Origin of the sequence: Dyadobacter koreensis (genome assembly GCF_900108855.1) — a bacterium.
Taxonomy (GTDB): Bacteria; Bacteroidota; Bacteroidia; order Cytophagales; family Spirosomataceae; genus Dyadobacter; species Dyadobacter koreensis.
Genome location: NZ_FNXY01000001.1, coordinates 230,687 through 461,372, shown reverse-complemented (window position 1 = coordinate 461,372; position 230,686 = coordinate 230,687). Strand labels below are relative to the sequence as shown.

The window sequence follows — 230,686 nt, the reverse complement described above, 5'->3', positions numbered from 1 at the left end:
CCTTTTCAATCTGCGCATAAATCTCCGCCTTCGGACTTCGGCCATACTCATATCCTTCATCAGGTGTTGCCACCGGTTTAAGAATCAAGGGTACATCTCCAAAAGTCTGAACCAGCGTGAAATACACCACAGCACGTAAGAATTTAGTTTCGGCGATATATCTGTTCTTAAGCGTTTCGTCAATGACCGCAGGCCCGATCTTGTCCAGAATCGTATTGTAACGGGCGATCACACTGTATGCATCGTTCCAGCGCCCGGAAATAAACGGGTTGGTGGTTTTGATATAAAAACGGTCAAATTCATCCTGATCAGTCACCGATCCGGATGCGACCGCTACGGTATTGTCTGAGGTGATCTCCCCGAAAACATAGCTATTGCCGGTCAACCCTCCGGACTGAAGGCCCGCATACGCACCGTTGACCGCATTTTTAAAGTCATCTGCTGTACGGTAAAAATTGTCGCTGGTAGCGGTTGATATCGGTTTAAGATCCAGAAAACTGTCGCTGCACGCAGTCAGCATCAGTGAAATGGCCAGGATAATATATGATTTTGCTATTTTCATTATCGTTACGGTTAATTGCCCGGATTAAAATAAAGAGAGAAGAATTAAAGGCCAATGTTAATACCAATAGTAAAGGTTCTGGCAAGCGGGTAAGCGCCATAATCAACTCCTGATGCCAAAGGACCTGGAAGTGGCGTGCCTGTAGTGGCCATGGCCGGCGCTTCATAATTGCTAACCTCCGGATTGAAATTCAGGTATTTTGTAAAAGTGAAAAGGTTTTGCGCCGAAGCGTACACTCTGATCTGCTGAAGTTTGATCTTGTTGACCAGTGCTGCAGGAAGCTGATATCCCAGACTGACATTCTGAATCCGAAGGTAAGAACCGTCTTCAATCCAGCGTGTAGAGACCGCATTGTTGTTTCCGGTCGTACGGGCATTGGCGCGTGGTGTTACGCCATCGCCCGGATCAGATGCCGAGCGCCACCGTGTAAGCACTGTCGAGAGCTGATTGGCATTTCCTTCCAGGTTTTCAAAAAACCGCCGGCTTAAATTAAGGATCTCACCACCCTGCGACCCCTGTATGGCAATGCTCAGATCAAAACCTTTGTAGCTGAAAGTATTGGTGATACCGTAAATAAAATCAGGCTGGTTGTTTCCGATAATTGTACGGTCGTTGGCATCTATTTTTCCATCCAGATTAACATCTTCGTATTTTACATCACCAGGCTTTGAGGTGGGATCATGGGGATAGCTGTCAAGATCAGCCTGATCTTTGAAAATGCCCAGCTGCTTGTATCCGTAAAAACTTCCGATCGGAGAGCCGATCTGTGTAATGTTGGTCTCACCTATACCGCTTGCACTTCGAATCGGATCGCCTGTTGGCCCAAGGGCAATGACTTTATTTCGGTTGAAAGAGATATTCAGACTTGTATTCCAGATCAGTGCTTTGGTAAGGTTACGGCTGTTAACGGCAAACTCCCAGCCTTTGTTCTGCATACGGCCAATGTTTTTGACTGCCGAACTGAATCCTGTTAGCGTAGGCACGTTCACCGAAAGCAAAAGATCCTTTGTAGTACGTTGGTAGTAGTCCACGATCAGAAGGATTCGGTTGTTAAAAAAGCCTAGATCTATCCCTGCATCGAGCTGCTGGCTGCGTTCCCAGCCTAGCAGCGGGTTGGCAAGCGAGGAAGGTGCTAGGCCATTTACCAGGTTGTTATTAAAACTGTAATTATCCGATCTTAATGTGGCCACGTAAGGATAGTTGCTGCTAAAAGCATTATTTCCTGCCAGACCGTAACTGACCCGGAGTTTGGCTTCTGAAACCGGCCTTAAGGCTTTCATGAACGCTTCTTCACTGATTCTCCAGCCCAAAGAAGCTGCCGGGAAGGTACCCCAGCGGTTGTCTGCCCCAAAAATCGACGAGCCGTCGCGGCGAACAGATACATTGACCAGATATTTCCCTTTGTAATTATAGTTTGCCCGGGCAAAGTAGGAGGCAGAAGCATTTTCTACCTTGGATGAAACAGCCGTGGTTGTTGTACCGCTGGCACTGCCGTTTAATGTTTCAACCACATCATTCGGATAGGAGCTTCCTGTGCCCTGGCTATCCTGGTATTGGAATTTGGTCGATTCCATCCCGATCAATACGTCAAAATTATGAATATCCCTGAAGGATTTACTGTAATTAAGCGTCTGGTTAAAGAGCCAGCTCAGACTCTGATCCGAATAGGCAAGACCTGTCGATACAGTAGGAGGAAGAATCTGGTTTAAAGGCATTTTGGAGGTACGGTAGCTGTTGCGGCGATTGCCTCCAAAATTGATGTTGCCACTGACGCGGTAAGTCAGATCCTTAAACAGTGTCAGCTGCGCGTAGGAATTGGCCAGAAGGTTGGTAGTCAGATACTGACTGTTGTATTCGGTGATATTAGCAACCGGATTGGTAATGCCCGGGTAATTGTAGGGAGCGGCAAAAGCGGCCTGTGAGGTATACGAACCGTCGGCTGCATAAATCGGTATCATAGGCATAACCGAAAGCGCCGAATTGACCACGGCATTATCAGCCCAGTGTCCCGCATCTTTTACTTCCTGTTGAATTTTGTAGGTCGGATTCAGGTTGATGCCAAACTTAAGGGTTGGAAGCACGTCCACTTCCACGTTAGCCCTAAGCGTGTAGCGGTCCAGCGACGAGCGGCGGATGATGCCATCCTGCTGCAGATAACCGCCACTGATGCTGTATCGCGCCTTGTCGCTGCCCCCTGAGGCCGAGAGCTGATAGCTGTTCATTTTGGCCGTCCTGAAAATTTCATCCTGGTAATCCGTGTAGGGCAAAGCCGCCACGCGCGCAGGATCATCAAAATTAAACCATTCGAATACTTCGCCGCGCGGATAACGGTAGCGAAGATAGTCGGTGGGACGGACACTGTTAGGGTCAGTGATATTTGCCCCTTTGATATTATCCAGATAAGCATTATTTGAGGCATCCTTACCAAATTCTGCAAACTGCTGCGAGTTAATTAAATCAAGTTTTTTACTGACCTGTTGAAAACCTGTAAATACATCCAGATTCACGCTGGGTTTGCCACTTTTGCCTTTTTTTGTCGTAATCAGAATTACGCCGTTGGAGCCCTTCGAACCGTAGATCGCAGTGGAGGAGGCGTCTTTTAACACATCCATACTTTCAATGTCGTTCGAGTTGAGATTACTGAAAATACTGGCGCCGACAATGTTTCCGTCTACGACGATCAGCGGAGCATTACCAGCGCTGATCGAGCCGAAACCGCGTACCTTTATGGCTGGTGTGCTCCCAGGCGTGCCGTTGTTCTGCTGAATGACCACGCCAGGAATTTTTCCCTGCAGCGCAGTGGCCACATTGGACACTGGCATATCCTTTATTTCGCTCATAGGTACAGAGGAGATCGCGGCTGTTACATTGGCACGTTTCTGAGTACCATAGCCGACGACAACAATTTCCTGTAAAGATTTTGTGTCAGTGGCAAGCACGATGTCAAGCACCGATTCGCCGGTAATGGTTTTTTCGGTGGAGATGTAACCAACGAAACTGAAAATCAAAACAGATGACCCGCCATCGGGCATGTTAAGCTGATAATTGCCCGAGGCGTCTGTGGAAGTTCCCTGCTGGGTACCCTTCAAAACAATGCTTACCCCTGGAAGCGGCTCTCCTTTATCATCGGTGACTTTCCCTGAAACTACCCGGTCTGCGGCGCTGGGCAAAACGCTCTGGCTTTGCAGCGCAGCAGGGTGAAGAAGAATTCTGGTGCCTTCAATTTCGTAGGAAACCGAAAGTGGGCTCAGCAGTCTGTCTAGCACCTGAGAAAGTGCTGCTTTGTTGACCGAGAAGGAGATCTTCTTTCTTGCTTGTATGGCGTTTGTACTGTAAACAAAACGCACGCCAGCCTGCTTTTCGATCTGTATTAAGATGGTCTTTACTTCCGAGGATTCGGTCGTCAGGGAAATTTCCTTATTGAGCAGTTCCTGAGCATGCGTCTTGCCTGCCAGCGTTACCGAGCAGAACAAAACGGACAGCATCAACTGCATTATGGTTAGTCGCATAGCTTTAATCAGAAACCATTTGATAGATACACTTTTTTGCATAGTTTTAAAATGTTTTTGTTGTTAGAACAGACATGAAAACAAACAATCTCCGCCTTGGAATTGCCGTTCCTGGCGGGCATTTTGGCCGGCGATGCGGGATGCATCGCCGGCTTTTCTTATTAAATTATAGTTAAGACATTCAGTTATTACATCCGTCGCCGTTGATAAAAAGTGTTGTTCCACGGAGCTCATAGGTGGCATTGACTGATTTACAAACCATCCTTAATTTGGAATGCAGCGAAAGCTCATTGAGATCACCTGTGAAGACACAAGGCTCCAGAGCGGCCGATTCCAAGACAATTTCAAAGCCGTAGACCTGCTGTATCCGGGCAATGACCTGAGCAAGCGGTGTTTCTTCGAAAATAAAAGACTCTTTTTTCTGCGGCTGATATACCATGACGGGCTCTTCGACAAGTTCGGGCACAAGCGTCTTTACCTGGCTGTCGAAGCGGATTTTTTGATTGGGGCTAAGAATAATTCCGTTTCGTTTTTCAGCCGTTTTCTTCGTGTTTTCGTACACGGAAACCCGACCTGTAACTACGGATACTTCCACAGACTTTGCCGAATTGAAAGACTTTACCGTAAAACTGGTGCCCAAAACCCGGGTGATCAGCTCGCCTGTATAGACAAAAAAGGGGCGTTTGGGATTTTTGCTGACATCGAAAAAGGCCTCTCCGCTTAAAAGAACGATCCTTGCCTTCTCACTGAAGTGTTTGGGGTAATGAATTGTGCTTTCCGGTTTTAAAATAACCGCACTGCCATCTTCTAAAATCACTTTGTAGGGGCCATCCGTGGTGTTTTTTACCTGGATAGTTCCCTGCGAGGACCCCGAATCCAGGGTAGCTATCTCACTTGTTTTTTTTAAAACAGGTGAGCCTAGATATACACCCCAGCCGTATACCAAAAGACCTAGGATACAGGCCGCCAGACCGGCCTTAAACCAGGGAGTCTGGTAAACCGCCGGCTTACGCGCACTTCGAAGCCGTTTCCAGATCCTTTTTCTGATCCGTTCTTTTTCAAAAGTGCTGACCGCGACACGGCTAGTTTGCAGCATATTTTCTGACCATTCCAGAATCTGCTGCTGCTCGCTGGGAGAACATTCACCGGCAAGATATTTTTGCAGCAGTAAGTCGAAATCGTACTGGTTCATTTTTGTCAGGTTAAGTCTGTTTAATTGTCAGTATGATAAAGCTTTAGATGTTCTTTAAGTACTTTGAGCGACTGTGTGATGTGGTATTCGACCCCTTTTTCCGAAAGGTTGAGCTGCTGGGCGATGTCTTTGACGGATTGATTACCAAAACGGCTCATTTTGAAGACTTCACTGGTTTTTTCTGGCAGCTTTTTCATGGCCTGCTCAATGGCAGCGGTCAGATCATCCAGCCGGACCGTTTCATCGGTGGCATTAGACTGGTGAATTTCCTGAAGAATAAGGTATTCCTGATACTTTCGCTGGGTGATCTGGGATTTGATGTAGTTAACAGTCAGGTTTTTCACGGAAACCACCAGATACGAGCTCAGGTGATGGATTTTAATTTGTTCTCTTTTGGTCCAAAGCGTTTCGAAAACATCGTGCACAAGTTCTTCGGCTTCCTCCTTTGTGCCGGTCTGATGGTAGGCGACACCGAATAATTTAAACCAATACCGGCTATAGATCTCTGCGAAGGCTTTCTCCTGGCCTTTATGAAGCATATCCACCAGCTGTTCGTCAGTAAATAAGTTATACATCGGATTCAATATTAATTTTAGTATAGTCAATTTAGTCAGGAAAATCCCTAAACGGTTTTAAATATTCTTTCAATAGTTATATTTTATAATTATTTATATAACAATTTCAAGGTTAAATTTTTCATTTGCCGCTTGTTGTAACGGTCTCTCTGATGACGGTCTGACCGGACGTTTACCTTGATCTCAGATTAAATCTCTCTTATTGCTGGCTTGTTGCCTTGGCTAAACGGAAGGATGATCCCTATTAGAATTTAGATAGGATAGGCATGAAAGCAGATCATTATTTAAATTTGAGATTTCGAAAGTGGACAGTATTGACAGAATAGCCAGTGACACGAAAGACCAAAGTACGCTACCACGTCGCGATGGACGATGGGGATTACCTTAAGCTTCAGGCGGAAATTAGCCGAAGTACGGCCCGGTCGCCGGCTGAGTTTATTCGTAACAAACTCCTGGACCGGCCGCTGATTTTCAAAGTTCGCAACGCATCAGCCGATGAGCTCGCAGAACAGATCTGTCAGCTCAAAGAATCACTAAAAAAGGCGATATATCTTTTTGAGCGGGCGGTAACCAATATTAAAATGCAGCAAGGCAAAATGCCTGTCGAGCAGCTTTTAATACATCTGGAACTTGAGAAACGGATGCTCACAAAACAAATCAGTGAAATTCATCAGTTTGTGATAGAGATTGTGGACAGATATGGTAGTGATGATAAGCAGCACAAGGAATTTAAAGAGGGCAGTGCTTTACAATGAAAAAAAGGTTGCGAAGGGGCAGGCAGTGCTGCTGGAAGCGGGCTATTTTTTAGAAGATAGCAGCCGGCTTTCGGTGGATGCCAGGATCCTACGACTGCAGCGGCGCATGGAGCTGAATTATAGAAGCAAGGCATCGGTTATGCTTTTTTCGTTAAATTTTGCACGCACTGATCAGCTATCAGCGCAGGATATGGTGCAGATCACATCGGAATTTTTAAAAAAAATTGGTTTTGAAAATCAGCCCTATCTTCTTTACGAGCATCTTGATACCGGTCACAGACATGCCCACGTAGTCAGCACACTGATCCGCGCAGATGGAAGCCGAATCAATGAGGGAAATATTTCCATTCACAATATCAAAGTGGCCTGCCGGCAACTCGAAGAGCAGTTTGAGCTGACTAAAAACAGTATGATAAGAACAAGGTCAAAAAGAATGCCCGAGCCTGAAAAGCTTTTGAATGGAAAACCCCAGACGATCACGGTGATTGAATCGGCCGTGAGCCAGGTACTCGAGAAGTTCTATTTTTCAAGTTTTACTGAATTCAACGCGCTGCTTAGCCAGTTTGGCGTGAAGGCAATGACGGGAAGAATTGGCTCGCGGCTTCGTGAACACCAGGGCGTTATTTACGGTTTAATCACAGCGGAAGGCGCTAAAAAAAGCGCACCGATCAAAGCCAGCAGGCTGCAGCCGCAACCTACACTTGCAAGGTTGCAACAGTTCTTTACCGTCGGCCGCCAGCACCAGCAAAAACATTTGACACATTTGAAAACAGCACTTGATCTTCGCTTGCTTAGTGAGGATTCCTTCTCGCTGCGCACGCTGGCAGGTGCCTTGGACCGGCTTGGCGTAAAAATGCACGCACGTGCGCAGCAGGGTACCATTGCCCTTACGTATCTTGATAACCGTAGCCGCTGTGCCTTTGATCAGAGTCTTCTTGGCGAGCGGTACAGTCTGAGGCAACTGGATGCGCGATGTGAAAATTCTGTTTTTAACGCGCCAGGCAGCAAAAAACTTGATGTGTCTTTGAACCAAAAGGAAATCTCAGAAAAAAACGTTTCAGTCCCTTCAACTGCAAAGGTTTTTCATTCAGACAAGTTTCGGGACGTACTGCTGCATGAGCTTTTCAGCGCCTTGCCGGACCAAAGCTCTGCACCCTGGGAGCTTCGGCGCAGCGCCAAAAAGAAAAAGAAACGGGCCATTCATCTTTAACTAAAGACTTATGCAAACCTCTCAGAACCAGCATGCACTGGCACGAATTCTGGATATGACCAGGCTTATCAGTATGGTTGTGCTTGGCATCCATTTTTATTTTCAATGTTATGCAGCTTTCCAGCAGTGGGGCCTTGTCTCTTCTTTTTCAGATAAGCTTCTTGAAAATATTGAGCGAACGGGACTTTTTCACACGTTTAATAAAGCGAAACTGATCTCTGCGGGTTTTCTGATCATTTCGTTGCTGGGGGCGAGTGGTAAAAAACACGAGAAACTAAAATTGAAAACGGGCCTAATCACCGCAGGATTTGGATTTATTCTTTTTTTTGCCAGTCAGTTCACACTTTTCATGACGCTTCAAGCAAAGTCATCTGCAGTCTTATATATGGGCGCTGCATGCGCAGGATTTCTGCTAATTTTAAGCGGTGGAACGCTGATCTCTAGGGTGATTTATCAGCGCCTTGGTCAGGATATTTTTAACATTGAAAACGAGACATTTCCCCAGCAGCAGCAGTTATGGCAGAATGAGTTTTCGATAAATCTTGCGGGCCGCTACCGGCTTAAAAACCGTTTTTTCAAAAGCTGGATCAACATCACCAATCCATTCAGAGGGCTTTTGGTGCTGGGTTCACCAGGTTCTGGTAAATCCTATTTTGTCATTCGGCATGTGATCACCCAGCATATCAAGAAAGGTTTCAGTATGTTCGTTTACGATTTTAAGTACGATGATCTTTCCAGGATTGCTTACAACGCATATCTGCAACAACAGCATGCCTATGCGGTGCCACCCCGTTTCTACCAAATTAACTTTGATGATCTGAGCCGGTCTCACCGTTGTAATCCGCTGGATCCCTCTGGTATGGTGGACCTGACCGATGCGGCAGAATCAGCCCGGACAATTCTGATGGGACTGAACCGGGAATGGATCCGAAGACAGGGCGATTTTTTTGTCGAATCACCCATCAATTTTATGACCGCTGTAATCTGGTTTCTGAGAAAATACAAAGATGGTGCTTTCTGTACACTGCCGCATGTCATGGAGCTCATGCAACTGGATTACGACAGCTTGTTTACGCTTCTAAGAACCGAAAGCGAAGTGGATGTTCTGATCAATCCCTTTATTACAGCATATCTGAACAATGCGAACGAACAACTCGAGGGGCAGATCGGCTCAGCCAAAATTGCGCTGGCAAGACTTTCCTCACCAGCGCTCTACTACGTGCTGTCAGGTAACGACTTTACGCTGGATATCAATAATCCAAAAGAGCCTAAGATTATTTGCATGGGAAATAATCCTCAGAAGATTCTAACCTACGGTGCTGTGCTTTCGCTGTATGTAAACCGGATGATCAAGACCGTCAACCAGAAAGGGAAGCTTAAAAGCAGTTTGATTTTCGATGAGTTTCCCACCATCTATCTCAGCGGTATTGATCATTTGATTGCCACTGCCCGCTCGAGTCAGGTGGCCACTACGCTTGCCATTCAGGACTTTAGCCAATTAAAAAAAGATTATGGAAAGGATCAGGCCGATGTCATTATGAATATCACCGGTAACATCATCAGCGGCCAGGTTAGCGGCGAGACAGCCCGCCAGCTCTCAGAACGCTTCGGTAAAATAAATCAGGACCGAAGCAGTCTTTCGATCAACCGATCGGATACCTCCGTGAGCCGCTCCAAGCAGCTAGAGCTGGCCGTCCCGGCCTCAAAGATTTCTTCGTTAAGCTCAGGAGAATTCGTCGGTATGGTCGCTGATGATCCACACCTTCCACTGGATCTGAAAACTTTTCACTGCCAGATTCAAAATAATCATGATTCGATAAGCCAGGAGCAGAAGTCTTACAGGCCGCTTCCGCTGATCAGAAAAATTGATCGCAGCATCGTGCAGCAAAGTTATGAGCAGATCAAAAAGGACGTGCAAAACATCGCGGATGATACGATCCAAAGACTTCTATCAGATCCTTCACTCTCGCATCTTCTGATCAATAAGCGAAGAAAAGAATGCTCTGGCTTATTGTAATGATGTGCAGCTGAAAGTTCCACGGAATCTTTTTTTTGCAGCTACCGGCTTTTTTTTAGAGCGCTGACGGGGCTATACCATCCATTCCGTATGCCTGAAACTGTTGATTACAATACCTGGCCAAGCAGTGAGGCTTTTAATCGAAAAGCAGCGAGGGATTCTGTGCCTGCTTAGCACTTTCACTGCTTTGCATCCGGCCAAAAAGTGTGTGCAGATGATTTTCATTGTGATACATTATGTTATCATATACGTCAACTTTTAAAAGCCTGCCCTGCGAGAGGCTGCTGACAATAAAATCATTTCGGTGCAGATATTTAAAGCCATAAAACTCGCGGAACTTAATTCGACCGGGGCTGTTGCCGGGCTGTCTAGGGTGGCTTGGGCAGACCGTGCGAAAAGCAAAATCGTCAAAGCCCAGCTGGCCGACATACGCTTCAAGCTCGCCCCATCCCTGGCTTCTTTCAAGCTCTGCAATCTGCCCTGCGAAAGCTTGTGCCGAAGGAAGATAGAGTTCCAGAACAGGGCCGCAGCGGTGAGGTCTGAGCCACTTTATCCCCTCATAAAGCGGCTGGTTTTTCCAGCAAAGCGAAAGGAGCTCTTTCCAAATAAATCGAAGCTCTTTGTCTAGACCTTCAGGGAAGAGCTCCCGCTCGCTGCTATAATCAAAACTGTACCAGGTCTGCGGTTTTGGCTGAACGCCGTTTCTATCAAAAGCCCACACGAGCTTGAATTTAAAGAGTGACCGGTTGGGGTCGGGCATTTGCGCCCGGCCTTTGAGTTGCTTTTTTTTCATACCTCAGTTTGTTTTAATAGGACTCTAGAAAAAAATAAACTTTCACTTGATTAATAGTTTCATTGAAATTTCAATTGAAACTTTTTTACATTTTTTAAGCAAAAAGATTCGTCTGCTCTCCTGTATGAAGGCAGAATGTTTGATGCCGAAAAAGGGCAGACTCTCTTGTCCCAAAGACCTGTCTGAGTCCGTAGCTTTTTATTGCGCGCGTCAGCTACTCGCTTAAAGGCAATAGATAAATTCTGCTGGGAACATTTTTTTTAAAGGACACCTCAAAGCGCAGATATCCATAATCACTAAGTTCATGAATCCTTTTATGGTAGGTTGCGCTGCTTGAAATTCGGCAGAGTGTCATCACCTGCCGGGCAAAGACATGAAGCGGATTTTTTCGCCCCTGCCTTTCCCATTGCGCCGCTAAAACTGCAAAAAGTCCGATATGCGAAATCGCTATCCGCGGATCACGGCATGCCCTCACAATAAATTCGTCCAGTAATTCTAACCCTGCCATAACTTTTTTTCTAGACATTTCATTTTAGATCACCGCGCGCAAACCGTGTTACCTCAGACCCCTGGAAGTGCGCTGAGACTGCGATTCACGCTCGCTGATCGTGTTCTGCTGCTCTTCTTTAAGCTTTGACGCTGGTGTAATCCGCTGATAATTTACATCGTATAGAATGACCGCTTTAAACTGTGGATTGGCCTCTAGGTAAACCTTCTGCTCACCTTTTTCGCCTAGCAGCGTCACGCTTTGCCGGTTGCCCTTCAGCAGTGATTCAATGACTTTGAGCCGCTCTTGCTGTGGCGACAGCTCTTTGATGGGTAAACTTTTCAGCGCGCCGATCAAATCATAGCCATAGTTGCTGTTGTACTGCTTGATCCGGTAATTTCCATTAGGCGTGTTTTGGTTAAAGTCCAGCTGTAGCCAGGCCTGGTAAAGCCTTCCATCACGGGTGGTCATATCCTTGAATACAGAGCGGCCGTCAAGCAGGTTATAGGCTTCTTTCTGGGTGATATTAGCACCCTCACGGCCGATATAAAAAGTTTGCGACGGGCCCGGCTGCTGCTGGTTTTTTTGAATAGCAGCTTTGTAGCTGTTAAAAAAATAAAGGTCACTTTGCATGGACCGATTAAATTGCAGCGTGGAGTGGAGCTGGTCCTTGCCATAGATTGCTGTATGTTGCAGTTTGAACTGCTGCTGGTCTTTTTCCATCTGCTCCCTGAGCTGAGAATCGAGCGTTTGGCCAAAACCGGTGTATTTTAGCTGGGAAGATAAATATTCGAAGTTTCGCTGGTTCATAATCAAAGGCGTTTGGTTTCATAAATCCTTTGGAGCAGGGAGCTTTCTGGCACGCAGTAGCCTGCGGGCGCTGATCTGTAGGCGCAGGTTACGGGCGCCGTTTTTTTCGGTAATTTCAATGGTCAAGTACTGCCTTTTTGAAAACGAGAATTTATCCGCAGCGATTACCAGGAACTGATCCGAAGAATGCGTAGTGGCATCGTCTAGGCCTGAGATCCACTTCGGACTAATTTCGTTCTGTTGTTGGGCTGTTCTTTTAGCTGGTTTTCTGTCCATTAAAAAAAGCCTGACCGCTTCGATTTCATAGGAGAGCGCAGCCCTGTTTCGAAGCGCAACAGCAAAATAAAGCTGATCATGCTCCGTAAAAAGCCCTGTTAGCCTCAGGACCGCCTTTCCTTTCGCATCGCGGATATTTCGAACGGTCTTTTTTCCTTGGACTGCTGACAAAATGGTACTGTCTAATGGATGGGGATGCTTGGAGCTGGAAAGTATCACGCCCGGAGCAGTTTTAGGCTGATCGGTTACCAGAAGGGTCAGCTGCATGGGCTGATCTGCATAATCCACCACAAAGCAGTAGAGTTTTCCCTGCGCAGTTATGACCGATAGGCTGCTTTGTATAAAACCTTTCTTTCTGGCTTTCAACTGAAGGATGTTGTCTGCACCGGGGGCTTTCTGAGCCAAAATATCAGCGCTTCCCCGCTCAACGCCAGAGAGTGCGTAGGGGAAAACGACGTTGACAGTTTTATGGGTCGAAATTTCCAGCGGAAGGCAGGGCTCGCAGAAAAGTTGTTGACTTTGGGCGCCGCTACTGATCAGCATCAGACCAGCTGCCCATAAAATTGGTTTGTTTTTCATCTTATTTACTTGATACGAGTTTGATTAAAGTGTTTTATTTTTCGTGTCGCGAAGCAGAAGCTGATAGCCGTCCGGTAGTGTCACCTGAATCAGCCTGGTTTTTTTTGAGAGTATCGTTTTCGCTGTCTGAATTCCCGCAGAAGCAGCCTGGGCACCTAGCGAGCGGTCCAGTGTGCCCAGATCGACTCCCTGAATATTTTGACTAATAGACTGCTTGGCAACACTCCTGGCCACAGAGCCCGGTAAATTCAAACCTGGTTGTCCGTCCATATCGTAGGCTGAAAGCGAGACGTCAATCAGCGCATTTTGACGGCGGATCGAACTGATCAAAAGATGCACACGCTCACCGCTGATAGAAGCTTTGCCAAAAAGCAGCTCGCCGCTGCGCAGATGAAGTCCGGCTACCGAACAGTCCGCTGTAAGTCGTAGCTTTACGATTGCCCCATCGGTAAAGGACTGCTCGCCCTGAACCTGGGCGGTGAAAGTGTGCTGAAGAACCGGTTGTACAGGCCCGTCCAAAGAAAGAAAACCACTGCCGATTTCACCCGCTTCAATGCTGTCAGAGGCTGTGGCTTCGGAAAGATGAAGGACCGGAAGCTTATTTTCAAAGGGCTCAACGGAGAAGGTCTCAGCAGGTGGCCTGACTGAATCCGACCCAGTGACGGGCATGCCCAGTTCAGGATGCTGAATTTGTAGGATTTTGTCAAGCGTCTGATTGATCTGTGCCATTTCAGGATCGATCATCACTGGTTTGTTCTCCGGTAAAGCCGTCAAAACGGGCTCTACGGCCTTTGGCGTTGAGGGTAGGGCTTCGTCTAACTGAGTCTGGTCAGGCAGCGGACTTTTAAAAGCCGGCGAGGCTGCATTTGCCAGCACAGCATCGAGTGCCTGCAGTTTTTCATATACCTTCTGCTCATGAAGGTCGCCCTTTGCTTTTAGATTGTTTTTTTGCAGGTTCACACTATCGGGGTACTGCCGGCCGAGGCCAAGCAAGGATCCGGCCGGATCCTGGGATTGTAAAAGGGGCTGATTGCGGTAGGGATCACTGCGCAGTAGCTCGCGGAGTCTGGCAGAATCCCTGTCTGCTTTTCTGTAAAAACTAAGCTTATCCTGATAGGAATCTCTGGGAGCCGAAGGTGACGGAAGTGAGGGATTCAGACCCTGCGAAACTATAGGGCTAGCCTTCTGGTTTTTGGTGTTTTTAACAATTAGTGCCCAGTACATAAGCGTCAAAAATGGCAGGATCAGAAGCGGCAGAACCAGATAAAATCGTTGCTGCTGAACTGAAGAGCTGTAAGTTTTCATAGGTTAGAATGAGGTTGATTTAAACTGTCTTTCTGGGTAGCCTTGTTTAGACTGTCCAGATAATTTTCCAGATGCTCAGGGCTCACAAGTGGCGCCTGAGATTTGAGCCGTTGGAAGTCTTTCCATGCAGGGGCTGGTCTTTGGTAGAGGTTGTAAAGACCCTTTCCAAGCAGATACAGACAGCACGCTCCGGCGGTCAGTAGCAAAAGGCCAAAGTAAAAGACCAGTTTTCCGGTCAGGGCATGTCTGAAAATAAAGCTTCTAAGCTGCCAGCGCACCGGGCGAAGTGAGGTTCCGCTTCTTTTTTCACGGGCAGCATTTCGTGTATTTTTTTTAGCAGGACTAAATCGGTAGAACATAATAGGGGGGTGTTTTACAGTGTCGTCAATAGTGGCCCGGCTTTCACCGGATCTGGACCTGGATATCCTGATTTTGCAAGGTCTTCCATTTCTCAATCAGAAAACCGTGAGGATTATTATCGCTGCGGGAGACATTTCGCAGTTGCCCCTCGGTCACAAGGCTCCTGGAAACGATGCTTGTTGGCCGGATAATTTTCTGCACCGCCCACAAATTAAAGCGGTAAGGATACTGTCCGGAACTGATGCGGATACTGTCAATCTGCAGTTGTTGACTGATATTGCCTGAGACGATTCCGGAATAATAGCCGGACTCTTTCAAATTATCATATTGCTTTTTGGCTGAGGCATCGGCCAGATAAAGTGCTTTCGAAAGATTCGCTTCGATGACCTTGTTGTCGGGATCCAGGCTGAAAAAAAAGGTATGGAAACTAGCCACGTGGTCTTTGGCTTCTACCTGGATATTTTCACTTCGCTGCGAGGCACCCGCTTCCATGACTTTCCCTGAGGCGAGAATGTAAATCCGGTCCTGGGCGCGTTCAATCAGCTGGTAGCTTTGATAGATCGTCACACAGCAAAGCGTTAAGCTAGCCAACAGCACGGTAATGCTGAGCCTGCGGCCGTAACGAAAAGCCGTATCCATATTTTTTGCTTTGGTAAACATATGCGTAGCGTGTTAAAAAAGATGATAAGATTACCGAGGGCGCTCCGGTGCGCGCGGCAAACGGCCGAATCCTCCCTGCGCAGGAAATGCAGTTCTTCCAATCGATGTGGCGATATTGGCAAAAAGCGTGGTTGTTTTCAGTAGCAGCGCGTTGGATCCGCCTGCATGGATAATGTAGCCAGCCACAGAAGGCACCGAAAAATATCCTACAATTCCAATAATCAGAAACAGTAGATATGCCATGTCATAGGTGGAGAAAAAGGTATCACCTGCTACTTGTATTTGGCTGATATCCAAATCGATCATCTTTTGCTGTACGGTTCCAAGAATAGCGCCGAAAATGTTGGCTACCGGAAGCCACAGGTAGATGTTTATATAGCGCGCGATCCATCCTGCGAGCGTATGCTGAAATCCGTCGAAAACAGAAATACCCAAAACGAGAGGTCCCAAGATGGCCAGTACCAGCAGCTGAAAGGTGCGCAGCGTGTTGATACAAAGTGCGGCGGCTTCAAAAATTACGCGCAGAATTTCGCTAAGTGCTGCCTTGATGGAGTTTCTAAAGTTGTAGGACTGCTTGGCCATGTAGAATTTGATTTCGTTGGACAAGCCGTCTGTAAAACCCTCTGAATATCCTTCTCCATACGTATAGCGTAGCCACTTTTCCCGGTCTCCTTTCTGATCGTCTCCGACATACATCTGCCAGAGATCTGAATTTTTGATAGCTAGTTCTTTCTGTTTTAAAAGCAGCGCAATGGCCTGATCCGAGTTTTTGACCATTCCCGAGGTGGCTCGTACGGTCGGTGACAGTATCCCGTTCATCAGCGCGATTACCGAGGGAAACACAAGAATTGCAAAACCCAGTGCAAACGGGCGGAGAAGCGGGTAAATATCGACCGGTTCTGCGCTGGCAAGATGTCGCCAGACGCGGGAGCTGATATAAAACAAGGCTGCAAAGCCGGCAATACCTCTTCCGACGCTAATCAGATCGCCGCAGAGTGGAAGCATCTGTTCGTAGAGCTGGTCGAGTACTCCGTTCAGGCCACGTATTTGATCCTCATAGCCCTGAGCCTTGGCCTTCGCCGTGCCAAACAGCAAGGCAGCAGCCGGCAATAGTGGATTTTTAAACATTTTCAACGGGAACAAAATTTAAGGGTCAATGCCAAGTAACTGTATTGAAGTTTGGACGTCCTGCTGCTCTTTTTTGCGCTGGGCTGAAAGCACAGCGGCCGCGCCGTTAAATTGTTTGAGAAAAGTGAGCTGCGAGAGCACATCCTGATGAATTTTATCAATCATCTTAAGCCGCTCATCATCTGACGCCCGCAGTTTTCCTTCGGTCAATACCAAAAGCAGGGCATCCAGATGCTGAAGACTTTGCGAGGTGAGCTTTACATACAACTGCTCTGCAAGCCGGTTTTCGACCTGGTCCAAACCGTTTTGTGAGGACAACCAGCTACGCGCTTGTCTGCATTCTTGCAGGATGGTAAGCTGGACACTGATGATCTGCTGGACTTTGGCGTAGTTTTTGACAGCGGGGTTCGTATTTAGCAGTCCGTCCAAAAAGGCCTGATGCAGTTTGAAATTTCCTTCCGAAAGATTCTTGATGGTATTGTATCCTTTTTCTAAGATCTCATAACCCTTTTTTAGCTCCTCTAATATTTTTCGCAGCTCATCGAGCTTTTCAATATTCAAAATCAGCTGGGTGACCTCAGGGGTCTGAGCTTTAGCCTGTGGTCTTGCCAGCAGTAGCACACATAAAAGCCATGTAATCTTTCTCATCTGTCTTAATTTATGCCGGTCAATGCGCGGCGGGTTTGGATCTGCATTTCTTCGTAACGCCGCTGTGAATCCAGTGTCAACAGCGCACCGCTAAGCCTGGCAGCCGCTATGTAAGCAGCCTGCATTTTCTGAAAACATTTCTCTAACTGAACTAAGCGCTGCTGATCATCCATCTGAAAATTGCCGTTGCCCAGTATACTAAGCATCATAATCAGCACTTTTTGTCCTTCTTGATAAAGTCCTGAAAATACCCGGTTGGAATAGTCCAGCTCTGCGCTGTTTAGATGCTTTTTTTCGGAAAGCTCAGAAGGAAGCCGCTGGCAGATTTGATTAAGCTTGCCGTGCATATCTGTAATTTGTCTCAGTCGGGGCGATCCGCGTATGGAAGCAGAAACGATCCAAAGCGAGTCAAACCGGTTCTTATGCAGGCTAAATTCCGATTCTTTTAAATTTGAAATCGTGGTTAAACCCTCTTTTGCAAGGCGGTATCCTTTCTCAGTGAGTTCCAGATAAATTTTCAGCTCTGCGATCTGGGTTTCCAGATACTGTTTCTGGGTCCGGTTCTGCTGCAGCCATTCGCGCAGCCGTTGTGCGCTGAGCAAAGGATTGATAGCTATTGTAAACAGTAGCATAAGAAAGCTAATTCTCATATGTGATCAATTTAGGGCAGACCGTAAAGCTGCCGGATCATTCCGTTATCATCCGTACTGTTTCCGCGCGATAGTGCTAACAGCATATTCTGTTCAGTGAACCGGGTCAGATCTTCATAGAGCTGCTGGGTGGATTCAGCAGCTTGGTTGATCAGTGCCAGACGCTGTGCATCACTCATTTGTGTTAGATCAGAGCCGATAGCCAGGGTGAGCATATCGGTAGTTTTGGCCGTCTGGTCCAAAAGTCCTGTATAGACCGACTGCATATACAAAAGCTCAGACGCTGTAAAATGGGTGCTGCTCGAAAGCATCCCCCAAGCTTTTTGATACTGTTCAAGGATACGCTCCTGCTGCTGGGCAATCTGCTTGACCTTGAAATAGTAAGCAATCACTTCTTTTACCTTCCGAAGCTCCTGATAATACGCTTGGTATAAATCCCGCTGCTTTCGCACCCAGTCTTCGATCTGATCCAGTTTTAATTTGGCCATGGCATTTTCCAGTGCTTTCTGCGCATTTTGCAACTTGATAACAGCATTTTGCCGACGCTGGATTAAGAGGTCCACAGCCCGTACGACTCTTCTGATCGCTGCCTTGATGATGGCAGCCCACGGATTGGCGGCCTTGGTCTGAGGGACAGGTGCAAGCATTGCAAAGGCCAAAACCATAAAGAATAAGAGCCTGAATTTCATTTTTTATCTTGGGTTATTTGTTTTGCCGCATCTGTGCTGCCAGCGCAGCGATGCCTTTCTGAACACTGCCGTGCTGCCGGGTGAACTGCTCTACTTTTAATTTTTCGGTCTGTTCGGTGGTATAACACAGGTATTCTTCCAAACTGACCTCTGTACGATATACTCTTGAGACCGCGCCAGCCAGGCTGATGAAGACTTCTTTATATTTTCGAAGCGGATCATTGGCCTTGTTCACAGAGAGTGTCTGGGCTTTTTCGTTTTCTGTCAGACCTAAAAGTTTTTGGATGTCCTCAAATTTGTTTTGGTACTTACTTTGATCCAGAAGTATCTTACAGTCGGAATTGTTGATGATGGCCTGTTTGACAACGGGAGAGGAGATGATGTCTTCGATTTCCTGCGTGACCACGATGGCCTCTCCAAAAAATTTGCGGACGGTTTTAAACACGTACTGCACATACTGGGCCATGCCCTCCTTGGCAATTGCCTTCCATGCTTCCTCGATCAAAATTAACTTACGGATACCGATCAGCCTGCGCATCTTACTGATAAAGACCTCCATGATTATCAAGGTTACTACTGGAAAAAGTACCGGGTGATTCTGAATAGCGTCCAGTTCAAAGACGATGATCCGTTCGTTTAGAAGATCCAGGTTCTGTGTAGCGTTTAAAAGGTAATCATAATCGCCGCCACGGAAATAGGGACGCAGCACGTACAAAAAATTGTGAAGATCGAAATCACTTTCTTTCACACCATCTGCATCGATTTGTGCGCCGAATTCATCTCTGAGAAAAACGTAAAACGAATCAAAGCAGGGAAAAACGTTAGGATCTCGATCCAGATGCTCGTAGTAGGCACTCAGCGCATTGGAAAGGGCTACGTATTCTGATCGTTTGTAGCGTTCATCGTCCCTTTTCCAGAGTGCTACCAGCAGTGTCTTGATGCTCTCCTTCTTTTCGGTATCCAAAGTTTGTCCGCTGCTTAAATGAAAGGGATTAAAACAGAGAGGCGTCTGTTCGCTATAAGTGAAATAGTAACCACCCAGCAGCTCGCATAGACCCTTATAGCTGTGCCCGACGTCTACTAGTACGATGTGTGCGCCGGTTTCATAGTAACTGCGTACCAAGTGGTTTGTAAAAAAGCTTTTTCCACTTCCTGAGGGGCCGATGATAAACTTATTCCTGTTCGTGCAGATACCCAGTTCGATGGGCTCGTCAGAAAGATCAACCTGAACCGGTTTGCCGGTGAGCCGGTCTCCAAGTCTGAGTCCTACCGGACTAGGAGAGCTTCTGTAGCTTGTTTCAAGATTGAGAAAACAGGCAGCCTGCTCAGCAAATGTATCGAAGGTCTCGTTCATTGGCAGGTCGGCCTGGTTACCTGGAATACCGGCCCAAAAGAGCTGAGGAGCGCCAACGGTCTCCACTTTCGCTACTGCATCCAGCTGAGCGAGCGCAGAGGATACTTTACTTTTAAGGTCTTTCAGATGATTTTTATTCTCTGTCCAGGCTAGCACATTGAAATGAGCTTTGACCGGAAGACGTTGTTGACTGATGGCTTCGTTCAGAAATTCGTTTGTGGCCTCTAAGGCCAGCGCATTCTCACGCGCATGCAGCGAAAGTGACTGGAGGCGAAGCCTTTTACTTTCTAGTTTTTTAAGCGTTGCTGCCGTATCTTCGATCAGTACATACTGATTAAATATGTGATTGCAATCCAGCAGGAGTCCTAAACAACTGGCAAAACCGGTTATAAAGTCGCTGCTTGTACTGCTGTATTTTTCGTAGCGGGCCCAAGGTCCGCACTGAGCAGGCATGTCTTGCAGATCGGCCAATGAATAGAGCTGGCAATGGCGGTCACCGACACGAAGCCCGTCCTTGAATTCAATATCGCGGACCAGTCGTGCCTTCTCGCCAGCCTGAAGGTAAGCATAGCGTTCGATAAGACCGCTTTGGCTGCGGCTGCTCCAAAGCTCCTGATCCGTTAACTGGCGCATCTGACAAAGCCCTGAGTCGACCAGAATCCTTTTGAACTGCAAAGCGCTGTCAGAAAAATCATGCAGGGCCTGTTCATCCAAAAGCTCCGCCGGAAACGGGCTGCCTGAGATCAGGTTTGAAGCCAGTGAACTGGCTGGTTTTCTGCTTGCTGCTTTTTTGGTAAGCATCACATAGCAGGTGTGATCCAGATAAGGTCTGCCGGAAAAAAAGCTGTCGGAGCTTTGCGAAAGAAAGCTTTGCTGGGGGCGTTTGGGCCCGGGGATAAAATTTTTTTCAAGAAACCAGTCCTGCTTATGGCAAATGCTTCCAGCCGGCAGAATCTTGATTGCTTTAACCCAGCGCTGGTGAAGAATCTCATACTGCTGTTGGGAAAGCGAAAAAATTTCCGGAAGCGTAAGCTCGAAAGCCAGAGTCATATCACCTTGCTTGGAAATGATGCAGTCATGTTCAATGTCAAATACTGGAAGAGCCTGATCTATTAATTTTTCCATGTGATTAAGACTTTAAAATCTAGGATTGATGTTTTGGGCGACGAAAGCAAACTGCTGACCGTGAGCGGACTGCGTGTGGAATCTTTCGTTTGGCCAAGGCTTTGGATAGCCCATGCTCTCCAAAGGTGGAATTCATATGATAAATCAGAAGTGTGCATACACCGCCAAGAAAAACGGTGACGGCCAGGCTTAGAAACGTGTTGACCTTTAACATATATAACACCGCGTATAAAAGAAGCAGCGAGAATGCGGCCGCTGCCAGATAGGCAATGTACTGCCCCTGTAAGCCTTTAAAAAGAATACTTTTATTAATACCCTTGTTGATTTCATAGCTTTTATGCATATCCATTTGGTTTTAAGATAGACCGGAGACAATACGCTCCGGCCTATACGCACCCGTTACACACCGAAAAATGACTGAAGAACGGTGGCTACGACCACCAGGAAAATGCAGCTTCCAAACCAGGCAGCGGCTACCTTACCAGTGTCGCTATCTCCGCCGTTCCATTTTTGAAAAACTTTCACAGCTCCAACAAGACCCAAAACTGCTCCAATCGCATACATCAGATTGGTCCCTGGCTCAAAATAGGAGCGTACTTTTGTATTGGCTTCTTCGATGCCGGCGGCGCCATCCTGCGCGGCTGCAAAAGCCGCTGACACAAGCAACAGGGCCGCAGTCAGCAGTTTTTGTCTGCTTTTAAACATCCATTCTCTCATTTTCTTCCTTATCATTTAAAAGTGAAACATTCATCCGCCGATGGGCTTTCCTGAGCCGCTCCCCTGGTTGCAAGGAAGCGCCCGGAAAACCTCAAACCTCACTGCAGTGTCCAGATCATCCTGATTTCATTATCACTCAACTGCAGAAGGCCTTGTTCTTCCCATTCCGCACCGAGCCAAGTATTGACTGAAAGCTGGAAGGGAGTATCGTATAAGGCGCCGTAGCCGCCTACAATTTTTTGGAGTACTGTCAGGATTTGTGCCCGCTCCTGATTTTGCCTTAATGCTTGGCTGAGAGCATCCTTGAGCTGAAAGACCAATTCTTCTACCTGCTGCATCATCAGGGGGTCTGGAAGTGGAGGATCTTCTGTGATTTCCATTTCAGGATACGGATTCTCCAAAGCGAATGTTTGGCTTGGTTCTGATCCTTCGTCTTGAAAGTGCTCAGGCTGTGGGCTAAGACCAGGTATTTCTTTTTCTGCCGAATTAAACCGCGCGATGATATTCTTGCGGTAAAATTTCATTCCGATAAGAAAATAATAGACAAGCAGAAGCACACCAGTGACGGCAATATAATCTGCCCAGGGATTGGAAAGAGTAAACATAGCATCTGTAAGTTGGTTAAACAAATCACGGGCTATCGAAATAAGAATCGCGCGCCCATAAGCATGTTACAAACTTAACCGGCAGTCTAACGGCAATAAAGTGCAATTTTATTGCACCCTTGCTGCACCCCAAATTTTTTGTGTATAGGAAAAGTCTTTTTGGGCAAGTCAATAACTTTTTTCCATTATCAAGCAGCTCCGAATTTTGTCAACGAGATTTTTGAAAAATAGTAACTGGGAGTGAAATCAATATTACAATTAAGTGTGCTGATTCCGTAGCTAACATGGAAATTTATCAATAATTAAAGTAGGACAACTTAATATGAATATTTAATAATTTATCTGACACAGCCTTAATATGAGTATATAGGGAATTTTGTTTTAAGTTTTTAAAGGAAGTTCGACAGATCATTTAGCAAGTAACTACGTTTAAATAATCGAAATGAATGCAATCATAGATAAGTCGCAACAAAATATCCGAAGTCGAAATAATTTATGAATAATTTATAAAAGGAATTTTAATTCAAAGACTTGAATATTAAAGTTTAATCGCCAGATTGGCTTTTTAGTACTAGTTGTCACTTTCGCGTTTTCTATTGTTTCTTCTTTTTTTTGATGCAACCATCATTTGAAATTTCTGAATTTCAGATTCTGGAATGTTTTCATATAGATTTCCAAACTCTACAAACGTCTTTTTTAGGGCTGTTAAAATTTGGATTACAGAAGTAATCGTAGGATTCGAATCTCCATTAAATATACTTGTAAGGGTGGCAGGTCTAAGTCCAGTCTCAACAGAAATTTGTAACTGGGAATGTATTAATGTTAAATCTTTATAATGATCCTTTTTATTCGTATCCGCCAAAATCTTATTCTCCTCCAGCAATCTTGTTAGTACCATTGCTACTCTCAATTGAGCATATTTCCTTTCTTTTTCCTCCATTTAAGCAAGGAACCCGGTTTTAAAGGAAAAAATATTACGGTTTACCGTAATTGTATATATATTTTTATTATATTTGTCTAAAATCTTAATAGGTAATTGTTAGGTTTGCCTGTTTTGGTTAATTTGCGATTCTTCGATAAAAAGAAATTGAAGCTGTTCGCTTAGAGTCTCGGTGCTGAAACCTCGGAAATTTCAAAAGACTAGTAGACAATAAGTGGATGTAGCTCACGACCTAGGCGTGGGTTATCTCTATCTTATTCGTAGTCGGGTCTCCGAGGACCTCAGCATCGATAAGTTGAGTCCCACGTCTTTATGGAAACAATTCCCGGGTGCTCAATTTATTTTAAGACTCATCTAGTAACAATTTTGTACGTGCAATGCTTTGTTTGAAGCTCTAACACTTGTTACAATGAGAAATCGTCTTATTTACCGCCTGATTATCCGCAAGCCGGAATAAGTCTTTCTGAATTTTTTCAGCTTTTAATGATGCAAGGTTTCTGTCATATCCGGAAAACGCAGGAAACCTGTTGTCTTGACTGCCGAATATCTGTAAAGATCTTTTCTCTATTTCACTCCTAAATTTAATTGCAATGAAATTGTTTTATTGCTCTCCGGGAAGAAGACTGCTTTATTTAGTCTGCACCGTATTCATTTATCTGATGCTTATTAACAGTTTAAAAGCTGGAGCACAGCCATCTTTTATCATTCAGGGCAAAGTCCTGACCGCTATGGACGAGATGCCACTTGTTGGCGCTAACATACAGCTTAAACATACCGCATTGGGTGCAACCACTGATAGCCAGGGAGCATTTGTAATAAAAGCTTCACAGTCAACGGTTGAACTTACGGTGTCATTTATAGGCTACCGTTCGTTGGATACCACGGTAACATTGCCCCTGCGAAGTCCGCTGATCTTTGTTTTGAGCCAGGATCTGTCTCTGCTGCAGGAGGTCAAAGTATCGACCGGATACTGGGAATCAACACGGCAGTTAAATACGGGTGCGATTAGTAAAATTGCTGCTGAAACCATTCAGAAACAGCCTGTGACCAATGTGCTGGAAGCCTTGTCTGGCCGCATGCCCGGTGTTTCTATCCAGCAGACAAGCGGTCTTGCCGGCGCACCAATAAATATTTCCATTCGAGGGCAGAACAGCCTGAGAGCAGATGGCAATAATCCTTTGTATGTGATTGACGGAATCCCTTTCAGTGCAAGTATCGCAGCCGGCTTAGCCGGAGAACTTTACAGCGGAAACATAAGTCCGCTTAACAGTTTGAATCCATCTGACATAGAAAGCATAGAAATTCTTAAGGATGCGGATGCTACTGCAATCTATGGATCCCGCGGGGCTAACGGGGTTGTGCTGATCACTACGAAAAAAGGACGTCAAGGAAAAACCAAATTAGAAGTCAACTTTTCACAGGGAGCAGGCCGAATTTCCAGAAAAATGAAGGTTTTAAATACACCACAGTATCTTCAGATGCGCCGTGAAGCATTCGCAAATGATGGAGTTGAACCGACGCTCAACAATGCGCCTGACCTTTTAAGCTGGGATCCGAACCGGTATACAGATTGGCAAAAGGAGCTTGTCGGTAATACATCCAGCTCGACCAATGCCCAGGCGCAGCTTAGCGCAGGAAATGAAAGGACCCACTTTATCCTCAGTGGCAGCCTGCACCGTGAAACAACGGTTTTTCCCGGCAACTTCGCCTACCTGCGTGGAGCAGGGCATTTGCAGTTGAGGCACGCTACAAAGGATCAGCGGCTGAAAGTCAATGTGTCTGTTAATTATGTGGCCGATAAAAATAATCTTATGCGTCAGAATCTGGCCAGCCAGGCCCTGACAATCGCGCCGAACGCCCCGCAGATTTATCTACCATCCGGAGAGCTAAACTGGGCGGCTTCAAGCTGGCAGAACCCGATGAGTTATCTTAGACAAACCTACAAGGCAGTCAATGACAATTTGCTGACTAGCATGACTGTAAGCTACCATCTGTTGTCCGGGCTGGATTTTAAAGTGAGCGGCGGCTTCACTACGTTAAATACCAGCCAGCAGACCAGCTCGCCGGTTAGCTACTTCAATCCGGCCTACGGGGTAAAAAATGGAGAAGCCTCCTTTGCCACAGCCCTTGTAAAAACCTGGATAGCCGAACCTCAGCTTCAATACGAAAAGGCCCTGGGGCCAGGAACGCTCAGTGTACTGGCAGGTATGACTTTTCAGCAGAACAAGCTTCGTAACCAGACCTTGTATGCAACCGGCTACAGCAGCGATGCCATGCTCGGCACCAGTAGCGCGGCGGCCTCGGTGCTGGTAACCGCTGACAACCAGAGTGAGTACCGTTACCGAGGTATTTACAGCAGGCTAAATTATAACCTCAAGGATAAATACCTGCTTAACCTGACTGCGCGCAGGGACGGATCCAGCCGCTTTGGTCCTAACAGGCAATACGCCAATTTCGCTGCCGCAGGGTTAGGCTGGCTTTTCTACCAGGAAAATTTTATGAAAGAAGCAGTACCTTTTCTAAGCTTTGGTAAGATCCGTGTCTCCTATGGAAGCAGCGGTAGTGACCAGATTCCAGACTACGGATTTTTAGATACATACTCCTCGACCGCATATAGCTACAACGGGCAGAAAGGATTATATCCTACCAGGCTTGTTAATGCGGATTTTTCCTGGGAAAAAAGCCGCAAGCTGGATATTGCTCTGGAAACCGGACTGTTCCAGGACCGTTTCCGCCTGACTGCCGACTGGTTTAATAATGTATCCACGGGGCAGCTGGTCGGCTATCCATTGCCTTCGGTCACCGGGCAGTCTCAGATACAATATAATTTGCCGGCAAGGGTAAGAAACAGCGGCTGGGAATTCGAACTTAACACGCAGTATCTGCGCAAAACGTCTGTGCAGTGGAGCGGCACGATAAATCTTACCATTCCGAAGAACAAGCTGATTGATTATCCAGGTCTTGCGGGGTCTTCTTATGCAAATACTTATGCGATCAAAGAGCCGCTCAGTATCCGCAAAACCTATGAGTATGTAGGCGTCGACCCGGCCAGCGGGACCTACCGTTTCAAGGACGCAGACAACAGCGGAACTTTCAATGCGATAGACCGGACCGCTATTGTCTTTACCGGGCAGCGCTTCTTTGGCGGACTCGGTAACACGGTCCGTTACCGGGGAGTGGAACTGGATTTTTTTCTTCAGTTTGTCAGGCAGACGGGGGCCAACTACCGCCGGGATGTGTTCGGAATGCCCGGCGCCTGGGGGCTGAATAATTCGAATCAGCCGGCAGAGGTGCTTGACCGCTGGCAAAAAACGGGTGATCTGACAAGCAACCAGAAGTTCTCACAGAATTACGCAATCAGCAACCCGGTCTATAAACAGTTCACTGAGGCCAGAAGTTACGGCGAAAACAGCTACAGCGATGCCTCGTTCATCCGGCTGAAAAACGTTTCGATCTCTTGGCGCGTGCCGCTGCGTGCGGGTGCAAAAGGGGGACTGGCCGGGCCGCGAATATTTATACAAGCGCAAAATGCATTAACCTTCACGCGCTACAAGGGATGGGATCCTGAGCAGGCCTCGGTTGGTTATCTGCCACCACTGCGTGTACTATCAGCCGGAATCAATCAGGTTTTTTAAAGGGAAGCAAACAAACTATGAAAACAATGAAACTACTAAGAAAGTGCATGTACGTGCCTGCGGCAATTGCGTTACTGCTGGGCGGATGCCGGGACTGGGTCGAAGTGCCTGTGCCGGTTTCGCAGCTTTCCAGCAGCAGTGTCTACCAGGACGATGCCACCGCATCGGCCGCGATGGCAGGGGTGTACATTCAGATGATGTCCAGTGCTTCGTATTTTGCCAGTGGCGGTGCAGGCAGCGTCACCGTTCTGAGCGGTCTTTCGGCAGACGAGCTTGAAAGCCAGGCTACAGCTACCAGCGGAGTTACTTTTTATAACAATGCACTTGACCGCTTTAATACTGATAACGCAAGGCTCTGGCAACAGGCTTACAAAACGATTTACTATGCTAATTCGGTATTGGAAGGTCTGCAGAAATCACAAAACGTTTCGCAGCCTGTACGCGGGCGGCTTGCCGGCGAAGCGCTTTTTCTAAGGGCGTTTTGCCATTTTTACCTGGTGAATCTCTATGGGGATGTTCCCCTGGTACGATCAACGGACTACAAGCAGAATCAATCGGTGGCCCGGGCACCTTCAGATTCTGTATATGCTCAGATTTTGTCTGATCTGACCGTTGCCAAGACTGCTCTGGCTTCGGATTATAGCATAGATCAGGGTCAGCGCATCCGGCCCAACGCCCGTGCTGCCGCTGCGCTTATGGCAAGAATTTATTTATACCGCAAGGACTGGCTGAAAGCCGCCGACCAGGCCAGTGAGCTGATCGGTGCGGTATCTGAATTTAGGCTAACGGCGGTGGACAGTGTTTTTTTGAAAAACAGTCGGGAAGCAATCTGGCAGTTGATGCCTGTGTCGCCGGTTTTAAATACCTACGAGGGAAATATCTTTGTTCTCAACGCGGCCCCCACCAGTGTAAGTCTGCATCGGGAGCTGGCAAAACAGTTTCTTTCCACGGATTTAAGAAACCGCTGGATCGGCCGGATTAATGCTCAAAACCAGCTTTTTTTCTTCCCCTATAAATACAAGATCCGCACGGGCGTTCCTGTTCAGGAATATTCGATGGTGCTAAGGCTGGCAGAACAATATCTAATTCGCGCGGAAGCGTATGTGCATCTTGGACAGAACCAGAGCGCAGTTCAGGATCTGAATCAGATACGGCTGCGGGCGGGGCTCGAGCCGCTAGGGCCTGAAGCCTTGCAGCTGAACAAGCAGGCACTTTTGGATTCAGTCTATCAGCAGCGGCGGCTGGAACTGTTCTGTGAGTGGGGACACCGATGGTTTGATTTGAAAAGGACCGGTAATGCAGGACCTAAGCTCACCGAAAGCAAGTCCGTACGCTGGCAGGAAAGCGCAGTTCTGTATCCGATCCCCGACAGCGAAATCCAGCTTAACAGTGCGCTGGTCCAAAACCCGGGCTACTGACAGCAATCAAAACATTTATTCTTAGATTAATTCCAGTACGATGAAAAAGCTTATTTTGATTTTGTTTCTTTCTTTATTGTACCGCCCGTTTCACGGACGCGCGCAGTCAACTCCCGCAAGGCCCATTAAGATCGGCGATTCGCTCAAAGATCATGTGCTCAGCGGTGTTATCAACCATCCAAAATCGCAGCTGCCGCTTGCTGATTTTCAGGGTAAACTGCTGATCATGGAGTTTTGGTCCACCACCTGCGGTGCCTGCATCAAAATGTGGCCGAAGCTTTTAGAGCTTCAAAAAAAATTCGATGGCCAGATACAGATCGTTTTGGTCAATACATATCAGGGGGCACCGCTGGTGCGCAAAGCGATCGACAAGCGAAAGAAGCTGGCCGGGGTGCAGATGACGCTTCCGATCGCGTGCGCAGATTCGGTCACCGGTAAACAGCTTTTTCCGCACAGTGGTGTACCCTTTGTCGTATGGGTGGACCCACAGGGAATTGTCAAATCCATCAGCCTTTCCCAGGATCTGACAGAAGCGAAAATTCAGGCCATGCTTAGCGGTCAGATGCCTGAAATGTCGGGATACATCGGCAACAATGAATTCATTCATCCCGACTTCTCAAAACCTTTGATCGCCGATAGTGCTGTGATGGCGCTGAGCCCGCTGACGCACTATTCAGGACTCAGCCTGGCAGACAGAAGAATCTGGCCTGGTTTCGGAATCAGTCAAAATCAAAAGACGATGCGGTCCTATGCCGTTGCTTCAAATTATTCACCCCAGGAACTGTACCGTCTGGCCTACAGCAGCGATTCGACCTATCACGGCGATATTGAACTGATTCAGCTCAATAGGGCAGAAATCAATCTGAGCGATTCGGCCAAATATCTCTATCAGCTCATTATACCGGCCGCATCTAAAAAGCAGGTTCAGAAACAGATGCAGGCCGATCTTCTTCGCCTTTTTCCTGCCAGAGTACGCTGGGAGAAACGCATGAAACCCTGTCTGGTGCTCAGCATGCAGGATAGCAGCGCTGTTCACTGTACAAACCCAAAGGATGTTCGATTTCTGTTGGACGACAATCAGTGGGTCATTAACGGAGTCAGTGTGAAATATTCGCTGCTATCGCTGCTGGCGATGACACCATATCACTACTCGCAATATCCAATCCTTGATGAGACAGGATACAAGGGGCTGCTAGGAAACATAAACATTGAGGCCGATATCTACGATCCTAAAAAACTGAATGCCGCGCTTGCAAAGTATAAAATGGCCTTAAAGATTGAGTCCAGAGAAGTGGAAGTACTGGTGGTGGACCAACTCGGTGAGACCCTTCGAACTCACGCATCTCGGGTTCACTAAGATGAAAAATGGTCTTTAATATGGCAGGCCCGCTCAGGTCTTAGGCAGCGAAAAAACAGCAAGTGTACGTTCATAGAGTATAATCAATTGATTTTCATGTACCAGTATCCCGCGTATGGAGGTCCCGCCTGGATCGGAAAGATAAAAACTATGCTGATATTTTCCACTGGTTGCGCTATAAACATCAATAGCCGTGTGGCTGTCTTTTCGCCTGGGGTCATCGTTGTCTGCATGGATCTTCGAGTAAATGAAAAGCCTCTCGGCGGACAGCGCAGCCAGACGGTTAATCATAACAGGGGCAGAGCTCAATTTGAGCGCTCTGCTGGATTTGATCCAACGGGCCTGAACCAAAGCGTGCCCATTGGTGTCGAGCGTTGGATACGACCTGGCGTGCCGAAGGATAGAATCGCTGATGGTAAACTGGTTTTGATAAAAGTACACATAAGCAAACCGGCCTGTCCTTTGATCGTAAAGCATCGTGCCGTCTGACGAGAATAACGGATCACCCCGCTTTCTCAAAAAAGAAGGGAAAATCAAAGGCTGTTTGCCTTGCTTGTGCAGCCCGATCACGAATTGTTGGTTTTGAACGGCGCGGAATAACACCGCGCTTGTAGAAACGGGCAGATACTCGTCCAGCGTCAGCGGTGAGCCTGGTTTAAAGGTGACTTTCCGGCATTTCCAGGTTTGAGTGCTGCCTGCCCAGACCGTATGCAACTGGGGATCGGTCATTAAAAACCGGGATCCCAAAAGAGTAAGTCTGGATTTGACAGCTTGAAAAGAAGTATCGGCACTGATGCGTATATGAACAGTGTCGGGTGTTTGAAGATTTATTTGGATCGCGTGTAAAGGCGCCAGGACATTACCCAGCAAAACGGAGTTAGAATCAGCGCCAGCCAGGTAATAGGAATTGTAACCCAGCGGGACTTGCAGGGTAGGTACCGGAAAGGCTTTATATCGTCTTTTAAATCCATAATGTCCCCTGGGCTGCTGTTGCGATAGCAGGTATAAAATGGCGATGCCAGCCGCTGAGATCAGGAGAGCCAGCATCACGAAACGTTCTTTGAAATATTGTAACATGTTTTGAAATGGTTAAGTGGAACCCGGAAAAAGGCCCTGATGAACCAGCTCATCAGGGCCCCAAAACGTCAGAAGCCGTTGTCTAAGGTTTTCTTAGCACAGCTTCCGGATTTGCGCAGTCGGCCTGACTGCTGTGCGCGGTAATGGTCTGGCCTCCCGCGTTAAACGAGCAGGCAGCGCCTGATATAAGACCACAATCATCTTCCACTTCGCCGGCCACACATTCGTTGGCCGCGTTGCGTCCCCAGGCCTGTTGGGCTGGTTTGTTCGGGGTTGATGCGGTTGCAAGAGCCGCCGAAAGTCCAATAACCGCTGCCAATACAGGCAGTGCCCGTTTTTTGCTTTGCATTTTCATTTGTGAAATTGTTTTGGATTGTACCTACTCTGTTTCAGGTTTTCGGTTTGCCCTGATTCCATGCGCATTAGAATATCTTATTGCGTCGGTTTGCTGTCTGGCAGGATAAAGCCAAAGCGCTACCAGGGCAAGCCCCGCAAACACAAGGTTGAAATACAGATGCTGCTGCCAGCTCATATTCTCTAAAATTCCGCCACAGCTGCAGGGAACATTTGGGCTGAAAGAAAGTAAAACATAGATGTAGCCTGAAAAAAGATTCAGTAAAACCGATGAGAAAAAAAGCCCAATCCTTTGGGTGGAAGCCATAGACAACAACACTACAATCACCAGCTCGGTCAGCGGTATGACATAGATGACAAGCTGGGCGTAAGAAGAAAGCAGTGCCGACTGACGGGTCTGAACATAGAATTTTTCCATATCCAGCAGTTTGCTTGCCGCTGCATAGACAAACAAAAGAACGAGCAGAAAACTGACCGTGTTAACAAGGGTCGTTCTGGTTTTTTTCGAAAGTTTTTCAGTCGAAAGAGCTCGTAAAATGTGCATGAGTAGATGGATTAGGTGGAAAAAATGTTGCCCTTCCTCGCTGCCCGGAAAGCCTTTTGAGGATGACGTCATAAAAGTAGTGGTACGGCGGCTGGCGCTCCGCGTCTGTTAAATGGGTAAATTTGATCCGGAATAGGGCTTTTATCGGATCATAAACTGTTGATTAGGTCCTTTTTTGTCCCCGGATTTCACTCAAACGTTTGGCGGCTACACCCAGAAAGCAGGCGATGTCTTTTACCGGAATTCGGTGCGCCGGAAAATGCTTTACGAATGTTTGATAAGCCTGTTCCAGCGGAAGCTGCCGCAGGTGGCTGATTAAATCACTGGTTGCGGCCTCTTTGCGCTGGAAATGGTTTAAAAGCGGATAGGTTTGCGGGAATCGTTCTAAAAGAAAACCCGCATGTTTATCGCTCAGGGTAAACAGGGTCGTGTGCTCCAGCGTGATCAGATATTCTGCGGGCAGCATCGGCTCATAGGGGCTGGGTTTGAAGATAATTATTTCTCCCTGCTGCCAAAACCGTGTGATGTACTCGCGGCCATTCCGGCTGAAATAGCACGCTTTCAAAAGGCCGGCTTGTACAAACATTACGTTTCCCGAAGGGGAGGGAAGCCGCAGCGGTTGACCCTTTTGTAAGTGATGTTCTTTCAGATGGATGCTGATCGCCTTTGTAAAGTCAGGACTCAGGCTGAACTCCGCGCTCAGTAAGTCCAAGATGGTTTGCATGCTCATGAGGGCAAATTTAAGTGTGGCTAGAATTGTTTCAGGGAAGCACATAGCTTTTCAAGTATTGCAAGGACCTGCTGTTTGTCTCGGTCCTCTGGGCTGGAGACCTTTCGCCGCAGACTGTCGGCTGAAATATGCTCGGCTTTTTCAGTCTTGATCCACCGGCTTATCTGTCGGCATAGTTCACTGGTGGAAACATTTCGGACCACCCCGCAGTCGAGCAGTACCCGGATGAGCACCGCAATCTGATCAACACTCATGTCTAGTTTTATTTTTGGATCGATAGAGGAATTGTCGTCAGCGGGAATGGTGGGGTGCCCCGCCGGAATGATCCAACGGGTCTTGTTTTTCAGGTAGCTGATCTCGTGACTAAACCAACGGCCAATCATTTTTTTTAAATCCGGCGATGTTGGCGTGAGCCTGATACCGGTTTTTTTAGGAAGCTGCTTAAAATTCTTATATTCAAAAAGAAGAAGTTCGAATCTAGCGGATTCTGAACCAGCTGCTTGCATATTGTTGGCAATAAGCGCGGTGTAGTAGGATGCGAAAGTCTTTTTATTAAAATTATAATAAACCAGCAGCGCAATCACCTGCTGATCCAAACGCGGCTGGCCGGGCTGCCGTATCAAGGTATCCAGGCTATTCACCAGGGCTTTGCGGTAGTGAAGATCCCGGAAGGTGTAGGGTAGGGGTCGGTTCAGTGTTAAATCATGAAAGCTGTCAAGGATCAGCGCTAACAGCCCAGAATCACTTACCGTCGCCATCAGTACCGGTTGTATACCGCTGATGCGCGCGCTGAGCAGCGCACGGCATTCTTCAAGATACTGGATCGGTATTATTTGGTCGATGTCAACCGGGGATTTTCCGTTCAAATCTAAGAAAATGATCAGTTCTCCGATTCCTTCTGTAATGGCCAGGAACAATGTTTTTGCCGGATCACTGACAATCGCAGGAGACTGGTAATGCTCATAGGCTGCCTTGTTAAGGGCCCGAAGGGTCTGGTCAATTCGGCTCTGTTTGACACGCTGACGCGCTGAGTGGGTGGGATGTCTCGCCAGGCTACGCAGATGGTTTTGCAGGATATGTTTTTTAAGTTCAAAAGTTTGTAGCATGGTCTTGATTTGGTGTTCAGATAATTGATTTACATTTGTTTTGGCTGGATTAATCCTGATTTCGATCAGATCCTCGAGCCATTTGAGCGCATTGGTTTCCTCCATCTTGCTGCATGGTTTTGTGGGTTACGTATGAATTATGAGGATGTGCTGGGCGCTTTTGAATGCGTATAAAACTCCAAAGCTTCTGGGTGTAAGTCAACTATTTTATACGATGTCCACCTGTTTTGTATACCGATAAACCCGCTGGTTATACGAATGAACCGGTTTCTTTTTTGGGGATAACCGGCATAGCTTATAAGTTGTTGCAATAAGAAGGGAAGGCAAAGGGGGGGGCTGTAAGAAGGTTGGGCGAAATTGCAGAATACGGCTTTCGAATGATTAACAATTGATTTTTAAAAGCGGCCAGAACTTTTGTTTTAGTGCAATGATATCCGGTTATATGTAATGGGTTGACTGAAATGCTACTTTTTTAGTTTGTCGTACAACCACATACGTTCGTATAAAAATCAGTAGTAGCCGGTATAAAAAAAGTGCAGCTTCGCAGTTTGTTTTGAAGATTGATCTTCAAAACAAAACTGGAAGATGTATGAAAAACATTGAACCGCAAGGATATTTCATGATCCGCAGGCCTCTAATGCCCATCGAGGCGATTTTAGATTTCAACCGGAACCTTCAATTGGCCCCGGGCGATTTTGAAAAGAATCTGCTCGGCGTATTTTCGGATCCTTTGCTTCGGCAAGCAGTCTACCTGGCCTCTGATAATCTTTTTCATGCGCTCACTGAGTCAGACCAGCCTAATGGGCATAAACCAACAGAAAAAATGCTGCTTGCTTTATATCGGTATTTGATACGCATGAGCACCAGAGCCACACCCTTCGGTTATTTTGCTGGCATTTTTTGTGGAGACGTTTCAAATAACACCTGTATTGTTTTTGATGCTAACAAGCCCTTGCAAGGTATAATGCATCTTTCCGCTGCCATAGAAGGCAAGATTCAAAAGTTTTTGCTCGCCCAAGATGCTGTTGTGGATCAGGTAAAGTTTTATAGAAATTCCAGTCTGTACCGTCAGGGGGACACCTACCGCTATATTGAGCGAACTACCGACGCTGGTCAGCAGCAGGCAGTACTTATGGCCATAGAGGCGGACGCAATTTTGGACTGCATCCTGACTTCATGCAACGGTGGTGCCCGACTGGATCAACTTGTTCAGGCAGCATCCGTCTACATGCCTGCGCGTGCTGCACGCCGCTATTTGCTGGATCTGATCGAATATCAGGTACTGGTAAGCGCCTTGGACTTGAATGTGACCGGCCCCGAATATCTGCAAAGAGTATATAGCGAACTGAGCCAAACAAAGGGCGCTGCTGCGGCCAGCATCCTGAATCTGGCAGAGCTGACAGTTCTTCTTCGCAGCACGCTGCCTGCTTGGGAGATTGGCGGCAGGCTCGGGCAGATGCTGCCGCGCCTTACTTTTCAAAGTCACAGTCATCAAGATTTTATTAACGTGGATTTAAAGTTCAATACCTGGCAAAATCGTCTTGGCTCGGCCGCAGTGAAGCAGATCGGACAGCAGTATGAAAGGGTGCAGTATCTACTGGGTAGCCAAGCCGTACTATCTGATCTTGACAGATTCAAAGCGGAGTTTTTCCGGCGATATGAGAACAGGGAAGTGCCACTGGTTCAGGCACTGGACTTTGAATCAGGGATTGGTTACGGAGATCTGCTGGCAGCCTCAGCCGGTGAGCTTCCGTTGTTAGAAGGCCTAAGACAGGGGGCTGAACAAAAGAAGCAAAAAATAGGGCAAGGGAGCCTGGCGGCTTTTAAAGAAAGCCTGCTTAGGGGGTATTCAAAGGATGCATTTGAACCACTTGTATTGAATGATGATCACTTGAATCAACTGGCAACCCGGCCGGCTGTACAGGATGATTTTTATTTAATGGGGAGTATTCTTTGTGAAGATCAGGACCATTTTGATCAGAACGCGTATCAGTTTCTACTTAAATATGCAGCAGGTAGTTCTGGCTTTGAGCTCATGGGCAGATTTACCCTTGCAGACCAGGCGTTAGCAAGCCGTATGCGTCAGGCAGCAGAGCAAAGGCAGCTTCGGCGTACAGATGTTATCTTTGCGGAAATCACACATATCCCTGATCTGCAAGCTGCAGATGTGTTAAAACGAGCACAGCTGTATGACTACGAAATTGTGTATTTGGTCAAAAGTACGCTGCCAGAAACCAATCAGATTTTACTGGAAGACCTGATGGTATCTGTTTTTAATGGCCGGCAGGTGGTGCTTCGCAGCCGCCGTTTAAATAAGCGCATTATTCCTTGCCAAAGCAATGCGCATAATTTCCAAAATGGTCTTCCGGTATATCGTTTTCTATGCGATGTTGCCTCAGCTGAAAATCCATTGCCTGGGAGGTGGGATTGGCAACTTTCTGAAATGCCTGCTTTTCTTCCGCGTGTTCAATACAAGCATTTGATACTGAGTCTGGCCGAGTGGAATATTTCGATTGCAGACTTTCAATTGGAAAACGGAAGGGTTCATGATTTTTCTAGCCAATGGCGCGCGTTTGCGGCCCACCGCTCGGTTCCTGCCCTGGTTTTAGTTTGCCAGGGCGATCAGGAACTGATGCTTGATCTGCAATGCGCGCCTGCGATGCAGATTTTGCAGCATATGCTTGAAACCGATAAGTCCGTTAAGCTTAAAGAGTTTTTGTTTGCAAGCCGGCAAGGACTTTTAAAGGACAGCTTGGGAACTTATACGAATGAAGTGGTGATTCCCTTTTTTTATCCGCACACACCGGCAGAAAGGGTGGGGGATACGCATTCCGTCGCGCAATATGATACTAAGAATTTCCCTATTGGCAGCAAATGGCTGTCTATGAAACTGTATAGTTCTGCGGTAGGATTAGAAACCATACTGGTTGATTTGCTATTTCCCTTGTGCACAGAGCTTCTAAAAGACGGAGTCATCCGGCAATGGTTCTATCTTAGGTATCAGGATCCAGATCAGCATATCCGCCTTCGGCTAAACGGTGTCAGCGATGATTCCTGGGCAGCTGCACTTCACAGGATTCAGTATCGTCTGCAAGATTTGCTCAACAGTGGTATCATTTTCAGAATGCAGATCGACGATTATCAAAGGGAAACGCAGCGCTATGCCAGCCTTGGCATTGAAACAGCAGAGTCTATTTTTTATCATGACAGTGTCGCCGTAGCTGCACTGCTTACCTTGTGGCGCTCCAATGACCATTCAGAAAGCGACCGTTGGCTGACAGCCCTTCTGGGAGCGGATCTACTGATGGATGACCTGGGTTTAACACTCTACCAAAAACTTGACCTGGCAGCTGCGCATTACCTGCAACTAATGGATTTATTTGGGGATGATAAGAACGTGCTCATTAGGCTCAATGATAAGTACCGTCAACAAAGCAGGCAGATACTTTCGTTTATGAACCTTAAAAATCATTCGGAAAACGAGCCGGTCATGTTGATTTTTAAAAACCGCTCCTTAGCCATGCGTTCACTGATAGCCGGTAGCGGCCTGAGCGCCTTGTCAGCAGACAGGACAAGCGCTATCACGAGTGTAATCCATATGTTTTTAAATCGGGTACTTCTGTGCCGGCCTTTGGAGCAGGAACCTGTTATTCTATATTATCTATATAAATTTTATAAATCCAGTGTGAAAAGATTGGAAAATATCAAAAATGCCAAATAAAAGTTTGCTTATTGTTTGTTGTGTCCGGTGTAACACTTATCTTAGAATGAATAGATTATGTGCCTTGATAGGTGCAAGCAAGTTTACTACCCACAATAGACGTATTGCAAGATGAACACGCGAGAAAAGGCTGCAAAATTTACCTGCCTGGTAATTGATGATGATTCCACTGCCCATGATGTTTTAGAGGCACTGATAAATCAAATAAATTGGATGGTTTATCTGGACCGGTGCTACAGCGGAATTGAGGCTTTGGAAAGAATTGCCAGGGAAAAACCGGACGTAATTTTTTTAGATATCAATATGGCTGGACTATCCGGACTGGAATTACTGAAATTGCTCCCATACCCCAGGCCGCATGTAATTATGATTTCCGGTGATTCTTCCTATGCCATCGACGGATATGAATACCAGGTGGTTGATTTCCTTTTGAAACCGTTCTCGCTTCCCCCCTTAATTCGTGCAGCCTCGAAAATAAAGGAGCTGAGCGTTCCCAGGATCCTGCAGCCCGAAACCGAAAAACTCGACCCGGCCATTAGAGAAGTAGCGGTTAATAGCCGGGTCAAATCCTTTTGTACTGCAAGGGACCTATGGGTTTGGTGTGAGAAGAAGCACATCAGAGTCGCCTTTGACAAAATCTACGCGGTTGAAGGAGCAAAGGACTATGCAAAAATTCATTACGGAGAGAGTTTCCTAATGACTTATGGCAGTCTTGGGATCTTTCAGGAGTTACTACCCAGCCAGTGGTTTGTTAAGATCAACCGATCATTTCTTATAAATAAAGCATTCGTTACCCAAATCGCCAACCGTACGGTCATCCTAAGCAATAAAAAACAGTACACCATCCCTCACGGTATGGATTTGAATCAAATACTGGACGAGCTCACAGATTCATAAAACATTTACCTTAAAACCTTTTTGAGTATGCTAGCACTCACCGAAGAACTTAGAACCTACGAAAAGGTTCTTTTCCCACAAACTTTCCAGCGAAGGCTCCTGATACATTTAGTTTTTTGGGCATCCTTTGTCGGATTTCACCTGATGCTTTTTCTAGCCGGATTTGACGATCGTCTCAGTGATCCTGTGCTTCGTCAGGCTTACGTCATCTATTATATTCGTTTTTCATTGCTTTATTATGTGACGGTAGGTCTTTTTCGCGGATTAAGAAAGCATGTAGAAGGCGTCTGGCGCCTGCTTCTTCTTGGGTTAGGGCTTTTGATGGTCGCCCACTTGATCAATGTGTTTTTATATCCACTGTATGACCATTTATTTGGAATAACACGTCTTACAATAGGTTTTCAGAAAGGAGCCTATTTTTTTTTGAATCCGCTAAACAATGAAAAAGGAAAGTTCTGGAGATCTTTGATTATCGATATTTCGGAGCTGCAGCTACTGGCTTTTCCACTGGGTATAAAAATGATGAAATATGGTATCCATTTGGTGATGAAGGAATCTGTTAGGGAAAATCAGAAACTAAAGCAAGAGCTCATTAAGCTTCGAACCCTACTGACACCGCATCTTATATTTAATTTACTCAATGGTGCGTCACGGGAGTTGAGTAATTATTGTTCGGAGGCTTCACGTTATCTTATGCAAATGGCCGACATGATACGGTTTGCCATCTATGATATCTCCGGTGATCTGGTAGATTTGTCAAAAGAATTGAATTTTGTCAGCCAGTATTTAGAGCTTTCATCTAGGCAAACGGGGCACAAAACCAAAATCGTTTTTATCAACGAGTGTCCCAACCGAGATCAGTACCAGATCCCAACACTCGTGCTTGTCACATTAATTGAAAATGCATTTAAACATGGAGTACATGCCACGCACGGCAAATCCTATGTGTTAATCGAATGCACCACTGCGAATGGATTTCTTGTCTGTACAGTCGTAAACTCCAAACCTGTCACAGACCCGGTTTTCAATCAAAAGCCTGACAAAGGGATAGGCTTGGAAAATATACGCCAGACTCTCCGGCTTCGCTTCAAGGATGAGTATATTTTAGAAATTACGGAGTCTGAAAAAGAATTCTCTGTCTATTTGAAAATTCCGTTAATTGACAAAACAACACATCCGGTCTAATAAAATACAGGCGTTCGTATAAAAAAGAAAACCATATCCGGTTTTTTGACTTGATTTGAGCGGCTTATTTATCAACAATTTAATGCATAATACGATGCAAGCGAATGACTCCACAAAAACCAGAAAAGCGAAAAGGTATACCATCGTCAGGCTACAGAGGCTACCGGACAAAAACACAATGAACCTGGCCAGTACCACAACCCTGACAACCAGTGGAATTACTTGCCTTGGTACAGACAGGTAGGGGCACTCAATGGACCAGATCAGTACCAGGCTACGAAATACTGATTGGTGATCCTGAGCTGTTCTTAGTAAAGATGATGATTCATGGAAGTGGCTTCGGGAGTGCTGGTTGCGATTCGATTTACAGCATGCAGTCCCTGAAAGTCATTTGCCGCCGAACTTTGCACTAGTTCTGCGCTTGATACAGTAAAAAAACCTTAACAGATGAAAAAACTCAAATATGACTCGCATAATTAAAACCCGAAATAAGCAGCGCACCCAAGCTCGTATTCTGGAGGCGACAGGCGAAATTATTGAACAGTTTGGTATCCATGCAGTAGGTATTAACGAGGTGGCAAGAGTATCTGGCCATAATAAGGTTTTGATATACAGATATTTTGGCGACCTAGATGGCTTATTAAGCCGGTATATACAAACGGTTTTAATCGAGCGTGTACGCCAGCAGGTTACTTGGTTAGGGGCTGCAAATGGCACAGAAGATAATTCTTCAAATATAGTCAAACTGCTCGGTGAGCTTGCGGCAAGCCAGCAGTTGGTCTGTGTTCTGCAGTGGGAAATAAGCCAGGTGTGCACCGAGCGTGCGGCAAATATTTTTGTAACTCAGCTATTTTACCGGGCATTAATAGGACCTGCTGCCAGAAAATCAAATAATTGTATAAGCTTAATTATGTGCAGTGCTTTCATATATTTAATCCTGCAAAGCGGTATGCAGGCTGGCCCGCTCGGCAGAGATTTTTCTAATGAATCCGAATTTGAAAGCCTTCGGAATGCTGTCGAAAAGATTTTAAAAAACTGTGGTCCATTCACCTGATTCATGCTTAGGCCGAGTCTGTGTCAACGAAAAGGCTTTGAATCAGCTGCGGGACTTTGGAGCATATCTTAGGAACTTTTAAATAATTGTCTTCTTATGAAAAAGTACTTGGAGCTAAGTTGATCGGAGCAGACTCCTTCCCATTTAGAAGTTTCAAAGTCAAGTAAACACAAGTGAATCATTGATTCTCATGTTTATATCTCTGGCGTATATCGCAAAATACGCAAAAATTCCCATTACTTCCAGCGTCATTAATGGAGTTAGACGAAAAATGTCGGATGATGTTAACTTATTGATTTGCAATATATTTATCATTTAGACACTTGTTCTAAGTAAAAAAGCCATGGCGGTGATTCTCCAGGGCTTTCTTACATGAATGCTAACGATGAATTCTTACGTCAGCTGAAGATATCCTTCTTTAACCAATTTTATAAAATCATCCGATGGCTTAAAATGTGGGATTATCTGCGCAGGAACAATGATCGTCGTATTTTTTGAAATATTTCTGGCCGTCTTTGCCGCTCTTTTCTTATTTATAAAACTTCCAAAGCCGCGGAAATAGATATTTTCACCATTTTCCATTGAATCTTTTATCGTTAAAAAAAACGATTCCAGGGTTTTTTCAACGTGTTCCTTCTGTATGCCGGTTTTTTCTACAATTTTCTGGACTGTATCTGCTTTTGTCATTAGTGCATTTATAAAATTAAAAGAACAAATGTATGACCAAAGCGTTAGATATCTAAATTTTCGGTTTTGGTTACCGTAAATGTATTATTAGCATTCAAACCTTGCTGCTCTTAAAAAAAACTAAGTCAAAAATGCTCAGTCATGAAGACATCTATCAATTGATCCCTATGAAAAAATGGCAAAAAATTTTGAAACCGATTTTTACCAGAAAGATATCTTATTTGACTCATTATTATTGCACGAAGCAAATATGTTTGAACAAGAATTTTTTAGGTATTTAAGCAGCAGTTCAATTGGAGATATTGCTGAATACAATCAGCAAACTAGCATCCGCGAACCTTAATTGGTCTTTTGTTTTTCATTCAGCATCAAGACGTGCAAAAATGTGTGCCGGTTTTTGGAGCCACATCAACCATCCTTAAAAGCTCAGAAAACAGTAGTTACGATCAAAAAAGACTGATGTTGCCGAATAATTCCTTTTAATTATTTAGGAGATGAATTTGGCAGCGAGCGTTTAAGGAAGTTTGGGTTTGGTAGTAAAAGTTAATCTTTTGCCAGATTTGGTGTTTTTTTTAGCTAGTTCTATCTGTCTTGCGCTAGGAATGTAAATCACTTCTATTACATTTTCAGAATCGAATATCTTTCACTCATGATGTCTTTGTAGTATATTTTGTATTCATTTGAGAGAAATGAATTATCCAGCCACTTGAAAGCAACGTCTTTTTTGTTTTTAAATCTATTAAAAGTGTTTTGTATTTGCCGCTCGTTTAGGCCCAATCCTAGTCCGAACTCGATAAAATGCTCTAGCTTCAATTTTCTTTTTTTGCCATTCAGCGTTAAAGCCAGCTCTTCATTATCATCAGGATTAGCGATACGCACATTTAACAGATCATAAGCAGGAGCTAAAGTCCAGTCACTACCATCATTGATCATTGAAAAGTTCTTCAGGTGCATATCGTTATTACCGGTCAGAAAGCTGAACATAGTCAATTCAAAATAATACAATAGATCAAGAAGTGTGTTAGCTGAGTAGGTATTTATTGCCTTGCCAACACGCTCCATCGAACTTTTGTACTTATCAAAAGCTTCCAGGATCTGAAACATATCAAGCATGTGGATTTTGTCTCCATCGTCAGTCCGATCGATACGTTTGGTAATATATGCCAGTTCTCCAGACTGCAGTCGGATCAGACTGGAAGGAAATGTACGCATGCCAAAGGCTTCTTCGGCGATACGCATGGTTGCATGCTCGTTCTGAGGCATTTCAGGATAATTTGAAGACGGTGGTTTCAAGATGAAATTTCCGCCAAGTGCTCCAACGATTGTCAATCGTTTTTTGCGCCCGTTTTCAAATGCCTCATTAACGATCGTTAAAGACAATTTTGGTTGCACACCCGGTACTGTAACACTGCGCTCGACTACATCTTTGGCCAGATCTTTCATCTGAGCAAGCGAATAATCAAAAATAGGCGGCGTCTTTGTCCTAAAAAACTTCATACTGCAAGCCTCGTGAAAATCGCCTGATGCTTGTTTATCCAACGGCTTATAGCAATATAAACAGTTACTCATCATCGTCTGCGATTGGTATTACACTCACAGCGCCAATACAATTTCGGCAACAAACCAACAAAAGTCCCATACGGTCATTTAGGTTTATTTTCCAGCTTTTTGACGCAATATCTAAAAGCCATCCTTCCGGAATAAGTCCGTCAAAAAAAGGAAAAAGGCGTTTGTCCGTATAAATGGTATAGACTACCGGCATAGAAAAACTGATAAATTGATTCGGATAGTTCTCTATGTATTCGTTCAGATAGCGAAACTGATAAAGACCGTCGTCTGTCTCAGTAAGATGTCCTGCTTCTATGTCCTTATAAAATATCTTTGCCTGTCTCATAACGGCTGCTCCTGGTTGCTTGAATTCAGATCTTTACTACTTACCGGAGCTAGCTCATGGCCGAACATTCGAAGTACCTGATTCACTTTTTCAAGATTGAGATTTCCTTTATTCTGCTCAATTTTTCTGATTACCGTAAGTGCAACCCCAGATCTAGACGCCAGGTCTTCCTGAGTCAATTGGGCATGTTTCCTTTTTTGCTTAACAAATTCTGGGAGTCTTTCCATGACTTATATGTTTATGCATATAACTATGTAAAGATACTCAAATTTATATGCAAATGCATACAAGTCTATATTATTCATGCATAATTATATTCATTTACATATAACATCTATATGTTATAATCTGTGTATTTGAGTTGACTATTTCTAACAGGCCACCTCATTCGTACACATGGACATATTATGTTTTTTGTTATGCAGAACTCGGAGTCACTGATCACACCAATTCGCAAATTGAGGGCAGCTCATTTCGGTTGAACTTGACCAAGCTAAGTAAATCACTGATAAATATTTAGCATATGGTGAATAATAGTCAGGTGATGGTTCATGCTGCTGCGGAATCATCTGTCCAACGCATCCGAATGCTCCAACTTCTCAACTGCTTTTCTGAAAAGATGATTGTTTTTTTATTGAACACTTCTTTGGGTTATGTATAATTTGCTGTTTTAAATCCGGATTTCGTTTCTAAAAAAAGTAAGATCCATGTGGCGGTAGTGACTTAGAGCCGACTTGATAAACTTGCAAGGACCTCAGACCTCAAAACAATATTTTAGTCTAAACTTCTATTGAATTAAAAATGGTAAGTCTACATTAAGACCTTAAGGGAAGTATCCCTCATGTTAGATAAATTAAGATTTATTTGGACTCAGTAGTTTTTCACTCGCAGCTTCGTACCTTCTTAATTCAAACACCCGTTAAGAGGGTGTTCTTTATAGATCCGGAATCTTCAGCATTGGCATTCCGGCAATACATTCCATCAAAATGGATTCAATATGTTTAAAAACCGGGTTTTAAAGCTGGAATTTAAATAGTCATCTACTGCGCTCTGATCATTATTATCCGCGGATAGTTTTTTGGATAGGGAAGAAAACTATTTCGCCGAACGGAACGGAATCAGAATATATACCAGCGAATCCGTGCCTTCGGCTACATCTCCTTTGACTAGAAGGGATCTGAATTATTATTCAATCACCTCTCACTTCGTACCGGAAGAAAGTCTACCATTATCACTCACAATCTGGGCTTCGAACGCTGGGAAGAGATCTTTGGAGATCCGGTGCTCACAGCAGCACTGGTAGACCACATGACGCATAAAGCCTACCTTGTCAATATGAATTGAGGATTATACCGCCTGAAAGAAACCAAACTAATGAACGCGAAATGAAGCACAAAACAAAAATCAGAGCCCCGAGCAAACCATCTTCTGTGGGTACCCCAGAAGATGGTTTGCTGTTGTAAACACAAGTAAAATGGTATACTTTTCAACTGAAATAAACAACCGCTTTAAATATCCCGACTTTTCCGATGAATGCACCGTGGAAGGCAGCAAGGTATGCTTGTTTTAGTAGCTGTCTGATCAGCTTTGTTGGTTATCAACTTTTACATGGGAGATATTCAATTGATAATGCTGTGTATTCGCTGAAAAGCTGATGCGGAATTCGCCAGTATGAGTAGAGATAACAGTCTTGTTATCCGGCTGATTTGATTTTGGCCGATGTAATAAGTAATTTATTAGATATTGCAGGAAAATGTTAACAGAACAGCCAAAGAACGATGACTGATAAACAGTTATTGATGAATTAAAAATTTTATGTAAAATTATTTGGAGCGGCACATCTCTTCCAGTATTCAATAATAACAGTAATCGTATCAAGTAGCTCAGCAAAACTGGTTTGCTTTACAAAGAATCCCTGCGCCGAAGAACTGTATGCATCGATGACAACCTTTTGATTGACGGCGGTTGAAAAAAATAGATACGGTATACACTTAAGATTTAGCGCTGCATCGGTTTGAAGTTTATTCCTGAGCTCAAGACCGTTCAAGCGCGGCATATTAATGTCGGAAAGAATGATGAAAGGTCCAGATGTATTACTGTGAAGATATTCCAGTGCTGCCAGACCATCAGGGAAATAGACTCTTTTATTTGGATATTGAAGCGCATTGAAAACTTCTTCTAATAGAAATCGATCATCTTCATCATCTTCTATAATGATAATTTCGCCGTCCTTATTCATGATCTGAGCATATGGTTTAAGTTTTAATTTTGATTTCCAAAATAACCGGGCCATTTCAACACTAGGTATTAATTTTTTTGCTCAAAGTATACAATTAAATATATTCTCACAGCTTTTAGCCCTGATTAATTACTGCTTCTTTGAATGAGTTTTTTTACCAACTGGCAAAGTGGTGCGGGATAAGTAAGATCTTTACTAGTACCACCGCTAAAAATTGTTAGGAGCAGCACACCTTTTCCAGTACTCCATAATTAACACTATAGTTTTTTCGAGCTCACCAAAAGTAGACTGCTTTACGAAAAATCCCTGAGCCGATAGACTGTATGCGTCGATCACATATTGCTGGCTGGCCGCGGTTGAAAAAAATAGATAGGGGATACATTTTTCTTGCAACCGCGCGTCCTCATAGATTTTCTTTCGGAGCTCAAACCCATTTAGCTTTGGCATGTTAATATCTGAAAGGATAAGAAAAGGTAAAACATCCTCTTCAATAAGAAAATCCAAAGCCTTCTGACCATCCGAAAAGTAAATAATCTCATTCGGGTAGGTATGTTTTTTAAATACTTCTTTCAGCAAAATCTTATCCTCACTGTCATCTTCGATAATGATAACTGGTCCATTTTTATTCATAAGTTTATTAATTTGATAGATACATTACCAAGTGCCTTATCCGGTTTGACCTAGTTGATAGCTTCCGGTTAAATAACTGTGATTCTCATGAATTGAAGGGCACTTCTTGTTTCTTATCAGCAATTCCTGTCCGTTCAACTTATTTCATTCCTTACACCATCTAATTGGTTTTAAGCTCGTTAAGTATTGCTCGAAGTGGTCACTGATTTTCTGAATCTGTTCAGCCAAATATTCTTGCCGCTTCGTTGGTAGGAGAATACGTCGATCAGCTTTGTTATAGGTCATACTTAAACTATCTGCCTTGATAAATTAGCTGTATTAATTACCAATTCGTGCTGGTATATATTGTAGAATCAATCTATCTCTCTGAAACAAAAAGTCTGCCTGCACAAACTGACTGTTTTGATATTGCATGGTCTGAACAGCGTTGGACATTTATAATATATCACCTATAGGTACATGTTGACAACTGATTGAAATATTAAGGAATCAGACCGTGCGGCATCAGGGGGGTGATGGAAATGTTTGTCGTAGGTATGAACAGGGGATACTTCCATTAAAAAGATAAATTTTCAAAAGTAAAATCTTGAAATAAATCAAGACCATTTATTGCTGGTCATTTCGCTTATGCAAGGCTAAAATACGGGACTTTCTGCCTGTTAAAGGGGAAGTGCTGCCGCACTTTTCATTTATAAAAAGATTTACAGGTTTGGTATGGCGTAAAGGATTTGAAAATGGAATGTTAGAAAGCCATTTTATGTGGCTGATCTACCATAAGCCAAATTCACGGGCTTTCTACCGATCATGATTGATTTGCCTGAGTTTGTGTCAATTAAATTTAGCGATACGATGAATCTGGCGTCGAGTGGTCCATAACCTACCAAACGTTCTGAACTTCATGGATGACAATAAGTGCTGAATTGACTTTTGAAGTATCAATAATCATACTGAATTTTTGATTTCGGATGCTGTTGCATCTTTTTATCCGGTCGTCTTACAAAAAATTTCATATTTTTAATTGAAATTGATTCAATAACCGTATTGCACCAACAATGAAATTTTCTTTTTTAATTATTCTTTTCTTATCACTTAATGTATGTGCACAGCACGTGGACATTGTTCTGATAGGCGTTTCACATAATTACAGCAACTACCCCCGGCAGGACTTTTCAACTATTTACGGTAAGATCAGGAAATTTGCTCCAACCGCTTTTTTTGGAGAGTTTTTGAGTAAGGAAGATGAACGACTTGTTATGGATTATTGGTGTAAACAGGACAACATCCGCCGACTTGAAATTCTAAAGAAAAATCGGGACATAGCGGTGGATCTGCTTCCTAACACCATTGATAGCTTAAAACAATTGTCAGAGCGAAGGCCAGATAATTATCAAATAAAGGCAGATCTGGCACATGCCTATTACCTAAACCAGGATGTTTCAAATGCGCACTACCAGGTCTGGCAGGTTTTCAGCAAACTTGGCCAAACATCTGATAAATCGCTGGAAAACTACGTCAACAAATTACTCAGTCCCGGGCTTGATACCACAGGGCGAAGTATAAAAAGGCTAAAAACCTCGGAATACGCACTCATTTCATTTCCCGTCATGCAGGAAATGAAAATCAAGGAATTACTTCCTATGGATTGCCAGGATTATGATTTAAACTGGCAAGCATCTTCGGCCGCCTTTCATCAAAAATTTCAAAAATTTAGAGAAGATACAATTGCAGGCTATGCCAAAGAATTAAAAGCACTGCTCATTAAGAGAGATAAAGGGTTCCTGAAAAACGCAGGTATCGAAAAAAGTTCAAAAAACGTAACGGAGTGGTTGAATACTGACGAAGCCTCTGCGATCTTTTCCTCAGGAGACTTTTACTTTCCAGAGATGTATGATATTGGAGGATTTCCAAAAGAGGAAATGCTTTCGCAAATCCATTGGTGGTTAATGAGAAACAAAGTAATGTGCGACAATGTTGTAAATCGGTCGCGGGCATTGGGCTTGAAAAGGGTGGTCGTTCTCGCAGGTGCCAATCATCGCTGGTATATGCAGAATATATTTAAAACAATGCCTGACGTGACGATTAAAAACATTAATGAAATTAAATAACTGTTTCTTGGAGAGACAAAGCCAAAAGCTAGGTGCAATTTAAAATTATGCAAAGTGTCAGATCTAATGCTCTCTTTTATACAACCGGTAGCTATTGAACACAATCATCACAGATAGAATAGTTGGTGTCAGGTAACTGAGAATCAGATTTGTCATGTGTTTGGGTGGAAAAAACTTAACCATGACGTCACTGATAAATGACACTATGAAATATCCGATATCGCCGGTCAGACCACCATACATGGCGGCATAGTCAGAAAAACGGATTAGGCAGTAGGTAAAATAATTGTTTTAAGTGAAAGCAGGCCTTAAAATCATTCTTTTACTTATCAAGCCGCCAAATGCCAGGCGAATCCAAGCACCAATGAGCAATATCTCGAAACTACGGACTTCATTTTAAAAGTATTTTCGATGATGCATATCATCACAATACGATATGTGAAGCTCAAGATCAAGATTTCTAACGTGAAGTTGCAAGTTTTGAGCATAGTAGGATATATGCCAACTAAACTCCGAAAATTGAATTTTACTGTTTTTTGAAGCGTTTCTGATCCCAAAATCCAATCTAAAAAAGCACATATCAGTACCAGCCCTCCCAGCAGAATAAAATTTGACTGCCATCCAAAAACGCTTCAAGATACACTCCAACAAAAGACGTGGCCATAGGCCCTATGAACCCTATGATAGTACATAGGCTCATAAGGTGTTCAGTTTATCTCCTGAAGAAAGATCTGGTGAATTCGGAGCCACTGACCAGCCTAATTTAGAAATTTCGGACAGGTCGTTACGGTTAGTATTGACCTGTTTAAGTAAATGATTCATAGTTATTTAACCCATGGTAAGTAATAATCTGTTGATGTCAATCTGCCACGGGATCATATGCTCAACGCCTCCGAATTCTCCAATTCGGAGGCGTCGACCATCCCAATTCGGAAATTTCGGACAGCTCGTTCCGGTTGGAATTGACCAGTATGCGTAAATGATTGATAATTGTTTAGCATATAGCCAGTAATTGTCTGTTAATGGTCAATCTGCCACGGAATCATCGTGTCAATGCGTCCGAATTCTCCACTTACGGCGCATATTGGTTTTTTCTTTAACATATGTTGACATACATATTTTGCGATGCTCATTTTCTTAAAAGGGGAAAAGAGTTACAGCAAAACAATACGCGTTTAATCATCGCAGCTATTCAGATACATCCTTAGAATTTTAGTTACCGAGTCCTTCAGCTGCGGCTTTGGGCAATCTATACTAAAACCAATCCCGGATTTTAAATCACCAAATATCCGGAGCGTCATCGGATCATCATGAAAATTATAGGTATCGGCCAGTGTTTGTAATTTTTCAATCCTTTCCTTGATCAGCTGCTGTTTTTCAAGTTCCTGAGCTGATGGTTGCGCTTTAAACTGAAACCAATTTACAACTTTAACATCTGTTCCCATAAATAATAATAGATTGAAATGGCTAATTTTTTTAGCGCTAAATTTCGAAAAAAAGTATACCAGATCGTCAAAGACAGCGGTTTTCGGGTGATAAGTGAAAGAGTATGTTACCATCAGGTAATCGAGCAGAGCTTTTACTCCCGATCTGACCTGTGCACTAGCTGGTTCTATAAGCCGCAATAGTTTGGATCCTTATCTAAAAAAGGATTTCTGATAAAGCCCTTCCAGAATGATACATTTGCATTGTTAGACAGAATATTCTACGACTAATGAGAACCATAGTGATTACCCGCGAAGCTCCGGCCTGGGTTTAGAAATGGATAGGCTTCTGGCGAAGGATCCCAAACACGGTGTTATTCTGGGCTGCCGCGATCAAAAAATGCAAACACCTTAGAATCAAGGTTTCGGCTGCAATGCAACAATACCAATATTAAAGCTATTGAACTGGATCTGGCCAGCTTCGCATCGGCACGCAGCTTTGACGGAAATTTATTAGAAATAACGCCATTCATTGACGTTCTAGCCTGTTTTCAGCTTCATATGATCCTATATAAATTATTCCTCTGTCTCAGCGGAACCATCGATTTAGCCATCGAGTGGCTTATTGTTTTAACGCGCCCATTTTTTCAATCTTTGCTATCGCCAAATACAGGAAATTTTTCGAAACTTTCTGATCAACTTCGCGGCTGATTTCATCGCTACAAACAGAAATGAATTGTCTTTGCCGGGGATCCATAAAAAAGCAGATTACACATTTCAATTGACCTGTGATTTTTCACCTTTTTCTCTGTAAACAAATTATACATTCACCAGAAACAGTTTATAAAATCGTCTTTTCCTTTTTGCGGTTTGTTCTAACAATACGATGTCTCTGAAATGATCTTCGGATAATCATCCGGAAAGGTGTATTCTCGGCAGAGCTCAATGTCATTGAATTTGTAGTGTTGTGATCGGAAGGCGGCAATCAAAGAATATACGATATCCTTGATGGTTCCCGGATTTCATTATTCCCAAACCCTTATCATTGTCTGTTTGCGAGTACTTGGGTGCCATTGAGATTCCACTTTATGACCGCGTTTCCTTATGTTTTCACAAGCGAAATTCTGATGATTGGATTCCTTCCCTCCGACATCCGGCGCGATGTTTAACAGTTCATTAACAAAGACCGTGACCGTTGCCGGACATATGCTAATTTACCGAGCTCATCCCGACCATTTGAAGTGGTCATATTAATAACAAATGACTTTGTTTCCCTTTTAATACGGACGATAATATCGCCCAATCCGTTGTTATTGAATACCTCAACGGGTTTAGATTTTCTAAAACAAGTAATTAAGACATTCATTACTCCTTGTTTGTTGCCTGCCGAAACATAATATTAGTCATTAGAGTCTCAAGCATTAATTTGCACAAAATCAAAAATAAATAGGAGTGTCTGCGATTGTTTTGCGAGCTTTTCCACTGTAAGTCATATTACCAAAAATTTTTGAATAATGAAAAACACAAAATTAATATTGATTGTCTTGGTGACACGCAGTTTAAAGTCCAGCAGCGGGAAGGTTCATTATGGTCTTGTGGTGATGAGATTTGTATTTTCCACATTTTTAAGCCAAAAGCATCAGGCATACCAGTAGTGGATCATATACAGGAGTTCATTGGGTACCTAGGACCTTTTTGCAACTGTCCAAAAAAGGTAGGTTAGTTATTCTCCTATCACCTTTCTTACCTCTGAAAATAGTCCATGTTCAAATCGCACCAAATTTATTCCCAACTGCAGACTGTCAATACTGATTTTGTTCATACCCTTTTGCAGATCACGTATCTGTGTGCCAACTCTTTTTCCGCCAGCATCAAATACGATTAACGTCCATCTTGCGCTTTCCACTGCGAAGACATCTATGAAAACCTGCCCGCTTGCAGGATTGGGATAGAAGCTGCCTACTACAGCGCGCTCCGCTAAATTTTTGATTGAAATAATCCTTGAGTATTTAAACGTACCATCCAGATCCAACATTTTGAGACGGTAATAATTGGAAGTAACAGGAAACTTATCGGTGAACGTATAAGTACGCAAACCCTGACCAACTGGGTTGCTAACCGTTTCATTTGCAATTGTTAGACCAGATAATGTGCCAATTGTTTCAAAGTTATTAGCATCCGCTGAACGTTGAATGTCAAAACGGTCAAAGTCCTTTTCATCGGCTGTGATCCATTGCAGTTTGTTTTGGTTGTCATTCATTTTTTTTCCGGAAAAAGAAACTAGGCTGACAGGAAGAGGCGCCAATTCGTAACTTAGAATAACAGCGGTCGGCGTGTAAATCACATTCCAGTTGTCTGGCAGACCGGAAACTTCTTCAAATGTACCTACAACTGTCGTTGCACTTAGTATTGTAATCTTATCTCCATGCGTCGGGATATAATTGACGGAAATTTTCAGTGCCATTCTGGTTAGTGTAGCCCTGCCTGTGGCAGTGATCTGATCATAATTGATACCTGGGGTGCCTGTTCCGTTTACATCCATGGTCATTGTACCATGGAAAAGACCGTTTTCCGGGGTGTCAACTGTCATCGATCCTAAGAAAATACCGGGAGAAAGCGTCCCCCCATTACATAAAAATCCTGTACTTATTGTGCCAGAACCTTTCAAGGTAGCTCCTAAGAAATGAAAAAAATGCGGTGACGACCTTGAATCCGCCTGCATATAAATCAGACGCGTAACCGGTGCCAGCGCCCCAATTGTAACATCAGCAAGATTTGTAAATGCTGCATTTTTTTCTGCATATACCCCGGTCGTTGCCCGGTCGATATACACCTGCCCCCCCTCCTGATTCAAGAAATCGGGGCCTCCTGTCAAATGGATACCATTTGTACCCACACCTTCCAAAGCACCGATTCTGACAATGCCGGTATTGATCATTTTCGAGCCTTCCCCGACTACCGCCATGCCTGCCATACTAGTTCGATCTATATGAATCTGACCACTGTTTGTGAGTGTCCCTATCAAACTGAAGCCCTGAGTCCCACCATTGGCGATACTTCCAATTGTAAGCGTGCCGTTATTGATAAACCTGGTCTGGCTGCTTACCCCAAAGGTGGTACATCGATCCACTTTGATGACACCGTCAGTATCGTTTGTAAAAACAGAGGCATTGTTAATGCCGTATAACCCTATACTGGCTATCCCCCCAACAGTTATATTCCCTTTATTGGCAAAGGTTGCGGTATTCTGAATGCCGGAATTAGTAGACCGGTCAATCTTAATCTGGCCGGCTGAAAGGTTGGTAAAGCTGCCATTGTTTGTGAGTCCGCGCTCGTTTGCGCCACTAGCGCTTCCAATGGTTATAGTGGCCTTATTGGAAAAAGTAGCATCAAAATAATTCCATAGGCCATTCAAAGCCGTCCCATTCATACTGATCTGCCCGCTATCGTTCTTAAAGTTTCCATAATTGCTCAAACAGGCGCTTCCTGTGATAGCAGGGCCGATCACAAGGGTTGAACGATTATTAAAAACACCTCCAGCCGCATTGGACAACCCGTTCGACCGGGCATTGTTGATACTGATCTGACCAGTTGAATGGTTGAAATTACCCATGTTCACGATCCCTTCTAACCCTATACTTGCCGTCATGCCAATGTTGATGATAGCATTATTAGTGAAGATACCCTGCTCATAATTCCTGATCCCTGTGTTACTTGAACGGTCGATGTTGATGACCCCACCCGTATTATTACTGAAAGTGCCCAAGTTTATCAGCCCATTTGTTCCCGGACTTACCGTCGCACCGAGCGTAATGACGGCCTCGTTGGTAAAGATGCCGCCAGGATCATTGTCTAGAGGACAGCGGTCCATTTGAATATCACTTCCTGCAAAATTATTAAATACCGCAATGTTAAAAATGCTATATCTTCCGGTATTAGGCAAGGTACCAACGATGATGGTTGCCCGGTTGTTGAAAACTGCATTGTTTCTACCTCCATCAGTATTGTTATCGATCCCGTGACTGGCAAACTGATCGATCCGGATCGTTCCGCTAATATGATTAAATATTGCTTGGTTCCGGATGCCACTTGAACCGCTGCCAGCCAATGCGCCGATGGTAATATCGCCCTGATTGGTAAAGGTTCCGCTACTATTATAAAGGCCGAACACTATTGACCTGTCGATATGAATCTGTCCGCCTGTATTGTCAAATTTACCGTCATTTCGAAGGCCGTAACTGGCGGCGCCCCCAATGCGTAAAATCCCGGAATTCGCAACGGTTCCCAAATTTTCTATGCCTTGCGTGCCGCTGCCGCCGATTGTCAGCATTCCTGTTGCTGATAGGGTCAGCATTCCGCCACTTCCAATTTTGATAGATTTAGCAGCCGCATCCGCTGAACTGATGGTGGGACTGTTGGTCGCACTGGGAATCGTCACGTCATCAAAAGCATCAGGAATGCCTGCCGACCAGTTTGAATGATTTGCCCATACCTTATCGACGGTGCCGGTCCAGGTGGTCTGCGCAAGCAATGGATTCCTAGTGCAGAAAAGTGCTGATAAAATCAAGGTGAGAAGGTATAGTTTACTATTCATATAGTTACAGTTTTAAAAAACGGCTGTAAAGATCCGTAAGCATTTAGCAAGGGTTATAAAATGATTTAGACGAGTTTATCAGCCCCTTATAGTCTGAATTCGCTCGGGAAATATTGGCGACATCGCTTTTTATAGGGTTTTTGTCGGTTTTCTGTTATTAAAGAAAGCTATCTTAAAAATAGATAGCTTTAAAAAATCACCATGTTTGAAACGCTGGGTTATAGAGCATCTTCATTTAAACTTTCACTAGCCAGAGATACCATTGTTGCGGCTTATGAAATCGGTCTAATGTGGCTGAACCAGATGCATATCGAAGCTTTCTGCTTTTTTCAGCACATCCTCAATGATGTTTTGTCCGACGGATTTTTCGAAAGCATTTTCAAGATCAGATGAAATGCCGAACTGCTGAAAAAAGGAAAGAAACCCCTTCGGGCTATGGATATTCAGCCATCGGCAGGGCGTGTCGCCCAGGTTTTGAAAGGTATGGGCCGTATGTGGTGCAAAATCAATAGAGCCTCCGGATTCGAGCACGACCGCTGAGCCGTTCACCAGAAATTCCATGCGGCCTTCCAGAACATAAAAGGTCTCACTGTAGGTCGCATGGTAATGTGCGGGGGGGCCGGGCACTCCGGGTAATGTAGTTCCTTCAATCATGTCATAGTTACCCGAAGGATTCAGCACAGTCATTTTGTGGCCAAGACAGATCAGTTCGTTTTTCATAAAGGATATGTGTTTTGTAAGGTTTGGATATAGCAGATTCTAAACCGTTTTTAACGGTAGGTAGAGAAGTTTAAAAAATTATGGGATTTAGCTGGAAACGGGAATAAGCCCGTATTGCAGCATTATGCTGTTAAGTTTAGCCTTGTCTGGCGGCCCGCCGACTTTCAGAACTCCTAAAAGATCCTTAAAGTAATTGGCTGTGAAAATGCCTGGATTGGCAAAAGCAAGAATTTCAACGATTTCGTCTGTCTGATTTATCAGGTTGTGAACGCTACCTCTGTTAATAAATTGATAGTCGCCCGGGCCAAGGGTGATAATTTGATCATCAACAATCAGTGTAAGCGACCCTTTCAGTCCGTAAATCGTCTCGTCAAAATTTTCATGGTAATGGGCAGCCGGCACTTTTGCGTTTGGATGGATTACCACTTTAAACATGGTGAACTGCGCATTGGTATCGGCAGCATCCAGACAAAAATGAATTTCTAGTCCGATGCCCAGATTTATTATTTCGGAGGTTTTCATCACATATGTTTTTTTAGACATACAAAACAAGGCACAAGCGAATGGAAATAAATTGATTCAAATCAAGAAATTTTACAAATGCAAATTTCTTTTCCGTATCCGTCGCAGCGTTTCAGATGTGCTGCTCATATTACAGGCAATAGGAGGTTAGATCTTACCAAATGCATGTCACAGTTGGATGCCTGATTGATAACCGCAGAGAAAATGGCTCGGTCAAATGATTTTTTGGACAGCATTCTGCTGACTTGCATTGGCACCAAATTTGGTAAAAAGGAAAAAGCCTTTGGGCCCGCGAATGTTCAACCATCTGCAGATTTCATCCCCATTCGTTTTAAGTATGTGTTCCGTATCTGGCGGAAGTTCAATATATCTCCTTTTTATGCGGCAAAGACTTGACTGTTTACTGAAAATTCCAAACCGTAGTCCAATGCATAAAAAGATTCTTAATGACCCGTGTTACAATGGGGCGGGGGACCCGGTACGTTGTGATAGGTGGTCTTTTCCACCATGCCGAAATCTCCCGACGGATTTAGTGGTTTAATGTTGTGACCCAGGCAGATCAATTCCTTTTTCATGTCAGGCAGATTTTATGAGATTGTTGTCTCACAAATATAAATCTATTGATTTGATATCTCCAAATTTTATGAGAAATTTGTCTCATGAAAAAAAAACAGATTGATTCTGGCCGTATCAAACAAAAGAGGGAAACCCGGAATGGAATCCTGAAAGCTGCCCAGGAGCTTTTAGAAACCAACCCCACTTTTTCGTTAGAAGATGTTGCCAGGCATATGGGCATTTCCCGGGCAACGATTTACCGCTACTATTCGAATATTGATCTTCTTTACACAGAAGCTACGCTTTCGTTTCGAGTGAAACAGCCAGCGGATTTTATTGAAGAAGTAAAAGAACTAAGCCTTTTAGAAACGCTCACTTTTGTACAGAGATATTATAACCACCTGGCTCAGCTCCATGAAAATTCTTACCGCAGGTATATGAGTATTGTTTTGTCTGAATCGCTTAAAGAACCCAAGTCTGGTCCACTTAGAGGTGCAAGAAGGCCTGCTACTTTGGAAGTGGTTTTAGAGCCTTATGAAAAAAAAATAGGGAAAGAAAATATTGCTAGATTAAAACACATCGTCACGGTGCTTTCAGGCATTGAGCCAATGATTGCCAATAAAGATGTTAATGGTTTGAGCAGCGAACAGTCAGACCGGCTGCTTGCTTGGGCACTGGAAATGATTGTCAAGGGAATGGGGCTGGATGATACAGTTGACTAATAGCTTTTGCCGAGCATGGCACTCTTGACAAAAATCTATAAAATAGCCATTAGTCTGAGAGATCACAAAACTGGAAAAACTCGACCTTATTTTGTCTCACCAAAAGAGATAGCTATTAAAAAAAAACGGTTGTAATCCACAATATTCACAAACGCATCATCCTGTTGCCGGGACCGCTCGATGTTTGGCTTATTTCCCAGGTTAATAGGGGAAGGGCTTTTTATTCTGGTCTACCGGCAACAATTTTACATTCTAAGATTAAAAAATTGTGGATTGAAAAAACAGAATATTCTTGAATCCATTTGCATCCATGGAGTTCAATGAAAGCAACTACGCCTCTGTTGGTCCTGTTATCACGCCCAACTGTTGTAATAATCCGACGGTATCCATAATAATTCTGCTTTCTGAAAACAAATTATTGCTGACTACATCGATTACTATACCCCAAACTTCAACTTGCTTGTTTGTTGGTGGGATGCCCATAAATTCTCCTTGATGCGTTCCTGTCCAGGTAAATCTGGTTACAACCTTTGAACCTTCTGCGATTTGTTCATTTATTATCCAATGCATATCAGGAAATCCGGTAAACATTGAATTTAGTGCAAACTTTAATCCGTCTCTACCAGGTCCTTGCCCTGGAAACGGAAGATGTTCGATGAAATCTTCCCAAACAAGATCATTGGCTGCATCAAGATTTTTTCTATTTATTACTTCTTCTATAAAGAAAGTCATAAATTCTTTATTCTCTTCCAAGGTCATGGAGTGCTACTTTAAGTTATGTATAAGGGTTAAATATTCGATAGCAAGATTACAAAATGTTTAGGCTGTAAAGAAACAAATAGTTACAGCAACATTACTTGATCCAAATCAATAAATATTTAACAGTTCATATTTCTTTTTCTGATTCGGCTGAGCGTTTCAGGGGTAATTCCCAGATAGGTTGCGATGTGAAAAAGTGGAATTCTTTGAAACAAAGCTGGGTATTCCTTTAGTAACCTTTTGTACCTTTCATCCGGCGTCTCTTTGCCGGTATTTGCGATTTCCTGTTTTAAATCAAAAATGAACCGGGCATGCAACTTTAACTGATGTAGGGCCAATGCTGGAATCGTCGTATAAGCAAATTCCCATCTTTTGCGGTTCAAAGAAAATATAATAGAATCTTCTAGGGCTTGAAAGTAAAATTCAGACGGAATTTGATGAAGAAAACTCATAACTTCCCCAGCGAAACTACCCTCTTGGACGAAGTATACCGTCCGCTCTTTATTTTCTGGTGTAACAAAATACTGGCGGAGTATTCCTTTTTGAACAAAAAAAGTATCTTTTACTACATCGCCTGCCTGAAATACAAACTCATTCTTTTTAACAATTCTTTCTTCAAAGTACGGCACTAGTTTATGAAGATCCGGTTCTGAAAAGTTTTGTATTTCTAGTAATTTGCTGATTAATAGCGAATTATCCATTAATATATTTATGATTTAAAGCCAAAGTCATGCATGATCAGGGCAAGATAATTTTACTGATACCGATATAATCCAAGCGATATGAGTCCTACTTTTTTAGTATTTACGGCCGAATGACAATTTTGACTCAGCAATTATGGTTTATTCAGCGGCCGAAAAGCTTATATAATAAATGCCGTTATGTTTAAATATTTGTGGTGCCCACAAGCCCTTGGTTCCAAAAGTGTGGCCGACTTTGGTACGGATCATACCGAAGGAGTTTTTTGAGTTGGCTGGAACTGAACATGTCTTCAGATACTGGGATTCTAGGAAGGCAAATCCCTGCGGTCTGTTGTCAACGCATTTATACCTACTAACTAAACTTTTGACCCTTCGACGTATATGGGTAAACTGTTAAGTAAATTTCTTGCTTAGCCTTTGCAAATGCATACCGGGCGCATAAAAAATAAATAGAATAAATTAAAACTTCTGTCATCTTTTCGAGTTAAAACAGGGAAATTTCTGATTGATTTATTTTTAAATGGGAACAATGGATACTTAGCTTGAAACAGATATTATTGTGTCTATGATTTTGAGTGAAGCGTAGTGTAGAATACGCCTGACTCCATCAAATCGTCCCGCACACTTTTTCGGTTATTATGTTTTCTCAGCTTGCCGCCCGGAGCAGATCTTCCTGGGCATTCAGCTTCTGATCAAAGGTTGAGACCCGGGCATAGCCAATTAGCATAATTATTAAATAAACTCGTTAAAATTTAAATATAATTTACTAAGATTTATTTGCCAAGTGAACTCACTATTTTGGCCTACTATTTCATTTTTCTCATGTAGACTACGGTGAGTAAAGAAACCCCATGTTTCTTTACTCCGTTGTTGAACTCACTGTCAGATAACTAAATTCAAAAAATTCCATTTCAATCCCTATAGCATCTTCAAAACCTTTCAAACTGTTCATTAATTTTTTCAAAATATCTAAATTTCTAATAGCACCACACTAGTGCTATCGGCTCTGTCACGTGTTAGTTTAGAAATTTGCTTCTGGCGCAACGTACCCTCGCAACTTTCGTTCGAGGGTAAACGGTAATACTTGTATGCTGTGTGAACGATACGGCCAACGACCGCTTCTGAGGTCGATAAAAAATAGACTATCCTTGTCAACCAACCTGACGGGTATGCGACTGACGGTTTCTCTTTAACCGCCAGAGGCCAAGGCCGCTAGTATTTGAAGCCATAAGTCCAGCAGCTACTAAGGAAAAGCTCATTTCATTTTGACTGTCTATTATCCAAATTTAGATCCGGTCAACTTACTTTTCGTCGCCATATTGAATAAAAAGAGAACGGAGCCTCTTTTTAAGGAAGGTATAAAAGTTCAAAAATTTCTTCTCGTACCGTTTTACAGTAATCGCCAATACCATTTAGTCTGTTCCATTCATATTCGGTCATTCCTGTCGATCTCATATCAGCACCAAACCGTTTGATTTGTTTCTTTAATCTCTTATCAAATTTTCGGATCCTTTTACCTGCCAGCATCATAGCGGCATTTTTCGTTTTACACGTGTTAAGGCTGTTTCTCACAAGGGGCCGCGTTAATACGTGCAAACCGATTCACCGTGTGGAGATTTTTTAAGGTCGGACTTTTTTAGTCCGCCCTTATTTGTTTCAGCCTAAGCGTATCCCATATTGACGATAGGAATGCTTTAAGATCTGGAAGGCAATTATTGCATCATGAATGTACAATTTAGTTAGGCAAAAAAACGGAGTTTTTTCAAATATCTAATACGATTGTGGCGCAGGCAAGTCCATCATTTCCAAAACGGTTTTCTGTATCCGGCCAAAGCAGTAATGAAAAGCTTTAGATTAGGCCGAGAAGAGCTTTAAATCTGAAAACACCAAACGATTGAAAACTAAAGTTCTTCGGTCAGATTCTATTTGATCTTCGTTCTGCTTTAATCAAAAATCAACAAGTTTTATCACTGCCTGTAACACGTTTTGTTCGTACGAGTCTACTTGTTAGCGAAGTGCACCGTTTCGAGGATTTTAAAATTGTTAACGCTCATTTCAGTAAAGGTTGCTGCGGTTTTTTTAGGTTAGCGCCTCCCATTAATCGCTTGGATAAATTTTGTATATACCATCTTAATACATTTGATCTTACAAGTTGGCAGTAAGCGAGCTCAACTTGAAATATACAATAAACTCAGATCCTTTGTCTTTCTCGCTTTTTACTTCGATATGACCTTGATTTTCTTTGACGAATTGTTTGATCAGTAGCAAGCCAAGTCCGGTTCCTGGTTCCATGTCTGTGCCGCGTTCGGTAATAGCTGCCCCGGAAGACTTAAAGAGCGCTCCTAATTTTTTCTCCGACATACCGGTTCCGTTATCTCTGATATGTATGGAAGCCAAATCATTTTCGCGTGTATAGAATACCGTGATCGTGCCATTCTGAGGCGTAAATTTGATGGCATTGCTGATAATGTTCTGGAGAATAATTCTAACATGATTATTGTCAGCTTTAATGCTGATGTTTTCCTGGTTATGATGTATTACTGTCAGCCTTTTTTGATTAAAAGCAGGCTTGTAGAGCGCGAGTATTTTCTCAGTCGTTTTTGTCAGACAAATCTTTTCAAGCGTTAATTTAGCACCGTTCTGCTGGCTGCTTGCCCAGCGCAACAGATTATCGATCAGCTCAGAGACCAAGACGATCTGCCGTTGGAAATCTTCAAATATTACTTTCTGAACCTCTTCACTCAGATCGCCACTTCTGATCAGTTCTATGGCTTGCCGGACCGACGCAAATGGACTACGCAGGTCATGGCCAATGACAGATAATATACGGTCTTTTGTTTTATTAAGCGATAATAGTTCTTCGCGCTGCATTTGAATTTCTTCTTTTTGTATTCGAATTTCATCATTTCGATTATTCAGCTCCTTGTTCAGTACATTTTTTCGAATTATATTTCGCCGAAGAAAGAACAGAACCGAAACAAGCAGCAAGGAGAATAGGACTGTAAGCGAGATTACAATGCGATTGTTCCTGATCACCTGTTTGCTTTTTTCATTTTCACGGATCAAATCTGCATTCTCGGCTTTTTTATCCTGTAAGTGCAGATAGTTGATTTCCTTTTCTTTTTTTTCGTTTAGAATACGATCGCCATAAGTGCGGGCAATAGTCTGGTATTCGTATGCTTTTTGATAATTCTTTAATGCTGCATAACATTTTGAAAGAATATTAGCCGCCCGTTCGGTATCCCAGTCGGCCTTTAGTTTTTTCATTAATACAAAGCTCTTGGTGGCATATTCAAGGCCCTGCTGATAGCTCTTCAATTCGTAGAGTGCCTGAGCAATACCGGAATATGCAAAGCCCTTTTCCCAATCATCCTGATAGTCTGCAAAGCCAAGTGCGGAATGATAGTAAGACAAAGCCTGCTTATAATTTCTGGCATGATAATAAATCTCTCCGGTGCGGTTCAGCGACATCTGCTGCAGGTGTCCGTCTCGGCATTGTTTTGCCAGAAGCAGTGCTTTATTCAGATTCAAAAAGGCACTGTCCAACTGGCGAAGTTCATCATAGGCCAATCCAATGTTGAAATAATTAGCGGCAATTTTAGCACTGTCTTTTAATTGCCGGTTGAGTAATAGGGCTTTTGTAAATTCGGGGATTGATTCATTCAGCCTGTCCTGGCCAAGATAGATCAATCCCCTTGTATTGATTGCAACGGCGAGGTCCGGCTTAAATTCATATTTCTTGCTTATAGTCTGTGCCGAGTCTGCGTAGGACAGTGATTCGAAATAGGATCCGGTGACGTAATTTGTTCTAGCAATATGGTTGTAAGCAATTACGCTTTCCCTGTTGAGGTGTAGTTTTTTTGCAGCCTGAAGGGCGATCTTGGCGAAAAAAAGGGAACTGTCCGGATTGTTGTACAAATATCTGACAGCTAGTTGGTTGCAGACCGAAATCTGAACAGAGTCCGTCGGCAACGCGTTGAAGCTTTCAAAACTATTGCGCAATCCGGTTAAGGTCTGGCCGTACACAGAAATTGAAAAAAACAGGAAGGAGAATAAAAGTTTAGTTGATAGAAACAGGTGTGTCTTTCTTTTTGATTTAGCCTGCATTTTTAATTTATAGGGAGGGTATATATCTGTCAGCTGCATACTTGACTTTAACGTTGTGTATTATTTTCTAAATATCGCATTATGCGGAAAATAATCTTAAGCAAAGCTCATAGTTTGTTTAATTTCCCCGAAAAATTTATTACATGTGAAGTGTACGTTCACTTAAAATGTTATGTTTTAATTTACACTAGTGTAATCACATACAAGAATTTCAACTTCGGTTCTACAAAAATTGATTAGTGCGGTTTTGTCATCACTTGAAAATAAAGGATTACTTCAAATCATTCGATAGTATTGTTAGAAATAGAATACTCGGGATATTGCTATTTCAAATAATAGAATCTTTTCATCCTAAGTCTCTGCTTTGTTACCGGAGAAAATATTTGCTCTATTACTGCTCTTATTCATAGAGATTTTAGCCGTTTTAATAGTCAAAGAACTGTTTTCATTTATCCAGATTCCTTAGTTATTGCAAATAGCGGTAAACTGCCGTTTAAAAAAGTCAAACTTAAAACTATCAGCTGTACTTGGATACTGAGATCATTGCAATGATCCAGATGCTTTCACCCGCTGCGGTAATCCGTGTTTATGGGCAGACTGCGCACGAGTGTACGTACAGGATGGCGGGCAGCTTGGTTTAATCAGGCTGGCTAAAAATACTTCGTTACTGCAAGTATAGGATAAAGAGTTTCCGGCTAAATACCTATTATCAGCCTGACTCTACCAGGGTGAGCTTCTGCATACCGAACTACCAGCTGGTTCATGTAATGATTGGCGTTGTAAAGCGGTAATGTTTCCAGTACTTCGGAAATATCTGTCAGATCAGAGCAGTCCTGAATATATCCCATGCGAGTCAGCCTTCCCTTTTTAACATAAATGCAGCTTTGTTCGCCAGGCACGCGGCCCTGATCCAGGATCACAAAACTGGCAAGATTAGAATTGTAATGATCCAGTGCCTCTATAACCAGGTCGTTGTAGTTCTGGTAACTGAGCGCTTGCCAGCTATTGCTGAGCAGAAGGACCTGGTCTGATCCTTCGGCAAACAGCGGGTAGCGGCCGTAGGAGCAGCGCTGGGCGCTCAGCTTGTAATCAATTACAAGTTTTCTAAGCATACGTATCCCGTCCGCTTCTTTGTCAAAAAACTGAATTGCCTGCTGGGTTTTGCTGTATTTTCCAAGAGCAAGGCGCGTAAAGCCTTCGCTGTCTTCATAAGCATATAACGCAAAACGAGGCTCAGGTCTTTTCATGGCACGGTTGTATTTCGGCCAAAGTTTTTTTATCTCAACTGCTTCCAAAAGAAAAGCCATCAGCTCCGTGCCGCATGGCTCAAAGTCGACCGAGTAAATATCGCGCAGAAAATGCTGTCGCTGCGGCCCCTGACTGTGGCCTGTAAAATGAGAAGCCACCCTTTTTTTTAGGTTCAGCGCTTTGCCGACATAAATCTCTTTTCCCAACTTGTCTTTGAAATAGTACACACCCGGGCAGGAAGGAAGTTTTAAGAAATCTTCACTGGCCAGGTTGGGGGGCAGGTGCTGATCTTTGGAGTTCCTTTTTAGCATGGCTGGAATATGACCTTCAAGGTCCCAGGATAAAAGCCTGGAGAAAAGAATTGCTGTAGCCTGGGCATCACCGCCGGCACGGTGACGGTTTTCTATCTTGATGCCCAGCGCATCACAAAGTTTACCCAGACTGTAAGATTTCAGACCTGGCTTGATCTGGCGGCTCATGCGTACAGTACACAGCCTTGGCGCATCAAAGCTAAAACCTGCCAGCGAAAGATGGTGCTTGACAAAGGAATAGTCGAAATTGACATTGTGTGCTATAAACACACAGCCTGATAGCAACTGATGGATCTTGGCTGCGACCTCGCTGAAAAGCGGAGCATCTTCCACCATCTGATCATTGATGCCCGTAAGCACTTGTATCGACAGCGGAATCGGCTTCTGCGGATTAATTAGCGTTTCATAATGCTCGATCACAGCGTTTCCATCATGGATCAGAATGGCAATCTCGGTGATGCCGCTGCCCGAAGCAAAGCCTCCTGTGGTCTCTATGTCAACTACCGCGTAGAACATCAGGTTACTGTTTTGTATTTCTTAAAATGTTACTTCGCCTCTAAATCCACCTGCACAATACCCTTCAACTCCCGTAAATGTTTCAGCAGCGAGTCGTGTACTATTTCTGATCCGCGGTAATCCCTGATTGCGCGGGCCTCAGAATCAATAAATCTTTGCACGTCGTTTACGACGGTAATATATTTGTTCAGTTTAAACGGTACCTGCGGAAGTTTTGCAGTCTTGAAAAAGGTTAACAGTTCTTGTAATTCGGTTTCGGTGGCGTTCATTGTATTTCCTTTTCTTGTTTTAAATATCTCCGTCGTTCAATCCCTTGAAAAATAGTTCTGCGGCTTCCCAGGAATAAACGGGATCGTAAAACAAACCGTAGTTCTGTTTCATGGAAGCTTCCATTTTTTCGAAAGCCCATATATTAGCTTCTACGAAATCGCGTGGCTGCATCCACTTTTCGTATTTCAATTTGTTTTTTGCCATGTGTACCATGCTGTGCAGGATATGCACCTGGGCTTTGTAAATTTTCTTGGGTTTTGGTTTTGACTGTATCATAACGTATGATTTTTACAGGCCGGGTTTCAAAGTTATTTTGTCTTCGAGTTTTCTGATTTCACGGATTACCTGCGTCAGCTCTGTGAGTTCGTCAGGCAGGTTTTTACTGTGAAAGCTGTAATATTCCCAAACCTCCAGTACGTCGGAAAACTCCACCAGATAGTCTTCGTATAGTTTGTTCAGTGAATGAAGCAGCAAACCTTCATCGGTAACGGTTACCTGCTTGAATACGAATTCCTGATCACCAATCAGGATTACAATACAAAGCGTAGCAGGTTTCAAGCTTAGCCAATCTTGCACGTACCGGGCAAGGATGTCGCTGCCTTCCGGGATCGGAAGCATGGAATCTCCGGACGTAGGGAACATCCGGTAGGTATGGCCAGATGGCAGGTTGGGAATATTGAACTTGGGCAACGCAGCCAGGTACTCAGGGTCGGCGTGGCCGGCACGGTAGCCCGCTTTGGCTCTGATCGGAACGTATTCGACATTTTCCTTACTGTCCTGGGTCTGCGTGATCGCCAGAACCCGCAGATTTCTGCCAGTCAGATATACATCAGATCCGGATTCCAGCTCGCGGAGTTTTAACTCCCCGAGTTTTGCAAGATTAACTGTCAGCAGTGTATCGGTCGCAAGTTTGAAATAACGGGCAATCAGAATCACATCAGGAATTGATGGGTTCAGAGTTGTTCCAGTCTCAATTGCTTTCAACTTAACGCGCGACATATCAAGGAGTTCTGCCAAAACTTCCTGTGTCAGCTTTTTACGCTGACGAAGAAATTTTAAATTTTCTTTTAGAAAAATTTCTTGCGCTTCCATTTCTATTTTGGTATCATTAGAACCATGACTTTGGTCTCAATAAGACCAAATGTAGGAAAATAAATTGATAACCAATCATTAACGCTCTAAAATTATGCTTCTCAATGTTAACTCTTATTTCAGTCTGCGGTATGGCACTATTAGTGTCGAAGACCTGACAAAGCTGCTTGTCAGCAAAGGACACCCCACTGCGGTTTTAACCGATATCAATAATTCATCGGCTGTCTTTCCATTCATTCAGAAATGCCGTGAATTTGGCTTGAACGGGCTGGTCGGTATGGAATACCGCAGCGGCGATAAGCTGCTTTACATTGGGATTGCCCGGAATGAAGTTGGTTTCGGAGAGCTGAACGTACACATGACCAACGGGAACCGGGAAAAGAAACCGCTTCCTGATGTTGCCCCGTTTTTTAATCAGGTTTTTGTCATTTATCCTTACAAAGCCAGGAGGGTAAAAGAGCTACGCGAAAACGAATACATCGGAATAAAGCCCTCTGACATTCCCAAAATCATCAGGGAGCCAAAAAGCAATTTTGAAAAGTATGTAATACTTTGGCCGGTCACGGTAAAAAATCCGAAGGATTATATTCTGCATCAGCAACTTAGGGCGGTGGATCACAATTTAATATTTTCAAAACTGACACCGCAAATGCTAGCAAGTCCTGACGAGACGGTACCGACGATTGACCAATTATTAGATACCTACCAGAATTTTCCAGAAATCATCCGGACGACCGAAAAGCTGCTTACCAGTTGCAGTTTTAATTTTGATTTTACGATTGTCAGAAATAAAAAATACTTCACAGGAAACAAATATGATGATAAACTTTTACTGGAAAAACTGGCCAAATCAGGCATGGTTCGCCGTTATGGCAAAAACAATAAGGAAGCGAAGGCGCGCGTGGAAAAGGAGCTGCGGATCATTGACGAGCTGAATTTTGGTGCATACTTCCTGATTACGCATGACATCATACGATACGCAGTATCGCGGGATTTCCACCATGTGGGGCGGGGGAGTGGTGCAAATTCAATTGTTGCATATTGCCTTGGCATTACGGACGTCTGCCCGATTGAGCTCGATTTGTACTTTGAGCGGTTTTTAAACCCGAAGAGAGCCACACCACCAGATTTTGATATCGATTTTTCATGGAAAGACCGGGACGAGATTTACGACTACATTTTTACCCGGTATCAAACCAAACATACTGCGCTCATGGGGGCCATGAGTACGTTTAAAGACCGAAGCATTATCCGTGAATTGGGGAAAGTTTACGGACTGCCGAAATCAGAAATTGATGAATTGATAAAGAATCCAAAATCGGTTTACAATTCTCAGGAAGCTGTTCAACTGATCCAAAGTTTGTATGGATTGGTCTCTGATTTTCCCAATCAGCGGACAATTCACGCCTGTGGTGTGTTGATATCGGAGGATCCAATTACTAACTATACTGCACTGGATTTTCCGCCAAAAGGACTTCCAACGGCACAGTTTGATATGTACGTTGCCGAAGATATCAAATTTGAAAAATTTGATATCCTGTCGCAGCGCGGACTTGGGCACATCAAAGATTGTGTGCAGTTAATCGAAGAGAATCAGGGACAAAAGGTGGATATCACCAATCCCAGGCGGTTTTTCGAAGATCCGAAAATCAGGGAGCAAATCAGATCAGCCAATACCATTGGCTGTTTTTACATCGAATCTCCCGCGATGCGCCAGCTCATTACAAAGTTGGAGTGTGACAATTATTTGACGCTGGTTGCTGCCAGTTCAGTGATCAGACCAGGCGTTGCAAGTTCGGGCATGATGAAGGCGTTTATCGAAAGGCACCGAAACCCGGAAACAACGGTTTACCTGCACCCTGTGATGGAAGAACAATTGAAGGAAACCTACGGTGTAATGGTATATCAGGAAGATGTGATCAAAGTAGGGCACTACTTTGGCGGTCTGGATCTGGCCGACGCGGACGTATTGCGCCGGATGATGTCAGGGAAAAGCAGAAGCGCAGCGCATTTAAAGGAAATAGAAGGACGATATTTTGAAAACTGTAAGAACTTCGGATATCCGGAAGGAACGGCAAAGGAAGTCTGGCGGCAAATGGAAAGCTTCGCAGGATATAGTTTCAGTAAAGCGCATTCGGCCAGTTTTGCCGTGGAAAGTTTTCAGAGTCTTTATCTGAAGACTTATTTTCCGATCGAGTTTATGGTTTCGGTTTTGAATAATTACGGCGGGTTTTATGACCGCAGAACATACATAAACGAAGCGAGAAAGGCGGGTGCAGTGATTCATTTGCCCTGCGTAAATAAAAGTTATTGGACCACGACTTTGTACGGAAAAGAATTGTATTTGGGTTTTGATTACATTCTTGACCTTGAACAAAATACCGTCACCAAGCTTATGCAGGAGCGCGCGCAGCGCGGCGAGTACAAAGATTTGAAAGATTTTATTTTGAGAACAGGTATATCCGAGACTCAAATGGCAATTTTGATTCGTGCGGGAGCTTTTCAGTTTACTGGTAAAGTGAAGACAACTATGCAATGGGAATCATTATACATCTGCAAGGAGCTTGAAAACGTCGCCCTGCCTTCGCAACTCTTCGAAACGCCAATCAGCATACCAGAACTTCCGGAGTTTGGATATGAACTGATAGAACATCTTTATGACGAAATCCGGCTTCTTGGTTTTCCCGTATCCGGAAGCTGGTTTGATCTGTTAAAAACAGATTTTCGCGGCCAGATTATGGCACGGGATATGCCAAACCATGTGGGCGAAATCGTGCGGATGGTCGGCGAGTTTGTAACCTACAAGCCAGTCAGGACAAAACAACGCGAATGGATGATGTTTGGAAACTACTTTGATATTAACGGAGATTTTTTTGATACCGTCCATTTTCCAAATGCCATGGTTGGTTATAAATTTCAGGGAGAAGGTGCCTACCTGATCGAAGGAAAGGTTGTACAGGAATACGGATGCCCAAGTTTAATTGTAAGCCGCTGCGCAAAAATCCCGGTCAAGCTCGATCCGAGAGTTCCGACTGAACACGTAAAATAGGCGTAGATTATCTACATATAATTCTAATGGTCATGCAGTTGTGCGCGGGAATAATTTTTTATATACTTATAAAAATATTCTCAAAACGACTACGCTATGTGCTACCATATCTCGAACGAAGACGAACAGGAATTAAGAAAATTCAATCTTCCGATTAAAAAGCTGGAACAGTTCAAAAAAAAATACGATATGGTAGGCTTTGAAAAGCCGTTTATTCCGGTGATATCTAAAGAAGATCCCAAATCAATAGATATGTACCGATGGCGGCTGGTCCCTACCTGGGTAAAAGAGGAGAAGGAATGGAAAGCGAACACGCTGAATGCAAGAAACGACGAATTGTTTACGAAATCGTCGTATAAAAACTATTGGCAAAATCGATGTCTCATACTATGTACAGGCTTTTTCGAGCCGCATTATCCCGAAGGCCAGAAAGATTATGAATCTTGGTATATCAAGCCGAAGGAAGGTGGTATGTTCATGCTTGGAGGGATCTATTCGCCTTGGAAAGGGACAAACACTGTTAGTATCATCACGACGGACGCAAGTCCGTTGATGGCCAAAGTGCATAATGACGGAGAGCGTCAGCCCCTAATTCTAGAGGGAGACGCTGCGCTTGCCTGGCTGATCCCGGATCTGACACAGATGGAAATGACGGATCTTATGAGATTTGAATATCCTGACGAAAAGCTGACGACGTATCGGACTATCGACGGAATTTACAATGCTAAATTAAATACGGACGTCCCTGCTGCGATCAAGCCGTATCAAAAGCCGAAGTCGGATGTTTTGTGGTTGTTTGATTTGGAGTGAGAGGCGCACTTGGCCTGTTTAATCATATATTTTTGTTTTAAACATGGCACTTGATTTTAAATGCTTTATTTATGAACTGCAAACCACAGCCGGGGTTGATAAGTAAAAATTGATCATAGCTGTACGCACTTTTAGCAGCGTTTTTTGGTATAAAGAGGCATTGTTCTCCTTTAAAGCGCATGGATCCCGTTTGTTTTGCGAGGTAAAAGCGGTTTGGAAGATCAAAAAAAGATTAAATGGATTTTCTATTCCATTGAATATTTTACCTTTTGAAATCTGTTTTTGTTGTTTCTTTCGCAGATATTGTACTTTCTATAAAACTTCCTTTCAGATACTCACCTTACAGTCTAGCCTCAAAGAATACTTCAATAAACTGTTTTTTGTTGTAGACCCAATCCTGTGTTCCATCGTTAAAGTAAAGGGTTATATGGGCAAATTAAGATCCTGCCGAACATATGTTCGGGTGGCTGCCGGTGATCATAGCGGCCATCGATATTTCGACCACAAAGGGCAAAATATCCAAGCATCGTTGCTTAATTGGCAGAATTTTCAAGTGATATTGTAAGGAAAAAGTAAAGGTAAGTCTTTGATTTGTAGTGGATTGTGTGGACTATGGGAGATAAAAAGAAATGGCTAAGTCCGGGTGCTTTCAATAACGCAAAAAAACGCAGAGACGCTCTACAAGCTGGGAAAGGACAAAGAAATCGCCAATATAATGGTTGTAGGCGCTCGACAGCTTAAATTTACCTGGAACAATTGAGACATCAAACTTATTGACGCTGCCTAATCAAGAACATCCAATAAATACCAATCAATGCATAAACCACGACAAAACGTTCACATATTTAAGCGTTGCGCGTAATTGGCTTGAACCACAATAAATTATCGAAATATGCAGACTGAAATAATTGTAGATTTGATTAGTAAAGGGCGCACAGACCTTATTTTCCAGTTGCTCAAACTACCAAACTGGGAAGATATACTAAATGAGGGACAAATAAAGATTTTGCAATGGCTTATTTACTACGATGACACCACAGCGTTGAAAGCGGTATTGGAAGCCGGTGGAAATCTTGATTCTATCAATGTTGACCGCGAATTAGGAAATGCAGCCTTTTTTGGACACTGGAAAGTCTGCGACTTTTTAATTAATCATGGGGCACAGGTGAATACTCATACTGATAAAACTAAGGAAACACCCTTGCACAATTCTTTAGCGAAAGCGGGGCGACCTTATTACTTCTATACAGTCAGGCTTCTTATGGACAAAGGCGCAAATGTAAATGCAAAAACAATCGCAGGATTAGAAACCGGAGCTTTTATGCGTGATGTGAGAACAAAAGGAGAGACGCCGTTGCACAGAGCCGCAGCCTATGCAGATGAAAGAACGATTGCTTATTTGATAGAACATGGTGCCGATAAAACAGCGAAAGATGCAAATGGAGACTCACCTTTAAGCTGGGCAAGCGAACATTTGCGACCTGGAAGCATATTATCTTTATTAGCTTATGGCAATTATCGAATTAGTGAAAAACATGTAACTGAAAACACAAGTGACCATGGACAACGCTGGGGTGACGGTATGGATTGGAAATTATTTGGAGAATACCTGCCAGAATAAATCAGCTACTCCCAACATGGGTTTTGCGATATTAATAGCGGATTAAATCTGCAGAGTGAAAGATTACAAAGATCAGATCTGGGCCGGTGCCGTGCATTTGCTAATGACATGGCCTAGTGAGATTAATGTGTTGAGCTGCTGAATAGAACTCAGAAGTGACCTCGCCTTTGCTAAACTGGGCATTTACCGTACAATAATTGCACATCAAATATGGCCACAGAATGCGAATGGACCATTAATTTTGATGCCCAATATAAAACGTGCAAATAGCATGCTTTTGAATTTATCAAGGGTGATTGAACGGCTCTTTGCCTTGGCCACACTTGACAAACCCGGTATCAAGCAAAAACGTATTTGAGATTGAAAAGAAAAATTAAATTTGGATTAACTTAGATCGCCAGACAGATTTCAGATTACACTCCCTGCTTATAAAAAGTTTTTTACTTGCAAAACTGAAAATTTCTTCGGCTTAAAACCAGTATGATTTTCGAATACTCTGGTAAAGTGGCTCAGATTGGTAAACCCCAATTGATATCCTACTTCTGAAACCGATAGTTTTCCTGCTTTCAGTAAACGGACGGCTTCATTCATTCGAAATGTTTGGTAGTAGCTAAAAATACTATTGCCGAATATTTGTCTGAATAATCTTTTCAGTTTGGTTGGGCTCATGGAAGCCTTGATAGCCAAATCATTAATCACCGGCGGTGATTCCAGCTTTTGCAGCATCAGTTCTTTTATATGGTAAATCATCTGTATATCGTGGCCGTTTAAGGCATATAGTTGCCTTTCACTTCGCTTTTCCAAGTTCATTAACAAGCGGCAAATCAGCTCTTCGGCCTTTATTCGCCTGAAGAATAGGGCGAAAGTTTCATCTACCGTTTCTGTTACCAGTTCGTCAACAACGGCTTGTAATGATGGAAATATCATCTCTTCAAAAAACAGAGGCTGTGCATTATCTAAAAGGCTCTGCACGACAGAGGATTTTTTAGACAAGTCCAGTAAGGTCTTCAAATACATAGCATCAACTTCAATATTAATCATTGAGCGGTTGCGTTGGATTGGAATATTTAGGTTTGCATTCACACGACTGGTTACAATTAAAACAGAAGGTATGGCTTTATCGGTTGAGAAAATGTTTTTTCGGGGGATGACATTCTGAAATTTAAATAAGATCATCCTCTGTGTGGTATGGACTTGCGGATTCTCAATAACAAGGTCTTCCCGAAGTTCATAGTTGAAAATCATCAGTCGGATAAACTCATTAAACACAAATCCGGCGCAATAACCATCTCCATATTTTTGGGGAATATCCAATCGCCAGTTTTTTACTTCCGTCCCTAATTGTTGAGACAGCTCGATGAGCACTTTCGGTACGCTTGATTGTTTCTCCACTATTCTAAAAGCCTTTTATGACTATTTTTAAGTCGAAGATAACTATTTTACCTTTATCAGACCTCTTAAATTTGTGTCACAATCAATTAATGGACAATCATGTTATTAGAAAAGAAACACGTAGTTGTCATTGGCGCTGGACCTGTCGGCCTAACGATGGCCGGTTTACTACAGCAGAAAGGCATTCGCGTAACAGTCGTTGAAAGAGATAAAGATGCGCAAGCTAGAATTTGGGGCGGAACGCTTGATTTGGATAAAGAGTCAGGACAGAAAGCCTTGATGAAGTTAGGTTTGCTAGAGCGCTATTTTGCCCTTGCAAAACCTATGGGCAGGATCTTAGCTGACCAGCATGGCAATGTGTTATTTTCTAAGCGCCTGAACGCTGAGAATCAACACGATCATCCCGAAATTAGCAGAAACGATTTACGGACAATACTGATGGAAAGTCTAACCAGTGAGACAGTACTTTGGGGCCGAAAATTTACCAGCCTTGACTTGTATGAAGGAAAATGGCTGCTGCATTTTGAAGGACAACCCGATCTGTTGGCTGATATGGTGATCGGTGCTAATGGCGGAATGTCTAAGCTGAGGTCTTATGTAGCAGATGCCCAGATGGAAGAGACGGGTACCTACATTATTCAAGGCGAAGTGGCTGATGCTGAACTGAGCTGCCCTGATTTTTATCAGTTGTGCGACGGTAATATCTTGATGAGTTCTTACAGAGGTAATTTACTAGTAGCAAACCCTAGTAACCGCGGGACATTAGCTTACGGCATCACATTTCAAACGCCACATGAATGGACAGATGGTCATGGGCTGGATTTCAGAAACCTAGACCAGATCTGCATGTATCTTTCTGCAAGATTCGTGGGGTGGGATCGACGTTATCATCAATTATTTAATGCCACATCATTCTTTGTAGGTTTGCCGACACGGAAATTGCTGTTAGACAAACCCTGGAATTCAAATCGACCTCTGCCGATTACCCTGATTGGTGACGCCGCCCATTTGATGCCGCCTTTTGCAGGTAAGGGAGTAAATACTGGGCTGATAGATGCGTGCGTGTTAGCGGAGAACTTGACAAGCAGAGATTATAAAACTCCACAAGCAGCTATTGAAAATTACGAGCAAAGGATGTTCGACTACGCATCCGAAGCACAACGAGCATCCAGTGAAAATGAGTTGGAAATTCGCCGCCCTGACTTTACCTACGAACGATTCATCAGGTAATGCTATCCAACTTATTTCTTAAAGCTTTAACCGGCGATTTTCTTCCTTGAGAGCTTTCAATTCAGACAGTTCCGAAGCTCCCCCGCCGGTCTACTTTTTTCGCCAATTATAATGTGTAGCCTTTAATATCCCATGTTTTCTGGCAATTTCCATCACAGGTTTGCCAGTATTCAAATCTTTCAAGATCTTGACAATCTGTGTTTTGGTAAATTTTGTCGCTTTCCTAACAGTTTAAATTTAGAAAGTTTGTCTAAAATTTCACTGCCCTATTTTTAGGGAAGTTTACACCTCTTAATTAATGGGATTAGATTTGGGAGTTTGCCAGCTAATCCGTTGCTAAGAAGTAAGATAATTTTTGTAAACACCTAAAATATCTTCAATCGGTTCTAATTGTTGCTGGGTTTCAGCGATAGTTTCCGTTAGCGATAAGCCAATAACATCGTAATCATTGATAGCCTGTTGGATAAATTTAGCAACTGTTTTTGGGTTAAATCCATTTGGACTTGGGCATTTCACGGCTGGGAATATGTCAGGGTCAAGAACGTCCAGATCCAGATGTATATACAGGTATTTTGTATTCCGCTCCAATAGTTTATCGAGCAGCTGCTGTTTCCAGTTAATTATATCCGTAAAAACGGGTATTGAATTTTCTGAAATGAATGTATTTTCCGGGGTGTCAAGATCGCGGAGTCCAGCCAAAAGAACCTGACTGCTTTCAATAGGGCTGGATACTTTCATGTTTGTTCCACCAAATTCGCCATCCAGCAAAAGGCGTAACGGCATGCCATGGAAATGGCCGCTTTCTGAACTTTCAGGTGTGTTCAGATCTCCATGCGCATCGAGCCAAACAATCGTAAGTTGTTCTCCGTAGAGCTTGTTGAGATAGTCAACCGGTGCGACTTCCGCGGCACAGTCACCTGCAATCAGAACCAGTTTTTCCGGCTGGTTTTGTTCAAGCAGGTTCTTTGCATTTTGGAGCTGGGTGAGCAGTGGCTGGTAGGCAATGATATTGTGAAGCCTTGTTAACGGCCCGAAAGAAAGTTGAACGGAGAGGGCAGTTGTTTCATGAAAGTAATCGCGAAGTGTCTGAACTCCGATCTGGACTTCGTTGGTTAGACCGCTTCCTTGCCATTGTGGGAAATGGAGTAGGGGCGGCTGGATGGGTCGATTGCTTGTCATTTAGGTTGCTGAACATTAGGGCTTTGCGTTAAGTTCGTCTTGCTGTTGAATTTTCCGGCTATGCCGACATTGACTTTAAGGCGTACATTATTTTGCCTCGTGTTCATTTCTCGAAAGATCAGCAAGATGCTCGGATGCACTTTAAGGTAATTTTGAAATCAATAATTTGAAATTGTCAATTACCAAGGCTGGTTCGTCAATCATGATATAGTGTCCCGAGTTTGTGGTGGCAATATGGGTAAAATCAGATACCCCGTTTTTCAATAATTCGTGAGCGTTATACCAGGTTTGCATCACTGATGATGAATGAGTCGCATCCGTTCGCATGCTAGTCAACACAATTACAGGGACATTTGGCAAAGAGGGCAATGCGCTGGTGTATTGTAAATCTTCTATAAATTCCCTGGCTTCCTGTGTCCCACCGAAATTTGCGCCATTCGCATTTTTGGAAGCATCGTATAGCATGTCTTCCTCAGCCTGCGTGGGATGATTATAAAACTCATGTGAGGGATCAACAAATAAGAGAGCTGCCGTTTTGAGCGGATTTTTAATTGCATAATCCCTTATGATCGTTCCGCCCAAAGAGTGCCCGATCAATATTACTTTTCTTCCGTTTGAAAATTTATCGATAACGCTTTCCAGTTCACTTCGTAACCGGTCGATATTTCTTGGCGTGGGACCATTTTCGGATTGACCGTAACCAGCCCTGTCGTACATGAGTACATCAACGTTACTGTTTACTTGTGAAGCAACTGCTTTGTTATTCCATACCGTATGATCGTCGCCTAATCCGGATTCAAAAACAACCAAATATTTTGTGCTCTTTGTTGCCGAGAATGTTGCCAGTTTATGGGTGGTTAAGCTAACCTTGGTTTCTGTAAATATTGGTGTTGCGTCGTTCTTATTTTTACAGGAGGTAATAAGTAAGAGGTTGGCCAGAGCCATTATTATAATTTTCATTTCAGCGTTTTATGTTCATTTTGCAAATCTACTCCGATTAAAATGATAACTGGAAGCACCTAGGTTAATTAAATGTAAGCATTCGGTGGAGCACTGTTCTGCCTTGAATTAACATTGCTTCCGAAGGAATACAATTCACATGAATAGTAATGGAACTTTGTGTCTCCATGATGCTCCGGATCTAAGTTGGAAACATCGTACCTCGTTAGCAACCTATACGATGCCATGGATTTCAGAGTGGTTGGTGTGTTATGAGCTTTGGATCCTTACTGGAAAGTGGGAGGGCGCAGAGATAGTTCATTAATGATATTGTCTAAATTGCACCTATGTAAGCCAGGAAGGGAGATTTCTGGCTTATGTCCGTTGTTAAAGAGATGTTGACGATCGATATGGGCGGATAGTATGGTCTCACTTAGCACCAGCATTGAGTTAAAAAGGGTGTCAATTTGCCAAGAAATTGGCTGCCTGGAAAGAATCTAGCTAGCTTTTATTAGCCTCCACGATTTTATTTAAAACCATTAACTTTGCTCCATGGGCAAAATCACCTCTATACACGACACTTTCATAAGAGCTATTATGGCTGACAGAAACATAGCGATTGAATATTTTCAAAGCTATTTGCCACCATTTGTGGCCGGACAGCTGGATTTTTCGACACTGACGCAGCTGCCAGACGTTTATGTATCTGCGGAATTGCAGAAGACGATGTCCGACATTGTGTATTCCTGCCAAAGGAATGATGGGAAGGGAGAAATAAAAATATCACTTTTGATCGAGCACAAGAGTTACATAGAAAAGTATACTCCAGTTCAGGTAGGTGGCTGCATTTTTTCAGGATTGCAAAAACAAATTGAGGCTAAGGAAAAGCACCTTTCATTAATTATCCCGGTACTATTGTAACATGGGAAGGAAAAATGGGAATATCATACACCTGGCGATCTGTTCAAAAATTTAGAACCTGAGTGGAAGCAGTTTCTTCCAAACTTCGACTTCGTTTACAATAATCTTGGAACCTTATCTGATGAGCATGTGGAGGCCTTAAATAATAAGTTTCTTGTTGCTTCACTATTGGCATTGAAACATACTTTTGACAAAGAATGGCTGGAAGCCAACATGTTGAGGTTGCTTTCTTTGGGGCAAGAGGTGCCGGAGAACTTGCTAAGTAGGTTCATTGTTTATATATTTGAACGTAGCGGATTTAAGGAAGAGCAAATTATAATGACAATTGAAACGTTGCCGATACATTTAAAGAAGACTGTTATGAGTACATTAGATATTTTTGTTGAAAAGGGAGAAAAAATTGGAGTAGGTAAAACCCTTGCTAAGACTACTCGTAATATGCTTTTGGAGGGTTTCTCGGTGGACACCATTTGTAAATTATTGGAAGTGACACCTGAATTTGTAACACGTATTAAAAAGGAGCTTAAAAAATAAGGTTTTGATAAATCTCTCCAGAGAAATATGTGCAATATGCTTCTTGACAGATTTTCCGTGGACACCATTTGTAAAATACTGGAAGTGATACCGGATTAAGCCGCCCGAGTCCAAAGGGATCTCAACAAGTGAGATTTCTGTACAGAATCTGAATTAAATAAATCATGTTGCTGCCGTAAATAGAAGTCCATCTCCCAGTGTTCCAAGATCCAGTATAGAATTTAGTTGAATGTCTGGGATAACACGTGCATGATTTGTATCATAAATAAAGAAGCTATCCCATTCAAAAGAATTCGCCAGGCTTATTGAAAGGCAGTTTAGAATCTCCATCTGATAAAACAATGGATTACCTGGAAAGAATGCAATTGGCTGCAAAGCGAATGTCCGTATTAATTGATGATTTTCTTTCTTTTTCCCGGCTAGCGGCCTTACCCGCAACCAATGAGCAAGTTTCACTACCAAAAATTATAGAACTGATTCAATCTGACCAGGAATTTGTAATCCGCTAAACTCATTCAGTGGTGATTTTTGATCGTTTGCCAGTCATTTCTGGTAACGCCACTCAAATTGAACAGCTCGTTCAAAACCTGATAAGCAACGCATTGATATTCAGAAAATTAGTGGTAGTATAAATGAGGTGAATACAGTTCATATCAGTTCGCAAATCGTCTAACATAAAGATCTGCCAGTCCACGTCAGACCGGTTCGAACAGCAAGGTCATACTACCGGATCAGTGTAGCTGATAGCGGGAGGGGATTTGCTGAAGTCCATTTGGACCGGATATTCCAGGTATTTCAGCGGCTTCATGGACGTAGCGAATATAAGGTACTGGCATAGGACTTGCCATTTGTGAAAAGGTGGTGTCTAATCACGGTGGTAATATTACAGCTAGCAGTAAACTTGGCAAGGAGCGATATTTCATATTTATTTACCGATTACGTAATAGTTTGTATTCCTGCTGTGCGAAATCTGAAAGACATCATTTCATTTCGAATTATCTTGAATTTCGCAGGGAGTCTACGGTATTGCTGAAAGTGAGATTGGGCAGATTTGGGAATACCTTTTAGTTAAGGAATTCAGAGTCTCTGATCACTCTAATTCGGCTTAAGGATAGGTTTTACGGTTAGAATTGATAGTTTAAATAACTGATTGATAGTTGTTTGGTTCTTATCCAGTGATAGTCTGTTGATGGTCAATCTGCGGCTGTTTGCCTAACTGTTGTAATTTCAAGATGAAAGAAAGGCAAACAATATTCAGCATAACAGCTGCAGTTGATATATGCAGAGCTACGTGCACCTCTCTTATACGTATTTTAAGCATTGGCGGAGTCTGATTCTTTAGAGAACCGACGCGGTATTGGTCTGAGTATAAAAGTGTCAGCTAATTATTGCAAATGCCATTTGCCTACCGGCGACCAATACAAGTATATTGGCGAAATTGCTTTAAAGAAAGTGATCCGTGTTGATGCTATACAAATAGATGACAGCGAGATATCCAAAATCATTGGCATAGGACACGCGCGTTTGCGCCTTAGAGGCTATGGGACGAAAAAGAATCTATAAATTTAAAAATGTCTTATATATATATCGATATATTTTGTTCTATTTTAGATCATTAACGATTAAGATGGCCAATATTTAGAACGGAATTTCAAATGACACAACTAACCAGGACTCTGGAGGAGCAAAAGGAGGAATTCAAAAGAGCGAAGCTACTGGCCACACCAATAGCCGGATTGATCGCTTGGTTTATAGTTGGCGTGGGAGGGATTTTTTTATCCAGCACAGGCAAAGTCTGGGTATTATTTCTTGCAACAGGAAGTATTGTTTACCTGGGAATGTTTGTATCTAAATTCACAGGAGAGAATTTCCTTGATAAAACAAGACCTAAAAACACCTTTGACATATTGTTCCTTTTTTCGGCGGGCCAGGCTATTTTGGTTTATGCGATTGCTATTCCCTTTTTTTTAGTTGATTATTCTTCCTTGCCCCTTACTGTAGGGATCTTAACAGGATTGATGTGGTTACCGCTCACGTGGATAATTGAGCATTGGGTCGGTGCTTTTCATGCAGTTGCTAGAACCATTGTTGTGCTTACCCTTTGGTATTTATTGCCACAACACCGATTTGTTGCGATACCGTTTGCGATTGTTGTAATTTATATAGTGACAATCCTAATTTTAATGAACAGAAAGGTTGAATACTAAAATGTCCTACGGCATTATTGTCGCCAATCTTCGGACTGGACTTTAAAGCAGTAGATTGCAAATTCCTATTAATATATTTTATGAAGAAATAATAAAGAAGACTGGATTAGATCTTCATGCCTTGACAAAAGTGAGCTTTGGTTTCGGTAAGGGCGTAATTTTCCAAGTCGAAAACGCTCTTTGCTAAAGAAAAAAGTCAAAAAATTGTCAGCATTGTCTCACAATCAAGGTTTTCATGGCCTCTTTTCCATTTAGTGGAAATTCCGGCATTCATAGGTACGCAGTATCCACTTGAAATATAATTAATCAATTCAAACTTTCATTATTGACTGATTTTGGTCAAATTCGAAAATCCCTCAGTTATCAATTGAACGCTATCTCAAATTTGCTGCTGTTATGGCCTTGGGCAAATCAGGATTTTTAATTTAAAGAGTAAAGTCAACTGTTATCAGCGGGATCTCAACTCGTTCGAACATGCGTCATTGCTTCTGATGAAAGCCAGGCTGCAAAAGGATTGGGAACATCAGATTGCAAAGTCACGTGGCCCGGTGTCCGAACGTATCAATTTGACGTTTCGGAAAACCATTGAGTGTCTTTGATGCGATGATGGAGCAGATCTGCATTTGCACAACGTGAAATCGACTGCCGATAGCAATCCTTATTGATAAACTTCTTGCAGACAACAATGCCGAATCTGGCAGAAACAGTTATTTATGTAATAGATTTCTATTGCAGCTATGACAGAAGTTAACTCAATCGTCTGAAAATCACGGTGGAGCTCAGTGGGTTGTCTGGAATACTACAAGGAAAGTAGTCTCAAAAAAGTATTACACTAATCAATCATAGCATTATGTCAACGAAAATCAATGATCAAAAATCTGTTTTATACTGATATAACTTGACAGTTTTGACTAAAAAACAGTAAAGATCAACAGTTAAGCCGAGCCACGTGCCGTGAACTGCTATCTATATGCTCCTGAGCGGCTGGTGCCGGAGAGTATCCTTTTCAGAAAAGTAGATTTTTAAACCTCTAATCTAGGTGAAATCTTTAAAGATAGCACTGAGATTAAATACAGCCGATTTAAACGATTTTTTTGTAAAATATCAAGTTATAATATAGGGATTTTTCTTTTCACTTGTCTGTAAGATGAAATATTGTCAAACATTTTCGATTTGACAACCGCGTTATGTCTTACTAAAACAACGTTTATGAAAACATCAATCCGAATGATGATCCTGTTGATTGCACTTACAGGAGCCCTGAATTTTGCTACCAACGCGCAAACCTATAACTGGAAGCCGGTACGCATGGGCGGCGGCGGTAATGTTACGAGCTTGAAGGCACATCCAAAAGTACCCAATCTTTATTTTATCACGACCGATGTAGGAACACCTTACCGTTGGAATCACAACGAGCAAAAGTGGGAAGATCTGATGTGGTATGGTAAAATACCAACAACATACTGGAACTGGGAAGTTGCAGCCCGATGCGGAGACCTTGCATTTGATCCGAATGACGTTACGGGAAACATTCTTTACGCTACGATACAGACGGGCAAGGGTTCGAATCCTGGCGGCGGAACCGGGGTGGGCACGATAATGAAGTCGATGGACCGGGGCGCAACCTGGACTGACTGTCAGCTTCCGATTACGGTACTCCCAAACAGCGACCAGACTTTCACAGACCGCCTGGTAGTTGATCCCAATAACAGCAACGTTGTTTATGTAACAACACGCGCGAACGGTACTTACAAAAGTACAGCAGCAGGAGCCGTGGGATCCTGGACGAAAGTGAATACATCCTTGGCTGACGAGGTCTCAGGCAGATTTATCTTCTTTGACAAAAGTGGAGGAACACTTAACGGCGTCACAAAAAATATCTTCTTTGGAAGTCTGAATGGCGTTTATCGCAGCACAGATGCCGGCAATACATTTACATTAATGCCGGGCAGCCCTGTAAGACCACGACGTGCAAGCATCAGTAACGATGGTACTTTTTATGTAACCCAGACACTTCGGGACTGGAATATTAAAGAAGAAGGTACGACAGTAAACAAATGGAATGGAAACAGTTGGATTGATATCACTCCCGCAGCCGGAAAACAATACAGCACCGTTGGAGTCAATCCTCTAAATAGCAATGAGATCATCATAGCAACTTCCGGAACTTGGAACCATGATATGGCTTACAGAAGTACAAACGGCGGAAGCAGCGGAAGCTGGACGCCAATGGTTCCAGCCACACGTGATGTAACAGAGGCACCTCATTCAGGTGGTAATGGAGCAAACGGAAATATCGGACACGATGTAAACGGATTTGTATGGGATCCTTTCAATGAAGGCCAGGTTTGGTTCACGGACATGCTTGACGTTGGGCAGACTACCAATGTATGGGCAAGTCGTGTAACATGGAAACTTCGTAACAACGGTCTGGAAGAAATAGTAGTGGCCGGACCGCTGGTCGCGCCTCCGTCAGGCCCAAATTTTCTGGTGTCAACAACTGGTGATGTAGGCGGTTTTGATCACAAGACACTGGATACACCCCCCGCAAAGGGAGTTTCAAACTTTTTTATCACCAATACCGGCTGTAATACGTCCGGCGGAGCAATTCAGTATTCCGACCCGAATTTCATAGCAAGAGTAGGCAGTGACGGTTGGAACGGATCGGGTATTGGTGGTTATTCTACCGATGGCGGCACATCCTATACCAAATTTGCATCATTGCCAGGAGCCCGCGGACGTATTGCGGTTTCGGCTACAAGCAGAAAAATGGTTTGGGTTACCCAGGGAGGCCTCACCTATCAATCGTCGAACTTGGGAACAACCTGGACGCCTGCGGGTGGAGTACCTAATGCTGTTCTCAAACCTGGCGACATATACCAAATCTGGGCTGGAATGAATCCACTTGCCGCCGACAAGGTAAACGGAAATCTCTTTTACATTTATGCAGCCGGCAAAATTTACGTCAGTACAGATGGTGGCGTAAGTTTCGCACCAACCACTGCCTCCAATCTCCCTAATGTGATAAACGTCGCGCAAATGAATATTGAGACGACACCCGGCATTGAAGGTGACTTGTGGATTTCATTTTCGGGCGATGGAATTTTTCACTCCACAGATGCTGGTAAGACTTTCACGAAAGTAAATCCTGCCGCAATTACAAAAGTGAAATGGATCGCAGTAGGAAAGGCGGATACAACGGCTTCTTCAAACCCAGTGGTTTATGTTAGTTCCGAAAGCACGCCGATAAACGGTGTGACCTATGGAGTTTTCCGTTCAGACGACAATGGATCAACCTGGACCACCATCGCAAACCCTGTTCCGGGTATTGTGAGTAACATGGCCGCCGATTTGCACGGCAGAGTGTATCTTGGGATCGCCGGAAACGGAATCTTCGTGGGTGAACCTTCCGGAGGACCGGTTGTATCTGTTGCATTAGCCCCTGATATGGATTCCGTGACTGTAGGTTTTAGCAAACAACTAAAAGCGACGCTTACTCCTGCCTATCCATCTAACAATGCGGCGAACTGGACTTCTTCGGACAACAACATTGCTACTGTAAACGCAACGGGATTAGTGACCGGTGTCAGTGCCGGTATAGCAATTATTATCGTAACCACACAAGATGGAGGTAAAACTGCCCAGAGCAGCATAAAAGTTACACCTGCTATTCATGTGACAAGCGTATTGCTGGACTCAGCCATCGCGATTGGTTTAAATACAAGCAGAAATCTGACGGCGACCGTTCTACCTGCCACTGCGCTTAACAAAAATGTGAGCTGGGCTTCGTCCGATACTACCGTTGCCAGGATCAATTCCAGCGGACTTGTGACAGGATTAAAACTAGGCACTACCACCATAACCGTTACCACGCAGGACGAAGCCAAAACGGCAACAGGTATATTGACGGTTGGAACTACGGTAGTTGCAAACAACTGCGGCGGACCAACCATCGGTAATTTTGTAGCCGACAATCCACAATCCGTGAATATGTGGACCTCAACTGTTACTAATTCAATAGATATCAGCGGCGTTTTAAGGCCGGCGCCGGCGGATGCGTACAAAACGCAGCGTAACAGCGGAGCACTGATGACCTACCGTTACGAGAATCTGATTCCCAACTCTAAGTATGTAGTACGCCTGCATTTTGCTGAGCTATCAACCGTCATCACGGCAGGAAAAAGGAAATTTAACGTAACAGTAAACACGGTTGCCGATACGCTGCTTAAAAACTTTGATATTTTAACACAGGCTGGCGGTAGATATAAAGGGATTGTGCGTGAGTTTGAAGTAAAATCCACAGCACAGGGACAGATTGCACTGGTTTTCAGACCCATTGCAAACCTGAATTATCCCGCAATCAATGCAATAGAAATTGGGCTGAATCCGCTCGTTTCTGTTGCTGTAAATCCTTCCACTACTTCTGTGGGTGTAGGAGACACAACAAGACTTGCCGCCACTGTTTTACCCGTAAACGCCACCAATCAAAGAGTAACGTGGACTTCATCAAATACATCCATAGTAAGTGTTGATGCAAGCGGACTATTACGCGGTGTATCACCAGGTACAGCCATAATTACAGCTACTACTGACGAAGGCCGTAAAACTGCTTCTTCCACAGTAACAGCTTCGAATAGCATAGTAACTGGCGTGACGATTCCTGCAACCGCTTCGGTTGGTGTGAATAATTCCATAACGCTTACTGCGGCCATTCAACCGGCAAATGCCAGCAATAAAACACTGATCTGGTCCACGTCTGATGCTGGAATTATAGCAGTGAATCAAAGTGGTGTATTAACAGGCGTTTCACCAGGCAATGCGACCGTTACAGTGACCACACAGGATGGCGCGAAAACCGCAAGTTGTGCAGTTACTGCTTCGAATGTGTTGCTAACATCGGTCGTACTAAACAAATCGGCCGCCACAGTAGGCGTGGGCGATACTACATCGATCAAAGCCACTGTTGCTCCCACAATTGCAAGCGACAAAACAGTACTGTGGAGTTCATCAGATCCATCTGTTGCTACGGTAACAAGTAGTGGAATTGTGACCGCGATGGCTGTCGGCACGGCCAATATCAATGCGATTGCACAAGATGCAAGTGGTATTTCGGCAAGTTCCTCCATCACGGTAGTTGCTGCTGGTTTGTGTGGTATACTTACCAACAACGGCTTTGAAAGCGGCTTTGTAAACTGGATAAGAAATCCGAATGCTTCGGCTGCGAAAATTGTTACTTCTGCACAGAGTGAACTTAAAAGTGCTGTGATTACTGCTGATCAGGGAGCCATTAATTATGGTAAAACAATCAACGTAACAGCGGGTTCGGAAATTAATTTTGAGGTTTGGGCCAAAGTTGAGGGAACACCAAATCCTTCCAATGCCTCGCAGTTAATATTGCCTTGGTGGGCTGGAATTGGATTGGATTTCTATGACGCTCAGGGAGTAAAAATAGAAAGTGCAAAATTAGAGTTACAAGTTCATCCTTCTATCCCAGCTGCTAATGCGACAGTATATTCCAAATATGCAGGAACCCGGACCGTACCGGCAAACGCTGTCAGGATTGGCATCTGGGCATCAAAAGCCGGTCCGTCCGGTCAGTTTGTACTGGATGATTTCTGTCTGAGAATTTCTGCTCCCGCACTGTCGGAACAAACGATTTCTTTGGACAGCATCATTTCAAAAACCTTTGGTGATGCTGATTTTGATCCGAATGGCCTGGCTACTTCGGGTTTGCCGGTGAGTTACGCGAGTTCGGATACCTCGGTGGCCAGTATCGTAAATGGAAAAGTACATATCCTCGCACCGGGAACAACTGAAATTACTGCTGCTCAAAATGGCAACGCAACTTACAGTCCTGCTCGCTCATTGAGTTGTAAATTGGTGGTTTCATCTGGTTTGAAGGTGCTTTATAAGGACGGGGACAATAATCAGACGGATAATAATAATATCAAACCCTACCTGAGCATTGCCAACGAAAGTACGGTTGCAATTCCTTACAGTGAACTTACAGCGCGCTACTGGATTACGGCTGAAAATTATGCAGGTATAAATAAATGGATCGATTATGCCGAGCTGGGAAATAGCAAAGTCTCACTAAAGTATGTCGAACTTGAAAAACCGCGCCAGGGTGCTTTGGGTTATTTGGAATACCAGTTCAATGCATTAGCGGGTAATTTGAATGCGGGAGCAAATTCAGGAGAAATCCAGTCGCGTTTTGCCAATAGCAACTGGGAAAATCTCTTAGAAACCGATGATTATTCATTTAAAAATAGTTCTTCCTACGCTGTAAATGACCGTATCACGCTCTACCGCAATGATAAACTCTGGTGGGGTACTGAGCCTGACACTGCTGTTGCGAAGTTGGATCTTGCCGTTTACTCGGAAAATAAGAATAGCAATACTGCGTCAACCTCGTTGAGCACCTGGCTAAAAATTGAAAACAAAGGAAACGTGCCGGTGGATTATGCCGACCTGTCAGTGCGTTACTGGTTCACCGTCGACGGCGCAGCAGAACTCAATTACTGGATAGACTTTGCCAAACTGGCTGCGGGCAACATTTCCGGGCAGTTTACAACAGGTCAGCAGAAAACGAATGCCGATACTTATTTTGAACTGAAAGTAGAGCCTTCTGTTGGAAAGCTCTACCCGCTGAGCAGCACAGGCAATATTCAGTACCGCATTGGAAAGACGGATTGGTCTGCGTTTGATGAAACCAATGACTTTTCATTTAAAACGGCCGGTTCATTTACTGAAAATAACAAGATCACGGTTTACTACAAAGGTCAGCTTGTTTATGGCCAGCCTCCTGCCGCGCAGACAAACGCCAGATTTGGTCTGCCAGACAGTGAAGCAGCTTATGATAAGCTGAATGTTGCGGTACTGGGAAATCCGGTTATTGGTGATAAGGCAAATATTAGGATCAGCGGAGCCAATAATTCTTCTGTCAATATTTTGGTAGCGGATCTGAACGGACGTGTCCTGTTTGAGAAACAGGTTGAAAAAACACAAAAAATCGAGCAGCATGCTTTGCCTCTTGGCAAAAGTGCAGGTATTTATTTGATTAAGGTTAGTACGCTCAAAGAATCAGTTTCGCTGAAAGTTGTTAAACCTTAAAGGTTTATATTTTCATTTTCGCAATTAACTAATGTCCGGTTCTACAAAAGTAGATCCGGACTTTTTTATTAACTGTGAAAGTGAGATCGGGCTGCTAGTTTTAAATAATTGAATTATTTGCTGAAAAAAAAATATTATTTATAGTATGGGGATGGTGTAGGTTGCCTTGTCTATTGGATTGAACTTGTAAATCCGTCTACGGTTAATTAAATGGTATGGCAATTAATTCTATAAAAAATTCTGGGCCTCAGTCAGCCGCAAGACAGACCACCGATCTGACTGTGCCGGAGAGCGAACCTGTAATGCTCCACGATGAATATCTGATCCGTGAAATGTTCAGCCAAAATCCTCAAAAGGGCTGTGAGCTTCTATTTCGAAGATATTATACCAATTTGTGCAATCATGCTATCCGTTTTGTTCATTCAGACGAAATAGCGGAAGATATTGTTTCCGAAGTCTTTGCTGCCTTCTGGCAGGGCCGCACTTTTGAAGTGATAACATCTTCCTATCGCGCCTATCTGTACAAAGCTGTTAGAAACCGGTCCTATAATTATTTGAAATGGGATATGAACCGGACCTCCCCACTTGATGCTGTCATTACCCCTTTTGCAGCCCAGGCTCCAAATCCATGTGATGCTTTGCTATACACCGAGCTGCACCAGCAGGTAGAGCGAATTGTGCAGGAAATGCCGCCGCAATGCCGAAGAGCCTATCTGCTGAAACGTGTGGAAGGCAAAACCCTGGAAGAAATCGCCAGTGAGCTTCAAATTACACCTAAATCCGTTGAGGCGCTGATCACACGTGCGATCGCAAGGCTTCGCAACGGACTAAAAGACAGCTGGTTTATATACCTGGCACTGCTGCTTTCAATAAAAGTATAAAACCGTTATGGGGTTGGCAGCACCATACTTGTCTGTTCTTTACAATGCCCTTGATAACATTCATTCCCTGCCTAAAAAAAGATTTTGCGGTTGCTCTGAAATTATCCAAATAGTCCTGACCGGACTGGAAAAGCTAAAATCCATAAGATGAAAGAATCACTCTCAAAAGATGTCCTGTTCGATTTTTTTGACGGAAGGACTACATTCATTCAGCGCAAGCTCGTCGAGGACTGGCTTGCTGACCCGCAGAATGAAGAACTGTATTATCATTATCTGGATGAATGGGAAACCCGTCATCCGCAATTTTCGCCAAAGACTGAAACCGCCCTGTCTTCCTACATTTCCTTAATTAATAATGAGCAGGTTGAAAAGGAAGCTTCCGTGCCACAGCCGGATAAAATGAATACCCGTTTTATCAAAACAGTATGGCTTTGGAGCACAGTAGCGGCTTGTTTACTATGCGTTTTTGGTTTTGTTTTCAGAAAAGAGATTTTATATAAATCACTCATTTCAGAAAATGGCCGTACGGCCTCTTATCAGCTTTCTGACGGAACAAGGGTGGTGCTTAATGCCAATTCGATTTTACGGGTACCCAGACTGGGCTTTGGCTCAGCCAACCGTGAAGTGATCCTGGAAGGTGAAGCCGAATTTAAGGTTGTCCATACAAAAAGTGACAGCCGTTTCATCGTGAGAATGGATAAAGATTATCTGATTGAAGTGCTGGGGACCGAATTTGTAGCTTTTTCGCGCGAGCGGGCAACCAAGGTTTTTTTAACAAAAGGGAAAGTAAAACTAAGTCTTCCGAAAGGAAAGCAGCTTTACCTGAAACCGGGCAATCTGTTTTCCTCGGAAAAAGACGGGAAATGCACACTAACCTCGCCCACGGTTCCAGCTCAGTTTGTGGCCTTCAAGCACAACATGTTCTATTTTGACAATACGCTGCTTTCGGAAGCTGTCGAGCAAATGAATGACCGCTTCAAGGTGAATGTACGTATCCTGGATCCCGTTCTTGGTAAGCGCCGAATCGGCGGCGTATACAAGGCGCGTCAGGCTGATGATCTGTTGGCCATCTTATCTGAGCTGCTTCATCTGGAAGTAATCAGGCATAATGAGTTTATAGAATTGAGAACATCCGTAACCAATTTAAATCATGAGTAGCAGATTTTTACAAAAAACCCGTATCGTGCTGACCATGTTATCTGTTCAGCAGCTTTGCACGGCGCAGAGTATTTCATTTGCAAGTCAGCAGATACCCACCCGGATACAACATACAGAAAGCTATCGCAGCGCCAAAAACCTGAAAGACTTATTGATAGATCTTGGCAGGCAACACCAGGTCAGTATATTGTTCGAAGAGGAAACGGTAAAAAATATTCTGATCACAGGTGCCGATTATCACCAGGATGGCAGTAAGCTTGAAAAACAGCTGACCGATCTGCTTAAACCTTTCAATCTACGCTTTAAGAAAGCGGGTAGAGAAGCTTACGTAATCGTGTCACGCTCGGAAAAAAAATCCGTTGAATCTGCAGTTTCTACGATTGAAAGTGCGAACCTTGCATTGGTTCCATCTTCTGAAACTTTTAACAAACCCGAATTATCAGCTTTAAAAAATACGAAATCAATTCTACAGGAGGTTACTCTCAGAGGTAAAGTAACGGATGAAAAAGGAGACGGATTACCCGGTGTAAGTGTGGTGATCAAGGGTTCGCAGCGCGGGGTAACGACGGATATATCCGGAAAATATGAAATAGCCACCACGAGTCCACAGGATGTTATTCTAATTTTTTCATTTGTCGGTTATCTGCCAAAGGAAGAAATTGTCGGCAATCGTTCGTCTATTGATGTTTCGTTAATAGTAGATACAAAAGCACTGGAAGAAGTAGTCGTCATTGGATACGGAACGGCTAAAAAGAAGGATTTGACTGGCGCAGTATCCGTAGTGGGACGTAAAGAATTTGGTGATGTATCTGCCACCTCTGCACAGCAGCTTTTACAGGGCAAAATTGCAGGTGTTCAAATCGTAAATACGGGCGGACTACCGGGCTCTAACGCAAAAATCATCATTCGCGGTGTGGGTTCACTGACAAACTCAGATCCATTATACGTAATCGACGGAATTCAGGGTGGTGATATAAATTCAGTCAGCCCATACGACATTCAGGACATTACTGTTTTGAAAGACGCTGCTTCAGTAGCCATTTACGGCGCATCAGCGGCCAATGGAGTAGTATTGATTACAACAAAAAAAGGCAAAGCAGGCACGCCGAAGGTGACTTACAATGGATATGTTGGCGTGGCGCAGGCCTGGAAAAAACTTGATATGCTCGATGCAGCGCAGTATGTTCAGCTTGTGAAAGACATTGACGCAACGCAAGGCAACAAGGTCCCTGATAAACTAAACACGCCCGATGTGCTGGTAACCAGAACAGACTGGCAAAAAGAAATTTTTCGCAACGGAAAGATTACTGAGCATCATTTAAATGTTACCGGTGGCAGCGATAAGGCAACTTACAATTTCTCAGCCGGATACACCAATCAGGAAGGAATTATGAAAGATTACGGCTACCAGCGGATCAATTTACGCACGCAGCTTGAAGAGCAGATCGGACGGAAAGTCAGGCTTGGACAGACCATCAATTTCAAATATAACCGGACGACAGGAAATGTGGCCAGTTTTGTGGAAGCGCTCCGTATGCCGCCTTATGCTCCAACCATGGACCCAACCAATCTGGGTGGATACAGCAGGGTAACAACCATTTTAGATCAAAATGATGCACTCAATCCTTTGCCAGGAATTTATTTGACAGAAAAACTTGCAAGAGGCGTGTCCAGCCTGTTTCAGCTTTGGGGAGAAGTAGATATTTTCCAGGGACTCAAATTCAGGTCTCAGGCCAACATAGGCATCTCCAACAGCAACAGCTATAATTACACTGGTGAGTATCTGAATGGAAACCTTAAGACTGACCGAAAAATTGACGAGAGTTATTCGTTTTCGGTTTCTCCGATCATCGAAAATATTCTGACCTACTCGCGAGCATTCGGCCGCCACGATTTCTCTGTTATGGCTGGTAATACCTTCAATGAAGGCAATAGAAGCCGAAGCGTTAATTTGACCGGATCAGGATTTACAAATGATCTTATCAAGCAAATCGGAGTATCCAAATCCAACAGCATCACAGGGTCCGGATCTGGAATTTATGCTTCTCGGTCTTATTTCGGACGTATCACCTACGCTTTTCATAACCGTTATTTAATCAATGCTTCGATTCGTCAGGATATCAATCCAGCCTTCGGAAAAGCAAACAGGAAGGGGAATTTTCCATCCATGGGTGTGGCCTGGAAGGTTGCGAATGAAACGTTCATGAAAAATATTTCTTTCATTTCGGACCTAAAAATCAGAGGTAGCTGGGGTATTACCGGAAATGCGAACATTGGACTTTTTCTGACCGACCCGACCGTTTACCGCGGTTATGGAAACAACAACATTGTGTATTCTTTTGGAGAAGCCAAAGCTTTTCAGCAGGGCGCTACCGTGACAAGGGTACCGAATCCTTTCCTGAAATGGGAGGAAACAACTCAGACAGATTTTGGACTTGATTTCGGACTGCTACAGAACCGTCTACAGGTGAGTGTGGACTTTTACAAACGTAATAGCAAAGATCTGCTACTGGATGTTAAGCTGCCGGTCTCCACAGGACTTGGAGATGTCTATAACGATGCCAGTATGGTACAAAATGCTGCCAACGCCGTCAATAAAGGTTTTGAGGTGGCACTTTCCTATGCGGGTCAAGTTGGAGATTTCAGCTACAGCATATCGGGCAATTCAGGTTACAACAAAAATAACGTGGTTTCGCTTGGAAATGGCGGTCCCATCGTCAGTGGTAGTACAAATGGCGGGATCAACATAACCAAAACAGATGTTGGCGCAGCGATTGGATCATTCTACGGATTTCAGGTTGAAAAAGTTGTACCCAGCGGTGCTGATGTTGCTAAATACAACGAGCAGGCAATCGCCAAAGGTTTTAAAACTTATCAGGATGGACTCAAAGCTGGTGATATTGTTTACAAAGATTTGAATGGCGACGGGCAAATAACCGATTTGGATCAGGCATTTTTAGGCTCTGCCATTCCGGTATGGACGTATGGCGGCTCTGTGAATTTAGCCTATAAATCGTTGGATCTGTCTATGGGACTGGCTGGCATTGGAGACGTTAAAGTATATAATGCGCTGCGTTACTGGACGGAAGGAACGACCCGCCCATTTAATTCTTCCACAGCAGTTTTAAACGCATGGAAAAAAGACGGCGACGTGACCGATATGCCAAGGTCAGGACAAAATACGCCATCCAATCTGCGCGCCTCGGACCGTTTTCTGGAAAATGGATCTTTCATGCGCCTACGTAACCTGACAGTTGGCTTCTCACTGCCTAAAACGGTTTGGAATTCCGCAGGTGGAAAAGTATTTTCAAGCTTCCGTATTTATGCAACGGCGATGAATCTTCTGACACTGACAAACTATAAAGGTTATGACCCAGAAGTAAGTGCCAGCGTGAACGATGCCAAATCCTTTATTTTTACCAAAGGAGTTGATACAGGGCAATATCCTCAGCCAAGGACTTTTCTTGTTGGTGTTCAGGTTGGGTTTTAAATTATTTCATTCCACTTCATTCTTCTGATAATGAAAAAGCAAATACTTACGCTGACAACACTGGCCTGCTTGGCTATCACTGGCTGCGACAATTCGCTGGACAATGTCAAAAACCAGACGAGCTACAACGATGATACATATTTCACCTCACCGGCAACTATTTCAGAAGCGCTGACAGCGGCCTATGGTTTGATGCTTTACAAGGGGCTTTATTCGAGGGATTTTTACTATCTGATGGATCTGACCGGCAATGAAGCCGAAGCCGATGCGCCGCTTTTAGGAGATGTTTTGCAACTGCATGATTATAGTTACGCGGCCAATCATGCGCAGATTAACGACCTTTGGTCTACGGCCTATAAACTGACGTTCCGGTCAAATCTTGTCATTGATAAAGCTGCCAAAGTGATTCCTGCGTCTGATACTGAGAAAGCTAAACTTACCCAGTATGTTTCCGAAGCCTATTTTCTGAAAGCGTATGCAGAGTTCCTTTTGGTAACACTTTGGGGCCGTGTGCCTATTCGCAAAGACTATGGCGAAAACAGTGAATTTTATCTGTCAAGATCCAGCGTGGAAGACAATTGGAAGCAGGTGGAATCTGACCTTATGAATGCGATCAGCGGCCTGCCAGTTACTTATGGAGCAGGCGATCTGGGCCGGGTGACCAAAGGGGCGGCCGTGGCGCTATTAGGTAAATCATATTTATTTCAGAAAAAATATGCGGAAGCAGCTGCGCAGTTCGAATTGCTGACAAAAGCGCCTTACACCTACGGGCTGGTAGCGAACCTCGACGAGCTTTTTACCAAATCACCAGCAAAAAATACAGAAACCGTCTTTGATATACCGCATAAAGCCTGGGGAGGTTGGGCGGAAGGAAGCCCGTACTATATGTTCGGTTCGCAGGAAGGTTCAGGCAGTGGAAAAAATACATTAACAGGCCGGGCCATGGAGTATGGCTGGAATGACTGGCGGAACGTATTTATCTCGGATGCAGCCGTCAAAGCATTTACTTATACAGATGAAACAGGTAAACAATATGTCGACCCCAGGGCAAAAAATACTTTTTACGGGGATAAATCAAGTGGTGGTGACATCACTTATTGCGACAACTGTCCGGGAGGGGCCAAAGAATATCCTTACTTCGAAAACGGCAATGGTTTCCGGTGGAGAAAATATGAGCCCTACGAATATAAGGAGAAGGGAGAACTTCCTCAATCCGATATCAATTCACAGGTAATCCGCTATGCCGATGTGCTTCTGATGCTGGCCGAAGCGCAGATTAATTCCGGTAAAACAGCGGAAGCGCTGCCACTGATCAACAAGGTGCGTGCACGCTCTGGAGCATTTGCTTATACATCGCTTGGAAGCAAAGATGAGGCGATAAAAAAGATTATGCTTGAACGTCAGCTCGAACTGTCCGGCGAGCAGGTCCGGTGGTTTGATTTAATTCGATGGGGGATTGCAAAACAGACGCTGAATGCGGAAAAGAAAGCGAAATTTCCGGCTTCAACTCAGTCCTTTTTTCAGGATAAACATGTTTTATTTCCCATTCCCCTAACCGAGAAAAACACGAATCCGCTCGTGGCAAATGATATTGTTGACGATTGGAATTAACAGGTTAATACGTTTACTATTCGAACCCGCTGGCGGAAGCTAGTGGGTTTTGTAATTTTAGTTCTATAATTTAAAATCAAATGGTGAAAGATCAATGGACATTCCTATTATGTCAGTCGTCAATATATTTTATCTTACGATCATGCTAATTGTTTACTGGCATTTGGGCAGAATCTTTTTAGAGAGTTCTCTGAATAATCCAAAGATCTGTTACATGCGTAAGTTTTTTAAATCCTGAAATTTGCACATTAGCAGGCTTGAATAATTAGGTTTAAAAAGTAGCGTCAGTATAAATATTAGCTTTTTTTTGTGAAACTAACTTTTAATTCAAGTCAATAAAGTTTGACAGAGCTATCTGCCGTCCTTAGGCATATAGGTGAAATCAGAAGTATTCAAAAACAGTCGTAGCTATGACAATAATTGTCGAAAGGCATCCACTTGAATGATATCTTCATATATGTTTTCCGAAAATGGAATTTTGGACAGGCACACGTATCAGAACCATATACTTTGCAAGGCACTTAAATTGAGCGCCATCGTCTCATGGCCCTTAATCAGGCAACTCTGTTTCCTTCTGATCTTTTCCAGGTCGGCGATTGGATCATTCTCCATTGCTACAATATTGGGTTTACAAAATCAGTTGCTCTTAGAAGACTTAGCGAAAAAAAAGCGGAACTTCTGTTGACTTATCACGAAAGTTCCGCTTTATACCGGGGATAGGAATTGAACCCGTACAAGCGTTTCGGCTCACAGAATTCTAAGTCTTCAAGTCCAGAGTATGCAATAATGAAAGTAAACCTATTATTATTAATACCCTGACAAACGTCAGATAAAAATAACTCATTTTATCTCCGGAAAAAGCTTCAATAATGGTGTTAGTTGTTCTATTTTGCTCTCATTAGTTGCACTATACTAGTTAAGTCGTTTTTTTGACGGTTTGGCTCTTTTTTTATTTCTAACTCACTTTTTATTGGTAGATAAGGAGTAACACAGCATTCACTCAGGGAGAGTTCGATGTCTCCGTCAAAAACGATATTTTCGGGAAATATCGAACTTATTATTCGTCGTTTTTCTTCCATTGTTCCTTTTTCAAAAACAAATCCAAGATCCTTTTAGGGCAGTTTGAAGTAGGTGGTCAACTTCTTCAAAATATCCACTCGGCAGCAGAATTCAATTATTCAGTATGAATAATGAACCTGTAAACATCCATTTTTTTTGTGTCCTAATATTGTTTGAGGGAAAGGCAAGTGCGTACGATGATTGTCTATTTCAGAGATATGGGGCAGGCATTTCGGAGCATATACCTTTACAAATTCGATTAAATATTGCTTACTGCTTTGAGTAGCTTGTATAATGAGACGGTCGTTCTAGGTTCTCACTAAAATTCCAGTATTATCTGTTTCTGCTCCTATATTTTTAGTGCCTGTTAATCCAGTTCGTACCTTTTGCTAAAAAGGGGTAATAATTTTTCGCTGATCTTCCCAAAATCGGTCGTCCTGCATAGTCGGTACAAAAAAACATTACATAACCAGAACCATACGGTAACCAGATTCGTTAAGACATCAATGAATGCGCATGTATTCAATAAAATTTAATAGGATATCATGGATAGTAAATCACTTGTTAAACTGGCCAAATCTCTCAGCGACCCTACAAGGCTAGCATTATTACAGGAAATAGCAAAGGGTACCAATAAAGGGTGTGCTGATTTATTTGAATTTGTACCGATTAGTCAACCTTCTATGTCCCAGCATTTGAAGGCATTATCGGAGGCCGGTCTGGTAGAATCCCGCAAGGAGGGGCGTAACATGAAAGTTGCTATTATTGAAGAGAAAGTGAAAGAACTGGAGGACTTTTTGCGTTCTTTACGTTAGCTCAAACCGTGTTTTCCTAAAAGCCACCAGAGAGACATTTTTTGCTTATTTGTATTAACGATTGCTTATGTGTTTAACTGTTTGTTTTAGGTCATATCAGTGATCAATAATTATCACTAACAGATTGCAATCATCACAAATTTTTTATCCAAATATATCAACTTATAATGATCTACTAATGTTTCATTTCTTTCCTGTCTTTATGCATTTCACCCGGCGTCGCCAAGGCCTTGGCCTTAAAAGCTACCGTGCTGGCCATATACTATTAAAATAGGATCCTTTTTGAGCTTTTGCCTGCTTCTTGGCATTGCTATCCGCTTTACAGACAGGATCCCTTAAAATACAATTACGGCACTACAAGCCGAAATTAAATTTATACTACTTTTAATTCAAATTCAAATGGAAAATAATCAATATCCGACGGTCCTTGTTTTGGGCGCTAGCGGAACGATCGGTAGTCAGGTTGTAAAAGATCTTGAAGGCAAAGCTGTTAACCTGCGGATCACCTCACGCAAACAGCAGGAAGTAGAGCAGCTTACCCGTGAAGGAAAAAACTGCAAATACCTGGATCTTGATGACCCGAAGACATTCGCGCTTGCCCTTGCCGGTGTTGACCGGGTCTTTCTGCTAACCGGATACACGGTTGCCATGCTCACACAGAGTAAAACATTGGTGGATGCTGCAAAGAAGGCAGGCGTTAGCCATATCGTGCATGTGGGTGTTTTCGCTGAGTGGGACACCACCGATGCGCATTTTGCCTGGCACCAGATGATCGAAAAGTATATTGAAGCCAGCGGTATTGCCTGGACACACCTTCATCCGAATATGTTTATGGAGGCCATTACAGGTGCTTACCTGCCAAAGAACTTAACCTACACTACTTACTGGGAAGATCGAAGGGTAGGTTATATTGCTTCAAGTGATATAGCTGCGGTTGCCGCAAAGGTTCTTGTGGACGGCCCCCAGCGGCACGCCGGTAAAGATTATTGGTTGAGTGTAGAGAGCCATAACGGAAAAGAAATCGCCCAGCTTATCAGTGAGGTAACCGGACTTGATATCAAATGCGAAGAAAAAGGCCTTGAAGAATTTAAGCAACTGATTGGAGCATGGATAGCTAATGGTGCGGACAGTTGGTATGCAAGTGCAAACATCGAATTTGTCAGCCAAATGCTGGATGGAAGAATGTCTTACATGTCGATGGTTCAAAATGATATTCCCTATATCCTCGGTAGACCCGCAAAAACAGTCCGGGAGTATTTAATGGAGCATAAAGATGTGCTAATAAGCTCGGCTAATCAAAAAGCATAAATATACATTAGTGCTCACAGGTCAGCCATTGCTGCCTGTGAGCACTAATGTCATCTGGTTTGGTGAATTGGCTACTTTTTTCCCATCTCATGTAAACGGTTACCAGCTAGAATTTCTTCGTATGAAGGCCAGGAATCCATTTTCCTCAGGTTGTCCATGATGAAGTCGCGGATTGCAGGGGCTTTTCCTTTTTCAGCGTCAGCAAGTGCCTGTTTTAATTCGGCTTCACCTAATTCAGTACAATATGCGGGCGTGCCGGGCTGCTGTCTCCATGATTCGGCCAGACTTCCGCCATCAACGGTATCAAAACCTGTAATATCAACTAGTTGAGTAACTATCTTTTTATGTTCCTGGTTATCACCCGCTATTGAAATTGCTACCCTTTCTTCCGCACCGGCCGGTTTGCCTTTGTATTTTAAGGTGCCTTCCAGCATATTATTGAACACCTTTACAAGCGGACGATTTAATATCCCGGAAATATATTCACTCTCAGATATTTGCTCTAATTCGTTAATTTCGCCATCCCTGAACGGGTAATAGTTTGAAGTATCCATTACCACCACATCCTGAGGCACTTCTTTTAATAAGTCTTTTGGCAGGTCTTTGTAAGCATTGAAGGGCATTGAGAAGATGATGGCATCCACGTCTTTGACCACATCCTGTATGGTGGCTGCTGCCACTCCCAGACCGGCAGCTATTTTTTCCAGTTCAGGCATTGCCCTGGTATTGGTTACTTTTACATGGTGGCCTGCCTGAGAAAATTTCTCTGCTAAAAGACTGCCTATGGCACCTGTTCCTACAATTCCTATTTTCATGTTTTCTTATTTTTGTTACTAATTATTATTTCAAACCCTTGGGTCAATTCCCTATTGCTGCGGTGCCCGAATCTAAATCGATGAGCATTTTTCTATTGCTGCCCTCTTTGATTTTATACTATATATTATTGATGAAAAGTCACACTGCTGGTAATGGGATCCCGTCCTAATTTGAACGAGTTACCTGGCGCATCCGGGTCGGCATAACCGAAGGATATTCCAAATAGCATTTTAAGCTCGCCTGGCACATTCAGTATTTCCCTGATGACTCCTGCGAAAAAGCCCAGCGATGTCTGCGGGATACCGGCAAGTCCGTGCGCTGTAAGAGATAAAAGAAATGTCTGACCATACATGCCTATATCGCCGCCCACACGCACATTGTCGCCAAATGAGGGCATAAAGGGAATAGCAAGATGTGGGGCATTGAAGAACTTGTAATTCAGATCTGAAACTTCTCTGCGGCCTTCTTTGTTATCCCGTTCAACGCCAAATCCTTCATACATGGCCTTACCCAGGTTGAAGTGACGCTGCTGGTAACGGCCGTGATAATCACCCAGATCAAAGCTGAAATCGGGCGAAAACCTTTCTGCATTGTTCTCTCTTAGGAACGCTTCTGAGAGTTCTTTGAGTTTGTTTCCCGAAACGATATGCGTTTCCCAGGGCTGGGTATTGCAGTTGGATGGTGCCAATTTTGCATCTTCTAATACGGAAGTAATCATCTGATCAGGCACTGGTGTTTCTAAAAAACCACGACAGGATCTTCTGAAACGAAGTACCTGTGAAAAAGTAAGGTGGGTACTATTTTCAAGATTCGGGATGTCAAATGCTGATTTTTCCATAAAATTATAAGTAATGTAGCAGCTCACTAATTGCCGGGAAGCCTTTGGCTCTTCTATTTTTTAGCAGTTTGCACGCTACCTGGTTGGTGTAAAGTGAATAGTTTAGTCTTTGCAGGCAGCCTTTTGGTTCTGCTTACCTGCTGATTCTGCATGGGAACCCTATATTTTTCTGAATGCCGGCCTGGGAAGTTCCAAATTGCCCCTAAGCGTATCAGACTCGTACTCGGTCCGGAATACTCCCCGCTGCTGCAGAATAGGTACAACCAGTTCAATAAAATCCTGCAATCCATGGGGATGGTCCTGACGCAGGATCAGCATGTCCATAGCGCCTGTTTCATACCACTCCTGCACCTGATCGGCAACTTTGTCAGCTGAACCAAAAAACAATGGGCGGGGCAGGCTGTTGTAGGGAATCAATTGCAAGAGTTCCCTGTATTTTTCCCGGGCTTCCTGTTCGGTACTGCCAACGATTGGGTTTTGCGAGATCGCTACAATAAAATCCTGCGGTCTTCTTCCTTTCTGGACTAATTGACGCCTTAGTTCACTGGCAATTGCCGCTGCTTCTTCAACAGTATTGCCATGGGTAAACACACCGTCCGTGTAGCTTGTGGCGTGATCAATGAACTTTTGCGACATCCCGGCTGTGTAGAGCACTGGCCGCCCCTGAACAGAACGGCTCAGGTTTAGTGGTCCTTCCACCGAAAAATATTTCCCCCGGTAATTCACCTTATGCATTTTGCGGGGATTTAAAAAAACGCCGCTTTCTTTATCGCGGATAAAAGCATCATCTTCATAGGTGTCCCAAAGTCCGAGCACGATTTCCATGAATTCTTTATTCATGGGATATTGGTCTGCCTTACCTAGATGCCCGCGGCTGAAATTGACCATGCCACCCGGGTTTGAAGTAATTGCATTCAAGGATGCACGGCCTTTGCTGATTTTATCCAGCGAAAGGATTTGCCGGGCAACATTGTAGGGATCTGCATAGGAAGTGGAAACGGTAGCCGAAAGCCCTATATTTTTGGTATGCATAGCAAGGGCAGACATAACAGAAACACCTTCGAACATACTCAGGTAATGCGGAATATTTCCGGGGCCTACATGGCTTACGTCTACCAGAAATAGTGTATCAAATTTTGCTGACTCTGCGAGCTTAGCCTGCTGGATATAAAAATCAATATTTTCGCTGGCATCGGCCGGTATATCGGGATGTTGCCAACCCACAAAATTCCAACCGGGACCATCAATATTCGCCGCAAGCTTTAACTGTTTTTTGATTTTCATTACTTACTTTCTGTATTTATTTCCTTCATGATTTCGGCGAATAACCGGGCAGATTTTATCCGGTCGTTTATCTCATACATGGTTGATACTGTTATTAACTCATCCACACCCGTTTCTTCTAGAAATGCCCTTATCTTATCCTTTACGGTTTGTTTGTTTCCCACGAAGGAATACTTAAGCATTTGATTCAGTGTAGGATGTTGGAACATTTCCATTAATTCCCTGCTCATTGCTGTCGGTGGGTGCAGTAAGTCTTTGGCTCCGGTCAATACGCCCCAGAACATTCTGATTAACGAAGTAAATAGTGCCTGGGCCTCTTGGTCCGTATCTGCAACAAAGACATTTATTCCGGCAATGGTATAGGGCTCATGCAAAAACTCAGAGGATTTAAATTCCTGCTTGTAGATCCTTAGCGCGTTTAGCAAATGGGTTGATGCAAAATGGCTGGCAAAAGCATAGGGGAGACCTTTTTCTGCTGCAAGATATGCACTGTCTGTACTCGATCCCAGGATATACAGCGGTACACCCGTGCCTTCTGCAATAGTTGCCCTTACGCTGGCATTCTTATTTTCCGGCAAAAAGTAATTCTGAATTTTGGTCACTTCTCCGGAAAACGAATGGGCGGCTTTCATAAAGTCCGACCGGATGGCTTGAGCAGTTGCCTGGTCCGTACCTGGCGCTCTTCCCAGACCTAAATCAATGCGGCCTGAATATAAATGAGCAAGGGTTCCAAACTGTTCCGCTATAAGAAGAGGCGAGTGATTGGGAAGCATGATGCCACCCGAACCTACCCGGATAGTATCCGTGTTTTCTGCCGCGTAACCTACTAATACGGATGTAGCGCTGCTGGCTACACTATCAGAGTTATGATGCTCGGCAAACCAGATGCGTTTGTAGCCGGTTGCTTCTGCCTCTTTGGCTAGTGCCAAAGAATTATTCAAGGTCTGTTTTATAGTATCCCCTTGCGAGACAATGGCAAGTTCTAAAATAGAATACGCTATGTTATTTTTATCCATAATCCGTTCACTTACCTGTCATGTATGTTTGTTTGTAGCTTTTCGATACGGTTTGTCATGTAACAATCAATTTGGTTGCAATGATTGGAAAGAATGCCACATTTACTTCCGCTTCTCACTGTGACGAGTTGATTGCTACTTTATTAATGTTTGAAAATTTTATGTATGCCTACATTCCTTCTTTCATGCGTAGAGGTCCTGATCGTATATAACCATATAAATATATAAGCAAACGATTATGCATATGGCCAAAATAAATCCCGCTTTCCGTTAATATCAGCGGGGTTGGAGTCTGTTAATTTGATTTCAAGGATTGTATAAAGCTTGTAGGCTCCTGCAACTTTTCGTCGTTTATAGCCAAGTGCATTTTACGTCCTTCTTTATAGGTTTCGATCAAGCCGGATTCCGTAAGAGATTTCAGGTGCTGCGACATCGATGGTTGGCTTATCGGAACAAATTCATACAGATCTGGGCAACCTCTGTTTGTTCCCTTTGCAATTTCTTTCAGCAGCAGCAGACGATGTGGGTCGCTGAGCGACTTTGCCATCCTAGTAAGTGATTTCGTATCCATAATCTACATCATTTGAATACATGCGCATTCATTAATGTATCTACAACTGGTTGTTCACTTTTATCGTTCCCTTAAGTATCAAAATTAAATGTGATTTGGTTGTCGTAAATACTGCATGCCAGATTGTCTTTGCAGTAATTTAGCTCTTAGCTAAGGGAGGTGCCAATTTTCCCAAGGTGCCTTGCAAGCTATCTCCTTGATCACTATTACAAAATGTATCTATGAAACTTTACATCCATTCAATCGGCCGACAAAAGCCCCACTGGTAACAAGATATTGGATTTAGGGAGGGCGAAGTGGTTCGTATTTGGGTTTAGTGGTAAAATCCTGTCCGAACGTTAAGCCGGGAACCGCTACCAACTGTTATAAACAACCTCACAATCTGACAGTAGTGATTTCTAATAGGAAAAAAAGGAAGGTGCAAGTGTAGATTGTTCCTTCCTTTTTTATTTATCCTTTCCATGATTCAATTATTTGAATTTTGTATCTTTGAAAAATGAATAATATAGAAACATTAGAAGATTTTTATACAGAACGTTTCAAGGCTATTCCAAAAATTTTGCAAAATGAAATCGGGCATTTTAATGTGTTTGGTTTTAATGATTTGTTAGGTTGCAGTATAAAACCTATTCCTTACAGTCGCAGAGGTTATTTTAAAATAAGCTTGATACAAGGGGTAAATAAGGTGCATTTTTCGGATAAAACTATTGAAATCAAAAAACAGGCATTGCTTTTTGCAAATCCCCAGGTTCCCTATAATTGGGAACAAATCGGAAATGAGCAAAATGGATTTTCGTGTGTGTTTACAGAGCGTTTTTTTCATCATTTCGGCAATCCGAAAGACTATTCTGTGTTTCAACCCGAGAGTTTACCAATTATTGAATTGACAGACATTCAGGCCAGGAGGGTAAAGAAATTATTTGCCGAAATGTTAACGGAGTGGACATCTGAGCACCCGCACAAATACGACAAAATGCGAATTATGGTTTTTGAGCTTCTGTACAATGCAGAAAAACTGCAACCTATTAAACCTATTTCTCAATTTTATAATAACGCTTCTCAAAAAATTACCACACAATTTTTAGAATTATTAGAGCGTCAGTTTCCTGTTGAAGATGTTGGTCCGTTTCCTTTACGTTCCGCATCAGATTTTGCAGAAAAATTATCCATTCACGTCAATCATTTAAACAAAGCATTACAGGAAGTCTTGCATAAATCAACGTCTGTCATTATCCAGGAACGAATTCTAGTTGAAGCAAAAATCCTTTTGAAACATACGAAAAAAGACGTTTCTGAAATTGCGTTTGCATTAGGATTTAAAGAAAATACACATTTCAATAATTTCTTTAAAAAATATACTGGTATAACACCAAGGCAGTTTCGTGTTGATTGATTTTTGTAATAATGTGATTGTTTTTTGTTAAAACCTACCGTTGTTCTCACCCTAAGTTTGCAACAACAAAATATATGGTACAATGGCAAAAACAATTTTTATTACAGGTGCTTCATCGGGCATAGGAAAATCAACAGCAATTTATTTTGCAAACAAAGGTTGGAAAGTAATTGCAACAATGCGAAACCCACAAACAGTAACAGATTTAGGGGAATACGAAAATATTACGTTGCTTCCGTTAGACGTTACTAATGTTGAACAAATAAAATCAACATATGAAAAGGCTGTTTCACTGGGAAATATTGACGTTGTGTTGAATAATGCAGGTTACGGAACTGTGGGTGCGTTGGAAGGGACGACAGACAAAGAAATTGAACAGGTTGTAAATACCAATCTTTTGGGCGCTATCCGAGTGACAAAGGAGTTTATTCCGCATTTCAGAGAAAACAAAGGAGGTGTATTTATAACAATTTCGTCTATTGGTGGTTTGGTCGCTTATCCTTTCTTTTCGTTGTATCACGCTACAAAATGGGCTGTTGAAGGTTGGACAGAAAGTATGGCGTTTGAATTAAACCGTTTGGGTATTCAAATAAAAACTGTTCAGCCTGGACCAACGAAAACCGATTTCGTAGGACGTTCATTGGTTATTCCTGAGCACCCGGCGTATGACGATTTCTTCGACGGCTTCAAAAAAGTATTTTTCAGCGACGAGGTCATCAATAGTCTTGCTGCTGCGGAAACTGTTTCAGAAGTGATATATGAAGCTGCCACAGACGGAAAAAACCAACTGCGTTACTTGGTTGGCACTGTTGCAAATGGTGATTACAACAAGCGTTTAGAATTGGGTGCAGAAGCATTTCATCAAGACTTGGATAAGACATTTTTCGGATGAAAATTATTTAGGACAAAAAACAAATGAAAAAAGGCTATAAAAAGCCTTTTTTCATTATGAGCATGCTTGTCCATTTATAGAACAAGCGGTAGTTGCGAAAGAACAGTCTTAAGAATATAGGTTGATAACCCTAATAGCATTAAAATTTGACGGATTTATGCTTCACTGCCATTAAATCGATAACTTGATATGTACTTCGCTTGTCCCGATAGTGACCGATTAAACGTCTTTTGTATTTTGTTTGATGAGTGCCAGCATAGTGGAATTAAAAGAAGTCAAATCTGCTCCTAATTCGTTGAAAAATTCCAAATCGGCGTTTTCGACGCAGATAATGGCTTTTTGAAGTACTACTTCTCCTTTCGTAGTCAGCTTAATCAGCTTTGCCCTGGTGTCTGTCGGGTGATCATGGCGGGTGATGAATTCTTTTTCTTCGAGTGTCCGTAAGACCTTTGACACCATCATCCTGTCCGCATTGCCCTGATTAGCTATATCGACCTGCGTAACTTTATCACTCTCCCTGGATAGCCAGGCCAGGGCACAGAGTAACGCAAACTGGGTAGAGGTTAGATCCAAAGGATCCAGCACACGCTTTTGTTTCCTTTGCCATAGCATGGTTAACTGCCCCAAAAGATAACCCGGGCTTTCTTCGGGTTTCTTAAAATGAAATTCAATCTTTTCGGACATGGCTCTTTTCTAGCATTTGTGAAGAAATCAGTTCAAAGTCGTGCTGATCGATTTCGAACAAACCAAAACGAAACGGATACCCCCAGTTTTTCTTGTCCTGAATAAAATTCAGTCCAGGGATTAGCGGCAAAATGGAAGTATCTTCGCCAGGAAAAAATTCAACCTTGCGTCTTGATGGGCAGAAATCCTCTGACGCTTGGAACTGGTAGATTTCATCATCGATAAGCCTGCCTATTCCTGTGAACTGCTGACACGCCTGTGGCTTTCCTAGTGTTTGTTTTCCCGAATAGAAGATAACGACATCGTCTTTGCGCAGACGTTTAAGAGGCGATGCACTGCCGTGGCAAGTCTGGGCAATCCCCTGCATCAATGCGCTTTTGACATGATCCTTTGACGCCGTTATGATCCAATATTTTGTATCCCGGTTCATATCTATTCAACTGTCTCAAGGAAGGTTAGCTTGTATCCGTCTGGGTCTTTGGCAACGATGATTTTTCCGAAAGGTGTTTCCTGAATTGGCCCTAGCAGGGTTACATCCTTCGCAAGCAGCTGAGCCTGGAGATCCTCGATTTTTTCATCGATTGCGAACCAGATTGCAACGCCGACACCCAGCTCCTTTCCATCGAGGTCACCAATTGGGGTACGAATGGCAAAACTTGACTCACCTTTGTTGTAACGAAATACACAGGCATGTGGGTTAGGCATTCCGGAATCTTCGAAACCTAATTTCTGCGTATAAAACGCTTTGGATGCCTCAATATCCCTCACTTGAAGGGATGCAAATTCCAATTTTCTCATAATGTTTCTGATTTTTGTTGTCGCAAATATAATATATACGACAACAAAACACAAATATTTTTATTTTTCCATGTCCACATATATACTACGGTTTGTATGTGTATCTACTTCATTTGGAAGTACAGTTTAAGGTGCCAGATTCAGAGTAAATTAAGCTTCAAAAGGCACTCATCAGCTACAAACCTACATTTGTGACAACAGTCCCAATTACATTTTAACGACGGTTAAATGAACCGAGAATGATCGAATTTAGCTGAATTCTAAGCTGGCAGTTCTCCGTAAAATATCACAGCACTTCATTAGCTTTCAAAACCACCCTATACTTTCTATGTAAATGTTTCGAGAGGTAATGCATCTAATGTCGTTGAATAGAACCGACAGCGAATTACGCAACGGGAAGTTAGATTGGATTGCCGGAACCTTATCTTTTTAGTATATTTGCTTTGTATTGTCCTGAAATCAGCAGACACCAGATTAATATCGAGAGGCAGGCAGCAAAAATGAAATATTCGGCTGGCAGTCGGTAGGATTTGTCTTAACATTACAAGAATATAATTGGAAAGATCAAAGGGTTACTGCCTGTGCTACGAATGTTCTTTTCTTCTTACAAAAACCAGTCCTCCTGGTCATTTCAATATCGCCTCGGTTTCAGTTAAAAAGTTGTTAACCGCATCCTTAATGTCAATTCCAGACCTTTTGGCCAAAACAATCAACCACCAGATATTCTCACCCAGCTTATGTTCCAGTTCTGTCTGAGAACCTGCTTTCGGCCAGCGTTGCTGCTGGGACATAATGTTACGTCCCACCAATCCGGCATCAGTCAGGTAGGCCAGCGCATCTTCTTCCACCGTCCACTCGCTTCCATGATGTAGGCGTTCAAGTTCATGGTATTTATTTCTTATTTCTAAAGACCGACGGATAATGCCGTCTAAATATTCTTTGCTCATATCTGTATGTTAGTGAATTAAGTTTGCGGTCACAAATACAATCCTGTTATCCCGGAATTTAAAATCAAAGGTGCCAGCAATTTTACCTTCCTGGTCATCCACGTCAAATACATGGTAGCCAACATTTAATTTGTTGGCCAAAGACAGTAGCTTGTCCTTATCACGTCCTGGGATATCAAAATCGAGGTTTAATTCTTTTGCCCTTTCAGCAATGATTTTCCCGGTATACCCGGTGGCTCCATACAGGAGCATCTTTTTCTCTGCTTTCATTTCGGTCGTTTTCTTACTTATAAAATGCATCAGGGATTGAGTGATATGCTCAATCCAAGTGCATTTATGATCATCTTATTATTACAATGATGGATTTGCTCCTCCGTCAATAATATAGTTTACTCCTGTTATATAGGATGCTCTTGGAGAAACTAGAAAACCAACCAGTTCAGCTATCTCATCAGGAAGGGCCATTCTTCCCATCGGAATTCCGCCCAGGGAATTCATCAAATTCCGGGTCACTTCTTCAATGCTTGAAGCTGTTGTGTCAGCTAATGATTGTAAATAAGCATCCATGGTATCGGTTTTGACCATACCTGGCGAAACGGCTGCAATACGTATACCTTTTGGTGTAAATTCTTTCGCAAGGCTTTTGCTGTAGTTATTCAGGGCTGCTTTGGCTACCGCGTATGCGCCCAGTGATTCATAGACGGGCAGAGCACCGGTGATGGACGAAACATGGATAATAACGCCGCTATTCTTTTCTACCATTTGGGGTAGAATGGCCCTGTCAATGCGAACTGCGGAATGCAAATTTAACTGCATATCATTCTCCCAATGTTTGTCAGTCAGAACGCCAAATCCTCCGGAAGGACTGCTGGATCCACCCATGTTATTGACCAAAATATCGATCGCTCCATACTTTTCATTAATTTCCCACACCATCTTATCGGTTTCACTTGAAATAGTTATATCTGCGGCAATGAAATGATGTTTCAGGTTTTCATCTCCGGGGTGGTTTCTGGCAGTTACAATCACAGTAGCGCCGGCCTGTGATAATCTATCGGCGATTGCCTTACCTATACCTTTTGTTCCTCCGGTCACTAATGCTACTTTCCCGGTTAGTTCTTTTTCCATTTTAAATTAATTGATTACTGAAACAATTGTTTCAGATTTTTCAAATTTTTTTCTTGATGATCGTCTTGTTAAACAGCCGGGTAGGTCCCGCCGTCGGCGAGCATGTTGGCTCCTGTAATGTAAGCAGCACCGTCCGATACCAGAAAAGCCACCAGGCTGGCAATTTCTTCTGGCTCGGCCAGCCGGTTTAATGGGACACCGCCAAGGCCATCCATGATCTGTTGAGCTGCTTCTGTTACGGTTTTACCGATAGACTTTGCATAACTTTGAAGAAAGGATTCCATGGCCGTTGTTCTGACCATTCCTGGGGAAACGGTATTTACCCGTATTCCATGTCCGGCCACTTCATTAGCCAGTGTTTTACTGTAGGCGTTTAAAGCTGATTTCATCACCCCATAGGAAAAATTGGATTGGTACAAGGGTATTTTGCCGTTCAGCGATGAAATATGGATAACCACACCGGACTTGTTGCCGATCATTTTGGGGACAATGGCTTTATCCAGCCTTATAGAGGCCATTAGATTGAGTTCAATATCCCTGCCCCAATCTTCGTCACTCAGCATCTGAAAACCTCCCGCAGGAGAGGAAGTGCCCCCAACATTATTAATCAGAATTGCTGGTATGCCGTATTGCTGAACCATGGTTTCTGCAAGGCTAGTTATATCGCTGCTATCTGTAAAATCCGCGGCTATAAAATGATGTTCAATTTTTCCTTCGGGTGGTTTTCGTGCCGTAACCACAACGGTTGCTCCTTCGAAGGCTAACTTCTCTGCGATGGCTTTTCCTATTCCTTTTGTTCCTCCGGTCACCAGGGCTATTTTACCTGATAGTTCTTTCGCTGATTTTTCCATGTTGGATTCTTTATTATTATTGAAACATTTGTTTCAGATTTGTGTAAAAAATTTATGCTTATCTTGTAACAGGATCACGCAGGATGGTCTGCAGATGCTGCTGGCTTTGTCCCGGTTCAAAATGAGTTAAGTGAATTTCGTGATGCATACCGGATTTTCTAAAACCGTTACTGGTCGCAAATTTTTGCAGAACGGGGAGCGTATCCAGCTCGCCAGCAAAAGGACCTACATGAAGAAGCTGCACACAAGTCCCAGCCGTATAAGTGAAAAGCTCAAAGTCCCCGGCAAAAGGAATATCCTGTTTTTGCCCGGCAACTTGTTTGATATGTTCAATGGTGATAAAATCCGGAATCCGGATTGCAATCCGGTATTGAAGAAAATCCAGATCTACTGTTGTGTAGAAATTTCCGATATCTACATAGCCGACTTTCTCCTGGTCAAACCAGTAGAATATTTCCACCACGCTGCTTGAAAATGCAAAATCCGTTTCAGCGTGATTTTTCTCCAGTGCGGTTACAAATTCTTTTATAGCTTTTTTCTTTTCGTAGAAAATTGCCGTTCCCGGGCTTCCTTTTCCAAGAATGGAAACATAGCTTGCTTGTTCTATTTCCACCACCTCAGGCTGTTCCCTTGCCGTGTAGTAGCTCTTGTATTGCTGGCGTAAATCCATAATTATAAAACGTTTGTTTCAGATTTAAATAAAAAATTACTGGCTTATCTGCTTGATTAAGAATGCAGCCATATGCTTGATCCGTGATTTGTCCTTGTGAATGATAAAGGATTCATGCCAGCCCGTAAAGTGGTTGATGATGTAGTCCGTCAGCATTGCTGCGTCCTGGCTTACTTTTATTTCTCCTTTTTCAATGGCTCTTTCCACTAAACTTATTAGCAGGTTATAAGTAAAATCATTGTCCGCTTTTATGATCTGCTGCACCTGCTTATCTGTTGAGGCAATTTCAAAAGTGGTTTTAATGGCCAGGCAACTATCAGCTTCATTTGTAATGACGTAAGCGGCAGATTGAATATATTTCTCGATCGCTTTTATCGGTGATTTGATAGGCTCCAGCTGCTTTAAAGCAGCTCTCATTCTTGACTCTGTATAGTGCTTTAAGCTCCTGACAAAAAGTTCGTGTTTGTCGCCGATCGTATTGTAGAGGCTACTGCTGTTAATACCCATCGCCTCTGTCAGGTCCCTCATTGTGGTACCGTTATAGCCTTTTTTCCAAAAGACATCCATTGCCTTGGAAACGGCTAACTGTTCGTCAAATTCTACGTTTCTTGCCATAATGAAAGCAAAGATATGAAAATATCTGAAACATCCATTTCAGAATTTAATAATTAAGTCTCTCTCTACTAATTCAGCAGACTTTTTTTGTAGTCCGATGGAGAAAACAAGGTTTTATTTTTAAAGAGTTTGTTGAATGACTGCGGATGCTCGAAGCCTAAATGATAGGCAATTTCGGCGATGGTCAATTCATCTTTTGCAAGATACTGCTTGGCCTTTTCGATCACTTTTTCGTGGATGAAATGCTGCGTATTCAACCCAACAAGATTTCGCAGCAGATCGCTCAGATAACGCGGCGTAACATTCAGTTTTTCTGCTATATCGTTTACTGTAGGAAGCCCTTTTAGCAATGACTTGTCCTCATTAAAATAGTCTTCCAACTGCTGTTCCAGTCTGGCAAGCAGGTCATTGTTTACGGCCTTTCTGGTCAAAAACTGCCGGTCGTAAAAGCGGTTGGCATAATTAAGGAGCACTTCTATTTGTGAAATGATCACATCCTGGCTGAATTTATCGATACGCTCGCAGAGCTCATCCTGAATGAGGCGGTATATGCTCAGAATTGTCGATTTTTCTTTTTCGGAAAGATATAATGCTTCTGCCGCAGAATAACTGAAATAGCCATATTGTCTGATGGCTGAGTTTAATGGATAAGGCCGAAGGAAATCAGGATGAATATGAAGCGTCATACCACTGTAATCGGCCTCTTCGTCCTGCATTTTTAATAACTGTCCCGGCGCAATGAACGACATTCCGCCCGCTTCAAAATCGTAGAATCCCTGGCCGTATTTGAGTTTTCCGGAAAAACCGGTTTTGAAAGATATTTTGTAAAAGTTCAGGATAATGCCCTGTTCGAAATCTTTGGGATCAAACTGCGCCTCTCCATAATTCATGATGCTGATAAGCGGATGAGACGGAGCGGGCTGCCCCATCGCTTTATGGAGCTGTGATAAAGAATCAAATACGACCGGATTTTTTTTCATGTTCACAAATTTAAGTAATTCAGATAAAGCATTTCCTATCTAAACCTGTAAAGGCCTGCACAGGAAAGACTTTACAGGTTTAAAAAATGAACTGTGCGCGGATTTTTTCGAATTGTCCTTCGGGGCTTAGTTCCAGGCGTTGCTCATACAGGGTAATCGCATCGTTGCCGGCGATATACCTAAGTTGGTTTTCCCCATCGTTGGCTGCATCATAAATAATACTGGCTACGTCCTCTGCTTTTGTGTACCGGGCAAGCTGCTGCTCGCTATAACCCTCACTTACTTTTGCCACCAGCTGACTATATGCTTCGTGCATTCCTCCCTGCATAGATCTTCCTGCAAAATCCGTCTGCATTCCTCCCGGGGCTACTATTTTTACTTTGATCCCGAATTGAGCAAGTTCATAAGCCAGACCTTCTGAGAAACCGTCAACAGCAAATTTGGTCGCATTATAAATGGAGCAGGTGGGGTATCCTAAAAGCCCAAAAGTTGAGGTGATGTTAATGAAGGTACCGCTTTTCTTTTTCCTGAAATAAGGAAGAAATGCTCTGGTAATGTTAATAACACCGCATAGATTGGTCTGGACTTGGGCCTGGATCTGCTCATCTGTTAAAGCTTCCAACGGACCAATCAGACCGTATCCAGCATTGTTCAGTACCACGTCCACGGAATAGGATTTCAGAATCTCAGAAATTGTTTTCTGTAATCTTTCAGTATCAGTAACATCCAATTCAACCAAGGTTATATTCGGAAGTTCACTTAGCTCTTTTTCCGCATCGGTTTTCCGCATCGTTGCGATTACATGCCAGCCACTTGCCTGGAAGAATTTAGCGGTTGCTTTACCAAGACCGGAAGAAGCTCCTGTGATGAAAATTGTCTTTTGCATAATCTTTGTTTTAATTGTACGATGCAAAATTCAGCATTACAGAACGGCTGGAATTAATCGAATAGGAAATATTGTAAGCCAAAATGACGATGTTAATAGCTGGAATTTGCTATTTGGCCTAAAACCAATGTATGAACTACTGCTTTGTGTGATGGCGTGCTGATGCATCAGCGATTAATTTATTAATAAGAAGCGGGTGAAATTTGGGGGAATCATTTTGTTCATTTTCCATTGTTCGCGATCAATAGCCCCGAGGACTATCACTTAACATAAAAAAAGCTTAAAAGGACAATACTGAATGCACCCTCAATTTGGCTACAATATTTCCTGTTTCGGCTACAAGCGCTGTGTCATCACCGCGGAACTTTGCTGTGTAAAAATTAAAATGATATGCAGACAGAAAAAAACAAGGTGGCTCTGGTAACAGGAGCAAATACAGGCGTGGGATACCAGATTGCTAAATCACTTGCTGATGAAGGCTATACCGTTTACGTCGGTTCCAGAAACAACGACAAGGGGCAGATTGCCGTTATCCAGATCGGCAAGCAGTCAAAAGCCATTCAATTAGATATAACGGATTCCCAATCCATCGATGCAGCAGTAAGACAAATTCAAAGCGAAGCCGGATACCTGACGCTGCTGGTCAATAACGCAGCCATCTCGAATGCGGGGGAGCCTGGACGCACTATGGAAGAGGTTCTTGGAGCTCAACGCGCCAGTATCGCACCGATCGACGAAATGAAAACGGTCTGGGAAACGAATGTGTTTGGTACACTTGCCGTGACACAAGCCTTTTTACCTCTATTGAGGAAGGCTGAAAAAGCACGGATCGTGACTGTGTCGAGCGCGCTCGGCTCGCTCACTATGAATGCCAATCCAGCTAATCCATATCGTGCAGCTTTCGATGTGGTTTATGGGGCATCCAAAACTGCGCTTAATGGCGTTTTCCTTTCTCTGGCCATCGATTTAGCGGATACCAATATCAAAGTACACCTGGTAAGTCCTGGTTTTACCGCAACGGCACTCAATAATTTCCAGGGGACCGATACGGTGGAAGAAGGGTCTATAGAACCAATAAGGGTGGCCTTGTCAGAAGACCTGCCGACAGGAAGTTTTACGGGACCCGCTCATTATGCCGGAGCAGACAATATTGTTCCGTGGTGATTGTAAGAGGTTAAAGCCCGTGGCTGGAAACAGTCACGGGCTTTTGGTATATTTACATGATGAAAACTAAGGAAGAGAAATTGATACGGTTCATAACGATATCGGAAACGCATGAGGCCTTTGGCTTGCCCAAACCCCAGCATCCTTTGATCAGCCTTGTTCATTTCAACGAGCGCAATCCCTTCAATACAAGCATGGCGCCAATCTACGACGTGCTTAGCTTTTATAAGATCACCTTCATCACCGATAACAACGGAAGGCTGAAATACGGCCGGGATTACTATGATTTCGACGAAGGAAGCATGCTGTTTCTGGCGCCTAACCAATTAGTGGGCAGCACAGATTATAATAGCAAGACCTATTGTTACATCCTGCTCATACATCCCGATTTTTTACTGGGCCATCCTTTGGCAAGTAAGATCAGGCAATATGGCTATTTCGCATATTCAGCGAATGAAGCACTGCATTTATCCGACACGGAAAAGGAAAATATCCTTTCGATTTACAGGCACATGGAGCAGGAACTCAACAGCCGTGTGGATGAATTCAGTCAGGAGCTCATGATCGCCCATATCGAATTGCTGTTGAGCTATGTTAACCGCTACTACAAGCGGCAGTTCATTACCCGCAAGATGGTCAACGATGATATCCTGTCGAAAACGGAAGCCATACTTGATACCTATTTGAACAGCCAGCAATCCCTGCATGACGGGGTTCCTACCGTTCAATTTCTCTCTGAAAAACTGAACCTTTCGCCGGGTTACCTAAGCGATATGCTCCGTTCGCTGATTGGGCAGAATGCCCAGCAGTATATCCACGAAAAATTAATCGAGAAAGCCAAAGAGCGGCTGACCACGACGCAGCTAAGCATGTCCGAAATTGCCTATGAGCTCGGTTTTGAACATTCGCAAAGTTTCAGCAAGCTATTTAAAAACAAAACCAATCAATCTCCGATGGAGTTTAGGGCTTCATTTACATAAAAACATTCGTTCAAAGGCAGTAATAGTGAGAATGGCAAAGGATTGATTTTATTAACTTTGGCTCATGTTAAATGAAGAAAAAACTGGAAAACCCGGACTGAATGAAGTGGACTTTCGACTTACAGGTTTTAAAGTTCATGCCCTTCCGGAATCAACAGAGGTCTCGGTCAAAGCTGGACGGCGCGACCTTTACAAAATGGGTTTGGTCAAAGGCGACATGACCATTAATTATGGTGGTCAGTTACTGGAGATCAAAGGGACCGCACTCTTTTTCGTCAACCCGCATGTACCGCATGCTCTTGTCCGCCGCGTTAATCGTACTAGTGGTTACGCTTGCATCTTTACCGAAACGAAACCTTCCCCATGGGCCGGGTACAGGATTCTGCGCTTTTCAGGGTCGGCGAAAATAGAAAGGTGCGGACGGGATATTACTAAACGACAGCGGTAACCTTTATTTGACGGGAAATGAAGTTACAGTCGTAAATCCTTCTGCAAAAAATCATTGGTCATATTAATACGCCTTCTAAAAGATACAATTGTCAGTTTTGGTGATAAAGTGAAGAATTCGGAGCCAATGATCACCAAAATTTGGAAATTGAGGGTAGGGCTTTTTGCTTGGAATTGGCCGGTGTAAGTAAATGATTTAACATTATTTAGCATATGGGGAGTAATATTCTTTTGATGGTCAATCTGTCACGGAATCATATGGTCTACGCGTCCGAATTCTCCATACAATCTTCTAATCGATATAGAAAAGCATTGTTTTAGTTGGTATATTTCCTTTCGAGAGCTATCATCATTTATTTCAATAAAATAAATGATGATGCTATTCCGATTTATTAGAGTTTTGCAATATCCACGATCGATCCATATTGCTAAAACAATTAATCGAATAGAGTTTTTGCCTGGTTTAAGCCAATAATGAATCGTCCGTTTTCTGGCATCTATAAACGCAGGTTTTTTAAAACTTATTTTTATCTATTACAACGTTCTGAGGCTTGAATGAGTCATCTATAGAAATTAATACCTACTATGATCAAATTCTTGTACTACCTCTCATTTTTAGTATTTGTTGGAGCATCCTGTCAACAAACTGAGCCAAGGAATATTGATAATAAGGATTGTAAAAGTGATAATGTATTAAAAAATTCAACTTGGCTCAAGGAAAAAATACGTGAGTTGGAAGCCTATAGTAGTAAAGGTTCATGTTCTACTAACTTTTCAGGATGCTTTTACATCGCTCGGGGGCAGGTTCATGGCGAGATAATATTTGAAATAGGCATCTGCTGTCCTGGCGTCGATTATGCACCTGCATATTACAACTGTGATGGTACCTTATTCTGTGAATTCAAAAATAATAACTGCCCTATTCAATCTGATATTGATGATCGAGAGATCATATGGAGCATTTCCTCCAAATAGTTTTATCGTCTTTCCCAATACAGTTACAGGTCTGTAACACAAATGGGAAAAGTGCGTTCTCCTTGTACTATACCAAGAACTTTTCAAAACTTCACTTCCCCCTTGTTCCCGTAATAATCACTTAAGATAACATTGATTATCAAGCATAGAGGATTTCACGAAAACCTGATTTCCCGGAACATTAACTCTTAATCTCAAATCTCTAAAAATCACCGTTTTTTATGACATGCATAAGTTCTTGGGCAGTAAATTGAGGGGCATTTTTTTGCAATTAGTGAGGAATTAAGTTTTACTAATAAGTTTAGATACTTATCCATTTCGAAAATGAAGAAACAAACCTAATTTATCGTAATCCTACTACTGCATTTACCATTAGAAACTAGTTATATCCCGCTAAAACTTTTCACACCTGTTCATTGGCGAACAAACCCTGTCCGAAAACGAACAAAGTTCAAATAGTCTAGCTTCCTAAAATGCCGTTTACAACTTCCTTTCGCAACTTAAAATATCAGGCATGGATTTAATATACCAAAATAGATGATATAGAGGAATCAAGTAAAAATACGGACGTATGAGAAGAAGCGATCTGGGAGAATTTGAGGAAATAGTACTGCTTGCCGTTGCTGCGATGTCGCCCAAAGCTTATGCTGTTGTAATTGCCGAAGAGCTGGAAAAGGAAACAAAATATTCAGTCAGTACCGGAGCAGTTCATGCTGCATTACAAAGGTTAGAAGATAAGGGTTATCTGAGTTCGTCCTTCGGCGAAGCAACTCCTGAACGCGGCGGGCGAAGGAAAAGGCTTTTCACGATAACAACATATGGTGTGCGGATTTTAAAGGAGACAAGGGCGGTTCGTAATAATTTATGGGATCGGATTTTACCAGAGGTTCTATCAAAAGTCGGACTTGATCTTTCCTGAAAACTTTAACTCTAGTCACTTATGTCATTCAAGAATTATTCAAGACAAGAAATTCCACAACCACCAAAATGGCTGGACCGTTTTGCCCGCTGGATCTGCGCGCCACATTTACGCGAGACACTTATCGGCGATCTTCATGAACGCTACGCATTACGTGTCTGCCGTTTTGGGGCTAAAAAAGCAAGTGCGCTGTATAGAAGAGAAGTGGTGGGTCTGATCCGCCCAAGCATCATAAAGAGACAAAAATTATCTCAATCCCCCCAACTTTTTTTCAACTTCATTATGTTAGGAAACTACTTTAAAATCGGCTCCCGGGTTTTGATTAAAAATAAAGGCTACTCATTCATACATCTGGTGGGCCTCACTATTGGCCTTTGGGCTTGTATGATGGTAGCAACTGTGGTGATCGACAGCCTTTCGTACGATAAACAATGGGCAAGAAGCAATGATCTATACCGTATAGTGACTATAGATAAAAGAGGAGAAGGTATGTATGAACGCGGTTCTTATTCCAATTCAAGTCTGGCGGCTGAACTAAAAAAGAATTATCCAGAAGTGGAAAACTACTCCAGCATATCGCAGGGAACTTCTTATTTGAATCTGACGAAAGGAGAAATGAACGGGGTTAAAACCAATGTGCTTCGGATGGATACCACCGCTTGGCAGATGCTGGATGTAAAGGTGTTGTCCGGCAATCCAAGTCTGTACCAGGCGGGCAACAAAAATATTGTCATTTCAGAAACCTTCCGCAATAAGTTTTTCATAAATCAGGACCCTGTTGGTAAAATCATTTATGACACGCCATCATATGGAGACAAAGCAAATCCATATCTGATTACGGGTGTAATGGAAGATCTTCCTTATAATTCGCATCTAAGGGCAGACGTGATACAGGTGCAGCAGAATAGAGTTTTAACATTTAGTACAGATGGTGCGTCTGAATTCTCCCAGAATTATCTATTGATGAAGCGCGGAACGGATATGAACAAGTTTCAGGCAAGAGTGAATTCATGGTATTCACGCGTGATGAAGGATGATCGGGACCAGACCTTCGAATTTCAACCGATGCAAGACATTTATTTGAATTCTGACTTTGCACAAAACCAGAAAATTAAAGGAAGTGCACGTACGATCCATATTTTTGCAGGCGTAGCATTGTTATTGTTATTTATTGCTTGCGTCAATTTTGTGAACCTGAGTACTGCCCGGGCATTTTCCAGATTAAAGGAAACGGGTATAAGACGAATATTAAGTGGCTCTCGTTATCAGTTGATGATGCAAATACTGGCAGAAACATTTTTACTTTTCGGCATCTCGTTTTCGGCAGCCATTCTTGTTTACTACTTTTCCTTAAAATCGGTTGAATCTTTCCTGGGTCACAAACTGGTGCAAACCTTCACTTCGAATCCTTCATTGGCAGCAAGTGCTATTGGTGTGATCTTCCTTACCTGTTTATTTACAGGATTTTATCCTGCCTGGATGATTTCAGGACTTAAACCCACAGATACCATCCGTGGTGTGATTTCTACATCCATATCGAGACAAAACTGGCTTCGGAAGGGGCTGGTCATCACACAGTTTACTATTTCTATTGTGGTTCTGTTTGCTACGATTGTGGTTCGGCAGCAACTCAGTTATATGGAAAACAAAAATTTAGGTTATAATAAAAATAACCTGTTAACAATCGGAGGTGTATCCTGGGAGGGTAAAAGTGAAGCTTTCAAAAATGAAGTCAACCAAATTCCTGGGGTAGTCAGTTCAAGCATCAGTCAATGGTTACCGACTGGGGGAGCCGGATTTATGAGCCAGGATGTGGAAGATCCGGCCAATCAAAAGAATAAGGTAAAGGTATGGTACATTGCCGGTGATATTGATTTGCCCCGAACGCTCGGATTGAGATTGGTCAGGGGAAGAACATTTGACCTAAAATATGGTGCTGATGTCCTTAATGCAGATTCCTTACGGGAAGTGAACTGGAAAAAATATGAGGAAGAGCAATCGCGACAAAGCTCGTTGCTCACAGAATCTGCGGCAAAAATCCTACATATAAAAGAACTTGGCATTCAGATTAAGAATGCAAGCACAGTCCCAATTGGTGTTATTGAGAATTTTAATAATGAGTCGCTTTACGAAACCATCAAACCGACGGTTATCATAGCGCAACGTTCAGCTCAATACGGTAGCATGCTTATCCGGACAAAACCAGGAATGGAAACCAATGTCAATGCTTCTTTGAAAAAACTTTGGAAGAAGTTCTTTGCGGCAAAACTTCTTGAAATAAATTCTGTGGAAGATTTATTAACTAAACAATATGAAGCCGAAAGCAAACTACAGCAATTGTTCGTATTTTTCAGTACTCTTACCATGTTTCTTTCTGCATTGGGTATTTTTGGATTAGTCGTTCAAGCAGCAGAACAGCGCGAAAAAGAAGTTGGAATTCGTAAGGTTTTAGGAGCATCTGTCGCTGAAATTGTGACTTTGTTGTCAAGTGATTTTGTAAAGCTTGTGAGTTTCTCTTTTTTTGTTGCGTCGCCCATCGCCTGGTATAGTCTCGGCAAGTGGCTTCAAAGCTATCCTTACCGAATTGGTATTGACTGGTGGATGTTCTTAATTGCAGGTTTTGGGGCTATTTTGACTACCCTAATCACAGTGAGTTTTCAAACAATCAAAGCTGCCATGATGGATCCTGTGAAGAATTTGCGGAATGAGTAGCTTAATACATGATCTTGTTGATTTATCTCCCATCTTTGTGACCTCACTAAGAGTCGCTTTCTCCTCGTTTAAGCCTACGTGCATATTCCCGCTTCCACTAGGTTCTAATGCGTCAATATTTACAGTAGATTTGTCTTTCAAGATTCGCATGGCGTGCATGCGGACGGAAAAAACGTTAGTTATTGGCATAGGTGAACCCAGCACATATGGGATCACGCGATCCCAAACGCCGGTCGTATTTTCAATGCTGCCCACCGTGCAGTATTTACCACCACATTCTCCAAACGCGTAGCAATACAGCAGTTTGTCGCCATATATTTCGGTAGAAATCACTTTGGGAAATTGGGCGGTTGCGTCGTTTACGCTAAAGCATCCAAGGTGGGCTCGTTCAACTCAGGTTTAGTCAAGTCGACGGGCCCACCACCAGTTGTTTCAATGAAGTAAGAGCCGTGTGTGATGGCAAAACCTATTTTATCTTGCTCCCCATAAGCTCTCTGTGCGAGATTTTCGTTATCGGAAAAAGAAGTAATGACCGTAAAAAAGCGTTCCTGATAGCGATCTCTCGGCGGGAAATATAATTATAGACGCGCGCCTATGCCGTTGAAACCGCCATACACAGCGATGGCGATAAGGCTTGTCCCGCCACTCATCAAGGTTTATATGCGGTATTGCAAACAATGTGTCCCGGGTGGTAAATTGTTGTGCACGCTTACTGCTCAGTGGTTGTAAACTAGTTTGTGCATGATTAATCATGGCATTGTTAAGGAACAGACATACCCAAAGGTTACAAAAAGTATTGGCAGGCGTCTTTTGTAGGTTTAGTGTTAACCGTTAATTATTACTTTTTCGGCCGACTCAGGTATTGTAAGGATTTAAATATGCTTTTCCAGGTTAGGCCTTCCGGCTTACATAGGCCCCGGATGTAATCGGCGGTTGTTTGCAGAAGCGAATTCGTGGCTGATAGGCCGAGCCGTATCAAACTTTCACTTGCCACTGATGCGCGGTGCAGAGCTCGAACCGTGATATGTAAATCCTTAGATACATTTTCTACTGCAGTTTATTTTTTCTTCTTTTAGCGGTGAAATCTATTTCAATAGGATTACACCAGACGAATGAACAGGAAGCTTCAATTGACTTTATTTTTTCCACCGGAGTAGTCGCTTTGTTAAGTGTTGTAAATTGTCTAGAGCTTTATGAAGTCGCGCAGATAGGAGTTTGAATAACGTATGATCCATTGTTCAGTGATACTTTTCTTAGCCTCTCTGGGTGGATTCACGAACAATTAGTTCTGCAGAAAGCGTAACATTTTGAGCAGCAAAGGCGGCTTTATTAATATGTTTTAAAAGCAAAGAACAACTTGTTTTCCCGATTTCATAAGCAGGTTCTGCAACTGTCGATAAGGTGGGCGAGATAATTTCGCAAATCGGGTCATTGGTAAATCCGATTACACCAATTTCTTTTCCAATTAAAATATTCTTTTGCTTTAAGGCTAAAATCGCTCCGATTCCCTTTCTGTCATTTACGGCAAAAATAGCATCGGGAGCCTGAGTATTCTGAGCAAATAGCAGTGAAATATCACTGATCCCGTCGGCCTGCGAAAAGCCCGAGTGAATAATCAGTGAAGGATCAATGGTCAGATTGTTTATCTTAAGGGCATGTTCATAGCCGCTAAGCCGCTTTTGTGTCAGAAGCAGGTCCTTTGGGCCGGTAATGTGCGCAATTCTTTTATATCCGCAATCGATCAGATGCTGCACCGCAGCGAAAGCCCCGTTATAGTCATCCTGCATTACTTTTGAAGCCGTAATGTTATCGGCCACCCGGTCAAAAAATACGACGGGAAGCCCGTCATCAATGATCTCAATGAAATGTGCGTAATTATTTTCATGGGCGGATACACAAGCCAGTATACCGTCCAGGCTGCTCACCGATAAATCTTCAACGATCTTAATTTCTACCTCCGGCGAGTCATTCGTTAGAAAAAGAATCAGGTTAAATCCATGATCTTTTGCCACCTCCTGGATACCAGTAATAACTGTGGAAAAATAATAATTTGTAATAGCCGGTATAATCACGCCGATGTTGTGCGTACTTCTTTTGACCAGGCCCGTGGCGTTAAAGTTAGGCTTGTAGTTCAGCTCATTGGCCATGGCCAAAACCTTCTGACGCGTCTGAGAATTTACGTCATAGGTATCCCTGAGCGCCCGTGACACTGTGGCAACCGAAATGTCAAGTGCTTTTGCAATATCCTTGATGGTTATGTATCTGCGGCGCATGATGCTTCTTAGTATTATTTATTTAAAGCCGAAAGTACAAATTATCTGCTTAGTGTTGGATGAATAGAAATATACTTTAATGTACAGGTTTGTAACAATATAAATTTTCCCTTTCTATTATAGTTTTCGTTAACGTTCTCGCTACTATTTATCTGTATTGATGCTTCGTTCAATATAAAATCGTTGTAATATTGAAAATGCTAATATAAAAAATGGCATTAACTGGATTCAACAAAAACGGTCAATATGTTATACGGAAGATTTCGGGGGCGTTTTGAAGGGTCATATCTATCACGAAAACGTCCTGATTTTCTGCTGATGAACAAGTCGATTTTAAGAGGTATCCTGTTTCTCTATGTTTGGATGAACTGTTTTGTGTTAGAGGCAAAGCAGGCTGAAAAAGTTATGACAAGTAAAACCGATAGTTTGCCGGCTGTCTTTGGTGGTGATAACATAGATCTGATTGAAAAAGATTTTCGGCAGAAGGCGGTTTTGCATTATAGAAAACATCAGCTGCCGCAAAACAAAGTCGGTTGGACTGATTATAAAAAAACGCTTACCGGGAAAATTCTTGAAAAATCCGGTGCCGTCATCAATCACGAACTTGCCTTAAACTACAAAGAAACCAGGACACACCAGCTTCAAGGTTATTCGGTCAAAAACATTATTTTTCAAACGCGACCGGGAATTTATGCTACGGCTAATCTGTATGTGCCAAAAGGTAAAGGAAGTTTCCCGGCCGTAATTGCTATGCACGGGCATTGGCCCAACGGTAAAAGCAATGAGGTGGTGCAGTCCCTGGGCCATACGCTGGCTTTGAATGGTTATGTTTGTCTGGTTATAGACGCTTGGGGATCGGGTGAGCGCACTACGGTTCACGGCGTGCATGAATATCACGGCTCAAATCTTGGCGCATCCATCATGAACTTAGGTGAAACGCTGATGGGCGTACAGATCTCGGACAACATCCGAGGGGTCGACCTTTTAAGCTCACTTCCCTATGTCGATAAGAACCAGATAGGAGCAACCGGAGCAAGCGGGGGAGGAAATCAAACCATGTGGCTTTCGGCACTGGATGAACGCGTAAAAGCATGTATGCCTGTGGTAAGTGTTGGCACTTTCGAAGCCTACATCATGCGCAGCAACTGCGTCTGTGAGCTTTTGCCGGAAGGTCTTACATTTACCGAAGAAGCAGGTGTGCTGGCCATGATTGCACCGCGTGCTTTGAAAATGGCCAGTGCTTTGCATGATACGAACCCGGCATTCATTCCGGCAGAAATGCTCAGAAGTTATGAAAATGCTTTGCAGGTATTTGATATGCTGGGCGCACTTGATAAAATCAGTTATCAGCTCTTTAATACCGGACACGGTTACTGGCCGGAGATGAGAGAAACAATGCTTGGATACTTTGATCTGCATTTGAAAAATAAAGGGACCGGCGCGGCGAAAAAGGAAATTCCATTCGAGCTTTTAGCGGAGAAGGATCTAATGGTTTACCAGGTCGGTAAAAGAGATACATCGGTTGAAAGCATAGCGGATTACAGCAGAAAAAGAGGAAGTGAACTGAGAAATCTGGCACTTAAGACCGTATCCGCAGATGCTGAAAAGAAAAGAAGTGAGCTGCGACAGCTAGTGAAAATTTCAGAAGATGCGGCCCTAATCAATACCCACACCTATGAAGTTTCTAACGACTGGCAAAGGATCGCTCTGGAAACCTCCACGCATCATTTGATCCCTGTTTTATTAAAAAAACCCGCTGCCGGAAAAAATAAATACGTCATTGTCTTAAATCCGCAGGGGAAAAAAATGATGAGTCCGGACGAACTGGAAAGGTTTGCCAGCGAGGGGAAAGGAATTTTAGTTATGGATCTTTGGGGAACCGGGGAAAGTCAGTCTGCTGCAACACTGGCTTACGAAAAAAGCCTTCCGCCTTTTCATACCCTTGCAAGAGCTTCATTATGGCTTGGCGAAACGGTGATGGGCAAATGGGTGCAAGAAATTAACATCGCGGTTGGGTTTGTGAAAACTCAGTCACCCGAAACTGATATAACGCTTCTTGCGGATAAGGAAGCCGGCATCGCCGCTTTATTGTATGCAGCGCTTTATAAAGGAAAAGAAGCGATCGTTGTCAGGGGAAGCCTGGTAAGTTATCAGTTTAACAAGCGTGAGTCCGTTGATTTTTTCAATATGGCGCTTCATGTGCCGGGAATTTTAAAGTGGGGTGATATTTCATTGGTTTCTGCTTTGGCTCAAACGTCGGTCGTTTTTGAAAAACCGGTTACGATGTCAGGAGAAACTATAGCTGCGCAGAAGCTTGAAGAGATAAAATCTGAATTTGAAAAAGTAAAAAAGAACTACGGGCAAACGGGTTCTGTCACTTTTAAATAAAGTAAAATGAATAAAAGAGATTTTTTAAAACGTGTCGGACTGGGAAGTATCGGAATTGCCGGCGCTGGAATGCCCCAAAGCTGTGCTTCGGCTAAAACGGATTCAAAGTTGCCTGCCATAAAGAAACAGGCAGGGGCTACACGCAAACAGCTTTTTAACATGAGCGGGTATGCCGCACCGAAACTAGATACCGTCAGAATGGCATACATTGGGCTGGGCAATAGAGGAGGCGGCGCAATAAAACGCATCGTTTTTCTTGAAAACGTTCAGGTGAAGGCGTTATGCGATATCAGAACAGAAAAGGCTCAGGAAGCTGCAAAAATCTTTGAAGGCAGCTCACATACCCCCCAAATCTATGCAGGAAGTGAGGATGCTTGGAAGAGGGTTTGTGAAAGAGATGATATCGACCTTGTCTACATCTGTACGCCCTGGAACCTTCACGCACCGATGGCCAAATATGCGATGGAACATGGCAAACATGTAGCCTGTGAAATTCCGGTCGCAACTACAGTGGAAGAATGCTGGGACCTGGTCGAAACCTCTGAAAGAACAAAAAAGCACTGCATGATGCTTGAAAACTGTTGTTATGATTTCTTTGAATTACTGACACTGAACATGGCCAGACAAGGATTTTTCGGTGAGATCCTTCATGCAGAAGGTGCTTACATCCATGATATTTATGATTCTTTGTTTGATAAAAATAAACGTTACGATCTGTGGCGGCTGAAACAGAATGAACGTAACGGAAATCTTTATCCTACACACGGGATCGGTCCGGTTTGTCAGGCTCTGGATATCAATCGCGGTGACCGGATGGATTATCTGGTTTCCATGGCCAGCAATGATTTTATGCTTGCGCCGCGTGCCAACAAACTTGCCGGACAGGATGCTGAGTTCAAACAGTTTGCCGGGCATTCGTTTCGGGGGAATATGAATACTACTACGATCCGCACCGCGAAAGGCAAAACCATTATGCTACAGCACGATATTACCTCGCCACGCCCTTATTCGAGGATACACCTGATCAGCGGTACCAAGGGAACTGCATTAAAATACCCTCTACCCGGCCGGATTGCGCAGGGACATGAATGGTTTTCGGAAGAGGAATACCTGGCGCTGGAGAAAAAATATCAGCCTGAAATCATCAAGAAGATCGGAGAACTTGCCAAGCAGGTAGGGGGCCATGGCGGAATGGATTTTCTGATGGACTGGCGTCTGATAGACTGTCTGCGAAACGGACTGGCGCTGGATCAGGATGTGTATGACGCGGCTTCATGGAGCGTCATCTCTCCGCTCACAGAGTGGTCGGTGGCAAACAGATCTGCTTCGATTGACATTCCTGACTTTACAAACGGCGCCTGGAAAACAAATAAACAGGTTGATATTTCGCTCAAAGAGGGTGGGAATACCAAAGTAAAAGTCTGACTCTAATTTTTTATATCATCTATAATTCAATAAAACAATTGTCGAAAATGAAAGTTGTCGTCTCTGATACGAATCTTGAAATGGGCCGGGCAGCTGGAAAAGCAGCCGCTGACCTGATCCGCGCGAGCATAACTGAAAAGGGAAGTGCGAATATTATTCTTGCAACCGGAACAAGTCAGTTTGAAACCATAAACCAACTTATCAAAGAAGATATCGATTGGTCGAAGGTAACCATGTTTCATCTTGATGAATACATTGGCATGCCGGTATCGCATCCTGCCAGCTTTAGAAAATATTTGAAAGAACGTTTTTTGGATAAAGTGTCACCACTGAAAGCAAATTATCTGATCAACGCAGAAGAAGATGCACAGGCCGAAGCCGAAGCGTTGGGCAAACTAATCAGCCAGCATCTGATTGATGTGGCACTGGTTGGGGTAGGAGAGAACGGTCACCTGGCATTTAATGATCCTCCGGCCGATTTCGATACCGAAAAACCCTATCTGGTTGTCAACCTTGATGAACCATGCAGACGTCAGCAAATGGGTGAGGGCTGGTTTAGTTCATTGGATGAAGTTCCAAAACAGGCGATCAGCATGTCGGTGCGTCAAATTATGAAATCAAAGTACATCATTTGTTCAGTGCCGGATGAACGCAAAGCGCAGGCTGTGAAAGACAGTCTGGAACGGGAGGTAAGCAATCTGTTTCCTGCCAGTATATTACAGCAGCATGCGCACTGCGAATTTTATCTTGACAAACTATCTGCCAGTCTGCTAATTAAGGCAGGGGCTTTCTGAAATCAGACTTAAATTCTTTACATGAAAAACCTGAAAGTTGTGTCGGTCAATAGCCTGACCCGCCGTGAAACCATTGTGTCTGTACTTTTGGTCGGACTGATGTTTTTCATTTTCGGCTTTGTGTCCTGGGTCAATTCTATTTTAATCCCATACTTTAAGATAGCTTGTGAACTGACCAGCTTTCAGGCCTATCTGGTCACATTTGCATTTTATATCGCCTACTTTTTCATGTCCGTACCATCGTCCTATCTGCTCAGGGCTGTTGGTTTTAAAAAAGGAATGATGTTTGGATTCTGGGCCATGGCGCTGGGTGCATTTATTTTTGTGCCAGCCGCAATGAGCAGAACCTATGAAATTTTCCTTGCCGGACTTTTTACCATCGGCATCGGGCTTGCCATTCTGCAGACTGCTGCTAACCCTTATATTACCATTCTCGGATCGAAAGAGCGGGCCGCGCAGCGAATCAGTATTATGGGGATTTGCAACAAGGCCGCCGGGATTTTATCTCCCATTGTTTTTGCTGCGGTAATACTAAGGCCAACGGATACTGCACTTTTTGCCGGACTAAGTACAATGACAGATATTGAGCGCAGCACAGCCCTGGATGAACTGATCCGAAGGGTAATCAATCCCTACATAGGACTGGGGATTTTTCTTTTTATTCTGGGAATTCTCGTTTACAAATCGCCGCTTCCTGAAATTGATACCGAGCACGAAGATCAAAATCTGACGGGTATCAATTCGGGTAAAACCAGCATATTTCAGTTTCCGCATCTGATAATGGGCGCGCTGGCTATTTTCCTTCATGTCGGAACGCAGGTGATCGCTATTGACACCATCATTGGATATGCAGGCTCAATGGGCCTTGATCTTCTGGAAGCAAAGGTTTTTCCGTCTTACACCCTATTCTGCACGATCTGCGGATATATGCTCGGCATCGTTTTCATTCCTAAACTGATTAACCAGGTCAATGCCCTGCGTGTGTGTACGGTATTAGGAACCATTTTTACCTTACTGATTATTTATGTAAAAGGAAATATCAGCCTGCTCGGCCATACTACCGATATTTCGATCTGGTTTGTGGTGCTTTTAGGGCTGGCCAACTCACTGGTGTGGGCAGGAATATGGCCGGTTGCACTGGATGGTTTGGGCAGGTTTACCAAGCTTGGAGCATCGGTCATGATTATGGGTTTGAGCGGAAATGCCATCATGCCATTATTTTATGGTCACTTTGCTGATGTGTATAATGTACGACAGGCCTACTGGGTGTTGGTACCGTGTTATCTGTACCTGGTTTTTTATGCCTTTTCAGGACACAAAATAAGGCGCTGGCTCTGAGTTTATTTTGTTTTAACGGCGAGTTTTAAAATTTTAGTATATAAAAATTATGATCATTAAAATTTTCAATGGCAACATTCTGACGCCTTACCGAATGATCAAAAACGGCACAGTCGTAATTGCCAGCGGAAAGATTTCCCAGGTGAGTGAACGGGATATTGAGACACCCGATGCTGTTGAAATTGATGCAAAAGGAAACTACATTTCACCCGGTTTTATTGATATGCACATCCATGGTGGCGGTGGCTACGATTTCATGGACGGCACTGAGGAAGCCTTTTTGAAAATCGCTGAAACACATGTGCGGTATGGCACCACATCCATGGTGCCGACCACGCTTACAAGTGAAAAGAAAGACCTTTTGAGAACACTTGATCTTTATGAGCGGGCAAACGAAAAAAACCGGAACGGATCACAGTTTTTAGGTATGCATTTGGAAGGGCCATACTTCTCGCCGGGTCAGTGTGGTGCGCAGGATCCGCGCTACATCCGGAATCCGGATCCCAAAGAATACGAACAGATACTGGCTTATTCGTCGTCAATCGCAAGGTGGAGCGCTGCACCAGAGCTTCCGGGTGCCATCGCATTCGGAAAGCGTCTTGGTCAGGCGGGTGTTTTGGCCGCAGTGGCCCATACAGATGCCATTTATGAAGAGGTCTTGGAAGCTTATGAGAATGGCTATTCACTGGCAACGCATTTGTACTCAGCCATGTCGGGGGTGACCAGAAAAAACGCGTTCCGTTATGCTGGAACAATAGAAAGTGCGTTTGTATTGGATATGGATGTGGAAATTATAGCAGATGGCATTCATCTGCCCGCACCGTTATTAAAACTGATCTATAAAATAAAAGGGGCGGATAAAATTGCCCTGATCACTGATGCCATGCGGGCTGCTGCTATGCCGGAGGGTGAAAGTATTCTGGGGCCAATATCAACAGGTTTAAAAGTCATTATAGAAGATGGCGTAGCTAAATTGCCTGACCGAACATCCTTTGCCGGAAGCGTTGCTACGGCGGATCGATTGGTGAAAACGATGATTGAAATGGCGGATATCACTTTATTGGAGGCCGTACGAATGATGAGCCTTACGCCGGCCAGAATTATGAAGGTGGAAAGACGTAAGGGCTCGCTTGTTGAAGGAAAAGATGCAGACATCATTATTTTTGATCGTAATATTCAGGTGCAGACAACGATCGTTCAAGGAAAAATTGTGTACCAAAAATAAAATATTCATTCTGAATTTGCCTGCTGAGAGCAAATATGGGGTTTAAACCGGAATCAAATCTTTTGTTACGTATATTAAGATAAGTTATTTTAATTGAGGTGCTGTTTGTATTCTTATATCTGTATTTTGTACGAACAAAGGATAGTGAATCCTGACTCATTAGCCCGGCATCTTTATAAACGTTATTGTCATTTTTCCAATGGCTGTACTGCAGACAACCTAATTCCGGTTGATAATAAGGGTGAATTACCCTTTAAATATTCGTCTGCAATTATTTCAGTGGCGCAGGCCAGCAAGATAATTTACCGTTTTAAATCATTTGTTGACCTTGGAAAACATATCTTTTTTACGATAACGTTCTCGCTGATTTTTATGTCATACAGCTTGTATGTACTGGCAATAACTTAGTCATTTGCCTTGTATGTAAAATTTAATTCTGAGTTAATTTTAATCTGCCATATAATATGAATCCAAATTTAATGAAGATGTATAAGTTATATCTGCTGTTGCTTATGTATGTACTGATCGTTCCGCAGACGTCAAAAGCTCAGGGCTCAGAAGTGATTACCGGTGTGGTCACTGATGGTTCAAACCAAACGAACATTCCTGGTGTAAACGTTCTGATAAAGGGCACAAACACCGGTACTTCCACCAGTCTGGATGGAGCTTACAGCATCAATGCCAAACGCGGAGATGTGATCATATTTTCATATATCGGCTATCTGACACAGGAAATTATGGTTGGAAATGAAAATAAGATCAATGTAAGCCTGGCGGTATCGGCAGCACAACTAAATGAAGTTGTTGTTACAGCCCTTGGCATTAAGCGGGAGAGCAAATCGCTCACCTATGCTGCCCAGCAATTATCGAATTCGGATCTAACGACTGTTAAAGAGCCGTCGGGCAACATCATGAACAGTCTGAACGGAAAGATTGCGGGCGCTGTTATTACCCCCGCTGCTAGCGGACCGGGTGGTGCAGTTAGGGTCGTGTTAAGAGGAAACCGTTCGATCAGTGGAAACAACAATGCACTGATCGTGGTGGATGGTGTGCCAATTGATAATACCATGTCAACCGAACAGGGCGGAGGCGGATCGGCTAATACGCCCGCTACGCAGCAGAAAAGTACCAGTAGCGGTTATTCGGGAAGTGACGGCGCAGCAAGTATAAATCCCGAAGATGTTGAATCGATTACCGTACTGAAAGGTCCTGCCGCTGCGGCTCTCTACGGAAGCCGGGCTGCCAACGGCGCACTGATGATCACCACCAAGCGGGGTAAAAGCGGTAAGGTTGCAGTGAATTACAACGGAGGGGTTTCGATTGACAATCCGCTCATGCTGATGAAATTTCAAAATACCTATGGTCGAGGTAACGGCGGTGTTTTTGGTCAGACTGCTGCGGGAAGCTGGGGAGCGCCTTCGGAAACGTATAAGAATAATGTACGGAATTTTTATAATACAGGAACAACGATCAACAACTCGCTGAACATCTCCGGCGGAACCGAGAATATGCAGGGGTATGCCTCTTATACCAACAATGCGATCAGCGGAATTATACCCAACAATAAGCTGGCGCGCAATACCCTTAATCTGAGATTAAACAATGAAATTGTAAAGGGTTTAACAACCGACGTGAAGATTACTTATATCAATCAGAACATAAAAAACAAACCGCGGCTGGGAGACAATGGTGTAACCAATGAGGCTTTGATCATGCCAAGAGATATGAGTTCTGAGGAACTCAAAAACTACGAGACTATCAATCCTGCCACGCAGCAGCCTCAGCCGACTTACTGGACAACCAGTTCTTTCTTTCAGAATCCATACTGGGATGTCAACCGGACCGCTCTGAACGAAGAACGGAACCGGGTAATGATCGTCGGATCGGCGAAATACCAGTTAACCGACTGGCTGTTTGTTCAAGGCAGATACAGTATGGATCGGTACGATGACAAGATAACCGGTTCGTATTATGCCGGCACGCTTCCCGTTCCTACACTGGCCGGTGGCCGTTATCAGGAAAATCATGTGAACCGCTGGGAACGGAACATTGATTTTTTACTGTCAGGGACAAATAAAATCGGAGAGAATCTCTTTGGCGTAACCTATAATTTGGGTGCTGCGATCCTGAACAATAGCGGTTACAATACGCAGTCTCTGGCAAATGGTCTTCGCATTCCAAACGTGTTTGATCTGAACTTTGCCACAACACCAGCATTTGCCAATATCGTTTCCAAAAAAGAAATTCAATCTGTATATGCAAGTGCTTCGGTTGATTTTAAAGAACTGCTTTTTTTAGATGTAAGTGCACGTAACGACTGGTCTTCAACGCTGCCATCACCGCACAGTTATTTTTATCCTTCGGTAGGACTTTCAGGATTGTTGGCCGGGATACTGAACCTGCCTGATTGGATCAGCTATTCCAAAGTTCGTGCCGCCTATACCCAGGTGGGAAACGATGCGGATCCGTATTTGCTGAATCAAACCTACACATTCAGCCAGGGAGCAGGATCCGGTTTCGTTTCGCGTGACCAGACCCGGTACATCAATGATCTTAAACCTGAGCGTACAGAAGCCATAGAACTGGGAACGGAATGGCGTTTCTTCAAGGGAAAACTGGGGCTTGATCTGACCCTTTACAAAACAAATACGGTCAATCAGTTGATTTTTATTGGTCTGCCGCAGCCCTCGGGTTACAATAATCAGTACGTTAATGTGGGTGATATTGAAAACAAGGGTATAGAATTGATGTTGACTGGCAGTCCGTTGAAAGGAGCTGAAATAACATGGACTACCTCCCTTAATTTTGCTACCAACAGAAATAAGGTTATCTCTCTTCTGCCAGGGATTGCCCAGGCTAGTCTGACAACGGCTACTAATTTTGCCAGCTCACTGATTAGACCCGGCGGATCTTACGGTGATATGTACGGTTTTATATGGGAGAAAAACCAAGAAGGCCGTCACAAGGTCAGCAATGCTGGATTACCGGTTGTGCAGCAATTACAGAAAATAGGAAATTTTAATCCGGATTACACCCTGGGATGGAATAACCAGTTTCAATACAAAAAATTCAGCCTTTCCTTTTTGATCGACGGGCGGGTTGGCGGAACCATCATTTCAGGTACGGACGCGTTGCTGGGTTATTTTGGTCTGGCAGAATATACCACACCTTTCAGAGATGGAGGTTTGGTACTGAACGGGGTAACACCTGACGGCAGTGAGAACACAGTAGCGATTAAGGCCGAGCAATTGTGGACGCAGCTATCACAGGGCGGCACCAATGCTTATGGAGAGTTTTTTGCTTACAGCGCTACCAATTTCCGGATAAGAGAAATTTCGTTAGGCTATGACTTTGCTTTGAAAGGGACGAAAATTAAAACAGCCAGAATCTCTGCTACGGGAAGAAATCTGTTTTTCTTATACCGAGGAAAATCCTTACTGGATATCCCCGGAATTGGCAAGCGTACCTTACCTATTGATCCTGAGGCGGCCATAGGTTCAAGTAATTATCAGGGAATTGAAAGTGGTATCGTACCCACCACTCGTAGTCTTGGTATCAATGTTAGTTTATCGTTTTAAATAAATTTACCGATGAAAAAATATATTCTGGTTTTCGCCCTGTTTGCTTTGGCCTTAGGCAGTATAAGCTGTACAAACGACTTTGTAGATATCAACAAAAATCCTTCTAAACTTACTGAGGTAGGTTCCAGGGAGCTGGGTTTTATGTTTTCAAGAGCGCAATCGGCAGCGCTCTATCACCGGCCTTATTATCAGACCATTTCCATTTTAATGCCTGATTTGTATGCGCAGTATTATGCGCTGACAACCGCCAGTTTCACCACAGACCGCTATGCCTTAAACGACACCTGGCTTTCCCGCCCTGGTATCATCACCTATGTATTTGCAATGCCGCAGTTACAGGCAATTTTCAACGCAACCGAAAGAACATCGCCGGAATACGCGCTGGCCAATATCATGAAAGCATATGTGTTTCATCGTTATACGGATCAGTATGGTCCAGTTCCCTATTTTGGAGCGGGCAGCACATCTACAAGTATAGCTTATGATTCTCAGGAAGTAATTTATGATGATCTTTTTAAACGGCTTGACTCAGCAAGTGTAAATCTGAAAGCAGCCAGTGTAACGAATGTATTCGGAGCGCAGGATCTGATCTACGGTGGTGATGTATCCAAATGGATCAGTTTTGCAAACACACTTCGTTTGCGTATGGCTTTACGTATTTCTAAAGTGGATCCTGCCAGAGCAAAAAAGGAAGCGGAAGCTGCAGTACTGGCCGGCGTGATGACGACCAATGCACAGACGGCAACGCTGGAACGCTCCTTAAACGGAGATGACGGAAATGGTCTGGCATTTAATGCAGCTGGAAATGAATTCAGTATGAGTTCCACCATGGCATCTTACCTGAAAGGTTATCAGGATCCCAGGCTGGCTATCTATTTTCAACCAGCGGTTGCAACCGGTCAGTTCAAAGGTTTGCGGAACGGGTCTTCGGCAACCGCAATAAACCTGCCCGGTAATCGCCCTGCCCAAACTTCAAACATGGGTACAAGATGGGTTCAGCGCAACGGAAATGCCTGGGCAGCCAGCCTGGCACTGAGACAGGAAGTAATGGCCGCGGCAGAAGCATACTTTCTTCGTGCGGAAGGTGCACTGAACGGCTGGAACATGGGGGGCGGAACCGCAAAGGAATATTATGAAAAAGGGATAGAGCTCAGTCTTCAGCAATGGGGCGTCACAGATAATTCGGCAATACAGACCTATATCAATTCTACTGCACTTCCTGCTGCGCCTGGCGATGAAGAAAATTCAGCGGCAGTAGCAGCCACACCGATCAGTTGGGGCGCTTCCGAAATGGTTCAAAGAGCACAGATTGGTACCCAGAAATGGATCGCATTATTTCCGGACGGTGTTGAAGCGTGGTCTGAGTTTCGTAGAAGCGGTTATCCTGTTATGTATCCGCTTCTTCAATCCGACAATGCATCAGTTCCTGTTGGAAAGTTTATAAAGCGTTTGCCATATTCGTCTGTGGAAGCAACGACCAATGCAGATGCCCTTCAGAAGGCGCGCGAAATGCTGGGGGGACCTGATGATGCAGCGACTCGTTTATGGTGGGATGTAAAATGATAATTCCATCAGTTTTTAAGCTTTTTTGGAGAATTCGGAGCCATTGATCAACCCAATTCAAAAATTGATGACATGGTTTGTTGGTTTGAGCCGCCAGTTTAAGTGGATGGTTGATAATTATTTAGCCTGGCTAGTGATACTTAGATGATGGTCATTCAGCCACGGAATCATATATCAACCCATCCGAATTCTCCACTAATGAACACCGATCAAAGTTCAATATGATTTATTTGATGAACGTTACCTGTACACAAATACAGATTTTTAAAAATGCACGCTGTTACAAAGCCACGTGTGAGGGTGCTTTTCCGAAATGTTTTTTGAAAACATAGCAAAAATGGGACAGGTCTTCAAAGCCAACTTCGAGGTAAACATCGCTTGGTAGCTGATGATACTGCGCGATTTGAAAATAGCCTTCATCCAAACGTTTCTTTTTGAGCCAGCTTACAGGTGTCATTCCGAATGTCTTTGGAAATCACATTTGCAAGATGACTCGCTTCTTCATGTAAGAAAGGCAAATCGCTCAATACTGATATTAAACCGAAACTTCCTGTTTATGAATCCCCCCAGGTCAATTTTATCCGGTGGACCGGGTAGCATTTATGCTTAGGAGCTAACGAGAAAAAATTTTACAGCTTTTTTTTGAACAGTGTTCAAAAAAAAAGCTGTAAAATTTTTTATATTGAACACTGTTTAATAGATTTGCATATCAAATGAGTTTAGTATGTCAATATCAAAGAGAAAAGAGCAGGAAAAAATAGAAATGCACAAACGCATACTGGACAGTGCGCGCAGGATTTTTCTTGAAAAAGGCTACGAGCAGACCAGTATCCGAAACATTGCGAGCGCGATTAGTTATAGTCCGGGATCAATCTATTTTTATTTTAAGGACAAGAGCGAGATTTTTCACGAGCTCCATAAGGAGGGTTTCCGTCTGTTTTTAAGTCAGATGAAAGCCCTGGATGTGATCGGGGATCCCTATGAACGCTACAAAGCGATGGGTTTGGTATTCATTCGTTTTGCACAGAATCATACTGATTATTATAATCTGATGTTCTTGGTAAGTGAAACGGGCAAAGCCGAGGGGGAAGGTTTTCAGATTGCGCAGGGAGCTATAGAGCATTTATCAGGTGTGATACAGCAGTGCCAGGATCAGGGCCGGTTCCAAGGGCTGGACAACAAGTATTTGACGCTGATGACGCTTTCTATGGTGCATGGCATTTGCTCGCTTTACTGCAAGGACCGCATGTCGGGCTTTTTTGAAAAATCAAGCGAGGAACTGATGCTTCACGGATATGAGACCTTTCTTGCAGTGATAGACCAGAAATAGGATCAACAGTATTTAAATTCTAGTTTGGAAGGGTAAGCATTATTATTGGGCCGGTTGTGACAGGAAGTTTTTCATCCTGAATGAATTGGCCTGTTCTTTTACAAATTAGTTAAACAGTGTTTAAAATTATTACAGTGAACAAGTCTCTAAAAAAGTTAGTTGCCTGGAAGGCGGCGCTCTCTATTCCCATGCTTGCCATGATGACCTATCCGTCTGTGGGACAGAGCAGGCTGCATGATTACATCACCGAAGGGCTCAGCTCCAACCAGAGCATCAAACAGCAGAATTTTCTTTTGGAAAGAAACGTGCTGGCCCTGGCCGAAGCCAAAACCATGTTTCTGCCCAGCGTGTCATTTTCTGCTAGCTACACCAAGGCAAGCGGCGGAAGAACGATCGATTTTCCGACGGGCGATCTTTTAAATGGCGTTTACTCCACGCTCAACCAGCTGACGGGCAGCAGTGCTTTTCCTAATTTGAAAAATGAGAGCATTCAGCTTTTTCCCGATAATTTTTATGATGCGAAATTTCGGACTACTTTGCCTTTGATCAATGCCGAACTGGTCTACAACAAGCGTATCAAAGGGCAGCAAGTTGATCTTCAAAAATCGGAGGTGGTTGTCTATAAGCGAGAACTGGTCAAAGAGATCAAAACCGCTTACTATCAATATGCAAAGGCTATTAATGCGGTTGAAATCTACGAATCCTCACTCGCGCTGGTCCAGGAAGGCAAGCGTATCAACCAGGTTCTTTTTGATAATGAGAAGGTTAACCGGGCCGGCGTGATCCGCAGTGCCAATGAAGTGACCAAAATTAATGCCGCTCTGACGGCAGCCAGACAAACAAAGGAATCTGCCCGCAACTATTTCAACTTTCTGCTCAACCGGCCTTTAACTGACAGCGTAAAGATCGATTCGATTACCACTCTGCCGGAATTCAGTGCGCTGTTGGCAGGCGATGTGGCAGGAAGGGAAGAGCTGGAAAAACTCAGAATATCACAGGGAATCAATAGCAATCTGGCTGGTCTTGCCAAGTCTTACATTATCCCAAGAGTGGGCACGTTTATAGACCTGGGTTCGCAGTCATTTGACTGGAATTTCAACAACAAAAGCCGCTATTACTTCTGGGGTGTGTCGCTGGATTGGGATCTTTTCGCCTTCGGAAAAAACAATTATAAGATCAAAAAAGCGGTAGCTGAACAAAAAAGCATTTCGGCCCAGACCGACTACATCGCAAAGCAGCTGGAAACAGAGCTCAGATTACGCCAGAACCAGTTGCAGAGCGCTCTGGCACAGTATCAATCTGCCCAATCGCAGCTTAAAACAGCACAGACCTACTACAACGATGAGCTGAAACTATACCGGGAAGGTGTAGCAATTTACATCGAGCTTCTTGACGCGCAAAACCAACTGATCAATGCCCGTCTGGATGCCAATATCGCGCTTTTCGACATCTGGATCACTCATGCCGCCATCGAGCGCGCCAATGCAAGTTTTACTTTTTAATTACTCAAAAAATAGAATATATGAAAACGATACCATTACTGATTTTAGGTGCTGCGGCCTTTGTGGGCTGCAAACAAACACCTAAACAGGAAGTCCATTTCGATGAAAGGGAAGTGATTCCTGTAAAGGTTTCCGTGGTCAGCGCACTTGACGTTTCAGGAAATATCAATGCCACAGGTCTTGTCAGCACCGAGCACGAAGCAAAGTATGGCTTTAAAATAGGCGGGGTAATCAGCCGCATTCTGGTCGAGGAAGGACAATCTTTCAAAAAGGGGCAATTGCTGGCTGTTTTGAACGCCACAGAAATTGCAGCGGGGCTTAGCCAGTCGAATCTGAATGTAGAGAAAGCGCAGCGCGACTATGACCGGGCGGTGAATCTGTACCGCGACAGTGTGTACACCAAAGAACAGTTACAGAATACCAAAACGCTGCTTGATATCGCCAAAAAAGGGGAGGAAACCGTTTCCTTCAACGAGCAGTATTCCAGAATTTACGCCGCTTCCGATGGTTTTGTAGCACACCGGCTGGCCTCCGAGGGAGAGGTGATCGGAGCGGGCAGCCCGGTACTTGTTATCAATGAGACCAAACAGGACAAAAGCTTTCTTCTCAGGATAGGGCTTACCGATATGGAGTGGGCAGCTGTTTCTGCGGGACAAAAAGCAACTGTCACCCTGGATGGTTATCCGGACAGACCGATTGATGCCTACGTACTTCGCAAATCTCAAACCTCGGATGCGGCCGCAGCTTCTTTTCAGGTGGAATTAAAGCTCAAACTATCAGGCATCAAACCTGCTGTGGGCATGTTTGGCAAAGCACAGATCGTTACCGGCAAAGCGCAGCATGTAATGAGCATTCCCTACGATGCTTTGGTGGAAGCAGACGGATACAGCGCCCATGCCTTCATTTTAAATGGCCCGGGAAAAGTAAAGAAGGTACCAATTGAAATTGCCAGTTTTGATAATAAAACCGTGTATCTGAAAGACGGGCTTAAACCGGCAGACCAGGTGGTTATTTCCAATAGTGCCTACCTGAACGAAGAATCAACCATCAAAGTAATACAGTAATCTCAAAACAATGAAAATTACCAGTTTCGCTGTTAAAAATTATCAGTTCACCCTGATCATTTTTCTTCTGGTTGCTGTTGTCGGCGTGCTGACGCTGCTGACCATGCCACGCTCAGAAGACCCCACTACGCACCCGCCTCAGTATTTGGTGACGGTAATCTATCCGGGCACGAGTCCCAAGGACATGGAAGAACAGGTGGTCAAACCCATCGAAAATAAAATTTACGGTCTTGAAAACATCGACAAGATTCTGACCACGGTGGAAGACGGAGTGGCGGCCATCCAGATCAAGTTCAAATATGGAGTCGATGTGGACAACAAGTATCAGGAAATTTCCACGGAAATAAACGCTTTGAAAAACAGCGAGCTTCCCAAGGAGATCTACCAGATCAAGACAGAAAAGATCGCCTCATCGGATGTGAAAATCATTCAGGTTGCGCTCATATCCAACACGGCTTCTGCGAAGACATTAAGAGACCAGGCCGATATCTTAAAGACCAAACTGGAAAAGATCACCAACCTGCGGGAGGTGAAATACACAGGGATGCCAGAGCAGGAAATACGTATTGATTTGCAGCTGGACAAGCTTGCGCAGCTGAAAATACCTATGAATCTGGTCGCAGGTAGTTTGCAGAGTGAAGCGGCAGACATTCCGGGCGGAAGTATCCACATGGACAGCAAGGTTTTTAATGTCAAAACCAGCGGTAAGTTTAAAGATGCGGAGGATGTCGCCAATACGGTCATCTACAATGCCAACGGGAAAATCGTGTACCTGAAAGATGTTGCCCAGGTGAGCTATAAGGACGGCACGGTAAGCCACATTACCCGCATCAATGGTCAGCGCTGTATTCTGGTGACCGCTGCCATGAAAAATGATGTCGACATCAGTCAGGTCAAAACACAGTACATGCCTGTACTGGAGGAATTCAGCGGAATACTGCCTGCACACATCAAAATGGTCAAAAACTTTGACCAGGCCGATATGGTTTCCAAGCGGCTGGGCCACCTTGGCTTTGATTTCGGACTGGCCATTGTGCTTGTGATCGTTACGCTGCTGCCACTGGGTTTCAGACCATCGCTGATCGTAATGATCTCGATTCCGCTCTCGCTGGCCCTGGGTCTGATCGCAATGAACCTTTTGGGCTACTCGCTCAACCAGCTCAGTATCGTAGGTCTTGTGGTCGCATTGGGACTCTTGGTTGACGACAGTATCGTCGTGGTTGAAAACATCGAAAGATGGCTCAGGGAGGGACATTCCAGAAAGGATGCCGTTCTGAAGGGCACCAGGCAGATCGGGGCGGCCGTTGTTGGTTGTACAGCCACACTCGTAATCGCATTTTTACCATTGGCTTTTCTGCCTGATATGGCAGGCGAGTTCATACGGAGTCTTCCGATGGCGATAATTACCAGTGTGCTGGCATCAATGATCGTGGCGCTCACCCTGGTGCCTTTCATAGGAAGCAAGATCCTGAAAACCCATGAGCACGGCGAGGGTAATTATTTTCTAAGGAAATTGCAGGGCTTTCTGACCTTTTCCTACCGGGGCATCATGCCGGTCGCTTTGAAGTGGCCAAAGATTACGATTGGTATTTCGCTTGCATTGAGCGTAGTGGCATTTTTACTGTTCCCGCTGGCAGGATTCAAACTTTTTCCTACCTCAGAAAAACCAATGTTTCTGATCAACATTAAAATGCCTTTGCAAGCCAACATTCCCGAGACTGACCGGGCAACCAAGCTGGTGGAAACAGAGCTTAAAAAGCATGAGCAAATCGTTTATTATACCTCCAATGTAGGAAAAGGCAATCCGCAGATCTATTACAATGTGCATCAACAGGACATCAAACCGGACTTTGGACAGATTTTTGTGCAGCTGCAGGAAGAAACAAGTCCGGATGCCAAGACAGAGCTGATCAAAAGATTGAGGGGCAAGTTCAGTGATTTTCCTTATGCAAAAATAGAGGTAAAGGATTTTGATCAGGGTACGCCAATCGAGGCCAACATCGTCGTCAGGGTTTTCGGGGATAATCAGGATACGCTACGTGCACTGACCTTCAAAGTGGAAGAGATACTGAGAAAACACCCCGGCACCTTTTTCATCAATAACGAGCTGAATACCTATAAGTCGGATGTGAAGATCAGTATCGATAAAGAAAAGGCCAGAACGCTTGGCGTGATGACCAGCGACATCGATAGGGTGATCAGGTTGGCTGTTGCCGGACTGAATGTTGGAGACTATATCGATGACAGGGGCGATGCCAGAAATGTCGTCATCACCATCCCACGCGAGAAGTTCTCCAATCTGGATGCACTGAAAAATCTTTACGTGAGCAGCATCCAGGGCTCACCTGTGCAGATAGATCAGATTGCAACCATCGGTTTTGAAACCTCACCAACGGCCATCAACCACTTCAACAAGTCGCGGTTTGCCAAAGTCACTTCGCTGACACGGGACAACATGCTGGCCAACAATATTTTAAAAGATGTGGTGCCAGAGCTCAACAATTTGAAAATGCCAAAGGGCTATTATTACAAATTATCCGGTGAGGCTGAATCAGAAGGTGATGCGCTGGGAGGAAATTTTCTGTCGGTGATTATCCTGAGCACCTTCCTGTTTATTGGCGTGCTGCTATTACAGTTCAAAACCTTCAAAGGGATCATTATCGTTTTGTCAATCATCCCGCTGGGTGTTTTGGGTGGTGTGCTGTTTCTTTTGATGACCGGCAATCCGATGTCGCTTGTTTCGATCATCGGTTTCATAGGCCTATCAGGTATACAGGTCAAAAACTCGCTGCTGCTCGTCGATTTCACCAACCAGCTCAGAGCAGAAGGTAAAAGCATCGATGAAGCGATAGCGATAGCCGGAGAAACCAGGTTTCTGCCCGTCGTGCTCACTTCGATCACCGCCATATGTGGTCTGATCCCGATTGCAATGAACCCCAATCCGCAGATCGCGCCACTTGCCATAGTACTGATCGGAGGACTGATCAGCTCGACAATACTATCGCGGATCGTTACCCCGGTGATGTACAAGCTCATCCCACCAAGTATTGATGATGAAATGGATGATGATTGATAAACGATGCAGGGTCAGGTAAGCAAGATGCTAAATCCTGCTAATCTGACCCGTGAAAATTGCACATCATCAAGCCAGTCAAAAAACTATTTAAAATCAAAAGGATGAAAATTAATAACGTCACCGTATTTGGATCGGGGGTACTTGGTGCCCAGATCGCCTTTCATACAGCCTATCACGGCTATGATGTCACATTATTTGATATCAAAGAAGAACTACTTGAAAATGCGAAGCTGAAATTTGAGCAGTTCAAAACACTTTACCAGAAGGATATCAATGCTGCATCTGCCGATCTGGAAGCTGCTTTATTAAGGGTCCGCTTTACAACCGATCTGGCCAAGTCGGTAAAAGATGCGGATCTGACCATTGAAGCGGTTCCTGAAGACATCCGGATCAAGAGGGATTTTTACAGTAAAATCAGCACGCTTGCCCCGACAAAAACCATTTTTTGTACCAACTCATCTACGCTGCTGCCAAGCCAGTTCGCGGATCAGACCGGCAGGCCACAGCGGTTTTTGGCGCTTCACTTTGCTAATTATCTGTGGAAGAACAATGTGGCTGAAATTATGGGACATGCTGGAACTGATCCTGAAATTTTTAACCAGGTTGTCGCGTTTGCCAAAACGATAGGCATGCTGACCATACCGATCTACAAAGAGCAGCCCGGATATGTGATGAACTCGCTTTTGGTCCCCTGGCTGATAGCGGGTCTGGATCTGTACCGCAACGGCGTTGCCGATGCCGCATCCATTGACAAGACCTGGATGAAAACACTGGGGGCGGATCTTGGGCCTATGGCCATGGCGGACCTGGTAGGGATGAGCACCGCCTATCATGTGACGCAGTCCTATGCGGAACTGACCGGCGAGCAGCAATGGAAAGACAGAAGGGATTTTCTTAAAGAAAATTTCATTGAGAAAAACAAGCTGGGTATTTCTACCGGGGAGGGCTTTTACACCTATCCCAACCCGGCCTATCAGCATGCTGATTTTCTCAAATAGTGCATCAATAATCTAAGTCTTACTGAAAATGAAAAATTACATACTGCTCACCGGGGCATCATCCGGTATTGGCTATGAGATGGCCAATCAATTGGCTGCCAAAAAATTCAACCTGATACTGGTAGCCCGTACCGAATCAAAATTGCGGCAGATGCAGGCTGAACTGACAAGTAATTACGGGATAGAAGTTGAGTACTATGCTGCAGATCTTTCTGATGTAAATGCTGCTACGAGCCTATACAAAGCGGTGAAGCAGGAAAAGTTTATTGTAACCCACTTGGTCAATAATGCAGGTGTAGGCAACTATGGACATTTTACGGAAACGCCCCTGGAGCAGGAGCTTAGTATGATTCAGTTAAATATTTCCAGCCTGGTGGTTCTAACCAAGCTCTTTGCGCAGGATATGGTCCGCCGCAATGCCGGACGGATCATGAATGTAGGCTCAGTGGTTTCATTTTTACCAATGCCCTATTTTTCTGTTTATTCTGCTACCAAAGCTTTTGTAAAAGCATTTAGCGAAACACTTGATGCAGAATTGGAGGGCACTGGTGTTACCGTTATCTCTTTATATCCAGGCACGGTAGACACAGGTTTTACAACCGCTGAGATGGCATCTACCAATCTTCACAAAACCAAACCGATGCATGCCAAGGAAGTGGCAAGCCAGGGTGTAGAGCATCTTTTAGAGGGGAATGGGAAAAAAGTAGTGGGTTTTCAGAACTGGCTTAACTCTAAACTTCCAAACTTTGTGCCGGATGGTATGATGATGAAGATTAAGAAGGGGCTGGCCAGTCAAAGGTAAAACCAGGATTCAGATGAAAACAACAAAATTGTTGCGTTTAATTGGCCTTGACACTGGTAAGTTCAGGTGGAATGTCCTCGCTGCTGTTGTCTTGCTAAGCACAAAAAAAGATTATCCGTTCAAGCCTACCATAATGGGAAAGGATCAAGTAGTCAAAGAGATGCAAATCTTATGAATAAGATTTTTTGTACATGATCCAATCGATATCGAAACTTCTTTTCAGCAGGTCTGGGGTATTTTAGATATGCAGCAAGATGGCCACAGTGGTATCGGCCCGCGGAAGGTATCCGTCTGCTGCACTCCGATGACGGTAGACTTGATGCCTCCTGTAATTTTTGTCTGAAAACCGGCAGGTAAATTCACTTTCAGGATGAAAGAATTTAAGCCTCCATACCATATCGCAAGGTTGGGCGAAACCGATCATAAAAAGGCGACCATTTACAGTGATTGCTTAATTGTCCCGACCAGAGATGGTTGCAAGGTTATTTCAGACGAAAACCGTTCGACCCAGAACGAAAGTCGAGAAGATTTTTGCTCCGATTATGGTCAGCGAAAATATCAGGCAATGGTTTGTTAGCTTGAAAAGTAGCGAGAAAAAATCAAAGAATTAGCATACAAGGATCTGTATGTTGTAACCAGATAAAGTGAGAATGAGAAAAATCGTGCTGGCAGTATTGCTTGTGACCGGGGGATGCGTCGCAACAGCTCAGGATAAGATCATGAGCCCGACATGGCCGGTTCCAAAAGAGCTGCCTGGGCTTTTGTTTTACATTCAAAGAGACCCCAACATAAACACGGTCTGCTACACGGTTAAGGTTAACGAAAAGGGAACTGTGGATCTTAAAGATCCTGTCGATATTTTCTGGATCAGGTATGCAGAGAACGGGGAAAGAAAAAAGCTTAATACATTTCAGCGTGAATTCGGCTATGGTCTTTTAGTCAAGGCTGTAGCCGCTGACAGTGTTCTATTACAGGCGGTGGCTTTCCCTAACCGGGCGATGCACCTGGTGAAAAACGAGCAGAAGTCGTACGTGGTCAAAATGAAAATTAGTGAACAGGCCTGTGAGCTTAAAAGGGTATACATACGCATTACCGGCGGAAGTGCACTAGCGCCACAGATTGCATACATCGAATTCTATGGTGTTAACTCAGAAACGCGCCAGATGGTCACCGAGCGCATCGATCTGCAGTAAGTTCCACTTGGTAAATAGCTCGTAAGAATGAGTAGTAATGGGATTCATTAAGCAGACCACTCCAAAGCACCTCCGGGCACGGAGGTGCCCGTGGTGATAAAATACATCAAACGGTTCTGAAACCAGAACTGGTTTTCTGGGCTTTTCGACAATCTGAATGGCCATTATAAAGACTATCCAATGCGCTATGAAGCTGTTCAGTTTTGATCTACTTGCGTCAGCTGGCACGGATGTTTCGCATACTACTGAAATAGTCGGGCAGATAACTTTGGCAGAACTAGTAATTTGTCATATCAGAATTAAGATGATTGCATTATCAGCGCAGGAACAGACCTGCGAAGGCACTGAGATTTTCAGCGATACAGAACCTTTGGGATGAGCACGGGCGATTGCCCAGCACTGGGAGATTATTTGATCGCGTGGGCAACAGGCATGGAGCATTCGGAGCCATTGAGCACCACAATTCGGAAATTGAGGACAGATCGTTTCGGTTAGAATTGATTAAGTAAATGATTGATAATCATTTAGCGTATAAGCAGTAATAGTTTGTTGATAATCAAGCTAACACGAAATCATATAGTCAACGCGTCTGAATTATCCAATCTAGGCGTCAGACTTTGCTTTTTGGGGTAAACCGAAATTCGGATACCTTTTCCCCGGATTTGGATAATTGGCGCCACGGGTTGCTTTTTATTTTTGCATCATAAAATTTATTTATGATAGCAGCAAAAGGATATGCGGCGCAAACGGCAGAAAGCTTATTAGCGCCCTGGCAATTTGAAAGACGCGATGTCGGCGCGTATGATGTGCAGATCGAAATTCTGTACTGCGGGGTTTGTCATACAGACATTCATTTGACCCGCAACGAATGGTTTTCTGGTCTCTTTCCGATGGTGCCTGGCCATGAAATTGTGGGGCGGATAAGTACCATTGGCTCCGATGTAAAAAGGTTTAGGATCGGGGATCTCGGTGGCGTCGGCGTGATGGTAGATTCATGTCGGCATTGTGAAGATTGCAAAAACGGTCAGGAGCAGTTTTGCACAGTTTCGCCGGTTCAAACCTACAATAACCTTGGCCATGACGGCCAGCCAGTTTATGGAGGCTATTCCGACACCATCGTAGTCAACGAGGACTTCGTCCATCGAATTTCCGAGAAACTTGACCTGGCAGGTGTGGCGCCGTTGCTGTGTGCAGGGATAACCACCTATTCGCCATTAAAAAGGTGGAACGTAGGCAAAGGGCATAAGCTGGCAGTTGTCGGTTTAGGTGGGTTGGGGCACATGGGCGTTAAATTTGGTAAAGCGTTAGGTGCTGAGGTAGCAGTGATAAGTACCTCTCCGGGCAAACAGGAAGCTGCCAGGAAGCTTGGTGCGGACCATTTTATTATCTCAGGGGACGAAGCCCAGATGAAAGCGGCATTTAAAGCTTTCGACTTTGTGCTCGATACCGTTTCTGGCAACAGTGATGTCAATCCTTATCTAGCTATTTTAAAAAGCAACGGCGTTTATGTCAATGTGGGCATGCCGGTCAAGCCTTGGGAAGTCAGCTCCTTCTCGCTGGCAACTGGTAATAAGGTCATCGCAGGATCCGGTGCCGGCGGACTGCCCGAAACACAGCAGATGCTGGACTTTTGCGCGGAGCACGGTATCGTCGCCGACGTCGAGCTGATCGACATCAAAGATATTCATAACGCCTTTGACCGGATGCTCAAAGGCGATGTCCGGTACCGTTTTGTAATTGATATGAAAACCCTTAATTTTAATCAGTGAACAAACCATACCTTATCAACTCCATTTCCGAGCAGCACCGGCTGCTCGGACTGGCCAAGCCCAAACATCCGCTGATCAGCGTATTCCGACATGAATATGCTGACTACAGAAGCTTAGTCGAACTTGAGCATTTTACGCTGAACTTCTATTGCATTTCCATTAAGACAGATTATGATGGTAAGCTAAAGTACGGCCACCGGCACTACGACTTTGATGAAGGCATGATGGCCTTTATTTCGCCGAATCAACTGTTGATGAAACTTGACCCCGGAACAAAGCCGCCAAGCGGTGTGACATTGATGTTCCATCCTGATTTCATTGCAAACACTGCACTGGCAACCAAGATCCGGAACCTTGGTTTTTTCTCTTATGAGCTTAGTGAAGCCCTTCATTTATCTGAACAGGAAGAGGCCAAGATTAAGGACCTATTCTCTGGTATAGAAGCCGAATATCAGGGCAGTATCGATCAATTCAGTCGGGAAGTGATGATTGCTCAAATTGAGCTGTTGTTACAGTTCAGCAGCAGGTTCTACGCCCGTCAGTTTATTACGCGTAAAGTGACCAACGACGAAATCCTGGTCCGTCTTGAAAGTCTGCTTGACAAATTTTTGGATTCACAAAAAGGGCTGCCGACAGTGCAACAAGTCGCGAAGGAGTTGAGCTTGTCGCCGGACTATCTTAGCGATATGCTACGCACTGTTTCAGGACAAACCGCACAACAGCACATACAAGCCAGAGTGATTGACAAGGCAAAGCAGCTGCTGGCAACCACCACCCTACAGGTCAGCGAAATAGCTTATCAAATGGGCTTTGAATATCCCCAGTCATTTCACAAATTATTTAAGAGCAAAACAAACATGTCGCCGATTGAATACCGCGAAAGTTTAAGTTAACAAAACTGATCAAACATCAGCATTAACAAGCGATTTATTGTCCATTTTTTATTTTTAAATACATGCGCATTGGTTAATGTATTGATAACTGACTTGTTTTAAGATCGTTCATCAATGCTTGAAATGTTATAAAATATCTTTTTGATGGCCGAATAAGAGAAGCTGCACGCAACGTTTTTTAGCAATTTGTGCTGCTCTTGGCCGATGAAGGTTTGTTAAATAAAGGTTACATCGAAATACAATAAACCTATTTGTCTGCAACATCGTCGTTTCGATCGAAAGCAACCCAGAGCTATCTACCTGTATCAAGGAAGATTATTTTTTAAGGCAATTTTTTTTCCTAAGTTTTCCAGCGTGATTATTGGATTAAATTTTTATAAATTAAGAATAATACATTTTTTATTTTGAAAATTAATCTATTTGCCATTTTTTTTATAAGTTCAGTGTAGGGGAAAATGTGTGAAACTTGTCTGATAGGGGTAATCCCTTTAACGCGTAATGGACACCGACAGGATGACTGGCAAAACACAGAGTGATTTTAAGGAATTCAGATCTGAAACAGAGCGGGGCGTCCCGCTTTTTGCGGATAAAAAAATCATTACCACAGACGATGAAAGGCTGCTTCGTGAAACATTTGCCATTAATCCAAAACAGGGTTGCTCGCTATTATTTTGCCGTTATTACGAAAGTCTGTGCAGTCACGCAATAAGGTTTGTACATTCGAAGGAAATTGCGGAAGATATTGTCTCAGAGCTTTTTGCTTCATTCTGGCAAGAAAGAAGTTTTGATCAGATCACAAGCTCGTACCGTGCTTATCTTTACAAATCGGTCCGGCACCGCGCATATAATTATTTGCGGTGGAAAGTTCATTTGACCGAACCATTGGATTCTGTCAGCCTCACCACTGCCTCAAAGATCGTCAACCCGGATGACGCGCTTCTATACTCTGAGCTTCATATCAAAGTCGAATGGATCATCCAGCAGCTGCCCGCGCAATGCCGTAGGGCATATCTGATGAAAAGGGTGGAAGGAATGAAGTACGAGGAAATAGCCTTGGAAATGCATATAAGCATCAAAGCTGTCGAAGCATTGGTCAGCCGAGCTCTGCACAGGCTTCGTACCGATCTTAAAGACAATTGGTTTCTTGGTTTTTTACTGATTGCTATGTTCTAAAATGCAGTTCCAATTTTTTGTCGATCACGATATATACATCAGCTTTTCATGAAAGGATTGATAACCAAAGAGTTCCTGTTTGATTTTTTCGATGGTAAAACAACATCTATCCAAAGGAAATTAATTGAAGATTGGCTTAAAAATACATCGAATGAAGAAATGTTTTACAGTTGTGTGGACGAATGGGAAAGATTGCACCCGCAATTTTCCCCAGACCGTCCGGCAGCTCTTAAAGAATATGAGTTGCTTTTAGAAGGAAATGGAGAATACGCTGCAAAATATAGTCCGTTTTCTGACGATACAACGAATCGCAATTTTTTTTCTAAGCCCCGTGTGTGGTGTGCAGCTGTCGTCTCGCTTTTGCTGCTGACTACTTTCATATTTAGGGATAATGTTTTTTTTAAAATATATACATCACCGGTAGGACAAACTTCTGGTTTTTTCCTGACCGACAGTACGCATGTTACGCTGAATTCAAAATCAACCCTGAAAGTGCCCCGTTTTGGTTTTGGCAGTGACGTGCGCCAGGTGCAGCTTCATGGAGAAGCAGAATTCAGAGTGACGCACTTGCAAAATAATCTCAGATTCAGGGTATTAATGGGTGAAGGCTATCAAATAGAGGTATTGGGTACTGAATTTACCGCTTTTGCCAGAGCTAGCGGAAAGAGGGTCTTTCTTTCAAAAGGGAAGGTCAAGCTTGAACTACCCGAAGGCAAACGTCTCTATATGAAGCCTGGCAGCTATTTCTCTGCAAACGCAGGGGGGGATTTCAAGGTAACAGTTCCCAAAGAAACCCTCGCTATTACGGCCTGGAAAGAACAAACCTTTTACTTTGACAATACCCAGCTTTCAGAAGTAGCACGGCAAATACAGGAAAGATTTGACGTTAGGGTAAAAATACCAGACAAAAACCTGGCTAAAACCTGTATTGGAGGCATTTATAAGGCCAGGGATGCCGATGAGCTATTTGAAATATTGTCAGCATTACTTGAAATAGAGATTACCCAAAAATCAGATTGTATAGAACTGCGTACTACCAAATCCTATGAATTATGAAGACTACATTTCTACGAACGTGGCTTGTATGTACCGGCATTGTTATTTCCAGCATTAGCACTGCCCAAGATATCGCGTTTGTCCGATCGGCAGGAACTGCTGCGATTGTGCAGCAAAATACCCGGGTAAATCTCAAACTTAAGGACGTTCTGCTCGACCTGGGTAAAAGATATCAGGTGAGTATCGTTTTTGAGGAGTCTACCCTGAATGGTGTTTCTGTTACAGTAAATGACAGGGCCAACGATCACAGACTGGAACAACAGCTGGAAACCTTGCTGACTCCCAACGGACTGGAATTCAGGAAAGCTGGTAAAAGGGCCTATGTTGTCAGGAAAAAAGATCTGAAAGAGAAAGCGGAGCCAGCCTGGGGTAAGTCTGCTCATGTGTCTGAAGATGTGAGTTTAATAAGTCTGGTCAGCCAGACGAATCCGCAGTCCAGGGTTGATGATGTTGTAGTAAAAGGTAAAATCACAGATGAAAAAGGTGAAACGCTTCCCGGTGTCAGTATTTTAATAAAAGGAAGCAGCAAAGGAACTGTATCTGACCAGGACGGAAACTATTCAATCGAGATCGGGCAGCCGAACTCGCTGCTGGTCTTTTCTTTTATTGGCTATGAAACCAAAGAGATTGCAGTAAACAACCAGACCACACTGAATGTCCGGCTTACTGCGTCGGTAAGCAGTTTGAGCGAGGTCCTGGTTGTAGGATATGGTACGCAGCGTAAAGGGGATATCACCGGTTCGATCGGGTCGTTGTCGGCTAAAAATATCAAGGAAATTCAGGTGACCAGTTTCGAGAATGCCATTCAGGGACAGATAGCCGGTGTGCAGGTACAGGAGCCTAGTGGAGAGCCCGGCGCAGAAACGACAATCCGCGTGCGTGGTCTGGGATCGGTATCAGCTGGAAATGAGCCGCTTTATGTGATAGACGGATTTCCGGTAACTAAAAATATGGATCCGGGAATTCAGGGAGATATTACCCGGCGCACCACCGCATTTGCGCTTCCGGCTTCAAATCCGCTCGGCACTATTAATCCGAATGATATTGAGTCCATTGAAGTTTTAAAGGATGCCTCAGCGGCAGCTATATACGGATCGCGAGGATCTAACGGCGTTATTCTGGTTACAACTAAAAAAGGGAAAAGAAACTCCAAGCCGGTCATTGGTTTCGATGCCTATTTCGGGGTACAGTCCGTTGCCAATAAGGTTAAACTGATGAATTCGGCAGAGTTGACCTCTTATGTACTGGACTCAAAAAATAACGCCTATCTCCAGGACATCACCAGCGCAAATATCAACGACAGCAACGCCACGCGTTATACCAAAACAACAAACGGGAGTTATTTTATACCTGATGATTATGCAAATCCCGATGGCACCGACACTGACTGGCAGAAATTGATTTTTCATTCAGCTCCTGTGCAAAGCTATAATGCATCCGTATCAGGAGGAAGCGAGAATGTGAACTATTATTTTTCAGGAGGTTATTACAATCAGGAAGGTATTATCGACAGAAGCGGCTTTAAGCGGTATAGTTTCAGGGCCAATCTGGAAGCCAGTCCTGTTAAAAAATTGAAGGTTGGTTTTGGGTTAAGTCCATCGTTTACTAACACCCAGCGTTCTCCTGCCGGAGCGCCTTATTTTGCTGATCCACCGGGTATTGTTTATTCGGCGCTGGTAACTTCTCCAACGGTCAAACCGTATTTGGCCGATGGCACCATCAACCAGATCGATAACCAGTCGCACCTTTTGACCTCCGATGGGCGCGGCGCGAATATGACGGCGGCCAGCAATCCGCTGGCTATCATCAGATACGTGAGCGATGAGCTTCGTCAGTTCAGGGTTTTTGGTAATGTTTTTGCAGAATATGAAATACTGAGCGGGTTAAAATACAAGCTTTACACCGGTGTTGATGTAAACAGCTACAACCGTTCTTTCTATATGGCACGGGCATTTTTGAACCGAAACGCAACGGTTGGTGACCCTTATGCACAATCAAATGCCTCATTAAACTACAACTGGCTCGTCGAAAATACGCTTTCATACGATAAAAGATTTGGTAAAGACCATAGTGTTTCGGCTGTGGTGGGATATAGCGCGCAAAAAGACAGGTTGGATGCCAACCAGGTCTATGCCCAAAATCATCCGGACGATCTCTCGCCAACTATCAGCGGCGGTCAGGTAACCAGTGGCGGGGATAACCGTCAGGAATGGTCGCTGGTATCCGCCCTTGCCAGGGTAAACTATTCGTTCAAAGACAAATACCTGCTTACTGCAACGATCCGTTCTGACAGATCTTCGCGGTTTGGAGCCGGAAACAAAACGGGAACATTTCCCTCATTCTCGGCAGGATGGAGATTGTCCGAGGAGTCATTTATGAAAACTATCACCTTTGTCAGTGATTTGAAATTACGCGGAAGCTGGGGTAAAACAGGAAACTTTCTGATTCCTAACTATGCGGCGATCGGGCTGTTAAGTCCTTATAACTATGTGTTTAACAATGTGCTTGTCAACGGTATTGCTCCGGTCACTATCAATAACGAAAAGTTGACGTGGGAAAAGACGACACAAGTTGATTTGGGTTTTGATCTGGGATTATTTCGCGACAGGTTGTTCGTTTCTGCGGATTGGTACAAAAAAACGACATCTGACCTTCTGTTGAATGTTCAGGTTCCTGCTTCGGTAGGTTTTACAACCGCTCTTCAAAACATTGGCGAAGTTGAAAACAAGGGTGTGGAGCTGACCATTTCAAGTCGCAATATTGTGGGCGGCTTTACGTGGACGACAGATCTTAACATTTCTGCCAATAAAAATAAGGTATTGAAACTGGGGCCAACCGGTGATCCGATCCTGAGTACCGGTGGTGCAGGTATCCGGCACGTCACCCAGATTGGTGCACCAATCGGTAGCTACTATGGGTATGTGGTGGAAGGTATTTATCAGACTCAGGACGAAATTAATGCTGCGCCAAAAGATGCACTGGCACCAGCAGCACGTCCCGGCGATTTTAAATTTAAAGATGTAAACGGTGATGGTAAAGTAGACGCAAGCGATCGTACCGTCATCGGAAATTATATGCCTGATTATACGTGGGGTATTACCAACCGGTTTAGTTTTAAAGGTGTCGATCTGAGCGTGTTCTTTCAGGGGGTTCAGGGTTCTAAAATTCTTAACCTGACCAGACGTCACCTTGGAAACGGAGAGGCTGCTACCAATTCATATGCAGACTGGACAGAAAGATGGATTTCGGCCGAAAATCCTGGGAATGGCGTCATCCCCCGTGCAGACAGACTATCGGATTTACATGGAGGAAATAACCGCCCTTCCTCATTTCAGGTTGAAGATGGATCTTACATCAGGCTACGGAGCATAACTCTGGGCTATACGTTCCCTAAAAACCTGTTGGGTAGTAAAATCCAGTCTCTGCGCGCTTACACATCTGCAACAAACTTGTTTACCAATACCAAATATATCGGTTACAATCCCGAAGTCAACAACCAGGCAGGGCTTACAGGTGTGCAGGGCGAAGACTACGGAGCATACCCGTTATCCCGCAATTTTACTTTCGGACTTAACGTAACATTTTGATTTTGGGAATGCCAAAGCTTACTTTTTATAGTCAACTGATATGAAATTCAAACACATCTATCTGATACCGTTCATAACCGGAGTTCTTGCGTCTTGCAGTGAAGATTTTACCAATCTTAATCCCGTTTCCCAGCGCAACGTTAACGGGTTCTATCTGACCGCCGATGATATGAATACAGCCATTAATGCTGCTTACAAGGTGCTGCAAAATACGGGCGCCTACAACCAGAGCTATTGGATCATGCAGGAAATGCGTTCTGATAATACGGACCAGGGACCCGATGGTACAGGCCTTGGTGCGGACCTGACAGTAATTGATAATTTCTCAGAAATTGCAACGAGCGAAATTGTCACCGCAGCCTACACAGATTCCTACCTCGGTATTGCCCGGAGTAATATTGTGCTGGACCGAATTGAACCTATTACAATGGATGCCACCTTGAAAGACCGGATCAAATCGGAGGCGCTTTTTCTAAGATCCTTATTTTACTATAACCTGGCCGTTTCATTTGGTAACATTCCTATGCCTCTGAATGAGCCTGCGTCTGTATCCCAGGGAGGTGCCCTTGCTCAGCTGCCAGCCTCGGAAATTTACAAACAGATCGCCGCAGACCTTATCAAAGCAGAGGCCGGACTTCCTGTAAAATATACCACTTCGGCAGATATCGGAAGGGCCACCAAGGGAGCAGCGGCAGCCTTACTTGCAAAAATCTACCTGACTATGGGTGATAGGCCCGCAGCCATCCCGGTCCTAAGGCGAATCATTTCTTCGTATGGCTATTCACTGCTTCCGAATTATGCAAATCTGTGGGGCATTACTAACAAAAATAATGCTGAGTCCATTTTCGAAGTCCAGTACAAGGGAGGTGGAACAGGTACCGGCAATACCTTTACCAATGCTTTTTCTCCGCTTTTAAGACAAACAACAGGCGCCTATAAAAATCGTCCGACCGTTAATATGATGAAGGCCTACGAGCCTGGCGACGACCGTTTTCTTAAATCAATGGACAGCAGCTATGTCAATGCCCAGGGTGTTTTAATTTCCAGTTCAAAAAATGATATGCGGTTTATCATCAAATATGGCAAAGAAAATGCGTTCAATGAAAATGACGCTTCTAACAATTTCGTGGTGCTGCGTTATGCAGATGTACTGCTAATGCTTGCCGAAGCGCTTGGCGAATCTGAGGAAGCTTATGGGTACATAAACCAGGTGAGGGCACGTGCCAAACTTTCGCCGATTAATGCCGCTACGGCTGGTACTTTTGCGGACAAACTGCTTCAAGAGCGAAGGGTGGAGCTGGCGTTTGAAAATCACCGCTGGGCAGATCTACTGCGGTTTGGAAAAGCTGCTGAAATCCTAAAGGCTCAGGGAAAGACTGCCAGGCTCTTATATCTGATTCCGCAGCGCGAACTGGACATCAACTCGTCCTTTAAGCAAAATTAGAATATCGATATTCCTGAACCCGTAATTTATCTTTTCATCTTATTGTTTATCCATGCATCTTAACTTCAAAAGAGCAGTGTTATGCCTGTGGCTTGGCTATGGTACTGCACAGCCGGTCTGTCTGGCTCAAATGCCTGCTAAACCCTCTTCATCGAAAATATTACAGGACATAAAAAAGCTTAATGTTCTTGGAAATGTACTTTATATGGCTGCCCACCCAGACGATGAAAATACCAATTTTATTGCTTACATGGCAAATGAAAAATTATATAACACCAGCTATCTGGCACTGACTCGGGGTGATGGAGGGCAGAACCTGATCGGTCCGGAAATAAGAGAACAGCTGGGAATGATCCGTACACAGGAGCTGCTTCAGGCCCGCAGGATTGATGGTGGAAAGCAGTTTTTTTCACGGGCCAATGACTTTGGCTTTTCTAAAAACCCGCAGGAGGCATTTACGATCTGGGAAAAGGAGAACCTGCTTGCCGATGCAGTATGGATAATACGCAATGTAAAACCGGATGTGATCATAACGCGCTTTCCACCCGATTCCAGAGCAGGTCACGGACACCACAGCGCATCGTCCATTTTGGCTGAGGAAGCATTCGACGCTGCCGCAGATCCCCAACGTTTTCCTGAGCAGCTCAAATACGTACAGCCGTGGCAGACCAAACGGCTGCTTTGGAATATTGGGATGTGGGGTATGCTTAACAGAGCTGAATTTGTAAAAAACGCAAAAGAATATCTCAAAATCGATGTGGGTTCTTACAACGCGCTTCTTGGAAAATCTTATGGTGAAATTTCGGCAGAAAGTCGCAGTATGCACAAAAGCCAGGGATTTGGATCCATCGGGACCCGTGGGATTTCGGTTGAGTATCTTCAGCATACGAAGGGAGAGAAGACTTTGACTGATTTGTTTGACGGTGTTAACACTTCCTGGGGTAGGGTAAAGGGTGGTGAAAACATAGAAACGATGGTACAGACAGCTATTAAAGAATATGATCCGGCCATCCCGGATGCCAGTGTAAGCATATTGCTTAAAATTAGAACGGCAATAGAAAAGCTGCCTGACGGATTCTGGAAAACCGCCAAGCTCAGGGAAGTAAACGATATCCTGAAAAATGCTCTCGGCTTGTTCCTCGAAGTAACCGCCTCCGACTATGCCTACACACCTACAGACCAAATGACAATGTCAGTAGAGGCAATAAACCGGTCGGCTGCGAGCGTTACCCTGCAAAAAATCGTATTTCCTTTTAAATCCAAAGATTCTGTCCTGGCCGCTCCGCTGAAAAATAATGAAGGTTTGTCTTTTGAAATTAAAGCTAAAATTCCGGCTCAAACGGCTATTTCTCAACCGTATTGGCTTCGCAAGGAAGTTGGCTATAAAGGTCTTTTTTTCGTAGACAATCAGCTCGAAATAGGGCAGGCCGAAAATCCTGCGGTTGCTACGGTATTATTTCAATTTACGGTGCAAGGGCAGCCGTTGCAGTTTGATGTGCCGGTTGTTTACAAGAAAAAAGATCCGGTGATCGGAGAGGTGTACCAGCCTTTGGTGGTGACGCCCCCGGTTTATGCCAACATCGCGCAGGAGGTTTATATGTTTGCCGATGAAAAACCCAGGAAAGTGACAATCGGGATTAAGGCGGGAAAAGACAATTGTCAAGGTCAGGTGATGCTCGGGATTGCCCCGGGATGGCGGACCGTTCCACAAAGTATTCCTTTCAACCTGGCTCAAAAAGGAGCTGAGCAATCGGTTGAATTCCTGCTTTATCCTCCGGCAGCTTCACAGGAAACACAGATTAAAGCACTGGTAAAAGTGGAAGGCAAAACCTATGACAAAAGCTTTGCGATCATCAGCTATGGTCACATTCCTGCCCAGGTATTTTTTCCGGCAGCTTCTGCAAAGGCAGTAAAGCTGGATCTTGTTAAAAAAGGAAATAATATCGCTTATTTAATGGGAGCCGGTGATCTGATCCCGCTAAGTCTTCGTCAGATCGGCTATGAGGTTACCATGCTTGAAGATAAGGATATGACCTTGGATAAACTTACGCAATTCGATGCTGTTGTAGTTGGGGTGCGTGCTTATAATACCAACGAGCGGATGAAACACTATCAGGCTACGCTGATGAACTATGTTAAAAACGGCGGGAATCTGGTCATTCAGTACAACACCAATATGGACCTGGTCATGAAGGATCTGGGTCCGTATCCCTTCGAGCTTACCCGCGACCGAATCACTGTCGAGGGATCCGAAGTGCGTTTTCTAGTGCCTTCAAGCCCGGTTTTGAATTCGCCCAACAAGATTACTCCGAAAGATTTTGATAACTGGGTTCAGGAGCGGGGCTTATATTTTCCTCAGAAATGGTCTGCGCAGTACCAAGCTGTGATCTCCTCCAATGACCCAGATGGCCCACCACTGGATGGCGGAATTCTGGTTGCGAAGTATGGTAAGGGAAGTTATGTGTATACAAGTTTGTCGTGGTTTCGAGAGCTACCTGCCGGCGTTCCGGGTGCATATCGTGTTTTTGTAAATTTATTATCCCTTGGCAAGTAATCATCATTAAAATTAGCACCCTCAATAATTTTAAAAGTCATTACCCAAAGTTTGATACCATCGGATAGGTTGCGGGAATTCCGTATGTTCGGGGTCACATGCAGCAAAAAACTTGTCCATGTGTTGGCCGTTATAGGTTGAAGCGCGGTGTGCCCGATAATTCGGAGCAGCAGATTACCGTAATTTGCGGAACAAGAATCTATGATTTAGATTGAGATTTCCAGTCTAAATAATTGACTTTTTTTGATTTAAATCTTGTTGATTAATGTCTGCCACTGGTCATTATGCTACGGAATCATATCGTGGAGCCAAACAAATTCTTTACGTTAATACAGTATTCCAATATCTTGAAGAGGTGATGTGAAATACTGATTTGTGATCGATATGGCATCTTTGTTAAGCTAGATTTTGTAACTCAAAACGGGAGGTATTTATAACCTTCCTTTTTGAGTTATGCCATTACTAAATTTGAGCGTCAAAGATGTAAGCGGAAAATTAAATGGGTATCATGTCTACTGGCCGGGGTATCCAACCAGATGAATCGGGCTTATCTTTCAATCCTACTATGAGGACCAAATCGCGGTTTCTGACTTAAATAATGCCAATGCTGCCGGTTTTACTATACTGCCTCAAAAATTTCAGGACATATTCAGAATAGACAGTCTCGGTGGAATGACAGGGAGGGAAATTGCAGGCAGGCACAATATTCCTGAACGCACCATAGACCCTCTCCCTTTATTTAAAACCACCTGTTAATCATTGCATGCCATCTCTAAAGGAATTGGAATATAGGCGCTCGGCAAATACCTGTCTGAAGGGGCAATGGCTAGGGACTGTGACTACCAATGAGGATGCCTTTAAGAATAATGTGCTGAAAGAAAATTTAAGCATCATTTGAAATACTTGGGTCTATTCACCAAGGTAGGTAGTTACTGTTTTTTAGAACAGCGACTCGGTTACTTTTTTGTCTTTTAATTTCATCTTTGCTGCGATTAAAAGGGACAGAAGGCCTGAGAAAAGCCAGAACACATCAGTGCCAGCGACATAATAATTTCCCTTTGCGCATGATATCCAGATCCAGTCATCGGTCACAATTCCATTTGTAATCGGTACAGCAACCGAACATAGTCCTCCCAGAAATAAATACAGCCGTGTGGAAGCTGCTTCTGTGCTGGCAAACAAACCTACAATTGTCAGAATCAGCCAGAAAACGAAAAAGATTGTTTGTACCCAAAATACATGGTTTTCCATATTATGTACCAGAAGTTCTGCATTGAAAAGAATAGCAACTGCAGGAAAAAGGCTAAAACTGATCGCAAGGTAGCACATGGTAGTGCTGTGGTGAAACCGTTTTTGCTTGTCATTATAGATTTTTTTGTTGCGGGCCTCTTTCCATAAGAGCACCCCGCTGATAATTACAAAACACGTAAAAAACGCTAGAAAAAAGTAAATAATTTTCAGCGTCAGCCCGCCAAACGTGGCAAAATGCAGCCTGGCAATACCGGGCAGTACTGATTGCGCATAACCCTTTTTGCCGGGTAGGTTATCAGACAAAATTCTTCCGTCCCGTAGCGCGATCGCTACTGAACCGCTTCCAGCGAATGTCTTTGTGTTATCCAGAGCTGCCAGAAGCGTACCATCTTCCCTATCGTAATGTTTGATTTGCAGGTATTGCAATTTCAGATTGTTATGTTCGTTTTTTATAGGATCCAAAAGACTGGATATTTTTAGATTTTTTGTCGTCACAAGCGCATCTTTGGTGGTTGCCAGTACACGATCTGGCAGGATCACCTGCAGGGCTTTCTGCTGGTTTCCGCCAAAAAAAACAAATACAACCGGCAGCAGCACCAGAAATGAAAGCATATAATAAGCCCCAGTAATGGCATACATCAGTTGAAATGGTAGGCCAAGCAGTCCAAAAACCGTATGTGCGTTGGTCCAGATGTTCTTCAATGATCCTTTTAGCGAGAAGCCATTGAATTTGGTAAATATATTTTGCCAGTGGATCATCACGCCGGTGATAACAGCAAATGCAAAAAACAAGGCGACAAATCCGGACAAGAATCTGCCAATCAATGGAATGTGATCAAAAAAGTGGAGCCGGTAAAGTGTTTCTCCGACGGTGGTTTTTTCGTCTTTGCTGAATGTGCCGGTTTGTGGATAGTAAGTCGTATTATAGTGCTGCTCAGGACGGCCTTTCGACACGATCAGATGTCCGTAAATTTGAACCAGCGGTGCTTGAGTAGTTTCAGTGCGGATCGTAATGTCCTCGGAAAGGTCAAAGGAAGGGTTAAGTTGTTTTATTTTGTATAGAATTTCATCGTAGTCAATGGCTTTGCCCAGCGATTGTCTTGAAGCCGGATTTTCCCACTGATAAAATTCGTCTTTAAATAGTGTAAACGCACCTGCAAAAAAAATCACATACAATGCGAAGCTGATCACAATTCCGGAAACCGTGTGGATATGGAAAGTGATGTTGTACAGTCTGACGGATAAACCTTTAAGTTTCATAATTATTTAAAAAAAAAGACAATGATACTACAAACCAGGAAGCAGAAAAGATAAATTCCCCAGATCATCCAGCCGCTGCGAGCCAGAAAAGCGGTGATCATTAAGACCACCCAAAGCATAAATATGGAAAATGCACCAGTCAATATGACTTCGATGCGGTAGGGGATCAGCACGCTAATCATCATTTGAAAAGCGACGGCCAGGAAATATCCGCCGATCAGTCCTGCCGTGATTTTCAAGGCACGTTGACGCTTTGTGGACAGGTATTCGTTTTTAGCAGGCATAATAAATCAGTTCGATTAGTGCCAAAAATTGAACCATAGCGATCAGCCCATAAAAATATCTTTTACCCATGACTGCAAAAAACTGGATCATCGCCATCGCAAGCGACGCACCCGCCATTGTCATTAAAAAGCCTCCTGCCCAGCCATCCGAATAAATAAAAATGGCCGAGCCAATTACAAAAAAAATAGACCCAAACCACTTTGACGCGGTAAAAGAAGGTCTGAATAGCTCGGCCGGAAAGTATTTAGACTTGGCGTAATAAAGATATGTTCCCAGTAATATGAAATAAAATGACAGCATGAAAACCTAATAGTTGAGCGTTAGCTTATGAATTGAATGTTTGTTTCTTTTTTTATAGCGAATGCTGGTTTGGTCTGGGGTGAACCGTACGGAGAATTTTTAGTTTTTCTGTTTGCAAAATTATCTTTCCCTTTTTTACCTCGTCCCCACCAGGTGAGAACACCTTTTACCGGATGACGGGCAGGGATAAGTCTGGCGAAAAAAGAGACGATCTTTTCCGTAAGCCACAGAATGCTGCCTGCGTGAATATCGCACTTTATATTTCTGTGCTTTTCGCCCTGCCTTTTTTCTTAAATCTGCGGCTGCGCAAAAATTCCCTCTATACTGGTCATATTGGTTAGTTGGCCTATTGGCACTGCGGAAAATTTGAATCAACGTACTCGATGATTTTATAAATACAAATACGGTAGCTCGCCGCCGAATCATTCCAGATTTCGAAAATGGTCAGCGGATATCCTGCGCTAATTTGCGTATATAAACCAGCTATAAGTCTACTTACAGGAATTCTGGCCATATTTTCCGGTGTGACAAACAGGCTACCAGGGGACACAATATTTTGGATCTGATCCTTAAACCTATAAATGCAGCCGGTAATACTCAGTATGATTACCATCAGCCCGGACAGAAGTCCAAGGCAGAGATGCAGGAAGCTATTTATCTTTTTTGCACTCATACCGTATCAGAATTTAAATGTGACATTCGCCAGAATCTGCCGGGGTGATTGCGGATCAAAGTTCATTCCCCAGTATTTCTGATTGGTAAGGTTGTTCATTTTAAGGCCCAGTCGGTAGCGTGGCTGATCGTAGAAAAGTGTCATATCCCAGCGTGTGTATGAAGGAATTGTAAGCGCACCCAGTTCATTGTTTTCATAAATTGCGGTCAGGTAATTACCACCGGTACCAATCCCCAGGCCTTTCAGCGGAGAGGATAAAAGACGGTAACTTGCCCACCAGTTGGCCGCATGTCTCGGGAAGCCGTATTTCAGTCCCTCGTTGGCGGCAGTTGATTTTTTGTATTCCAGTTGATTGTAACCGTAGCCGAATACAATATTTAATCCATTGATCGGGCTGATGGTCATATCAGCCTCTATACCCTTACTCACGCTGGAACCGTCCTGGACAGAAAAAGCGGTATTGGTTGGATTGGGGCGGATTACATTGGTGATATCAATGTTGTAATAACTCACCGAACCGACGATCCTGTTATTCCATGAATTCAGTTTTGTACCGAATTCCCACTGATTTCCCGACTGTGGTTTTGGTGTAAAAATGGATTGGTCCGGCTGGGTGATAGGCGCAATGTTTTGAAAACCATTCATGTAGTTTGCGAAAATGGCAACCTTGTCTTTTACCGGCTGGTATACTAACCCGAATTTTGGCGAGATGGCTGTCTGATCGTAACCTCCCAGACGTTCTCCGCTATTGGTAGCCGTTCCCTTGTTACTGAATCGGTCCACCCGTACACTGATCATCGCCATGAGTTTGTCGGTAATGTTGAGTACTTCCGAGAAATAGGCACTGAGGGTCTGTTGTTTAGATTCAGTAATATTAACCGAACCGATCCCTGCCACTAGTTCATCGATCCGGTCTAGCGATATGGGTTTAATAGATTTCCTAACATTGATCGTATCGTAGGTTATGGTTCCGTATGCCTGGTTTTTATTGATAAGACCGTACACATCTACACCGGCAACAATACGGTTTCTAAGACTCCCAATCACAAAATCACCTGTGAAATACTGCTGAAATTGTGTGGAAGTGCTGAAACTGTTACGGCCGGAAGAAAGGTTGCGCACCACCGTAGAATCGCTAGTCCAGATAGCTGGATAAAAGTAATTGACATTGTCATAGCGGACATCGCCGACCGCATACTGCGTAGTGGAAGTCCAGTTTTTGGAAAGTTTGTACTGAGCCTGAACGTATGCATTGCTTGTTCCCATTTGCAGTAAAGGATCGTTGCTGTTGATCGACTGACGGTAGCCCAGTGGCATGTCTTTGATGTTTTTAAATGTTACGTTTGTAAACGAGTTTGCAGGCATTGTACTGCGCTGAGTGCGGTAAAATTCGGTTTCAAATAGCAGGGTGAGCTTCTCGCTAGCTTGGTAGCTCAGGCTGGGCGCTATGGTCACTGCCCGCGCCATACCGAACGCCTGGAAAGAATTTTCACGGTGTCCGGCCGCATTGACACGGAGAAGCAATGTTTTATCTTCTTTGACCGGGCTATTCACATCTAAGGTGATCCTGTTCATACCCCAGCTTCCGGTTGAATACCCGATCTCACCCGATGTTTTTTCGAAGGGCTTTTTGGTAACCAGGTTTGTAAAACCGCCGAAAGAGATCAGGCTGGATCCAAACAAGGTGCCCGATGGACCTTTGATCGCTTCCACACGCTCTACATTGACCGGATCAATTCCCGCCCCGAGCTGCGCTGCCATACCGTTTCTGATCTGGCTGGTAACCCATGATCCGCGCATCACCATATACGTAATCCCGTTATTCACACCTCCGAAAGAAACCGTCGCTCCGGGCACGTTCCGCAGCAGGTTTTTGTAATCGACGGCGATCTGTTCCACGGCCAGCTCTTTGGATACCACGTTATACACCTGAGGATTTTCAAGGTTTTTCAAAGGAAGCCTGGCTACATATCCGGTTTCCTTTTGGCCAAACTTATTGGCGTTACCGGTGATAGTAACTTGCTGCAGTGTTTTTGCATCCTCTTTCAGCCGGATCGTTTCAGCAGTCATGGTTCGGTCGTCATTGGTTTCAATATTGATTTCTGCGGATTCAAAACCGATAATGCTCACAACCACAACGTGTTTTCCGGCAGGTACATTCCGAAGCTGGTAATCACCGTTTTCGTCTGTAATCGTTCCAAACTTTGTGTTTTTGATCTGTACTGTTACAAATGCACCGGGCTGGCCATCACTGGTAATTACGTGACCTTTGATATGCGATTTTGCTGTTTGCTGAGCTTTCAACCCATCTATCAATAGCAAAGAAATCAGAATAGAAAAAAAGTATTTCATGTGTGGAAATGTTAAAACTTAATGGTTACACTTGCTGAAAAGCGTCTCGGTGTCTGAGGCTGTAGAGACGTATTCCAATATCTTTCATTGTTGAGATTGTCCAGTTTAAGGCCGATACGATAGCCGGGCTGCTCGAAAAACACAGTCGCGTCCATTACCGTGTAGGCCGGAATCGTGAACTCGCGTGCGGAATTGTTAATCACAAACTGTTCTCCGCTGTAATTGAAACCTGCACCTAAGCCCAGGCCTTTCGCCGCACCGGAAGTGAGGCGGTAACTTGCCCAAAGATTCGCCGTGTTTTCTGCTCCCGAGTTGGTCGGGCGGCGACCATTTACGTTCTCGTTGGCTTTTTCGAGTTTGCTGGCATTGTAGGCATAACCGGCCAGGATATTCAGCCCGTAGACAGGATTGATGATCAGTTCAAAATCAATGCCTCTGCTGGTCTGATTACCGTCCTGGATCTGGAAACGGTTTCCGTTCACGGGATCTCTTTCCATATCGGTACGCAACTGATTGACTACTTTAATATCGTAATAGCTGATTGTGGCGCTGATTTTGTTATCCAGCACGTCGAATTTTACACCGGCTTCTGTCTGATTGGCAAACTGAGGTTTGAAATTGGAAACGGAGCCGTCTGGCTGGTTTACTGGTGCTACAAACTGGTAGCCGTTCATGTAGTTAGCGAAAATGGCAACCTTCTCTTTCACAGGCTGATATACCACCCCAAATTTTGGGGATAATGCCGTCTGCTTGTATAGTCCGGTGGTTGTATTTGCAGTATAGCTATAAGAACCTTTGTTATCAAAACGGTCCACACGTAGGCTCAGCATGACCATCAGGTTCTCAGCCAGGTTGAAAACGTCAGAAAAATAGGCGCCCATGTAATTATATTTTGCCGAGCTTCCGCTGTTTACGGTGACGGCTGCCACTTTATTTTTGATTTCATTAATGCTGATCGCAGCGTAACGTTTACCGGGATTAATAAAATTGACCGTATCGTAAACTGCGCCGCGCGTATTTGGGAAATCGAAATTAACGGAACTGTAATCCAGTCCGGCCACGATGCGGTTGCGGAAGCCAGCAATTTTGAAATCACCGATAAAATTCTGCTGGACCTGCGTGGCTACCTGGCGGGTATATTGGTCCCAGATGTTGCGGGTAACGGTAGAATCTGTGATTGTGTTAAGTGTCATCGCAGGGAATTCAAATTCAACAAGACTATTACCAATGTTAGTCTGTGAAGTCCATTGGCTGCTTATTTTGTAATTGATCTGCGAGTAAAGGTTTTGGGTCCGTGTAGTGGCAATGATCGAATTGTTGGTAAATGACTGTCTGTACCCGATTTTCAGATGATCAATGCTGGATACCTGCACATTGGTGGACGCAATGGTGTTTCCATATATATTGGTACCTTTTCTGCCATAAAGTTCAGCATCAAACAGTACCGACAGGCGGTCATTCACCTTAATGGATAAGGTTGGGGCCACCAGGTAGGTTTTAGAAAAACCGGCATCCTGAAAACTTTTTTCACCGTGCAGCGCCGTGTTGATTCGGAATAAAACTGTCTTTTCATCGTTCAGAGGCGTGTTGATGTCCGCAGTCAACCGGTTAAGGTTCCACGTTCCGGTTGTCAATGAGACCTGTCCTTTGAAAACATCGAAAGGTTTCTTGGTCACCCGGTTAAAAAGTCCTCCAAAAGTGGATAGGCTTGCTCCGTAAAGTGTTCCCGATGGGCCTTTTATCGCCTCAATTCTTTCAAGATTGGCCGGATCAATTTCCGCAACGGAAGATGTCCCAACGCCATTTCTGGCCGCATTGCCCAGGTTAAAACCCCTCGTTACGTTCATATAACGTCCGTTGCTGGAATGCGATACACCGGAATTGGCACCCGGAATATTTTTGAAGGCGCTTTTATAATCGGTCACAATCTGTTCTTGCATAATCTCTTTGGAAACCACGTTATAAACCTGCGGGTTTTCCATGTTTTTCAGTGGAAGCCGGGCGATATATTCCGATTCTTTCTGGGCGAAACGGTTGGTGTTTCCTTTAACGAGCAGTTCCTGTAATACCTGGGCATTTTCTTTTAGAGAAATAGCGGGAACCGTAGTTTCACCCTTTACTTCGATATATTGTTCGATCGCGCTGTATCCTATCAGTTGCACATACAAGATATAATTACCAGCAGGCACTTTTTTAATGCGGAAATGACCTTTGGCGTCGGTAATTGTCCCGATTTGGAGGTCTTTAATGCCAACATTTACAAATTCGGCGGGCTGCCCGTCAGAGGTTAGGATCTGCCCATTGAGACTCCCTGTCTGTGCGCAGGTATCTGAGACGGACATAATAAGAATTAAGAAAATAAGAGATAATATTCTCATAATGGAAAGATGAGTGGGTGAAATGATTGATACTAAAGCATATTTGGCAACTTTCACCAAAATCGTATCGCACCTGCCGATCGACTTACCAGATTTGCCCAAATGTTCCCCTTCGGCGTTTTCACTTGTAGAGGTTTTGAATTTGTAGGTACCAGACCAGATAGTGTAAACGATGCCATACGGTTTTTATCGGAATTAATAAGCATATTCCCAGCATTTGAAGAAGCGAGATCTACATGTGGTTTTTCGCTTGGGTTGTCTTCGAATAGCCTGGTCAGGTACCAAGGCTGGTTTGTTTCGGCTAATTTTTGAAGCATCAGTGAAAACCTTGATTTGAATACCATTGAAAGTTGGTCATTTCCCGCAGGCAATTTATCTGCTTTGACTATGGCACTTGCGCGGAATTCATAAATCGTCGAATTGCCCGTTTCTTTCGAAGCCTTACTGATCGATGACATATATACGCCGTCTTCATGGTGAGTGAAGTCCGAATTAAAATGATCATCACCCGCCACAGCTGCCCGTTTAAATTTCCGTCTATCCGGTATGGTTAAATAAAGCTCCAATTCCTTGGCATACAAATACCCGTCAGCCAGCTTTTTAGATTGATCGTCCCGGCTCAAGTAGGCAATTTTAATGGGGTGTTTGCGGAATGTTTTTTCAGAGGTATCGTTTTCCATCCAAAGGCCGTGGCCCAAAAGATTGTTTAATAATCTTGCTTTCTGAGGCATTAGAGATAAAGAAGTTATCATTTAATTAAAATCGCGGTTTAATTGTATTTAGACCAATTATAATTAATCAAAAGTATATGCCGTAACGCAGCTTTGCAACATTTAGTCCGAACTTTTTAAATAATTTAGGTTGAAGCTTATGGAATACCGCAATGTTTTGTATTTATGCATCAAACAATTTAGGGACGCCTGAACCGAGCATTCGATGGGGGTCTATTGGTAATAGTTGTATGTGAGTACTTAAAGTTTGACAGTTTTGAAAGGGTTTTACCTGTCGTTATTTTTTGGAATAATTTTTCCTGTGACTTGAGTCCACCCGGCAAGATTTTTCGCAATTCTTTTAAACACGCCGATAAAAGTGCGTCAGCGAATTGTACGCTATTTCCTTTAACGTGTAGTAGGAAAGGGATCATTACACCGCAATGCACAAATGGTTTTCTGTCGGTGTGGGAAAGGCGAGAGCTCATCTGGCTGAAAGGGGAGCTTGAAAATTATCTGGTACGGGCTGTAAAATGGTCATCGCTGAAAATACTGAGAATTGCCATGATCTTTTAAAGCGCCTCGTTGCTTTCGCAACAGCAGAGCATCAACAGACCAACAGGGTACGGGAACAGCTTGCCTTTCATGGCCTCTGTGAGCGTTTAAATTTTCTTTCATACAATTTGACTCAACAGTAAAACAGGTTTTCAATGTTAGCCATGCAAACCGGCTTTTGAGCAAAAGTGTAGCGCTTTCTATAAATATTCTAGAAGAAATCGCTAAGGCGCTAAGATTAGTGATTAGTGCATTAAGAAAATGAACCTATATTTTTCTTTGAAAGATCGTTAGTCTGAATTTTCTTTACGTGATTAAATAATCTATTACCCACCATAAATAGCCCATGAAAATGAAAAGTAAAAGAATTTTAATTCCCGTAATTTTGATCAGTTCTTTTTTTGCCTGCAATAAATCCGGTAAAGCAGATACGCTGAAAGAAAAGTCAGAGCTGGTGAAAGACACCGTAGTTACCGCAGATGAGACCAGTAGAGAAATTCCTGCGGATTCTATTGACCTCAGCAAAGTTTCCTTCAGTGAAAAAGAATTGGATGCGTTTCCCGTTTTTAATCCTCCGGCTGACTTAGTGCCACTCAATAAGCCACTTATCCGCGACTTCGACAGACTGTTTTTTCCGACTCAAAAAGGTATGGTTCCTATCGAAGGAAAGGTTTATAAAGCGTTTATAACAAGTATTACAGGTAAGGAGTGGTCTTTGCCGTATTTTGAAAAAAGTTATAAAGATCTAATCACAGCGTCCGGAGGTGTGCTGATTTTTCAGGGGAAAGTATCGCAAAAAGAACTCGATCGTATCAAAGACGAGGCTACGTACTTCGGCGAAGAGGGCTCAATTGATTATACCAACAATGTGGTGAAAGTTTACGCGATCCGTAGAAAAGAGGGTGATCATGTATTTATACAGCTCTCAGGTTACAGCGCGGGGGGATCGATCCAGATTCTACAGCTACCCAAAGCAGCCAAGTAATCGAATCATTGCATCATAAAAACACATTTTGCTGAGTGATTGACTGTTATTTGTAATTACAGGTTTTAAATGATTTTAGAAAAATTCTTTTGCCATTGATGAAAAAATTCATTTTGCTTTTTAGTTTTTTATGCGCTAACTATTCGATAAATGCTCAAAAGGTTTCAGAGCCTTCATCAGAAAGACATCCTGAATGGACTAAGTCTTACCCCTCATTCCGCATTGCGGGGAATCTGTATTACATTGGTACTTCTGATCTGGCATGTTATCTTATTGTAACGCCTAAGGGAAATATACTGATTAATACCGGACTTGCATCTTCTGCGACCGGAATTAAAAGGAATATTGAAAAACTGGGTTTCAAACTTTCTGATACAAAAATACTTCTGAATACACAGGCCCACTATGACCATATGGGTGCGATGTCTGTTATAAAAAAAATGACTGGTGCCAAACTGATGATCAACGAAGGTGATGCCTCAGCAGCAGAGGACGGCGGACTTTCAGATTATAGCTCAAAAGGAAAGGTGCGGGATTTTGAGCCTGTACAAGTAGATCGGGTATTACATGATCGTGATACAATCAGGTTGGGCGGCATGCAGCTGGTGATGCTCAATCATCCCGGGCACACCAAAGGTTCATGCAGTTATTTGTTTGATGTGAAAGATGAGAAAAGAAAATACAGAGTGCTGATTGCGAATATGCCAACGATTGTAACGGATGAAAATTTCTCAGACATAGCTGCCTACCCTAATATTGCCAAGGACTATACCTATACTCTAAATGCAATGAGGCACTTAAGATTTGATATCTGGCTGGCATCACACGCCAGCCAGTTCGGTCTGTCTGATAAACATAAACCCGGTAATGCATATAACCCCGAGGCCTTTTTTGATAAAAATGGTTATAACCAGCAAATCAGTGATCTGCAGAAGGATTTTGATGAGAAAATGAAGGGGGATAAATAACTGCTTCGCAATATCGTGGAAGTATTGGAAAGAATACAGGGAAGGTTTGAGAAGACGATTACCCTGTTCATGTGCAGCATAATAGGAGGTTGCAAAGCTTAGTCTTTGTATTGAAACCTGATGGATAGGAAACCAGATTTCCAAGGTAAGTATCATCTGCTGTATTGGCAATGCGTAGAAAATCGGAGCCTATTGACAACGGTAATTCAGAAAGTAGTTTCTCGACAGTGCGGTCAGTACTGACTAAGTTAAAAAGATTAAAAAAAGAGTAGTAAGGAAAAGTTAAAACCAAGTTGATGGTCATTTTTCTACAGATTCAGTAATGCAAAAGATCCGAATTCTCCAAAAACGGACACCAAGACTTTTTTTACTAGCTGTGTTTTCTTCAAGACAACCTACGTAAGAAGCCTGTGAAATCCACGTTTTAAACAGGCGGTATCACCATTGTACTGTACGCCTCGATATTTTTGTCAGCAGCGGCAAATGTGACACTTATACATTTCTACCTGTGCATATGCTTTAAGCGAAATTTAACGATATGAAAATGGGAACGTTGTAACCGTATAGGCTGGAAGGTGGTAATGACATTGGGTAATTTTCGAGAAAACTACATATTAATAGTTTCACACTAAATGGTATCGAAGGTGATCGTGCACATTATCTACCGAAAGCAAGATGAGCAATTTTTAAAAGAAACCGTATTTGCGTCATGCTGCCGAAGAGGGGTATGGTTGATGTGATAGGAAGGTGTTTGCTTGCCGCTTTTAACCAATAAATAATAACGTAACACTGTTTGGTTAACTTTCTGATAGACTTGTTGTTCAGTAGCTGATTTAGCCATAAGCAATTGACACTAAAAGTTATGTCAAACAGCAGTATTTCGCGGATTGAAAGTGTTTGTATAAAATGGATGGTATTATCGATGCTGTATATCTATGTATGGGGAAATTATTAAATTTCAACCTAATCATGGCGAATATACCTTTTCATTGATTTATTCTGCGCTGAAAATGTTAATTACGACGCAGCTTTATTATCGTTTATCATAAACGCCACTGATACGGGTTTTCTTGGGAGTCGTTGACAAGACCGTATTTATTGAAGCAGTCAGAACGAAGCGTAAATAGTCATTTTTTGCTGTTGATTAAATCGGTTCACGCCTCTATATGAAAATGATTATTTTAACAACCGAATTTCTTGCGATATAGCTATTTTTGCTATTGGAATGCTTCTGGTAGCAGTTTGCGAAGTGATTCAAGTTTTGGGTTTTTGCTGATTCATACCGAAATTTTTTGCGGGTACAGAAATGGTTGCATAAGACGGTGCAGCTGCTGAATCGGGATCTGTTGGACTGGATAAGTATGAGTTGTGGTTTTCGGCGCTACAATGTTTGCAACGAAGGTCTTTTATCCAAGATCTGCAAAGAGAATTAGCGGATTTTATGTTGTCAATTTTACGTTTGACATTTAGGGAGGTGGTTCCATGAAGAATTTCCTGGCTGGCAATGATATCTTTGTTGGGCATTTTTTTGTCTCTTAATAGGTTAGTTTTGCATAAACGTATCAGTTAATGAAACAGTCAATCCACAAGCATGAGGATCTCTTACAGGTATTTGGCCATGGCGGTCAGGCTGTTACAGGAGGGTTCTCGGTGGAGCTTAACAGTGTTGTCCGTAAGAAAGATTTTGCCAGCGAACATTTCAGGTCTGATTATATCATCATTTGCATGATCACATCAGGAAATATGACGATGGGAATTAATTTTAAGAAGTACAATGTACCTGTGAACGGATTTATACTCGCACCGCCCAATGCTTTGAAGCAGTTTATCCAGGCTAGCGAGGACGCGACCGTTTCAGTTATTAGCTTCACGGGTGATTTTTTAAACGGAATTGGAATCTCCAATCTGAAAACGGAGTTGTTTGAATATTTTTCAACAAGGTTCCTGCCTTTTTGGCAACTGGACCAGCAGGCTGCGGATATGGTTTTAAAGTTGATGGGGGAGTTAAAAACGCGATATCTGGGCGCAGATGACCACCCTTATGGCAAAGAATTGTTAAACATTGCTTTTCAAACATTCCTCTACGAGATAGCGGCTCTAAGCAGAATATATTCAGAGCCAGTCAGTAATTATGTTTCCAGAAAAGAAAATCTTGTCATGGAATTTATACAGCTTGTTCAAAAACATTTCAGAACGCAAAGGATGGTAAATGCTTATGCTGGTCACTTGAGCGTCACAGCGAAATACCTTACTGAAACCGTTAAGGAGATCACAGGCAAAAACGCCGGGGAAATGATTGATGATGTTGTAATGCTCGAAGCAAAGTACCTTCTTAATGATCCAGCACTTAATATTAGCCAGATAGCCGATATGTTAAATTTTAATGATCAGTCATTATTTGGAAAGTTCTTTAAACGCCATACGGGGCTTTCACCAAGGGATTACCGTAACCTGCTTTGAAAAGAACAAGTTTTACTATGGGCTGACATTCAATAAGAAAGACATTTTTACCAGAAAATTTGTTCCCTTTTGATACAATATGACGCTTTTGGCTTTTGAAATTATGATGTTTGCTTCAAAATTTTAAAAGCTTTAGGTTAACGATAGGCTGTTAATCTTACTTTGAAGCATTATTTAAGCGTTTGTGCTTTTTCTCTCCTCATATAACAGATCGCTAAATTTTATTTTGTCGAAATTATTTAGCAAAACCGACTTTTTGACCAATTGAACCGATTTGTAAACCTTTTAAGTCTTTGCCGCAACAGCCAACTTTGCAAACAAACTTTTAAGGTTTCTACGATCACGCAAAAAATGAAAAAATCTTATTTTATCAGACCAGCTTTTCTGCCGGTCTTTTTACTTACCTCCATTGGCACCTTACTGGTTGGCTGCTCAGCAAAAGAAGAAAAAAAGGCGAGCGAGCGTGCTGTAAAAGTTACAATCCAGCAGATTCAAAATCGGGGGCAGGCAGAAGAGCTTAGCTTTTCCGGTACGATTGAGGCTGACAATTCTGTTCAGATCGGTTTTTCGGTTCCCGGAACCGTCAGCTCAGTTAAAGTCGATGAGGGGCAGCATGTTGGCACAGGCCAGCTTTTGGCTGCAATTGATGCAACTGAATACGATAATGCGCTGCTGATTGCCGGTGCCGGTCTTGAACAGGCCGAAGATATGTATGCCCGTTTGAACGGCCTGTACCAGAAGGGTAGTTTACCGGCAAAGGATTTTATCGAGATTAAAACGAAACTGGCTCAGGCAAAAGCAAACAAGAATCTTTCTATGAAACGTGTTGCCGATACAAAACTTTATGCACCGATGTCAGGGATTATTACGGTAAAATCGATCGAACGTGGTGCTATGGCCGCTCCGGGCGCGGCAGCCTTCACCATTATTAAAACCGATCAGGTATATGCCAGGCTCACAGTACCAGAAAGTGAGATAGGGAAGCTTACAAAGGGTCAGAGTGCCAGCGTTTTTATATCTACATTAGATCAGACATTTACAGGTAGAATCGCGATCATAAATCCTCAGGCTGATGCTGTCAGTAAATCCTACACAGTCAAAGTTCAGCTTCAGAATCCGGGCGGAAGACTGCTGCCGGGTATGATAGCGCAGACGAAAATAGCAACGGGTAAATCATTGGATGCCATTACGGTTCCTGCAAGCGCAGTGATACGGGATGCCGATGATATTACGTATGTTTTTGTAGCGGGTGATGATCAAAAAGTTACAAGGAAAAGAATAACCGCCAGTGGTGTTCAGGGAGATGATGTGATCATTTCCGATGGATTAAAACAGGGAGACAAAGTTGTAGTAGCAGGCCAGACACGGTTGAAAGACGGAGCTTCGGTCATTTTATAGCGGTTTAATCATCGGGTTTAAATTTGGGAAAGTAATCATCAGTGGCGGATCAATTTCTGTTCTGCTCAAAACCTTGTTGTCTTAAATCTTTCATAATCAATGGAAAAACATAAAATGAACTTTATCGAAGCGGCAATGAAGTACAAGCAGGTCACGATCGTGGTCACGCTGCTTCTGACTTTGCTTGGCATCAACGCGCTGCTAAATATGCCCCGAAGTGAGGATCCCAAGATCGATATGCCTGTGGCGTTGGTCATGGCTTTTTATCCCGGTGCAGATGAGCTACAAATGGAAAAACAGGTGACCAATAAAATTGAGCAGTATCTTTTTTCTTTTGAAGAAATCAGAAAAGATAAAACCAAGTCATCAACCAAAGACGGGCAGGTTTTTATTACCGTCGAGCTGCATACCAGTGTAAAGGACAGAAAGAAATTCTGGTCTACGCTGCAGCATGGATTGAATATGAATATGCCCTCTGTACTTCCGAAAGGTGTTTTGGGTCCAATGGTAAATAGCAATTTCGGCGATGTGGTTGCACAAATGATCACGGTTTCTTCCTCTCAGCGCTCGTACGCTGAAATTGAAAAATATCTGGACGATCTGGAGGACGGGCTCAAAACGATTCCGACGGTCTCAAAAATCAACAGGACAGGCGGGCAGAAGCAGCAGATCTACATTAAGGTCGACAACGACAAGTTGCGGCAGTATGGGTTTGATGTCAGTACCCTGACAAGAGCACTGCAAATGCAGAATGTAACCGGATATTCGGGAGAGCTCACCATTGTTGGGAACAACATCCCGATCTTTGCCAACAGCCAGTACAGGACTGAATCCGATATTGCCAATCAAATTGTTTACAGCAAACCGGATGGAACGGTAGTCCGTTTAAAGGACGTTGCGCAAATCGAAAGACGTTACGAAGAAGTGTCTTCGTATATACGAATGGGTGAGGATAAGGTGATGATGCTTAGCATCGAAATGCAGCCTGGTAACAACATCGTTCAGTTTGGTGATATCGTTCAGGATAAGATCAAAGAGGTTCAGGCTACACTTCCGCCGGATGTCAAAGTGACCACCATTGTTGATCAGCCCAAAGTGGTTGGTGACAGTATTTCGCACTTCATGGTCGAATTCGGCATTGCTATCCTGGCGGTAATTCTGGTGGTGATGTTTCTGCTGCCATTCCGGGTAGCGTCCATTGCCTCGGTGGCTGCGCCGATCTCGATTGCTATTACCTTTGGCATAATCAATATTATGGGTATCGAACTTCATCAGGTAACGCTGGCGGCGCTTATTATCGTACTTGGGATGGTGGTTGACAATGCGATCGTGGTGGTTGATAATTATATTGAAAAACTAGATGAAGGTGTTACGCCATGGACGGCTGCCTGGCAGTCTGCGACCCAGCTTTCGCTGCCGATTTTCACGGCAACACTGGCTATTATCTTCGCCTTTGCACCCCTGGCATTTTTTCTGAACGGTATCACCAAAGATTTTATTGCTGCTTTGCCGCTCACGATCGCTGTCGCACTGATCGCTTCCATGCTCGTTGCGCTGCTTCTGACTCCATATATGTGTTATGTATTTATCAAAAAAGGTCTGAAACATCAGGTCAGCGACCGACCTCCTAAGAAAAGCCTTTTGGATTATCTGCAAAATGCGTTTAATACAGGCGTCGAGTTTTGTTTTCGCTGGCCGAAGGCCACGATGACTGCCGCCGTAATTTCGGTTTGTCTTGCCTTTTTTACAGCCGCCAATGTACAGCAGGAATTTTTCCCGAACTCGGAACGAAATCAGTTTAATGTCGAGGTCTGGCTGCCAAGCGGAACCTCTCTGCCTATGACCGAAAGTGTGGTTAAAAAGGTTGAAAATATATTAAAAGCAGATAAACGGGTTGCGGGTTTATCGAGTTTCGTTGGAACAAGTTCCCCGCGTTTTCAGATGACTTATGCGCCGGAAACGCCACGGAGAAATTTTGCGCAGATTTTTATCACCACCACAAGCCCGGAAGCGACCAATGAAATGGTCAAAGAATATCTGGACAAATTCGATGGACTAGTGCCAGATGGTTATGTCAGGATCAAGCAGCTGAGCATGCAGGCTGGTTCACCCATCGAAGTAAGGGTTATCGGAAATGATCTGAACGATCAGAAAAAAGTAGCTGCTCAGATTACGAGTATTCTCGAAAAACAGGAAGGAACTAACTGGGTTCGCAGTGATTACGAGCAGGACTATATGGGTGTTTCTGTTAAAATCAAAGAGGACGTTGCCAATCGCTTGGGGGTGTCAAACCAGGCTATTACCCAAACGCTTGGAGCAGGCCTGAAAGGTTATTCTGTTTCTACGCTTTGGGAAGGCGACAAACCTGTTGATATTTTCATGCGTCTTGGCGAAGCCAGCAGAAAGGATTTTAACGACGTGGACAATCTTTACATCAGCACGCTTTATGGAGGGAAAGTACCTTTGAAAGAAGTGGCTCAGTTGGTGCCAGCCTGGCATACGGGTACACTGGCACACCGCAACGGTCTACGTACACTTACTGTTCAGGCAGAAGCGCAGCTTGGAATCAAGGCCTCCACGATCATGGCCAACGTGATTCCCCAGATCCAGAAGCTTGAATTGCCACAGGGTATCCGGATTGCCTATGGTGGAGAGCTCGAATCCAGTGGCGAAAGCGCGCCGGGTATGGGCGTTTCATTAGGGGTGAGCTTAATTCTTATCTTTATGACGCTGCTGTTCCAGTTCAAGAACTTTGGAAAAACGCTGATCATTCTGGCTACATTTCCTTTGAGCCTGCTGGGCGCTTTTTTAGGGCTGTATGTAACAGGCAACCCAATGGGATTCACTGCTTTTATGGGCATTATCTCGCTGATTGGCATTGTGGTTCGTAACGGAATCATTCTGGTCGATTATGCCGACGAGCTTGTCATCGAACATGGTTACAGCATCAAGGCAGCGGCACTCGCTGCTGCAAAAAGAAGAATGCGTCCGATTTTCCTTACTTCTGCGGCAGCGGCTGTTGGCGTCGTACCGATGATCGTAAGCAAATCCCCGATGTGGGGACCTTTGGGTAGCGTGCTGGCCTTTGGTCTGATTGTATCGATGATCCTGACGCTTTTTGTTGTTCCGATTTTATATTATCGCTTTATCACGCCTGTGGCAGAGCCTGAAACGCCTGAGCCGGCAAGCGGGCACATTCAGTATAAACCATCTCATGCTTAAAAGTTGATTCAATTTGGAATATGTAGTGCTTATCGATGTGATGGCAACCAAGTTCGTCACATCGATTTTATAATCTTCGCTTTAAAACCATTTGTAAACGCGCGTTTTAAATATTTAGAAGTGTAGTGAAAAATCATTCTAAGCAGCGATTAGTTGAACACTTACAATTTTATACCCTGCAAAACCAAAAAACCGAAAATCATTAAAATAAATCGAAACTTAGAAGATGGGAAAATATCCTCATATGTTAAAGCGCGTAAGCTCATGTTTGCTTTGCCTATTTTTACTTTCGCGGCATGCGGATGCGCAGAAAAATATCACCCTGGCAGAAGCACAGCAGATGGCTTTAACACAAAATAAGAAATTGAAATCGGCACGGTACAATATCGAAGCTGCCAAAGCTGCGCGTGAGGGAATCAACGGTGCGGACAAACCAATGGTGGACGGTTCGGTGCTTGGATTTTATGTTGGAAAACCGCTGAATACGTTGCTGCCTGAATACGGCGTAAGCCCATCAGTGCTGCTAAAACAGTCGATTTATGCAGGTGGGAAGATAAAGCTGGGAAAACAGGCGGCTGATAAGGGAATTGAAATTTACCAAGAGCAGAAATCACTAGCAGAATCCGAGGTATTGTTTAATGTGCAGAAGGCCTACTGGCAGGTGGCCAGTGTCAGCGAAAAGATAACCCTGGCCACCACCTTCAAAGCACTTTTGGAATCACTGTTGACCCAGCTGACAAATTCTTTTGATGCAGGTATGATCTACAAAAACGATATACTCAGGGTTCAGGTGCAACTTAACGAAGCAGAACTTAATTTAAGCAAAGCAAAAGATGGCTTGATCATGGCCAAACTAAATTTGTCTCAAACGATCGGTATGCCCGGCAATACTGATATTGTACTTGCAGATTCGGTGGTAGGGACTTTCAATCCTCTGGTTGATGATCATTATCTTACTGCTGCTGAAAACCGCCCTGAGATTCGCTTGCTAAAAAAAGCAATGGAAGCTCAGCAGCTGCAGGAAAAACTTTTAAAGGCGGATTTTAAACCAACTGTAGGACTTCTTGCCAGCGGATTTGCAAGTTTTGGTCCCAAAATGAATTTTGAGAATGGCAATAATGTGCTTTCTTCTTATCTGGGACTTGTAAGCGTCAGTATCCCGATCTTGGATTGGGGACAGAAAGCCGGCAAGGTAAAAGAGCAGTCTTTTAAAATAAGCGCCCAGCAGATGCAAATACAGGAAACGCGCGAGCTGATTTCGCTGGAAGCTCAAAATGCTTACTTACAGCTGAACCAGGCCGCGAGAAGAATCGATCTTTCCCAGGTTTCTGTGCAGCAGGCCAATGAGAATCTCCGTTTGAACAACGACCGTTTTAGCGCAGGGACTGTTACCGGCCAGGATGTTTTGGAAGCGCAGACCCTTTGGCAGCAGGCCAATAGCAATGTGATCGATGCTAAAGTAGAGTATAAAATAAGCGAAGCGGCCTATAAAAAAGCCGTAGGCGATCCCCAATAATCCAAGTATGGCAAGTAGTCCGACGATCCTGTATATTGATAATGAAATTAATAATTTGATTTCATTCGGTGCTTTGTTTCGTAGAGAATATAAAATAATCCCGGCCAGTTCGGTAACAGAAGCCTTGACAGTTCTTAAAAACGGACTGGTCGAAATCATTATTTGCAGTAAAAACCTGAACGGGATGAGTGGTATTGAATTCTTGCGATTAACCATTTCCATGTATCCAAACAGCACACGTTTGCTGGTTTCAGACTACATCAATCTGGATACAGAAAACAAAGCACAGATTTTTAATTATCTGATCAAACCCTGGGATGAAGTTAAAATCAGGCAAATTCTCAAAGAGGCTCATGCATTGTTTGAGATAAAAGAAATTATAAGCAAAAACAGCTGGTAATGAACGGCAATTGTCAATTATATATGGTAGTACCATGATAAAAACTGATTTGTGTATTATAGGGTCAGGCCCTGTTGCGTTGTTTGCAGTTTTCGAAGCAGGGCAGCTTAATATGCGTTGCCATTTGATCGACGCAAGACAGGAGGCGTACAAGGCTTATGAAGATTTACAGGATAAACACTTATGCAACATTCTGATGGAAAAAATCTCTATTTATAAGCCGAGTTTTTCAAACGGAGAATGGGTGAAAGAGTTGATTCACGAAGACGACGATCAATACATTTTGATAACCAATAATGACACAAAAATTTATTGCAAGTCCCTGGTGTTTTCTGCTGGTTATGAAGAAGAACTCTCTCTGGGTAGAATCCACACCTCTGATGAGTTCAATGTAAAGTTTCGGCTCTGAGAAGGTTTCTAGACTTAGATGAATGATGACAGATCCATGCCTATTACAATACCTTAAATTTTGTGATTACTACCTATCGTGGGACAGAAAAGTTGGCTGGCCTACTATGAAAGACGGATCGAAACTTTCTAAAACCAAAAACGATTGGGTAGCGGACCGATTGACAATTCCTTAAATCCGGGAGCGTCAACCTTCACGCGAGAACTTATTGCAGCAACTTAGGTCCTGTATAATACGAATTGCTCATTAGGATAGGGATAATATATTTATGGAAAATGTCCCATATGTTACGGATACTTTGAACAGATCATATTTTCACCCGTTGGTAATGCATTGGTTTGAAGTGATTTATTATCCCGCTGAGCAAATGCAAACTCAAAATATGTTTTACTTCTTCGATTTTCCGCATCTCCCGATTATCCATGGTCATTTTTTGAGTAATATTATGTGGTTGGTACCTATTAGGAAATCAAAAAAAACCGCTTAACTATCAGCAAATGCATCGCTATCACGATTTTCTATCGCATACCCCCCACTGACATTTTGAAAAGAGGCTCTTTTGTCTTCGACTGAAAATCATCTTTCTGACTGCAAGCCCTTTTTAGCTAGAAAAAATGGAATGGTTAAAAATCCATCCACGCCTTTATAAGTCCTGCCTTATCACGGCTGACGATGATATCGAGGGCCGGATTTTTTTTTAATTCAATTTTTAGCTTGCCGTTGAAATAATTGTGGATATGCCTGATAGAATCGATATGTAAGATTATTTGACGGTTAACGCGGAAGAAAAGTTTCGGGTCGAGCTGTTGCTCAAGCTCTTCGAGTGTTTGAGCCAGCACTACTTCACTGCCATTCTGTAATCTTGCCTTTGTAACCTTGAGTTCAGAATAGATGTACTCTATGTCGCTGGTCAGTAGACTCTTATAGCCATCGCGAAAGGGCAAAAGAAAGCGGCTTCGGTAGACGTTCTTTTGAAGATGGTTTAAAAGGCTATCAATGGATATGGTCTGATCTTTTTGCTGCCGGTTTTCTGCGGACCGGAATGAATGCTCCAATTCATCCTTCTCAACGGGTTTTAATAGATAGTCGACACTATTAAATTTGAACGCCCGTACCGCATATTCGTCATAGGCCGTGGTGAAAATGATCGGGCATTGGGGTGTAACCTTTTCAAATATTTCAAAACTAATTCCGTCTGGCAGGCGAACGTCCATCATGATCAGGTCTGGACACTCGTGGGCTTGGAGCCATTCTATACTTTCCGATACACTTTCAAGCACGCTGACGATATTGACGGCTGGTCTTACCGCAGCGATGAGTCTTTTTAAACGGTCCGCATTTGGTTTCTCGTCTTCAATGATCAATATGTCCTTTATCATGATTTTATCAATGGAATCGATACTGAAAAAAAATAATCATTCGCTGTGATCACAGGCTCTCTGTCTGACAGAAGCAAATACCGCTGGGCAATATTCTGAAGACCCAGGGAAGATGAGGGTTCTTTTTTTTGTAAAGGGATGATAGAGTTTGAAACAATTAGTTCTGAGTTTTGGCCACTTTTAACGGATATTTTCAGTGGATTGGACTTGAGAAATTTGTTGTGTTTCATCGCATTCTCAATCAGCAGTTGTAAAGTCATTGGCGGCAGGTGAAGATTCAGGTGGTCTGCATTAATGTTGATTTCAAAATGAATCCCGCTGCCGGCACGGTGTTCGAGCAGAAAAATGTAGGCTTTTAAAAATTTCATCTCATCTTCCAGCGTAATGAGGTCTTTTCGTGAGTTCAGAAGCAGATAGCGGTAAACTTTGGAGAAGTTCTCAGCATAATCATAGCCGAGCTGCTGGTCTTCAAGGATAAGTTCCGACAAGACACTCAGATTGTTAAAAACAAAATGGGGATCCAGCTGCAGTTTCAAGGCCTGCAATTCTGCCTCGGTGGCGGCTTGCTGGTGCTGTGCGGATTTCAGCTTGTGCTCTGTGGCTTCCAGGGCAGCATTTTTCCAGTTCAGAATCAGATAATCTCCGGTATGTATTGCGCTAATGGTGAGGGCAATAAAAATACTGACTGTGAGCCATTGCCAGTACCAGCGGTTTTCGTTATTGTCGCCAAAAAGCTCCGAACTGACATCTTCGAGTAGATACATAACAATGAGCTGGCTGAAAATCAGCAAAACCACGCTGGCCACATTGAGCAAAGTTTCTACCGCCAACCGGCGTAGTGGCGTTTCTATCCAGGGTAATTTTTGATTTAGCCATTCATGAATTGAAATACTGGATACGGCTATCAGCGAACAGGACATCAGCGACAAAGCCCATTCTATCAAAATGTCCATCGCATTTCTTGCAAAATACTGCTTCCACCAGATGTCGTAGGGATTGAGCATGTATGTGAACACGTAGAACATCACAAACGAGAAACAGGCCAGCAGGATCAGCTTGCTTTTTCTGGTTATCAATTGACTACGTGCTTTTTCCATATCTGACTTTTCAGTAATTGAACGGCTGCGAAGTTATACAATATTTCTGCTGCAAATTAGGATGGTTCCGGAACAGGTATTCAGGAAAATGAACCGAATCGTAAAAATTAGCTACCGAGTCGGAGAAAATTATTAACCAGACCGTCATTATGTAAATTACTCATGACCGAAAACCCATAACAGGGGCGTAATAAGATGTGCGAATGACTGATCATTCGGTTCTAAACATCCCGCGATTCAGTTGCCAAAAACTACGGTTCAGTCAAAAAAGTGCTTTAAGAGCTTCATGTGAGAGATTTATTTGCCAGCAAAATTAATCTATGAATCATGTTTAAGTTCACTTTTAAATCAAAACATATCACTGCCGGACTATGGCTATTATCAGTAGCAGCCCTTTCTGGTTCTTGCGGCACAAAGGCAGATCAAGGTGGTTATGGCCAAATGCCACCGCTGGAAACGGATTTCATCACACTCAGCAACGGTAACACGCCAGTGGAAACGAGCTATCCAGGTGCGATCGAAGGAAAGGTGAATGTCGATGTGAAAGCGCAGGTAAGCGGATACCTGGAAAAGATATATGTGACAGAAGGTGACTACGTGCAAAAAGGTCAGTCGCTTTTTAAGATCAAAAGTGAGGTTTTCAAAGAGCAGGTCAACAGCAGCGACGCGGGTTTGAAATCCGCATTGGCAGCACAGGCCAACGCTAGTCTGGAAGTCGAAAAAATAAAGCCTTTGGTAGAAGGAAAAGTGGTATCCGATATGCAATTACGTTCGGCGCAGGCAAGCTTAGATGCTGCCACAGCCCAGGTGGCCCAAGCCAAAGCGGCCCTGGGGTCATCGAAGATCAGCGCAGGCTTTGCCTTGATCCAAGCGCCCGTCAGTGGTTATATAGGACGGATTCCCAATCGCATTGGTAACCTGGTAACACCTTCGGATGCGGTGCCATTGACCACTCTGTCAGATATCAATTCAGTGTTTGTCTACTTCTCGATGAGCGAAGCCGATTTCATTGCATTCAAAAAGGCAGGCAATCACAAAGCAGCAAGGGTGGAGTTGATCATGGCCGATGGCTCTGCCTATATAATGCCAGGTAAGCTGGAAAGTGCCAGTGGCAATATCGACCGCGCAACGGGAAGTATGAGTATGAAAGCTGTATTCCCAAATCCTGATAAGCTCTTACGCTCGGGAGGTTCTGGGAAAATTGTGATCCACAGGATGTTGGATAATGTATTGAAGCTGCCGATGGCTGCCGTAAAGGATATCCAGGATAAATATTTCGTCTTCAAACTGGCAGACAGCAACAAAGTAGCCATGACTTCCATAGAGATCAGCGGCGCGTCAGGCAACAGTTACCTTGTAAAATCCGGTTTAAAAAAAGGCGATCAAATAGCTGTGAACCGTATTGATGCACTCATTGAAGGAATGGTTGTCGCGCCCAAGACAGTTTTAGCAGACTCACTTTCCAAGTAATTCCAAAGTAAAATCAGATCATGTTAAAAAATATAATAGACAAGCCCGTAACCGCCACGGTGATCTCTGTCGTGTTACTTATTTTGGGTATTCTCGGCCTGATTCGGTTGCCCGTAACCCGCTTTCCCGATATTTCGCCGCCGACCGTGATGGTCTCCGGTGTTTACCCCGGAGGAAATAGTGAGGCTGTTATCCGTTCTGTTGTAACACCCCTTGAAGAGCAGATCAATGGTGTAGAGAATATGCAGTATATTAAATCAACGGCCAGCAATGACGGTTCTTTCTCGATTTCTGTGATTTTCAAGCAGGGCGTAAATCCTGATCAGGCCGCTGTGAATGTGCAAAACCGCGTACAGCAGGCAACTCCGATATTGCCGCAGGAAGTAATTCAGATGGGACTTACGACTTCCAAGCAGCAGAACAGTATGATTATGATCTTCAATGTATTTACGACAGATAACAGTAAATACGACGAGCTTTTTTTACAAAATTATGTCAATATCAACCTGATTCCTCAAATAAAGCGCGTGCCTGGGGTAGGACAGGCACAATCGTTCGGAGCCAAGGATTATTCGATGCGTGTGTGGCTTAATCCGCAAAAAATGGCAAGCTACGGCCTGGTTCCATCCGATGTGAACCGGGCAATTGCCGACCAAAGCCTGGAAGCCGCCCCCGGTAAATTAGGGCAGGAATCGCACGCTGCACTGGAATATGTCATGCGTTATAAAGGGAAAAAGAATCAGCCCGCTGAGTACGAGAACATTGTAGTCAAAAGAAACGGCACAGAACTGACCCGTTTGAAAGACGTAGCCAGGATTGAATTTGGTTCTCTGAATTACGGCGGAAATACAACATCCAACGGGAAAAACGCTATTACCATTGCAATTCTGCAAACGACAGGTTCGAATGCGAATGCAATTGAAATCGGCGTACAGGATGTGCTGGCAAAAGCTTCCAAGTCTTTTCCTCCCGGCATTGAATATACCAGTTTGATGAGTACAAAAGAGCGTTTGGACGAAGCAACGAGTCAGGTTAAGTCAACATTGATCGAAGCCTTTATTCTTGTGTTTGTCGTGGTATTTATCTTTTTGCAGGATTTTCGCTCCACCATTATTCCGGCCATTGCGGTTCCGGTTGCTATCGTGGGCACGTTCTTTTTTCTGCTCGTGTTTGGCTTTACGATCAATGTGCTGACACTTTTTGCCCTGGTGCTTGCGATCGGTATTGTGGTCGATGACGCCATTGTCGTCGTAGAGGCTGTGCATAGCAAAATGGAAGGGTCTACGATGACAGGAAAACAGGCGACGCATAGCGCGATGAGCGAAATTACGGGCGCAGTGATTTCCATTACACTCGTGATGTCGGCGGTATTTATTCCGATCGGATTTATGACGGGTTCGGCCGGAATTTTCTACAAGCAATTTGCCTATACGATGGCTATTGCCATCATAATCTCGGCCGTTAATGCTTTGACGTTGACACCGGCACTCTGCGCATTGCTATTAAAAAATACGCATGCAGAAGAACATAGGCAAAACGCTGTTCACCAGGGTTTTAAGAACCGATTTTTTGCGGCTTTCAATGCAGGTTTTGATAATCTGACAGGAAAATACATCACCGGGCTAAAATTTCTGATCAAAAGAAGATGGCTGGGCGCGGGCCTGATTGTGATGATTACTGCGATTGCCGGTTGGCTGATGCTGAGCACACCGAAAAGTTTTGTTCCTATGGAGGACGATGGTTTCATTATTTTCAGTTTAAGTATGCCTCCCGGAACTGCGCTGGACCGTACCACAGCCACGGCCGATAAGATCGAAAAGATTCTTTCTGGCAACCAAGCGGTACAGACCAGCTCCATCATCACAGGGTTTAACATTCTGTCTAATAGTGCCAGCCCTGCCTATGGAATGGGTTTTATCAAACTCCGGGATAAAAAGGATAGGGGAGCCCAGAAAGATATTGATTCGATTCTGGCTAATATGACCGCACAATTTTCAACTGTTAAGGAAGGGGCAATTATGGCGTTTAGAAGCCCGCCGGTGGAAGGGTACGGAATCACCAGCGGTGCCGAAGTCGTTTTGCAGGATAAAACTGGAAAGGATGCCACCAGTTTGAAAGCGATGTCAGATAAAGTGATTGGACAGATTATGAAGCAGCCAGGCGTACAATTTGCCTACACTACATTTCGCACTGATTTTCCGCAATTAGAAATGGAAGTGGACAACGAAAAAGCCCAGCAAATGGGGGTGAGCGTGAGCGGAATGATGGGTACGATCCAAAGCTATTTTTCTGGCGACCAAAGTTTAAACTTTACAAAATTTGGTAAATTTTACCGGGTAAGTATCAAAGCGGACGGTGTCTTTAGGATGGATCAGCAGGCGTTCAATGAGATCTTTGTGCGCAACGATCTGAATCAGATGGTGCCTGTAAAATCGCTGATCAAGTTGCATAAAGTGTATGGGCCCGAATCGGTGGATCGCTACAACTTGTTCAATGCCCTGAACATTACCGTAGTTGCATCGCCAGGCGTCAGTAATGGCGATATGATGGAAAATCTGGAAAAGAATGTGTTTGAGAAATTGCCTTCAGATTATGGTTATGAATGGACTGGTCTTAGCCTTGAAGAAAAGTCAGCAGGAAACCAGACAATATTTATTTTGGCACTGTGTTTGCTGTTCGTGTATTTTCTTCTGGCAGCACAGTTTGAAAGCTACCTGATACCATTCGCTGTTCTGCTTTCGATCCCAACAGGTATGATCGGCTCGTTTGTGGCCACCAGAGCCATTGGTTTTGATAATAACATTTACGTGCAGGTCGGGCTTATTATGTTGGTAGGACTCTTGGCTAAAAACGCCATCCTGATCGTTGAATTTGCCGTTCAGAGGCGTTATTCGGGGCTATCGATTATCGAGTCTGCCATTGAAGGCGCAAAGTCGAGGCTTCGCCCGATCATTATGACATCGTTTGCTTTTATTGTGGGCATGATTCCGCTCATGGTAGCCAAGGGAGGTTCTGCCGCAGGTAACCGGTCTATCAGCACGGGTGCCGCAATGGGCATGCTGAGTGGTGTTATCCTGGGAGTATTTGTTATACCGCTGCTTTACATGCTTTTCCAATATTTACAGGAAAAAATATCAGGCACAAAGCAAATCATAGTCCAACCTATTAATGAGCCATTATGATATCGTTTAATAAAAATATAGTAACCGCACTTATTTTGGCCGCAAGCCTGTCATCCTGTGTGGTGGGAAAGAAATACCAGCGTACAGATCTGAATACACCCGGACACTTCCGCACTACTCTCGCTGTTACAGCCGACTCTGTGCAATTGCCTTGGAGGACTTTCTTTCGGGAACCGCAGCTGATCTCTCTGATCGAAAAAGCATTAAATAAAAATAATGAAGTGGCCGTGGCCGTCAAAAACATCGAGCAGCTAGATCTGGCCGTAAAACAGGCCAGAATGGGTTTGTTACCCACCGTAAATTTGAATGCAGGCGCAAGCCGTGCGTGGTTATCTAAGAATTCGCTGAACGGATCTTTGAGCGAGCAATTTATTGGAACTTCTTACATGGACGATTATTCGGCAACCCTGCAGGTTTCCTGGGAAGCGGATATTTGGGGCAAGACCAAAATGCAGAAAGAAGCTGCCATAGCTAATTATTTCGGCCAGCAGGAAAATCTGTACGCCTTAAAAACACGTATTATCAGCCAGGTCGCTCAGGCCTATTACAACCTGATCAGCCTGGATGAACAGCTGAAAATTGCCAGGCAGAATATTGCCCTCAGCGACAGCACACTGCATATGCTACAACTGCAATACAACGCAGGGCAAATTAATTCTCTGGCTGTGGATCAGGCAGAGGCCCAAAAGAAAACGGCAGAACTGCTCGTGCCGTTGGCCATGCAAAACATTGCCGTTCAGGAGAATGCATTAAGTATCCTTTGTGGCAGTTATCCTGATCGTATTGTGCGCGAAGGAAGTTTTGCAAAAGCGAAGCCCAACGCAGCTTTTGCATCTGCAATTCCTGCACAGCTACTTAGCCGCAGGCCTGATGTCAAGTCTGCGGAGTATGCAGTCGTAGGCGCCAATGCGAGAACTGGCCTTGCCAAGGCAGCCATGTATCCGGCATTCAGTCTTACCCCGCAAATCGGAGCAAATTCATTTAGGTTCAACAGATGGTTCGACCTGCCCGGGTCGATGACAAGGACTCTGGCTATCAATTTGACGCAGCCAGTATTTCAGAAACGGGCTTTGCGGACCGGATATGAAAACGCTGCCTTGGATCAAAAAATTGCGGTCATTCAATTCAAACAAACAATGCTGACCGCAGTAGGCGAAGTATCTGATGCCATGGCCCGGTCGGCTGGTGCATCTGAAAGAATCATATTGGCCCAAGAAAGAACGGCTTTGTTAAATAAAGCTACGAACGATGCCTTGAAATTGTATAAAAGCGGCATGGCAACTTATCTGGAAGTAATTACAGCTCAGAATAACCGGTTACAAAACGATCTGGAAGCTATAACAATCCAGTTAGAGCAGCTCAATGCGGTCACTGACCTTTATAGGGCTTTGGGTGGAGGGGTTGAGTAATAATGAAGAGTGGCCTGCCCGCAGTGTTAATTTCGGGCAGGTTACAACTGAATGCGGTCCATGCCGATGTCCTTGGTGATGAAGCAATTTTATAGATTACGGGGTTAGAAGAAAACATAAATCAGCTACCTGTGCTTTCTTTTCCGACATAGATGTAAACCTGGTTAAGTTATTTCTTATGCCGGCGATTTTGATGAGTATGGATGGGAGTTAGAAAAGGATATCTGTTTGAAAATATGTGCAGAACATCAGCGTGGCAAGCATTGTTTTGAGTGGCCGGCTTTCCAGGTTTTGATGCTCGATCATGTCTGCTGAGCTGCAATATGTCGCCATTTTGAGTCTGGGTACATTCTGCGCTGGTGATTTTCGACAGATGAGATTGTGCCTTTTGCAGAAACGATACGGAAGGCTGGCATGGCCTTCTTCATTTTTAAGAAACATTCCCTGAAACGCTCAGGAAATGTTCGGAACTACTTACACAAACTGACCCGGCAAAATATTCAGTCATAGAATGCCAGTTCTGATTTTACTTTTTCGTAGAGGGAGGTAATGCGGAATACCATGTTTAGACAATCTTTCTGGGACATCTGGTCTATCGTATTGATAAATGCATTTGCCCTGACTTGACCATCGTTGTCGATAACTTTTCCTGCTTGTTTCAATTCTAAAACGATATTTTCCCACTCTGGATTTAGTTCAGCAGAAAAATAATTGCTGCCGATCACATTAAAATAACCGGCTTGTTGCTTTAAGATTTCTTTTGAGACCGTCGCATGTATGTTAAGATTTGAAACGAGTTTTGATAGTTCGACGTAGACAAAAATATTGGTTTTTGACATGGTGAATATTTGCGTAAAGGAGGGCTAGTAAAAAGATATAAATAATGGTTTCAGCGTAAAATCAAGTAAACATTGAAATCTGTATTGTCATGCAATTATTAATTTAAATTGATCCTGGTATTGTTAAAAGATATCAGCGTATTGATTTACTATGGTGATGATTTAACCTCGAAGACAACGACCTTGTTATTGCGTTCCTTTTGGTTATCGAAAGGACAAAAGTGGGGAAGTTAAAACAAACAAACCTGCCATTTTACTGAACAAACCTGCCAGATTTGGTCTCGAGCGTTATAATAGGTATTAAATTTTTCCTTTGAAGCTGCGGACATGTCGTTTCATAAGTTAACTTTGATTATTTAGCCCTTCAAAACTCACATATGGATCTTAACCTGCCCGATACAACGTTCGACCTTGAATACTTTTATGAATTGTCGCCGGATTTACTTTGCGTGGCTGGTTATGATGGTTATTTTAAAAAAATTAACCCGGCTGTCTCAAAAACTTTGGGTTATAGCCTTGAAGAGTTAATGTCCAGGCCAATAAATTCCTTTGTGCACCCGGACGATCGGAATGTTACGAATGATAAAAGGGAGAGCATCAAAACAAATAAGCCACTTCTAAATTTTGAAAACAGGTATTTGACAAAATATGAAGAAGTGGTCTGGCTTTCCTGGACCTCTATGCCGATTGAAAGGGATCAGGTAGTATTTGCAATCGCTAAAAATATTACCTATCGTAAAAAACTGCAAGAATTGCGAAGAATCTCTGATAGCCTGGGTTTGTCGGCGGAAATAAAAGAAATTTTCAGTGATAACAAGACGACCGTTCAAAAAGAAGGAAATATACATGGTAAATTCTCCGGCATACTTCTAGACGAAGAACCTTCTGCGGCCGACCTTGCCTGGTTGCAGCAGTTCGAAGAGCTTATCAGGAAATACATAGGGAAAGTAGATCTGAGCCATAGTTTGATTTGTAATGAATTGGGTATCAGTGAAAGAGCACTATTTAGGCGTGTTAACAGAATAGCAGGAATCACCCCAAGCCGTCTGGTAAGAATCATTCGTTTACAGATTGCTTTGGAACTTATCAGAACAGGCAAATATCGCACTATTTCGCAGGTGTCGGCCATGGCTGGCTTTCATACTCCTTCCTATTTTAGTAAGGTATTTGAAAAAATTTATGGAATTGAGATATTGAAACTGCTAAAATGAAAGAACAATTGCGAAGACTTATTGCCAGATTATCTGAGTTGTATTGCTGATACAGCCTGCGTTTGCAATGCTGTATATTAGCCAAAATGGCTCAAAGAAATTTTCAATATTAGGTTGGCCTAGCGGGCATGCTCGACAATAAGATATAGGAACACCGAAATCCGGCGTTCCTATATTATATTTCTCAATATTCATACATAGTGCGTTAGGATTGACAGTAACCTTGTGTCAGGCTGTTTTTTGTCAGTCATGATCTTTGATGATATCTTCTTAAATTCCGCAGGGTGATACTTTCCCATACGGCTTAAAAGCAAGTCAGAGTAACTTCTAAAGCCGAGATAAATAAAATCTACGATTAAAATAGGTTATGCGGTAACTGGCACTGTTCTAATCATTAACCTTATCTTATATGCATTGCGTTTGCCTTTTAGCGAATTGAAACGCCCGCGCTGGCATAACCCGCTATCGAGTTGATCAGACTTATGCCAGAAGCTGTCGCAGAATAAACGAGCAGGAACCGATCCTGCGCGTTTACCGGAATATTTAAGCCTGTGGTGATCCCCCTAGCAATTGAGCCGATCGTTAAAACACCGGTGTAGGCAGGCAGTGTTACCACCGCACCAGGAACCGGGATAAAAGAGTTATCTGAGGTAGATTTATACAATTGAGCAGTGACGTTAAGCGATGTACCGATCAATGCAAGTGCCAATGTTGTACTGAAATAAGCTGAAATTGACTCGATCGTTCCCGAACGCGGTGCCGAGAATGCAAAATTAAGCAGTGTTCCCGCCGTACCTGTTAGATCAATGGTAGATCCCAGCACGCTAACCCCAGCAGCAGAGGAGCCGAAACCAAGCAAGGAACTTGTTCCCGCAAGACCGCCAGCAACGGTCGTTAAAACCACAGGCGTACCAGAAGCGAAAGGTATTATAGCGCCGCCGCCAGTGCTGGAAACGAACGGAACCCAGGCTGTGCCGTTATAATAGTAGAAACCGGGCGTCTCATTGTTTTGAAAAATCAATAGTCCGGTTGCTGGCGAGGCGATCAGATCTCTTTCAGCCCGGCTCATACGTGGAATCAGTATTCCTTTGTTGGTTGAAGTCACATCAAGCTGAGCACTTGCATCGGGCGTAATAGTTCCCACACCCACTTGCGCCATTGCACCTACCGAGCACAGAAGCAATAAGCATAGAGAGTATACCATTCTTGCTGTCGACAGCCTCTGAAACTGTGGCTTGCCGATTGATTTATATAAATTTTTCATGATTAAATAGCGTTTGGTTTTTTATTGTTTGATTACTTTGATCACGTTTATTGCGCCGTCACTTTTTGTCATCTGAACCAGATAAAGACCCGCCGGAAAATTTTTCATATCAATTTCAGCAGATGGCGTTATACCTTCGGATTCAAAAAAACAGATGCCCTGACTGTTCAATAGTTTGACACTGACAATGTTTTTCCAGTCATCCGCCTTGATGCTGAGCTTTTCGACGACCGGATTTGGAAATAAAGAGGCCTGGAAATTAGTGCTAAATTGCAGCTCGCAAATCTTACTGTAAGCATAAGACTGATCTTTATCAATCATTTTCAGCCGGTAGAAATTTGAACCCGAAAAGGGTGTGGCATGCGAATAGCTGTAAGATTTCAGACTCTGACTTTTTGTTGCTGCCTGGATACTTGAAAGCACTGTCCATCGTTTAGCATCTATGCTGTGCTCTACATCAAAGTAATCGCTGTTTCGTTCAAAGGATGTCAACCAGCTCAACTGCGCTATATTTCCTTCTTTTATTGCCGTAAAATCAACCAATGTCACAGGTAATGCTCCTGGTTGCGCAGCCGTAGCGGCACTTAAGGTGATAGGGCCGGCCAGGTCGTTGTAGATATAATGCGAAGTTGTATTGACTACACTACCGGTTGTAATGACCACAGCAGCATCCTTGTGAACAACCTGAAGCAACGTTTCGGTATTGCCATTAATTTCAGAAACCTGGTAAAACAGACCCAGTCTGCCGACAAAATTGAAAGGCGCATCAAAGGTGTAAACCCTTGCAATGCTAGGAGGTGAGCCGGCAAGTGCAATAGGTGAAATCGTCAGGGTTCTGTTGATAATTGAAAAAGCCGTAGTGGGCCGGAATGTAAGACCCTCTATATAGACGTCAGTACCAACACTTGTGAAAAATCCGCTGCTACCTGCTGTAAACTGCGCGGCGGCTTGTAAAGAATACAATAAAGCAAGCTGGCAAAAAAGTAAATAACGTTTCATGCGCTTTAAGATTAAAGTGATAAAATCCAGAAATAGAATAGAAATAATTCTATATTGTTCTACAAGTAAATGTATTGTAAATAAAATTATTTAGATAATTTAAGTGATAAAATTAATAAATTGTAGTATAAAACTTAGTTAACGGTCATGATATTACTAGTGCTCTTCGCTTATGGCCATAGGAGAGACTCAATCAATCCATAGCGTTAGATTATCTTTACGAATCATTTCTACATACAGCATTGTTATGGCATACCTCTAAGATGCCGGCTAACAATACTTGATGTGGTGCTTAAACTGCCACGTTTTGCCACGGCTTTCAGCTTCATCATCTTTTAATTGTAGCAGGGGAGCATCATTTGTATTTCCTTACTGCAAGGAGTGGGACGATACTAGAAGGTCATACTGGACACCGAACGAACTACCTTAGTAGCTATGTCTGAATAATATGGAATTTACAACTTGTGTAGGAGTGAGACACCTATTTTTCCATTGAAAGGTAATTGTAGAACGAAACATTCGCCAATCAAATAACAGGACAGTAGCCAGCTAAAGCCCCTGCCGAAGTAAGAGGGGCCGAAAAGAAACTTTGCAGCGATGCTTCGAATGCATGCTGAGTACAATTGTAAGATGGAGATTTGTAATATTACCTTTTGAACATAAGAACCCTTCGCAGTAATCAGGCCGTAAGAATTATTTTTTTTAAAACGCATTTTACGCTCTTGTGGCGCTGTAAAGCTTTAAAGGAGTTTATCCAAGCGGAAAATTTTGTTTCAAAAGGTAGTAGGCCAGGTTAGGAAAGAGATGCTGTTTACGCAAAATGGCTTACCATTTTCGGTCTAATCAGATCAACAAAAATTGTCTGAACGGTTTTTATAAGGTTAAGGGCGAATCACTCGAAAGTAGGTGCCGATAGTTTTTCCCAACAGGTACCTGGCTGCCATTGTTAAGAAATATGGTATTGCCTTCGATATAATGGATGAATTCCTTGTTCAGAATGTAGGATTTGTGAATCCTTATAAAAGAGCCGGGAGGCAGCTGCTGCTCAAAGCTGATCAGCGTTCGAGGGGTTAGTATAAATCTTTTCTGACCCCATACCTTGACATAATTGCCTAAGCTTTCCAAATAAAAAACATCATCGAGCGGCACTTTCACAAGCCTTTTGTCAGACTTTACATAAATAAAATTCGGGCCGCTAACCGGGTTTATATCCTGCTCAGGGCCGGTGCCAGCACTTGGCTTCCGCAGATTCAACTGCGTCTGCGCCCGGTTGACAGCTTTCAGAAATCGTTCAAATCGAAATGGTTTCAGAAGGTAATCACAAACCTCCAGATCGAAACTTTCCAGTGCATGCTCCTGATGGGCTGAGGTGACAATAATTAACGGTCGCTGCTGCAAAGTTCTGATAAAATCCAGTCCGCTTAGTTTCGGCATATGAATATCCAGAAATATCAGGTCGACTGTCTGCATACTTAAAAATGTAAGGGCTTCTGTGGCCAGATAACATTGCCCAACGTTTTGCAGAAACGGAATATCTGCCATGTAAGCCAGGATCACTTCATGCGCAAGGGGTTCATCGTCAATGATCAGGCATCTCACACTCATAATTTTCCAGTTCCAGGTGTACGTTAAATGTAATATTTTTCTTTTCAATTAGAAGTTTGTGCCGGCCGGGATATAACAAATCAAGCCGCTTTTGTAAATTGTTCAATCCAATTCCGGACTGATTTTCAATACCTGGCTGAAAGGAATTCCGGCAGGTAAAGTAAAGTTTATTCTGTCTTGTTTTCAACGTAATATGTAAAAATGCTTCAGCGCCGCAAGGCTCAATACCATGTTTAAAAGCATTTTCTATTATCACGATCAGCAGTAGCGGCGCGATATTTAATTTTGTATTTTCGGTGTCGTAATCAAAGCGAAGGTCGAATTTGTCCTTAATCCGAATCGATTCCAGCTGGATATAATCTTCCAGATACCGCACCTCATCTGCGATTGGTACTGAATGGTCCTGCGCTTTATAGATGACATAACGCATCAAATCGGCCAATTGAAGAATGACCTGCGGGGTTTCTTTGGATTTTTGTAGGCTAAGGGCATACAAATTGTTAAGGGTATTAAAGAAAAAATGCGGGTTCAGCTGTTGTTTTAAAAGATTGAGCTGCGCCTGGTTTTTTTCCTTTTCCAAGGAAACAATCCGTGAGTTTTGTTTAGACCACTGCGTGGCAAGAAGTACAGGGAGACTGATCAGCAAAATGATAATGGCACCAAACGCATTTTCCCAAACAAAAGGATTTTTGGAAAAAACTCCTCCCAATTGTTTACTGAAAGGTAAGTCAGAAAGCAGTTTCCCCATCGACGGATAGAAAATACCTACTGTGGCCAAAGAGCTTAGAATATACAGCACCATCCCTTTTTCTTTCAATACTTTTGCAACCAGAATCCTGCTGTTGATCAGAAAGAAAACATAACCGCACAAATACATCAAAAGCAGTTGAGCTGCATACGATAAAAATGTATCAAACAGGGAAAAAATCTTGACCAGACTGAACTCAAATCCAATTAAAAATTGACCTTTTGAGTCATACAGTGGATTGCCCAGGCTTGAAACTGCCATGGCTGATAAGGTCAACGCAATGAGTGTGAGCGAAATAAAAACTGCCTTTTCCAGGCTCATGTGCTTTACCCACTTGGCGGTTAACAAGCGGCGATCAAAATAAGCATTGGCTGTAAGGATCATTTCCAGACAGAAAGTGCAAACAGCGCCTAACAGAATAATTTCCCATACCCGTTTATTCTGATGAAGCATAAGGCTGCTTAATAGCGCCAGCAGTGGAAGGTAAATTCCAAAACAGAAAATGCGGTAACGCAGGTAGCTACGCGGGGTAAGCGATTTTTGCAAGCGTTCCTGATTCCAGACGAAGCCCAGCACTGGGCTTTGGGACACCGCAAGGGTTATTATACAAAAGAAATAGGTTTGCCAGCTGCCATCATGGCTTTGCGCCTCAATAATGGCAATCCACATAAAAAGCCCTGAATATAGCCAAAGCTCTAGCCGACGGGGAAACAGCCTGATTTTTTGAATCCATTTTAACATAAGCCTTAAAGAAACCGCAGAAATTTGGGTCCGCCAAATAAGAATGATGAAAGCGTCATTTTTGGTGATATGGGTCTAAAATAAACTCTTAACCTATTTAAAGGGAAGTTTGTCCTGAAAAGTGATGCGCCTGTCATCCATTTTGGGCAGGAACTTGGGCATTGAGCAATTTTGGGTAAATATCAAATATCTTTAATCGCAAGGCAATGCAACGACTGAAAATCGAACATCTGACAAAAACCTACCCCAATGGCGTAAGGGCGCTGCAAGACGTGTCGCTGGAAATTGGAAACGGCATGTTCGGGCTATTGGGTCCCAATGGCGCAGGAAAGTCCTCCCTGATGAAAATTTTGGCCACATTACTGCAGCCTGATAGCGGAGCCGTTTTTTTGGATGGAACCGACATTGGGAAAAACCCATATTTTCTTCGGAGCAAACTTGGGTATCTGCCGCAGGATTTCGGCGTTTATCCCAAAATTTCAGCAGTGCAATTGTTGGATCATCTCGCTGTTTTGAAAGGCATCGCCAATAAGGAGGACCGAAAGCAGCAGGTTCAGGCACTGCTTCAGCAGACTAATCTATTCGAAAACCGAAGACAGGCTGTCAGTACTTTTTCAGGCGGCATGCGGCAGCGCTTTGGCATTGCCCAGGCGCTATTGGGTAATCCGCAGCTGATCATTGCGGATGAACCAACCGCGGGGCTGGACCCAAAAGAACGTAACCGTTTTCACGATCTTTTAAGCGAGATAGGCGAGAAGGTGATCGTGCTGCTCTCCACCCATATTGTCGAAGACGTACATGATCTTTGCCCTGAAATGGCTGTACTTACCGGTGGTAAATTAATTTTAAAAGGCAAACCCTCAGCGTTAACCGAAAAACTAGCGGGCAGAGTCTGGCAAAAAATGGTCAGCAAAGAGGCATTGAGCATTCTGCAGGCTCATAGCCATGTAATCTCAACGCGCTTTATCCATGGCAGTACGCAGGTTCATGTATTATCTGAAACTAAACCCGATAGCGGGTTTCAGCCTGTGGAACCCAGTTTGGAAGACGTTTATTTTTCCACGTTAACAGGCTCCCGGCAGCCGGGAAGGGGGCAGTTTTTATGATGCTGAACCTGCTTGGTTTTGAAATGAGATATCATTTCAGACAAACTGTTTTTCAGGCCTTGTGTGCATTATTTTTTTGCCTGGGCATTTTAATGCCCCATGGTAGCTTCGGCGGACCACAAATTGATAAGAACGGACCCTACGTGATTAATTTCATTGTTTGCCTCTTATCTATTTTTCTGCTGTTTGTCAGTGCATTATGTTGTGCCAATGTAGTGCTTAGGGATAAGTCCCACCAGACAGATGCGTTAATTTATTCGACCGGTGTTAGTAAAAGCCTCTATTTGGGTATCAGATTTTCTGGATTGCTTCTGTCTGTATCGCTGGTAATCTGTACCGCCGTGGCAGGGATTTTGATAGGTTCATTTGGTATTCCAGCCCTTCCGAAAACGGATTTCCAACTGCAATATTACTTGCATCCACTTGTGATGTTTGGGCTTCCCAATGCGTTTTTTTGCAGTAGTCTGATCTGTGCAGTTGCCCTCCTGACGCAAAATGTCAGCGCTGTGTATGTATCAGCAGTCCTTCTTTTTATCCTTTATTTTACGGTTTCAATTTTAGGCAATTCTCCGCTTATGGCTACTTCTGCGTTAAAATCAGGCGGACCGGGGCTATGGTCTGTGCTGGCAGATCCATTCGGATTGACTACCTTTTTCAGTGAAGTGAAAAGCTGGCCCGCCACGCGCCGAAATCAGGATCTTTTTCCAATCACAGGCGCATTACTTGCAAACCGCTTGGGGTGGAGCTGCATTGCCCTGCTTGCCATTCGATTCAGTTTCAGTCGCTTTACGTTTAGTCCGGTTTCTGTGAAGCTGCCGCAAACCACTCAAATTGTGTCAGTCTCTTCAAAAGAAGAAATTTACAGTCCAGTAGGGGTCAAAAGCTTCGGCATTCGTTATTACATTTCTGCCATGCGCTCGCAGTTACGTATAGAAATCGAAACGCTTTTCAAGCAGAAACTTTTTTTGGTACTTGTGGCACTTTGGGTGTTTTTGTATGCAGTGGAAGTGCATGAGAACCTGCTTCACGGCCCATATGACATTCGTTTCTTTGCGACTACCGCACTGGTGATAGAGCAGTTGCTGCCAGTGCGGATGGCTTTGATACTACTGGTTTTTTACGCATCCGAGCTCATTCATAGGGAGCATGCAAGTGGCATGCATGCCATTGTCTTTTCTGCACCGGTACCCAATGCCGTTTTGTTTTTAACAAAAATCTTAGCGCTCTCAGCGGTCATCACGGTATTGATCAGTTGTAATATCATAACGGGAATTGCATATCAGCTCAGTTCAAATGATAGCCAAATTTCGCTTTTGGCTTATGCTTCATTGTTTTTTTACAGTGGTTTTCAGCTGTTTCTCTTTGTGTTTTTTATCTTTTTTATTCAAACCATTGTTCCGAATAAATATCTGAGCATGATGCTGAGCCTGGTAGTAACCGGATTGTGTATTTTCGGAAAAATGCTTGGGATAGAAAATCCTTTGCTCCGTTTCGGATCTGCGCCTGAACCTTTTTACACGGTCATCAATGGTTTTGGGCACTACGCTTATTCGTTTCACGGCTATATGCTTTATTGGACATTTTTAGCTTCACTACTAGGATTGCTCACGGCCCGGTTATGGCCCGACGGAAGGCACGATACCTTTTGCAGGCGGATCAGGGCCGGGCTCCGCCTTTGGAATGCTGGGACAAAAATTACGGCACTTTTGTGCCTACTTCTATTGATTTGCACAGGATTCTATATAACTCAAAAAAGTAGTGGCACCGCTCTTGGAAGAGATAATAAAAACGACGTTCAATGGCAAAAAAGGTATGAACAGAAGTATAAAGCCCATGCAGCAGCCATGCAGCCGGTGATCACGGCGGTTAAAATCAGTACTGACATTTATCCCGATGAACAAACTTATTCGGTATCAGGCAAATACACTGTGAAGAATAAATCAGCATCTGTTATCTGCATGCTTTGGGTCGGCGTAGATCCATCCGTAAATCTGATCAACCTCCAAATAGCGGGAGCTGTGCTAACTAGGTCTGACAAGGCTTTCAAGCAGTACTTTTATCAACTGGAAAAACCGCTGTTGCCGGGAGCCGAAACGACACTGAATTTTTCATTGCGAGCAGACCGCTCGGGCTTTAAGCGGTTTGATAGCGAAAATGCTGTGGTAAGTAACGGCAGCTATGTCGAACTGGAAAAATTTTTGCCTTTTTTTGGGTACAATGAAAGGTTTGAGCTGGATGATCCCCAGATCAGAGAAAAATGTGGATTAACCAGTTGGACTTTCCCATCGGTGATTGGGGACCAATATAACCAGGTCGATTTTGAAAATACCATCTCGACGGCTGCCGGGCAGCAGGTAGTCTCAGTCGGCCACCTGAAAAAATCCTGGAAAATAGCCAAGCGAAGTTATTTTTATTATAAAACAACGCGGCCAATATCGTTTATGTTTGCGGTAAGCAGTATGCGTTATGCGCTCAGAAAGGAAATTCAAAATGGCGTTACTTATCAAATCTATTATCAGCCCGGGCAATCACAAAACCTGCCAGCGATGATGCAGGCCATGAAGGACGCTGTACGTTATGGAAATGCACAGTTTAGTCCATACCCTTTCAAACAGATTACCCTAGCCGAGATTCCCGCTTACCGAGGTGCAGCGACCGCGTATCCGGGCGTGATTTTCGCCAGCGAAAAGTATAATTTTTTGGTTGATGCCAAAGACGCTTCCCGGCTGAATTTTGTATACTTAACAGCCGTTCATGAGACCGCGCATCAATGGTGGGCTAATAAAATCAGTCCGCAAGATGGCCCCGGCAGCGCGCTTTTAACCGAATCACTTGCGAAATACACCGAGGCAATTGTAGCCGAAAAACGGGTGGGTAAAATCAAGCTCAGCAGGTATCTGCGAAGCGATAATGAACTTTATTTTAGTTTGCGCAACAGCTCCGGTCATAAGGAACTCCCTTTGTATAAAACCTGGGGACAGCCCTATGTTCATTACCAGAAAGGCGGATTAGCTCTGTATGCGATTAAAGAATGCCTGGGCGAAGAACGCATCAACAGGGCGCTTGCAGCCTTGATTGATAGACATGCTTTCCCAAATCAGAAACCATCCGCGGAAGACCTGATCAATGAATTGACCCGAAATGCTACGCCGTTTGAAAAAACTCTGATTGAAAATCATCTGAAAAAGGTAGTGGTGTATGACAACAGAATTCAGGTGCTTTCAAGAAAGTCGATCGGCAATGGGCAGATCCGTTTAAAACTACTTGTTTCGGTCTATAAAACAGATGAAACACAGGAGAAACCAAAAAAAATGAACACCGATGATCTAGTCGATGTTGCCATCTTTGGAGTCGGTTCGTCACAGGGCACATCGGGCAAACCCATTTATTTTCGGAAGTATCATTTTAACAGACCGCAGACAGTTATTGAAGTTGTGGTTGGCAAAGAACCAAAAGTTGTGGAAATAGATCCTTACAGTTACATGCTGGACAGCGATCATGATAACAACTTTGCTACTTTCTAAACACTTGATGCCGTAGATATGTGAGCAATATATAGGGCAAGGTTTTGCTAGTTTTTTAAAATTCGGCATTTGACTGCTTACTGCCTTTGGTTTTAGGAACAGTATCTGGTTTTCCATATGATTTATACTTTTTCAGTTTCGGTCATCAGCCAAAGCCGGGCGGATTCATAAGTCTTGCTTTTAAGTCAGCAGTAATATTTATCATATATCTTAAATTTAACTGTTCCAAAAGGGCTATTTGGCTGCCGCAGTAGTCCTTCTAGATATATGCCAAAATTTCTTTGTGAATCTTTTTAACTCGTTTATAGTAAATGCTTTGCATTATATTTTTATCGCCCAGGATAAGAGACTCATGATCTGCTTCTTTAACCTTCAACGACGAGACAAAGCCATATCATACTACTGATCCTATTAGGTAAAATCAAGAAATTCCTATCCGTCTATGCACTTTATCATCTAAGAGTTACTGATTATTGCTGTTACGGCTTTCGAAAGAGAGAAACAGTCATCTTCATCATCAAAGATTCAATTTTTTAAATCGGTAACAGAAGGCATTCAGCTGCTGGCCTTCTGAACTGGCATGAATGTTTTTTGATTGCAGGCAACATTAGCCAAAACATAATTACACACATGGGAAACAAAAAATTACTTGTTATGATCGATGATGATTCCGATGATCATGAGATCTTTGACATTGCTATAAACGAAATTGACGAGCCCTTTGAAATTTACCATTTTGACGATTGTGAACAGGCAATAAAGCATTTCGGTACACCAGGGGCCGAACAGCCGGGGTATGTGTTCGTCGATATTAATCTGCCCCGAATTGGCGGACCTGAATGCATTAACCAGTTGCAGGACTTAAGAAGGTTTGATGACCCCAGGATCATAATTTATTCATCTTCAATTCCTGAGACATGGAAGGAAAAATTTACCCGGAACGGGATTGATGAGTTTTTAGAAAAAACAGGTTCGCTCTCTGACTTAAAAGAAAAGCTGATAGCACTATTTCTCAAAATATAAAAAATGGTGGCAGCTCTATTCTATGGGTCTGCCGCCATCAAGTCAAACATTAACATTTAATCCTGCTCGCTATACCCTTTGTGCTTGACGCGTCGATTGTATATTTCCAAACGAAGGTACAGCGGCGGTATTGACCATCAACAATCCGTTCTTTTATCGATTGATTTTTAACGCTGTTGCTGGTCTGATGGCAGGGTATGGTCAAGTTGTGGAGCATACGGTTTCTAGAGCGTTTAACAGATATTTGTAAGTCCATTTTATCAAGGACCCATGATTTTAAAAAGTCGGTAGTTTATATAAGACCGACAAATGCTGATTTTATGGGATATTTGTCAATGGAAAGGAACATGTGGAAACAGCCATATGATGGACCTAGGCCTGGCAACAATTTTTTTGAAAACAATGGATGTACCAATTAAGAATAAGCTACAGGAAAAGGAGCTTTTCAGAATAAAAAGAATGAAGGAGGTGATTAAAAATACCCATCCTCATGGTCATAAAGAATACCTGGAAATTATTTTTTTAGAGCAGGGTGCTGGCTTTCATCAAATCGATTTCAATCGTTACAATGTAAAACCAAACAGTTTGTACCTTGTCATGCCCGGGCAGATCCACAGCTGGCAGCTAACCGAGGTTCCAAAAGGATTTGTTATCATGATCCAAAAAGATTTTTTGCTGGACCATCCCTTGTACCATATCCTTTTTCAAAGCTTTCCGCCTGCTTTTCCGTCCGGGTTTGAACTGGAAGAAGCAAATGAAACCTTCCAAGGTATTTTCGACAGTATTGAAAAGGAATATTCCAAATGCCAAACCAATTACCAGGCAGTTATTCAGGCATATTTGCTGCTGCTATTTAATTTGCTCAAGCGCGAGATGAAGTCACAGGCTGCATCGCCATTTCCACCATTACTCAACAATTTTTTAACATTACTTGATGCTGCTTATAAGGAAAACCATGACACAAATTTTTATGCAAAAAGCTTGCATACGACTTCAAAAACGCTCAATGCAGCCTGCAAGAAGTTTTTGGGAACAACGGTCGGTGCGTTGATCAATGAAAAACTTACCGCAGAATCTAAGAAACTCCTGTTGTACTCGAACAAAAACTTGACTGAGCTAGCATATGAACTTGGTTTTGTGGACGCTTCCCACTTCAATAAGTTCTTCAAACGTCAGACGGGTGTAATCCCGGGAATTTATCGTAAAGGGATTTCCTGAATATACCAGAAATTGGCAATAATGTACAAAGTCTATTAAAGTTGTAGAGTTAATTTTGTGAATCTGCATAAGCTGCAGAAAATGCATTTTAACTCACCATGAAAAATTTTACGCTGAAAATATTTATTTTGCTAATTTCTGTCGGCTGTGTGCAGGGTCAAGTCATTACCGGCAGTGTGGTAGACAGGCAAACCAGCAAGCCATTAGCCTACTGCTCGGTGGCACTTTTCAAGAGCCAGGATTCTACTTTAATCTCCGGTGCACTCACTTCTGAACATGGAATTTTCAGATTCGATAATGTACCACTAGGGTCATACTACCTGCAAGCGCAATTCATTGGGTATGGAAAATCTATCGTGGTGATCCCTGATTTCGCGCCGGGTGAAAATATGATCGAAGTTCCGCTCATGATGATGGATGCCGATCCGAGGACATTACAGGAAGTGAGCGTTACTGGACAACGCCATATTTTGGAAAATAAAGTCGACCGTCAGGTTTACCGGGCCAACAGATTTTTTAATAGTCAGGGCGGAACAGCGATTGACGTGCTTAGGAACACGCCATCGGTGACAGTCAACAGTGAAGGGAATATCACCTTACGAGGTTCGACAGGATTTTTGGTTTTGATTAACGGAAAACCGGTGCAAACCGATGCTGCAACGATTTTAAACCAGATTCCGGCCAACACCCTTGAGAACGTGGAAGTGATCACTTCGCCATCCGCAAGGTTTGATCCGGACGGAAAATCGGGAATTATCAACATCACTACCAAAGCCGCGCAGGCAGGGGGCAGGTCATTTTCAGTAAATATTCAAGGTGGTCTGCCAGCCATTTATCGCTATAACAATTTGCACAATCCTGTCCGTTTTGGAGCAGACGCTACCTTTAGTGTACGCACTGAAAAATGGGATCTTAGCCTGAGCGGTAACTATTTGCGTAATGACATCGCAGGTCGGCGTACCGGAGATGTCAATACATCGATTGATAATGTGTTCACCACGTTTCCATCAGATGGAGAAAGAAGTTTTATCCGATACAATTACACGGCGCGAGGCTCGGTTTCATATACTCCGGACGCGCATAATACATTCTCAGCAGGGTTTTATACAGGCTACCGCTCTCAATCCCGCAGAGCCGATATTTTGTACAATAATACAAAAACCGACCTGGGGACCGGAGATATCGTCGGGCGTTTAGTTTATTTTAATTCGAATGTTGCCCGCAAGTCTGGCCGGGTTACGCTGGGAAACCTGGATTACACACACGCTTTCAAAAACAAAGCATCAATAGCCGTTTCCGGGCTGATTGAGAACGCAGGTATGATCGGACTTACAACGAATGTAAATCTGCAAGAACCAGGCAGGCGTGCGATCCTGCAAAGCAGCCGGAATCCAAGTGAGAACCCACTGAATGCATTTAGGCTTAAAGGCGATTTTTTTATTAACATAGGTCCTGGCAAGTTAGAAAGCGGTTATCAGTATAGATATCAGGTTCAGAAAGGTGATTTTCAATATCTGGACCTTGATCTGAAAACCGGAGCATTCAATCAAGTTCCACAGTTTAGCAGCTTTACCAGCGTGACCAACGAAATCCATTCCCTATACGGACAGTTTTCAGCAAAGCAAGGTAAGCTGGAATACACAGGCGGACTTCGTTACGAGTATGCTAACCGGATATTCCTTGCGGGAACTCAGGACCGCACAAGCCTTAACTTATCTAATCTTTTTCCCTCGGTGAACCTGCAATATCAGGTTTCAAAATCCTTGCGTGCCCGCGCCGGATATAATAAGCGGGTGCAGCGCTCGACAAATAGCGAACTTAATCCGTTCCCGGAGCGCGAGCATTCAGAAACGCTTGAATCCGGAGATCCGAACATATTGCCAGAATTTATTGATCTTACAGAACTTGGTATTGTAAATGATTTCGGAAAAGGAAGTGTTTTTGCAACCGCTTATAATCAGCGGATCAAGAATGTGATCAACCGGGTCAATAGCGTTTATAACGACACGATTTTAAACCGGATCTACACCAACGCAGGACTTGCAAGGTCCTGGGGATTGGAAACGGGCAGCTCGGTAAATGTCACGAAATCCTGGCAGATTTATGCCGGCGGAAATTTATACCACTATAAAATTAAAGGCTCACTCTTCAAAGATGCTGTTGCTGTCAGTACGTCGAGCTGGGTTTATTCTATCAATGCCAATACGACTTGGAAGATATCAGCAACTTTCCAACTGCAGGGATCGATGAATTACCTCTCCAGGCGTATCACTGCGCAGGGAGAAGATTCGCGCTTTATCACTCCTAATCTTTCTGCCCGCAAAACGTTTTTAAAAGGAAAACTTGCAGCCACAGTTCAATGGCAAAATGTTGATTTAGGCGTGCTGGGATCTAATCGTCAGCGGATCACAACGTTTGGACAGAACTTCTTTACTACCACTAATTATATTCAGGAAACAGATATTTTCATGTTCAATCTAAGCTACAACCTTAATCAGACTTCAAAAAAGGTGAAACTGCCGTCTAGTGAATTTACAGACAAGGAGTTCTAGTGCAGAGCATTTTTATTGAGTAAACAAAGATTACGGATACAAAACCTTAATAGTTCGTTGTCAGCCTGATAGGTAATCCTGACTGCCGGCTGAAAAAACATACGGTGCATGCAAGTAAACTGTCGGAATGCAGATTCCAGGGAGACTATCTTAACACCAGTAAGCCTGAACAGTTCGTACAGAGAAGAATGAGCGTGACCGATAAACTTCTCAATTCTGTCAACAGAAGACTTTCTGCCAAGTGCAAATAAGCTGGATAAATCTCCTTGATAAGGTTTTCTGATTGGCAAATATTAAATCAGAATCGGTATTGATAGTACAATAAGACGAAGAGAATTTCAGAAATAGACTTGGGTCTGTTGCCACCCTAGGGAAAAAGGATCTTTTACTGATCAAGCGGGTTAAGAAGGTAACAAACTTTCCGGAGCAATTTTGATATGAATTCATCAGCAATGCCGGTCTTTAACTAATCGAAGACCAGCGCGGCTGCTGGATATACTGGATTTGAAGGCATCTTAAAAAACATTGTACGTTCTTCAATCTTTAATCGTACAAAGGTACTAACCAGGCTGATCGCTGACGTCAAAACAAAAACGCAAAATAATATGGCAACTGGTTGAGGAATCCTGATTCGATAGCCATTTTTGGGTAAAATGTCCAAGCTACAGGCTGCCAATTTTTATCAGAAATTTATCATGCTGGCTGAATTTTCAGTAAAAAAATTCTTGCTTTGTTGAGTTAAATATATAAAACAGTCGGGATTGTTGTTAATGTGGGTAATTGAGGAATACGCTGATTGGGTTTATCTTATCAAGAACGATAAAAACCGTATAGGATCAAGCAAACCAATATGAATTCGGTAAACCAGATGGTTCGCGTTTTGGAATTTGAGATCCGTCTAATCAGCCAGTGTCCTCCCAGGCATACAGTTATAATAAGCAGACCAAGAACAATTTCGAGCGGATAGTCCCGCTTTTGGTCAGGCGTACCATAGAGTACGTAAAATAGTCCATGCAAAATTTCGTAAAAGCCCAGCAATGCCCCGATCATAAAAGGTGTTATCCAGGTTGTTAACTTTTTCTGTGATAGCCTCATACAAACTGGTTCTGAGATTTATTTATATTTCGGGTTAGCATATACGCAACAAACATATTCGGCAACCAGCACAGCCATGCAACAAGAACATAGGCTTTAATAAAATCTCCGTAAATAATAATAAGAAGGGGTAGCCAAATACGTAATGTTACGGCCGCGAAACATGATGCGTAGCTAAAAACCATGAACCTTTTGTGCTGAATCACGCGCCCCTTCCTAATGCTGGTGTATCCCATGAATGTGGTGGTAAACCAGACAATGGCAAGGCATAGAAATCCCGTAGCTGAGATTACTCCTCCTTCTGCATGCAGTGCCAGGTATGCAGAAGAAACCGAACTGCAAAGAGCAAATAATAAATACAGTTTTCCAAGTCTGCGGTGTATAGCCGCAGCAGATAATCTGATCCTTTGATTAAACTGAACCCAGCCGATCAGCAGGGAAAGCCCTCCTGTCGTAACGTGTATGTAGAAAGCCGAGCTCCATAGCATATTTGCTAACAACATACTGTCTTTGTTGCCTAATAAACCAAAGCTACTTTGGAAAAAATATAACAAGGGATACAGTCCGATGATAGAAGCTAGCGCGGCCAGCGTAATCCTTAGAATTTTATTACTTCGCAAAGAAGTGGGGTTTTGTGACATCGCTTCAGTTTTCTTACAAGATGCTTTTAAGGGGAATTTGGTTGCACCACTCATGCTAGCAGCGCAAAAGTTTTATTGCGGCATGAACCGCCGCATAAAAAGTTATTAGAAAACGCGTTTTAGATGTAAAGCTTGTCTGATATGGCGCATAGTTATGATCCCTTGAAAATATAAATGCATGCCTGAAAATTTTTGCATATCATAACGAATTCTATTTATTCCACCCATATTCCAAAATTACACTGTGCTAAAATCAGAACCCGGTAGACAGATCGGGGCACTGCGTCTAAATATACGATAATATACAATCTCTGGCATGAGATTTTAAAAGGCTAATATCAAATCACTTAAATAAGAAAATCATGCAAAATCAACAGGATAACAGTCGGGAAGCGAAGAATACAGATAAAGCGGATAGAAAAGATCAGAATAACACTTACGGCAAAGCCGGCAGCGAAGAAACAGGAGCGCTTCCGAACGATCCGGCGGAGAATGCTAAAAAGACTTCACCTGAAGAGGATGCGGGTAAAAAAGAAGATACCAGATTGTCAGCTGATAGCTAATTAAAAATATGCCGCAGGATTGGGTTCTAAGACAGGCAACAGTGGATTTCATTTTCGTATCCTCTTTGCACTTTTGGGCCAAGGCCAACAATCTATATATTAACAAGACAATGGTTGTAAATGTTATAGATCTTTCTCAATCCGTTTACATATAAGCAAGTAAAATTGTAACATCTCTACTTAAATCCGTATCGATGTCTGGCAGATATTTAATGTATCCTATTAGAATAAACCCAGCCTTCAATGGCTACAATCTGGTAAAGCAAAGTAAAGAATTTTCTTTACCAGGTTTAACTCTAATTTAAATGCTTGTTGTCCTCACCGGGAGTACTCCTTGCTGAGCTGTAACGTCGCTGATTGCTTTTCATCTGTCTGCAAGGAATGTTTTTAGAAAGTAAATACTAACGGGAAAGCGGTGGCTGCGTGTGATCTCTTGCATCCGATAAGCTCACTGCTCGCTGATTAACTTTATCTCTTACAATATCAACGAATCATTTCCGAGCTATTTAAGCTTTTGCACTGTCATTTAGTTTTATTCAATAATTCAGTTGGGGCATAACCATATTGTTTTTTGAAGCTATGAGAGAAATGTGACAGATTTTCAAAACCGGTTTCATAGCAGACGTCAATGGGCTTCTTTTTCTTTTCCACGAATTGATAATGTGCCAGTTCAAGCCTCTTTTGGGTAAGCCAGCGCTGCGGCGTGTTGTTGAAAGCTTTTCTAAAATCACGCTTGAATGTGCTCAGGCTCCTGCCAGTCAGATATCCAAACTTTTCCAAAGGCAAATTGAACATAAAGTTCTTTTCCATGTAGCTCACCAAATCGATCTTTCCGGGTTCTTCAAAGTTCGCCAGTACGTCATCTATTTTTTTATCAATCGTGCGAAGAATTGTGATAGCCTCCGTAATTTTCAGTGCTGCGATATTTTCCGGAAGCTCTTTCATGTTGAAGTAGGGGATCAGCGAAGCGAGGCAACTTTCCAGCAGAGGATGGTTGTTGAAGAAATATATTTGTTGTGATTTCAACGCTCTGGGTTTGACATCTACGTCAGCATAAAAGTGCCTTAATCTGCTTGTAGATAGGTGCATCACCACTGTTTTGTGCGGCTGTCCGCCTTTGGGATAATTTAGAATGGTTGCCAACCGGTTTCGTGGAATCAAAAATATATCCCCTTGCTTGAAATAGTATGCCCCTTCCGCTTGTATAATTTTGGTCTCACCAGATATAAACCAGATAAGCATATGATGCTCGAAGATAATATCAGACCTGAAAAACTTGTCTTCGTAAGAAGAAAGTTTGATCTCCTCACTGATATAATTTGCCTGATATTCCATGCTCATTTTGAAAATTTGAAGAAATTTCGATGTGTAACAATCTGCCTTAATAAGCAGAAAAAAATAAGAACTTTTACAGATATCTGCTTAGAGCCGCATTACTAAGATATAAAAGTTCTTCTCAACAAACCAGCTTCAATGGCTGGTCTCCGAGCGAGCTGTTTTCGTTTAATTAATAATGTTGACATGACCGGCGAAGGGTAAACATGCCCTTTTGAGCTTATAATGGACGACTTATTAGTCGTGCTTATTTTGCTGCAAACACAATTTGATCAGTCGGGGTTAAATGACAGCGCAGTCATCTGCTCGCTTACTGTCCACAACTTATCGGCGTTGTCCTTCTGTAGGCAGTAATTTTTTACTCCTTTTGAAGTTTGTGAATCTGATGCTTCCAGCTCAGCAATTTCACAATCTTCACAGTATACGCCGCCTAGTTTGGAAAGTAAAGGGCTAGTAGCGCACCAAACTGTTGTGGCACTTCCCTGAGGTATCGTTTTAAGCGAAGCTGCAACGTGAGGAAACAGTTTACCTTCCGCATCACAAAAACCCATCTTTTTAAACAATTCCATAGGTGCTTCCCTTGCAAGTTCTGTTCCGCCAATCGATCCGGGATGTAGGCTGAAGGCGCGCACATTGAATGGGCTTGCCCGCTTGTCAAATTCCAGGGTAAATAAATTGCAGGCAGTCTTCGATTGGCCGTAGGCTTGGAGGGTTTCGTAGGGACGATTCAAAAAATTGGGATCATCAAAATCGAAATTGGCAAATTGATGTCCTTGGGAGGAAACATTGATGACCCTGGCTGCATTGGATTTTTTTAGTGAGGGCCAAAGTCTGGCTGTCAATTGGAACTGCGCCAGATAATTGGTTGCTAATTGCGATTCGATGCCTCGGGCGTCACGTCTAAGTGGCACCCACATAATACCTGCGTTATTTACAAGCAGATCCAAGGCTCTTCCTGATGCGAGAAATTTTCTGGCAAAGGCATCGATTGAACCAGGGTTCATCAAATCAATATTCTCCAGCTCTACATTGGGAATGGATTTTAGATTTTCTTTAGCTTTTGAAATATCTCGTGCAGGTACGATGACCGTTGCCCCTGCCGCTGCAAATACTTTGGTTGTCTCCAATCCAATTCCAGTACTTCCACCGGTTACAATAGCTGTTCGTCCATGAAGATCGATGCCTCTGATAACATCCGTCGCAGTAGATGTTGCATTAAATCCTGAGCCTACCGGATGCTGCAAGGCTCCCCCATAATTATTTTGTTCCATGATTTTGAATGTTGTTTAATTCTGATAGGACAAAATTAGGCGGTTTCATTTTCAGCGGTTTTGCTTAAAAGTCCAAGATGCTTTGTTTAAAAGGTCATAGGAAGAGCATCGCATCTTCGATAGCCCAGGATTAATTTATGATCGTTAAAATTTTTCGTCACCCTGTCTGCTCGTAAAACTGTTCAGCTGTGCAGGTCTTTCTGTAATCCTTAATATGTGAACAAAGAGCAAGCCTTACATTCTGAAAAGTTGAAATGAGCCTCCCGGATTAGATTTCGGCTATCAATAGATACAATGGCCCATTTAAAGATTTAATCTGAGATCCTCATGCTGAATTATTATCTTGATTTCTTTCTGACAACCTTTTCCGCGGTTTTAAAAATTAATTCGTCACACAAGACTCTTTCCGAACGGCTGCATAGTCAGAATAGTCCTTTTAAATTCAGGGGCTATTGTTGGATCGGTTTGCATGTAAAGCTGGAAGTGTCTCAGTTTGGCCGTGGAGCGCATAAGTCCATACATTATTTGCGGCATGGTTGGCTACATCTTCTGTAATGCTGCCCAATATTAGATGGTTAAGGCCCGTGAGTGCCCGGGTACCCATCGCGATCATCGAATCATCAAGCCCGGAACTAAAGCTCAGAATTGCGTTTGTCTCGCCAACTGCCGACCGGATATGGATTGTGAAATTTTCTATTTCGTAAATATCCACGAAAGCCAGGAGCCGCTTTCTGATCTGCTTCTCACTTTCCGGCTCCGCAGGTGTTTTTACATAAAGTATATGTAGTTTAGCATTAAAAATAAGCTGCAGCTCTTTTAATTTTTCCAGCAGGTTTTTATTAATCAACTCAAGATTCGTTGGAAACACGATGTGTTTTATTTTGCTTAGGGCTGTGTATTCATGAACCACCAATACGGGTACCGGCGCAGTCCTGACGATTTTCTCAGTGTTGGAACCCAGCAGAAGTTCTTTTAATCCATTAGCACCGCGTGTGCCCATTACCACAAGATCTGCATTCTGCACGATCACTTCCATAGGCAGGGCTTTGTCCAGCTTGCCAAATTTTGTAAGAAAACTTACCGGGACATTTTTCTTTTCGATATGCTTACTGAAATTCTCAAATCTGTTTTGTGGGGCCAGCGAAGCTTGCATCCTGGCTGATATATCGTTTGCAAAATCCAGATATCGATTCAGTATTTTTAAATAAAGCGAAATGGGCTTTTTGATATGCAGAACGGATACTTCTGCACCAACCGCTGATGCTATTTCGAGTGAAAATTTGTAGGCTCTTTTTGAAGCTGGTGAAAAATCAAAAGGAACTAGAATCTTTTGCATCGGCTGAATTTTTAATCGAGAAACCCGACATAGACGAATTTACTAGCTAGGTTTGTTACGCAAACCTCGCAAAAGCTGAAGACGTTTGCGATGAGCAGGATCATAAAGAATTATGACCCCACTCATATTGCGAGCTCTTTGCTATCGGGTCGCCCCTGTTAGATTCTGCCAGGCATTGTGACGCCTATTTTATTTGGTGAATTATGCTCTGGGCCGTCAAAGGGAAGTCAATATTGAATGCGGAGTCTATGATTTGCTCATTTCAGAAATTCAGGTTAAGCCGTTTGGGTTTGAAACGACGAGTCTAAATACCAGGCAAATAATTATATAAGAATACCGGACAAATATCTGTTAATGCTCAATTTGCCACGGTATCGGATGATCAATGCTTTCGAAATTTCCGCCTGAGAAACTAAGCAGCAGACAATACTTGAAAATTACAGATGGCTTGAAAATTATCTTCTGGAATCCAGCCGCTAGGAGGCTTTGGTTTGATAAAAAATCGCTTTGTTTGCTTTTAAAAATTGGTCGGTATATTTTCTGACAATTTATAGCCGTCTCGCGCAAATCGGTCGGCATGTGAACCGTTTGCGTAGAATAGGATCATGAGCCCACACGGTTGATTGAGAACTAGCGAGAGAAATGAAGAAGATGATTTCAAAGTTTTCAGTGATCTATCATCGGAACAGAGGTTTTATTTTGGCAAATGTGCAGTTAACTCTACTTCCAGTTTTGATTCACTCATGTAAAGTCTTGATATTTGAACCCAAGTCGCCGCTGGGAAATCTCCATTATAAAACACCTTCCTAACTGAGTTGTATTTTTTCATTGTTTCAATGTCCGTCGTATATAAATTTTCCTTTACAACATTTTGAAAAGTCGCTCCAAAGCTTTTTAGCGATTTTTCCAAGGCTTGATAAACTTGTCGTATTCCTTCTGGTGTCACTTCTTTGCTCACCGCACCGGAAATGTACAAAATGTTGTCTACTTTAATAACCTGGACATATCCAGCGCTTGTATCTTGTTTCGAAGCATTGTTCCAATGCCATTTTTCCTTTTTAATAAAATTATTTTGTGCATGACATGTAAAAGTTATACAAGCAAAAAGTAGGGATAGAATAATTTTCATTTTTAACTTTTTTGTTTTGATGTACAGAGTGTAAAGCGTTGCTGATTTTATGATCGACAGGAAGGGACTTTTTTCAGGGAGCTATTTTCATTGCTCACCCTCCCAATACTGCTTCCTAAGAAAAATTAGAATTTACAGGTTAATAACTAAAAATCAATGTACGCGAAAACTGTGGTTGATTAGAGAATTACTATTTCAGAAAATCAGGTTTCTCTGACAAATAATCACCTATGAGATACTTTTGACTGCGGATTAACTGGATGGTCCACCAAGTTTTATTCGTTAACCAAATGTACATAGAATTTTAAAATGCTTCATCTCTACTGACATACTGTTGTCAATACCGGAGGCTATTTTTGGGAGATTACAAACAATATGAATTATATGAACTTCGCCTCCATTCGGATTATCACATCAGACATTAGTACTCTAATTCAGTTTTATGAAAAAATTACAGGTTTGCCGATTACGCAGTATACCGAGGATTTTGCAGAATTACGCACCCCATCGATTGTATTAGCGCTCGGAAGTACCCGGACTTTACAACTTTTTGGAGGAGCTCATTTGGCTGCTCCAAAAACGAATCGCTCGATAATACTTGAGTTTCGGGTAGAAGATGTTGATGCAGAATTTGGTAAGCTAAGAGAGCACCTGGGAAATGATCTCATTCAAACTCCAACTACAATGCCTTGGGGAAATCGCTCAATGTTGTTCCGTGACCCGGATGGAAATCTTGTGAATTTTTTTACGCCAGTAACTGTGGAAGCTAAAAATAGAGCTAGTTAATACAAAAAGAATTATTGAACCAACAGGTGAACTGAAATGAGTTTATCTGTTGGTTATCAAGCAAGACAGCTGCAGGTAACAGATACGTGTTAATAGACTGAGTTAAAAGTGCTCCACAATCGGTGGTTTTTCTGAGATTTACTACAGAAGTTGGTCATTTTAAGAATGTCTGACGAACGAGTTTTTTTGAATATTCTTTGAATACTTTAGGCCATGATTGATAACTTGATTTCAGCCTGAGCCGCTTAGGATGGCATTGGTGAAGATATGCAAAAAGAGCTGGCACTGGCTAGCTAGACTTAAAGTATACCGCTACCATTTTGGCTACAATAATCTCCATATTCGCTACAAGAGCCGGCCGCGCGCAGCATAAATTTGTCTCCAGAAAATAATAAGTAAGACAAATGACAAAGACGATTTTTATTACCGGTGCTTCAACAGGTATCGGAAGGGCTACGGCCAAATTGTTTGCGGCCAAAGGCTGGAAGGTGATCGCGACCATGCGCAAGCCTGAAAATGAAACAGAACTTAATGCGCTGGATAATGTAACCGTGCTGCCCCTGGACGTGACCAACCTTTCGCAGATCCGCGACACCACACAGCAGGCGCTGGCTTTGGGTGATATTGATGTGGTATTTAACAATGCCGGTTATGGACTGTTCGGTGCATTGGAAGCGATGACCGACGAGCAGCTGGTACAGCAAATGGAAACAAATTTTTTCGGTGTCGTGCGGGTGACGCAGGCCTTCATTCCGTATTTCCGTAAGCGAAAAGCCGGGCTTTTTATCACCACCGGCTCGTCGGCAGGGCTAATGGCTTTCCCGGTAAGCTCGATGTACGATGCCAGTAAATTTGCACTCGAAGGCTGGGCAGAAAGCTTGTCTTATGAGCTGAATGAGTTTGGAATTGGTATTAAGACCATTGAACCCGGATTGGTGGCCACGGAAATTGGTGCGAAGTCGGTGTTTGCCACGCATCCGGCTTATGAAGCATTGACCAGCAAATTCACGGCGATGCTGGCACCTGACAAAGCCGCGACGACTTCCCAGCAAATTGCCGAAGTGGTTTACGGCGCTGCTACCGATGGTACCAACACATTAAGATACGTCTGTGGTGACGATGCCAAAGAATGGTATGCGCTGCGCCTGGCTAAGGGCGACGAAGCTTTTCGCGACGGGATCAAACAATTATTAGCCGCTGTTTAAAAATCAAACGGTCTGCCGGCGCAGGCTGGAACGATTTGCGCCGGCAGACCATTATGTGATTATGAAAAGGGAACATCTTAAACCGCGCGTGTACCACTCTATTACCGAAATGCAGCATGCATTTGGCCTGCCGCAACCATTGCACCCTTTGATCAGCTTGCTTGATCTCGATAAGGTGCAGATCACTGCTGAAATGCTGGCCGATACTTTTGCCATGGATTTTTATAACATCACCTACAACGAATCGGCGGGCTGCAGGATGAAGTATGGGCAAACAACCTACGATTTTCAGGTAGGGGGATTGTTTTTTTCCTCGCCGGGCCAGCCGCTAACGGGTGTTCAGGTGGCTGAGTCGACTCGGGGATTTACCTTGCTGGTCCACCCTGATTTTCTGCGAAACTATCCATTGGATGCCAAAATCAAACAGTATGGCTTTTTCTCTTACTCGGTAACCGAGTCGCTGCATTTGTCGGACAAAGAAAAGTTGATCATCGAGGGCATTGCCAGAAACATTGGCGACGAGCTCGAAACAGCGATCGACGAGCTGAGCCAGGACGTGCTGATTTCGCAATTGGAGCTGATGCTGAATTACAGTCAGCGGTTTTACAAACGCCAGTTTATCACCCGCAACCCGATCAATAATGCACTGCTGGAAAAGCTGGACCAATTGCTGAACAATTATTTCGACGACGAAACCGCCCTGCAGAACGGGCTTCCGAGCGTCCAGTACCTTTCGGGCGAACTACACGTTTCGCCCCGCTACCTGGGCGACATGCTCCGCGCACTGACCGGCCAGAATACGCAGCAGCACATTCACAATAAGCTTATCGAAAAGGCAAAGGAAGTGTTGACATTCAGCGATCTAACGATCGGGGAAATCGCCTACCAGCTCGGTTTTGAGCATCCGCAGTCTTTTAGTAAGCTATTCAAATCAAAAACAAATTATTCCCCCCTGGAATTCAGAACAAGCTTTAATTAAGAAAAGCAGGCTATAAATTTGTTAGTGACAACTGTAACAACTCATCGCGATAGGTGAGGTAAAACTTATGCAGTACCTCCGTTGCTGCTTTTGGGATCGTCCAGTTTTTGAGTTGCGGCTCTCAGCTTGATTGTTAGTTTGTTAAAAACAATTGACACGTTCGGAATACCCTTGGCTTGATGTATTGGTCTACTCTTTCGCACCTATTCTATATAGAGGTTGCTGCCGGAGCGGAAAGCGTCATTTTGTATAACGTGCAATAAAGTTTGTCATTTACTGCATCAATTTCCCAACTTCCAATTTTGGCCAGTCTTGAAGCCTGTTGGAAAAACACATTAATGAAATCATATTTGTGTTCCTCCATATTGCACCTGTTTTCGCCATGCTCTTCATATTCGAACATGACGGTTTCAGGCTTAATCCTTGCGTAGTTTAAGGGCGAAAAAACTTCTCTATTACATTGGCCCGATCAGTTCCACAAAAGTTCCATCCGGATCCTGGACCAGTACGAAGTGTGAATCTTTTGTCAGAGGCGTTGGTGTGTTGCCCAGGAAAGTCACGTTTTGCTCCTTTAGCCTGTCGATGACGGGCTGTAAGGATTTGACCTGAATGGTGATATACTGCATGCCAGTATCGTCCTGAATAAATTTTGGCTTTGAATGACCTGCCTTTTTGCCAAAACTCATCAGTTTCCAATCGGTGCTTTCGGGGCTGTTCTCGAGTTTAAGAATGTTTACATCGACAGCTTCACCACCTGTTAAACCGCCTCGCTTACCAAATTCTGCATTTATTGTGAAATTACCGGTTTTGACCATGCCGATCCCTTTTATATAGAAATCCAACGAGCGTTGCATGTCTGCTACCACGACGCCGACTCCGATGGATTTACTTGTGAAATTGGATTGTGCGTGAACGAAACCGCCAAAGAGGAATGTAGCAAGGATTAACAGATTCTTGAGAGTGGACATGCTTATAAATTATTTATTTTAAAAATAGGATCACTGCCGCATCTAGATCTTCTATGAAGAGCCTAAACACAATTATTATGAAGGGTAGTACTCAATGTTTTACTTGACTGCCAGTAATTCGACCATTTCAAGGACCGGATCAGCTGCAAGCAGGTCCGGCGCATTTGCCATCAATGCTTTGGCAATCTCGCCTCCTAAATGTGCCGCTCTGCCTTCCTGAGTTTCGAACGTATCGAAAATTCCGAATGTGGAAGGGCCTATTTGCAGGGCAAACCAGTTGATGGTACCTGCTTCCTCCATCGCCAAAGGTAAGGCACCTTTGAGAAAGTCCGCGACGTCTTGCTCTTTACCTGGCTTAGCTTCGAGCCTTGCCAGAATTGCCAATTTTACCATAACTGTTTGATTAATTTAAATGAAATGAATTTATTACATCCTTGTGATGGAATGGTATTTAAGTTAAGCGTTAATTTTCGGGATTATACTGCTTGTATTGGTTCATAAGCAAAAATATCCGGTACGGTAGTTCTGCCTTAGTCTCAGATGGGGTTTTATGTGACCGGGTTTTGTAACATCTTAAAACCCTGAACTTGATAGATTCCTGGCCTGCTGTCAGCAGAATTGTGCATCTATTTTATTTTGAAACCGCCTGGCTATGATTTTATTTTCAAAGCCTAAATCGGGAAGATATATATACCGGCGGACAAATCCTCCTTTGAGATTCGTTGAGATGGATCGGTTTTGATGTCGCCGTCCAAAATGACCCAATCCGAAACATGAATCAGGTAGAAACTGCATTTAATTTCACAAGAGTTTCTTAAAGATATCGACATAGTCCTTTAAATTATTCTATTTCCGATGTCCCATCCTTGCTTTTTAGCACCTTCGTATGATTGAGTGAATCGCCAACCTTAATTACTTCGAGATCCGATTGCACTGGCATCAAATAAATTAGCGAGATATACTTGACACGAACTCCGGAAAAACTTTGACCAAAGCTCCGGGATTAATTTTTTCAAGTGCATTTTATCCCGCATCCAATGTCAAAAGAATTAATATCGCACCTGTTCCCAATTTTGTCAAAGTACAGGGAGCCAAAGAGAATAATCTAAAAAATATTGATTTTAAAATCCAAGATGTACACTGGTAGTATTTACCGGTGTGTAGGGTTCTGGTCAATCATCACTTGCTTTCGCGACACTGTATGCCGAAGCATAGTGTCGTTACCTGAAGTCGGTCTCTTCTACATATGCAAGATGGCTTTTTAATCAAATGTTCACTCCTCAGGTCGACAGTATAATTGGTTGACGCAGATCGTTTTTCTTTCAATGTCACAAATGGACGCTGTCTGAACTGTGAAGGCGAAGGCTTTGCAATGGTTGAGCTTTTGTTTCTTCCAATTGTTTATACGCCATGCCCAATCTGTCAAAAGGGTCTTTGAAAAAGATGCTGAAAATTAACTATAACAACAAAAATATTGGCCAGGTAGATGCTCTGACCATTGATGAGAACTTCGATTTTTTGACTCTGAACCTCAAATCAACCGTGCCCTGGATGTTGCTCGTCAAGTTGGTCTGAGATCCCGGCGCCTTGGGCCACCGGCTATGGAGCTTTCAGGAGGAGAGGCGCTTGGAGTAATACTTTGGAGTTGTTTTAAATGAGCTCTAGGAGACATTATATTGAGCCACACAACAAATATTACTACATTTAATCGTCATAGCTTTGCATTTGAACGAAACGCAAACTAATTATGATAATCGTAATGACCGGAGCAACGGCAGGAATTGGTGCAGAAGCATTGAATCATTTTACAAAATTGAAGGACACAAAAGTGTATGTGGGTGCACGTGGAAGCGGGCGTGTTTTGCCTGAGGGAGCAGAAGCTTTTTCGCTTGACCTTTCTTCACTGAAAAGTGTACGTTCTTTTGCTGACACTGTTAAGCATCGTTTGGGCAATACCAAGATAGATGTTCTTGCGCTAAATGCAGGCATTCAAGCGGCTAATAATCAAGCAAGAAGTGAAGAAGGGTTTGAATTGACATTTGCGACAAACCACCTTGCTCATTATTTATTAGCTAGATTGTTTGAGCCAAATCTTGCAGAAGGAGGTCGGATTATTATTACGACAAGTGACGCACACGATCCGGATGTAATTTCTTTTGGACCGAAAACGTTGAATATTGACGAGTTAAGGCACCCAACCGCGCACAGTCCCAAAGGAATGGCACTATATGCAGCTACAAAACTTTGCAACATGCTTACCGCCCTTTCCCTCGAAAAGGAGTTTGGCGCACTTAAAAATTTAGATGTAATTGCATTCAATCCAGGACTAACCGGGGATACATCATTGATGGGCAAACAGTCTGCAATATTAAAGTTATTAATTCCTGCTATCCGCCCATTGTTTTACTTAATCAGCCTTTTCAAACCAGCATTTTTTATGGGAACGGCGAAACGTTCGGGAGAAGTATTGGCGGAGCTTGCCATAGGTAAGGTCGTTCCACCCGCCGACAAAATTTACGCATCGCTGGTACGTGGTAAGCTTACTTTTCCTGACCCTTCGAAGTTGGCACAAAGCGATTTTAACAGGGATTTGTTATGGAACGAGAGTGCAAATATGGTAGGGTTGCCCGCATAGAATAAACAGTAAAAATGAAAAAGCCAACAGATAACTTATTTTCGGACTCAATCGTCTATTCTCTTGATACCGCAAAGCAAACCGAGTACGATAACCTGCTTGCAGAAAGCGTATTATTGCTTCAACTTTCAGGTGAAATGACCTTTGAGACCTCCAGCGACCGCATTACCGCCACAATCGGGGAGGTATATCTTGTAAAAAAGCACCAGTTTGTCAAGACTACAAAAACTCCAAAAAACAATGAATATTATAAGGCTTTGATGTTCATACTAAAACAAGATACTTTGCGAGAATATGCTTTGGAAAAACAGTTGGATACAACGGTAAGGTACCACGGCCCGTCAAACATTCTTATGCCTGAAAGCGCTTACTTAAGGGGTTTTTTCAATTCATTGATCCCCTATACACAAAATGCAAAGAATCTTGACCATCCGTTGAGTATATTGAAGGTAAAAGAAGCCATCGAACTGCTTCTGCTGCTAAAACCCGATCTTCGCTACTTTCTGTTTGACTTCTCTGAACCTCACAAGGTTGATCTGGAAAAGTTTATGCAGACAAACTTTAAATTCAACGTCCCGATCGATAATTTTGCTAAGCTGACAGGAAGAAGTCTGGCAGGTTTCAAGCGTGACTTTACTAAAATATTCGGTATGCCACCCAGGCATTGGTTACAAAACAAACGGCTTACAGAGGCGCATTATCAGATTGCCAAGGAAAACAAAAAGCCTTCTTCGATTTATTTAGAGCTAGGTTTTGAGAGTTTTTCCCACTTCTCCTATGCTTTTAAAAAGCAATTCGGCTACTCACCAAAAGACGTTCGTAGTTAGAATATCGGTTAAACTATTCCTCTTGTATCCACAGCAATGTATATAAATTTTGCATCACGAACAGCTAGTGAGGGTAAGTGAGTCTTTCTCCCATTTTTCGTTTGTCTGCGTACGAGAAAGCGGTGATTTATTGAGATTTGAGATTAAGAATTAATATTCCAAGAAATCAGGTGTTCATAAAATCCTCTATGCTTGATAACTCATTTTATTTTAAACAACAAAACACAGAACAAGAGGGTTTTTGGCGTTTTGAGAAATTTCTTGGTTTTGTACAAGGTTTGGTCACCTTTTACATAACGTTCTAGATTGGCAGATGCACTTATATAAGATAATTAATTTTTATTCCCGGCTTCAAAAGGATTGCAACCAACCAAGTGAATTATGTGTCTAATAGCAAATAACTTACATGAATATTATGAAGCTATCAGCACCCCCGAGTATCTTGTTATTTTGGTGCCTAATACTAACAGCTTGCTTTTTAGCAGGTTGTAATAATGTGGATTGCCAGGCTCCCCCCTCGGAGATCAGTATTCAAATCATGGATGGAACACTTACTTACCCTGCTGATTTGGATACTGCTGCACGGATAAAAGTGTCCTATCAAGAAAACAACAAAAAGAAATATGTAAATGATTTACAGAGAATGGGGGATGTATTTTTCTCGAACATACTAATTGAAGAATCTCATGGGGCCAAAGATCCGGAATTTTCCTTTGAATTAAACGACAGAGTCTTAGCTAAGATGAAGATGGAAACTTATATCAATGATGCAAAATGTAACGGTTGGGCAACTATTTCAAACATTTATCAAAATGGAAAAGTCGTTTCAAGGTCAGAAAATGGATCTTATCTAATTAAATAGCTTTGATATGAGAAATGTCCGTTTATAGATGCCAGAAAACGGTTGTTTTTGGAAGACTTGCCATTGAGAATGGTGTATCAGGAAATCAGGGTTATGAAGTAACGATATTTTTTCCGACCAATACCATCATCGCATTCACTACTGTTTGAAATTATTCAAGTAGCTCAACAATTTTCATAAAAAATGCGTATTCTATCTTGAAATCTACACATTGCGACTAACAACGTCAATTAGACACATTGATATGAAACGACTTCTTTATTTTATTGTATTTAATTTCCTCGTTGCTTCATGCAATCAGGTAGAAAAACCAAAAGAGCAGATAGAAAAACCGATTAAATATGGATCAAATCATGGAAAGTATGCAACAATACACAACACGAAAATCTATTATGAGGAGTATGGACAAGGGGTCCCTTTGCTACTCTTGCATCAGGGGCTTGGGTCAATAGAAAACCTGGCTGGCATCATACCCGAACTTTCAAAACATTTCAGGGTTATAGCGCCTGACGCTCCAGGGCATGGACGATCAGAACATGCTGACAGTTTAAGTGGCGAATTGCTAGCCGAATACAATTCGCAGCTTATCGATCAACTTAACCTGGACAGTGCTTATGTGATGGGCTGGAGCACTGGTGGGAATACTTCATTGCTACTTGCAGCAAAAAGGCCTGACAAAATTAAGAAAGTGGTTAGCGGTGCGTCGAATTCTAAAGCCAGTGGACTCACTGAGGAAGCTCGCGACATGTTAAAGCAATATACCGTTGAAGCTGTAAAAGAAGATAAAGATTGGTTAGAAAATTATCAGCGGATGAATCCCGAACCTGAAAAATGGATGAAGTTTTGGGAAGACAATCAAAGGACATGGGAAAGGGAGATAAAAATCCCAAATGATAAAATTACCAGCATTAAAGTACCTGTCTTGTTGATACGTGGTGACAGGGACATGATCAAACTGGATCACACTCTATCGATTTTTGAAGCGCTCCAATATGGACAACTATGTATTTACCCTAACATAGGGCACGAAATGCCAGACGAAAAAGGGGAAATGCTATGCCGGATAGCAATCGACTTTCTGAATGAAAAGAATCCTCCCAAATAACGTTGGTATAAACGGTGGTTTGTTGAGATAGCCCATGCAAGATTACTTATTTAGAAAATTGGGCCTTTCTCAAATTTTAAATTGTCTGCGTTTTGTGGACACTTACACAAAGAAGGGTGAAAGTCTATTTACAATTATATTTCCAGGTCAGATTTATCTTTGAATAGCTATCAGCATAGGTCCCGGATTCTGGATAGCCATCGCTATTATATACATAAGATCTTTTATAGTTGTTCCATGAAAAATCTGTGAACTTGCTAGTTTTTTCTAAGGCATTTCCTAACTCAGGAAAAAGATCACTCTTAAGAGAGAGCTCGCCTGAATACATAGCTATAGGACGCCACTCTGCTGATCTATAAGGATTGTTTTTTCCGTCATAGTTAGTTACTGTCCACACCTCTTCAACTCGATTAATTAGTGAGCGATTTAACATACTACGGATTTCAGTGACTGTTAGATTTCTCTCATCAACTAAATATTTGGTACAAATTGTTAACTCCATTTGCGCCATAAATTTCTCCCGTTCCCAAGAATTAGTCAATGAGCTATATTTTGAAACAACTGCTGCTACAAAAATTTCAAAATCGGGATTGTACAGTGCAGACAACTCGTCAGATCCCCAGGGAAACCATGTTTTTTGACTTAAATGCCCCTTTGAATCGTATTCGTAGAAAGCATAGGTATAACCGAAACCTGATGGTACTGTATTGGGAACAACCATTTTTTTTATGCGCCCCTGAATATCATAAAAGAATTCGGGTGTATTACTTTGCCAGTCTATGCTTTTTATTTGCCCTTCATTGTTACTTTCAATAATACCACCGTTACTACTTCTAATCTCTTTTAAATTAGATTGTTCATTATATACATATGTTTCTGCATAAGTATTCATTCCAGACAACTGAAATTCAGTTACCTGGCAATTCTGTGAAGAGTTTTGCGGTTTTGGGGTTTCACTATGTTTACAGGAAAAAACAACAATAATAAATGCTAAATATTGGAACTTTAAGAGCATACAGCTGATAGATTGAGGCAATAAAAAGGAAAGGGAATATTAAATCTGTTATAATCTAAATTATTTTAAAATTAGGAAAAACAACCGCTAAGTGCAAAGCTTAATATCATGACAAAACCTAGAAGTGGAATCTCGAGTTTGTATAATTACAATTCCAGGGTAATTAATAAAATGCAGAACGAAGCCTTATTTATCAATTTGTAAAAGTTCTTCAGATAATTCGAGTTGCAAACGTTTCTAGTCTGAAAAATGACTTTCATACAAAGAACTGAATGCTCAACGATCAAAACTCCGGAGATTAGTTTATCAAAAGAACAGTGATTTTTAGAGATTTGAGATTAAGAATTAATGTTCAAAAAAATCAGGTTTTCGTAAAATCCTCTATGCTTGATAACCGTTTTTTATGTTAACTGATTATTCACAGAATAAGGGGGGGGGGAGAGGCGCTTGGGTAAAGTTCTTTGAATAGTACAAACAGAACGCACTTTTCCCAGTTTTCTAGAAGAAATTAAGACTGTGTTGTCACAATAATCTGGTTGAAAACGAGCCTGTTCATTTGTAGGAATGATTAGCTCTTTATTTACCGTAGGAAAAGTTTTACGCAACGTTTGAAGGTCCTTTCCTGCAATTATAAAAACGACCAATGTAGCCCCTTATTGGCTGAAATTGCGATGATAGGAGATTTTGTAATCAACTTACCAGTAGGAATTTTCATAGTAGCAAGTTGTACTAGAACACATTGCAGTTCGGTACCGAGCTGCACTATATTAGTAGGCTCATCAAAAGTTACGGAGAGAAAACTGCTTTTCATCTCCTGCAAATCTTTTGCATTTTTGTTGCATTTGTATAATTACGTTTTGCTTGCCCCCACACAAAGTAACAAAGCAGGGATGCATTTCATTATATTTTAATGTAGAGATACAATTGCAGGCAATATTCGATAAGCCCACACACCGGAAATTTTTATGCGAAAATATAAGAGCAACTTAAACCTTACTATAAAAAACGAATTCCTGGTTACGATTGTGATAATTTATGGATTGAAGATTTCCGCCAGCTACAGATACCTTAAAGGCGCGTATTGGGGATATGAGAACTTGAAGGATTTTTCGGATGAAGTCAAATGTGTTGTTTTTCAGTATGATACATCCATTAAAATGCAAAGAAAAAGATAAACGGATGCTTTATGATTAGGGTGATCACCTGCACATTTTTGATTCGTGAAATATTTAAGGTATCAAAATGTATGTAAGAAAATTTTAAGAAGGAATTAGTTTAGGTCACCAAATACATGCTTAAATAGGCATTGAAATTGCTGTTCTAATATAAATACAATTCATCTTAAATATGATTAATAAATGCAATGATTTATTACGATTAATATCTTTCTAAGAGACCGGTATTCAAAAAATCCGCTCTAATTATCGTCGCTATCAGGAAAGCGAAACAGAGAAAATCATTTAGTGTTTTATTGCCCAAATACTAAAAAATGGAAACAAACCCAAAAGCTTGGAACTGACCTTTATACAAGCACATAAGTTGAAAACGATAACTGATATGTTATTTACTTTTCCAGGTTGAAAAATTTAAATGCATCGCGGGTAATAATCTTGCAGTTTTCAGACAATTCGTCCAGATTGCAGCCAAGTATTCCGATGATAGTACCTGAAAGTCCGGTTGTTTCAAGCAGGCTTAATCGTAGAACCTGGGATTCTGCAAGCGCAGTTTTACCTTTCAAACTGTTAAATGTTTCTGATGCGAATTCCCTGTTTGTACTGATCAGAAATCGCCCTATTTCAACGGTGCCATTTAAAGCTTTCATCTGGACCACAATGTGATAACTGGTTTCCATATTGCCGTCAAAGATTTAACAATTGATTAACATATAAATGGATATCATGAAACATACCGAAGACCTGCCAAATGACAGGCCTTCGGTACTAAAATTAGCCAATTTCGATTAATCTGGGTGCTTTTTGTTTGGCCTCTTCTTTTTTCGGAATCACAAGTTGAAGTAAGCCATTTTCGTACCGCGCAACGATACCTTCGTCATTAACGACATCTTTCGGCAATACAAAGCTTCTTTGGAAGGACTGGTAGCTGAACTCTCTGCGGCTGTAACCTTCATGATGATTCTCTTCGCGAATTTCTTTTTGTGAAGAAATCGTCAGCAGATTATTTTCTAACTGGATTTTGAAATCCTTCTTTTCCAGTCCCGGAGCAGCCACCTCCACGCCAAAGCTGTCTTCTGTCTCCCTAATATTTACCGCAGGTACGGTAGTTTGAGTAGAAGAGAAATTACTGTTGTCCCAGTTAAAAAGTTCACGGCCAAGGAAATCGTCGACCAGCGCTGGGATTGCAGAAAATGAATTCCGGTTCCTTTTGATAATTGACATGACTATTATTTTTTAAAAGTTAAACAATGATTTTAATTCCCGATGCATCGCACATCTGAAGGCATTTTATCAAACTTTGTTCCAAAAATGCCCGGCGTGCCAGTAACCGCAGGTACTTCCAATAATTCTGACAATTTTACTTTTTCAGTTATTCATTTTGACAGATTTGAATGCGATGGTGTTAAAAATAAACTGACAAAATTTCATATTATAACCTCAAATATTCTATGCTCCTGAATGCAAGCCTACCATATTACCTTCTGTATCGATAAAAAACGCCATATTTCCTGTTTCAGGATCAATGTTCGTTTTTGGCATGGTAATCTGCCCTCCGGCATTTCCTATTCTGTCCAAAACAAGTTGCAGATCGGGATTTGCATTCAGGTAGATGACGGCTCCTTCAGTACTTGGCTTGTGATTTGGACTCTTCACAAGCGCGCCGCCTGATTTTGGGCTTTCGGTCGGAAACATGGCCATTTGCATGCCCATCATTTCCACAAGCTGCATGTTTATTTCAAAAATTGTTTCATAGAATTTCTGAGCCCTGTCTATATCATTAACCGGAATCTCAAACCAGTTCAGAGCATTGGTATTTGCGCCTAATTTTTCCATTTTGTTTGTTGTTTAAAAGTAAATATATAATAGTAACCGCTATCTGATAATTCGCTTGTCCCGTGCAACATACCGGGCAAATCCAATTAAAGCACCGGTAACCATAATGTTGCGAAACAGGTTAACCATTTCAAGTTCCTTCTCCCGTGCCAGATCGGCGGTCATGTTTTCGGCCCCCAATTCGTGACCCATAGCCCTGGGAAGGTGAACCAGCACAGCCATCAAGATTACATAGAGCGCCATGAGCGTATAGGCTAGCTTGTCGTATTTGCCAATGACCGCGCTGCCAATAAATGCGATGATGCAAAATGCAGTGAGATAATTCCAGAAATAAGGCATTGGAAGATAGTCGGGAACGAAAGCTGCGCCTACGTCAGGTTTGCCAAAATGCTGCCCGACATACATCAGAAAGGAAAGCGGAAACAGCCATCGCCCGAGATTTAAAATTTTGTCCATGGCCGATAAATTTTAACTGATGGGAAATGGAATAACGGGCCGTATTTCGACACTGCCATGCTGGTATTTTAAAATCGGGCAGGTTTTGCTCCACGCCTGAACTTCCTCAGGGCTATCTGCCTTACAGATCAGAAATCCGGCTACGAGGACATTGTTTTCGCCTTTGTCGGGTCCTTCATGAATGCCGTTGTTGTTAATAATTATTCCCTGATATTCAATAGGTTGTGTGGCCACCAGTTTGCCCTGCATGGCAATGTTTCCGATCCAGCCCTGCCAGGACGGCATATCTTCGGCCATGTCCTGCGGCGTCAGTATGTAACTATTATCTCCGCTAATATTGCGGAATAAAAGCAAGTACTCTTTCATTGTTCGCGATTTTAAATTGTGATTGATGAATCAAAATTCTGCAACTAAAAACCGTTTCGTGTTGACAAATGTCAACGTTTCAGAGCTTGCCTTTCAACCGGCTGAAAGTTTCCTGTGATATGCCCAGATAAGACGCAATGAGTTTGCTGGAAAGCCTGCTCATAAGCTTGGGGCGATATTCCATGAGCCATTTTATCCGTTCCAGCGCAGTTAGTGAAACAAAGGTATTGATCCTGTAAACCGAATTGGCATAGGAGGCTTCCAGGATCTGTTTGTATACTTTGTCAAACTGCGGAACCGTTTCCATCAACCGCTGGAAACCCTGGCGGTCAATGGCTAAAAGATCTGAAGGTTCAACCGTCCTGATATTTTCAGTAGCTGGTTGCTGGCTGCCAAAACTGATCAGTTCAGAGCACCAGTTGTTTTCTGTAATAATGTCACGGGTCGTTTCATTCATCTCTTTATCATAAACAAAAACCTGAAGACAGCCAGACGCTACAAAGTATACGTATTTACAGATGTCACCTTGTGTCAAAATGACTTCGTTACGCTTTAATTTGAGCATCTGAAAAGTTGAGAGAACCTCATCAATATTGTCCGGCGCGCTTCCGAGACGATCGATTATGTGTTGTCGAAGCTTGTTGACCATCTTAGAATCAGTGTATGTTGTGTATCAGAAAACCTGGCATAAAAGAAAGCAATATTCTGACAAAAAACGAGAAGCATAAGATTGCATCTTTTACTACAATCAGAAATCAGCAGTAGCTGGGTAATAATTTCTTCGAATCCTATCCGTCGAGCCAGGCTTTGAAAGCAGACGCCTTTTCTCTGCTTACCAACACCTCCTGAGCAGTTTCTGGACGCAGGTCTATTTTCAGTTTTCCGTTGAAATAACTGTGTATCCTTTGAATAGCTGTCACCCTGGCAATGAACTGGCGGTTCAGCCGAAAGAAACAGAGCGGATCAATCATCGATTCCAGTTCTTCCAAAGTATGATCGATCAGAAATTGCCGTCCATCACATCCAACCAGACAAGCCATTTCGTTGGCAGTGTAAAAATACGCAATCTGTTCCTGATGTATTGGAATGAGTTGTTCCCCATTTTTAACTAAAAATCTCATTTTATGCGTTCTGTTGCGTATTTCCAGGCTTTCTAATAATGAATCAATTTTTTGCGCATAAGCCTGAGGCGAGAAATCTCCTTTGAAGTTTTTATACTTATCAATGGCCCGTTGAAGCTCATGCAACTTTATTGGCTTTAATAAATAATCGATGCTTTTTACCCTGAATGCCTTGATCGCATATTCGTCGTAGGAGGTTGTAAATATGATCGGGCTATGTGCCGGAAAGGCTTCGAAAATCTGAAAACTCAGTCCATCAGAAAGCTGTATATCTGAAAATATCAGATCAACTGCCGCTTCGGATGCAAACCAGCGTTTCGCGGCTTCCACACTATCAATAACACCGGCAATGTCTATGTGCGGATCAAGTTTTTTAATCAGTTTTTCGAGTCTTTCCGCGGCCGGGTATTCGTCTTCAATGATCAGGGCATTCATAGTAGCAGTAGATTTATTTCAGATTCAGATATTAGATACATTTAAATCAGTTGACTGATCAGAGGTATTTTTACCGTAAACATCGCTCCATCCTCGATGACCTGCACACGTCGTTCGGTCAGTAGGCCGTATCTGTTAATAATATTCTGCAACCCGACGCGCGTTGACTTTTCCATGATCGCCTTTTCCTGAATATTATTTTCTACCACCAGATACTGATCACCTTCCTGCTGGATCAATATTCTCAGTGGATTCTCTTTGGACACCACATTGTGTTTGATCGCATTTTCAATCAGCATCTGGAGGCTCAGCGGTGTTACGTGCTTCCTGTAAGTTTCCGGTGATATATTTTTTTCTACGAGCAAATTATCGCGAAACCTGATTTTGTTCAAATAAACATACGCGTCAAGAAAAGCAATTTCTTCCTCGACCAGTACTGTGTTTTTGTTCCTGCTCACCAAAACATAGCGGTATACGTCCGAAAGGCGTTCGAGATATTGCTGGGCATCGGTATTGGTATCATCGATCAATGCCGCCAGCGTGTTCATGCTGTTAAAAAGAAAGTGTGGGTCAAGCTGGTTTTTAAGTACTTCCAGTTGAGACTGGACACCTTCCCGCATCAAAGATTCCGTTTTACGGACGTTGGTTTTCCAGGCTTCGAAAAAGTAGGTTGCCTCATACACCAGGTATACAAGAACGGTCGGAACCAGACTGATGCGGAAGCCCAATAAGTTACCGTCTTTATGAAGAATGCCTTTGCATAACACCTCATCAAGCAAAAAAGTAGCGACTAACGTATATAGCATGGCAAATACTGACTCCAAAATTATCCTTTTGGTTGTTTGGCTATAATTTGAAAACCTTTGGCGCATGCGCAATATGATGAACCGGTTGCCTTCCCAAAGTGCCACCGTCGTGCAAAATGAAATGATTACAGCGACTGCATATCCGTAGTTCATCTTTGTGAAATCATCAAAATGGACTATCATCGGTATCACAAACGAAAAAAACGGGATGCCTATCAGACGCAGTTTAAAGTCATTCAGTTGGTATTTTGATTCAGCTACCATTTTATGAACATTATTTTTTGATTACGGGAAATGTAAATCTGGCAAAAAATCAATTCAAATCACCCATTACTTAAAATTGTTTCAGAATGTGAATCTTACCATCGGTACTGGGAAAAATCCTTGTTGGTATTCGGTGGCAATGCTGTTTGTCCTTGCGTTATAAGTTTGCTGGAAAATATTCTTGTTGGCACTGACATTTTGGAGGTCAATCGCCATTTCGAGTGTGCTTTTACGCATCTCTTTCCGGTAAGCAAGTCTCAAATCAGTGCGAAAATAAGCATTCTGTTTCTGGGAATATGCCTGGCTCTCATCGTAAACGGCTTCTCCTCTTTGGCGGGAAGCCTGAAGGTTCAGTGGCGATGTATATCTCCCGCCCACGAACGAAGCCTTTATACTTGCGCTCAATACGCTATTCCGGTTCCGTCCGACTTTGATCTCTTTCCCGGCAAGAAGATTAACCACATACCGGCTGTTGAAAGCTGTATTTCGCTCGACACCGTCACTTCCCTTATATTTGGAGTCGAACAGTGAGGTAGTTACCAAAAAATAGTAACCCTGGCTAAAATATTTTTCCAATGTCAGTTCAATACCAAGATTCCTGCCCGTCCCTGCATTAACAAGGCTGTCTTCGTCGTCAGTTGCAAAGGTACTGCCCGTGTTGAGCGTCGAATAAGAGGAGCTTCTTCTTTCTACCGGAACATCGTACAATGCCTGATAGTAAGGTTCTACTTTTAAGAGCAGATTCTGGGCCAGTCGGTTTTCATAACTTATTGAAAAATGATGGCTCTTGGTAAAATCAAGGTCTTTATTGCTGTAAATCAAACCTTTCTCCGTTTTTGTCTGTACGAAATAGGTGTAAATATTTTGGGCCTGGCTGTTTAATCCATATCCCAAACTGACCGATTGCCCCTGACCAAAGGTGTACTGCAAACCGAAACGAGGTTCAATAGAGAAGTTTTCATTCAGGCTGTAATGCTGCGCATGAAGTCCGGCCGTTAATTGCAGATTTCTGTTCATCCTGTATTTCCATTGCCCATAAGCCTGTGTCAGGATTGTATTTTCCCCGCTGACATTCACGCGCACCGTATCAAAGCGCCCGCCGTCAAAAATGTCCCGGTTGTAAAGGTCGAAGTTAAGCAGGTCTGTTGTTATTCCAGCATAGAGGCTGTGTTTGGCATTGACTTTGTGTCTCACATTAAGTACCGCAGAAGTTTTCCTGGTCTTAAACCTGGCTTCGCCACTGGCAAATGCTTCACGGGTAATAACACTGATAGAATCTCCGCTGAACTTTTGGTCTGTGTTGCTTGTCCCAAGGGTTAATTTGGCAAATGTTTTGGGAGACAAATTGTATTCATAGTTGAGCCCCAGAATGTTAGTCTTGTATTTGACTCTGGTGTTTTCATTTTCATTTCCATTTCCATACAAGTTAGTATCTGTTGTGTCCACATCATTGCCAAGAAAGTCCACATCGCTTTGGCCCAGTATACCGAAAACAGAAAGTTTACCTTTTGTTCCTGTGGGCACCGATACCTTGAAATTCAGGTCCTGGTAATTTGGGACAGCACTTCCTGTCCCAAACTCAATTCCGAGTGCTTTAAAAAGACCTAGCGTAGAATACCGGTAATTGAGCAGATAAGAGGCTTTTGAATTTTTTGAGATCGGTCCTTCTGCTCCGACTTCAAAACCATTAAAACCAACCTGTCCAAGAAATTCATGCTTCTGATTATTTCCCTCTCGCATACGCAGGTCAAATACACCTGAAAGTGCGTTTCCATATTGTGCAGGAAAAGCGCTGGTAATGAAGTCAGACTTGTCTAACGTGTTGTTGTTAAGCAGACTGACCGGTCCGCCCGTGCTACCGAGCGAACCAAAATGGTTTGGATTGGGGATGTTAAGTCCTTCCAGTTGCCACAGCATTCCGGTAGGCGAGTTGCCGCGAACCACAATGTCGTTCCTCGAATCGTTACCTGATACCACACCGGCGAAGTTTGCTGCCATTCTTGACGGGTCGCCCAAGGCACCGGCGTAACGTTTTGTGTCTTCAATATTAAATGAGCGTCCACCGACAAGAGCCAGCTCATTGTTGGTCTTACTTTTATCATTTTTTCTATCCGCAGATACTACAACTTCGTCGAGTGAACGTACTGTCTCTGTCAACGTAATACTGGTAATAACTTCCTTGCCGGCGGTGACAACCACATTGGAAATTCGATTCTCTTCATAACCGACTGATGTAATCCGGAAGGATTGTCTTCCCGTCGGAACACCCGTAATCTTAAACTCGCCGTTGACATCGGTAATAGCTCCAACTGGATTTCGCCCTTCCTCCTGAACAAGCAAGACTGACGCACCGATTACAGCTGATTTTGTAACCTCATCACGGATAGTTCCGCGTACGGTTTGCACTAGTTGCTGGGCCATTAAAGGCCGGACAGCTAAAAAAGTAAGTAGGAGTAATAGATAGTTCTTCATGTTCTTTTCGTTTAATCATTTGTCAAATTTTACGAGATCAAATAGATTCCTCAAGGCGAAAAAGGGGCAAGCGTAGGATTGGAGGGGTGAAGTGGTATTTTAAGGCTTGCAACCGAATAAGAATACTTGCGGTCACATATGAGTCTAGGTCCGGCTTCGACCATTCACTCCTTCGAAACAGACGTTTCACTCCCGCCTTTGTTCGGTTCAGTTATTATGCAGCAATTAAAAGTCAGCTCGGTAGGTTAATGATGGTAACTAAATAAATTATTCCACAATCATTAATCATTTTACCATGAAATCATTAAGCAGATTGAACAGACTCAGCATGTATTTTCTGACGGCCGCGCTGGCAACTACGATTGTTTCCTGTAGTGACGACGACGACGATACGCCCCAGACGCCAGCGGTTGGGAATATTGTAGCGGTTGCCTCGGGAGATTCGCAGTTTTCTACGCTGGTTGCAGCAGTGACCAAGGCAGAGCTTGTCACAACCTTACAGGGAACTGGCCCGTTCACAGTATTTGCGCCTAACAATGCGGCGTTTACAAAAGCGGGTGTTACGAGCCTGGATGGATTGACGAAAGACGCATTGACGCCAATCTTGACATCGCATGTCGTGAGCGGAGAAGTGAAGGCAGCGGATGTCAAAAGTGGGACAGTTAAAACGGTTAATGCCAACAACGACATTTACGTGTCAAAAAATGCGGATGGTGTATTTATTAACGGGAACATCAAAGTTATCGCGACAGATGTGGACGCATCAAACGGGGTGATTCATGTAATTGACAATGTCATCGTACCGCCAACACAATCTCTGGTGCAGGTGGCTCAGGCTAACACTGATTTTTCGGAGCTGGTTTCACTTGTCCTGGCGGCTGACCCTGCCGTGGCAACAGCACTTTCTACGGCTTCTGCCAACGGATTGACTGTTTTTGCGCCAACCAATGCAGCATTCACTGAGTTGTATAAAACAACGCCAAAAGCAACATTACTTGATCCGGCCAACAAAACCCTTTTAACCAATGTGTTGCTTTATCACGTTGTCCCGGGTCGAGTGTTCTCCACAGATCTGCCAAACGTTACAGGCGAAGTGGCTACGGCCAATAGAGCTGGCAAGCTTACATTCAATCTGTCTGGCGGAGCAAAAGTGGTCGGTACGGCAAGTGGTGCTTCGAATATTACCACTGCTAATATTTTGGCTACCAACGGTGTCGTACACGTTATCGACAAAGTTTTGATGCCATAATAAAACTATTGCTTAACATTGGTAAACGATCTGATTTTAGGTAGTTTACCAATGTTTTTTGCACTATTACTTTACGTCAATATGTTTTCGATCAGGTACCGGTTTTTGTTTATGATTTTACTGGGAGGATATTCGTTCATGAATACCTTGCTGGTAGAATCTTTTGAGCATTATCCGATCGTAACACCCAAACCGGTTATCTTTTTACTTTTTCTGGTTTTGACCATCGCAATCTGGGAAGGGAATCGGTTGCTCGACAACTTTCTGGCTACGCTGGAAATCAGATCGTTCTGGAAAAGGATCAGTTATAGTTTTGGAGCGAGTATACTTGCTGTATTTTTCGTAACGGTGCTTCTCGGAGTAATTACGTCCTATTATACCATCTCGCACAACTGGATGGACTGGATTCTTCCTTTGAAACTGCTTCTGATGTTCAGTTTTCGTGTGAATCTTTTCTTGAACACGATTAATGTCATATTTCTATATCACCAGCAGCTTGAAAAAAGCAATCAGGAAGTAGAAAATTATAAAAGAATCAGCAGCCAGGCGCAATTGCAGGCCTTAAAAAACCAGGTAAACCCGCATTTTCTTTTTAATAATCTAAGTGTGCTGAGTGCATTGATACCCATGGATGCAAATGCATCCGTTGAATTTGTACGGCAGTTTTCCAGAGTGTACCGTTATGTGCTCAAAAGCCCGGAAAAGGAAATTATTGAATTGAAGGAGGAGTTGAATTTTATTGAATCTTACCTTTATCTGCTTAAAACCCGTTTCGAGTCCGGCTTGATATTTACAATCAATGTCAATACCGATTGTCAGTCTGCGTTTATCGTACCTGTGTCTTTGCAAATGCTTGTAGAGAATGCTGTTAAACACAATGTGATAGGCAAAAACAAACCGCTTTTTGTGGAAATTCTTTGTCTGGATAACGAAACGATTACAGTTAGAAATAATCTTCAGCTAAAACAGGCTGATGACAAGGAATCAACCGGTCTTGGGCTGAATAACATAACGCAACGATACGAGTTTCTGGGACAGCATGGACTTGAAATAAAACAGACTACGGAACAATTTAGTGTCACAATACCGCTGATCAGGCCTACACATGCTTCTTTTTTTGAACCATGACTTTTTTTAAAATTGATTAAAATTTGAAACCTAAACCATGAAAATTCTTATACTGGAAGATGAGGCGCTCTCTGCCAAACGAGCATCACAACTCCTGCGGGAATTTGAT

Annotated in this window: 184 protein-coding genes and 2 pseudogenes (2 of these 186 cut by a window edge); 89 read left to right on the top strand and 97 right to left on the bottom strand. The window is 43.2% G+C overall.

Annotated features, from left to right (window positions below; genetic code table 11):
- The 4 genes from BMY70_RS01925 to BMY70_RS01910 form a co-directional block, all read right to left on the bottom strand.
- Positions 1-562, bottom strand: partial view of a RagB/SusD family nutrient uptake outer membrane protein gene (locus BMY70_RS01925; protein ID WP_177196934.1) — the 5' end (the start) only. 890 nt of this gene lie to the left of the window's left edge; 562 of the gene's 1,452 nt are visible here — the first part of the coding sequence; its start codon is at positions 560-562; its stop codon lies beyond the left edge, outside the window.
- Between the two features lie 44 nt (positions 563-606).
- Positions 607-4,113 carry a TonB-dependent receptor gene (locus BMY70_RS01920; RefSeq protein WP_229209441.1) on the bottom strand — a complete coding sequence of 1,169 codons (3,507 nt, stop codon included), beginning with the start codon at positions 4,111-4,113 and terminating at the stop codon, positions 607-609.
- A gap of 139 nt (positions 4,114-4,252) precedes the next feature.
- Complete coding sequence (locus BMY70_RS01915; protein ID WP_090331398.1) at positions 4,253-5,263, bottom strand: FecR family protein; 1,011 nt, start codon at positions 5,261-5,263, stop codon at positions 4,253-4,255.
- Positions 5,264-5,283: 20 nt separating this feature from the next.
- Complete coding sequence (locus BMY70_RS01910; RefSeq protein ID WP_090331396.1) at positions 5,284-5,838, bottom strand: RNA polymerase sigma factor; 555 nt, start codon at positions 5,836-5,838, stop codon at positions 5,284-5,286.
- Between the two features lie 329 nt (positions 5,839-6,167).
- Between BMY70_RS01910 and BMY70_RS01905 the strand changes: the two genes are divergently transcribed.
- The 3 genes from BMY70_RS01905 to mobC are packed head-to-tail and all read left to right on the top strand — an operon-like array spanning position 6,168 to position 9,820.
- Entirely contained in the window at positions 6,168-6,593 is a 426-nt protein-coding gene (locus BMY70_RS01905) for a hypothetical protein (protein ID WP_143072033.1), read from the top strand.
- Positions 6,547-7,803, top strand: a complete 1,257-nt coding sequence (locus BMY70_RS01900) for a relaxase/mobilization nuclease domain-containing protein (RefSeq protein WP_177196933.1) — start codon at positions 6,547-6,549, stop codon at positions 7,801-7,803. The genes BMY70_RS01905 and BMY70_RS01900 overlap by 47 nt, the downstream gene beginning before the upstream one ends.
- Positions 7,804-7,813: 10 nt before the next feature.
- Positions 7,814-9,820 carry a conjugal transfer protein MobC gene (gene mobC / locus BMY70_RS01895; RefSeq protein WP_090331390.1) on the top strand — a complete coding sequence of 669 codons (2,007 nt, stop codon included), beginning with the start codon at positions 7,814-7,816 and terminating at the stop codon, positions 9,818-9,820.
- Positions 9,821-9,956: 136 nt separating this feature from the next.
- Here mobC and BMY70_RS01890 read toward each other — a convergent pair whose 3' ends face one another.
- From BMY70_RS01890 to BMY70_RS01815, 16 genes are all read right to left on the bottom strand, one after another.
- Positions 9,957-10,613 carry a hypothetical protein gene (locus BMY70_RS01890; RefSeq protein WP_090331388.1) on the bottom strand — a complete coding sequence of 219 codons (657 nt, stop codon included), beginning with the start codon at positions 10,611-10,613 and terminating at the stop codon, positions 9,957-9,959.
- 214 nt (positions 10,614-10,827) lie between these two features.
- A complete protein-coding gene (locus BMY70_RS01885) occupies positions 10,828-11,139 on the bottom strand; it encodes a hypothetical protein (protein WP_143072032.1) in 312 nt (103 codons plus the stop codon).
- Positions 11,140-11,169: 30 nt separating this feature from the next.
- The gene (locus BMY70_RS01880) at positions 11,170-11,910 is read right to left on the bottom strand and encodes a hypothetical protein (RefSeq protein WP_090331385.1); all 741 of its coding nucleotides are present in this window, start codon (positions 11,908-11,910) and stop codon (positions 11,170-11,172) included.
- Positions 11,911-11,928: 18 nt separating this feature from the next.
- Positions 11,929-12,765, bottom strand: a complete 837-nt coding sequence (traN, locus tag BMY70_RS01875; protein WP_090331382.1) for a conjugative transposon protein TraN — start codon at positions 12,763-12,765, stop codon at positions 11,929-11,931.
- A gap of 24 nt (positions 12,766-12,789) precedes the next feature.
- Positions 12,790-14,070 (bottom strand): conjugative transposon protein TraM, encoded by a 1,281-nt coding sequence (gene traM / locus BMY70_RS01870; RefSeq protein ID WP_090331380.1) that lies wholly within the window; start codon positions 14,068-14,070, stop codon positions 12,790-12,792.
- Positions 14,067-14,429, bottom strand: a complete 363-nt coding sequence (locus BMY70_RS01865; RefSeq protein ID WP_090331378.1) for a hypothetical protein — start codon at positions 14,427-14,429, stop codon at positions 14,067-14,069. Before BMY70_RS01865 ends, traM begins: the two co-directional genes overlap by 4 nt.
- A gap of 43 nt (positions 14,430-14,472) precedes the next feature.
- Positions 14,473-15,090 carry a conjugative transposon protein TraK gene (traK, locus tag BMY70_RS01860; RefSeq protein ID WP_090331375.1) on the bottom strand — a complete coding sequence of 206 codons (618 nt, stop codon included), beginning with the start codon at positions 15,088-15,090 and terminating at the stop codon, positions 14,473-14,475.
- Positions 15,091-15,120: 30 nt separating this feature from the next.
- Positions 15,121-16,218 (bottom strand): conjugative transposon protein TraJ, encoded by a 1,098-nt coding sequence (gene traJ, locus BMY70_RS01855; protein ID WP_090331373.1) that lies wholly within the window; start codon positions 16,216-16,218, stop codon positions 15,121-15,123.
- Between the two features lie 18 nt (positions 16,219-16,236).
- Positions 16,237-16,866, bottom strand: a complete 630-nt coding sequence (locus tag BMY70_RS01850) for a hypothetical protein (RefSeq protein ID WP_090331371.1) — start codon at positions 16,864-16,866, stop codon at positions 16,237-16,239.
- A gap of 5 nt (positions 16,867-16,871) precedes the next feature.
- Positions 16,872-17,516, bottom strand: coding sequence for a hypothetical protein (locus BMY70_RS01845; protein ID WP_143072031.1), 645 nt, complete (start codon positions 17,514-17,516; stop codon positions 16,872-16,874).
- Between the two features lie 11 nt (positions 17,517-17,527).
- Positions 17,528-18,205 carry a conjugal transfer protein TraI gene (locus BMY70_RS01840; protein WP_090331367.1) on the bottom strand — a complete coding sequence of 226 codons (678 nt, stop codon included), beginning with the start codon at positions 18,203-18,205 and terminating at the stop codon, positions 17,528-17,530.
- Between the two features lie 13 nt (positions 18,206-18,218).
- Entirely contained in the window at positions 18,219-20,684 is a 2,466-nt protein-coding gene (locus BMY70_RS01835; RefSeq protein WP_090331365.1) for a TraG family conjugative transposon ATPase, read from the bottom strand.
- Positions 20,685-20,703: 19 nt separating this feature from the next.
- On the bottom strand, positions 20,704-21,027 hold the full coding sequence (locus BMY70_RS01830) for a DUF4133 domain-containing protein (RefSeq protein ID WP_090332568.1): 324 nt from the start codon (positions 21,025-21,027) through the stop codon (positions 20,704-20,706).
- Between the two features lie 56 nt (positions 21,028-21,083).
- Entirely contained in the window at positions 21,084-21,389 is a 306-nt protein-coding gene (locus BMY70_RS01825; RefSeq protein ID WP_218148583.1) for a DUF4134 domain-containing protein, read from the bottom strand.
- Positions 21,390-21,499: 110 nt separating this feature from the next.
- The gene (locus BMY70_RS01820) at positions 21,500-22,006 is read right to left on the bottom strand and encodes a hypothetical protein (protein ID WP_090331361.1); all 507 of its coding nucleotides are present in this window, start codon (positions 22,004-22,006) and stop codon (positions 21,500-21,502) included.
- 571 nt (positions 22,007-22,577) lie between these two features.
- The gene (locus tag BMY70_RS01815; RefSeq protein ID WP_090331359.1) at positions 22,578-22,946 is read right to left on the bottom strand and encodes a helix-turn-helix domain-containing protein; all 369 of its coding nucleotides are present in this window, start codon (positions 22,944-22,946) and stop codon (positions 22,578-22,580) included.
- Between the two features lie 590 nt (positions 22,947-23,536).
- Here BMY70_RS01815 and BMY70_RS01810 point away from each other — a divergent pair.
- The 3 genes from BMY70_RS01810 (at position 23,537) to BMY70_RS01800 (ending at position 29,356) form a co-directional block, all read left to right on the top strand.
- Entirely contained in the window at positions 23,537-26,581 is a 3,045-nt protein-coding gene (locus tag BMY70_RS01810; RefSeq protein ID WP_090331356.1) for a SusC/RagA family TonB-linked outer membrane protein, read from the top strand.
- A 173-nt stretch (positions 26,582-26,754) separates the two neighbouring features.
- The gene (locus BMY70_RS01805; RefSeq protein WP_177196932.1) at positions 26,755-27,999 is read left to right on the top strand and encodes a RagB/SusD family nutrient uptake outer membrane protein; all 1,245 of its coding nucleotides are present in this window, start codon (positions 26,755-26,757) and stop codon (positions 27,997-27,999) included.
- A 40-nt stretch (positions 28,000-28,039) separates the two neighbouring features.
- Positions 28,040-29,356 carry a TlpA family protein disulfide reductase gene (locus BMY70_RS01800; RefSeq protein ID WP_090331351.1) on the top strand — a complete coding sequence of 439 codons (1,317 nt, stop codon included), beginning with the start codon at positions 28,040-28,042 and terminating at the stop codon, positions 29,354-29,356.
- Between the two features lie 33 nt (positions 29,357-29,389).
- Here the strand turns inward: BMY70_RS01800 and BMY70_RS01795 are convergent, their stop codons facing one another.
- The 5 genes from BMY70_RS01795 to BMY70_RS01775 form a co-directional block, all read right to left on the bottom strand.
- Entirely contained in the window at positions 29,390-30,433 is a 1,044-nt protein-coding gene (locus BMY70_RS01795) for a hypothetical protein (RefSeq protein ID WP_090331349.1), read from the bottom strand.
- Positions 30,434-30,515: 82 nt separating this feature from the next.
- On the bottom strand, positions 30,516-30,788 hold the full coding sequence (locus BMY70_RS01790; RefSeq protein WP_090331346.1) for a DUF6520 family protein: 273 nt from the start codon (positions 30,786-30,788) through the stop codon (positions 30,516-30,518).
- Positions 30,789-30,812: 24 nt separating this feature from the next.
- Positions 30,813-31,331, bottom strand: a complete 519-nt coding sequence (locus BMY70_RS01785; RefSeq protein WP_177196931.1) for a MauE/DoxX family redox-associated membrane protein — start codon at positions 31,329-31,331, stop codon at positions 30,813-30,815.
- 163 nt (positions 31,332-31,494) lie between these two features.
- Positions 31,495-32,061: a Crp/Fnr family transcriptional regulator gene (locus BMY70_RS01780; protein ID WP_143072030.1), complete on the bottom strand. Its 567-nt coding sequence runs from the start codon at positions 32,059-32,061 to the stop codon at positions 31,495-31,497.
- 20 nt (positions 32,062-32,081) lie between these two features.
- Positions 32,082-33,272, bottom strand: coding sequence for a hypothetical protein (locus tag BMY70_RS01775; RefSeq protein WP_090331336.1), 1,191 nt, complete (start codon positions 33,270-33,272; stop codon positions 32,082-32,084).
- Between the two features lie 484 nt (positions 33,273-33,756).
- Between BMY70_RS01775 and BMY70_RS01770 the strand changes: the two genes are divergently transcribed.
- The 4 genes from BMY70_RS01770 to BMY70_RS01755 all read left to right on the top strand — a co-directional run bounded on the left by BMY70_RS01770 (position 33,757) and on the right by BMY70_RS01755 (position 40,024).
- A complete protein-coding gene (locus BMY70_RS01770) occupies positions 33,757-36,888 on the top strand; it encodes a lantibiotic dehydratase (RefSeq protein WP_090331334.1) in 3,132 nt (1,043 codons plus the stop codon).
- 111 nt (positions 36,889-36,999) lie between these two features.
- Complete coding sequence (locus tag BMY70_RS01765) at positions 37,000-37,785, top strand: LytR/AlgR family response regulator transcription factor (protein WP_090331332.1); 786 nt, start codon at positions 37,000-37,002, stop codon at positions 37,783-37,785.
- 27 nt (positions 37,786-37,812) lie between these two features.
- Positions 37,813-38,970, top strand: a complete 1,158-nt coding sequence (locus BMY70_RS01760; RefSeq protein ID WP_090331330.1) for a sensor histidine kinase — start codon at positions 37,813-37,815, stop codon at positions 38,968-38,970.
- A gap of 463 nt (positions 38,971-39,433) precedes the next feature.
- The gene (locus BMY70_RS01755) at positions 39,434-40,024 is read left to right on the top strand and encodes a TetR/AcrR family transcriptional regulator (protein ID WP_090331327.1); all 591 of its coding nucleotides are present in this window, start codon (positions 39,434-39,436) and stop codon (positions 40,022-40,024) included.
- A 393-nt stretch (positions 40,025-40,417) separates the two neighbouring features.
- On the opposite strand, the gene BMY70_RS01750 is transcribed toward BMY70_RS01755, so the two are convergent.
- Entirely contained in the window at positions 40,418-40,711 is a 294-nt protein-coding gene (locus BMY70_RS01750) for an HU family DNA-binding protein (protein WP_090331325.1), read from the bottom strand.
- Positions 40,712-40,886: 175 nt separating this feature from the next.
- Here BMY70_RS01750 and BMY70_RS30765 point away from each other — a divergent pair, with 175 nt between their 5' ends.
- Positions 40,887-41,054: a hypothetical protein gene (locus BMY70_RS30765; protein ID WP_177196930.1), complete on the top strand. Its 168-nt coding sequence runs from the start codon at positions 40,887-40,889 to the stop codon at positions 41,052-41,054.
- A gap of 275 nt (positions 41,055-41,329) precedes the next feature.
- Here BMY70_RS30765 and BMY70_RS01745 read toward each other — a convergent pair whose 3' ends face one another.
- The 3 genes from BMY70_RS01745 to BMY70_RS01735 form a co-directional block, all read right to left on the bottom strand.
- Positions 41,330-42,208: a HipA domain-containing protein gene (locus BMY70_RS01745; protein ID WP_229209440.1), complete on the bottom strand. Its 879-nt coding sequence runs from the start codon at positions 42,206-42,208 to the stop codon at positions 41,330-41,332.
- A gap of 64 nt (positions 42,209-42,272) precedes the next feature.
- Positions 42,273-42,605, bottom strand: a complete 333-nt coding sequence (locus tag BMY70_RS01740) for a HipA N-terminal domain-containing protein (protein ID WP_090331320.1) — start codon at positions 42,603-42,605, stop codon at positions 42,273-42,275.
- Positions 42,602-42,832, bottom strand: a complete 231-nt coding sequence (locus BMY70_RS01735; RefSeq protein WP_090331317.1) for a helix-turn-helix domain-containing protein — start codon at positions 42,830-42,832, stop codon at positions 42,602-42,604. The genes BMY70_RS01740 and BMY70_RS01735 overlap by 4 nt, the downstream gene beginning before the upstream one ends.
- Before the next feature lie 961 nt (positions 42,833-43,793).
- On the opposite strand from BMY70_RS01735, the pseudogene BMY70_RS01730 reads away from it, so the two are divergent.
- Positions 43,794-43,949, top strand: a pseudogene (locus BMY70_RS01730) (ATP-binding protein); the annotation flags it as partial.
- Positions 43,950-44,418: 469 nt separating this feature from the next.
- On the opposite strand, the gene BMY70_RS01725 reads toward BMY70_RS01730, so the two are convergent.
- Positions 44,419-44,844, bottom strand: coding sequence for a response regulator (locus tag BMY70_RS01725; RefSeq protein ID WP_090332565.1), 426 nt, complete (start codon positions 44,842-44,844; stop codon positions 44,419-44,421).
- 207 nt (positions 44,845-45,051) lie between these two features.
- Positions 45,052-45,474: a response regulator gene (locus tag BMY70_RS01720; RefSeq protein ID WP_090331314.1), complete on the bottom strand. Its 423-nt coding sequence runs from the start codon at positions 45,472-45,474 to the stop codon at positions 45,052-45,054.
- 1,052 nt (positions 45,475-46,526) lie between these two features.
- On the opposite strand from BMY70_RS01720, the gene BMY70_RS01715 reads away from it, so the two are divergent.
- Positions 46,527-47,579, top strand: coding sequence for a DUF5694 domain-containing protein (locus BMY70_RS01715; RefSeq protein WP_090331312.1), 1,053 nt, complete (start codon positions 46,527-46,529; stop codon positions 47,577-47,579).
- A 1,175-nt stretch (positions 47,580-48,754) separates the two neighbouring features.
- Here BMY70_RS01715 and BMY70_RS01710 read toward each other — a convergent pair.
- The 4 genes from BMY70_RS01710 to BMY70_RS01690 all read right to left on the bottom strand — a co-directional run bounded on the left by BMY70_RS01710 (position 48,755) and on the right by BMY70_RS01690 (position 54,839).
- Positions 48,755-49,024, bottom strand: a complete 270-nt coding sequence (locus tag BMY70_RS01710; protein WP_143072029.1) for a hypothetical protein — start codon at positions 49,022-49,024, stop codon at positions 48,755-48,757.
- Between the two features lie 1,702 nt (positions 49,025-50,726).
- Positions 50,727-53,597, bottom strand: a complete 2,871-nt coding sequence (locus tag BMY70_RS01700) for a T9SS type A sorting domain-containing protein (protein ID WP_090331301.1) — start codon at positions 53,595-53,597, stop codon at positions 50,727-50,729.
- Positions 53,598-53,882: 285 nt separating this feature from the next.
- On the bottom strand, positions 53,883-54,317 hold the full coding sequence (locus tag BMY70_RS01695) for a cupin domain-containing protein (RefSeq protein ID WP_090331298.1): 435 nt from the start codon (positions 54,315-54,317) through the stop codon (positions 53,883-53,885).
- Between the two features lie 87 nt (positions 54,318-54,404).
- Positions 54,405-54,839, bottom strand: coding sequence for a cupin domain-containing protein (locus tag BMY70_RS01690; RefSeq protein ID WP_177196929.1), 435 nt, complete (start codon positions 54,837-54,839; stop codon positions 54,405-54,407).
- Positions 54,840-55,498: 659 nt separating this feature from the next.
- Between BMY70_RS01690 and BMY70_RS01680 the strand changes: the two genes are divergently transcribed.
- Positions 55,499-56,116, top strand: coding sequence for a TetR/AcrR family transcriptional regulator (locus BMY70_RS01680; protein ID WP_090331289.1), 618 nt, complete (start codon positions 55,499-55,501; stop codon positions 56,114-56,116).
- A 330-nt stretch (positions 56,117-56,446) separates the two neighbouring features.
- On the opposite strand, the gene BMY70_RS01675 is transcribed toward BMY70_RS01680, so the two are convergent.
- From BMY70_RS01675 to BMY70_RS01640, 7 genes are all read right to left on the bottom strand, one after another.
- Complete coding sequence (locus BMY70_RS01675) at positions 56,447-56,869, bottom strand: ester cyclase (protein WP_177196928.1); 423 nt, start codon at positions 56,867-56,869, stop codon at positions 56,447-56,449.
- Positions 56,870-56,994: 125 nt separating this feature from the next.
- Positions 56,995-57,576 carry a Crp/Fnr family transcriptional regulator gene (locus BMY70_RS01670; protein WP_090331283.1) on the bottom strand — a complete coding sequence of 194 codons (582 nt, stop codon included), beginning with the start codon at positions 57,574-57,576 and terminating at the stop codon, positions 56,995-56,997.
- A gap of 2,145 nt (positions 57,577-59,721) precedes the next feature.
- Positions 59,722-61,683 carry a tetratricopeptide repeat-containing sensor histidine kinase gene (locus tag BMY70_RS01660; protein ID WP_177196927.1) on the bottom strand — a complete coding sequence of 654 codons (1,962 nt, stop codon included), beginning with the start codon at positions 61,681-61,683 and terminating at the stop codon, positions 59,722-59,724.
- Between the two features lie 695 nt (positions 61,684-62,378).
- Complete coding sequence (locus BMY70_RS01655) at positions 62,379-63,758, bottom strand: exonuclease domain-containing protein (protein ID WP_090331275.1); 1,380 nt, start codon at positions 63,756-63,758, stop codon at positions 62,379-62,381.
- Positions 63,759-63,787: 29 nt separating this feature from the next.
- Positions 63,788-64,027 carry a DUF6965 family protein gene (locus BMY70_RS01650; RefSeq protein WP_090331272.1) on the bottom strand — a complete coding sequence of 80 codons (240 nt, stop codon included), beginning with the start codon at positions 64,025-64,027 and terminating at the stop codon, positions 63,788-63,790.
- Between the two features lie 19 nt (positions 64,028-64,046).
- Entirely contained in the window at positions 64,047-64,304 is a 258-nt protein-coding gene (locus tag BMY70_RS01645; RefSeq protein WP_090331269.1) for a hypothetical protein, read from the bottom strand.
- A 12-nt stretch (positions 64,305-64,316) separates the two neighbouring features.
- Complete coding sequence (locus BMY70_RS01640) at positions 64,317-65,120, bottom strand: XRE family transcriptional regulator (RefSeq protein WP_090331267.1); 804 nt, start codon at positions 65,118-65,120, stop codon at positions 64,317-64,319.
- 94 nt (positions 65,121-65,214) lie between these two features.
- Between BMY70_RS01640 and BMY70_RS01635 the strand changes: the two genes are divergently transcribed.
- The 3 genes from BMY70_RS01635 to BMY70_RS01625 all read left to right on the top strand — a co-directional run bounded on the left by BMY70_RS01635 (position 65,215) and on the right by BMY70_RS01625 (position 70,600).
- On the top strand, positions 65,215-68,169 hold the full coding sequence (locus BMY70_RS01635) for a helix-hairpin-helix domain-containing protein (protein ID WP_090331265.1): 2,955 nt from the start codon (positions 65,215-65,217) through the stop codon (positions 68,167-68,169).
- Between the two features lie 96 nt (positions 68,170-68,265).
- Entirely contained in the window at positions 68,266-68,979 is a 714-nt protein-coding gene (locus BMY70_RS01630; RefSeq protein ID WP_090331262.1) for an SOS response-associated peptidase, read from the top strand.
- Positions 68,980-69,871: 892 nt separating this feature from the next.
- On the top strand, positions 69,872-70,600 hold the full coding sequence (locus BMY70_RS01625) for an ankyrin repeat domain-containing protein (RefSeq protein ID WP_090331259.1): 729 nt from the start codon (positions 69,872-69,874) through the stop codon (positions 70,598-70,600).
- Between the two features lie 426 nt (positions 70,601-71,026).
- On the opposite strand, the gene BMY70_RS01620 is transcribed toward BMY70_RS01625, so the two are convergent.
- Entirely contained in the window at positions 71,027-71,776 is a 750-nt protein-coding gene (locus BMY70_RS01620; protein ID WP_218148550.1) for a helix-turn-helix transcriptional regulator, read from the bottom strand.
- A 315-nt stretch (positions 71,777-72,091) separates the two neighbouring features.
- On the opposite strand from BMY70_RS01620, the gene BMY70_RS01615 reads away from it, so the two are divergent.
- On the top strand, positions 72,092-73,222 hold the full coding sequence (locus BMY70_RS01615; RefSeq protein WP_090331254.1) for an FAD-dependent oxidoreductase: 1,131 nt from the start codon (positions 72,092-72,094) through the stop codon (positions 73,220-73,222).
- A 90-nt stretch (positions 73,223-73,312) separates the two neighbouring features.
- Here the strand turns inward: BMY70_RS01615 and BMY70_RS31615 are convergent.
- The 3 genes and pseudogenes from BMY70_RS31615 to BMY70_RS01600 all read right to left on the bottom strand — a co-directional run.
- Positions 73,313-73,435: pseudogene (locus BMY70_RS31615) on the bottom strand (transposase); the annotation flags it as partial.
- Between the two features lie 123 nt (positions 73,436-73,558).
- Positions 73,559-74,401 carry an arginase family protein gene (locus BMY70_RS01605; protein ID WP_090331248.1) on the bottom strand — a complete coding sequence of 281 codons (843 nt, stop codon included), beginning with the start codon at positions 74,399-74,401 and terminating at the stop codon, positions 73,559-73,561.
- Positions 74,402-74,542: 141 nt separating this feature from the next.
- Positions 74,543-75,361, bottom strand: a complete 819-nt coding sequence (locus tag BMY70_RS01600; RefSeq protein ID WP_090331245.1) for an alpha/beta fold hydrolase — start codon at positions 75,359-75,361, stop codon at positions 74,543-74,545.
- 133 nt (positions 75,362-75,494) lie between these two features.
- Here BMY70_RS01600 and BMY70_RS31760 point away from each other — a divergent pair, with 133 nt between their 5' ends.
- The 3 genes from BMY70_RS31760 (at position 75,495) to BMY70_RS01590 (ending at position 76,795) form a co-directional block, all read left to right on the top strand.
- On the top strand, positions 75,495-75,665 hold the full coding sequence (locus BMY70_RS31760) for a type II CBASS E2 protein (protein ID WP_510186014.1): 171 nt from the start codon (positions 75,495-75,497) through the stop codon (positions 75,663-75,665).
- Positions 75,666-75,892: 227 nt separating this feature from the next.
- Complete coding sequence (locus BMY70_RS01595) at positions 75,893-76,261, top strand: Rpn family recombination-promoting nuclease/putative transposase (protein ID WP_090331243.1); 369 nt, start codon at positions 75,893-75,895, stop codon at positions 76,259-76,261.
- A 129-nt stretch (positions 76,262-76,390) separates the two neighbouring features.
- A complete protein-coding gene (locus tag BMY70_RS01590) occupies positions 76,391-76,795 on the top strand; it encodes a hypothetical protein (RefSeq protein ID WP_090331240.1) in 405 nt (134 codons plus the stop codon).
- A gap of 162 nt (positions 76,796-76,957) precedes the next feature.
- On the opposite strand, the gene BMY70_RS30605 is transcribed toward BMY70_RS01590, so the two are convergent.
- A complete protein-coding gene (locus BMY70_RS30605) occupies positions 76,958-77,251 on the bottom strand; it encodes a hypothetical protein (RefSeq protein ID WP_143072028.1) in 294 nt (97 codons plus the stop codon).
- A gap of 1,199 nt (positions 77,252-78,450) precedes the next feature.
- On the opposite strand from BMY70_RS30605, the gene BMY70_RS01585 reads away from it, so the two are divergent.
- The 8 genes from BMY70_RS01585 to BMY70_RS01545 all read left to right on the top strand — a co-directional run bounded on the left by BMY70_RS01585 (position 78,451) and on the right by BMY70_RS01545 (position 96,437).
- Positions 78,451-79,002 (top strand): DUF7010 family protein, encoded by a 552-nt coding sequence (locus BMY70_RS01585; RefSeq protein WP_090331237.1) that lies wholly within the window; start codon positions 78,451-78,453, stop codon positions 79,000-79,002.
- Positions 79,003-80,211: 1,209 nt separating this feature from the next.
- On the top strand, positions 80,212-86,115 hold the full coding sequence (locus tag BMY70_RS01580; protein WP_090331234.1) for a cellulose binding domain-containing protein: 5,904 nt from the start codon (positions 80,212-80,214) through the stop codon (positions 86,113-86,115).
- A 215-nt stretch (positions 86,116-86,330) separates the two neighbouring features.
- Positions 86,331-86,996 (top strand): RNA polymerase sigma-70 factor, encoded by a 666-nt coding sequence (locus BMY70_RS01575; RefSeq protein WP_090331231.1) that lies wholly within the window; start codon positions 86,331-86,333, stop codon positions 86,994-86,996.
- Between the two features lie 147 nt (positions 86,997-87,143).
- Positions 87,144-88,154, top strand: coding sequence for a FecR family protein (locus tag BMY70_RS01570; protein WP_090331229.1), 1,011 nt, complete (start codon positions 87,144-87,146; stop codon positions 88,152-88,154).
- Positions 88,147-91,644, top strand: coding sequence for a SusC/RagA family TonB-linked outer membrane protein (locus tag BMY70_RS01565; RefSeq protein ID WP_090331227.1), 3,498 nt, complete (start codon positions 88,147-88,149; stop codon positions 91,642-91,644). Before BMY70_RS01570 ends, BMY70_RS01565 begins: the two co-directional genes overlap by 8 nt.
- A gap of 30 nt (positions 91,645-91,674) precedes the next feature.
- Positions 91,675-93,255 carry a RagB/SusD family nutrient uptake outer membrane protein gene (locus BMY70_RS01560; protein ID WP_090331225.1) on the top strand — a complete coding sequence of 527 codons (1,581 nt, stop codon included), beginning with the start codon at positions 91,675-91,677 and terminating at the stop codon, positions 93,253-93,255.
- A gap of 1,604 nt (positions 93,256-94,859) precedes the next feature.
- Positions 94,860-95,129: an ArsR/SmtB family transcription factor gene (locus BMY70_RS01550; RefSeq protein ID WP_090331218.1), complete on the top strand. Its 270-nt coding sequence runs from the start codon at positions 94,860-94,862 to the stop codon at positions 95,127-95,129.
- Between the two features lie 399 nt (positions 95,130-95,528).
- On the top strand, positions 95,529-96,437 hold the full coding sequence (locus tag BMY70_RS01545) for an NmrA family NAD(P)-binding protein (protein WP_090331215.1): 909 nt from the start codon (positions 95,529-95,531) through the stop codon (positions 96,435-96,437).
- Positions 96,438-96,508: 71 nt separating this feature from the next.
- Here the strand turns inward: BMY70_RS01545 and BMY70_RS01540 are convergent, their stop codons facing one another.
- The 5 genes from BMY70_RS01540 to BMY70_RS01520 form a co-directional block, all read right to left on the bottom strand.
- Positions 96,509-97,252, bottom strand: coding sequence for an NADPH-dependent F420 reductase (locus tag BMY70_RS01540; protein ID WP_090331212.1), 744 nt, complete (start codon positions 97,250-97,252; stop codon positions 96,509-96,511).
- 125 nt (positions 97,253-97,377) lie between these two features.
- Positions 97,378-98,091 carry a nitroreductase gene (locus BMY70_RS01535; RefSeq protein ID WP_090331209.1) on the bottom strand — a complete coding sequence of 238 codons (714 nt, stop codon included), beginning with the start codon at positions 98,089-98,091 and terminating at the stop codon, positions 97,378-97,380.
- Between the two features lie 159 nt (positions 98,092-98,250).
- Entirely contained in the window at positions 98,251-99,375 is a 1,125-nt protein-coding gene (locus BMY70_RS01530; protein ID WP_090331206.1) for an NtaA/DmoA family FMN-dependent monooxygenase, read from the bottom strand.
- Positions 99,375-100,391, bottom strand: coding sequence for an LLM class flavin-dependent oxidoreductase (locus BMY70_RS01525; RefSeq protein ID WP_090331203.1), 1,017 nt, complete (start codon positions 100,389-100,391; stop codon positions 99,375-99,377). The genes BMY70_RS01530 and BMY70_RS01525 overlap by 1 nt, the downstream gene beginning before the upstream one ends.
- 295 nt (positions 100,392-100,686) lie before the next feature.
- Positions 100,687-100,962: an ArsR/SmtB family transcription factor gene (locus BMY70_RS01520; RefSeq protein ID WP_090331200.1), complete on the bottom strand. Its 276-nt coding sequence runs from the start codon at positions 100,960-100,962 to the stop codon at positions 100,687-100,689.
- 496 nt (positions 100,963-101,458) lie between these two features.
- On the opposite strand from BMY70_RS01520, the gene BMY70_RS01515 reads away from it, so the two are divergent.
- Together BMY70_RS01515 and BMY70_RS01510 are read left to right on the top strand one after the other, a co-directional pair.
- On the top strand, positions 101,459-102,355 hold the full coding sequence (locus tag BMY70_RS01515) for a helix-turn-helix domain-containing protein (RefSeq protein ID WP_090331197.1): 897 nt from the start codon (positions 101,459-101,461) through the stop codon (positions 102,353-102,355).
- 82 nt (positions 102,356-102,437) lie between these two features.
- Positions 102,438-103,247, top strand: coding sequence for an SDR family oxidoreductase (locus BMY70_RS01510; protein ID WP_090331194.1), 810 nt, complete (start codon positions 102,438-102,440; stop codon positions 103,245-103,247).
- A gap of 219 nt (positions 103,248-103,466) precedes the next feature.
- Here the strand turns inward: BMY70_RS01510 and BMY70_RS01505 are convergent, their stop codons facing one another.
- The 11 genes from BMY70_RS01505 to BMY70_RS01455 form a co-directional block, all read right to left on the bottom strand.
- A complete protein-coding gene (locus BMY70_RS01505; protein WP_090331191.1) occupies positions 103,467-103,931 on the bottom strand; it encodes a MarR family winged helix-turn-helix transcriptional regulator in 465 nt (154 codons plus the stop codon).
- The gene (locus BMY70_RS01500; protein WP_090331188.1) at positions 103,915-104,361 is read right to left on the bottom strand and encodes an EVE domain-containing protein; all 447 of its coding nucleotides are present in this window, start codon (positions 104,359-104,361) and stop codon (positions 103,915-103,917) included. Before BMY70_RS01500 ends, BMY70_RS01505 begins: the two co-directional genes overlap by 17 nt.
- A 2-nt stretch (positions 104,362-104,363) precedes the next feature.
- Entirely contained in the window at positions 104,364-104,729 is a 366-nt protein-coding gene (locus BMY70_RS01495; protein ID WP_090331186.1) for a VOC family protein, read from the bottom strand.
- 626 nt (positions 104,730-105,355) lie between these two features.
- Positions 105,356-105,676: a nucleoside triphosphate pyrophosphohydrolase family protein gene (locus BMY70_RS01490; protein ID WP_090331184.1), complete on the bottom strand. Its 321-nt coding sequence runs from the start codon at positions 105,674-105,676 to the stop codon at positions 105,356-105,358.
- 9 nt (positions 105,677-105,685) lie between these two features.
- Positions 105,686-105,946 carry a hypothetical protein gene (locus BMY70_RS01485; protein ID WP_177196926.1) on the bottom strand — a complete coding sequence of 87 codons (261 nt, stop codon included), beginning with the start codon at positions 105,944-105,946 and terminating at the stop codon, positions 105,686-105,688.
- Between the two features lie 81 nt (positions 105,947-106,027).
- Positions 106,028-106,804: an SDR family oxidoreductase gene (locus BMY70_RS01480; RefSeq protein ID WP_090331182.1), complete on the bottom strand. Its 777-nt coding sequence runs from the start codon at positions 106,802-106,804 to the stop codon at positions 106,028-106,030.
- A gap of 68 nt (positions 106,805-106,872) precedes the next feature.
- Positions 106,873-107,655 (bottom strand): SDR family oxidoreductase, encoded by a 783-nt coding sequence (locus BMY70_RS01475; RefSeq protein WP_090331179.1) that lies wholly within the window; start codon positions 107,653-107,655, stop codon positions 106,873-106,875.
- A 58-nt stretch (positions 107,656-107,713) separates the two neighbouring features.
- Positions 107,714-108,325, bottom strand: coding sequence for a hypothetical protein (locus BMY70_RS01470; protein WP_090331176.1), 612 nt, complete (start codon positions 108,323-108,325; stop codon positions 107,714-107,716).
- Between the two features lie 36 nt (positions 108,326-108,361).
- Positions 108,362-108,940 carry a TetR/AcrR family transcriptional regulator gene (locus tag BMY70_RS01465; protein ID WP_090331173.1) on the bottom strand — a complete coding sequence of 193 codons (579 nt, stop codon included), beginning with the start codon at positions 108,938-108,940 and terminating at the stop codon, positions 108,362-108,364.
- A 68-nt stretch (positions 108,941-109,008) separates the two neighbouring features.
- Complete coding sequence (locus BMY70_RS01460; protein ID WP_090331170.1) at positions 109,009-109,920, bottom strand: helix-turn-helix domain-containing protein; 912 nt, start codon at positions 109,918-109,920, stop codon at positions 109,009-109,011.
- Between the two features lie 79 nt (positions 109,921-109,999).
- Positions 110,000-110,806 carry an SDR family oxidoreductase gene (locus BMY70_RS01455; protein WP_090331167.1) on the bottom strand — a complete coding sequence of 269 codons (807 nt, stop codon included), beginning with the start codon at positions 110,804-110,806 and terminating at the stop codon, positions 110,000-110,002.
- A 390-nt stretch (positions 110,807-111,196) separates the two neighbouring features.
- Here BMY70_RS01455 and BMY70_RS01450 point away from each other — a divergent pair, with 390 nt between their 5' ends.
- The 5 genes from BMY70_RS01450 (at position 111,197) to BMY70_RS01425 (ending at position 118,003) form a co-directional block, all read left to right on the top strand.
- Entirely contained in the window at positions 111,197-111,970 is a 774-nt protein-coding gene (locus BMY70_RS01450) for an SDR family NAD(P)-dependent oxidoreductase (protein WP_090331164.1), read from the top strand.
- Between the two features lie 56 nt (positions 111,971-112,026).
- Complete coding sequence (locus tag BMY70_RS01445; RefSeq protein ID WP_374754686.1) at positions 112,027-112,950, top strand: helix-turn-helix domain-containing protein; 924 nt, start codon at positions 112,027-112,029, stop codon at positions 112,948-112,950.
- Between the two features lie 64 nt (positions 112,951-113,014).
- Positions 113,015-113,398 carry a hypothetical protein gene (locus tag BMY70_RS01440; protein WP_090331158.1) on the top strand — a complete coding sequence of 128 codons (384 nt, stop codon included), beginning with the start codon at positions 113,015-113,017 and terminating at the stop codon, positions 113,396-113,398.
- Between the two features lie 1,545 nt (positions 113,399-114,943).
- Positions 114,944-115,291: a PadR family transcriptional regulator gene (locus BMY70_RS01430; protein ID WP_090331153.1), complete on the top strand. Its 348-nt coding sequence runs from the start codon at positions 114,944-114,946 to the stop codon at positions 115,289-115,291.
- A gap of 21 nt (positions 115,292-115,312) precedes the next feature.
- On the top strand, positions 115,313-118,003 hold the full coding sequence (locus BMY70_RS01425) for an ABC transporter permease (protein ID WP_090331150.1): 2,691 nt from the start codon (positions 115,313-115,315) through the stop codon (positions 118,001-118,003).
- Between the two features lie 1,253 nt (positions 118,004-119,256).
- Here BMY70_RS01425 and BMY70_RS01420 read toward each other — a convergent pair.
- Positions 119,257-120,276: a LacI family DNA-binding transcriptional regulator gene (locus tag BMY70_RS01420; RefSeq protein WP_090331147.1), complete on the bottom strand. Its 1,020-nt coding sequence runs from the start codon at positions 120,274-120,276 to the stop codon at positions 119,257-119,259.
- Positions 120,277-120,522: 246 nt separating this feature from the next.
- Here BMY70_RS01420 and BMY70_RS01415 point away from each other — a divergent pair, with 246 nt between their 5' ends.
- The 7 genes from BMY70_RS01415 (at position 120,523) to BMY70_RS01380 (ending at position 132,590) form a co-directional block, all read left to right on the top strand.
- Entirely contained in the window at positions 120,523-122,664 is a 2,142-nt protein-coding gene (locus tag BMY70_RS01415) for an alpha/beta hydrolase family protein (RefSeq protein WP_090331144.1), read from the top strand.
- 6 nt (positions 122,665-122,670) lie between these two features.
- Positions 122,671-124,089, top strand: a complete 1,419-nt coding sequence (locus BMY70_RS01410) for a Gfo/Idh/MocA family protein (RefSeq protein ID WP_090331142.1) — start codon at positions 122,671-122,673, stop codon at positions 124,087-124,089.
- Positions 124,090-124,136: 47 nt separating this feature from the next.
- Positions 124,137-124,883: a glucosamine-6-phosphate deaminase gene (locus tag BMY70_RS01405; RefSeq protein ID WP_090331136.1), complete on the top strand. Its 747-nt coding sequence runs from the start codon at positions 124,137-124,139 to the stop codon at positions 124,881-124,883.
- Between the two features lie 21 nt (positions 124,884-124,904).
- Positions 124,905-126,221: a sugar MFS transporter gene (locus tag BMY70_RS01400; protein ID WP_090331133.1), complete on the top strand. Its 1,317-nt coding sequence runs from the start codon at positions 124,905-124,907 to the stop codon at positions 126,219-126,221.
- A gap of 49 nt (positions 126,222-126,270) precedes the next feature.
- A complete protein-coding gene (gene nagA / locus BMY70_RS01395) occupies positions 126,271-127,446 on the top strand; it encodes an N-acetylglucosamine-6-phosphate deacetylase (RefSeq protein WP_090331131.1) in 1,176 nt (391 codons plus the stop codon).
- Between the two features lie 485 nt (positions 127,447-127,931).
- Positions 127,932-131,024 (top strand): SusC/RagA family TonB-linked outer membrane protein, encoded by a 3,093-nt coding sequence (locus tag BMY70_RS01385; RefSeq protein WP_090331126.1) that lies wholly within the window; start codon positions 127,932-127,934, stop codon positions 131,022-131,024.
- Positions 131,025-131,036: 12 nt separating this feature from the next.
- A complete protein-coding gene (locus BMY70_RS01380; protein WP_090331123.1) occupies positions 131,037-132,590 on the top strand; it encodes a SusD/RagB family nutrient-binding outer membrane lipoprotein in 1,554 nt (517 codons plus the stop codon).
- 280 nt (positions 132,591-132,870) lie between these two features.
- On the opposite strand, the gene BMY70_RS31180 is transcribed toward BMY70_RS01380, so the two are convergent.
- A complete protein-coding gene (locus BMY70_RS31180) occupies positions 132,871-133,047 on the bottom strand; it encodes a helix-turn-helix domain-containing protein (protein ID WP_229209439.1) in 177 nt (58 codons plus the stop codon).
- A 267-nt stretch (positions 133,048-133,314) separates the two neighbouring features.
- Here BMY70_RS31180 and BMY70_RS01370 point away from each other — a divergent pair, with 267 nt between their 5' ends.
- The 16 genes from BMY70_RS01370 (at position 133,315) to BMY70_RS01295 (ending at position 155,031) form a co-directional block, all read left to right on the top strand.
- A complete protein-coding gene (locus BMY70_RS01370; RefSeq protein WP_090331120.1) occupies positions 133,315-133,920 on the top strand; it encodes a TetR/AcrR family transcriptional regulator in 606 nt (201 codons plus the stop codon).
- Positions 133,921-134,054: 134 nt separating this feature from the next.
- Entirely contained in the window at positions 134,055-135,422 is a 1,368-nt protein-coding gene (locus BMY70_RS01365) for a TolC family protein (protein WP_218148548.1), read from the top strand.
- A gap of 20 nt (positions 135,423-135,442) precedes the next feature.
- Positions 135,443-136,486: an efflux RND transporter periplasmic adaptor subunit gene (locus tag BMY70_RS01360; protein WP_090331117.1), complete on the top strand. Its 1,044-nt coding sequence runs from the start codon at positions 135,443-135,445 to the stop codon at positions 136,484-136,486.
- A gap of 10 nt (positions 136,487-136,496) precedes the next feature.
- A complete protein-coding gene (locus tag BMY70_RS01355) occupies positions 136,497-139,559 on the top strand; it encodes an efflux RND transporter permease subunit (RefSeq protein WP_090331115.1) in 3,063 nt (1,020 codons plus the stop codon).
- 104 nt (positions 139,560-139,663) lie between these two features.
- On the top strand, positions 139,664-140,560 hold the full coding sequence (locus BMY70_RS01350; RefSeq protein ID WP_090331112.1) for a 3-hydroxyacyl-CoA dehydrogenase: 897 nt from the start codon (positions 139,664-139,666) through the stop codon (positions 140,558-140,560).
- A gap of 28 nt (positions 140,561-140,588) precedes the next feature.
- Positions 140,589-141,362, top strand: a complete 774-nt coding sequence (locus BMY70_RS01345) for an SDR family NAD(P)-dependent oxidoreductase (RefSeq protein ID WP_090331109.1) — start codon at positions 140,589-140,591, stop codon at positions 141,360-141,362.
- Positions 141,363-141,732: 370 nt separating this feature from the next.
- The gene (locus BMY70_RS01340) at positions 141,733-141,939 is read left to right on the top strand and encodes a hypothetical protein (RefSeq protein ID WP_090331107.1); all 207 of its coding nucleotides are present in this window, start codon (positions 141,733-141,735) and stop codon (positions 141,937-141,939) included.
- A gap of 73 nt (positions 141,940-142,012) precedes the next feature.
- Positions 142,013-142,555 carry a DUF4833 domain-containing protein gene (locus BMY70_RS01335; RefSeq protein WP_090331104.1) on the top strand — a complete coding sequence of 181 codons (543 nt, stop codon included), beginning with the start codon at positions 142,013-142,015 and terminating at the stop codon, positions 142,553-142,555.
- 187 nt (positions 142,556-142,742) lie between these two features.
- The gene (locus BMY70_RS01330; protein WP_090331101.1) at positions 142,743-142,934 is read left to right on the top strand and encodes a hypothetical protein; all 192 of its coding nucleotides are present in this window, start codon (positions 142,743-142,745) and stop codon (positions 142,932-142,934) included.
- Positions 142,935-143,271: 337 nt separating this feature from the next.
- On the top strand, positions 143,272-144,324 hold the full coding sequence (locus tag BMY70_RS01325) for an NAD(P)-dependent alcohol dehydrogenase (RefSeq protein ID WP_090331098.1): 1,053 nt from the start codon (positions 143,272-143,274) through the stop codon (positions 144,322-144,324).
- Positions 144,321-145,217, top strand: coding sequence for a helix-turn-helix domain-containing protein (locus BMY70_RS01320; RefSeq protein ID WP_090331096.1), 897 nt, complete (start codon positions 144,321-144,323; stop codon positions 145,215-145,217). The genes BMY70_RS01325 and BMY70_RS01320 overlap by 4 nt, the downstream gene beginning before the upstream one ends.
- Before the next feature lie 498 nt (positions 145,218-145,715).
- Positions 145,716-146,390, top strand: coding sequence for an RNA polymerase sigma-70 factor (locus BMY70_RS01315; protein ID WP_229209438.1), 675 nt, complete (start codon positions 145,716-145,718; stop codon positions 146,388-146,390).
- A 48-nt stretch (positions 146,391-146,438) separates the two neighbouring features.
- Positions 146,439-147,446: a FecR family protein gene (locus BMY70_RS01310; protein ID WP_090331093.1), complete on the top strand. Its 1,008-nt coding sequence runs from the start codon at positions 146,439-146,441 to the stop codon at positions 147,444-147,446.
- Positions 147,443-151,033: a SusC/RagA family TonB-linked outer membrane protein gene (locus BMY70_RS01305; RefSeq protein WP_090331090.1), complete on the top strand. Its 3,591-nt coding sequence runs from the start codon at positions 147,443-147,445 to the stop codon at positions 151,031-151,033. The genes BMY70_RS01310 and BMY70_RS01305 overlap by 4 nt, the downstream gene beginning before the upstream one ends.
- Before the next feature lie 40 nt (positions 151,034-151,073).
- The gene (locus BMY70_RS01300) at positions 151,074-152,477 is read left to right on the top strand and encodes a RagB/SusD family nutrient uptake outer membrane protein (protein WP_090331087.1); all 1,404 of its coding nucleotides are present in this window, start codon (positions 151,074-151,076) and stop codon (positions 152,475-152,477) included.
- Between the two features lie 52 nt (positions 152,478-152,529).
- A complete protein-coding gene (locus BMY70_RS01295) occupies positions 152,530-155,031 on the top strand; it encodes a PIG-L family deacetylase (protein WP_229209437.1) in 2,502 nt (833 codons plus the stop codon).
- Positions 155,032-155,970: 939 nt separating this feature from the next.
- Here the strand turns inward: BMY70_RS01295 and BMY70_RS01290 are convergent.
- The 7 genes from BMY70_RS01290 to BMY70_RS01260 form a co-directional block, all read right to left on the bottom strand.
- Positions 155,971-157,542: a PepSY-associated TM helix domain-containing protein gene (locus BMY70_RS01290; RefSeq protein WP_090331085.1), complete on the bottom strand. Its 1,572-nt coding sequence runs from the start codon at positions 157,540-157,542 to the stop codon at positions 155,971-155,973.
- 2 nt (positions 157,543-157,544) lie between these two features.
- Positions 157,545-157,826: a hypothetical protein gene (locus tag BMY70_RS01285; RefSeq protein ID WP_090331083.1), complete on the bottom strand. Its 282-nt coding sequence runs from the start codon at positions 157,824-157,826 to the stop codon at positions 157,545-157,547.
- The gene (locus tag BMY70_RS01280) at positions 157,816-158,127 is read right to left on the bottom strand and encodes a hypothetical protein (RefSeq protein ID WP_090331080.1); all 312 of its coding nucleotides are present in this window, start codon (positions 158,125-158,127) and stop codon (positions 157,816-157,818) included. Before BMY70_RS01280 ends, BMY70_RS01285 begins: the two co-directional genes overlap by 11 nt.
- Before the next feature lie 346 nt (positions 158,128-158,473).
- Complete coding sequence (locus BMY70_RS01275) at positions 158,474-158,800, bottom strand: PepSY domain-containing protein (RefSeq protein WP_090331077.1); 327 nt, start codon at positions 158,798-158,800, stop codon at positions 158,474-158,476.
- Positions 158,801-158,806: 6 nt separating this feature from the next.
- Complete coding sequence (locus BMY70_RS01270) at positions 158,807-161,152, bottom strand: TonB-dependent receptor (RefSeq protein ID WP_090331074.1); 2,346 nt, start codon at positions 161,150-161,152, stop codon at positions 158,807-158,809.
- 11 nt (positions 161,153-161,163) lie between these two features.
- The gene (locus BMY70_RS01265; protein WP_177196925.1) at positions 161,164-163,494 is read right to left on the bottom strand and encodes a TonB-dependent receptor; all 2,331 of its coding nucleotides are present in this window, start codon (positions 163,492-163,494) and stop codon (positions 161,164-161,166) included.
- An 89-nt stretch (positions 163,495-163,583) separates the two neighbouring features.
- Positions 163,584-164,282, bottom strand: coding sequence for a hypothetical protein (locus BMY70_RS01260; protein ID WP_143072026.1), 699 nt, complete (start codon positions 164,280-164,282; stop codon positions 163,584-163,586).
- An 865-nt stretch (positions 164,283-165,147) separates the two neighbouring features.
- Between BMY70_RS01260 and BMY70_RS01255 the strand changes: the two genes are divergently transcribed.
- From BMY70_RS01255 to BMY70_RS01215, 8 genes are all read left to right on the top strand, one after another.
- Positions 165,148-165,780, top strand: a complete 633-nt coding sequence (locus BMY70_RS01255) for a hypothetical protein (RefSeq protein ID WP_143072025.1) — start codon at positions 165,148-165,150, stop codon at positions 165,778-165,780.
- 98 nt (positions 165,781-165,878) lie between these two features.
- Complete coding sequence (gene bla / locus BMY70_RS01250; protein WP_090331060.1) at positions 165,879-166,748, top strand: subclass B3 metallo-beta-lactamase; 870 nt, start codon at positions 165,879-165,881, stop codon at positions 166,746-166,748.
- 1,569 nt (positions 166,749-168,317) lie between these two features.
- Entirely contained in the window at positions 168,318-169,208 is an 891-nt protein-coding gene (locus BMY70_RS01240) for a helix-turn-helix domain-containing protein (protein WP_090331054.1), read from the top strand.
- 351 nt (positions 169,209-169,559) lie between these two features.
- Positions 169,560-170,606: an efflux RND transporter periplasmic adaptor subunit gene (locus tag BMY70_RS01235; protein WP_090331051.1), complete on the top strand. Its 1,047-nt coding sequence runs from the start codon at positions 169,560-169,562 to the stop codon at positions 170,604-170,606.
- Between the two features lie 99 nt (positions 170,607-170,705).
- Entirely contained in the window at positions 170,706-173,828 is a 3,123-nt protein-coding gene (locus BMY70_RS01230; protein WP_218148546.1) for an efflux RND transporter permease subunit, read from the top strand.
- A gap of 244 nt (positions 173,829-174,072) precedes the next feature.
- Positions 174,073-175,344: a TolC family protein gene (locus BMY70_RS01225; RefSeq protein WP_218148544.1), complete on the top strand. Its 1,272-nt coding sequence runs from the start codon at positions 174,073-174,075 to the stop codon at positions 175,342-175,344.
- 7 nt (positions 175,345-175,351) lie between these two features.
- The gene (locus BMY70_RS01220; RefSeq protein WP_090331046.1) at positions 175,352-175,744 is read left to right on the top strand and encodes a response regulator; all 393 of its coding nucleotides are present in this window, start codon (positions 175,352-175,354) and stop codon (positions 175,742-175,744) included.
- Between the two features lie 34 nt (positions 175,745-175,778).
- Entirely contained in the window at positions 175,779-176,153 is a 375-nt protein-coding gene (locus tag BMY70_RS01215; RefSeq protein ID WP_090331044.1) for an NAD(P)/FAD-dependent oxidoreductase, read from the top strand.
- Between the two features lie 623 nt (positions 176,154-176,776).
- Here BMY70_RS01215 and BMY70_RS01210 read toward each other — a convergent pair.
- Positions 176,777-177,532 (bottom strand): LytR/AlgR family response regulator transcription factor, encoded by a 756-nt coding sequence (locus BMY70_RS01210; RefSeq protein ID WP_090331041.1) that lies wholly within the window; start codon positions 177,530-177,532, stop codon positions 176,777-176,779.
- Positions 177,529-178,629, bottom strand: coding sequence for a sensor histidine kinase (locus tag BMY70_RS01205; RefSeq protein ID WP_090331038.1), 1,101 nt, complete (start codon positions 178,627-178,629; stop codon positions 177,529-177,531). The genes BMY70_RS01210 and BMY70_RS01205 overlap by 4 nt, the downstream gene beginning before the upstream one ends.
- A gap of 327 nt (positions 178,630-178,956) precedes the next feature.
- Here BMY70_RS01205 and BMY70_RS01200 point away from each other — a divergent pair, with 327 nt between their 5' ends.
- From BMY70_RS01200 to BMY70_RS01190, 3 genes are read left to right on the top strand one after another with little or no spacing between them, the layout of a single operon-like run.
- Entirely contained in the window at positions 178,957-180,099 is a 1,143-nt protein-coding gene (locus BMY70_RS01200; RefSeq protein ID WP_090331036.1) for an efflux RND transporter periplasmic adaptor subunit, read from the top strand.
- Positions 180,100-180,119: 20 nt separating this feature from the next.
- A complete protein-coding gene (locus BMY70_RS01195; RefSeq protein WP_090331033.1) occupies positions 180,120-183,281 on the top strand; it encodes an efflux RND transporter permease subunit in 3,162 nt (1,053 codons plus the stop codon).
- A complete protein-coding gene (locus BMY70_RS01190) occupies positions 183,278-184,690 on the top strand; it encodes an efflux transporter outer membrane subunit (RefSeq protein WP_090331030.1) in 1,413 nt (470 codons plus the stop codon). Before BMY70_RS01195 ends, BMY70_RS01190 begins: the two co-directional genes overlap by 4 nt.
- Positions 184,691-185,190: 500 nt before the next feature.
- On the opposite strand, the gene BMY70_RS01180 is transcribed toward BMY70_RS01190, so the two are convergent.
- Entirely contained in the window at positions 185,191-185,529 is a 339-nt protein-coding gene (locus BMY70_RS01180) for a hypothetical protein (RefSeq protein ID WP_090331025.1), read from the bottom strand.
- A gap of 377 nt (positions 185,530-185,906) precedes the next feature.
- Between BMY70_RS01180 and BMY70_RS01175 the strand changes: the two genes are divergently transcribed.
- Positions 185,907-186,740 carry a helix-turn-helix domain-containing protein gene (locus BMY70_RS01175; protein WP_090331023.1) on the top strand — a complete coding sequence of 278 codons (834 nt, stop codon included), beginning with the start codon at positions 185,907-185,909 and terminating at the stop codon, positions 186,738-186,740.
- Between the two features lie 427 nt (positions 186,741-187,167).
- Here the strand turns inward: BMY70_RS01175 and BMY70_RS31515 are convergent, their stop codons facing one another.
- The 4 genes from BMY70_RS31515 to BMY70_RS01155 all read right to left on the bottom strand — a co-directional run bounded on the left by BMY70_RS31515 (position 187,168) and on the right by BMY70_RS01155 (position 192,025).
- Positions 187,168-188,004 (bottom strand): exosporium glycoprotein BclB-related protein, encoded by an 837-nt coding sequence (locus tag BMY70_RS31515; RefSeq protein ID WP_090331020.1) that lies wholly within the window; start codon positions 188,002-188,004, stop codon positions 187,168-187,170.
- A gap of 21 nt (positions 188,005-188,025) precedes the next feature.
- Positions 188,026-189,003 (bottom strand): T9SS type A sorting domain-containing protein, encoded by a 978-nt coding sequence (locus tag BMY70_RS01165; protein ID WP_090331018.1) that lies wholly within the window; start codon positions 189,001-189,003, stop codon positions 188,026-188,028.
- An 873-nt stretch (positions 189,004-189,876) separates the two neighbouring features.
- Positions 189,877-190,608 (bottom strand): LytR/AlgR family response regulator transcription factor, encoded by a 732-nt coding sequence (locus BMY70_RS01160; protein WP_090331015.1) that lies wholly within the window; start codon positions 190,606-190,608, stop codon positions 189,877-189,879.
- Positions 190,583-192,025, bottom strand: coding sequence for a sensor histidine kinase (locus tag BMY70_RS01155; RefSeq protein ID WP_177196924.1), 1,443 nt, complete (start codon positions 192,023-192,025; stop codon positions 190,583-190,585). The genes BMY70_RS01160 and BMY70_RS01155 overlap by 26 nt, the downstream gene beginning before the upstream one ends.
- Positions 192,026-192,303: 278 nt before the next feature.
- On the opposite strand from BMY70_RS01155, the gene BMY70_RS01150 reads away from it, so the two are divergent.
- From BMY70_RS01150 to BMY70_RS01130, 5 genes are all read left to right on the top strand, one after another.
- Entirely contained in the window at positions 192,304-193,203 is a 900-nt protein-coding gene (locus BMY70_RS01150) for an ABC transporter ATP-binding protein (RefSeq protein ID WP_090331008.1), read from the top strand.
- 23 nt (positions 193,204-193,226) lie between these two features.
- The gene (locus tag BMY70_RS01145; RefSeq protein WP_177196923.1) at positions 193,227-196,727 is read left to right on the top strand and encodes an ABC transporter permease/M1 family aminopeptidase; all 3,501 of its coding nucleotides are present in this window, start codon (positions 193,227-193,229) and stop codon (positions 196,725-196,727) included.
- 630 nt (positions 196,728-197,357) lie between these two features.
- Positions 197,358-197,750, top strand: a complete 393-nt coding sequence (locus tag BMY70_RS01140; protein ID WP_090331003.1) for a response regulator — start codon at positions 197,358-197,360, stop codon at positions 197,748-197,750.
- Positions 197,751-198,152: 402 nt separating this feature from the next.
- The gene (locus BMY70_RS01135; protein WP_090332552.1) at positions 198,153-198,968 is read left to right on the top strand and encodes a helix-turn-helix domain-containing protein; all 816 of its coding nucleotides are present in this window, start codon (positions 198,153-198,155) and stop codon (positions 198,966-198,968) included.
- A 98-nt stretch (positions 198,969-199,066) separates the two neighbouring features.
- A complete protein-coding gene (locus BMY70_RS01130; protein ID WP_090331000.1) occupies positions 199,067-201,520 on the top strand; it encodes a TonB-dependent receptor domain-containing protein in 2,454 nt (817 codons plus the stop codon).
- 1,091 nt (positions 201,521-202,611) lie between these two features.
- Here BMY70_RS01130 and BMY70_RS01120 read toward each other — a convergent pair.
- Complete coding sequence (locus BMY70_RS01120) at positions 202,612-203,256, bottom strand: DUF2306 domain-containing protein (protein WP_090332550.1); 645 nt, start codon at positions 203,254-203,256, stop codon at positions 202,612-202,614.
- A gap of 362 nt (positions 203,257-203,618) precedes the next feature.
- Here BMY70_RS01120 and BMY70_RS01115 point away from each other — a divergent pair, with 362 nt between their 5' ends.
- Complete coding sequence (locus BMY70_RS01115) at positions 203,619-203,819, top strand: hypothetical protein (protein WP_090330992.1); 201 nt, start codon at positions 203,619-203,621, stop codon at positions 203,817-203,819.
- 522 nt (positions 203,820-204,341) lie between these two features.
- On the opposite strand, the gene BMY70_RS01110 is transcribed toward BMY70_RS01115, so the two are convergent.
- From BMY70_RS01110 to BMY70_RS01090, 4 genes are all read right to left on the bottom strand, one after another.
- Entirely contained in the window at positions 204,342-205,160 is an 819-nt protein-coding gene (locus tag BMY70_RS01110; protein ID WP_229209436.1) for an AraC family transcriptional regulator, read from the bottom strand.
- A 266-nt stretch (positions 205,161-205,426) separates the two neighbouring features.
- The gene (locus BMY70_RS01105) at positions 205,427-206,425 is read right to left on the bottom strand and encodes an SDR family NAD(P)-dependent oxidoreductase (protein WP_090330986.1); all 999 of its coding nucleotides are present in this window, start codon (positions 206,423-206,425) and stop codon (positions 205,427-205,429) included.
- A 442-nt stretch (positions 206,426-206,867) separates the two neighbouring features.
- Positions 206,868-207,761, bottom strand: coding sequence for a universal stress protein (locus BMY70_RS01100; protein WP_090330983.1), 894 nt, complete (start codon positions 207,759-207,761; stop codon positions 206,868-206,870).
- Positions 207,762-208,455: 694 nt separating this feature from the next.
- Positions 208,456-208,890, bottom strand: coding sequence for a RidA family protein (locus BMY70_RS01090; RefSeq protein ID WP_090330977.1), 435 nt, complete (start codon positions 208,888-208,890; stop codon positions 208,456-208,458).
- Between the two features lie 384 nt (positions 208,891-209,274).
- On the opposite strand from BMY70_RS01090, the gene BMY70_RS01085 reads away from it, so the two are divergent.
- The 3 genes from BMY70_RS01085 to BMY70_RS01075 all read left to right on the top strand — a co-directional run bounded on the left by BMY70_RS01085 (position 209,275) and on the right by BMY70_RS01075 (position 211,860).
- Positions 209,275-209,676, top strand: a complete 402-nt coding sequence (locus BMY70_RS01085) for a VOC family protein (protein WP_090332547.1) — start codon at positions 209,275-209,277, stop codon at positions 209,674-209,676.
- Positions 209,677-210,080: 404 nt separating this feature from the next.
- Complete coding sequence (locus BMY70_RS01080; protein ID WP_090330974.1) at positions 210,081-210,881, top strand: SDR family oxidoreductase; 801 nt, start codon at positions 210,081-210,083, stop codon at positions 210,879-210,881.
- A gap of 61 nt (positions 210,882-210,942) precedes the next feature.
- Positions 210,943-211,860 carry a helix-turn-helix domain-containing protein gene (locus tag BMY70_RS01075; protein ID WP_090330971.1) on the top strand — a complete coding sequence of 306 codons (918 nt, stop codon included), beginning with the start codon at positions 210,943-210,945 and terminating at the stop codon, positions 211,858-211,860.
- Between the two features lie 208 nt (positions 211,861-212,068).
- Here the strand turns inward: BMY70_RS01075 and BMY70_RS01070 are convergent, their stop codons facing one another.
- The 3 genes from BMY70_RS01070 to BMY70_RS01060 form a co-directional block, all read right to left on the bottom strand.
- Complete coding sequence (locus tag BMY70_RS01070) at positions 212,069-212,263, bottom strand: hypothetical protein (RefSeq protein ID WP_090330968.1); 195 nt, start codon at positions 212,261-212,263, stop codon at positions 212,069-212,071.
- Positions 212,264-212,315: 52 nt separating this feature from the next.
- Positions 212,316-212,828 (bottom strand): VOC family protein, encoded by a 513-nt coding sequence (locus tag BMY70_RS01065; protein WP_090330965.1) that lies wholly within the window; start codon positions 212,826-212,828, stop codon positions 212,316-212,318.
- A 99-nt stretch (positions 212,829-212,927) separates the two neighbouring features.
- Positions 212,928-213,221, bottom strand: a complete 294-nt coding sequence (locus BMY70_RS01060) for a putative quinol monooxygenase (protein WP_090330962.1) — start codon at positions 213,219-213,221, stop codon at positions 212,928-212,930.
- Positions 213,222-214,238: 1,017 nt separating this feature from the next.
- Here BMY70_RS01060 and BMY70_RS30760 point away from each other — a divergent pair.
- From BMY70_RS30760 to BMY70_RS01040, 6 genes are all read left to right on the top strand, one after another.
- Positions 214,239-214,403 (top strand): hypothetical protein, encoded by a 165-nt coding sequence (locus BMY70_RS30760; protein ID WP_177196922.1) that lies wholly within the window; start codon positions 214,239-214,241, stop codon positions 214,401-214,403.
- A gap of 172 nt (positions 214,404-214,575) precedes the next feature.
- On the top strand, positions 214,576-215,463 hold the full coding sequence (locus tag BMY70_RS01055) for an SDR family NAD(P)-dependent oxidoreductase (RefSeq protein WP_090330959.1): 888 nt from the start codon (positions 214,576-214,578) through the stop codon (positions 215,461-215,463).
- Between the two features lie 14 nt (positions 215,464-215,477).
- A complete protein-coding gene (locus BMY70_RS01050) occupies positions 215,478-216,290 on the top strand; it encodes a helix-turn-helix domain-containing protein (protein WP_090330957.1) in 813 nt (270 codons plus the stop codon).
- Positions 216,291-216,828: 538 nt separating this feature from the next.
- Positions 216,829-217,152, top strand: coding sequence for a hypothetical protein (locus tag BMY70_RS01045; protein ID WP_090330954.1), 324 nt, complete (start codon positions 216,829-216,831; stop codon positions 217,150-217,152).
- Between the two features lie 14 nt (positions 217,153-217,166).
- Entirely contained in the window at positions 217,167-217,301 is a 135-nt protein-coding gene (locus BMY70_RS31430; RefSeq protein WP_262485732.1) for a hypothetical protein, read from the top strand.
- 95 nt (positions 217,302-217,396) lie between these two features.
- Positions 217,397-218,257 carry an alpha/beta fold hydrolase gene (locus tag BMY70_RS01040; protein WP_090330951.1) on the top strand — a complete coding sequence of 287 codons (861 nt, stop codon included), beginning with the start codon at positions 217,397-217,399 and terminating at the stop codon, positions 218,255-218,257.
- Between the two features lie 124 nt (positions 218,258-218,381).
- Here the strand turns inward: BMY70_RS01040 and BMY70_RS01035 are convergent, their stop codons facing one another.
- The 10 genes from BMY70_RS01035 to BMY70_RS00975 form a co-directional block, all read right to left on the bottom strand.
- Entirely contained in the window at positions 218,382-219,272 is an 891-nt protein-coding gene (locus BMY70_RS01035; protein WP_090330948.1) for a hypothetical protein, read from the bottom strand.
- 1,564 nt (positions 219,273-220,836) lie between these two features.
- Positions 220,837-221,124, bottom strand: coding sequence for a hypothetical protein (locus tag BMY70_RS01020; protein WP_090330941.1), 288 nt, complete (start codon positions 221,122-221,124; stop codon positions 220,837-220,839).
- A 94-nt stretch (positions 221,125-221,218) separates the two neighbouring features.
- Positions 221,219-221,668, bottom strand: coding sequence for an Hsp20/alpha crystallin family protein (locus tag BMY70_RS01015; RefSeq protein WP_090330939.1), 450 nt, complete (start codon positions 221,666-221,668; stop codon positions 221,219-221,221).
- A gap of 225 nt (positions 221,669-221,893) precedes the next feature.
- Positions 221,894-222,280: a VOC family protein gene (locus BMY70_RS01005; protein WP_090330933.1), complete on the bottom strand. Its 387-nt coding sequence runs from the start codon at positions 222,278-222,280 to the stop codon at positions 221,894-221,896.
- Positions 222,281-222,319: 39 nt separating this feature from the next.
- Positions 222,320-222,736 (bottom strand): DoxX family protein, encoded by a 417-nt coding sequence (locus tag BMY70_RS01000; RefSeq protein ID WP_090330929.1) that lies wholly within the window; start codon positions 222,734-222,736, stop codon positions 222,320-222,322.
- Positions 222,737-222,748: 12 nt separating this feature from the next.
- Positions 222,749-223,102 carry a YciI family protein gene (locus tag BMY70_RS00995; protein ID WP_090330926.1) on the bottom strand — a complete coding sequence of 118 codons (354 nt, stop codon included), beginning with the start codon at positions 223,100-223,102 and terminating at the stop codon, positions 222,749-222,751.
- 79 nt (positions 223,103-223,181) lie between these two features.
- Positions 223,182-223,751, bottom strand: a complete 570-nt coding sequence (locus tag BMY70_RS00990) for a Crp/Fnr family transcriptional regulator (protein WP_090330923.1) — start codon at positions 223,749-223,751, stop codon at positions 223,182-223,184.
- A gap of 139 nt (positions 223,752-223,890) precedes the next feature.
- A complete protein-coding gene (locus BMY70_RS00985) occupies positions 223,891-224,658 on the bottom strand; it encodes a LytR/AlgR family response regulator transcription factor (RefSeq protein WP_090330920.1) in 768 nt (255 codons plus the stop codon).
- Between the two features lie 41 nt (positions 224,659-224,699).
- Positions 224,700-225,728 carry a sensor histidine kinase gene (locus tag BMY70_RS00980; protein ID WP_090330917.1) on the bottom strand — a complete coding sequence of 343 codons (1,029 nt, stop codon included), beginning with the start codon at positions 225,726-225,728 and terminating at the stop codon, positions 224,700-224,702.
- A gap of 81 nt (positions 225,729-225,809) precedes the next feature.
- Positions 225,810-228,200 (bottom strand): TonB-dependent receptor, encoded by a 2,391-nt coding sequence (locus BMY70_RS00975; protein WP_090330914.1) that lies wholly within the window; start codon positions 228,198-228,200, stop codon positions 225,810-225,812.
- Between the two features lie 295 nt (positions 228,201-228,495).
- Between BMY70_RS00975 and BMY70_RS00970 the strand changes: the two genes are divergently transcribed.
- The 3 genes in view from BMY70_RS00970 to BMY70_RS00960 are tightly spaced (at most 51 nt apart) and all read left to right on the top strand, a layout consistent with a single transcriptional unit that may run on beyond the window.
- Entirely contained in the window at positions 228,496-229,449 is a 954-nt protein-coding gene (locus BMY70_RS00970) for a fasciclin domain-containing protein (protein WP_090330911.1), read from the top strand.
- Between the two features lie 51 nt (positions 229,450-229,500).
- Positions 229,501-230,577 carry a sensor histidine kinase gene (locus tag BMY70_RS00965; RefSeq protein ID WP_229209435.1) on the top strand — a complete coding sequence of 359 codons (1,077 nt, stop codon included), beginning with the start codon at positions 229,501-229,503 and terminating at the stop codon, positions 230,575-230,577.
- Between the two features lie 37 nt (positions 230,578-230,614).
- On the top strand, positions 230,615-230,686 hold the 5' portion of the coding sequence (locus BMY70_RS00960; protein WP_090330909.1) for a LytR/AlgR family response regulator transcription factor. 693 nt of this gene lie beyond the right edge of the window; 72 of the gene's 765 nt are visible here — the first part of the coding sequence; it begins with the start codon at positions 230,615-230,617; its stop codon lies beyond the right edge, outside the window.

Coding starts and splice junctions, on each gene's coding strand:
- BMY70_RS01350 (WP_090331112.1), top strand. CDS start 139,664: ATGAAAATTAATAACGTCACCGTATTTGGATCGGGGGTACTTGGTGCC.
- BMY70_RS01505 (WP_090331191.1), bottom strand. CDS start 103,931: ATGTCCGAAAAGATTGAATTTCATTTTAAGAAACCCGAAGAAAGCCCG.
- BMY70_RS01915 (WP_090331398.1), bottom strand. CDS start 5,263: ATGAACCAGTACGATTTCGACTTACTGCTGCAAAAATATCTTGCCGGT.
- BMY70_RS01510 (WP_090331194.1), top strand. CDS start 102,438: ATGGCAAAAACAATTTTTATTACAGGTGCTTCATCGGGCATAGGAAAA.
- BMY70_RS01330 (WP_090331101.1), top strand. CDS start 142,743: ATGAAGCTGTTCAGTTTTGATCTACTTGCGTCAGCTGGCACGGATGTT.
- BMY70_RS01765 (WP_090331332.1), top strand. CDS start 37,000: ATGAACACGCGAGAAAAGGCTGCAAAATTTACCTGCCTGGTAATTGAT.
- BMY70_RS00970 (WP_090330911.1), top strand. CDS start 228,496: ATGAAATCATTAAGCAGATTGAACAGACTCAGCATGTATTTTCTGACG.
- BMY70_RS01910 (WP_090331396.1), bottom strand. CDS start 5,838: ATGTATAACTTATTTACTGACGAACAGCTGGTGGATATGCTTCATAAA.
- bla (WP_090331060.1), top strand. CDS start 165,879: ATGAAAAAATTCATTTTGCTTTTTAGTTTTTTATGCGCTAACTATTCG.
- BMY70_RS01325 (WP_090331098.1), top strand. CDS start 143,272: ATGATAGCAGCAAAAGGATATGCGGCGCAAACGGCAGAAAGCTTATTA.
- BMY70_RS01900 (WP_177196933.1), top strand. CDS start 6,547: ATGATAAGCAGCACAAGGAATTTAAAGAGGGCAGTGCTTTACAATGAA.
- BMY70_RS01450 (WP_090331164.1), top strand. CDS start 111,197: ATGCAGACAGAAAAAAACAAGGTGGCTCTGGTAACAGGAGCAAATACA.
- BMY70_RS01075 (WP_090330971.1), top strand. CDS start 210,943: ATGAAAAGGGAACATCTTAAACCGCGCGTGTACCACTCTATTACCGAA.
- BMY70_RS01355 (WP_090331115.1), top strand. CDS start 136,497: ATGAAAATTACCAGTTTCGCTGTTAAAAATTATCAGTTCACCCTGATC.
- BMY70_RS01290 (WP_090331085.1), bottom strand. CDS start 157,542: ATGAAACTTAAAGGTTTATCCGTCAGACTGTACAACATCACTTTCCAT.
- BMY70_RS01140 (WP_090331003.1), top strand. CDS start 197,358: ATGGGAAACAAAAAATTACTTGTTATGATCGATGATGATTCCGATGAT.
- BMY70_RS01230 (WP_218148546.1), top strand. CDS start 170,706: ATGGAAAAACATAAAATGAACTTTATCGAAGCGGCAATGAAGTACAAG.
- BMY70_RS01740 (WP_090331320.1), bottom strand. CDS start 42,605: ATGAGACAGGCAAAGATATTTTATAAGGACATAGAAGCAGGACATCTT.
- BMY70_RS01370 (WP_090331120.1), top strand. CDS start 133,315: ATGTCAATATCAAAGAGAAAAGAGCAGGAAAAAATAGAAATGCACAAA.
- BMY70_RS01720 (WP_090331314.1), bottom strand. CDS start 45,474: ATGAATAAAAATGGACCAGTTATCATTATCGAAGATGACAGTGAGGAT.
- BMY70_RS01210 (WP_090331041.1), bottom strand. CDS start 177,532: ATGATAAAGGACATATTGATCATTGAAGACGAGAAACCAAATGCGGAC.
- BMY70_RS01480 (WP_090331182.1), bottom strand. CDS start 106,804: ATGGAAAAAGAACTAACCGGGAAAGTAGCATTAGTGACCGGAGGAACA.
- BMY70_RS01760 (WP_090331330.1), top strand. CDS start 37,813: ATGCTAGCACTCACCGAAGAACTTAGAACCTACGAAAAGGTTCTTTTC.
- BMY70_RS01155 (WP_177196924.1), bottom strand. CDS start 192,025: ATGTGGATTGCCATTATTGAGGCGCAAAGCCATGATGGCAGCTGGCAA.
- BMY70_RS01735 (WP_090331317.1), bottom strand. CDS start 42,832: ATGGAAAGACTCCCAGAATTTGTTAAGCAAAAAAGGAAACATGCCCAA.
- BMY70_RS01650 (WP_090331272.1), bottom strand. CDS start 64,027: ATGAACGCCACCGAAACCGAATTACAAGAACTGTTAACCTTTTTCAAG.
- nagA (WP_090331131.1), top strand. CDS start 126,271: ATGATCATTAAAATTTTCAATGGCAACATTCTGACGCCTTACCGAATG.
- BMY70_RS01115 (WP_090330992.1), top strand. CDS start 203,619: ATGCAAAATCAACAGGATAACAGTCGGGAAGCGAAGAATACAGATAAA.
- BMY70_RS01880 (WP_090331385.1), bottom strand. CDS start 11,910: ATGAACCAGCGAAACTTCGAATATTTATCTTCCCAGCTAAAATACACC.
- BMY70_RS01360 (WP_090331117.1), top strand. CDS start 135,443: ATGAAAACGATACCATTACTGATTTTAGGTGCTGCGGCCTTTGTGGGC.
- BMY70_RS01655 (WP_090331275.1), bottom strand. CDS start 63,758: ATGTTCTACGCGGTAGTTGACATAGAGACCACAGGAGGCTTTGCTTCG.
- BMY70_RS01180 (WP_090331025.1), bottom strand. CDS start 185,529: ATGTCAAAAACCAATATTTTTGTCTACGTCGAACTATCAAAACTCGTT.
- BMY70_RS01920 (WP_229209441.1), bottom strand. CDS start 4,113: ATGCAAAAAAGTGTATCTATCAAATGGTTTCTGATTAAAGCTATGCGA.
- BMY70_RS01725 (WP_090332565.1), bottom strand. CDS start 44,844: ATGAATAAGGACGGCGAAATTATCATTATAGAAGATGATGAAGATGAT.
- BMY70_RS01150 (WP_090331008.1), top strand. CDS start 192,304: ATGCAACGACTGAAAATCGAACATCTGACAAAAACCTACCCCAATGGC.
- BMY70_RS01335 (WP_090331104.1), top strand. CDS start 142,013: ATGAGAAAAATCGTGCTGGCAGTATTGCTTGTGACCGGGGGATGCGTC.
- BMY70_RS01135 (WP_090332552.1), top strand. CDS start 198,153: ATGGATGTACCAATTAAGAATAAGCTACAGGAAAAGGAGCTTTTCAGA.
- BMY70_RS01790 (WP_090331346.1), bottom strand. CDS start 30,788: ATGAAAATGCAAAGCAAAAAACGGGCACTGCCTGTATTGGCAGCGGTT.
- BMY70_RS01165 (WP_090331018.1), bottom strand. CDS start 189,003: ATGAAACGTTATTTACTTTTTTGCCAGCTTGCTTTATTGTATTCTTTA.
- BMY70_RS00990 (WP_090330923.1), bottom strand. CDS start 223,751: ATGGTCAACAAGCTTCGACAACACATAATCGATCGTCTCGGAAGCGCG.
- BMY70_RS01780 (WP_143072030.1), bottom strand. CDS start 32,061: ATGAGCATGCAAACCATCTTGGACTTACTGAGCGCGGAGTTCAGCCTG.
- BMY70_RS01485 (WP_177196926.1), bottom strand. CDS start 105,946: ATGAAAGCAGAGAAAAAGATGCTCCTGTATGGAGCCACCGGGTATACC.
- BMY70_RS01240 (WP_090331054.1), top strand. CDS start 168,318: ATGAAACAGTCAATCCACAAGCATGAGGATCTCTTACAGGTATTTGGC.
- BMY70_RS01620 (WP_218148550.1), bottom strand. CDS start 71,776: ATGATCTTATTTAAATTTCAGAATGTCATCCCCCGAAAAAACATTTTC.
- BMY70_RS01295 (WP_229209437.1), top strand. CDS start 152,530: ATGCATCTTAACTTCAAAAGAGCAGTGTTATGCCTGTGGCTTGGCTAT.
- BMY70_RS01805 (WP_177196932.1), top strand. CDS start 26,755: ATGGCAGGGGTGTACATTCAGATGATGTCCAGTGCTTCGTATTTTGCC.
- BMY70_RS01530 (WP_090331206.1), bottom strand. CDS start 99,375: ATGAAAATCAAAAAACAGTTAAAGCTTGCGGCGAATATTGATGGTCCC.
- BMY70_RS01490 (WP_090331184.1), bottom strand. CDS start 105,676: ATGAGCAAAGAATATTTAGACGGCATTATCCGTCGGTCTTTAGAAATA.
- BMY70_RS01865 (WP_090331378.1), bottom strand. CDS start 14,429: ATGTTCTACCGATTTAGTCCTGCTAAAAAAAATACACGAAATGCTGCC.
- BMY70_RS01525 (WP_090331203.1), bottom strand. CDS start 100,391: ATGGATAAAAATAACATAGCGTATTCTATTTTAGAACTTGCCATTGTC.
- BMY70_RS01795 (WP_090331349.1), bottom strand. CDS start 30,433: ATGTTACAATATTTCAAAGAACGTTTCGTGATGCTGGCTCTCCTGATC.
- BMY70_RS01105 (WP_090330986.1), bottom strand. CDS start 206,425: ATGGAACAAAATAATTATGGGGGAGCCTTGCAGCATCCGGTAGGCTCA.
- BMY70_RS01430 (WP_090331153.1), top strand. CDS start 114,944: ATGAGAAGAAGCGATCTGGGAGAATTTGAGGAAATAGTACTGCTTGCC.
- BMY70_RS01680 (WP_090331289.1), top strand. CDS start 55,499: ATGAAAAAAAAACAGATTGATTCTGGCCGTATCAAACAAAAGAGGGAA.
- BMY70_RS00975 (WP_090330914.1), bottom strand. CDS start 228,200: ATGAAGAACTATCTATTACTCCTACTTACTTTTTTAGCTGTCCGGCCT.
- mobC (WP_090331390.1), top strand. CDS start 7,814: ATGCAAACCTCTCAGAACCAGCATGCACTGGCACGAATTCTGGATATG.
- BMY70_RS31180 (WP_229209439.1), bottom strand. CDS start 133,047: ATGACACCTGTAAGCTGGCTCAAAAAGAAACGTTTGGATGAAGGCTAT.
- BMY70_RS01035 (WP_090330948.1), bottom strand. CDS start 219,272: ATGCTCTTAAAGTTCCAATATTTAGCATTTATTATTGTTGTTTTTTCC.
- BMY70_RS01225 (WP_218148544.1), top strand. CDS start 174,073: ATGTTAAAGCGCGTAAGCTCATGTTTGCTTTGCCTATTTTTACTTTCG.
- BMY70_RS01160 (WP_090331015.1), bottom strand. CDS start 190,608: ATGAGTGTGAGATGCCTGATCATTGACGATGAACCCCTTGCGCATGAA.
- BMY70_RS01690 (WP_177196929.1), bottom strand. CDS start 54,839: ATGAAAACCTCCGAAATAATAAATCTGGGCATCGGACTAGAAATTCAT.
- BMY70_RS01220 (WP_090331046.1), top strand. CDS start 175,352: ATGGCAAGTAGTCCGACGATCCTGTATATTGATAATGAAATTAATAAT.
- BMY70_RS01660 (WP_177196927.1), bottom strand. CDS start 61,683: ATGCAGGCTAAATCAAAAAGAAAGACACACCTGTTTCTATCAACTAAA.
- BMY70_RS01830 (WP_090332568.1), bottom strand. CDS start 21,027: ATGCATAAAAGCTATGAAATCAACAAGGGTATTAATAAAAGTATTCTT.
- BMY70_RS01845 (WP_143072031.1), bottom strand. CDS start 17,516: ATGAGAATTAGCTTTCTTATGCTACTGTTTACAATAGCTATCAATCCT.
- BMY70_RS01280 (WP_090331080.1), bottom strand. CDS start 158,127: ATGCTGTCATTTTATTTCATATTACTGGGAACATATCTTTATTACGCC.
- BMY70_RS01445 (WP_374754686.1), top strand. CDS start 112,027: ATGATGAAAACTAAGGAAGAGAAATTGATACGGTTCATAACGATATCG.
- BMY70_RS01770 (WP_090331334.1), top strand. CDS start 33,757: ATGAAAAACATTGAACCGCAAGGATATTTCATGATCCGCAGGCCTCTA.
- BMY70_RS01420 (WP_090331147.1), bottom strand. CDS start 120,276: ATGCGCCGCAGATACATAACCATCAAGGATATTGCAAAAGCACTTGAC.
- BMY70_RS01475 (WP_090331179.1), bottom strand. CDS start 107,655: ATGGAAAAATCAGCGAAAGAACTATCAGGTAAAATAGCCCTGGTGACC.
- BMY70_RS01050 (WP_090330957.1), top strand. CDS start 215,478: ATGAAAAAGCCAACAGATAACTTATTTTCGGACTCAATCGTCTATTCT.
- BMY70_RS01400 (WP_090331133.1), top strand. CDS start 124,905: ATGAAAAACCTGAAAGTTGTGTCGGTCAATAGCCTGACCCGCCGTGAA.
- BMY70_RS01775 (WP_090331336.1), bottom strand. CDS start 33,272: ATGGAGGAAACCAATGCGCTCAAATGGCTCGAGGATCTGATCGAAATC.
- BMY70_RS01265 (WP_177196925.1), bottom strand. CDS start 163,494: ATGTCCGTCTCAGATACCTGCGCACAGACAGGGAGTCTCAATGGGCAG.
- BMY70_RS01345 (WP_090331109.1), top strand. CDS start 140,589: ATGAAAAATTACATACTGCTCACCGGGGCATCATCCGGTATTGGCTAT.
- BMY70_RS01060 (WP_090330962.1), bottom strand. CDS start 213,221: ATGGTAAAATTGGCAATTCTGGCAAGGCTCGAAGCTAAGCCAGGTAAA.
- BMY70_RS01205 (WP_090331038.1), bottom strand. CDS start 178,629: ATGGAAAAAGCACGTAGTCAATTGATAACCAGAAAAAGCAAGCTGATC.
- BMY70_RS01470 (WP_090331176.1), bottom strand. CDS start 108,325: ATGGATTTACGCCAGCAATACAAGAGCTACTACACGGCAAGGGAACAG.
- BMY70_RS00965 (WP_229209435.1), top strand. CDS start 229,501: ATGTTTTTTGCACTATTACTTTACGTCAATATGTTTTCGATCAGGTAC.
- BMY70_RS01750 (WP_090331325.1), bottom strand. CDS start 40,711: ATGACAAAAGCAGATACAGTCCAGAAAATTGTAGAAAAAACCGGCATA.
- BMY70_RS01040 (WP_090330951.1), top strand. CDS start 217,397: ATGAAACGACTTCTTTATTTTATTGTATTTAATTTCCTCGTTGCTTCA.
- BMY70_RS31430 (WP_262485732.1), top strand. CDS start 217,167: ATGTCCGTTTATAGATGCCAGAAAACGGTTGTTTTTGGAAGACTTGCC.
- BMY70_RS01440 (WP_090331158.1), top strand. CDS start 113,015: ATGTTAAATGAAGAAAAAACTGGAAAACCCGGACTGAATGAAGTGGAC.
- BMY70_RS01130 (WP_090331000.1), top strand. CDS start 199,067: ATGAAAAATTTTACGCTGAAAATATTTATTTTGCTAATTTCTGTCGGC.
- BMY70_RS01070 (WP_090330968.1), bottom strand. CDS start 212,263: ATGTTCGAATATGAAGAGCATGGCGAAAACAGGTGCAATATGGAGGAA.
- BMY70_RS01465 (WP_090331173.1), bottom strand. CDS start 108,940: ATGGCAAGAAACGTAGAATTTGACGAACAGTTAGCCGTTTCCAAGGCA.
- BMY70_RS01820 (WP_090331361.1), bottom strand. CDS start 22,006: ATGTTTACTCTTTCCAATCCCTGGGCAGATTATATTGCCGTCACTGGT.
- BMY70_RS01645 (WP_090331269.1), bottom strand. CDS start 64,304: ATGATACAGTCAAAACCAAAACCCAAGAAAATTTACAAAGCCCAGGTG.
- BMY70_RS01515 (WP_090331197.1), top strand. CDS start 101,459: ATGAATAATATAGAAACATTAGAAGATTTTTATACAGAACGTTTCAAG.
- BMY70_RS01015 (WP_090330939.1), bottom strand. CDS start 221,668: ATGTCAATTATCAAAAGGAACCGGAATTCATTTTCTGCAATCCCAGCG.
- BMY70_RS01085 (WP_090332547.1), top strand. CDS start 209,275: ATGAACTTCGCCTCCATTCGGATTATCACATCAGACATTAGTACTCTA.
- BMY70_RS30765 (WP_177196930.1), top strand. CDS start 40,887: ATGGCAAAAAATTTTGAAACCGATTTTTACCAGAAAGATATCTTATTT.
- BMY70_RS01615 (WP_090331254.1), top strand. CDS start 72,092: ATGTTATTAGAAAAGAAACACGTAGTTGTCATTGGCGCTGGACCTGTC.
- BMY70_RS01385 (WP_090331126.1), top strand. CDS start 127,932: ATGTATAAGTTATATCTGCTGTTGCTTATGTATGTACTGATCGTTCCG.
- BMY70_RS01235 (WP_090331051.1), top strand. CDS start 169,560: ATGAAAAAATCTTATTTTATCAGACCAGCTTTTCTGCCGGTCTTTTTA.
- BMY70_RS01255 (WP_143072025.1), top strand. CDS start 165,148: ATGAAAAGTAAAAGAATTTTAATTCCCGTAATTTTGATCAGTTCTTTT.
- BMY70_RS01570 (WP_090331229.1), top strand. CDS start 87,144: ATGAAAGAATCACTCTCAAAAGATGTCCTGTTCGATTTTTTTGACGGA.
- BMY70_RS01285 (WP_090331083.1), bottom strand. CDS start 157,826: ATGCCTGCTAAAAACGAATACCTGTCCACAAAGCGTCAACGTGCCTTG.
- BMY70_RS01835 (WP_090331365.1), bottom strand. CDS start 20,684: ATGGAAAAATTAATAGATCAGGCTCTTCCAGTATTTGACATTGAACAT.
- BMY70_RS01000 (WP_090330929.1), bottom strand. CDS start 222,736: ATGGACAAAATTTTAAATCTCGGGCGATGGCTGTTTCCGCTTTCCTTT.
- BMY70_RS01090 (WP_090330977.1), bottom strand. CDS start 208,890: ATGAAAATTATTCTATCCCTACTTTTTGCTTGTATAACTTTTACATGT.
- BMY70_RS01670 (WP_090331283.1), bottom strand. CDS start 57,576: ATGGATAATTCGCTATTAATCAGCAAATTACTAGAAATACAAAACTTT.
- BMY70_RS01190 (WP_090331030.1), top strand. CDS start 183,278: ATGATATCGTTTAATAAAAATATAGTAACCGCACTTATTTTGGCCGCA.
- BMY70_RS01825 (WP_218148583.1), bottom strand. CDS start 21,389: ATGTTTAAAAGCAGACAAAAACTGCTGACTGCGGCCCTGTTGCTTGTG.
- BMY70_RS01005 (WP_090330933.1), bottom strand. CDS start 222,280: ATGGAAAAATTAGGCGCAAATACCAATGCTCTGAACTGGTTTGAGATT.
- BMY70_RS01520 (WP_090331200.1), bottom strand. CDS start 100,962: ATGGATACGAAATCACTTACTAGGATGGCAAAGTCGCTCAGCGACCCA.
- BMY70_RS01800 (WP_090331351.1), top strand. CDS start 28,040: ATGAAAAAGCTTATTTTGATTTTGTTTCTTTCTTTATTGTACCGCCCG.
- traK (WP_090331375.1), bottom strand. CDS start 15,090: ATGTTTACCAAAGCAAAAAATATGGATACGGCTTTTCGTTACGGCCGC.
- BMY70_RS01275 (WP_090331077.1), bottom strand. CDS start 158,800: ATGAGTGCAAAAAAGATAAATAGCTTCCTGCATCTCTGCCTTGGACTT.
- BMY70_RS01605 (WP_090331248.1), bottom strand. CDS start 74,401: ATGACAAGCAATCGACCCATCCAGCCGCCCCTACTCCATTTCCCACAA.
- BMY70_RS01455 (WP_090331167.1), bottom strand. CDS start 110,806: ATGCAAAAGACAATTTTCATCACAGGAGCTTCTTCCGGTCTTGGTAAA.
- BMY70_RS01270 (WP_090331074.1), bottom strand. CDS start 161,152: ATGAAATACTTTTTTTCTATTCTGATTTCTTTGCTATTGATAGATGGG.
- BMY70_RS01415 (WP_090331144.1), top strand. CDS start 120,523: ATGTTATACGGAAGATTTCGGGGGCGTTTTGAAGGGTCATATCTATCA.
- BMY70_RS01500 (WP_090331188.1), bottom strand. CDS start 104,361: ATGAACCGGGATACAAAATATTGGATCATAACGGCGTCAAAGGATCAT.
- BMY70_RS01745 (WP_229209440.1), bottom strand. CDS start 42,208: ATGAAGTTTTTTAGGACAAAGACGCCGCCTATTTTTGATTATTCGCTT.
- BMY70_RS01550 (WP_090331218.1), top strand. CDS start 94,860: ATGGATAGTAAATCACTTGTTAAACTGGCCAAATCTCTCAGCGACCCT.
- BMY70_RS01545 (WP_090331215.1), top strand. CDS start 95,529: ATGGAAAATAATCAATATCCGACGGTCCTTGTTTTGGGCGCTAGCGGA.
- BMY70_RS01710 (WP_143072029.1), bottom strand. CDS start 49,024: ATGGGAACAGATGTTAAAGTTGTAAATTGGTTTCAGTTTAAAGCGCAA.
- BMY70_RS01600 (WP_090331245.1), bottom strand. CDS start 75,361: ATGAAAATTATAATAATGGCTCTGGCCAACCTCTTACTTATTACCTCC.
- BMY70_RS01045 (WP_090330954.1), top strand. CDS start 216,829: ATGGATGGAACACTTACTTACCCTGCTGATTTGGATACTGCTGCACGG.
- BMY70_RS01840 (WP_090331367.1), bottom strand. CDS start 18,205: ATGAAATTCAGGCTCTTATTCTTTATGGTTTTGGCCTTTGCAATGCTT.
- BMY70_RS01640 (WP_090331267.1), bottom strand. CDS start 65,120: ATGGAAGCGCAAGAAATTTTTCTAAAAGAAAATTTAAAATTTCTTCGT.
- BMY70_RS00985 (WP_090330920.1), bottom strand. CDS start 224,658: ATGAATGCCCTGATCATTGAAGACGAATACCCGGCCGCGGAAAGACTC.
- BMY70_RS01495 (WP_090331186.1), bottom strand. CDS start 104,729: ATGAGAAAATTGGAATTTGCATCCCTTCAAGTGAGGGATATTGAGGCA.
- BMY70_RS01890 (WP_090331388.1), bottom strand. CDS start 10,613: ATGAAAAAAAAGCAACTCAAAGGCCGGGCGCAAATGCCCGACCCCAAC.
- BMY70_RS01260 (WP_143072026.1), bottom strand. CDS start 164,282: ATGATAACTTCTTTATCTCTAATGCCTCAGAAAGCAAGATTATTAAAC.
- BMY70_RS01785 (WP_177196931.1), bottom strand. CDS start 31,331: ATGCACATTTTACGAGCTCTTTCGACTGAAAAACTTTCGAAAAAAACC.
- BMY70_RS01885 (WP_143072032.1), bottom strand. CDS start 11,139: ATGTCTAGAAAAAAAGTTATGGCAGGGTTAGAATTACTGGACGAATTT.
- BMY70_RS01635 (WP_090331265.1), top strand. CDS start 65,215: ATGCTTCTCAATGTTAACTCTTATTTCAGTCTGCGGTATGGCACTATT.
- BMY70_RS01110 (WP_229209436.1), bottom strand. CDS start 205,160: ATGAGCATGGAATATCAGGCAAATTATATCAGTGAGGAGATCAAACTT.
- BMY70_RS01535 (WP_090331209.1), bottom strand. CDS start 98,091: ATGGAAAAATCAGCATTTGACATCCCGAATCTTGAAAATAGTACCCAC.
- BMY70_RS00980 (WP_090330917.1), bottom strand. CDS start 225,728: ATGGTAGCTGAATCAAAATACCAACTGAATGACTTTAAACTGCGTCTG.
- BMY70_RS01595 (WP_090331243.1), top strand. CDS start 75,893: ATGGGCAAAATCACCTCTATACACGACACTTTCATAAGAGCTATTATG.
- BMY70_RS31515 (WP_090331020.1), bottom strand. CDS start 188,004: ATGAAAAATTTATATAAATCAATCGGCAAGCCACAGTTTCAGAGGCTG.
- BMY70_RS01575 (WP_090331231.1), top strand. CDS start 86,331: ATGGCAATTAATTCTATAAAAAATTCTGGGCCTCAGTCAGCCGCAAGA.
- BMY70_RS01020 (WP_090330941.1), bottom strand. CDS start 221,124: ATGGAAACCAGTTATCACATTGTGGTCCAGATGAAAGCTTTAAATGGC.
- BMY70_RS01540 (WP_090331212.1), bottom strand. CDS start 97,252: ATGAAAATAGGAATTGTAGGAACAGGTGCCATAGGCAGTCTTTTAGCA.
- BMY70_RS01850 (WP_090331371.1), bottom strand. CDS start 16,866: ATGAGAAAGATTACATGGCTTTTATGTGTGCTACTGCTGGCAAGACCA.
- traN (WP_090331382.1), bottom strand. CDS start 12,765: ATGAAAAACAAACCAATTTTATGGGCAGCTGGTCTGATGCTGATCAGT.
- BMY70_RS01145 (WP_177196923.1), top strand. CDS start 193,227: ATGAGATATCATTTCAGACAAACTGTTTTTCAGGCCTTGTGTGCATTA.
- BMY70_RS01340 (WP_090331107.1), top strand. CDS start 141,733: ATGAAAGAATTTAAGCCTCCATACCATATCGCAAGGTTGGGCGAAACC.
- BMY70_RS01100 (WP_090330983.1), bottom strand. CDS start 207,761: ATGCAAAAGATTCTAGTTCCTTTTGATTTTTCACCAGCTTCAAAAAGA.
- BMY70_RS01425 (WP_090331150.1), top strand. CDS start 115,313: ATGTCATTCAAGAATTATTCAAGACAAGAAATTCCACAACCACCAAAA.
- BMY70_RS01200 (WP_090331036.1), top strand. CDS start 178,957: ATGTTTAAGTTCACTTTTAAATCAAAACATATCACTGCCGGACTATGG.
- BMY70_RS01175 (WP_090331023.1), top strand. CDS start 185,907: ATGGATCTTAACCTGCCCGATACAACGTTCGACCTTGAATACTTTTAT.
- BMY70_RS01630 (WP_090331262.1), top strand. CDS start 68,266: ATGTGCTACCATATCTCGAACGAAGACGAACAGGAATTAAGAAAATTC.
- BMY70_RS01080 (WP_090330974.1), top strand. CDS start 210,081: ATGACAAAGACGATTTTTATTACCGGTGCTTCAACAGGTATCGGAAGG.
- BMY70_RS01460 (WP_090331170.1), bottom strand. CDS start 109,920: ATGAAAAAAAATCCGGTCGTATTTGATTCTTTATCACAGCTCCATAAA.
- BMY70_RS01380 (WP_090331123.1), top strand. CDS start 131,037: ATGAAAAAATATATTCTGGTTTTCGCCCTGTTTGCTTTGGCCTTAGGC.
- BMY70_RS01625 (WP_090331259.1), top strand. CDS start 69,872: ATGCAGACTGAAATAATTGTAGATTTGATTAGTAAAGGGCGCACAGAC.
- BMY70_RS01815 (WP_090331359.1), bottom strand. CDS start 22,946: ATGGAGGAAAAAGAAAGGAAATATGCTCAATTGAGAGTAGCAATGGTA.
- BMY70_RS01305 (WP_090331090.1), top strand. CDS start 147,443: ATGAAGACTACATTTCTACGAACGTGGCTTGTATGTACCGGCATTGTT.
- BMY70_RS01810 (WP_090331356.1), top strand. CDS start 23,537: ATGAAATTGTTTTATTGCTCTCCGGGAAGAAGACTGCTTTATTTAGTC.
- BMY70_RS01300 (WP_090331087.1), top strand. CDS start 151,074: ATGAAATTCAAACACATCTATCTGATACCGTTCATAACCGGAGTTCTT.
- BMY70_RS01585 (WP_090331237.1), top strand. CDS start 78,451: ATGACACAACTAACCAGGACTCTGGAGGAGCAAAAGGAGGAATTCAAA.
- BMY70_RS00995 (WP_090330926.1), bottom strand. CDS start 223,102: ATGAAAGAGTACTTGCTTTTATTCCGCAATATTAGCGGAGATAATAGT.
- traM (WP_090331380.1), bottom strand. CDS start 14,070: ATGAAAACTTACAGCTCTTCAGTTCAGCAGCAACGATTTTATCTGGTT.
- BMY70_RS01055 (WP_090330959.1), top strand. CDS start 214,576: ATGATAATCGTAATGACCGGAGCAACGGCAGGAATTGGTGCAGAAGCA.
- BMY70_RS01580 (WP_090331234.1), top strand. CDS start 80,212: ATGAAAACATCAATCCGAATGATGATCCTGTTGATTGCACTTACAGGA.
- BMY70_RS01310 (WP_090331093.1), top strand. CDS start 146,439: ATGAAAGGATTGATAACCAAAGAGTTCCTGTTTGATTTTTTCGATGGT.
- BMY70_RS01700 (WP_090331301.1), bottom strand. CDS start 53,597: ATGAATAGTAAACTATACCTTCTCACCTTGATTTTATCAGCACTTTTC.
- BMY70_RS01410 (WP_090331142.1), top strand. CDS start 122,671: ATGAATAAAAGAGATTTTTTAAAACGTGTCGGACTGGGAAGTATCGGA.
- BMY70_RS01315 (WP_229209438.1), top strand. CDS start 145,716: ATGGACACCGACAGGATGACTGGCAAAACACAGAGTGATTTTAAGGAA.
- BMY70_RS01565 (WP_090331227.1), top strand. CDS start 88,147: ATGAGTAGCAGATTTTTACAAAAAACCCGTATCGTGCTGACCATGTTA.
- BMY70_RS01560 (WP_090331225.1), top strand. CDS start 91,675: ATGAAAAAGCAAATACTTACGCTGACAACACTGGCCTGCTTGGCTATC.
- BMY70_RS01405 (WP_090331136.1), top strand. CDS start 124,137: ATGAAAGTTGTCGTCTCTGATACGAATCTTGAAATGGGCCGGGCAGCT.
- BMY70_RS01215 (WP_090331044.1), top strand. CDS start 175,779: ATGATAAAAACTGATTTGTGTATTATAGGGTCAGGCCCTGTTGCGTTG.
- BMY70_RS01715 (WP_090331312.1), top strand. CDS start 46,527: ATGAAATTTTCTTTTTTAATTATTCTTTTCTTATCACTTAATGTATGT.
- BMY70_RS01695 (WP_090331298.1), bottom strand. CDS start 54,317: ATGAAAAACGAACTGATCTGTCTTGGCCACAAAATGACTGTGCTGAAT.
- BMY70_RS01065 (WP_090330965.1), bottom strand. CDS start 212,828: ATGTCCACTCTCAAGAATCTGTTAATCCTTGCTACATTCCTCTTTGGC.
- BMY70_RS01195 (WP_090331033.1), top strand. CDS start 180,120: ATGTTAAAAAATATAATAGACAAGCCCGTAACCGCCACGGTGATCTCT.
- traJ (WP_090331373.1), bottom strand. CDS start 16,218: ATGTTTAAAAATCCACTATTGCCGGCTGCTGCCTTGCTGTTTGGCACG.
- BMY70_RS01120 (WP_090332550.1), bottom strand. CDS start 203,256: ATGTCACAAAACCCCACTTCTTTGCGAAGTAATAAAATTCTAAGGATT.
- BMY70_RS30760 (WP_177196922.1), top strand. CDS start 214,239: ATGCCCAATCTGTCAAAAGGGTCTTTGAAAAAGATGCTGAAAATTAAC.
- BMY70_RS01755 (WP_090331327.1), top strand. CDS start 39,434: ATGACTCGCATAATTAAAACCCGAAATAAGCAGCGCACCCAAGCTCGT.